The 170,747-nt window shown below is 63.6% G+C and carries 168 protein-coding genes, 3 tRNA genes and 1 riboswitch; of the genes, 93 read left to right on the top strand and 78 right to left on the bottom strand.

Annotated features, from left to right (window positions below):
• Positions 1-39: 39 nt before the first annotated feature.
• The 6 genes from J8I26_RS18485 to pilM all read right to left on the bottom strand — a co-directional run bounded on the left by J8I26_RS18485 (position 40) and on the right by pilM (position 5,727).
• A complete protein-coding gene (locus tag J8I26_RS18485; protein WP_209608568.1) occupies positions 40-1,155 on the bottom strand; it encodes a site-specific integrase in 1,116 nt (371 codons plus the stop codon).
• Positions 1,156-1,222: 67 nt separating this feature from the next.
• Positions 1,223-2,929: a type IV pilus secretin PilQ gene (gene pilQ / locus J8I26_RS18480; protein WP_245200402.1), complete on the bottom strand. Its 1,707-nt coding sequence runs from the start codon at positions 2,927-2,929 to the stop codon at positions 1,223-1,225.
• Between the two features lie 17 nt (positions 2,930-2,946).
• Complete coding sequence (locus J8I26_RS18475; protein WP_209608566.1) at positions 2,947-3,618, bottom strand: pilus assembly protein PilP; 672 nt, start codon at positions 3,616-3,618, stop codon at positions 2,947-2,949.
• A complete protein-coding gene (gene pilO / locus J8I26_RS18470) occupies positions 3,615-4,244 on the bottom strand; it encodes a type 4a pilus biogenesis protein PilO (protein WP_209608565.1) in 630 nt (209 codons plus the stop codon). Before pilO ends, J8I26_RS18475 begins: the two co-directional genes overlap by 4 nt.
• Positions 4,241-4,816: a pilus assembly protein gene (locus tag J8I26_RS18465; RefSeq protein ID WP_209608564.1), complete on the bottom strand. Its 576-nt coding sequence runs from the start codon at positions 4,814-4,816 to the stop codon at positions 4,241-4,243. The genes pilO and J8I26_RS18465 overlap by 4 nt, the downstream gene beginning before the upstream one ends.
• On the bottom strand, positions 4,813-5,727 hold the full coding sequence (gene pilM / locus J8I26_RS18460) for a pilus assembly protein PilM (protein WP_280868851.1): 915 nt from the start codon (positions 5,725-5,727) through the stop codon (positions 4,813-4,815). Before pilM ends, J8I26_RS18465 begins: the two co-directional genes overlap by 4 nt.
• A 566-nt stretch (positions 5,728-6,293) precedes the next feature.
• Between pilM and J8I26_RS18455 the strand changes: the two genes are divergently transcribed.
• Positions 6,294-8,609 carry a penicillin-binding protein 1A gene (locus J8I26_RS18455; RefSeq protein WP_209608578.1) on the top strand — a complete coding sequence of 772 codons (2,316 nt, stop codon included), beginning with the start codon at positions 6,294-6,296 and terminating at the stop codon, positions 8,607-8,609.
• Between the two features lie 116 nt (positions 8,610-8,725).
• Here J8I26_RS18455 and J8I26_RS18450 read toward each other — a convergent pair whose 3' ends face one another.
• The 4 genes from J8I26_RS18450 to J8I26_RS18435 form a co-directional block, all read right to left on the bottom strand.
• A complete protein-coding gene (locus J8I26_RS18450) occupies positions 8,726-9,913 on the bottom strand; it encodes a serine hydrolase (RefSeq protein ID WP_209608562.1) in 1,188 nt (395 codons plus the stop codon).
• A 41-nt stretch (positions 9,914-9,954) separates the two neighbouring features.
• Positions 9,955-10,701, bottom strand: coding sequence for a 7-cyano-7-deazaguanine synthase QueC (gene queC / locus J8I26_RS18445; protein ID WP_209608561.1), 747 nt, complete (start codon positions 10,699-10,701; stop codon positions 9,955-9,957).
• A 110-nt stretch (positions 10,702-10,811) separates the two neighbouring features.
• The gene (locus J8I26_RS18440) at positions 10,812-11,591 is read right to left on the bottom strand and encodes a DUF3108 domain-containing protein (RefSeq protein ID WP_209608560.1); all 780 of its coding nucleotides are present in this window, start codon (positions 11,589-11,591) and stop codon (positions 10,812-10,814) included.
• 288 nt (positions 11,592-11,879) lie between these two features.
• Positions 11,880-12,998 carry a DUF3108 domain-containing protein gene (locus J8I26_RS18435; protein ID WP_209608559.1) on the bottom strand — a complete coding sequence of 373 codons (1,119 nt, stop codon included), beginning with the start codon at positions 12,996-12,998 and terminating at the stop codon, positions 11,880-11,882.
• A gap of 151 nt (positions 12,999-13,149) precedes the next feature.
• Between J8I26_RS18435 and J8I26_RS18430 the strand changes: the two genes are divergently transcribed.
• From J8I26_RS18430 to rfaE2, 4 genes are all read left to right on the top strand, one after another.
• Complete coding sequence (locus J8I26_RS18430) at positions 13,150-14,439, top strand: branched-chain amino acid ABC transporter substrate-binding protein (RefSeq protein WP_209608558.1); 1,290 nt, start codon at positions 13,150-13,152, stop codon at positions 14,437-14,439.
• 121 nt (positions 14,440-14,560) lie between these two features.
• Positions 14,561-15,445, top strand: a complete 885-nt coding sequence (locus J8I26_RS18425; RefSeq protein WP_348635340.1) for a PhaM family polyhydroxyalkanoate granule multifunctional regulatory protein — start codon at positions 14,561-14,563, stop codon at positions 15,443-15,445.
• Between the two features lie 140 nt (positions 15,446-15,585).
• Positions 15,586-16,440: a diiron oxygenase gene (locus tag J8I26_RS18420; protein ID WP_209608556.1), complete on the top strand. Its 855-nt coding sequence runs from the start codon at positions 15,586-15,588 to the stop codon at positions 16,438-16,440.
• Between the two features lie 124 nt (positions 16,441-16,564).
• Entirely contained in the window at positions 16,565-17,047 is a 483-nt protein-coding gene (rfaE2, locus tag J8I26_RS18415; protein ID WP_209608555.1) for a D-glycero-beta-D-manno-heptose 1-phosphate adenylyltransferase, read from the top strand.
• A gap of 95 nt (positions 17,048-17,142) precedes the next feature.
• Here rfaE2 and J8I26_RS18410 read toward each other — a convergent pair whose 3' ends face one another.
• Positions 17,143-17,652 (bottom strand): copper chaperone PCu(A)C, encoded by a 510-nt coding sequence (locus tag J8I26_RS18410; RefSeq protein WP_209608554.1) that lies wholly within the window; start codon positions 17,650-17,652, stop codon positions 17,143-17,145.
• Positions 17,653-17,748: 96 nt separating this feature from the next.
• Positions 17,749-18,078: a DUF2946 family protein gene (locus tag J8I26_RS18405; RefSeq protein WP_348635341.1), complete on the bottom strand. Its 330-nt coding sequence runs from the start codon at positions 18,076-18,078 to the stop codon at positions 17,749-17,751.
• Positions 18,079-18,483: 405 nt separating this feature from the next.
• Between J8I26_RS18405 and J8I26_RS18400 the strand changes: the two genes are divergently transcribed.
• The 4 genes from J8I26_RS18400 (at position 18,484) to J8I26_RS18385 (ending at position 22,416) form a co-directional block, all read left to right on the top strand.
• Positions 18,484-19,458, top strand: a complete 975-nt coding sequence (locus J8I26_RS18400; protein ID WP_209608552.1) for an ABC transporter substrate-binding protein — start codon at positions 18,484-18,486, stop codon at positions 19,456-19,458.
• Positions 19,459-19,620: 162 nt separating this feature from the next.
• Positions 19,621-20,610 (top strand): ABC transporter substrate-binding protein, encoded by a 990-nt coding sequence (locus J8I26_RS18395; RefSeq protein WP_209608577.1) that lies wholly within the window; start codon positions 19,621-19,623, stop codon positions 20,608-20,610.
• A gap of 116 nt (positions 20,611-20,726) precedes the next feature.
• Entirely contained in the window at positions 20,727-21,620 is an 894-nt protein-coding gene (locus tag J8I26_RS18390; RefSeq protein WP_209608551.1) for an ABC transporter permease, read from the top strand.
• 1 nt (position 21,621) lies between these two features.
• A complete protein-coding gene (locus J8I26_RS18385; protein ID WP_209608550.1) occupies positions 21,622-22,416 on the top strand; it encodes an ABC transporter ATP-binding protein in 795 nt (264 codons plus the stop codon).
• A 202-nt stretch (positions 22,417-22,618) separates the two neighbouring features.
• On the opposite strand, the gene trmL is transcribed toward J8I26_RS18385, so the two are convergent.
• Positions 22,619-23,101 carry a tRNA (uridine(34)/cytosine(34)/5-carboxymethylaminomethyluridine(34)-2'-O)-methyltransferase TrmL gene (trmL, locus tag J8I26_RS18380; RefSeq protein WP_209608549.1) on the bottom strand — a complete coding sequence of 161 codons (483 nt, stop codon included), beginning with the start codon at positions 23,099-23,101 and terminating at the stop codon, positions 22,619-22,621.
• A gap of 32 nt (positions 23,102-23,133) precedes the next feature.
• Positions 23,134-23,964: a ComF family protein gene (locus tag J8I26_RS18375; RefSeq protein WP_209608548.1), complete on the bottom strand. Its 831-nt coding sequence runs from the start codon at positions 23,962-23,964 to the stop codon at positions 23,134-23,136.
• 69 nt (positions 23,965-24,033) lie between these two features.
• Here J8I26_RS18375 and J8I26_RS18370 point away from each other — a divergent pair, with 69 nt between their 5' ends.
• From J8I26_RS18370 to J8I26_RS18335, 8 genes are all read left to right on the top strand, one after another.
• Positions 24,034-24,981, top strand: coding sequence for a methyltransferase domain-containing protein (locus J8I26_RS18370; RefSeq protein WP_209608547.1), 948 nt, complete (start codon positions 24,034-24,036; stop codon positions 24,979-24,981).
• 410 nt (positions 24,982-25,391) lie between these two features.
• Positions 25,392-25,853, top strand: coding sequence for a DUF2244 domain-containing protein (locus J8I26_RS18365; protein WP_209608546.1), 462 nt, complete (start codon positions 25,392-25,394; stop codon positions 25,851-25,853).
• A gap of 29 nt (positions 25,854-25,882) precedes the next feature.
• Positions 25,883-27,043 carry a cytochrome c oxidase subunit II gene (coxB, locus tag J8I26_RS18360; RefSeq protein WP_209608545.1) on the top strand — a complete coding sequence of 387 codons (1,161 nt, stop codon included), beginning with the start codon at positions 25,883-25,885 and terminating at the stop codon, positions 27,041-27,043.
• 19 nt (positions 27,044-27,062) lie between these two features.
• Entirely contained in the window at positions 27,063-28,697 is a 1,635-nt protein-coding gene (gene ctaD / locus J8I26_RS18355; RefSeq protein ID WP_209608544.1) for a cytochrome c oxidase subunit I, read from the top strand.
• A gap of 23 nt (positions 28,698-28,720) precedes the next feature.
• A complete protein-coding gene (locus tag J8I26_RS18350; RefSeq protein ID WP_209608543.1) occupies positions 28,721-28,831 on the top strand; it encodes a cytochrome oxidase small assembly protein in 111 nt (36 codons plus the stop codon).
• On the top strand, positions 28,828-29,394 hold the full coding sequence (locus J8I26_RS18345; RefSeq protein ID WP_209608542.1) for a cytochrome c oxidase assembly protein: 567 nt from the start codon (positions 28,828-28,830) through the stop codon (positions 29,392-29,394). The genes J8I26_RS18350 and J8I26_RS18345 overlap by 4 nt, the downstream gene beginning before the upstream one ends.
• A gap of 29 nt (positions 29,395-29,423) precedes the next feature.
• Positions 29,424-29,660 (top strand): DUF2970 domain-containing protein, encoded by a 237-nt coding sequence (locus J8I26_RS18340; RefSeq protein WP_209608541.1) that lies wholly within the window; start codon positions 29,424-29,426, stop codon positions 29,658-29,660.
• A 148-nt stretch (positions 29,661-29,808) separates the two neighbouring features.
• Positions 29,809-30,669: a cytochrome c oxidase subunit 3 gene (locus J8I26_RS18335; RefSeq protein ID WP_209608540.1), complete on the top strand. Its 861-nt coding sequence runs from the start codon at positions 29,809-29,811 to the stop codon at positions 30,667-30,669.
• A 74-nt stretch (positions 30,670-30,743) separates the two neighbouring features.
• Here J8I26_RS18335 and J8I26_RS18330 read toward each other — a convergent pair whose 3' ends face one another.
• On the bottom strand, positions 30,744-30,944 hold the full coding sequence (locus J8I26_RS18330; protein ID WP_209608539.1) for a twin transmembrane helix small protein: 201 nt from the start codon (positions 30,942-30,944) through the stop codon (positions 30,744-30,746).
• A 131-nt stretch (positions 30,945-31,075) separates the two neighbouring features.
• Here J8I26_RS18330 and J8I26_RS18325 point away from each other — a divergent pair, with 131 nt between their 5' ends.
• From J8I26_RS18325 to J8I26_RS18305, 5 genes are read left to right on the top strand one after another with little or no spacing between them, the layout of a single operon-like run.
• Entirely contained in the window at positions 31,076-31,768 is a 693-nt protein-coding gene (locus tag J8I26_RS18325) for an SURF1 family protein (RefSeq protein WP_348635339.1), read from the top strand.
• A complete protein-coding gene (locus J8I26_RS18320) occupies positions 31,755-32,396 on the top strand; it encodes a cytochrome C oxidase subunit I (RefSeq protein ID WP_209608537.1) in 642 nt (213 codons plus the stop codon). The genes J8I26_RS18325 and J8I26_RS18320 overlap by 14 nt, the downstream gene beginning before the upstream one ends.
• 28 nt (positions 32,397-32,424) lie before the next feature.
• Positions 32,425-33,555, top strand: a complete 1,131-nt coding sequence (locus tag J8I26_RS18315) for a COX15/CtaA family protein (protein WP_209608536.1) — start codon at positions 32,425-32,427, stop codon at positions 33,553-33,555.
• Between the two features lies 1 nt (position 33,556).
• Positions 33,557-34,450, top strand: a complete 894-nt coding sequence (gene cyoE / locus J8I26_RS18310; protein WP_209608535.1) for a heme o synthase — start codon at positions 33,557-33,559, stop codon at positions 34,448-34,450.
• 4 nt (positions 34,451-34,454) lie between these two features.
• Complete coding sequence (locus tag J8I26_RS18305; RefSeq protein WP_209608534.1) at positions 34,455-35,048, top strand: SCO family protein; 594 nt, start codon at positions 34,455-34,457, stop codon at positions 35,046-35,048.
• Positions 35,049-35,146: 98 nt separating this feature from the next.
• Here the strand turns inward: J8I26_RS18305 and rpoH are convergent, their stop codons facing one another.
• The 5 genes from rpoH to ftsY form a co-directional block, all read right to left on the bottom strand.
• A complete protein-coding gene (rpoH, locus tag J8I26_RS18300) occupies positions 35,147-36,046 on the bottom strand; it encodes an RNA polymerase sigma factor RpoH (RefSeq protein WP_209608533.1) in 900 nt (299 codons plus the stop codon).
• Between the two features lie 397 nt (positions 36,047-36,443).
• Complete coding sequence (gene ftsX, locus J8I26_RS18295) at positions 36,444-37,367, bottom strand: permease-like cell division protein FtsX (RefSeq protein ID WP_209608532.1); 924 nt, start codon at positions 37,365-37,367, stop codon at positions 36,444-36,446.
• Positions 37,364-38,056: an ATP-binding cassette domain-containing protein gene (locus J8I26_RS18290; RefSeq protein WP_209608531.1), complete on the bottom strand. Its 693-nt coding sequence runs from the start codon at positions 38,054-38,056 to the stop codon at positions 37,364-37,366. Before J8I26_RS18290 ends, ftsX begins: the two co-directional genes overlap by 4 nt.
• 40 nt (positions 38,057-38,096) lie before the next feature.
• Positions 38,097-38,348 carry a helix-hairpin-helix domain-containing protein gene (locus J8I26_RS18285; RefSeq protein ID WP_209608530.1) on the bottom strand — a complete coding sequence of 84 codons (252 nt, stop codon included), beginning with the start codon at positions 38,346-38,348 and terminating at the stop codon, positions 38,097-38,099.
• Positions 38,349-38,350: 2 nt separating this feature from the next.
• Complete coding sequence (ftsY, locus tag J8I26_RS18280; protein ID WP_209608529.1) at positions 38,351-39,538, bottom strand: signal recognition particle-docking protein FtsY; 1,188 nt, start codon at positions 39,536-39,538, stop codon at positions 38,351-38,353.
• Positions 39,539-39,743: 205 nt separating this feature from the next.
• Between ftsY and J8I26_RS18275 the strand changes: the two genes are divergently transcribed.
• The 7 genes from J8I26_RS18275 (at position 39,744) to J8I26_RS18245 (ending at position 45,936) form a co-directional block, all read left to right on the top strand.
• Entirely contained in the window at positions 39,744-41,123 is a 1,380-nt protein-coding gene (locus J8I26_RS18275; protein WP_209608528.1) for a pitrilysin family protein, read from the top strand.
• Positions 41,124-41,175: 52 nt separating this feature from the next.
• On the top strand, positions 41,176-41,811 hold the full coding sequence (locus J8I26_RS18270; RefSeq protein WP_209608527.1) for a ParA family protein: 636 nt from the start codon (positions 41,176-41,178) through the stop codon (positions 41,809-41,811).
• A gap of 67 nt (positions 41,812-41,878) precedes the next feature.
• Positions 41,879-43,228 carry a pitrilysin family protein gene (locus J8I26_RS18265; RefSeq protein ID WP_209608526.1) on the top strand — a complete coding sequence of 450 codons (1,350 nt, stop codon included), beginning with the start codon at positions 41,879-41,881 and terminating at the stop codon, positions 43,226-43,228.
• Between the two features lie 10 nt (positions 43,229-43,238).
• Entirely contained in the window at positions 43,239-43,901 is a 663-nt protein-coding gene (gene rsmD, locus J8I26_RS18260; protein WP_209608525.1) for a 16S rRNA (guanine(966)-N(2))-methyltransferase RsmD, read from the top strand.
• Between the two features lie 36 nt (positions 43,902-43,937).
• On the top strand, positions 43,938-44,426 hold the full coding sequence (coaD, locus tag J8I26_RS18255; RefSeq protein WP_209608524.1) for a pantetheine-phosphate adenylyltransferase: 489 nt from the start codon (positions 43,938-43,940) through the stop codon (positions 44,424-44,426).
• A 116-nt stretch (positions 44,427-44,542) separates the two neighbouring features.
• The gene (locus J8I26_RS18250) at positions 44,543-44,803 is read left to right on the top strand and encodes a YfhL family 4Fe-4S dicluster ferredoxin (RefSeq protein ID WP_209608523.1); all 261 of its coding nucleotides are present in this window, start codon (positions 44,543-44,545) and stop codon (positions 44,801-44,803) included.
• Between the two features lie 242 nt (positions 44,804-45,045).
• Positions 45,046-45,936: a DMT family transporter gene (locus tag J8I26_RS18245; protein WP_209608522.1), complete on the top strand. Its 891-nt coding sequence runs from the start codon at positions 45,046-45,048 to the stop codon at positions 45,934-45,936.
• 24 nt (positions 45,937-45,960) lie between these two features.
• Here J8I26_RS18245 and J8I26_RS18240 read toward each other — a convergent pair whose 3' ends face one another.
• The 3 genes from J8I26_RS18240 to ychF form a co-directional block, all read right to left on the bottom strand.
• Complete coding sequence (locus J8I26_RS18240) at positions 45,961-47,073, bottom strand: sensor domain-containing diguanylate cyclase (RefSeq protein WP_209608521.1); 1,113 nt, start codon at positions 47,071-47,073, stop codon at positions 45,961-45,963.
• Between the two features lie 204 nt (positions 47,074-47,277).
• Positions 47,278-48,186 carry an SAM-dependent methyltransferase gene (locus J8I26_RS18235; protein WP_209608520.1) on the bottom strand — a complete coding sequence of 303 codons (909 nt, stop codon included), beginning with the start codon at positions 48,184-48,186 and terminating at the stop codon, positions 47,278-47,280.
• A gap of 94 nt (positions 48,187-48,280) precedes the next feature.
• A complete protein-coding gene (ychF, locus tag J8I26_RS18230; RefSeq protein ID WP_209608519.1) occupies positions 48,281-49,372 on the bottom strand; it encodes a redox-regulated ATPase YchF in 1,092 nt (363 codons plus the stop codon).
• 380 nt (positions 49,373-49,752) lie between these two features.
• On the opposite strand from ychF, the gene J8I26_RS18225 reads away from it, so the two are divergent.
• From J8I26_RS18225 to tatC, 24 genes are all read left to right on the top strand, one after another.
• Positions 49,753-50,556 carry an ABC transporter ATP-binding protein gene (locus tag J8I26_RS18225; RefSeq protein ID WP_209608518.1) on the top strand — a complete coding sequence of 268 codons (804 nt, stop codon included), beginning with the start codon at positions 49,753-49,755 and terminating at the stop codon, positions 50,554-50,556.
• Complete coding sequence (gene mlaE / locus J8I26_RS18220) at positions 50,553-51,320, top strand: lipid asymmetry maintenance ABC transporter permease subunit MlaE (RefSeq protein WP_209608517.1); 768 nt, start codon at positions 50,553-50,555, stop codon at positions 51,318-51,320. The genes J8I26_RS18225 and mlaE overlap by 4 nt, the downstream gene beginning before the upstream one ends.
• A 70-nt stretch (positions 51,321-51,390) precedes the next feature.
• Complete coding sequence (gene mlaD / locus J8I26_RS18215) at positions 51,391-51,864, top strand: outer membrane lipid asymmetry maintenance protein MlaD (protein ID WP_209608516.1); 474 nt, start codon at positions 51,391-51,393, stop codon at positions 51,862-51,864.
• Positions 51,864-52,580 (top strand): VacJ family lipoprotein, encoded by a 717-nt coding sequence (locus J8I26_RS18210; RefSeq protein WP_209608515.1) that lies wholly within the window; start codon positions 51,864-51,866, stop codon positions 52,578-52,580. The genes mlaD and J8I26_RS18210 overlap by 1 nt, the downstream gene beginning before the upstream one ends.
• Before the next feature lie 184 nt (positions 52,581-52,764).
• Positions 52,765-53,400: an ABC transporter substrate-binding protein gene (locus J8I26_RS18205; RefSeq protein WP_209608514.1), complete on the top strand. Its 636-nt coding sequence runs from the start codon at positions 52,765-52,767 to the stop codon at positions 53,398-53,400.
• 31 nt (positions 53,401-53,431) lie between these two features.
• On the top strand, positions 53,432-53,740 hold the full coding sequence (locus J8I26_RS18200) for an STAS domain-containing protein (RefSeq protein WP_209608513.1): 309 nt from the start codon (positions 53,432-53,434) through the stop codon (positions 53,738-53,740).
• 358 nt (positions 53,741-54,098) lie between these two features.
• Positions 54,099-55,010, top strand: a complete 912-nt coding sequence (locus J8I26_RS18195; protein WP_209608512.1) for an ABC transporter ATP-binding protein — start codon at positions 54,099-54,101, stop codon at positions 55,008-55,010.
• Positions 55,007-55,771 carry an ABC transporter permease gene (locus J8I26_RS18190; protein ID WP_209608511.1) on the top strand — a complete coding sequence of 255 codons (765 nt, stop codon included), beginning with the start codon at positions 55,007-55,009 and terminating at the stop codon, positions 55,769-55,771. The genes J8I26_RS18195 and J8I26_RS18190 overlap by 4 nt, the downstream gene beginning before the upstream one ends.
• Positions 55,772-55,824: 53 nt before the next feature.
• On the top strand, positions 55,825-56,061 hold the full coding sequence (locus J8I26_RS18185) for a BolA family protein (protein ID WP_079218094.1): 237 nt from the start codon (positions 55,825-55,827) through the stop codon (positions 56,059-56,061).
• Positions 56,062-56,071: 10 nt separating this feature from the next.
• The gene (gene murA, locus J8I26_RS18180; protein WP_209608510.1) at positions 56,072-57,322 is read left to right on the top strand and encodes a UDP-N-acetylglucosamine 1-carboxyvinyltransferase; all 1,251 of its coding nucleotides are present in this window, start codon (positions 56,072-56,074) and stop codon (positions 57,320-57,322) included.
• Between the two features lie 21 nt (positions 57,323-57,343).
• Positions 57,344-57,991, top strand: a complete 648-nt coding sequence (hisG, locus tag J8I26_RS18175; protein ID WP_209608509.1) for an ATP phosphoribosyltransferase — start codon at positions 57,344-57,346, stop codon at positions 57,989-57,991.
• 71 nt (positions 57,992-58,062) lie between these two features.
• Complete coding sequence (gene hisD / locus J8I26_RS18170; RefSeq protein ID WP_209608508.1) at positions 58,063-59,376, top strand: histidinol dehydrogenase; 1,314 nt, start codon at positions 58,063-58,065, stop codon at positions 59,374-59,376.
• Positions 59,377-59,380: 4 nt separating this feature from the next.
• On the top strand, positions 59,381-60,193 hold the full coding sequence (locus tag J8I26_RS18165; RefSeq protein WP_209608507.1) for a site-specific DNA-methyltransferase: 813 nt from the start codon (positions 59,381-59,383) through the stop codon (positions 60,191-60,193).
• A complete protein-coding gene (gene hisC / locus J8I26_RS18160; RefSeq protein WP_209608506.1) occupies positions 60,174-61,286 on the top strand; it encodes a histidinol-phosphate transaminase in 1,113 nt (370 codons plus the stop codon). Before J8I26_RS18165 ends, hisC begins: the two co-directional genes overlap by 20 nt.
• A gap of 63 nt (positions 61,287-61,349) precedes the next feature.
• Entirely contained in the window at positions 61,350-61,946 is a 597-nt protein-coding gene (gene hisB / locus J8I26_RS18155) for an imidazoleglycerol-phosphate dehydratase HisB (protein WP_209608505.1), read from the top strand.
• Positions 61,947-61,991: 45 nt separating this feature from the next.
• On the top strand, positions 61,992-62,630 hold the full coding sequence (hisH, locus tag J8I26_RS18150) for an imidazole glycerol phosphate synthase subunit HisH (protein ID WP_209608504.1): 639 nt from the start codon (positions 61,992-61,994) through the stop codon (positions 62,628-62,630).
• 71 nt (positions 62,631-62,701) lie between these two features.
• Positions 62,702-63,499, top strand: coding sequence for a 1-(5-phosphoribosyl)-5-[(5-phosphoribosylamino)methylideneamino]imidazole-4-carboxamide isomerase (hisA, locus tag J8I26_RS18145; protein ID WP_209608503.1), 798 nt, complete (start codon positions 62,702-62,704; stop codon positions 63,497-63,499).
• A gap of 13 nt (positions 63,500-63,512) precedes the next feature.
• Positions 63,513-64,277, top strand: coding sequence for an imidazole glycerol phosphate synthase subunit HisF (hisF, locus tag J8I26_RS18140; RefSeq protein ID WP_209608502.1), 765 nt, complete (start codon positions 63,513-63,515; stop codon positions 64,275-64,277).
• Positions 64,274-64,792, top strand: a complete 519-nt coding sequence (hisI, locus tag J8I26_RS18135) for a phosphoribosyl-AMP cyclohydrolase (RefSeq protein WP_209608501.1) — start codon at positions 64,274-64,276, stop codon at positions 64,790-64,792. Before hisF ends, hisI begins: the two co-directional genes overlap by 4 nt.
• Positions 64,789-65,127, top strand: coding sequence for a phosphoribosyl-ATP diphosphatase (locus J8I26_RS18130; protein WP_209608500.1), 339 nt, complete (start codon positions 64,789-64,791; stop codon positions 65,125-65,127). The genes hisI and J8I26_RS18130 overlap by 4 nt, the downstream gene beginning before the upstream one ends.
• Before the next feature lie 36 nt (positions 65,128-65,163).
• Positions 65,164-65,544 carry a histidine triad nucleotide-binding protein gene (locus tag J8I26_RS18125; protein ID WP_209608499.1) on the top strand — a complete coding sequence of 127 codons (381 nt, stop codon included), beginning with the start codon at positions 65,164-65,166 and terminating at the stop codon, positions 65,542-65,544.
• Positions 65,545-65,620: 76 nt separating this feature from the next.
• Positions 65,621-65,833, top strand: a complete 213-nt coding sequence (gene tatA, locus J8I26_RS18120; RefSeq protein ID WP_209608498.1) for a Sec-independent protein translocase subunit TatA — start codon at positions 65,621-65,623, stop codon at positions 65,831-65,833.
• A 156-nt stretch (positions 65,834-65,989) separates the two neighbouring features.
• The gene (tatB, locus tag J8I26_RS18115; RefSeq protein WP_209608497.1) at positions 65,990-66,514 is read left to right on the top strand and encodes a Sec-independent protein translocase protein TatB; all 525 of its coding nucleotides are present in this window, start codon (positions 65,990-65,992) and stop codon (positions 66,512-66,514) included.
• Positions 66,515-66,556: 42 nt separating this feature from the next.
• Positions 66,557-67,330: a twin-arginine translocase subunit TatC gene (tatC, locus tag J8I26_RS18110; protein WP_209608496.1), complete on the top strand. Its 774-nt coding sequence runs from the start codon at positions 66,557-66,559 to the stop codon at positions 67,328-67,330.
• Between the two features lie 110 nt (positions 67,331-67,440).
• Here the strand turns inward: tatC and J8I26_RS18105 are convergent, their stop codons facing one another.
• Both J8I26_RS18105 and J8I26_RS18100 read right to left on the bottom strand, forming a co-directional pair.
• On the bottom strand, positions 67,441-68,130 hold the full coding sequence (locus J8I26_RS18105; protein WP_209608576.1) for a DUF2461 domain-containing protein: 690 nt from the start codon (positions 68,128-68,130) through the stop codon (positions 67,441-67,443).
• Between the two features lie 91 nt (positions 68,131-68,221).
• The gene (locus J8I26_RS18100; RefSeq protein ID WP_209608495.1) at positions 68,222-69,403 is read right to left on the bottom strand and encodes a Do family serine endopeptidase; all 1,182 of its coding nucleotides are present in this window, start codon (positions 69,401-69,403) and stop codon (positions 68,222-68,224) included.
• Positions 69,404-69,444: 41 nt separating this feature from the next.
• Here J8I26_RS18100 and J8I26_RS18095 point away from each other — a divergent pair, with 41 nt between their 5' ends.
• A complete protein-coding gene (locus J8I26_RS18095; RefSeq protein WP_209608494.1) occupies positions 69,445-70,209 on the top strand; it encodes a Nif3-like dinuclear metal center hexameric protein in 765 nt (254 codons plus the stop codon).
• A 102-nt stretch (positions 70,210-70,311) separates the two neighbouring features.
• Here the strand turns inward: J8I26_RS18095 and mscL are convergent, their stop codons facing one another.
• Complete coding sequence (gene mscL, locus J8I26_RS18090) at positions 70,312-70,743, bottom strand: large conductance mechanosensitive channel protein MscL (protein ID WP_280868833.1); 432 nt, start codon at positions 70,741-70,743, stop codon at positions 70,312-70,314.
• 292 nt (positions 70,744-71,035) lie between these two features.
• Between mscL and petA the strand changes: the two genes are divergently transcribed.
• From petA to J8I26_RS18060, 6 genes are all read left to right on the top strand, one after another.
• A complete protein-coding gene (gene petA, locus J8I26_RS18085; RefSeq protein ID WP_209608493.1) occupies positions 71,036-71,644 on the top strand; it encodes a ubiquinol-cytochrome c reductase iron-sulfur subunit in 609 nt (202 codons plus the stop codon).
• Positions 71,645-71,646: 2 nt separating this feature from the next.
• Entirely contained in the window at positions 71,647-73,053 is a 1,407-nt protein-coding gene (locus tag J8I26_RS18080; RefSeq protein WP_209608492.1) for a cytochrome bc complex cytochrome b subunit, read from the top strand.
• A 23-nt stretch (positions 73,054-73,076) separates the two neighbouring features.
• The gene (locus tag J8I26_RS18075) at positions 73,077-73,841 is read left to right on the top strand and encodes a cytochrome c1 (protein ID WP_209608491.1); all 765 of its coding nucleotides are present in this window, start codon (positions 73,077-73,079) and stop codon (positions 73,839-73,841) included.
• A gap of 99 nt (positions 73,842-73,940) precedes the next feature.
• Positions 73,941-74,552, top strand: a complete 612-nt coding sequence (locus J8I26_RS18070; RefSeq protein WP_006461591.1) for a glutathione S-transferase N-terminal domain-containing protein — start codon at positions 73,941-73,943, stop codon at positions 74,550-74,552.
• Positions 74,553-74,682: 130 nt separating this feature from the next.
• The gene (locus J8I26_RS18065; protein WP_209608490.1) at positions 74,683-75,165 is read left to right on the top strand and encodes a ClpXP protease specificity-enhancing factor; all 483 of its coding nucleotides are present in this window, start codon (positions 74,683-74,685) and stop codon (positions 75,163-75,165) included.
• 25 nt (positions 75,166-75,190) lie between these two features.
• Positions 75,191-75,266 (top strand) — tRNA-Thr (locus J8I26_RS18060).
• Positions 75,267-75,324: 58 nt separating this feature from the next.
• Here J8I26_RS18060 and J8I26_RS18055 read toward each other — a convergent pair.
• The 6 genes from J8I26_RS18055 to J8I26_RS18030 all read right to left on the bottom strand — a co-directional run bounded on the left by J8I26_RS18055 (position 75,325) and on the right by J8I26_RS18030 (position 82,550).
• On the bottom strand, positions 75,325-76,125 hold the full coding sequence (locus tag J8I26_RS18055) for a TIGR02285 family protein (protein WP_209608574.1): 801 nt from the start codon (positions 76,123-76,125) through the stop codon (positions 75,325-75,327).
• 43 nt (positions 76,126-76,168) lie between these two features.
• Positions 76,169-77,533: a diguanylate cyclase gene (locus J8I26_RS18050; protein WP_348635338.1), complete on the bottom strand. Its 1,365-nt coding sequence runs from the start codon at positions 77,531-77,533 to the stop codon at positions 76,169-76,171.
• Between the two features lie 88 nt (positions 77,534-77,621).
• Entirely contained in the window at positions 77,622-79,040 is a 1,419-nt protein-coding gene (locus J8I26_RS18045) for an FAD-dependent oxidoreductase (protein ID WP_348635337.1), read from the bottom strand.
• A 313-nt stretch (positions 79,041-79,353) separates the two neighbouring features.
• Positions 79,354-79,971: a LysE family transporter gene (locus J8I26_RS18040; RefSeq protein ID WP_209608487.1), complete on the bottom strand. Its 618-nt coding sequence runs from the start codon at positions 79,969-79,971 to the stop codon at positions 79,354-79,356.
• 95 nt (positions 79,972-80,066) lie between these two features.
• Positions 80,067-81,926, bottom strand: a complete 1,860-nt coding sequence (locus J8I26_RS18035) for a diguanylate cyclase (protein ID WP_209608486.1) — start codon at positions 81,924-81,926, stop codon at positions 80,067-80,069.
• Between the two features lie 192 nt (positions 81,927-82,118).
• The gene (locus tag J8I26_RS18030; RefSeq protein WP_209608485.1) at positions 82,119-82,550 is read right to left on the bottom strand and encodes a hypothetical protein; all 432 of its coding nucleotides are present in this window, start codon (positions 82,548-82,550) and stop codon (positions 82,119-82,121) included.
• A gap of 227 nt (positions 82,551-82,777) precedes the next feature.
• On the opposite strand from J8I26_RS18030, the gene J8I26_RS18025 reads away from it, so the two are divergent.
• Complete coding sequence (locus J8I26_RS18025; RefSeq protein ID WP_209608484.1) at positions 82,778-83,305, top strand: response regulator; 528 nt, start codon at positions 82,778-82,780, stop codon at positions 83,303-83,305.
• Positions 83,306-83,414: 109 nt separating this feature from the next.
• Here the strand turns inward: J8I26_RS18025 and J8I26_RS18020 are convergent, their stop codons facing one another.
• Positions 83,415-83,894 carry an Lrp/AsnC family transcriptional regulator gene (locus tag J8I26_RS18020; protein WP_013235910.1) on the bottom strand — a complete coding sequence of 160 codons (480 nt, stop codon included), beginning with the start codon at positions 83,892-83,894 and terminating at the stop codon, positions 83,415-83,417.
• A gap of 301 nt (positions 83,895-84,195) precedes the next feature.
• Here J8I26_RS18020 and mdeB point away from each other — a divergent pair, with 301 nt between their 5' ends.
• Together mdeB and J8I26_RS18010 are read left to right on the top strand one after the other, a co-directional pair.
• On the top strand, positions 84,196-86,871 hold the full coding sequence (gene mdeB, locus J8I26_RS18015; RefSeq protein WP_209608483.1) for an alpha-ketoglutarate dehydrogenase: 2,676 nt from the start codon (positions 84,196-84,198) through the stop codon (positions 86,869-86,871).
• A 175-nt stretch (positions 86,872-87,046) separates the two neighbouring features.
• Positions 87,047-87,805, top strand: coding sequence for an SDR family oxidoreductase (locus J8I26_RS18010; RefSeq protein WP_209608482.1), 759 nt, complete (start codon positions 87,047-87,049; stop codon positions 87,803-87,805).
• A 125-nt stretch (positions 87,806-87,930) separates the two neighbouring features.
• On the opposite strand, the gene J8I26_RS18005 is transcribed toward J8I26_RS18010, so the two are convergent.
• The 9 genes from J8I26_RS18005 to J8I26_RS17965 all read right to left on the bottom strand — a co-directional run bounded on the left by J8I26_RS18005 (position 87,931) and on the right by J8I26_RS17965 (position 94,891).
• Complete coding sequence (locus J8I26_RS18005) at positions 87,931-88,506, bottom strand: UbiX family flavin prenyltransferase (protein WP_209608481.1); 576 nt, start codon at positions 88,504-88,506, stop codon at positions 87,931-87,933.
• A gap of 39 nt (positions 88,507-88,545) precedes the next feature.
• Positions 88,546-88,857, bottom strand: a complete 312-nt coding sequence (grxD, locus tag J8I26_RS18000; RefSeq protein WP_209608480.1) for a Grx4 family monothiol glutaredoxin — start codon at positions 88,855-88,857, stop codon at positions 88,546-88,548.
• 363 nt (positions 88,858-89,220) lie between these two features.
• A complete protein-coding gene (gene raiA, locus J8I26_RS17995) occupies positions 89,221-89,580 on the bottom strand; it encodes a ribosome-associated translation inhibitor RaiA (RefSeq protein WP_209608479.1) in 360 nt (119 codons plus the stop codon).
• Positions 89,581-89,721: 141 nt separating this feature from the next.
• A complete protein-coding gene (locus J8I26_RS17990; RefSeq protein ID WP_209608478.1) occupies positions 89,722-91,221 on the bottom strand; it encodes an RNA polymerase factor sigma-54 in 1,500 nt (499 codons plus the stop codon).
• An 82-nt stretch (positions 91,222-91,303) separates the two neighbouring features.
• Positions 91,304-92,044, bottom strand: a complete 741-nt coding sequence (gene lptB / locus J8I26_RS17985) for an LPS export ABC transporter ATP-binding protein (RefSeq protein WP_209608477.1) — start codon at positions 92,042-92,044, stop codon at positions 91,304-91,306.
• A 1-nt stretch (position 92,045) separates the two neighbouring features.
• A complete protein-coding gene (gene lptA / locus J8I26_RS17980; RefSeq protein ID WP_209608476.1) occupies positions 92,046-92,639 on the bottom strand; it encodes a lipopolysaccharide transport periplasmic protein LptA in 594 nt (197 codons plus the stop codon).
• A gap of 46 nt (positions 92,640-92,685) precedes the next feature.
• Positions 92,686-93,294 carry an LPS export ABC transporter periplasmic protein LptC gene (gene lptC / locus J8I26_RS17975; protein ID WP_209608475.1) on the bottom strand — a complete coding sequence of 203 codons (609 nt, stop codon included), beginning with the start codon at positions 93,292-93,294 and terminating at the stop codon, positions 92,686-92,688.
• On the bottom strand, positions 93,291-93,863 hold the full coding sequence (locus J8I26_RS17970) for an HAD family hydrolase (RefSeq protein WP_209608474.1): 573 nt from the start codon (positions 93,861-93,863) through the stop codon (positions 93,291-93,293). Before J8I26_RS17970 ends, lptC begins: the two co-directional genes overlap by 4 nt.
• Entirely contained in the window at positions 93,863-94,891 is a 1,029-nt protein-coding gene (locus J8I26_RS17965) for a KpsF/GutQ family sugar-phosphate isomerase (RefSeq protein ID WP_209608473.1), read from the bottom strand. Before J8I26_RS17965 ends, J8I26_RS17970 begins: the two co-directional genes overlap by 1 nt.
• Positions 94,892-95,151: 260 nt before the next feature.
• Here J8I26_RS17965 and J8I26_RS17960 point away from each other — a divergent pair, with 260 nt between their 5' ends.
• From J8I26_RS17960 to J8I26_RS17950, 3 genes are all read left to right on the top strand, one after another.
• Complete coding sequence (locus J8I26_RS17960) at positions 95,152-97,143, top strand: cation:proton antiporter (RefSeq protein WP_209608472.1); 1,992 nt, start codon at positions 95,152-95,154, stop codon at positions 97,141-97,143.
• 33 nt (positions 97,144-97,176) lie between these two features.
• A complete protein-coding gene (locus J8I26_RS17955; protein WP_209608471.1) occupies positions 97,177-98,091 on the top strand; it encodes an AEC family transporter in 915 nt (304 codons plus the stop codon).
• 172 nt (positions 98,092-98,263) lie between these two features.
• Positions 98,264-99,994 carry a methyl-accepting chemotaxis protein gene (locus J8I26_RS17950; RefSeq protein ID WP_209608470.1) on the top strand — a complete coding sequence of 577 codons (1,731 nt, stop codon included), beginning with the start codon at positions 98,264-98,266 and terminating at the stop codon, positions 99,992-99,994.
• A gap of 79 nt (positions 99,995-100,073) precedes the next feature.
• Here J8I26_RS17950 and J8I26_RS17945 read toward each other — a convergent pair whose 3' ends face one another.
• From J8I26_RS17945 to J8I26_RS17935, 3 genes are all read right to left on the bottom strand, one after another.
• Positions 100,074-100,841 carry a phytanoyl-CoA dioxygenase family protein gene (locus J8I26_RS17945; RefSeq protein WP_209608469.1) on the bottom strand — a complete coding sequence of 256 codons (768 nt, stop codon included), beginning with the start codon at positions 100,839-100,841 and terminating at the stop codon, positions 100,074-100,076.
• Positions 100,842-101,009: 168 nt separating this feature from the next.
• Complete coding sequence (gene uvrA, locus J8I26_RS17940; protein ID WP_209608468.1) at positions 101,010-103,865, bottom strand: excinuclease ABC subunit UvrA; 2,856 nt, start codon at positions 103,863-103,865, stop codon at positions 101,010-101,012.
• A gap of 255 nt (positions 103,866-104,120) precedes the next feature.
• The gene (locus J8I26_RS17935) at positions 104,121-105,782 is read right to left on the bottom strand and encodes a glycosyl transferase (protein WP_348635336.1); all 1,662 of its coding nucleotides are present in this window, start codon (positions 105,780-105,782) and stop codon (positions 104,121-104,123) included.
• A 559-nt stretch (positions 105,783-106,341) separates the two neighbouring features.
• Between J8I26_RS17935 and J8I26_RS17930 the strand changes: the two genes are divergently transcribed.
• Positions 106,342-107,583, top strand: coding sequence for an MFS transporter (locus J8I26_RS17930; protein ID WP_245200401.1), 1,242 nt, complete (start codon positions 106,342-106,344; stop codon positions 107,581-107,583).
• 30 nt (positions 107,584-107,613) lie between these two features.
• Entirely contained in the window at positions 107,614-108,141 is a 528-nt protein-coding gene (ssb, locus tag J8I26_RS17925; RefSeq protein WP_209608467.1) for a single-stranded DNA-binding protein, read from the top strand.
• Between the two features lie 120 nt (positions 108,142-108,261).
• Here the strand turns inward: ssb and J8I26_RS17920 are convergent, their stop codons facing one another.
• The 4 genes from J8I26_RS17920 to J8I26_RS17905 all read right to left on the bottom strand — a co-directional run bounded on the left by J8I26_RS17920 (position 108,262) and on the right by J8I26_RS17905 (position 110,973).
• Positions 108,262-108,723, bottom strand: coding sequence for a DUF1810 domain-containing protein (locus J8I26_RS17920; RefSeq protein ID WP_209608466.1), 462 nt, complete (start codon positions 108,721-108,723; stop codon positions 108,262-108,264).
• Positions 108,724-108,737: 14 nt separating this feature from the next.
• Positions 108,738-109,019, bottom strand: coding sequence for a hypothetical protein (locus tag J8I26_RS17915; protein WP_209608465.1), 282 nt, complete (start codon positions 109,017-109,019; stop codon positions 108,738-108,740).
• A 190-nt stretch (positions 109,020-109,209) separates the two neighbouring features.
• Positions 109,210-109,286: transfer RNA gene (locus J8I26_RS17910), tRNA-Arg, on the bottom strand.
• A gap of 61 nt (positions 109,287-109,347) precedes the next feature.
• Positions 109,348-110,973, bottom strand: a complete 1,626-nt coding sequence (locus J8I26_RS17905) for a glucan biosynthesis protein D (protein ID WP_209608464.1) — start codon at positions 110,971-110,973, stop codon at positions 109,348-109,350.
• Between the two features lie 210 nt (positions 110,974-111,183).
• Positions 111,184-111,359: riboswitch (yybP-ykoY riboswitch) on the top strand.
• A 9-nt stretch (positions 111,360-111,368) separates the two neighbouring features.
• Here J8I26_RS17905 and J8I26_RS17900 point away from each other — a divergent pair.
• Positions 111,369-111,944: a TMEM165/GDT1 family protein gene (locus J8I26_RS17900; RefSeq protein WP_209608463.1), complete on the top strand. Its 576-nt coding sequence runs from the start codon at positions 111,369-111,371 to the stop codon at positions 111,942-111,944.
• Positions 111,945-112,074: 130 nt separating this feature from the next.
• On the opposite strand, the gene J8I26_RS17895 is transcribed toward J8I26_RS17900, so the two are convergent.
• A complete protein-coding gene (locus tag J8I26_RS17895) occupies positions 112,075-113,142 on the bottom strand; it encodes a type II asparaginase (protein ID WP_209608462.1) in 1,068 nt (355 codons plus the stop codon).
• Positions 113,143-113,632: 490 nt separating this feature from the next.
• Here J8I26_RS17895 and J8I26_RS17890 point away from each other — a divergent pair, with 490 nt between their 5' ends.
• On the top strand, positions 113,633-115,135 hold the full coding sequence (locus J8I26_RS17890; protein WP_209608571.1) for an AMP nucleosidase: 1,503 nt from the start codon (positions 113,633-113,635) through the stop codon (positions 115,133-115,135).
• 77 nt (positions 115,136-115,212) lie between these two features.
• On the opposite strand, the gene J8I26_RS17885 is transcribed toward J8I26_RS17890, so the two are convergent.
• On the bottom strand, positions 115,213-116,427 hold the full coding sequence (locus tag J8I26_RS17885) for a YbfB/YjiJ family MFS transporter (RefSeq protein WP_209608461.1): 1,215 nt from the start codon (positions 116,425-116,427) through the stop codon (positions 115,213-115,215).
• A gap of 215 nt (positions 116,428-116,642) precedes the next feature.
• On the opposite strand from J8I26_RS17885, the gene J8I26_RS17880 reads away from it, so the two are divergent.
• Entirely contained in the window at positions 116,643-117,506 is an 864-nt protein-coding gene (locus J8I26_RS17880; RefSeq protein ID WP_209608460.1) for a LysR substrate-binding domain-containing protein, read from the top strand.
• Positions 117,507-117,906: 400 nt separating this feature from the next.
• Here J8I26_RS17880 and nhaR read toward each other — a convergent pair whose 3' ends face one another.
• Positions 117,907-118,821 (bottom strand): transcriptional activator NhaR, encoded by a 915-nt coding sequence (gene nhaR, locus J8I26_RS17875; RefSeq protein ID WP_209608459.1) that lies wholly within the window; start codon positions 118,819-118,821, stop codon positions 117,907-117,909.
• 155 nt (positions 118,822-118,976) lie between these two features.
• On the opposite strand from nhaR, the gene J8I26_RS17870 reads away from it, so the two are divergent.
• From J8I26_RS17870 to J8I26_RS17845, 6 genes are all read left to right on the top strand, one after another.
• On the top strand, positions 118,977-119,276 hold the full coding sequence (locus J8I26_RS17870; RefSeq protein ID WP_209608458.1) for a zf-TFIIB domain-containing protein: 300 nt from the start codon (positions 118,977-118,979) through the stop codon (positions 119,274-119,276).
• A 43-nt stretch (positions 119,277-119,319) separates the two neighbouring features.
• Positions 119,320-120,285, top strand: coding sequence for a TerC family protein (locus tag J8I26_RS17865; RefSeq protein WP_348635335.1), 966 nt, complete (start codon positions 119,320-119,322; stop codon positions 120,283-120,285).
• Positions 120,286-120,433: 148 nt separating this feature from the next.
• On the top strand, positions 120,434-121,165 hold the full coding sequence (locus tag J8I26_RS17860) for a transposase (protein ID WP_209608457.1): 732 nt from the start codon (positions 120,434-120,436) through the stop codon (positions 121,163-121,165).
• Positions 121,166-121,350: 185 nt separating this feature from the next.
• A complete protein-coding gene (locus J8I26_RS17855; RefSeq protein WP_209608456.1) occupies positions 121,351-126,027 on the top strand; it encodes a glutamate synthase-related protein in 4,677 nt (1,558 codons plus the stop codon).
• Between the two features lie 96 nt (positions 126,028-126,123).
• Positions 126,124-127,587 (top strand): glutamate synthase subunit beta, encoded by a 1,464-nt coding sequence (locus tag J8I26_RS17850; RefSeq protein WP_209608455.1) that lies wholly within the window; start codon positions 126,124-126,126, stop codon positions 127,585-127,587.
• Between the two features lie 165 nt (positions 127,588-127,752).
• A complete protein-coding gene (locus J8I26_RS17845; protein ID WP_209608454.1) occupies positions 127,753-129,549 on the top strand; it encodes a M61 family metallopeptidase in 1,797 nt (598 codons plus the stop codon).
• 138 nt (positions 129,550-129,687) lie between these two features.
• Here J8I26_RS17845 and J8I26_RS17840 read toward each other — a convergent pair whose 3' ends face one another.
• The 6 genes from J8I26_RS17840 to J8I26_RS17815 form a co-directional block, all read right to left on the bottom strand.
• The gene (locus J8I26_RS17840) at positions 129,688-130,296 is read right to left on the bottom strand and encodes a 50S ribosomal protein L25/general stress protein Ctc (RefSeq protein ID WP_209608453.1); all 609 of its coding nucleotides are present in this window, start codon (positions 130,294-130,296) and stop codon (positions 129,688-129,690) included.
• Between the two features lie 127 nt (positions 130,297-130,423).
• Positions 130,424-131,374, bottom strand: a complete 951-nt coding sequence (locus J8I26_RS17835; protein WP_079218223.1) for a ribose-phosphate pyrophosphokinase — start codon at positions 131,372-131,374, stop codon at positions 130,424-130,426.
• A 124-nt stretch (positions 131,375-131,498) separates the two neighbouring features.
• Positions 131,499-131,575 (bottom strand) — tRNA-Gln (locus J8I26_RS17830).
• Between the two features lie 67 nt (positions 131,576-131,642).
• Positions 131,643-132,512 carry a 4-(cytidine 5'-diphospho)-2-C-methyl-D-erythritol kinase gene (ispE, locus tag J8I26_RS17825; protein ID WP_209608452.1) on the bottom strand — a complete coding sequence of 290 codons (870 nt, stop codon included), beginning with the start codon at positions 132,510-132,512 and terminating at the stop codon, positions 131,643-131,645.
• A 70-nt stretch (positions 132,513-132,582) separates the two neighbouring features.
• A complete protein-coding gene (gene lolB, locus J8I26_RS17820) occupies positions 132,583-133,227 on the bottom strand; it encodes a lipoprotein insertase outer membrane protein LolB (RefSeq protein ID WP_209608451.1) in 645 nt (214 codons plus the stop codon).
• Between the two features lie 5 nt (positions 133,228-133,232).
• Entirely contained in the window at positions 133,233-135,035 is a 1,803-nt protein-coding gene (locus J8I26_RS17815; protein WP_209608450.1) for a tetratricopeptide repeat protein, read from the bottom strand.
• Between the two features lie 187 nt (positions 135,036-135,222).
• Here J8I26_RS17815 and mutM point away from each other — a divergent pair, with 187 nt between their 5' ends.
• Together mutM and mutY are read left to right on the top strand one after the other, a co-directional pair.
• Positions 135,223-136,044 carry a bifunctional DNA-formamidopyrimidine glycosylase/DNA-(apurinic or apyrimidinic site) lyase gene (gene mutM / locus J8I26_RS17810; protein ID WP_209608449.1) on the top strand — a complete coding sequence of 274 codons (822 nt, stop codon included), beginning with the start codon at positions 135,223-135,225 and terminating at the stop codon, positions 136,042-136,044.
• The gene (gene mutY / locus J8I26_RS17805; protein ID WP_209608448.1) at positions 136,041-137,189 is read left to right on the top strand and encodes an A/G-specific adenine glycosylase; all 1,149 of its coding nucleotides are present in this window, start codon (positions 136,041-136,043) and stop codon (positions 137,187-137,189) included. The genes mutM and mutY overlap by 4 nt, the downstream gene beginning before the upstream one ends.
• A gap of 26 nt (positions 137,190-137,215) precedes the next feature.
• On the opposite strand, the gene rapZ is transcribed toward mutY, so the two are convergent.
• The 7 genes from rapZ to J8I26_RS17770 all read right to left on the bottom strand — a co-directional run bounded on the left by rapZ (position 137,216) and on the right by J8I26_RS17770 (position 143,725).
• Positions 137,216-138,079, bottom strand: a complete 864-nt coding sequence (gene rapZ / locus J8I26_RS17800; RefSeq protein WP_209608447.1) for an RNase adapter RapZ — start codon at positions 138,077-138,079, stop codon at positions 137,216-137,218.
• A gap of 75 nt (positions 138,080-138,154) precedes the next feature.
• Positions 138,155-139,093: an HPr(Ser) kinase/phosphatase gene (gene hprK / locus J8I26_RS17795; protein WP_209608446.1), complete on the bottom strand. Its 939-nt coding sequence runs from the start codon at positions 139,091-139,093 to the stop codon at positions 138,155-138,157.
• A 163-nt stretch (positions 139,094-139,256) separates the two neighbouring features.
• Positions 139,257-139,730 carry a PTS sugar transporter subunit IIA gene (locus tag J8I26_RS17790; RefSeq protein ID WP_209608445.1) on the bottom strand — a complete coding sequence of 158 codons (474 nt, stop codon included), beginning with the start codon at positions 139,728-139,730 and terminating at the stop codon, positions 139,257-139,259.
• 263 nt (positions 139,731-139,993) lie between these two features.
• Positions 139,994-140,626 (bottom strand): hypothetical protein, encoded by a 633-nt coding sequence (locus J8I26_RS17785; protein ID WP_209608444.1) that lies wholly within the window; start codon positions 140,624-140,626, stop codon positions 139,994-139,996.
• Positions 140,627-141,045: 419 nt separating this feature from the next.
• Complete coding sequence (gene queF, locus J8I26_RS17780; RefSeq protein WP_209608443.1) at positions 141,046-141,912, bottom strand: NADPH-dependent 7-cyano-7-deazaguanine reductase QueF; 867 nt, start codon at positions 141,910-141,912, stop codon at positions 141,046-141,048.
• Between the two features lie 81 nt (positions 141,913-141,993).
• The gene (ilvA, locus tag J8I26_RS17775) at positions 141,994-143,520 is read right to left on the bottom strand and encodes a threonine ammonia-lyase, biosynthetic (RefSeq protein ID WP_209608442.1); all 1,527 of its coding nucleotides are present in this window, start codon (positions 143,518-143,520) and stop codon (positions 141,994-141,996) included.
• A 7-nt stretch (positions 143,521-143,527) separates the two neighbouring features.
• Positions 143,528-143,725 carry a hypothetical protein gene (locus tag J8I26_RS17770; protein WP_209608441.1) on the bottom strand — a complete coding sequence of 66 codons (198 nt, stop codon included), beginning with the start codon at positions 143,723-143,725 and terminating at the stop codon, positions 143,528-143,530.
• Between the two features lie 274 nt (positions 143,726-143,999).
• Here J8I26_RS17770 and J8I26_RS17765 point away from each other — a divergent pair, with 274 nt between their 5' ends.
• Positions 144,000-144,491 carry a YqaA family protein gene (locus tag J8I26_RS17765; RefSeq protein WP_209608440.1) on the top strand — a complete coding sequence of 164 codons (492 nt, stop codon included), beginning with the start codon at positions 144,000-144,002 and terminating at the stop codon, positions 144,489-144,491.
• Between the two features lie 65 nt (positions 144,492-144,556).
• On the opposite strand, the gene J8I26_RS17760 is transcribed toward J8I26_RS17765, so the two are convergent.
• Positions 144,557-145,573 (bottom strand): ZIP family metal transporter, encoded by a 1,017-nt coding sequence (locus J8I26_RS17760; protein WP_209608439.1) that lies wholly within the window; start codon positions 145,571-145,573, stop codon positions 144,557-144,559.
• Positions 145,574-146,084: 511 nt separating this feature from the next.
• Between J8I26_RS17760 and J8I26_RS17755 the strand changes: the two genes are divergently transcribed.
• From J8I26_RS17755 to J8I26_RS17715, 9 genes are all read left to right on the top strand, one after another.
• On the top strand, positions 146,085-150,098 hold the full coding sequence (locus J8I26_RS17755; protein ID WP_209608438.1) for an FAD/FMN-binding oxidoreductase: 4,014 nt from the start codon (positions 146,085-146,087) through the stop codon (positions 150,096-150,098).
• Positions 150,099-150,112: 14 nt separating this feature from the next.
• Positions 150,113-150,565 (top strand): HIT family protein, encoded by a 453-nt coding sequence (locus J8I26_RS17750; protein ID WP_209608437.1) that lies wholly within the window; start codon positions 150,113-150,115, stop codon positions 150,563-150,565.
• A 103-nt stretch (positions 150,566-150,668) separates the two neighbouring features.
• Entirely contained in the window at positions 150,669-151,091 is a 423-nt protein-coding gene (locus J8I26_RS17745) for a DUF971 domain-containing protein (protein ID WP_209608436.1), read from the top strand.
• Positions 151,069-151,314, top strand: a complete 246-nt coding sequence (locus J8I26_RS17740; RefSeq protein WP_209608435.1) for a hypothetical protein — start codon at positions 151,069-151,071, stop codon at positions 151,312-151,314. Before J8I26_RS17745 ends, J8I26_RS17740 begins: the two co-directional genes overlap by 23 nt.
• A 56-nt stretch (positions 151,315-151,370) precedes the next feature.
• Positions 151,371-152,105 carry a bifunctional demethylmenaquinone methyltransferase/2-methoxy-6-polyprenyl-1,4-benzoquinol methylase UbiE gene (gene ubiE, locus J8I26_RS17735; RefSeq protein WP_209608434.1) on the top strand — a complete coding sequence of 245 codons (735 nt, stop codon included), beginning with the start codon at positions 151,371-151,373 and terminating at the stop codon, positions 152,103-152,105.
• Positions 152,106-152,234: 129 nt separating this feature from the next.
• Complete coding sequence (locus J8I26_RS17730) at positions 152,235-153,236, top strand: TIM44-like domain-containing protein (RefSeq protein WP_209608433.1); 1,002 nt, start codon at positions 152,235-152,237, stop codon at positions 153,234-153,236.
• 163 nt (positions 153,237-153,399) lie between these two features.
• Positions 153,400-154,002, top strand: a complete 603-nt coding sequence (locus J8I26_RS17725) for an SCP2 sterol-binding domain-containing protein (RefSeq protein ID WP_209608432.1) — start codon at positions 153,400-153,402, stop codon at positions 154,000-154,002.
• Positions 154,002-155,576 (top strand): ubiquinone biosynthesis regulatory protein kinase UbiB, encoded by a 1,575-nt coding sequence (ubiB, locus tag J8I26_RS17720; protein ID WP_209608431.1) that lies wholly within the window; start codon positions 154,002-154,004, stop codon positions 155,574-155,576. Before J8I26_RS17725 ends, ubiB begins: the two co-directional genes overlap by 1 nt.
• Before the next feature lie 175 nt (positions 155,577-155,751).
• Positions 155,752-157,158 (top strand): MFS transporter, encoded by a 1,407-nt coding sequence (locus J8I26_RS17715; RefSeq protein WP_209608569.1) that lies wholly within the window; start codon positions 155,752-155,754, stop codon positions 157,156-157,158.
• 2 nt (positions 157,159-157,160) lie between these two features.
• On the opposite strand, the gene J8I26_RS17710 is transcribed toward J8I26_RS17715, so the two are convergent.
• Positions 157,161-158,087: a LysR family transcriptional regulator gene (locus J8I26_RS17710; protein WP_209608430.1), complete on the bottom strand. Its 927-nt coding sequence runs from the start codon at positions 158,085-158,087 to the stop codon at positions 157,161-157,163.
• A 162-nt stretch (positions 158,088-158,249) separates the two neighbouring features.
• Between J8I26_RS17710 and J8I26_RS17705 the strand changes: the two genes are divergently transcribed.
• The gene (locus tag J8I26_RS17705) at positions 158,250-159,008 is read left to right on the top strand and encodes a 3-oxoacyl-ACP reductase family protein (protein ID WP_209608429.1); all 759 of its coding nucleotides are present in this window, start codon (positions 158,250-158,252) and stop codon (positions 159,006-159,008) included.
• Between the two features lie 260 nt (positions 159,009-159,268).
• Here J8I26_RS17705 and J8I26_RS17700 read toward each other — a convergent pair whose 3' ends face one another.
• The 8 genes from J8I26_RS17700 to rpe form a co-directional block, all read right to left on the bottom strand.
• Positions 159,269-160,402 carry a branched-chain amino acid ABC transporter substrate-binding protein gene (locus J8I26_RS17700; protein WP_209608428.1) on the bottom strand — a complete coding sequence of 378 codons (1,134 nt, stop codon included), beginning with the start codon at positions 160,400-160,402 and terminating at the stop codon, positions 159,269-159,271.
• A gap of 104 nt (positions 160,403-160,506) precedes the next feature.
• The gene (gene trpC, locus J8I26_RS17695) at positions 160,507-161,307 is read right to left on the bottom strand and encodes an indole-3-glycerol phosphate synthase TrpC (RefSeq protein WP_209608427.1); all 801 of its coding nucleotides are present in this window, start codon (positions 161,305-161,307) and stop codon (positions 160,507-160,509) included.
• 116 nt (positions 161,308-161,423) lie between these two features.
• A complete protein-coding gene (locus J8I26_RS17690) occupies positions 161,424-162,056 on the bottom strand; it encodes a LysE family translocator (RefSeq protein ID WP_209608426.1) in 633 nt (210 codons plus the stop codon).
• A gap of 30 nt (positions 162,057-162,086) precedes the next feature.
• Positions 162,087-163,124 carry an anthranilate phosphoribosyltransferase gene (trpD, locus tag J8I26_RS17685; RefSeq protein ID WP_209608425.1) on the bottom strand — a complete coding sequence of 346 codons (1,038 nt, stop codon included), beginning with the start codon at positions 163,122-163,124 and terminating at the stop codon, positions 162,087-162,089.
• A 44-nt stretch (positions 163,125-163,168) separates the two neighbouring features.
• The gene (locus tag J8I26_RS17680; protein WP_209608424.1) at positions 163,169-163,744 is read right to left on the bottom strand and encodes an aminodeoxychorismate/anthranilate synthase component II; all 576 of its coding nucleotides are present in this window, start codon (positions 163,742-163,744) and stop codon (positions 163,169-163,171) included.
• Positions 163,745-165,241, bottom strand: a complete 1,497-nt coding sequence (gene trpE, locus J8I26_RS17675; RefSeq protein WP_209608423.1) for an anthranilate synthase component I — start codon at positions 165,239-165,241, stop codon at positions 163,745-163,747.
• A 337-nt stretch (positions 165,242-165,578) separates the two neighbouring features.
• Positions 165,579-166,259, bottom strand: coding sequence for a phosphoglycolate phosphatase (locus tag J8I26_RS17670; protein WP_209608422.1), 681 nt, complete (start codon positions 166,257-166,259; stop codon positions 165,579-165,581).
• A gap of 56 nt (positions 166,260-166,315) precedes the next feature.
• Entirely contained in the window at positions 166,316-166,981 is a 666-nt protein-coding gene (gene rpe, locus J8I26_RS17665; protein ID WP_209608421.1) for a ribulose-phosphate 3-epimerase, read from the bottom strand.
• 216 nt (positions 166,982-167,197) lie between these two features.
• Between rpe and apaG the strand changes: the two genes are divergently transcribed.
• The gene (gene apaG / locus J8I26_RS17660; RefSeq protein WP_209608420.1) at positions 167,198-167,572 is read left to right on the top strand and encodes a Co2+/Mg2+ efflux protein ApaG; all 375 of its coding nucleotides are present in this window, start codon (positions 167,198-167,200) and stop codon (positions 167,570-167,572) included.
• Positions 167,573-167,622: 50 nt separating this feature from the next.
• Here the strand turns inward: apaG and J8I26_RS17655 are convergent, their stop codons facing one another.
• Entirely contained in the window at positions 167,623-167,772 is a 150-nt protein-coding gene (locus J8I26_RS17655; RefSeq protein ID WP_209608419.1) for a hypothetical protein, read from the bottom strand.
• Between J8I26_RS17655 and J8I26_RS17650 the strand changes: the two genes are divergently transcribed.
• On the top strand, positions 167,771-169,003 hold the full coding sequence (locus J8I26_RS17650) for a murein transglycosylase A (protein WP_209608418.1): 1,233 nt from the start codon (positions 167,771-167,773) through the stop codon (positions 169,001-169,003). The two genes, J8I26_RS17655 and J8I26_RS17650, sit on opposite strands and share 2 nt — an antisense overlap.
• An 89-nt stretch (positions 169,004-169,092) precedes the next feature.
• Here the strand turns inward: J8I26_RS17650 and J8I26_RS17645 are convergent, their stop codons facing one another.
• A complete protein-coding gene (locus J8I26_RS17645; RefSeq protein WP_209608417.1) occupies positions 169,093-169,530 on the bottom strand; it encodes a universal stress protein in 438 nt (145 codons plus the stop codon).
• A 195-nt stretch (positions 169,531-169,725) separates the two neighbouring features.
• Here J8I26_RS17645 and J8I26_RS17640 point away from each other — a divergent pair, with 195 nt between their 5' ends.
• Entirely contained in the window at positions 169,726-170,502 is a 777-nt protein-coding gene (locus tag J8I26_RS17640; protein ID WP_209608416.1) for an enoyl-CoA hydratase, read from the top strand.
• 34 nt (positions 170,503-170,536) lie between these two features.
• On the opposite strand, the gene J8I26_RS17635 is transcribed toward J8I26_RS17640, so the two are convergent.
• Positions 170,537-170,747 (bottom strand): hypothetical protein (locus J8I26_RS17635; RefSeq protein WP_209608415.1); only part of this gene is annotated, 211 nt, incomplete at its 5' end.

Genomic DNA, 170,747 nt, shown 5'->3' with positions numbered 1-170,747 from the left:
CGACCGTGTGGCTGCCTTTGGAAGGCAGTGGAAGGTGGGTCAATTGGAGAGGGTCAATTCTGCGAGCAAATCAACAATTCTTCCCTTTCGAGCCATAGCATCTAACATTTTTAGCGCACACACCGCGTATGTATGACGCAGATCGTGCGGGGTGCAAACGATTCCGCATTGACGCGCATATGCCTTGAAGCGTTTTCCGAAAAGATCGCCAGAGAATCTATTTCCTTCCGAATTTACAAATAGCGGTTGCGTGCCAATTTCATGAGCGGGGATTTTTCTTCTTCTTAGCTCCGGCAACCTTTCTAAAGCGATGTACCAGTTCAGTTCTTCCACTAGATGAAACGGCACCTTCAACGGAGCGCGTTTGCCGCCTTTACGACGTAATCGAATATCAAATATCGGGGTCTCAGAGGGATCGGAGTTGCTGGCATCTGGAACATCTCCGATGTTGATTGCACAAGTTTCGCCACGTCGTGCACCGGTACTTAGAATCCAGCGATATGCGAGTCGTTCCGACTCAGTGGCCAATGAGATAAGTCTGTGAAAAGTAGATATCGGGACTAATTGCGGTATTTGCACGTCCTGATTTAGTTTGAGTCTGTAACCGTCATTGGCTTGATCGTCCAGATAGCCAGAGTAGTACTGACTCGGGGAAGACCTAATTCTCGATGAGAAAAAGCCTTTTTTATCCCCCCAGATATAGAACCGATCTATTGCGCCAGTACGAGCATTGATGGTTGCGGTTTCGAGCGGCTTACCTGTTCTCTCAGAGATTTCGTCGCGCATCTCGTTTCTAAACGCGAATAGTGTCTCTTGCGTTGCGTTTTCAATGCGGTCGTCTAGTGAGTCAATGGACGATTCGAGGATATTTGATGTGTACCTCTCCAAGAAGCTCAGCCAGCAAACCATGTGCTCGGTATAAGTTTGAATGGTCTTTCTCGAACCGCTGGCAGATCGAATCCCTGCGGTATGAATCCAGATAGTGGCTGACCAGATTATTTCCCCCAGAGCAGAAATGAAGATCGGGAAGCTCTGTTTGCTTGAGAGATCAAAGGCTATGTCAATAGACTTTAATTCATTCAAAACAGTGAGCGACGGCCGACCAAAGGTGCCCGCAGGAGGGGGAGATAAGCTTGAGTAGACAACTGAGACCATAAATAGACAGTTTTTTATATGAAACTTGATATTTATGTGATTTGAAGGCAGACAATATCATCTTATCCTAATTGAACGCGGTGGCGGTGGCGCCGCTGCTGGTGGATTGCTGGTAGGGAATCTCCTCGCCCTGCTCGATCAGCGCGGCCTGCTGGTCGGCGGTGATCACGCGCGGACTGGAGACGATTTTGCCGCGCCCCTCGGTCTCCAGCGCCGACAACTCGACGTTGAGGAAGCGCCGCGCGGCCGCGTTGAACAGTGTGAAGGCGAAGCTGCCCGGCGCCACACCGTCGATGGCCTGGGCCTGCAGGTTGACGGCCGGCTCTTTCAGATAGGTGCCGGGAGCGGGCGGGGTTTGCCCGGACAGCTCGCCGACGCCGGCGTAGGAGTTGCCGATGGCCGCGCCATTCGTTTTGGCCGACAGGCCCAGCTTGATGCCGAGGTTGCGCCCGAAGCTGTCGTCGGCCTCAACGATGCGCGCCTCGATCAGCACCTGGCGCGCGGCGATGTCGACCCGCTCCAGCAACTTGCGGATATTGGCCAGCACGGCCATGGTGTCGGTCACGAACAGCTGGTTGGTGCGCACGTCGACCACTGCGCTGCCGCGCCGCGACAGCAGGGCGTTGCGGCGTTCGGCCAGCACCGTGCCGTCGTCGCCGATGCCGAACACGCGCCGGAAGGCGTCGGCGCGCTGATAGTTGAGCTGGAAGACTTCGGCCTGCAGCGGTTCGAGCTCGGCGATCATGGCCTTTTGCTCCAGCGCCTGCCTTTCCCGCGCCAGCATCTCCTCGCGCGGCGCGACCCAGACGATGTCGCCGTTACGCCGCATGTCCAGCCCGCGCGCCTGCATGATGATGTCCAGCGCCTGATCCCAGGGCACGTCCTTCAGGCGCAGGCTCAGCTGGCCGCCGACGGCGTCGCTGGCGATGATGTTCAGGCCGGTGAAGTCGGCCAGCACCTGCAGCGCGGCGCGTACCTCGATGTTCTGGAAGTTCAGCGACAACTTCTCGCCACGATAGTCGCGTCCGCCGGTGATGCCGTGCGGCGACGGCGTCACCGGGATGACGTCGATCAGCAAACGGCGTCCGGCCTGGTAGGCGTTGTAACGCCACAGTCCCTGCGGCTCGATCACCAGGCGCGTGCCGCCCTCATGGCGCATGACCGAGTAGCGCGCGACCGGCGTGGCGAAGTCGCCGACATCGAGACGACGCTGCAGGCTGGCCGGCAGTTGCGCGTCGGGGATGTCGGCCACGATCTGCTGACCCAGCTGGCGCACGTTGACGGTGCTCTGCGCCGACGGCAGCTCCAGCGACAGCTTGGCTTCACCGGTGGGGCCGCGCCGGAAATCGATACCGCTGACGGCTTGCTGCGGGTTCGTCGCCGGCGCGTCGTTTGGCGTTCGCAATTCGCGCAGTTCGATATGCAGATTGCGGCCGTCCGCCTGCAACAGGTGGGTCGCCGCCTGCTTCAAGTCCAGTTGCAGGCGCAGGCGCTGCTGGTCGCCTGCCAGCACGGCCCGGCTGAGGATGCCGCTCGCTGGCAGGCGCTTGTCGACGCCATCGGCCAGCTCGACCTGTGGGAAATCCAGCACCAGGCGCGGCGGTGCGAGCGTGGAAAATTCTCCGATCCGGCCGGCGTCCACTGCCTGCGTGAAGCGCAGGTCAAGCACGGTAGTGCTGGCATCGTGCTGGATGCGAACGGCTTCCAGCCGGTTGTCCAGGGCGGTGCAGGGCAATGCGATGGCAAGGACGATGAGCAGCGGGAGACGGAGCAACAGCGTAGCCCGGCAGGTCATCCGCGCGCTCCCGGCGTGAACAGACGACGCTTGCCGGCACGCCGCGAGGTTGTGTTTGATGTCGTGTCTGATGCCGCGCCGGATTTCACGCCGGACGCCGTTGAAGCGCTCCGGGATTGGGTACTGCCGAACGTCAACAGGCGGGGCGTGCCGGCGCTGGAAATTTCTACCGAGTCTTGGGCGATCTGCAGCACGCGACCCAACTGCGCCGGCAGCGTGTCGCCGACCCGCACGCGATAGCTGGCGCCGTCGATCTGCAACACCGCGCAGGCAGTGTCGGCCTGCAGCAGCGTGCCGAGCACGCGGACGGCCGGCGGCGGCGCGCTTGCCGGCGTCGCCGTCTGGTCATCGTCCTCCTCCGCGTCGCCTTCTGCAGGACGGCGGCGTGCATGCTGCTCCTTTGCCGGACGGCTTTGGGTCTGTGCGAGCCCGAAGGGATCCGTCTGGCTGTCGGCTGTCATGGGCGGTTCATCCCTCGGAGCAGGCACGGGCGGCGTGGTGGCGGCGGGCAAGCGTTCACCCATGTTGGGCTTGGCTTCGCGTCTGGCTTCGGCGATCCAGGCGCGAATGGCCGCATCTTCCCCGGCCGGGACGACGCTGCCGGCGGCGAATGCGCCGGCCAGCGGCGCCAATATGGCGGTGAGGGCAACGGCACGCGAGGCATTCATGGTTTTCCTTCGTTGTGGTCGGGTGGCGCGGGCAGGGTCACGGTGGCGGTCATGAGCAGGATGGCCCCGCCGTTGCGTTCGATGCGGGAGATGTCCATGGCGTCGATCATTACCGCCATCGGCGCGGCGGTGATCAGCTCGACGAAGCGCAACAGCTGCGCATAGTTGCCGCTCAGGCTGATGTCCGCCCCGGCAGGCTTGCCGGGCGGATCGGGGATATTGTTCATCCCGGGCGCAGCCGCCGTCGCTGCAGTTGCGCGCGGTCGGAAGGATTCGAGGGCCAGGCCGCACTCTTCGGCCCGGCGCGCCAGCTTGGCCTGCAGCAAGGCGGAGGTGTCGCCCGTGCGCGGCCAGACCTGTTCTTCGGCCGCAGCCAGGCGCATGACCAGTTCCCCCTCCTGCCGGCGCAGTGCGGGCAGGCCGGCGCTGCTGCGCAATGCGGCTTTCAGTTGGCCTTGCAATTGAGAGCGTTGGCTGTCTGCCGCCTGGCGCAGCGCGCTGCGTTCTTCCGTGTACAGCAACAGCCCGCTTGCCGCGCACAGCAGCGCGATCGCCGCGAGCAGGGTGGCGCGCGCCAGCGGTCGCCAGTGGGCGGGATGCGTCAGCCCGGCCGGGGAAATGTTCATGGCCGCGCGCCTGCCGGCCATGCCGGCAGCAAGGGCGCGGCCAGGGTGAAGTCATAGCGGCCTTGTTCGCCGGGCGCGTCGCCGCCTTTGGCGATGCGCAGATCCTGCACCGCTACGCCGTCCAGTCCGGCATGCGACAGCGCTTCGGCAAAGGCCTGCACTTCGCGCGTTTCCCCGGCGTGGCCGCGCAGCTCGGCGCGCTGGTCCAGCAGCGCGATGCGATAGAGCCGGGCCGACGGCATCGCGGCCCGGGCTGAGGCGCGTAGCAGGCGAGCGGCTTGCATGCGTCGCTGCTCCAGGGCATTGAGCCCGGACAAGCGGGTTTGCAGCGCGGCGATGTGCTCTCTGGCGCTGCCGGCTTGCTGCTGTTGCGGCTGCAGCGCCTGCAGCTCTGCCGCCAGCAGGAGGTTGCCGGCCTCCAGGTGCTCGCTGTGGCGGTCGATGCGCCACCCCAGCGCCAGTACCGGCAGTACGCCCAGCAGGGCAGCGCCGGCCAGGTGACGATAGAAGCGATGCTCGCGAGCGCGACGGCGTTGCCCGGGCGTGCGAGAGAAATCGAAGCCGGACTTCATGCCAGACCTTCGGCCGCCAACGCCAGCGCGCAGTGGAAGGGCGCCAGCTCCGCCGGTCGCAGCGCCGCAGCGTACATGTCGCTGACCAGGATGCCGGGCGGCAGCGCCGGGATGGCGGCATCGAGGCCGGCGTACTTGCGCAGGGCCTCGGTCGCCGCGTCAAGACCGACGTAGTCGCCGGTGAGCAGCAGTCGACGCGGTGCGGGGCGCAGCAGCGGGGCCAGCTCCTGCACCAGTGCGGCCAGGGGATGTGTGGATCGCCATGCCAGCGGCAAGCAGGCGGCGGCATGGGGCGACAGCCAGTTGCCGGACGCGCCGAGGTGCAGCACCGCAGCGTGGTCACCGTCTGCCTCGCGCAGGAAGCGCGGCAGGCACCAGCCGTCGGCCGGCATCGCGTTCAACGGCAGCGCCAGCGCGTCGGCCAGGGCCAGCCGGTCTTCCACCATCAGCGCCGGGACGCCCAATGCCATCACGTCGACATCGCCGGGCGAATTGCGCCGCGGCCCCAGCACCTGGTAATCCAGCGCCTGCTCTTCCAGCGCCAGGCCATGGGCGGCCAGCCCGGCGCGCACTTGCGCCAGGCGTTGCACCTCGTTCGATGCCGCAGGCAGCACCAGCCGGATGGCGCGCGCCGCCCTGGCCGGAACCGCCATGGCCATCGCGCCGGCGTCGGGGGCATGGCGTTGCAGCACCTGCCGGCAAGCATGGGCCAGCAGCTCGAAGTCGCCGATCTGGCCGTCCTGCACCAGGCCTTCTTCCATTGCCTGTTCGCTCAGTCGTTGCAGGTGCAGGCGGCCGCCTTGCCGGCGCATCACCGCTATCCGCAGCCGGCCGGGGGCGATGTCCAGGCCGACGCACGCATGGCGTTTCGGAACCGATGCAGGGAGCAGTGACAGCGTGCGGAAGACCATGCGGCAATGCCTCGCGGGAAGAGGTGAGGTGTCTGGGGTGAGCCGTCGATTGTTCGGCCGCGGCCTGTGCGCGGGCAATAGACGAAACTTGAAAATTCCAGGGCAAATGAATTGCGCCGGACAAGGAGCCTCGCAGGGAACCGCGACGTGTGATCCGGTCAAATGCAGTTTGGTCTAAATGCAACATCAGGCCCGATTTGCCGGCTGCCGCGCTTTGTCCGGCGATTTCGCCGGTTAGGGGCAAGATGGAGGCAGATCGAAGCCGATCCGTGTTCGCCGTGCGCCAGCGGCGGGCCGCATCCCGGCGCCTGTCGCCGCGCGGCATGGGCCGCAGGGGGGAGCCGCTATAATGCGACCTTGTTTTTCGAAAACGCGGCAGCGGCCGCCCCGGGTCCTCGTGGATCGGCAGCCGCCTGGCTGGCCGCGCATTGTTTGCCGTTTTTTGCTGTTTTATTCGTATATCTCGCTTATCTCGCATGTCTTCACCTTCCAACGCTGGCGATAAACCGAACCCGGCACCGGCCGGCAAGCCGGATCCGGTCAAGGACAAAGCGCCGCGCAAGCGCCTGCACTGGTCGCTCCGTATCGTCCTGGGCCTGTTCGGCACCGTCCTCGGCTTGGCCGTGATGGTGCTGCTGGGCGTGACCTTCATCGTCGCCCTGACCTATCCCAAGCTGCCCGACCTCGACACCCTGACCGACTACCGTCCCAAGATCCCGCTGCGCATCTTCTCGGCCGACGGCGTGCTGATCGGAGAATTCGGCGAGGAGCGTCGCAACCTGGTGCACTTCAAGGACATCCCGGACATCATGAAGAAGGCCGTGCTGGCCATCGAGGATGACCGCTTCTACGAGCACGGCGGCGTGGACTACCAGGGCATTGCGCGCGCCACGTTCTCCAACCTGTCCGGCGGCGGCGGCGGCGCCTCGACCATCACCCAGCAGGTGGCGCGCAACTTCTTCCTGACCAGCAACGAGCCGACCTTCCTGCAGAAGGCCACGCGCAAGTTCTTCTACGAGATCCCGCTGGCCTGGAAGATCGAGAACAACCTGACCAAGGACCAGATCCTTGAGGTCTACATGAACCAGATTTATCTGGGCCAGCGCGCCTATGGCTTCGCCTCGGCCGCCCAGATCTATTTCGGCAAGCAACTGAAGGACCTCACCATCGCCGAGGCGGCGATGCTGGCCGGCCTGCCCAAGGCGCCGTCGGCCTACAACCCGGTGGTCAATCCCAAACGCGCGCACGCCCGCCAGCAGTACATTCTGCTGCGCATGCGCCAGCTGGGTTACATCACCGAGCCGCAATACCTGGTGGCCAAGGATGAAGAACTGCGCGTCAAGGGCGACAGCACCGCCTTCGGCATGCACGCCGAGTACGTGGCCGAAATGGCGCGCCAGCTGATCTATTCGCAGTACAAGGACGAGACCTACACGCGCGGCCTGAACGTCTTCACCACCATTACCAAGACCGACCAGGACGCCGCCTACCTGGCGCTGCGCCGCGGCATCATCGACTACGAGCGCCGCCACGGCTATCGCGGTCCGGAAGGCTACATGGACCTGCCCGAAGGCGGCTCCAAGGAAGCGGTGGAAGACGCCGTCGAAGTGGAGTTGGCCGACCATCCGGACAGCGACGACATGGTCTCCGCCGTGGTGCTGGAGGCCAAGCCCAAGGAAATCACCGCCATGCTGGCCACCGGCGAGGAGATCTCGATCTCCGGTTCGGGCCTGGGCTTCGGCGCCAACCTGCTGTCGGACAAGGCGCCGCCGCAGAAGAAGATCCGCCGCGGCGCCATCATCCGCGTGTTCCAGGACGGCAAGAGCTGGATCATCACGCAGATGCCGGAAGTCGAGTCGGCCTTCGTCTCGGTCAACACCAATGACGGCGCGATCCGCTCGCTGGTGGGCGGCTTCGACTTCAACCGCAACAAGTTCAACCACGTGACGCAAGCATGGCGCCAGCCGGGCTCGTCGTTCAAGCCGTTCATCTATTCCTCGTCGCTGGAGAAGGGGCTGTCGCCGGCCACCATCATCAACGATGCGCCACTGACCTTCACCCAGACCGGCGGCCAGGTATGGCAGCCGAAGAACTACGGCGGCAAGTTCGAAGGTCCGATCTCGATGCGCCGCGCGTTGCAGAAGTCGATCAACCTGGTCTCGATCCGCATCCTGGAGCGCGTCGGCGTGAAATATGCGCAGGAGTACATCACCCGCTTCGGCTTCGACGCCGACAAGAACCCGCCCTACCTGACGCTGGCGCTGGGCGCGGGCAACGTGACGCCGCTGCAGATGGTGGGCGCGTATTCCGTGTTCGCCAACGGCGGCTACAAGATCAATCCCTACCTGATCACCAAGGTCACCGACAACAACGGCGAGGTGCTCTCGCAGGCCAAGCCGGCCACCGCCGACGACGAGTCCAACCGCGTCATCGATGCGCGCAACGCCTTCATCATGGACAGCATGCTGCGCGACGTGGTGCGCCACGGCACCGCGGTCAAGGCCTTGTCGCTGAAGCGCACCGACCTGGCCGGCAAGACCGGCACCACCAACGACTCGATGGATGCCTGGTTCGCCGGCTATCAGCCGGGCCTGACCGCGATCGCCTGGATCGGCTACGACCAGCCCAAGAGCCTGGGCGACCGCGAAACCGGCGGCGGCCTGTCGCTGCCGGTGTGGATCAGCTACATGTCCAAGGCATTGAAGGACGTGCCCAACGTCGACCGCAAGGTGCCTGACGGCGTGATCGAATCCAACGGCGAGTATTACTACGCCGAATACCCACCCAGTGCCATGGTGCGCGACCTGGGCATGGGCGACCATTCGGCCCTCTCACCCGAGGAGGAAAAGGCCAAGACGCAGATGAAGAACGAGCTGTTCTGACGGTTCTGAATGTTCCGATCATTGCGTCGATCGTAAAAAAGCCGCCTGTTGCAAGACAGGCGGCTTTTTTCATGGGGCGATGCGGGCGGCGGGAAGGCCTTGAAGTCGTCTTCCCGTCACTGCTTGCCGGAAACGTAGTGGCTGATTCTGCGCATGGCCAGCAAGCTCAGCACCTCGTCCTGTTCCACGCCATGGTCGGAGAGTTTGACGATGACGGTGCGCGTGGCCGGGTTGACGTAGATGTATTGGCCGAACACGCCGATGGCCGAGAAGTCGCGGTCGGCCGCGTTGCCCGGTGGGATCCACCAGCCGTCGCGGTAGTCGAGGACATTGCCCTCATTGACCGGCTGGCGCGGCTCGCCGGTCCACGCCGGGGCGACGATCTGCCGGCCGCCGGCGCGGCCGTCGTTGAGGTAGAGCAGGCCGAGCTTGGCGAAGTCGCGCGCGGTGGTGTTGATGCAGCAGAAGGCTTTCTCGATGCCATGTTCGCTGCTGTCCACGCTCCAGCTGGCGTCCTGCTCCATGCCCAGCGGCTCCCACAGGGTGCGCTGCGCGTAGTCCGACAGGCGCATGCCGGTGGCGCGCGCCAGCACGCGCGAGAGCACCAGCGTGTCGATGCTGCGGTATTCGAAGCGCGAGCCGGGCGCAAAGCGCAGGCCGTGGCGGCGCGCGATGAAGGCGTTCAGGTTGGTGGTGACGAACATGCGCACCACCGGCGAGGTCAGCGAGCCGCCGTAGCGTTCGTCGACGTCGATGCCGGAGCGCATGGCGAGCAACTGGCCGATGGTGATGCCGGCGTAGGCGGGCGAGATCTCGTCGGGCCGCAGGTAGTGGGAGATCGGCTCTTGCAACGACTTGAGCTTGCCTTCGGCCAGCGCCGCCCCGGTCAGCGTGGCGACGAAGGACTTGGCCACCGAGAACGAGGCGAAGCGCGAGCTGGCGTCAAAGTCGTCGATATAACGTTCGTAGACCACGCGACCGTCCTGCACCACCAGGAAGGCGTGGGCATGGGTGGCGACGAGGAAGTCCGTCACCTTCAGCGTCGCGCCGTCCTTCCACGGCACCGCGATGTCCAGCGGCTTGAGTTCGGTGGCCAGCGGCGCCGGATGCGTCGAGCGCGCGATCGGGGTGGCGTCGAACACTTTGTAGCTCTGGCTGCGCGGCGTCAGGTCGAACTGCAGGTCGACCAGCGCCGGCAGGCTGGGCAGGTCGGCCGCACGGCGACCGGCTTCGGCGGCGGCCAGCAGCACCAGCAGCGCGGCGGCGCCATAAGCGAACAGCCGGGAGGTTTTTCGTTGGGACATGACGGGAGTGGGAGGATTCCTGATCCCGCCATTGTGCCGGATCAGGCCGCTTTTTTGCGCGCGGCGTATTGCTGGTAGCCGCGCGCGCGCAGGGCGCAGGCCGGGCATGTGCCGCAGCCGTGGCCCCAGTCATGCAGCGCGCCGCGCTCGCCGAGGTAGCAGGTGTGGGTGTCGGCGCGGATCAGGTCTACCAGCGGCGCGCCGCCCAGCGACTCGGCCAGTTCCCAGGTCTCGGCCTTGTCGATCCACATCAACGGGGTTTCCACCTTCAGTTGCGTGGCCATGCCCAGGTTCAGCGCCACTTGCAGCGCCTTCATGGTGTCGTCGCGGCAGTCCGGGTAGCCGGAGAAATCGGTCTCGCACATGCCGCCCACCAGCACGTTCAGGCCGCGGCGGTAGGCCAGGGTAGCGGCCACCGTCATGAACAGCAGGTTGCGCCCGGGCACGAAGGTGTTGGGCAGGCCGTTGTCGTTCATGGCGATCTCGACGTCGCGCGTCAAGGCGGTGTCGGAGATGGCGCCGATCAGGCCGAGGTCGATCATGTGATCCTCGCCCAGGCGCGAGGCCCATTCCGGCGAGAAGCCCTTGATCTTTTCCAGCAGCGCCGGGCGCACGGCCAGCTCGATGGCGTGGCGCTGGCCGTAGTCGAAGCCGATGGTCTCCACGCGCTGGTAGCGCGACAGCGCCCAGGCCAGGCAGGTGGTGGAATCCTGGCCGCCGGAGAACAGCACCAGCGCGCTTTGGGTCTTGACGGTGGGGGCGACGGCGTCGGGAGAAAGGTCGGACATGGGTTACCTGCAAAAAATCAGAATGGGGGAATAGTGGGGATACAACGGCGCGGGGCCTGCACCGGCATCATGCCGCCGGTGCAGGCCCCGCGCAGGGATTGCTTGTCAGCTTAGTTGGTTTTCCGGACCGAATCCAGCGTCTGCTCGATATAGTCGCCGTCCGGATCGGTGAATTTCAGGCGCACCGGATACCACTCCATCTTGGGCGCCAGCCAGATGTCCAGCTTCTGGGCCTGGTTGTCAGGCGGCGGATTGCGGAAGATGTGCACGGCCTCGGTCTGGCCTTGCGGCGTGGAGATCTTTTCACGGCCGACCACCTTGAAGGTCCATTGTTCGGCGTCGCGCGGGCCGGCCACGAAGAACTTCCATTCCGAGCCCGGCGTCATCTTGGCCGCGTTGGCGCGGGCCACCGCGACCAGTTGCCAGGTGATGCCGGTACGATCCTGCTCGCCACCCTGCAGCGGGAAGCTCTCGCTGGACTGCGTGAAGGTGATCTTGTTCTGCTCGCGGTTGAAGGTGGTGGTGGATGGATCGCGGCGCAGGCGTTTCTCGACGAAACGATCCGGCGCCAGGCCGTAGGCGTCGACCGCGCCTTCACTGCTGGTTTCCAGGATCTTGCCCAGAAGCATCGCGCGGGTCTCGGTGTTGACGCTGTATGAGGTCTTGCCGTTGCTCCACTTCACCAGGCCCTGGCCTTTGACGTCCAGTCCGCTCTGCTTGGCGTCGATGGAGTAGTTCAGGTCGGCCGAGGGCGGCAGGTTGAAGGCGCGCTTCTCGGCCGGGTGGGCGGCATCGGCTGCGTGCGTCAGGCCGGCGGCCACCAGGCCCGACAGGGCGAGGGCGGCGATGGCAGCGGGTTTGGGCAGGCGTGCGGGGAAAAATGTTGTCATGGCGAGCTCTTCGTATTGGTCTCTATGGATGGTGTGGGCAGATCAGGGCGAGGGCGCCGCGATCGGACACGTCAGGCGGATACAGCAACAAGTCGGGGCATCCGCCGCACTTTCAAGGCGCCGGCCCTTCCTGCTGCGCCTCTTCAGCTACGACCGGTGCCGGGGCACGCGGTTCTGCGCCCTCGGGTGTCGAATTGTTCTCAATTGTTTCCGATTTTGACAGGACTTGCCATGTCGGGCATGGACCCATGCAACTTCGCCTGGCTGGCCGGTGCTTGTGCCGGTGTTTCAGTGCTTCACTTCCGACAATGCCATGTCCAGGAAGTCGCCATCCTTGCGCGGATCAGTGTAGCGCAGCCGCACCGGATACCACTCGTGCTGCGGCGCCAGCCAGATGTCGATGCGCTGGTCGTACGAGCCGGGCTTGGGCATGCGCACTACGTGCCAGGTGTGCAGTTCGCCGATGGGCAGCTTGATGTTTTCCTCGCCCAGCACCTGGATGCGCCACACCTCGCCGTCGCGTGCGCCGGCCACGAACAGGTCGATCACCGCGCCCATCTGGTATTTGCCGGCATCGCCGCGGCCGATCGCCGAGAGTTGCCAGATCAGGCTGGCGCGATCCTGCTCGCCGCCGTTGCGGGGATAGCTTTCGGTCGAGGAGGAAAAGCTGATGGTGTTGCGCTCGCGGTTGAAGTGCGTGTTGGTGGCCGACTTGCGCATGCGCTTCTCGGTGTACAGCTCGGGCGAGACGCCGAAGCCGTCGATGTCGCCGCTGCTGGAAAAATTGAGGAAGGTGAACAGGAAGTCCTCGGCCTTGCCGTCCAGGCGATAGGTCTTGCCGTCGGTCTTCCAGTCCAGCGTGCCGTAGCCGTGCACCGGCATCTGGTTGTAGCTGGCCAGTACGTCATACTCCAGGCGCGCGGTCGGCGGCGGGTTGGTGTTGTAGTGGGCGCCGGCAGTATTGGCGGGCTCGCCGGCGGCTTGCACGGGACCGTCGGCATTGCCGTCGCCGGCGTTCTTGTCGTCACCGGAAGCCGCGCCGGCGTCGGCCGTTGCCGGTGTCGATGCAGCGGGTGCCGCCGCTTGGGTCTCGATCTTTTCTACCGTTTCGCGGATCGGCTCGTCGGGCGGTTCTATCGATTCCTGCCGCGATGGCGCGCGGCGCGCAGGCGCGGTCTTTTTCGGCGCGCTTTTGGCGGCGGGCGGTCTGGCTTGCGGCAGCGAGACCGGCTGTTGCGGCGGCGGCACCGGGCGCAGTTCGACGGTGAAGACGCGGTCGTCCTGCGCACTGCGGGTGATCAGGTGGCGCTTGCTCCAGTCCACCAGCAGCAGGTGCAGCACCAGCGACAGCGCGATCAGCAGCAACACGCGCGGCCAGCGTTTCTGAGGGCGGGAAACATCGGTCATGCCGCCAGTTTATCGGATCGCGCCGTGCACGTCGCCCGGGCGGTGTTAAGTCGGGCGGCATTTCAAACAACGTACAATGCGGCTTGCGCGCGCCGCCGCCTCCGGCCAATGAAACCTGATGATGGCCGTGCGCTTCCCTAACTGGATATCGATGAAGAAATTCTTGCAACCGAAACTGCTTGTCACCCTGTGCGCCGCCATCGTGGCCTGCACCCTGAACCTCGCGGCGCATGCCGCCCCTGCGCCCATCCGCATCGGCATGATCGACGGCCTGTCGGGCCCCTTCGCCAATGCCGGCGAAGCGGTGGTGCGCAACATCAGCTACGCCATCGACCGCGTCAATGCGCGCGGCGGCGTGAGCCTGCCGGACGGCAAGCATCCGTTGCAGCTCTCCACCTTCGACAACAAGCTGGGCGTAGAGGACTCGCTGGTGCAGTTCCGCCAGCTGACCGACCAGGGCATTTCTTTCCTGATCGAGGGCAACAGCTCGGCGGTGGCCGCCGCGCTGGTTGATGCGGTCAACAAGCACAACCAGCGCGAGCCGGACAAGCGCGTGCTGTTCCTGAACTACTCCGCGGTCGATCCGGCGCTGACCAACGAGAAGTGCAGCTTCTGGCACTTCCGCTTCGACGCCAGCGCCGACATGCGCATGCAGGCGCTGACCGAGGCGATCAAGGCCGACGACAAGACCAAACGCGTCTACATCATCGGCCAGGACTACAGCTTCGGCCGCCAGGTGGCCAAGGCTGCGCGCGAGCAACTGACCTCCAAACGACCCGACATCGCCATCGTCGGCGACGAGCTGCACCCCATCGGCAAGATCAAGGACTTCGCGCCCTACATCGCCAAGATGAAGAGCGCCGGGGCCGATGCGGTCATCACCGGCAACTGGGGCAACGATCTGACGCTCTTGGTGAAGGCCGCCAAGGACGCCGGCTTCAAGGCCAAGTTCTACACCTTCTACGCCAACAGCCTGGGCGCGCCGGCGGCGATCGCCGACGCCGGCGTGGGCGTCGTGCGCGCGGTCGCGGAGTGGCACCCGAACGCCGGCGGCACGCCTAATTCGCCCAGCGACGCCTTCTATCAGGAGTATCGCAAGCGCTATCCGCAAGCCAAGGATGACTATATGTACCTGCGCATGCACGTGATGATCGAGATGCTGGCCGCGGCGATCGAAAAGGCGAAGAGTGCCGACCCGCGTGCGGTTGCATATGCGCTGGAAGGCGCGCATTATCAGAGCGCGTTTCATAGCGCCACGATGCGCGCGGCCGACCACCAGCTGATCCAGCCGCTGTACCTGATGCAGATGCAGCGCGCCGACAGCGGCGGCATCCGCTTCGACAACGAGGGCAGCGGTTACGGTTTCCGCACCGAGCGCTTCATCCCGGCCGAGCAGACCGTGTTGCCGACCTCGTGCAAGATGCAGCGTCCGGCGCGCTGACCGGAGTTTTTCTCGCGCGCCGGCCGGATGCGGCGGCGCGCGGTGTTTGCAGACAGTTCCAGTTTCCCCCTATCAGGAGCGTTGAATGCTGAACCAGGAAAAGATGCCGGGCGCAGGCTCGGTGGCCGATACCATCGATTTCATGAAGCAGATCTGGGGCAGCATGGGCGCGCCGTCCATGGTCACGCCTTCGCTGTCGGTGGAGGACATCAACAAGAAGATCTCCGATCTGAAGACGGTGGCTTCCTGGCTCGAACTGAATCTCAACATGCTCAAGGCCACCATCCAGACCATGGAAGTGCAGAGCGCAACCTTGTCGACGCTGCAGGCGATGAGCGCGATCATGGCGTCGCAGGGCACGCCGGCATCCGAAGCAGAGGAGGGCGCCGCCGCAGGGTCGCCGTTCCCGTTCGGCTTCCCGATGTGGCCGGGTGCGTCGCCGCAGCAGGATGCGCCGGCCGCCGATGCCGAGCCGCAAGCCGCGGCGCCGACGGAGGAGCCCGAGCCGGAACCGGAAGCCGCCGATGCCGCGCCCGAGGCGCCTGAAGCGCCTGAAGCGCCGGCCGGCGCACTGCCGGACTTCCAGTCGGCCATGGCCAATCCCAACGCCTGGTGGAACGTGCTGCAGGAGCAGTTCAAGCATGCCGTGGGTAACGCCATGAGCAGCGTCCAGGCGGAACAGGAGCCGTTGCTGAAGCCGGTCAGGCCGGCGGCCGCGGCGGGGACGTCAAAAGCGTCGAAAGCGGCAAAATCGGCCAAACGTAGCAAAAATAAGACAGTGACGCCGCCCAAGCCCAAGGCGCGAGCGGCTGCGCCCAAGGCCAAGCCGGCCAGCGTTTCCCGGGCGGGCAAGGCGGTGTCCAAGCCGGGCAAGGCCGCCAGCGGCAAACCAGCCGCTGGGAAAGTGCCGAAAAGCGCGGCAAATACGAGCGCGTCGGCCCGGGCTGCTGTTGTACAATCCCGGCAAAACAAGAAGCCAGCCCCCCGCAAGCCAACCTCCCCTTGAATCCACGCCATGGCAGAGCCCAGGTCCACCAGCCCGGGTTCGTGGTGTTTGTCATATTCCTGAAACCTGAGGGTTTTAGTATGGATAAGGGAAAAATCTTGTTAAAATCAAACACTTAACGCAAATAGGCAAACACTGAGATGCTGTACCCTGAATTGTTCAAATCGCTCGAGCAGGTCCGCTGGAATATGGATAAGGATATTCCCTGGGACAAGTTCGACGCTTCGCTGCTCACCGACGAACAGGCCCAGACCATTCGCATGAATGCGATCACGGAATGGTCCGCGCTGCCGGCGACCGAAATGTTCCTGCGCGATAACCGCGGCGACAGCGATTTTTCGGCATTCATGTCGGTATGGTTCTTCGAAGAACAGAAGCACTCGCTGGTGCTGATGGAATACCTGCGCCGTTTCCGCCCCGAGCTGGTCCCGACCGAAGAAGAGCTGCACAACGTGCGCTTCGAGTTCGATCCCGCGCCGCCGCTGGAAACCCTGATGATGCACTTCTGCGGCGAGATCCGCCTGAACCACTGGTATCGTTGCGCCGCCGACTGGCACACCGAGCCCGTCATCAAGCAGATCTACAAGATCATCAGCCAGGACGAAGCCCGCCACGGCGGCGCCTACCTGCGCTACATGAAGAAGGCCCTGAACGAAGTGGGCGACAAGGCGCGCGCCGCCTTCGCCAAGATCGGCGTGCTCATGGCCTCGGCCCGCCGCACCGAAAAGCCGCTGCACCCGACCAACCTGCACGTGAACCAGGCGCTGTTCCCCAACGACACCGTCCAGAGCCGCCTGCCGGATCCGGAATGGCTGGAGCAATGGCTGGACACCCAGATCAAGTTCGACGGCGAATGGGAAAAGAAGGTCGTCGATCGCATCCTGCACAACATGTCGCTGCTGTTCGAGCGCACCTTCGGCAACGTGCAGGAGCTGAACCGCTACCGCAAGGAAATCGTGCAGCGCATGGTGCCCGGCGAAGTGGCGCCGGCCTGATGGCCTGAGGACGCACCCGGCCTCGCCGGGCCGCGCCCTGACGCAGTACAATCGAAAGCCGCACACAGGTGCGGCTTTTTTCATTGGCGGCCACGGCGCCGCAAGAACCGATTCCAGGACCCGCATGGCTGATTTCGAAGACAAGATGTGCACCCGCGAACAACTGAAGGAGCGCGTGGCCCGGTTGCCCAAGCCGGTGGTGTTGACCAACGGCGTGTTCGACATCCTGCACCGCGGCCACGTCACCTATCTGGCGCAGGCCCGCGCGCAAGGCGCCTCGCTGGTGGTGGCGGCCAATACCGACGCCTCGGTCAAGCGCCTGGGCAAGGGCGACGACCGCCCCATCAACACTTGCGAAGACCGCATGGCGGTGCTGGCGGCGCTGGAGTCGATCTCGCTGGTGGTGCCCTTCGATGAAGACACCGCGCTGGAAGTGGTGCAGGAAGCCCGGCCCGAGATCTACGTGAAGGGTGGCGACTACGACATGAACGCCATCCCCGAAGGCCGCGCCGTGGCGGCCTACGGCGGCCAGGTGCTGGCGATCGCCTTCGAGCACGATCGCTCCACCACCAAGTTGCTGGCCAAGGTGCGCAAGCTGGCCGGCTGAGCATCCGCTTTCCGCAAACGACAAGGCCGGCAGGAGCTTGACGCTCGCTGCCGGCCTTGTCGTTTTTTTTACGCGATCGCGCGCGCATGCACGGATCAGTGGTGCATGTGGCCCTTCATGTCATCCTTGCCGGCCGCGCCTGCCGCGGCATCTTCCACATTCACGGTGACGTCGACCTTACCGGCCTTCTCGAAGGTCAGGGTCAGCGGCACCTTGTCGCCCGCCTTGAGCGGCTTGGACAGGCCCATCAGCATCACGTGGTAGCCGTTGCCCGGCTGCATGGCGATCTTCTGGCCGGGTTTGACTTCCAGGCCGCCGTCCACTTCACGCATCTTCATCAGGTTGCCTTCCATGGCCATGGTGTGCAGCTCGGTCGACTTGGCCACCGGCGAGGACATGGCCACTAGGCGGTCCGGCGCGCTGCCCTTGTTTTCGACGCTGAAGTAGGCGCCGCCGGCCGGCTGGCCGGGCACCGTGGCGCGCGCATAGGGATGGCCGATTTCCAGCTGGCCCAGCTTGTATTCATGCGCCTGCGACAGCGGGGCTGCGGCGAGCAGGGCGGCGGCCGCGGCGATGCCGGTGGCGCGTTGGAGGAATTGCTTCATATTGTTTAGTCCTTTTGGTGTGTTCGGTGGGGGAGCGGGCCGGTCTTGCGGCAAGCGCGCTCAGGCCGTGACGGCCGTTTTTCGTTCCGGCGTGCGTCAGGCCACGGGCGGCGCCCGCGCCTGCGGGTTGCCCGGCGCCAGGCGGGCGCGGCCTTGCGCGCGCGCGTCCTGGGGCAGCGGGTAGCTGGCGCCGGCGGCCCACGCGATGGCAACGCCGGACGCCGGCAAGGCATGTTGCCACTGGCCGCCGCTGCAGAGCTGGCAGTGGCCGGCGGCCGGATGGGCGGGGCCGCCGCCGGATGTACTGTTGCCGACGCTGCAGATCGCCATCGCCGCCACATCGCTGGTGGCGCTGCCGCGTGCTGCCAGCTGCTGCCACCAAGGGGCTGCGAACATCGTTAGCGCCAGCGACAGGCAAAGCAGCATGCGTCCCATCTGCGGCACATGCCACGAAAGGTGACGCGTGTCTGGGCGTTGGGCGGGCTGGTGGGCAGGGCGGGAGGGCATGACGGGGGATTATAGCGCCCGGTCGCGGCTGCCGCCCTGCGCTGGCGCAATAGCGGATATGGCAACGGAATGCGAGTTTTTTCATCGGCGGGGCGGCGCATCGGCATCCCGGGGCGTGCGAATGGGCGCCGATGGGCGGCATCGACGGCCTGTCCGAGCGGTTTTCACGCCCTGCCGCCAGGCGAACGCGAGGCCGGCCGGGCGCGTTGCAAACGGGTGTGCGCGTTGGCGCTGTGCAAATTGATTGTTGAGGTGCGCTAGGCTAGACTTAGCGTCTTTCCGAGTATTCCATACAATTTTTCTAAATTTCCCAAGGGAGACTTCATGTCCTACAACTTCAAGCTGCGCGCCTTGGTCGGCGCCCTGTCCCTGGCTGCCGTGTGCGCAGCCCCCGCCATGGCGGCGGACAAGGCGGTTTCGGTCACGGCCATCGTCGAGCACCCGGCGCTGGACGCCATCCGCGACGGCGTCAAGGATGAGTTGAAGGATGAAGGCTTCGAAGCCGGCAAGAATCTGAAGTGGGATTACCAGAGCGCCCAGGGCAACACCGGCACCGCCGCCCAGATCGCCCGCAAGTTCGTGGGCGACAAGCCGGACGCGGTGGTGGCCATCGCTACCCCGTCGGCCCAGGCGCTGGTAGCCGCCACCAAGTCGATCCCGGTGGTCTACTCCGGCGTGACCGATCCGGTCGCGGCCCAGCTGGTCAAGGACTGGAAGGCTTCCGGCACCAACGTCACCGGCGTGTCCGACGTGCTGGAGCTGGACAAGCAGGTCGACCTGATCAAGCGCGTGGTGCCCAACGCCAAGCGCGTGGGCATGGTCTACAACCCGGGTGAAGCCAACTCGGCCGTGGTCGTGAAGGCCCTGAAGGAACTGCTGACCAAGTCCGGCATGACCCTGGTGGAAGCCGCCGCGCCGCGTTCGGTTGACGTCGGTACCGCCGCCAGGAGCCTGATCGGCAAGGTCGACGTGATCTACACCAACACCGACAACAACGTGGTCTCGGCCTACGAGGCGCTGGTCAAGGTCGGCAACGACGCCAAGATCCCGCTGGTGGCGTCCGACACCGACAGCGTCAAGCGCGGCGCCATCGCTGCACTGGGCGTGAACTACTACGACCTGGGCCGCCAGACCGGCAAGGTGGTGGCGCGTATTCTGAAGGGCGAAAAGCCGGGCGACATCGCCTCGGCCACCAGCAGCAAGCTGGAGCTGTTCGTCAACACCGCGGCTGCCCAGAAGCAGGGCGTGACCCTGTCGCCGGAACTGGTCAATTCCGCCAAGACCGTGATCAAGCAATAAGTTAAAGTAGCGCCTGACGTAGCATCCGACGATATCCCGCTTGTGATTGCCCATACGAGCGGGATCGTCTTATCTGGCGTCCGAGGTTTCCTGCAGCACTGTTTTCTATTGTCTATATGAACAAGGAGCGACGCAGTGCAGGCTGCCGAAGCGCCGACCGCCATGAATGAGGAGTGGACTGTGTTTGCAATTTCCAAATCGTTGCGCGCCATCGCCGGCGCGCTCGCGCTTTCTGCCGTATGCGCTTCTGCGCTGGCCGCCGAGAAAGTGGTCGCCGTGACCTCCTTCGTCGAGCACCCGGCGCTGGACGCCGTGCGTGACGGCACCAAGGACGAGCTGATCGCCGAAGGCTTCGAGCCGGGCAAGAACCTGAAGTGGGATTTCCAGAGCGCGCAGGGCAATGCCGGCACCGCAGGCCAGATCGCCAAGAAGTTCGTGGGCGACAATCCTGACGCCATCGTGGTGATCGGCACCCCGTCGGCGCAGCCGATGGTGGCCGCCACCAAGACCATTCCCATCGTCTATTCGGCCATCGCCGACCCGATGGCCGCACAGCTGGTCAAGGACTGGAAGCCGTCCGGCACCAACGTGACCGGCATGTCGCACATGCTGGATCCGGTCAAGCAGGTCGAGATCATCAAGCGCGTGGTGCCCAATGCGAAGCGGGTCGGAGTCGTTTACAATCCGGGCGAAGCCAATTCGGTCTCGGCGCTCAACAACATCAAGGGCGAGCTGCAAAAAGCCGGCATCACCCTGGTGGAAGCTGCCGCGCCGCGCTCGGTGGACGTCGCTCCGGCTGCCAAGAGCCTGATCGGCAAGATCGACGTGATGTACACCACCACCGACAACAACGTGGTGTCGGTATTCGAGTCGCTGGCCAAGGTTTGCAACGACGCCAAGATCCCGCTGATCGCCTCCGACACCGGCAGCGTCAAGCGCGGCGCCGTGGCGGCGCTGGGCGTGAATTTCTACGACCTGGGTCGCCAGACCGGCAAGATGGTGGTGCGCATCCTGAAGGGCGAGAAGGCCGGCGATATCGCCTCTTCGCCCAGCAAGAACCTCGAGCTCTACGTCAATACCTCGGCTGCGCAGAAGCAGGGCGTGACCTTGTCGCCCGACTTCCTGAAGTCGGCGACCAAGGTCCTGAACTGATCTGCCGTGCATCGCCGGCCGTCGCGCTATCCACGCGGCGACCGGCGCGAAGCAGAAGACATTCGGCATTAGCGTACCGCGCCAATGCCGAATGTGTTTTTTAAGAAAGTCCTTTTATGTCGCTGTATACCCTGCTGGGCGCACTGGAGATCGGCCTGATTTTCAGCCTCGTCGCGCTCGGAGTGCTGATTTCCTTCCGCATTCTCACCTTCCCCGACCTGACCGTCGACGGCAGCTTCCCCCTGGGCGGCGCGGTTGCCGCGACCATGATCGCGGCCGGCTATGATCCGTTCCTGTCCACCTTCGTCGCCATCCTGGCCGGCGCGCTGGCCGGTTTCATTACCGCCTGGCTGAACGTGCGCCTGAAGATCATGGATCTGCTGGCGTCCATCCTGATGATGATCGCGCTGTACTCGATCAACCTGCGCGTGATGGGCAAGCCCAACGTACCGCTGATCTCCGAGCCGACCATCTTCACCATCCTGCAGCCGGACTGGATCCCCGACTACGTCGGCCGTCCGTTGATCCTGCTGGTGGTGGTGATCGCCGCCAAGCTGCTGCTGGACTGGTTCTTCTCGTCCGAAATCGGTCTGGCCATGCGCGCCACCGGCGCCAACGCCCGCATGGCGCGCGCCCAGGGCATCGCCACCGGCGCGGCCACCCTGGCCGGCATGGCCCTGGCCAACGCCCTGGTGGCGCTGGCCGGCGCATTGTTCGCGCAGACCCAGGGCGGCGCCGACATCTCCATGGGTATCGGCACCATCGTCATCGGCCTGGCCGCCGTGATCATCGGCGAGAACATCCTGCCGGCGCGTCGCCTGGTGTGGACCACGCTGGCCGTGATCCTGGGCGCCATCCTGTACCGCTTCTTCATCGCGCTGGCCCTGAACAGCGACTTCATCGGCCTGCAGGCGCAGGACCTGAACCTGGTGACCGCGGTGCTGGTGATGCTGGCCTTGGTGCTGCCGATGGGCAAGCGCAAGTTGAAACTGTTGAAGAAGGGAGCCTGAGATGTTGAAAGCAAGCGATCTCAAGATCACCTTCAATCCCGGCACGCCGATCGAAAACCCGGCGCTGCGCGGCCTGTCGCTGGAAATCCCGACCGGCCAATTCGTGGCCGTGATCGGCTCCAACGGCGCCGGCAAGTCGACCTTCCTGAACGCCATCTCGGGCGACCTGCTGATGGACTCGGGCAAGATTGAAATCGACGGCACCGACGTCACCCGCAAGCAGGCGTGGGACCGCGCCGGCATGGTGGCGCGCGTGTTCCAGGATCCGATGGCGGGCACCTGCGAGGCGCTGACCATCGAGGAAAACATGGCGCTGGCGATGGCGCGCGGCCGCCGTCGCGGCTTCAATTTCGCCATCCGCGGCAAGATGCGCGAGCTGTTCCGCGAGAAGCTGTCCATCCTCAACCTGGGTCTGGAAAACCGCCTGGCCGACCGCATCGGCCTCTTGTCCGGCGGTCAGCGCCAGGCCGTCAGCCTGCTGATGGCCTCGCTGCAACCGTCGCGCATCCTGCTGCTCGATGAGCACACCGCCGCGCTCGACCCCAAGACCGCCGCCTTCGTGCTGGAGCTGACCGCCAAGATCGTGGCCGAAAGCAAGCTGACCACCATGATGGTCACGCACAGCATGCGTCAGGCGCTGGATTACGGCGACCGCACCGTGATGCTGCACCAGGGGCGCGTGGTGCTGGACGTCTCCGGCGAGGAACGCGCCGGACTGGATGTGCCGGACCTGCTGAAGATGTTCGAGCAGACGCGTGGCGAGAAGCTGTCGGACGACGCCTTGCTGCTGGGCTGAGTCTTACTGTTCTTATCCTCGCTTCAAATGAAAAACGGCTCCCGCGGGAGCCGTTTTTCATTGGTGTCATGGTGCTTGAACCTTAGCTTGGTCGCCCCTGCGAAAGCAGGGGGCCAGCGTCGTTCAAGCTGCGAGGTGAATTCCATACGCCGCTGGGTTCCTGCTTTCGCAGGAACGACAAACCAGATTCCGGCACCTGTACTTAACTGCCGCCGTCGTAACCGTTCTGCCGCCACGCCTCGTAGACCACCACCGCCACCGTGTTGGACAGGTTCAGGCTGCGGTTGTCCGGACGCATCGGCAGGCGGATGCGCTGGGTGGTGGGGAAAGACTCGCGCAGCGCCGGCGCCAGGCCGCGCGTCTCCGAGCCGAACACGAAGGTGTCGCCCGGTTGGAAGGCGAGGCCGGCGAAGGGCGTGGAGCCGTGCGTGGTCATGGCGAACATACGCGCCTCGTCGAACTGCGGGTCTTCGCGGCGGTGCGCCAGGAAAGCCTCCCAGTCGGGGTGCACCAGCATGGTCGCGTAGTCGTGATAGTCGAGGCCGGCGCGGCGCATCTTGGCGTCGTCCAGCGGGAAGCCGAGCGGCTCCACCAGATGCAGCTGCGCGCCGGTATTGGCGCACAGGCGGATGACGTTGCCGGTGTTGGGGGGGATTTCGGGCTCGACCAGTACGACGTGGAACAAAAAACTCTCCTGCTGAAAAATGAAGTGCCGGCTCAGGTCGGCAAGGTGCGCGCGAAGACCAGGTTGGTCACGCGCTTGGCGCCGTGGCGCTTGAGGATGATGGCCAGCTCGTTGAGCGTGGCGCCGGTGGTCATGACGTCATCGATGACGCCCACGTGACGCCCGCGCACCTGGTCCATGGCGTCGTAAGGAATGACAAAGGCCTGGCGCACGTTGCGCACGCGCGCCGGCATCGGCAGGGCCGATTGCGCCTGGGTTTCTTTCTTGCGTTCCAGCAGGTGCGGGTGCAGCGGGATGTCCAGCAGCTTGGACAGGGGCCGGGCGATTTCCAGCGCCTGGTTGAAGCCGCGTTCCTGCAGCCGCTCACGGCCCAGCGGAACCGGCGCCAGCATGGTCGGCAAGGCCAGTTTGACATCACTGCCGGGCACCGGGGTGCGCAGCGCGGCGTCGCGGATCAGGCCGGCCAGCAACGGCGCCAGGCGCAGGTCGCCGCCGAACTTCAGCGCCAGCGCGAGCTGGTCGGACGGGGCGTAATAGTCAGTGGCGACGATGGTGGCGTCGAAGGCCGGGCGATCCTTGAGGCAGGCTCCGCAGCGCAGCTCCTTGCCGGTGACCGGCATGGGCAGCGCGCACTGCACGCAGCGACGATGCTGGCGCGTGAAGAAGCGCTTGCGGCAAGGTTGGCACAAGGCCTCGCGGCCGGAATGGCCGCACAGCGCGCAGGAAGTCGGCAGCAATTGCGGCATGCGCGCCAGCATGCGGCGCACCCAGCCCTCCGGCTTCGGTCCGGTTGCGGCTGCGCGTTTGTAGCCGGCTTTGGCGGCCGGTTGTGCGCTGGCGGGTTTGTGCGGTTTGACGTCCATCGGAGGTGCGCCCGAGAAATATGGAATTCGACTAAACTACGCGCATTATCTCACCTGTTCGTGCCCCCGATGTCCGTCAGTTCGCCATCCGCCAGCGCCAAGCTCAGCGCGCCCATCGATCTTCCTCTGGTTCGCCGCACCTTCGGCCGGCCGCAGCGGGTGGCCGAATCCGACTTCCTGCGCCGCGAGGTGTCGGCGCGCATGCAGGAGCGCCTGGCGCTGGTGAAAATCGCGCCCAGCGAAGTGCTGGATGCCGGCTGCGGCGAAGGCGCCGATTTGCCGGTCTTGCAAAAACGCTATCCCGAGGCGCAGGTCATCGGCTTGGACGGCGCCTACGGCATGTTGGCGGTGGCCGCCGAGCACCAGCGCGGCGCGCAGTCGGCGGTGAACCGCCTGTTCGGCTCCATCAACAAATGGCTGGGTGCGAGCGGCAGCGTCGGCAACGGCCCGGAGCTGGCCTGTTCCGATTTCGCCCAGCTGCCGCTGGGGCCCAATTCCCTGGATTTGGTCTGGTCCAACCTGGCCCTGCACTGGCATCCCCAGCCCGACCGCGTGTTCGCCGAATGGCGTCGCGTGCTGCGGGTGGAGGGCTTGCTGATGTTCTCCTGCTTCGGCCCCGATACCCTGCGCGAAGTGCGCAGCGCCTTCGAGAGCATCGATATTGCGCCGCACACGCTGCCTTTCGTCGACATGCATGACTTCGGCGACATGCTGGTCAACGCCGGCTTCTCCACGCCGGTCATGGACATGGAAACCATCACCGTCACCTACGAGACGCCGCAGCGCCTGCTGGAGGACGTACGCGCCTGGGGCGGCAATCCGTTGGAGTCGCGCCGCCGCGGCCTGTTGTCGCGCGCGCAGCACGCGCGCCTGCTGGCCGCGCTGGAGGCGATGCGCAACCGCGACGGCAAGATCCCGCTGACCTTTGAAGTGGTGTACGGCCATGCGTTTCGCCCGGTGCCCAAGACCACGTCGTCGGGCGAGAGCATCATCCGTTTCGATTTGCCGAGGAAGTAAAGCGGCGCTGCACTGCGGCTGCCGCTCTTAGTGCAAATGGCATATATGGGTTAGATGCCCAAGCCCATCTGCGAAAAGCAATAGTTGCTGTATCGTTACGCCCTGCTGAACCACGCGCATGTCCGCAAATCCAGGCCCATGGCCGGGGAGCGGGCGCAGGCGCAAGGCAGGAAACAGGATGGATGCGACGGTGCGAGAGGGCCGGCGGCGCGCGCTTGATCAGCGGCGACGTTACCCCTTATACTCAAATGGTTAAGAATAAATAAAGAGCCGCAATGCGGACGGCGCCTGCGCCAGGCGCGTCGAGGGGGCATCCCGGCCCCGCGACGCCCGCGCAACAAGACAGCGCCGCACCCGGCGGTTCGACGTAGAGACACACACTCGACCGACAATCATGCTGGCGAGGTGCTATGGAGACGCGGGAATGGATATTGAAGCGCAATTGTTCGATTGCGCCGCGCCAGCTGGCGTGGGTATTTGCAATCCTCTGTATCGTATCGCTGACGGTCGCGTTGGCATTCACCGTCCATGGCGCATGGACTATCCTGATTTTTTCTGTCATTGAGCTTTCGGCGGTCGGCATCGCCTTCCTGGCGTACGCCCGCCACGCAACAGATCGTGAATATGTCGCCTTGCGGGGCGACCGCCTGATTGTCGAAGTGACGCAGGCGGGCAAGGCAAGCCGTATCGAGCTGGACGTGCGCCGCGCGCGCATCGATTTTCCCGGAGCCCGCCAGTCGCTGGTGCGGTTGGAGAGTTCCGGCGTGCGTGTGGAAGTAGGCCGTTTTATGAGCGAATGGAAACGACGCGGGTTCGCGCAGGAGCTGGGGCGCGAGCTGTCCGAGAGGACCGGCGTGTTGGCGAGATTCTAATTATAAATTTTGGGCTTTTGAGGAAATCCATGAAACATGCGAAGCGCCTTCAATCGTTGACCCTCGGTGCATCGCTGCTGGCGGCCGGAATCCCGGCGTGGGCGGTGGTGGACAGTCCAGGGGGACCCGCAGTAAGGCAGATGAACTTCCAGCCGCCCGTCACCAAGATCGCCGAACAAATCTACGACCTGCACATCCTGATGCTGATCATCTGTCTGGTGATCTTCGTGGCGGTGTTCGGCGTCATGTTCTATTCCATCCTCAAGCACCGCAAGTCGCTCGGCCACAAGGCAGCGACCTTCCATGAGAGCACGGGCGTGGAAATCGCCTGGACCATCGTGCCGTTCCTGATCGTGATCGGCATGGCCCTGCCGGCCACCAAGACCGTGGTGGCGATGAAGGACACCTCCAACGCCGACCTCACCATCAAGGTCACCGGCATGCAGTGGAAGTGGGGCTACGACTACCTGAAGGGCGAAGGGCAGGGCATCTCCTTCCTCTCCAACCTGGCCACCCCGCGCGAGCAGGTGACCAACCCGGCGCTGACCAAGAACGACAACTACCTGCTGGAAGTGGACAACCCGGTCGTGGTGCCGGTCAACAAGAAGGTGCGCATCGTCACCACCGCCAACGACGTGATCCACTCGTGGACCATTCCCGCCTTCGGCGTGAAGCAGGATGCGATTCCCGGCTTCGTGCGCGACACCTGGTTCCGCGCCGAGAAGATCGGCACCTATCGCGGCCAGTGCGTGGAGCTGTGCGGCAAGGACCATGCCTTCATGCCCATCGTGGTGAACGTGGTCAGCGAGGCCGACTACAAGAAGTGGGTCGACGAAAAGAAGAAGGAAATGGCGGCCAAGGCCGATGACCCGAACAAGACCTGGACCATCGATGAACTGAAGCAGCGCGGCGAGAAAGTCTACGTCGCCAACTGCGCGGTGTGCCACCAGGCCAACGGCAAGGGTGTGCCCGGCGCGTTCCCGGCGCTGGACGGCGATCCGGTGGTCAACGGCCCGAAGGCCGCGCAGATCCATACCGTGTTGAACGGCAAGAACGCGATGCCGGCCTGGAAGAGCGTGTTGAACGACACCGAAATCGCCGCCGTGATCACCTATACGCGCAACAGCTGGTCCAACAAGGCGCAAGAGAACATCGTACAGCCCGCCGAAGTGCTGGCCGGCCGCAAGTAATCGACTGGAGAACAGGACTATGACCACCACCGTTGATCACACCCCTGATCACCACGATCACGCGCATGGGCACGATGATGCGCACGACCACGATCATGCGCACGACCACCACGACCACCCGCACGGCTGGCGCCGCTGGCTGTTCGCCACCAACCACAAGGACATCGGCACGCTCTACCTGTGGTTCTCGTTCACCATGCTGCTCTCCGGCGGCGTGCTGGCGCTGTTGATCCGCGCCGAGCTGTTCCACCCGGGCCTGCAGTTCTTCCGCCCCGAGTTCTTCAACCAGTTGACTACCATGCACGGCCTGGTGATGGTGTTCGGCGCGATCATGCCGGCCTTCGTCGGCTTCGCCAACTGGATGATCCCGCTGCAGATCGGCGCGTCCGACATGGCGTTTGCGCGCATGAACAACTTCTCGTTCTGGCTGCTGCCGCCGGCGGCGCTCCTGCTGGCTGGCTCCTTCCTGGTGCCGGGCGGCGCCACCGCCGCGGGCTGGACGCTGTATGCGCCGCTGTCGACCCAGATGGGCCCCGGCATGGACATGGGCATCTTCGCCATGCACATCATGGGCGCCTCTTCCATCATGGGCTCGATCAACATCATCGTCACCATCCTCAACATGCGCGCGCCCGGCATGACGCTGATGAAGATGCCGATGTTCTGCTGGACCTGGCTGATCACCGCCTACCTGCTGATCGCCGTGATGCCGGTGCTGGCCGGCGCCATCACCATGACGCTGACCGATCGTCACTTCGGCACCTCCTTCTTCAACGCCGCCGGCGGCGGCGACCCGGTGATGTACCAGCACATCTTCTGGTTCTTCGGCCACCCCGAGGTCTACATCATGATTCTGCCGGCCTTCGGCATCGTCTCGCAGATCATTCCGGCCTTTGCCCGCAAGCCGCTGTTCGGCTATGCCTCGATGGTGTACGCCACCGCCTCGATCGCGATCCTCTCGTTCATCGTCTGGGCGCACCACATGTTCACCACCGGCATGCCGGTGACGGCGCAGCTGTTCTTCATGTACGCCACCATGCTGATCGCGGTGCCCACCGGCGTGAAGATCTTCAACTGGATCGCTACCATGTGGCGCGGCTCGATGACCTTTGAAACCCCGATGCTGTTCTCGGTGGGCTTCATCTTCGTGTTCACCATGGGCGGCTTCACCGGCCTGATTCTGGCGGTGACTCCGATCGACATCCAGATGCAGGACACCTACTACGTGGTGGCCCACTTCCACTACGTGCTGGTGGCCGGTTCGCTGTTTGCGCTGTTCGCCGGCTACTACTACTGGGGCCCGAAGTGGACCGGTTACATGTACAACGAATGGCGCGGCAAGTTCCACTTCTGGGCCTCGCTGATCACCTTCAACGTGACCTTCTTCCCGATGCACTTCCTGGGCCTGGCCGGCATGCCGCGCCGCTATGCGGACTACCCGGCGCAGTTCACCGACTTCAACATGATCGCCTCCATCGGCGCCTTCGGTTTCGGCCTGTCGCAGGTGTACTTCCTGTTCTGCGTGGTGATCCCGTCGATCAAGGGCGGCAAGCAGGCCGAAGCCAAGCCCTGGGAAGGCGCGGAAGGCCTGGAATGGACCGTGCCCAGCCCGGCGCCTTTCCACACCTTCGAAGAACCGCCGGTGGTGAAGTAATCAAGTGATCGAACGGATCTGCCATGCCTGAACGCAAGAAACCGAACAACGTAAGAACCGGCCTGCTGCTGGGACTGGTGGCGCTGGCCTTCTTCGTCGGCATCTTCATCAACCGCATCTGGTTCGCCCAATGAGCGCCGACGACAGCGAAGTAGGAGAAGGCCGCGGCCTGAACCGCGTGATGCTGCGCAAACTGGTGGTGGTGGCGGTGCTGATGTTCGGCTTCGGCTATGCGCTGATTCCGGTGTACCGCAAGATCTGCGAGGTCACGGGCGTCAACTTCCTCACGCCCAAGGACGCGACGGTAGAGGCGCCGGCCAACACCCAGGTCGACAAGACGCGCACGGTCACCATCGAGTTCGACGGCAACGCGCAGGGGCCGTGGCGTTTCCGCCCGACGGTATCGAGCATGAAGGTGCATCCGGGCGAGATGACCCAAGTGACGTATGAGGTCGTGAATACGCAGGCGCGCAACGTCGACGCTCAGGCCATCCCCAGTTATGCGCCGCAGCAGTCGGCGGCCTTCTTCAAGAAGGTCGAGTGCTTCTGCTTCACTCAGCAGACGCTGGGGCCGAACCAGGCCAAGCAGATGCCGGTGGTGTTTTACATTGATCCGAATCTGCCGAAGGATGTGACGACCATCACGCTGTCGTACACCTTCTTCGAGATCGGCGGCAAGGACAAGAAAGAAGGCTGAACAGGCTGAGCGCCGGCTGGCGGGGGAGGATGGCTTTGACGGAAGACCTGAAGCAGGCGTCGCAGCGCAAGGCCTCGTTCGGGGCGACGATGAAGGCGGTGTTCTGGTCCTTCTTCGGCGTGCGCAAGCGGCGCGACTATGAGTCGGACGCTGCCAGGCTGAACCCGGTGCACGTGATCATCGCCGGCGTGCTGGGCGCGGCGATTTTCGTGGCGGTGCTGGTGACCATCGTGCGGCTGGTGGTGGCGAACGCGGCGGGCGGGTAGCGCGAGTGGGGCATCAAGCAATCTGACGGTAGCGACTGACGACGACCAACGGCGATCGGCAGCAACGAACAGGCAAGAACAAGCAGGCAACAGCAAGCAGCTGACAACAAACAACGGCCAACACTGAATTTCGTATCGGGAGATGGAAATGAGTTCTCAACACGCCAAGGCGCCGCACTACTTCGTACCGGGACCGTCGCGCTGGCCGATGATGGCGGGCATCTCGATGCTCATCACCATGATCGGCGCATCGGCCTGGGTCAACGGCGCGTCGTGGGCGCCCTATGTCAACATCTTCGGCATCCTGATGGTGCTGGTGGTGCTGTACTACTGGTTTGGCGACGCCATCAAGGAGTCCGAGTCCGGCCTCTACGGCGAGAACATCGACCTTTCCTACCGCTGGAGCATGAGCTGGTTCATCTTCTCGGAGGTGATGTTCTTCGCCGCCTTCTTCGGCGCATTGTTCTACGCCCGCAGCATCACCATGCCGTGGCTGGCCGACCTTGACCACAAGGTCATCTGGCCAGACTTCTCGGCGCACTGGGGCGGCGTCGGCCCGGCCGGCACGGTGGAGAGCTTCACCACAATGGGGCCGTTCCCGATCCCGACCATCAACACGCTGTTGCTGCTGACCTCGGGCGTGACGCTGACCATCTCGCACCATGCCATACGCGCCGGCCATCGCACGCAGACTGCGGTGTGGCTGTTCCTGACCATCCTGCTGGGCGCGATCTTCATGGGCTTCCAGGCGTATGAATACATCCACGCCTATACCGAGCTGAACCTGAAGCTGACCTCCGGCATCTACGGCTCCACCTTCTTCATGCTGACCGGTTTCCACGGCTTCCACGTGACCATGGGCGCGATCATGTTGTCGGTGGTGCTGTATCGCGTGCTGCGCGGCCACTTCACCCCGACCCATCACTTCGCCTTCGAGGGCGCGGCCTGGTACTGGCACTTCGTGGACGTGGTGTGGCTGGGCCTGTATGTGGTGGTGTACTGGCTGTAACGCCGGGCTGCCCATCAGCGAAAAAGCCGCACCCGGGTGCGGCTTTTTTATGCGCAGGATCGCCGGCTTGAAGCTCAGCGGATTCCGGTCGGCTGTATCCAGCCCAGCTTGTAGCTCAGCAGGATCAGCAGGAACAGCGCCACCGAGAAGCCTACGCGCAAGGTCAGCGCCTGCACGGTGCGGTTGCTCTTGCCCTTGTCGCGCATCAGGAAGATCAGCGCGGAGGCGAGGCTGGCGAGGATGAGAATGAACGCGATCGCGACGACGATTTTCATACGGGTAGAATCCCTGTGTCTCCTGCCGCTGGTTCCGGGGTCTGGCCCGGGCGGCTGTTCAAAATATTATTCATTCATTGTAATGCGCTAGGGCCTGAATGCCGATCCGATTTCGATTTCGCTGGATCCCGATGTGCGCCACCATGGCGGTGGCGGCCGCCGGCATCATCCTGGGACAGTGGCAGACGCACCGTGCCGAAGAGAAGCTGGGCATCCAGCACCGCATGGAGGCGCGCGCCAAGGAGCAGCCGCTGCGCGTGCTGCCCTCCGGCGCCGACGACCAGGAATTTCGCCATGTGCTGCTGGAGGGCGAGTTCCTCCCGCAATGGACGCTTTACCTGGAAAACCGCCCGCACGAGGGCGCCGTCGGCTTCCATGTGCTGACCGCGTTTAAAATAGCGGGCGCGCAGCAGGTGGTGATGGTTGCGCGCGGCTGGGCGCCGCGCGATGCGGCCGAACGCACCAGGGTGCCGCAACCGCCGCTGCCGCAAGGGATGACGCGTATCGACGGCGTATTGCGCCGTGATGCCGGGCACGTGCTGCAGCTGGGCCAGGCCGATGTGCCCAGGCCGGGCGCGATCCTGCAAAATCTCGACCTCGTCGCGCTGGCCGCGGCCAGCGGCTTGCCGCTGGCGCCCTACGTGGTGGAGCTGCGTGCGGCGCCTTCCGGCGTCGACGACGGCTTGGCGCGCGACTGGCCGGCGCCGTCGCTGGGCATCGACCGCCACCGCGGCTACGCGGTGCAGTGGTACGCCATGGCGGCGATGGCGATCGTATTTTTTCTTGTCACGGGATTCAGACGTGGGCGCAATGACAAAAACTGATGCAGGCGGCTTAGCCGCAAAGTCCGCAAGCGAGGTCGCAGCCGACCAGAAGCGTCGTCGACTGGGCCGCTGGAAAATGTTGGCGGTGGTGGCCGTGTGCGCAGCGCCGATGATCGCGTCGTACTTCACCTACTACGTGATCAAGCCGGAGAGCCGCAACAACTACGGCGCGCTGATCGATCCGCGCCAGTATCCGATTCCCGACCTCGGCACCAGCGCGCTCGACGGCGGCCAGGCCGGGCTGGGCGACTACAAAGGCAAGTGGATCATGCTGCAGGTGGACGGCGGCGATTGTGCTGCGGCCTGCCGCAACAAGCTCTTTACCATGCGCCAGCTGCGGCTGATGCAGGGCAAGGAGATGGAACGCGTCGAGCGTGTGTGGCTGGTGACCGACAAAGCGCCGCTGGACACCACCCTCATGCGCGAATACGACGGCACCGACATGCTGCGGGTGGACGCCGCCAAGTTGAAGGCCTGGCTGCCGGTGGAGCAGGGGACCTCGGTGGAGGATCACATCTTCCTGATCGATCCGCTGGGCAACCTGATGATGCGTTTCCCCAAGGAGCCCGACCCGGGCAAGATGAAAAAGGACATTTCCAAGCTGCTGCGCGCCTCGGCCATCGGCTGAGCGCGCAACGGCGCGTGTTTGATACCAGATGAATGCAATAACGTTGATTGAACTGGGCCTGACCGGCCTTTTGGTGGCGCTGATCCCGCTTTATTTCGTATGGCGGGCCAAGGGCTTCGACAACAAATACCGCAAGCTGGTGGGGGTGACGATGTTCTTCACCTTCGACCTGATCATGTTCGGCGCCTTCACCCGGCTGACCGACTCCGGCCTGGGTTGCCCTGACTGGCCGGGCTGCTACAACCGCTCCAATCCGCTGCTGGCGCATGAGCACATCAATGCCGCGCAGGAAGCCATGCCCAGCGGGCCGGTGACCTGGAGCAAGGCCTGGATCGAGATGACGCACCGTTACTTCGCCATGGCGGTGGGCGTGCTGATCATCGTGCTGATGGTGCTGGCATGGCGCCGCTGGATCCGCTCGGGCAAGACCGAGCAACAGTACCGTCCCTGGTTCGCGACGGCCTTGCTGGGCTTCGTCTGCCTGCAGGGCGCGTTCGGCGCCTGGACCGTGACCATGAAGCTGCAGCCGGTCATCGTCACCATCCACCTGCTGCTGGGGCTGACGCTGTTGGCCATGCTGGCGTGGCTGTATGCGCGTCACAACCCGCATCTGCCGGTGGCATCGGGCAGGGCACTGGTGTGGCCGGCCACCATAGGCCTGGCGCTGCTGACGCTGCAGATCGCCCTCGGCGGCTGGGTCAGTACCAACTATGCGGCGCTGGCCTGTACCGATTTTCCGCTGTGCGACGGCAAGCTGGTGCCGGACATGGATTTCGAGCATGGCTTCACCCTGTGGCGTCACCTCGGCATGACCGCCGCCGGCGATTTCCTTCCGTTCCAGGCGCTCACGGCGATTCACTGGGTGCACCGCAGTTTCGCCTTTGTCGTGATCTTGTATGTTGTATGGCTGGCACACAAGGCGCTGCGCGACGGCGGCCTGCGCAAGACCGGTCGCTGGTTGCTGATCGTGGTGGCGTTGCAGCTCTGTACCGGCCTGGCGACGATCTACCTGAACTGGCCGTTGGCGATTGCTGTGGTGCACAATGGCGGCGCCGCCCTGCTGGTCCTGCTGCTGGTCATGTTAAACTACAAGACTCGCTACGCTCCCGCAGGCATTGCCAGCGCTTCTCCACAAGCCGCCGCACAGCCAGTGACCTGACATGACCACATTGACCGCCCAACCCAACCGCATCGCCCAGTACTGGGCACTGACCAAGCCGCGCGTGACGCAGCTGGCCGTGTTCTGCGCCGTGATCGGCATGTTCTTGTCCACCCCGGAGTTGCCTGATTGGCACAAAGTGGTGTTCGGCACGCTGGGCATCTGGCTGTTGGCCGGCGCTGCGTTCGCGATCAATTGCCTGGTCGAGCGCGAGATCGATTCGCGCATGGCCCGCACCGCCCGTCGCCCGCTGGCGCGAGGTGAAATCTCCGTCGCGCAGACGCTGGTGTTCTCCGGCGTGATCGGCGGCCTGGGCATGTGGGTGCTCTACAACCTGGTCAATCCGCTCACGATGTGGCTGACCTTCGCCACCTTCGTCGGCTACGCCATCATCTACACCATCATCCTGAAGCCGGCGACGTCGCAGAACATCGTCATCGGCGGTCTGGCCGGCGCCATGCCGCCGGCGCTGGGTTGGGCCGCGGTGGCCAACGACGTGCCGATGCAGGCCTGGGTGCTGGTCATGATCATCTTCATCTGGACCCCGCCGCACTTCTGGGCGCTGGCCATGTACCGCCGTGACGACTACGCAAAATCGGGCCTGCCCATGCTGCCCATTACGCACGGCATGGACGTGACCAAGCTGCATATCCTGATGTACACGATCGCGCTGCTGGCCACCAGCATGCTGCCCTTTGCCATCGGCATGAGCGGCCTGATCTATCTGGGCACGGCCATCGTGCTGGGCGCGATCTTCTTCTGGTATTCGTGGCAGATCTACCGCCATTACACCGACCTGATCGCGCGCCGCGCCTTTGCCTTCTCGATCGTCTACCTGTCGATCCTGTTTGCGGTGCTGCTGGTCGACCACTACTTCCTGTTCCGGACTTTCTGACCCGATGAAGAGAAGACTTTTTACTGCGCTGCTGCTGGCCGGCAGCGCCGCCTTGCTGGCCGCCTGCGGTCCCTCCAAGCCGGAGCTGAAGTTCAACAACACCGACGTCACCGGCCTCGACTATGCCAAGGACTTCGCTCTGACCGACCATACCGGCAAGCCGCGAACGCTGTCCGACTTCAAGGGCAAGGTGGTGGTGATCTTCTTCGGTTACACCCAGTGCCCGGACGTCTGCCCGACCACCATGGTCGAGATGGCCAACGTCATGAAGGAGCTGGGCCCGGATGCCGACCGCGTGCAGGTGCTGTTTGTCACCGTTGATCCTGAACGCGATACCCAGGAGATCCTGTCGCAATACGTGCCGGCCTTCGACAAGCGCTTCCTGGGCTTGCGCGGCGACCTGGCGCAGACCGAGAAGGTCGCCAAGGAATTCAAGGTGTTTTACCAGAAGGTGCCGGGCAAGCAGCCGGGCAGCTACACCATGGACCACACCGCCGGCAGCTATGTGTTCGACCCGGCCGGTCACATCCGCCTGTTCGTCAAGCACGGCCAAGGGCCGCAGACGCTGGCGCACGACATCAAGCTGCTGCTGTCCTGATCGCTTGATGGTCTGGGATCGTCGGAGCAGGCAAGAAAAAAGGCACCCGAGGGTGCCTTTTTCATTTGCTGCTTTCCTGACGACTGAGGATGCAGCAATCAGGAATACGCCTGCAGCGACGACTTCATCTTCTTCAGCGCCACCGCTTCGATCTGGCGGATACGCTCGGCCGATACGCCGAACTCGTCAGCCAGCTCATGCAGGGTCGCGCCCGAGCCGTCGTCGTTGGCCAGCCAACGGGCTTCCACGATACGGCGCGAACGGTCGTCCAGCTTGGACAGTGCGGCTTCCAGGCCTTCGGACTGCATGCGGTCGTGCTGCTTCGCCTCGATCACGCGGGTCGGCTCCGAATTCTCGGACGACAGGTAAGCGATCGGCGCAAACTTGTCATCTTCGTCGTCGGTCGGCGATTCCAGCGCGATGTCGCGACCGGAGAGACGGGTTTCCATCTCGATCACTTCTTCGCGCTTGACGTCCAGCGTCTTGGCCAGAGCCTCGACCTGGGCCGGCGTCATCGCGTCCAGGCCTTCCTTGTGGCTGCGCAGATTGAAGAACAGCTTGCGCTGGGCCTTGGTGGTAGCGACCTTCACCAGGCGCCAGTTCTTCAGGATGTACTCGTGGATCTCGGCCTTGATCCAGTGCATGGCGTACGACACCAGACGCACGTTCTGACCCGGGTCAAAACGCTTGACCGCCTTCATCAGGCCGATGTTGCCCTCTTGGATCAGGTCGGCGTGCGGCAGGCCGTAGCCCAGATAGCCGCGGGCGATCGACACTACCAGTCGCAGGTGCGACAGCACCATCTTCTGAGCGGCGCCCAGATCGTTCTTTTCGCGCAGCTCGCGGGCCAGCTTGACTTCCTCTTCGGCCGTCAGCATGGGCAGGCGGTTCACTGCCGAGATGTATGCGTCGATGTTGCCCAGGCTGCCGGAAAAACCGAGCGCGAGTGCATTGGACTCGACCGGCATAAGTGCAGATTGTGCAGACGCTGCTTTCATTGATTCTCCTTGTTTCCTTGCGGAAGAGACGTTTGGATTAAAGCAATGGCTTCAAGCCTCGGAAACGCTTCATGACTAAAACTGGAGCATTTCGATAAGGTATTCTAGCACTCGTCATTTGAGAGTGCTAATTGCATGTTTGGAAGACCCCGATAGAACTGCTCTATTGCAATTCTGATAATCATTGCTTTCGTCCCTAATATCTTAGAAGGATTACGAGGGACAAAGTTGCGAGCGGAGTCAAAAAGAAGGTCAAAAACCTGTAACAATTTTTGCGGTGCGGGAGTTCAATAAATAGGGACGATCTCCGCCTTTTTCAAGGGGGAAAGGCAAAAGAAAAACGGCCGTCGGTTTGCACCGGCGGCCGTTTTTGTTGCATAGAAACATTGTTCCGATATCAACCCATGCGCGCCAAATGCCTGCGCACCGACAGCATGGCGCCGAACAGGCCCAGCAGGGCGCTGACGGCCAGCAGCAGCGTGATCGCCATCGCGCTGGGGAGGGCCAGCTGGAATTCGGAGGCGTACAGGTGGGCAAAATCCAGGATCGCCTCGTTGAGCGGCTGCTGCGCCGCCACCACCAGCCCCAGCGCCACCACGCCGGCGCACAGGCCGAGCAGGGCGCCGGTGTAATAGAACGGGCGATGGATGAAGGAATTGGTGGCGCCCAGGAGGCGCGAGACCTCGATTTCCTCGCGCTGGGTCATCACCTGCAGGCGGATGGTATTGAACACCACGGCGATCACCACCGCGCCCAGCGTGATGCCCAGGAACAGCAGCACCAGGCGCAGGATGCGCAGCAACGCGGCGAGGCGCTTGACCCATTCCGAGTCGATCTGGACGGTGTCCACCCCCGGCTGGTTCTTCAGCTGCTTGGCAATATCGTCGACCCGGCCGGCATCCATGGCGTTCTGGAACCCCGGCAGGCGCAGCACGAAACTGTCCGGCAGCGGATTGCTGCCCAGCGTGGCCAGCACGTCGGCCAGGCCGGTTTTGCTCTTCAGGGCGTCAAAGGCCTTTTCACGCGGGATGAATTCGACGCGGCCGACGGTATTGCTGTCCTTCAGCACCTGGGCGATGGTCTTGCCCATGGCCTGCGAGGCGTCGCGGCTGGCGTCCATCTTCATGAAGATGCTGATCTCGGGCTCGACCGACATCTGCTCGGAGATCGGGCGCACGTTCTCCAGCGCCGACAGCCCGGCGAAGGGCAGCGCCAGCGCGATCGACACCACCAGCACGTTGAGCAGGAAGTTGCCGGGCGAGCGCAGCAGATGGCGCAGCGCGTCCATCATGGCGGCATAGTGTTGGCGCAACCAGTTCATGGCGACACCTCCACCGGATTGGCCACGCCGTTATGCCAGCCGTCGACGATGCGGCCGCGGTCCAGGTAGATGATGCGGTCGGCGCCGGTCAGGTACTGCTCGTCGTGGGTGGAAATGAGGCAGGTCACGCCCACGCCGTGGAAGGATTTCAGCGCGGCCAGCACCTTGTTGGCGTTGGCGCGGTCGAGGTTGGCGGTGGGCTCGTCGGCCAGGATGATCTGCGGGCGGTTGACGATGGCGCGGGCGATTGCCACGCGCTGCTGCTCGCCGCCGGACAGCTCCTGCGGCTCGGACTGGGCCTTGTCCAGCAAGTCGACCTTGTCCAGCGCGGCGCGGGCGCGCTTCTCGGCATCCGCGCGGGAGGAGCCGGTGACGATCAGCGGCAGCATCACGTTGGCCAGCAGGTTGCGGTCCAGCAGCAGGCGCTGGTGCTGGAAAATCAGGCCCAGGTTGCGGCGCAGGTAGGGCAGGCCGGAACCCTTGATGGCGCCGATATCCTGGCCGTTCACGGTCAGCTTGCCGGCGGTGGGGCGCTCGATGGCCGCGATCATCTTCAACAGCGTCGACTTGCCGGCGCCGGAGGGGCCGGCCAGGAACAGCAGCTCGCCCTTGCCGACCGACAGCGAAATGTCACGCAGGGCGTAGACCTCACGCGCGTATTGTTTTGATACCCGGGAAAATTCGATCATGGGGAAGTGAGTCGCCTGTCCGTCGTTTTGCTTCGTCTTGTTATGTCGCTGCAGCGTGGCGTTGCGCCAGGCCGATGATGGCATTGGCAAGCCGGCGCGCCTTGGGGCTGGTTTCCCAGCAGTGCGAGCAGTTTGCCAGAGCCAGCCGGGCAGTCAAGGCGACCGTGTCGAAGCGGGCCAGTTCCGCCAGGCTGTGGATGCCGCAGCGCTCCAGCCGCAGTACCAGGCCTTCGCCGACGCCCGGCACGCTGCGCAGCAGGGCGTGTTCGGGCGCGGAGAAGCGGCCTGGCATCGTCAGGCCAGCAGGGCGTCGACGAATTCGGTGGCGTTGAAGGGCTGCAGGTCTTCGATCTGTTCGCCCACACCGATGAAGTACAGCGGCACCGGGCGAGTCTTGGCGATGGCCGCCAGGATGCCGCCCTTGGCGGTGCCGTCCAGCTTGGTCACCACCAGGCCGGTCAGGCCCAGCGCGTCGTCGAAGGCCTTGACCTGGGCCAGCGCGTTCTGGCCGGTGTTGCCGTCGATGACCAGCAGCACTTCGTGCGGCGCCGAGGCCATGCCCTTGCCGATCACGCGCTTGATCTTCTTCAACTCATCCATCAGGTGCAGCTGCGTCGGCAGGCGCCCGGCGGTATCCACCATGACCACGTTGGTGCCGCGCGCAGTAGCTGAGGCCACGGCGTCGAACGCCACCGCGGCCGGGTCGCCGGACTCCTGGGCGATCACCGCGACGTTGTTGCGCTCGCCCCAGACCGCCAGCTGCTCGCGGGCGGCGGCGCGGAAGGTGTCGCCGGCGGCCAGCAGCACCGACTGGCCGTGCGCCTGCAGGTGCAGCGCCAGCTTGCCGATGGTGGTGGTCTTGCCGGCGCCGTTGACGCCGGCGATCATCATCACCAGCGGTTGCTCACGGCCCAGCACTAGCGGGCGCTGCAGCGGCTGCAGCAGGTCGATGAGCAGGCTGCGCAGGGCGGTGCGCACCTGGGCGGCTTCGGTCAGGCGTTCGGCCTTGACCTTCTTCTTGAGCTCGTCGAGCAGCCACTGGGTGGCCTCGACGCCGGCGTCGGAGACCAGCAGTGCCGATTCCAGCTCGTCGTACAGGTCGTCGTCGATACGGGCGCCGACGAACAGCGTGGTCAAGTTGCTGGAGGTCTTGGACAGGCCCGACTTCAGGCGCGACAGCCAGGAGCGCTTGGCTTCCGGCGTCGGCTGCGGGGCTTCGACGATCTCTGCTTCTTCCGCAGCGGGTTCCGCTTCCGGCTCGGCGGCAGCGGGCGTTGCCATGACATGGTCGATTTCCGGCTGAACCGGGGGGATGTCGACGGCTGCCGGCGCTGGCGTCGCCACGGGGGCGGCGGGCGTTTCAGGAGCGGGTTCAGGTGTGGCAGGGGCAGCAGGCGCTTGCGGCGTTGCTGCGGGCTGGTCGTCCGGCGGCAGCGTGGGCTGCGCTTCCGGCTTGGGTTTTCTCTTGAAGAAACTAAACATCGGGTTGGCGTCTGGCGTCGTTCTGGCAGCGGCCGGGATAAATGCGCTGGGCGCGCAGGGCGGTGATCCGGGGCGGATCAGGTTGCGGCAGGTCGCCGGAACATGCCCTGACAAGCGCATGGGACAGGTTACAATTGCCTGTCTCCAAGACCCGCGCGCGGCCGCCAGGGTCAATGAATCCCCGCATTTTATCAGAGCGCGACGAATGAAATTGAAGATCAGAGCAATCCTCTCCATCGGGCTTTTCGGCTTGTGCGCGGCGCTGGCGCAGGCCCAGACCGCCCAGGAATTCGTACTGAAGAACGGGATGAAGGTGGTGGTCAAGGAAGACCGCCGCGCGCCGACCGCCGTGCAGATGGTCTGGTACAAGGTTGGCTCCATCGACGAGCTCAACGGCACCACCGGCATCTCGCACGCGCTGGAACACATGATGTTCAAGGGCACCAAAAAGCATAAAGTGGGCGAATTCAGCCGCCTGGTGGCCGAGATCGGCGGTCAGGAAAACGCCTTCACCGCCAATGACTACACCGCCTATTTCCAGCAGATCGAAAAGTCCCACCTTGAAACCGTGATGGCGCTGGAAGCCGACCGCATGGCCAACCTGCAGTTCGACGCCGGCGAGTTCTCCAAGGAAATCCGGGTGATCATGGAAGAGCGGCGCTGGCGCACCGACGACCAGCCCATGGGCCTGTTGAACGAAGCGCTCAACGCCGCCGCCTGGACCGCCCACCCCTACCATCACCCGGTGGTCGGCTGGATGGACGACCTGCAGCACATGAACGTGCAGGACATCGCCTCCTGGTATCGCCAGTGGTACGCCCCCAACAACGCCACGCTGGTGGTGGCCGGCGACGTCGATGCCAAGCGCGTGCTGGCGCTGGCGAACAAATATTTCGGCAAGATCCCGGCCCATGCGCTGCCGCGCGACACCACCCGCAACAAGCCGCAAAACGAGCCGCAGCAGCTGGGCCCGCGCCGCGTGACGGTCAAGGCGCCGGCCGAGAACCCGTATGTGGTGCTGGGCTTCAAGGTGCCGGCCCTGCGCGAAATCGAGAAAGACCAGGAAGCCTACGCGCTGGACGTGCTGTCGGCCGTGCTGGACGGCTATGAAAACGCCCGCCTGACCGCGAACCTGGTGCGCAACGGCAACAAGGCCACCACGGTCGGCGCCAGCTACAGCGGCGTGGCGCGCGGTCCGGTGCTGTTCACGCTGGAAGGCAGCCCCGCCGACGGCGTCACCACCGAGCAACTGGAAGGCCTGTTGCGCGCCGAGGTCGAACGCGTGGCCCGGGAAGGCGTGTCGCCCGACGAGCTGCAGCGCGTGAAGACGCAGCTGATCGCCTCGCAGATCTACAAGCGCGACTCGGTGTTCGGCCAGGCCATGGAAATCGGTGTGATGGAAACCACCGGCATCGGCCAGAAGAACATCGACCGCATCATCGACCGCCTCAAGAGCGTCACGCCCGAGCAGGTGCAGGCGGTCGCGCAAAAATACTTCAAGGACGACAACCTGACGGTGGCCACGCTGGTGCCGCTGCCGCTGGACGGCAAGAGGCCCGCGCCGCCGCCGGGGATGCTGCACTAAGAGTCGTTCTGTTCGCTGTCGGTCGGGTTCGCTGTTCTTCTCGGAGGAAAACATGCCTGTCATCGTCGTTGCCAATCCCAAGGGCGGAGTCGGCAAGAGCACGCTGTCCACCAACCTCGCCGGGTACTTCGCCAGCCAGGGTCATGGCGTGCTGCTGGGCGATATCGACCGCCAGCAGTCGGCCCGCGCCTGGCTCGCCATCCGGCCTCCGGAAGCGCGCCCCATCGCCACCTGGGAGGTCAACGAGGACTACGTCGCCAAGCCGCCCAAGGGCACCAGCCACGTGGTGCTGGACACCCCGGCCGGGCTGCACGGCTGGCGTCTGAACGACGCCCTGAAGATGGCCGACAAGGTGCTGGTGCCCTTGCAGCCTTCGATCTTCGACATCCTGGCCACGCAGGATTTCCTGCGCCGGCTGGCCGAAGAGAAGGCGGTGCGCAGCGGTGAGATCGACGTCGGCATCGTCGGCATGCGCGTTGATGCCCGCACACGCTCGGCCGAGCAACTGCACCGCTTCATCGAAGGCCTGAAGCTGCCGGTGCTGGGTTATCTGCGCGATACGCAGAACTATGTGCAGCTGGCCGCGCACGGCCTGACGCTGTGGGACATCGCCCCCTCGCGCGTGCAGCGCGACCTCGATCAATGGCAGCCGGTGCTGGACTGGCTGGGCAAGAAAAACGGCGGATGATCCGCCAGGGCGCGGCTTCCGCCGGCAAGCGGACGGCGCCCGTCGCATTCAATTGGTATCTGGCTTTATGAAAAAACATCTCGGCATCCTGTTTGTTTCCCTCGGCCTGCTGGCCTCGGCGCCGGCATCGGCCGCGCTGCAGATCCAGTCCTGGACCCAGCCTGACGGCGCACGCGTGCTGTTCGTCACCAACCATGCGATCCCGATGCTGGACGTGAGCGTGCAGTTCGACGCCGGCCAGCGCCGCGACCCGGCCGGTCGCGCCGGCCTGGCCGAGCTGACCGCCGCCAGCCTGACGCGCGGCGTGGCCGGCGGCGACGGCCCAGAGCTCAGCGAGGCGCAAGTCTTGGACGGCTTCGCCGACGTTGCCGCCCAGGAGCAGGCCAGCGCCGGCAAGGATCGCGGCGGCGCCAAGCTGCGCACGCTGTCCTCTCCGTCCGAGCGCGACAAGGCGCTGGGCTTGCTGGCGCGCATGCTGGCGCACCCCAGCTTCCCGCAGGCCGGCCTGGACCGCGACAAGGCGCTCGCCATCTCGGGGATTCGTGAAGAACTGACCAAGCCCGAGGCCATCGCCGAGAAGGCCTTCATGGCCGCCATCTACGGCCAGCACCCCTACGCGCCGGACGCGACCGAGGCCAGCGTGCAAGCCATCGGCCGCGACGACGTGGTGGCCTTCCACCGCAGCCACTATGTAGCCAACCGTGCGGTGATCACCCTGATCGGCGACGTCACCCGCCAGCAGGCCGAGCAGATCGCCGCCGGCCTGACGCGCGACTTGCCGCAAGGCGCCGCCTTGCCGGCGCTGCCGCCGGTGGTCGCGCCCAAGGGCGGCGAAACCCGCATCGCGCATCCGGCGTCGCAATCGCATATCCTGATCGGCGCGCCGGCCATCCAGCGCGGCGACAACGATTTCTTCGCGCTGACGGTGGGTAATTACATCCTGGGCGGCGGCGGTTTCGTCTCGCGCCTGACCGATGAGGTGCGTGAAAAGCGCGGCCTGACCTACAGCGTCTATAGCGGTTTCTCACCGCTGGCCCAGCCCGGGCCGTTCCAGATCGGCCTGCAGACCAAGAAGGAGCAGACCGCCGAAGCTTTGAAGGTGGTGCGCGCCACGCTGGACAAATTTTTGCAGGAAGGCCCGACCCCGGCCGAGATGAAGGCGGCCAAGGACAACCTCACCGGCGGCTTCGCGCTACGCATCGACAGCAATGCCAAGCTGCTGGAGAACATCTCGGTGGTCGGTTTCTACAACCTGCCGCTGGACTACCTCGACCGCTGGATCGACCGCGTGCGCGAAGTCAGCGTATCGGACGTGCGCGCGGCCTTCCGCAAGCACGTGCATCCGGAGCAGCTGTCGACGGTGATCGTCGGCGAAGATCCGCAATCTGCAGCATCCGCGACGCCTGCAGCGAAGTAAGGACGGCGCCATGAAGCAGAGTAAGCAACATCGCCCGGCCGCCAAGTCCGGCCAGGGCAAGCCAGCCGTGCGCGGCCCGCACCAGGTGCGCATCATCGGCGGCCAGTGGAAGCGCACGCCGTTGCCGGTGCTGGACGCCGAAGGCCTGCGTCCGACGCCGGACCGGGTGCGCGAGACCGTGTTCAACTGGCTGACCCACCTGCTGGACGGCAACTGGGAGCAGCTCGCCTGCCTCGACCTGTTCGCCGGCTCCGGCGCCCTGGGCTTCGAAGCCGCCAGCCGCGGCGCGCGCCGCGTGGTGATGGTCGAGCAGAGCGGCCCGGCGGTGCGCCAGCTGGAGGCCAATCGCGACAAGCTCAAGGCCGACGCCATTGCCATCGTGCGCGGCGACGCGCTGGCCGCCGTACGCAGCGCCGCCCAGCGCGAACCAGGCGCCTTCGGCCTGGCCTTCATCGATCCGCCGTATCACCAGGGCTGGCTGGAAAAGGTCTTGCCGGCCTGCGAAACGCTGCTGGCGCCCTCCGGCCTGGTCTATGCCGAGGCCGAGTTCCCGCTGGACGGGGAAGATGCCCCGGCCTGGATGGCGTCGTGGGAAGTGCTGCGCTCGGATAAGGCCGGGATGGTGTTCTATCATTTATTGCAACGCAAAAGCGCTGCCCAAATTCAGGCATAATGCGCGTTCTGATTGAATTGCCGGTGAGGAGACACCATGGTCACAGCTGTATATCCAGGGACATTCGATCCGTTGACGCGCGGTCATGAGGACCTGGTCCGCCGCGCCTCCGGACTGTTCGACAAGCTGGTGGTCGGCGTAGCGGACAGCCAAAACAAGAAGCCGTTTTTTTCGCTCGAAGAGCGCCTGTCGATCGCCAATGAAGTGCTGGGACATTATCCGAATGTCCAGGTTGAAAGTTTTTCGGGTTTGCTCAAGGATTTCGTCAGGCAGAACAACGCGCGCGTGATCGTGCGCGGCCTGCGTGCGGTGTCCGACTTCGAGTATGAATTCCAGATGGCGGGCATGAACCGTTACCTGCTGCCGGACGTCGAGACCCTGTTCCTGACGCCGTCGGACCAGTATCAGTTCATCTCCGGCACCATCGTGCGCGAGATCGCCCAGCTGGGCGGCGACGTGTCGAAGTTTGTGTTCCCCTCGGTCGAGAAATGGCTGAAGGGCAAGATCGCCAAGCAGAACGGCTGAGAGCTTCTGCGGTAGCCAGTAGTGAGGCAGGGTAGGACAATGATGGTTGGTATCGGGAAGTTTGCAGGTAGGGCGGTGCGCCGTGCACAAGGCGGCGCGCGCGCGAAGGAGCTGGCATGGCGTTGATGATTACTGATGATTGCATCAATTGCGACGTCTGCGAGCCCGAGTGCCCGAACGAAGCGATCTACATGGGGCCGCAGATCTACGAGATCAATCCGGACAAGTGCACCGAATGCGTCGGTCACTTCGAGGAGCCGCAGTGCCAGCAGGTTTGTCCGGTCGCCTGCATCCCGTTCAACCCGGCCTGGCGCGAAAGCCGAGAGCAGCTGATGGACAAATACGAACGCCTGCAGGCCGAGGCCAAAAAGGCCTGAGGACCAGCCGGGACGCCGCCGCGAGCGACATCCGGGCCCTGCAGCAGAGCAAGCCGGCATTGCCGGCTTTTCTTTTGGTCGTCGTTGGCCGGCATTGTCCCGGCTTGCCGATTGTTGCCGCCGTGGCCGGCGGCCATTGATCGTCGCGCACCGCCCCGCTCGTTCCGATATGGGTGCCCGTGCATAGGCCTTATCTCGCCGATCATCACCGCGGCGACGCTTTTCATCACAAGATACGAACGATGCAACATCTCCCCAAATCCGCCGTCGCCGCGCTGCTGGTCAATACCACCATCTGGGGCCTGTCCTGGACCGGCATGCGCGCGCTGGAAGCCATGGGCCTGCACCCGCTGTGGGCCACCGCCGCCATCTTCGTGGGCTGCGCGGCCATGCTGCTGGCGCTCAAGCGCGGCGACATCGCCCAACTCTGGCAGCATCCCGAGCTGCTGGGCGTGGCGTTGGCGACCGGGCTCACCAATGCCGCCTTCAACGTGGCCATCGCCTACGGCGACGTGGTGCGCGTGATCCTGCTGTTCTACCTGATGCCGATCTGGACCGTGGTCTTGGCGCGCCTGGTGCTGCACGAGGCGATCACGCCGCGCTCGCTGGGGCGCGTGGCGCTGGGCCTGTCGGGCGCGGTGATCGTGCTGTACCAGCCGCGGCTGGGCTTGCCGCTGCCGCAGACCCTGCCGGACTGGATGGCGGTGCTGGGCGGCCTGTGCTTTGCCGTCAACAATGTGCTGCTGCGCCGCCTGCACGGCGTTTCCGACGGCGCCCGCGCAATCGCCATGCTGTCCGGCGGGGCCTCGCTGGCCTGCTTGCTGGGCATCGTGTTCTCGGTGACGGGATTGATCGCCTGGCCGGCGGTGGTGCCGGTGGCGGCGTGGCCGCTGGTGGGACTGTGGGCGGTGCTGTTCCTGATATCCAACCTGTGCCTGCAGTACGGCGTCTCGCGCCTGCCGGCCAATATCACGGCGGTGGTGATGCTGGCTGAAATCCTGGTGGCCAGCTTCTCGGCCTGGCTGCTGGGCGCGGCCGAATTGCGGCCGCAAGACCTGATCGGCGGCGTGCTGATCATCGCCGCGCCGTGGATCATCCGCGACCGCCGCGCGGCGGCGCCGTCGGCGGCCTGAGCGGCAACGCCGGGCTGAGGCGGCTTACGGCGCCTGCACCACCCGGTTGCGGCCGGCTTCCTTAGCCTGGTAGAGCGCCTGGTCGGCGGCTTTCAGCATGGCCTGCTTGACCTCTTCGGCCGGGCGGATCCGTTCCGGCGGCATCAGCGATGCGGCGCCGATGGAGGCGGTGATCTTGAGCGCATCGCGCGAACCCTCGATCATGATGCCGCGGCTGGCGATGCCGGCGCGGATGCGCTCGGCAATGCGGGCCGCATCCTCACGCGTGGCGTGCGTCAGCAGCACCACGAATTCCTCGCCGCCGAAACGGCCCAGTGCGTCCGACAGGCGCAGTTCCTTCTTGATGCGCGCGGCCACCTCGCGCAGCACGTCGTCGCCGCTCTGGTGGCCGAACTGGTCGTTGACGCGCTTGAAATGGTCGATATCGATGAACAGGCAGGACAGCGCCGAGCGCTCGCGCTGGCCGCGCGCCACTTCCTCGTGCATGCGCTGCTCGATGTAGCGGCGGTTGTTCACGCCGGTGAGCGGGTCGGTGAGGCCGATGTGTTTCAGGCGCTCGTTGTTGATCACGTTTTCCAGGCAGATCGCGGCCACCGTGGCCAGGCGCTGGATGAAGTCGGTCGCCAGCGCGCGGGTGAAGCGCTCCTGGTAGGCGCTGCCCAGCGCCAGGTAGCCCAGCAGGCGATGCTGGCGCACCAGCGGCAGCACGGCCACGCTGGTGGGCTGGTAGGTCGGGAACAGCGGCCGGTGCAGCGCAGTGAATTCGCCCAGGCGCGGCTTTTCCTGCGCCAGCGCGCGGCCGTCTTCGTCCGGGAAGACGATCGGATGCTTCAGGAACAGCAGGTTGGGAAACTCGCTCACGCCGATCTGCAGGTCGCGCAGGATGCGCTGGATCGCGTAGTCGTCGTCGATCAGGGACAGCGTCACCGTTTCCAGGTTGAACACGCCCGGCATGGTCGAGAGCATGGCGTCGATCAGCTCGCGAAATTCGCTGGCGCCGATCAGTTTCAGGTCGAAGGCCTGGTGGCGTTCGATGATGGATTGGTTGATGTGCGCCTGCTGCAGCAGGTCCTGCAGTTCGGCGCGCAGTTGCTGGTTTTCGGCCATCAGCGTATCCGTGTCGACAGCGGTTGTCATGTGCGTTCCCCGGCTTCCGGCCGGCCCCCTTTGCGCAAGCCGGTTTCCCGGCACCCCCTTGCCCGCCGGCGCTGTTCGCCCCGGCGTCATCCTGCTGCGGCTATATCGGCAGCGCCGGCCCCGGTCTTGAGGCGGCGACCGCATAGCCGGTCATCTTTCACGACGGCGTTGCAAGAAGCATTCCTGCAACGCCCGTCAGCGTCTTCAGGCCGCCTGCGGCGCGAAGAAGCGTTCTCCCATCTCTTCCAGCCCCAGCGTGCGCAGCACCTCCTGCAGGCGCTCGGCCGGACGGCGGCGCGGCAGGTCGCGATACTGGGCGACGATCAGCTCGTTCTTCATCGAATGCTCCCAGCCCACCAGCTCGGTCACGCTGACCTTGTAGCCGTGCGCCTCCAGCTGCAGGCAGCGCAGCACGTTGGTGACCTGGCTGCCGAACTCGCGCGTATGCAGCGGATGGCGCCAGATCTCGGTGAGCGAATTGGCCAGTGACTGGCCCTTGTTGCGGTTCAGCACCGAAGCCACTTCGGCCTGGCAGCACGGCACCAGCACGATGAAGCGCGCCTGCTTGGCCAGCGCGAAGTGAATGGCGTCGTCGGTGGCGGTGTCGCAGGCGTGCAGCGCGGTCACCACGTCGATCTGTTGCGGCAGGCGTTCCGAGGTGATCGAGTCGGCCACCGACAGGTTGACGAAGGACATGCCCTTGAAGCCCAGGCGCGTGGCCAGTTCTTCCGACTTCTTCACCAGCTCCTCGCGGGTCTCGATGCCGTAGATGTGCGGCGCGCCCTGCAAGGCCTTGAAAAACAGGTCGTACAGGATGAAGCCCAGGTAGGACTTGCCGGCGCCGTGGTCGACCAGCGTCACGTCCGGGTGCTCCTGCAGGACTTCGGTCAGCAGCGGCTCGATGAACTGGTAGAGGTGGTAGACCTGCTTCAGCTTGCGGCGGCTGTCCTGATTGAGCTTGCCGTCGCGCGTGAGGATGTGCAGCTCCTTGAGCAGTTCGATCGACTGGCCGGGGCGGATTTCATTGGCCAGCGGTGCGGCGTCGCCCGCCTGCGGCGGACGCTTGCCACGGCCTTTGGCGCGGCCGGATTCAGGGAGGGCTTGCTTGCTCATGGTGCTGCGATGATGTTGATGCCGTCAGCATAACTGCCGGCGATGACTGCTTTAAGACAATATGGACGGCAGGCGCCATGCGCCTGCACCCGGATCAGACGTTGAAGAGGAAGTTCATCACATCGCCGTCCTTGACGATGTATTCCTTGCCTTCTGCGCGCATCTTGCCGGCTTCCTTGGCGCCTGCTTCGCCCTTGCAGGCGATGTAGTCTTCGTAAGCGATGGTCTGGGCGCGGATGAAGCCGCGTTCGAAGTCGGTGTGGATCACGCCGGCGGCCTGCGGGCCGGTGGCGCCGACCGGCACGGTCCAGGCGCGCACTTCCTTCACGCCTGCGGTGAAGTAGGTCTGCAGGCCCAGCAGTTTGAAGCCGGCGCGGATCAGGCGATCCAGACCCGGCTCTTGCATGCCCATGTCGGCCAGGAAGTCGGCCTTGTCGGCGTCGTCCAGGTCGGCGATCTCGGCTTCGATGGCGGCGCAGATGGCCACGATCGGCGCATTCTGTTCCTTGGCGTAGGCGGTCAGCTGGTCCAGCAGCGGGTTGTTGGTGAAGCCGCTGTCGGAGACGTTGGCCACATACATGGCCGGCTTGGCGGTGATCAGGCACAGCGGCTTGATCAGCAGCATTTCCTCGGCGTCCAGGCCCAGCGCGCGCACCGGCTTGGCTTCATCCAGCGCCGGCATGATGCGTTCCAGCAGGGCCACCAGCTTGGCGGCGTCCTTGTCGCCCGAGCGCGCCTTCTTCTGTTCGCGGTGGATGGCCTTCTCGACGGTGCCCATGTCGGCCAGCGCCAGTTCGGTCTGGATCACGGCGATGTCGTCCAGCGGGCTGACGCGGCCGGCCACGTGGATCACATTCGGGTCTTCGAAGCAGCGCACCACGTTGACGATGGCGTCGGTCTCGCGGATGTGAGACAGGAACTGGTTGCCCAGGCCTTCGCCCTTGGAAGCGCCGGCCACCAGGCCGGCGATGTCGACGAACTCGACCGTGGCCGGCAGGATGCGCTCGGGCTTGACGATCTCGGCCAGGGCCTGCAGGCGCGGATCGGGCACTTCCACCACGCCGACGTTGGGCTCGATGGTGCAGAACGGGTAGTTCTCGGCGGCGATGCCGGCCTTGGTCAGCGCGTTGAAGAGGGTGGATTTACCGACGTTGGGCAGGCCCACGATGCCGCATTTGAGGCTCATGACAAAATTCTTCCGAAAGCAAAACCGCCATTGTATCAAGGCACGGGGGCGATGCCCTAGGGTTCTCGGCGTCCATCCAGGCCGGGCGGCGATACGGCATGGCAGTGATACGCAGCGTGTCGTCCGGAGTGCCGCCTGACGGGAAAACCGTTGCGTGGATACGACGCTAGCGAGGGTTTGTGTGGAAGTGAACGCTTATTGACTCATTCGTCACTAAAGCGCTTGTTGTCAACGGTTTGCATCTCCACGTAATTTGTAGTTATGTGTAAAGATCGGCGTTTTTCCTCATCATTGATTTACACGCTGTATTGCCTTCTTGAAAGCGATTTGTAAATTTTGCTCTACAATGTCGTTTTTCAAAGAAAACAAAGAAAATCCCTTTGCCTAATATCGTAGAAATCCGCGATTTGCATTTCCGCTATGGCGACCGGCCTATTTTGTCCGGTCTGCATATGGATTTCCCGCGCGGAAAGGTCGTGGCGGTGATGGGCGGTTCGGGCTCGGGCAAGACCACGATCCTGCGCCTGATCGGCGGCCAGCTGCATCCGCAGCAGGGTACGCTGGCGGTGGATGGCGAGAACGTCCCCGGCCTCAATACGAAGCAGCTCTACCTGCTGCGCCGCAAGATGGGCATGTTGTTCCAGAACGGCGCGCTGTTTACCGACATGACCGTGTTCGACAACGTGGCCTTCCCGCTGCGCGAGCATACCGATCTCGATGAAGACCTGATCCGCGACCTGGTGCTGATGAAGCTCAACGCCGTGGGCCTGCGCAATGCCGCAGCCCTTAAGCCGGCCGAGATCTCCGGCGGCATGGCCCGCCGCGTCGCGCTGGCGCGCACCATCGCGCTGGACCCGATGCTGATCATGTACGACGAGCCCTTCGCCGGCCTCGATCCGATTTCCATGGGCGTGACCGCCAACCTGATTCGCCGCCTGAACGATGCGCTGGGATCGACCTCGATCCTGGTGTCGCACGACGTCAACGAATCCTTCTTGATCGCCGACTATGTGTATTTCCTGTCGGCCGGCAAGATCGTGGCGCAAGGCACGCCCGACGAGATGCGCACTTCGGCCGATCCCTATGTGAAGCAGTTCGTGCATGCCGAAGCGGACGGTCCGGTGCCGTTCCACTATCCGGGCAAGTCGGTGGCCGATGATCTCGGTCTGGGAGCGCGCTCATGATCTCCAGTCTGGGGCGCGCAGTGCGCGAATTCGTGGTCGGCGTCGGCTTTGCCGCGCGCATGTTCGTCAACATGCTGGGCGCTTCGCTGGGCCTGCTGCGCCGTCCGCGCCTGATCACCGACCAGATCCACTTCATCGGCAACTACTCGCTGGTGATCATTGCCGTGTCCGGCCTGTTCGTCGGTTTCGTGCTGGGTCTGCAGGGGTACTACACGCTCAACAAATATGGTTCCGAACAGGCCCTGGGCTTGCTGGTGGCGCTGTCGCTGACGCGCGAGCTGGGTCCGGTGGTGACGGCGCTGCTGTTCGCCGGCCGCGCCGGCACCTCGTTGACTGCGGAGATCGGCCTGATGAAGGCCGGCGAGCAGTTGTCGGCGATGGAGATGATGGCCGTCAACCCGCTGCAGCGCGTGGTGGCGCCGCGTTTCTGGGCCGGCGTGATCGCCATGCCGGTGCTGGCGGCGATCTTCAGCGCCGTGGGCGTGATCGGCGGCTATGTGGTCGGCGTGCTGCTGATCGGCGTCGACGAAGGCGCGTTCTGGTCGCAGATGCAGGGCGGCGTGGATGTCTGGAACGACATCGCCAACGGCGTCCTGAAGAGCGTGGTGTTCGGCATCGCGGTCACCTTCGTGGCGCTGTTCCAGGGCTATGAAGCCCAGCCGACGCCGGAAGGCGTGGCCCGCGCCACCACCCGCACCGTGGTGATCGCTTCCTTGATGGTACTGGGCCTGGACTTCCTGCTGACCGCGCTGATGTTCAGCTGATTGCCGGCAAACAAGACTGACAGAATAAGGGCGCGCCGCAGGGTGCGCCGATGAAACAAAAAGGGTTGATATGCAACGTAAATCACTGGACGCCTGGGTTGGAATCTTCGTGCTGCTGGGCGTGGCGGCGCTGGTGTTCCTGGCGCTCAAGGCCGGCAACATGAGCTCGCTGTCGTTCGGGCAGAAGACCTATGCCGTCAAGGCCAACTTCGACAATATCGGCGGTCTGAAGTCGCGCGCGGCGGTCAAGAGCGCCGGCGTGGTGGTGGGCCGTGTCGATTCGATCCGTTTCGACGACCAGACCTTCCGCGCCGTGGTCTCCATCAATATGGACGACGGCTACAAATTCCCCAAGGACAGCTCGGCCAAGATCCTGACCTCGGGTTTGTTGGGTGAACAATACATCGGCATCGAACCGGGAGGCGACACTGCTAACCTGGCGGCCGGAGATACCATTAAGATGACACAATCCGCGATTGTGCTGGAGAACCTGATCGGTCAGTTCCTCTACAGCAAGGCGGCAGAGGGAAAGGACGATAAATAATGAACAACAAAGCACGCATCGGCGCCATCGCGCTGGCAGCCGCGGCCATGACCGGCTGCGCTTCCACCAACAACAATCCGCGCGATCCGCTGGAAGGCTTCAACCGCGCGATGTTCAGCTTCAACGACACGGTCGATACCTATGCGCTCAAGCCTGCCGCGCAAGCGTATGACACCGTGGTGCCGAACCCGGTGCAGACCGGCGTGGGCAACTTCTTCGGCAACATCGGCGACCTGTGGTCGTCGGTGAACCAGCTGCTGCAAGGCCGCGTGGAGCAGGGCGTGTCGACCTTCATGCGCGTGGCCATCAACACCACCTTCGGCCTGGGCGGGGTGCTGGACGTGGCGACCGAAGCCCGCCTGCCGCGCGAGAAATCCGATTTCGGCCAGACCCTGGGCAAGTGGGGCGTGGGCTCGGGCCCGTACGTGGTGCTGCCGTTCTTCGGCCCGTCCACCGTGCGTGACACCGCCGGCCTGCCGGTCGACCTGTACGGCGACCTGTGGACCTACAAGCGTCCGGTGCGCTGGCGCAACGTGGGCTCGGTGATCCGCGTGGTGGATCGCCGCGCCCAATTGCTGGATGCGTCGACCCTGCTGGAAGACGCCGCGCTGGACAAGTACGACTTTGTGCGCGATGCCTACCTGCAGCGCCGCCAGTCGCAGATCACCGGCGGCAGCGCCGGTCGTGAACAGAAGGAAGAAGCGGTCAAGCCCTGAGCCTGATCGCGGCTGTCGCCCCGCCTGCGTTGCGGGCGGCAGCCTTGAAATTTCCTCGTAGTGCACCATCTGTAACTTCCGCTGCTGTCTGTAACAGCGCGGGAACCCCGCCCTTCCGCGGGCTTCGAAGCAACAGCAGCCCCTGCGGCTGCGGCTTCCCGCTCTCTCGAATGGATCTCGACCTATGAAGACGCTCACCAAATTTTTCGCCATCGCCGCCACTTTCTCGGCCCTGACCTTCGCCGGCGCCGCCTCCGCGCAGGAAGCGCCTGACGCGCTGGTCAAGCGCATCAGCTCCGAAGTGCTGGACACCGCCAAGAGCGACAAGGACATCCAGGCCGGCAACAATGGCCGCATCATGCAGCTGGTCGAGCAAAAGATCCTGCCCTATGTTGACTTCGAGCGCATGACCCAGCTGGCGGCCGGCCGTTTCTGGCGCCAGGCTTCCCCGGAACAGCAAAAGCAGCTGATCACCGAATTCCGCAGCCTGCTGGTGTTCACCTACTCCGGCGCGCTGTCGCAGGTGCGCGACCAGAAGATCGAATTCAAGCCGCTGCGCGCGTCGCCGGCCGACACCGAAGTGGAAGTGAATTCGCAAGTGATCTCTTCCCGCGGCGGCGAGCCGATCCAGCTGAGCTACCGCCTGGAAAAGAAGGCCGACGGCTGGAAGCTGTATGACGTCAACGTGCTGGGTGCGTGGCTGGTGGAGGCCTACAAGGGCACCTTCGCCAACGAGATCAACAAGGGCGGCATCGACGGCCTGATCAAGGCGCTGTCGGACAAGAACAAGCAACTGGCCGCTCGCGCCAACAAGAAGTAATCGGCCTAAGCGCAGCGACAGAAAGACCATCATGTTCAAGCCCGGTGCCCAGCTGACCGTCAACAACGCCAGCGCCGTCCTGCGGGACGGCCTGGCGGCCATCGCCGGCGGCCAGTCCAGCATCGACGTCAGCAACGTCGCGGTGGTCGACTCGTCGGCCGTCGCCACCCTGCTGGCCTGGCGTCGCTCCGCCCGCCAGCGCGGCGTGGCGCTGGCGTTCGGCGCCTTGCCGGTCAACCTGCAAAGCCTGGCCGACCTCTACGGCGTATCCGCGCTGCTCAATGAAGTCACCGCGGGCGCGCCCGTGGCCCCCACCTCCGCGACCGATCGACATCACTGACCCGGTCCGCCATTCCGGTCGCTGCGCAGCGTTGTCCAAACGTGCGCAGCGCGGCCCGGAAAATCGAATTCCCCTATAATCCTTGGTTTTTGCAGGCGCTGCGATCTTCTTCACAGCGTTCGTCCACCGGACTTTCTCCCCTGAACGCGGCCGCCAGGCCGGGCAAGACCGATTAAGCGTGATGCATCCGGGGCCTCCCACCATCCAGAGATAACAGCGCGACAACAACAGCGGCATTGCGCCGCGCCCGCGGCCATCCGGCGCGAGGCGCGGTCGGCGATGCCGGGGCGAGGCAGACAGTGCGTTTTCCTGTTTCCTTATTTTTCTTTCAAGCAACGAGTTGAACGGGCAGCAGGCAATGGCCGCTTTGCAAATCAATGACATCAAGAAACGCTACCAGTCGCTGCAGGCGCTGGGCGGCGTTTCGCTGGCGATCGAGGAAGGCGAATTCTTCGGTCTGCTGGGCCCCAACGGGGCCGGCAAGACCACGCTGATCTCCATCATCGCCGGGCTCAACCGCGCCGATTCCGGCAACGTCACCATCCATGGCCACGACGTGGTCAGCGACTACCGCAATGCCCGCATGAACCTGGGCGTGGTGCCGCAGGAGCTGGTGTTCGATCCCTTCTTCACCGTGCGCGAGACGCTGCGCATGCAGTCCGGTTACTTCGGCCTGAAGAACAACGACAAGTGGATCGACGAGGTGATGGCGAACCTGGATCTCACCAACAAGGCCGACACCAACATGCGCGCGCTGTCCGGCGGCATGAAACGGCGCGTCCTGGTGGCCCAGGCGCTGGTGCACAAGCCGCCGGTGATCGTGCTGGACGAACCCACCGCCGGCGTCGACGTCGAGCTGCGCCAGACGCTGTGGCAGTTCATCGGCCGCCTGAACCGCGAAGGCCACACCATCGTGCTGACCACCCACTATCTGGAAGAGGCGCAGGCGCTGTGCAACCGCATTGCCATGCTGAAGTTCGGCAAGGTGGTGGCGCTGGACTCCACCGAAGGTCTGATCAAGCGCATCTCGGGCTCGCAGCTGGTGCTGCGCCTGAAGAGCGGCGCCTTGCCCGACGGCTTGAAGGCGCTGGTGACGCACCCGGAGGAACTGCTCGCGGGCAACAAGTTCACGCTGCGCGTGACCGATTACAAGGAAGTCGAACCCATTCTGGCCACGTTGCGCGCCGCCGGCGCCGAGATCGACGATCTGCAGTTGCAGCAGGCCGACCTGGAAGACGTCTTCATCCAGATCATGGGAGATGAAAAATGACCGGATTCCAGACCCTGTTCTACAAGGAAATCCTGCGCTTCTGGAAAGTGGCGACCCAGACCGTGACCGCGCCCATCGTGACCGCGCTGCTGTACCTGATGATCTTCGGCCATGTGCTGCAGGATCGCGTGCAGGTCTATCCGGGCGTGCAGTACACCGGTTTCCTGGTGCCCGGCCTGGTGATGATGAGCGTGCTGCAGAACGCCTTCGCCAACAGCTCGTCCTCGCTGATCCAGTCCAAGATCACCGGCAACCTGGTGTTCGTGCTGCTGACCCCGTTGTCGCACTGGGAAATGTTCGGCGGCTACGTGCTGGCGGCCGTGGTGCGCGGCCTGATGGTGGGCGGCGGCGTGTTCGTGGTGACCGCCTGGTTCGGCCACCTGGACTTCGTGGCGCCGCTGTGGATTATCGTGTTCGCGCTGCTGGGCGCGGCCATCCTCGGCACGCTGGGCCTGATCGCCGGCATCTGGGCCGAGAAGTTCGACCAGCTGGCGGCGTTCCAGAATTTCCTGATCGTGCCGCTGACTTTCCTGGCCGGCGTGTTCTATTCGATACACTCGCTGCCCCCGTTCTGGCAGGCGGTGTCGCATTTCAACCCGTTTTTTTATATGATCGATGGCTTTCGCTACGGGTTCTTCGGCCAGTCCGACATCAACCCCATGACCAGCCTCGGTATCGTGGCCGTGTTCTTCCTGGCGTTGTCCACCCTGGCGGTGCGCATGTTGAAGAGCGGCTACAAGTTGCGCGCCGGTTCGCACTGATTGTCTGATTCCACGAGCCCGCGCCTGCCCAATCCCTAGTGAAGAGCCGAACCATGCTACCCACACCCGAACTCGTCAAAAGCTACATCGTCGCCGGCCTGGAGTGCCGGCATATCGAAGTCGAAGGCGACGGCCAGCACTTTACCGCCGTCATCGTCTCCGACGCCTTCGCCGGCAAGCGCCTGATCCAGCGTCACCAGCTGGTCTACGCTGCGCTGGGCGACCGCATGCGCGAAGAAATTCACGCGCTGTCGATGAAGACCCTGACCCCCGAAGAATTCCAGAAATAAGGCATCAACCATGGACAAGCTCCTGATCCGCGGCGGCAAGCGCCTCTCCGGCGACGTCACCATCTCCGGCGCCAAGAACGCCGCGTTGCCCATCCTGTGCGCCGGCCTGCTCACGGCCGACGACCTGCGCCTGACCAACGTCCCGCACCTGCAGGATGTGCTGACCATCACCAAGCTGATGAAGCAGATGGGCCTGCGCGTGCAGGAAGAGGGCGATGCGATGATCCTCAACGGCAACGACATCACCAAGCTGGAAGCGCCCTACGAGCTGGTCAAGACCATGCGCGCCTCGATCCTGGTGCTGGGCCCGCTGCTGGCGCGCTTCGGTGAAGCCAAGGTCTCGCTGCCGGGCGGCTGCGCCATCGGCTCGCGTCCGGTGGACCAGCACATCAAAGGCATGCAGGCCATGGGCGCCGAGATCCACATCGACGGCGGCTACATCTACGCCAAGGCCAAGCGCTTGAAGGGCGCGCGCATCGTCACCGACATGATCACCGTGACCGGCACCGAAAACCTGCTGATGGCAGCGGTGCTGGCCGAGGGCGAGACCATCCTTGAAAACGCCGCGCGCGAGCCGGAAGTGGGCGATCTGGCCCACCTGCTGGTGAAGATGGGCGCCAAGATCGAAGGCATCGGCACCGACCGCCTGGTGATCCAGGGCGTCGACAAGCTGCACGGCGCCACCCATGAGGTGATTGCCGACCGTATCGAAACCGGCACCTTCCTGTGCGCCGTGGCTGCCGCCGGCGGCGATGTCACGCTGCGCCGTACCCGCTCCGGCCTGCTGGATGCGGCGCTGGACAAGCTGCGCGAAGCCGGCGCCATCCTGACCTCGGGCGAGGACTGGATCCGCATCCAGATGGCGCGCCGTCCCAAGGCGGTGAGCTTCCGCACCACCGAATACCCAGGCTTCCCGACCGACATGCAGGCCCAGTTCATGGCCCTGAATTGCGTCGCCGAAGGCACCAGCCACGTGACCGAGACCATCTTCGAGAACCGCTTCATGCACGTGCAGGAGCTCAACCGCCTGGGCGCGGCCATCGACATCGAGGGCAACACCGCCATCGTCAAGGGCGTGGACAAGTTCCACGGCGCCCCGGTGATGGCGACCGACCTGCGCGCGTCGGCCTCGCTGGTGATCGCCGGCCTGGCCGCCGAAGGCGAGACCGTGGTGGAGCGCATCTACCACCTGGACCGCGGCTACGATCGCATGGAAGCCAAGCTGTCGGCCATCGGCGCCGACATCCAGCGCATCAAGTAAGCACCTGAAGAAGCAGACCACATGACCCAACAACTGACGCTGGCGCTTTCCAAGGGCCGTATTTTCGAAGAGACCCTGCCGTTGCTCAAGGCGGCCGGCATCACCGTGGCCGAGGATCCGGAGTCCTCGCGCAAGCTGATCCTGCCGACCAACGACCCCAACGTGCGCGTGATCATCGTGCGCGCTTCCGACGTGCCGACCTACGTGCAATACGGTGCCGCCGACTTCGGCGTGGCCGGCAAGGACGTGCTGCTGGAGCATGGCGGCGAAGGCCTGTACCAGCCGATCGACCTGAACATCGCCAAGTGCCGCCTGTCGGTGGCGGTGCAGGAAGGCTTCGACTACGCCAACGCGGTGCGCCAGGGCGCGCGCCTGCGCGTGGTGACCAAGTACGTCAAGACCGCGCGCGAGCACTTCGCCGCCAAGGGCGTGCACGTTGACCTGATCAAGCTGTACGGCTCGATGGAGCTGGGCCCGCTGGTGGGCCTGTCGGACGCCATCGTCGACCTGGTCAGCACCGGCGGCACGCTGCGCGCCAACAAGCTGGTGGAAGTCGAGCACATCATCGACATCTCCTCGCGCCTGGTGGTGAACCAGGCCGCGCTGAAGTTGAAGCGCGACCGCCTGCAGCCGATTCTCGACGCGTTCGAGAAGGCCAAGGCCAAATAAGCCCGATTTCAGCCCGATTTAAGCCCGACAGATTTTGCCGTATTGATTTCGCTGTATTTGCAGGTGACACCATGAGCATTGCCATCCGAAAACTCGACTCCGCCGATGCCGGCTTTCGCGACAAGCTGTCGGCCGTGCTGGCCTTCGAAGCCAGCGAGGACGAAGCCATCGACCGCGCCGCGGCCACCATCCTGGCCGACGTGAAGGCGCGCGGCGATGCTGCCGTGCTGGAATGCACCCAGCGCTTCGACCGCGTGCAGGCCGCGTCCGTGGCCGGTCTGGAAATCGGCAAGGAGGCAATGCAGGCGGCGCTGGCCAGCCTGCCCGAAGCGCGCCGCGCGGCGCTGCAGACAGCGGCTGACCGCGTGCGCGCCTACCACGAGCGCCAGAAGAAGGAATGCGGTTCCGACGGCTTCCTGTACACCGAAGCCGACGGCACCGAGCTGGGCCAGAAGGTCACGCCGCTGGATCGCGTGGGCATCTACGTGCCGGGCGGCAAGGCCGCTTACCCGTCGTCGGTGCTGATGAACGCGATTCCGGCCAAGGTGGCCGGCGTGCAGGAGGTCATCATGGTGGTGCCGACCCCGGACGGCGTGCAAAACGAGCTGGTGCTGGCGGCTGCCGCGATCGCCGGCGTCGACCGCGTGTTCACCATCGGCGGCGCCCAGGCAGTGGGCGCGCTGGCATACGGCACCGCGACCATCCCGCAGGTGGACAAGATCGTCGGCCCCGGCAACGCCTACGTGGCCGCCGCCAAGCGCCGCGTATTCGGCATCGTCGGCATCGACATGATTGCCGGCCCCTCGGAGATCCTGGTGATCTGCGACGGCGCCACCGATCCCGACTGGATCGCCATGGACCTGTTCTCCCAGGCCGAGCACGACGAGCTGGCGCAATCCATCCTGCTGTGCCCGGACGCCGCTTACATCGCCCGCGTGGAAGCCTCGATCAACAAGCTGCTCGACGCCATGCCGCGCAAGGACGTGATCCGCACCTCGCTGACCGACCGCGGCGCGCTGGTGAAGGTGCGCGACATGGATGAAGCCTGCGAGATCGCCAACATGATCGCCGCCGAACACCTGGAAATCTCCGCCGAAGAACCGCAGCAGTGGGCCGACAAGATCCGTCACGCCGGCGCCATGTTCCTTGGCCGTTTCTCCTCCGAGTCGCTGGGCGACTATTGCGCCGGTCCCAACCACGTGTTGCCGACCTCGCGCACCGCGCGCTTCTCTTCGCCGCTGGGCGTGTACGACTTCCAGAAGCGCTCCAGCGTGATCCGCGTGTCAGAAGCCGGCGCCCAGACCCTGGGTCGCGTGGCGGCCGAGCTGGCCTACGGCGAGGGCTTGCAGGCGCACGCCCGTTCCGCCGAACTGCGGCTGAAATGATCCGATGACGGCGGCCTCCGACTCGGCAGGCGAAGGCTGGCTGGATCGCGTGCATTGCGAGGACGCGCTGCAAGGTTTGCAGCGCATTCCCGACGGCAGCATCGATTTGCTGATCGCCGATCCGCCGTACGGCCTCGGCAAGGACTACGGCAACGACTCCGACAAGCTCGACACCGCCGCCTACCTGGCCTGGACCGAGCAATGGGTGGACGCCGCGCTACCCAAGCTCAAGGCCAACGGCAGCCTCTACATTTTCCTCACCTGGCGCAATTCGCCGGAGATTTTCGTCATGCTGAAGCAGCGCATGACCATGCTCAACGAAATCGTCTGGGATCGCCGCGTGCCCTCCATGGGCGGCAGCACCCGGCGCTATTCCTCTGTGCATGACACCATCGGCTTCTTCGCCCGCGCCAAGGATTATTTCTTCGACCTCGACGCCATCCGCATCCCTTACGACGAGCAGACCAAGAAGGCCCGCTCGCGCGCCATCTTCGTCGGCGCCAAGTGGCTGGAGATGGGCTATAACCCCAAGGACGTGTGGAGCGTGTCGCGCCTGCACCGCGAACACAAGGAGCGCGCCGACCATCCCACGCAAAAGCCGCTGGAGGTGGTGGAGCGCATGGTTAAGGCGTCCTGCCCGCCGGGCGGCGTGGTGCTCGATCCCTTCATGGGCAGCGGCACCACGGCCGTGGCGGCGCGACGCTGCGGCCGGCATTTCGTCGGTTTCGAACTCAATCCCGATTATTGCGAACTGATCCGCCAGCGCCTGGCCGCGCTGGAACCTGCGAGCCAACCTGATGAACAAGTCGCCAGCTGATTTTCCTTCCTGCGAACAATTGATTGCCGGCGTGATCCGCCCGCTGGTGCGCGACTGGCATTCCTACCACGTGCCGTCGGCGCAGGGCATGGTCAAGCTGGACGCGATGGAGAATCCCTACGAGCTGCCGGCCGCGCTGCGCGAGGAGCTTGGCCGTCGGCTGGCGCAGGCGCCGCTGAACCGCTATCCGGTGCCGAGCTACACGCGCCTGAAGCAGGAAATCTGCAGCAAGCTCGATGTGCCTGCAGGCTATGACGTGTTGCTCGGCAACGGTTCGGACGAGCTGATTTCCATGCTCTCGCAGGCTTGCAGCATGCCGGGGCGCAAGGTGCTGTCGCCCGAGCCCAGCTTCGTGATGTACCAGATATCGGCCCAGGTCGCCGGCCTTGAATACGTCGGCGTGCCGCTGCGCGCCGACCTCACGCTGGATTTGCCGGCCATGCTGGCGGCGATGGCGCTGCATCGCCCGGTCATCACTTATCTGTCTTACCCCAACAATCCCACCGGCACTTTGTTCGACGCCGCCGACGTGCTGCGCATCGTCGAGGCCGCCGCGCCCTACGGACTGGTGGTGGTGGACGAGGCCTATCAGCCGTTCGCCGACGCTTCGCTGATGTCGGCATTGCCGCAATTCAACAATCTGGTGGTGATGCGCACCGTCTCCAAGCTGGGCCTGGCCGGCATCCGCCTGGGTTACATGGCGGCCGCGCCGGCCCTGTTGCGCGAATTCGACAAGGTGCGCCCGCCGTACAACATCAATGTGCTGACTGAGGCCGCCGCGCTGTTCGTGCTGGAGCACCTGGACACGCTGCAAGCGCAGGCGGCGCAGCTGTGCCGCGCGCGCACCGCGCTGACGGCGCAGCTGGCGGCACTGGACGGGGTGGAGGTATTCCCGTCGGCCGCCAATTTCGTGCTGATCCGCGTCCCGGATGCCGAGAAAGTTTTCGCCGCATTGGTCGCACGTAAGGTGCTGGTCAAAAATGCCGGTAAAATGCATGCATTGCTGCAAAACTGTTTGCGTATTACCGTCAGCACAGAACAAGAAAACGCCGCATTCCTGGCTGCCCTGCAGGGGGCGCTGGAAGAGTTGTAAAAGCGCGCTTCGGCAAGCATCTAGGCACAATCCCAAACGTTTGAATCCCGCTTTACCCTGACCATGTCTACACCGAGAACCGCGGAAGTCGTCCGCAACACCAACGAGACGCAGATCCGCGTTGCGATCAACCTTGACGGAACCGGCAAGCAGTCGCTCGACACCGGCGTGCCTTTCCTCGACCACATGCTGGACCAGATCGCCCGCCACGGCCTGATCGACCTGGACATCCAGGCCAAGGGCGACCTGCACATCGACGCGCACCACACGGTGGAAGACGTGGGCATCACTCTGGGCATGGCCTTCGCCAAGGCCATCGGCGACAAGAAGGGCATCCGCCGCTATGGCCACGCCTACGTCCCGCTGGACGAGGCGCTGTCGCGCGTGGTGATCGACTTCTCCGGCCGTCCCGGCCTGGAGTACCACATTCCGTTCACCCGCTCCATGATCGGCGCCTTCGACGTCGACCTGACCAGCGAGTTCTTCCACGGTTTCGTCAACCATGCGCAGGTCACCCTGCACGTGGACAACCTGCGCGGCGTCAATGCGCACCACCAATGCGAGACCGTGTTCAAGGCCTTCGGCCGTGCGCTGCGCATGGCCGTCGAGCTCGACGCGCGCGCCGCGGGCACCATTCCGTCCACCAAGGGCAGCTTGTAATCATCTGGTTTTCCGGGCGCGCACCGGCGCGCCGCCATCTTAGCTATGAATAAAATCGTTGTAGTGGATTACGGCATGGGCAATCTGCGCTCGGTGGCGCAGGCCCTGCGTCATGTCGCGCCCGAGGCCGACGTGCGCATTTCCGGCGAGGTCGCCGACATCCGCGCGGCCGATCGCGTGGTGCTGCCCGGCCAGGGCGCCATGCCCGATTGCATGCGCTGCCTGCGCGAGTCGGGACTGCAGGAGGCCGTCATCGAGGCATCCCGCAGCAAGCCGCTGTTCGGCGTATGCGTGGGCGAGCAGATGCTGTTCGACTGGAGCGAAGAGGGCGACACACCCGGCCTGGGCCTGCTGCCCGGCAAAGTGGTGCGCTTCCAGCTCGAAGGCGTGAGCCAGGACGACGGCTCGCTGTACAAGGTGCCGCAGATGGGCTGGAACCACGTGCGCCAGACGGCCCGCCATCCGCTGTGGGAAGACATCGCCGACAACGCCTACTTCTATTTCGTGCACAGTTTTTACGCCGTGCCGGCCGAGGGCGCGCATGTCGTCGGCGAGACGCCGTACGGCCGCGACTTCGCCTGCGCAGTGGCTCGGGATAACATCTTTGCAACCCAGTTCCACCCGGAAAAAAGTGCCTCCGCGGGTTTGCAGCTGTATCGGAATTTCGTACACTGGAAGCCTTGATTTTTGCCATTCAGGCAAGAGCCGGCCGCAAGGCCGTCATCCACCTTTAACTGACTAGTCATACCGTAGCCATGCTGCTGATACCCGCCATCGACCTGAAAGACGGTCATTGCGTCCGCCTCAAACAAGGCGATATGGAACAAGCCACCGTGTTTTCCGAAGATCCGGCGGAAATGGCCCTGCACTGGCTGAAGCAAGGCGCCCGCCGCCTGCATCTGGTCGACCTGAACGGCGCCTTCGCCGGCAAGCCCAAGAACGAGGCTGCCGTGAAGTCCATCCTGAAGGTGGTCGCCGAGTTCGCCGAGGAGAACGATGTCGAAGAGATCCCCGTCCAGCTGGGCGGCGGCATCCGTGACCTCGATACCATCGAACGCTATCTGGACGACGGCCTGTCTTACATCATCATCGGCACCGCCGCGGTGAAGAACCCCGGCTTCCTGCACGACGCCTGCAGCGCCTTCCCGGGCCAGATCATCGTCGGCCTGGACGCCAAGGACGGCAAGGTCGCCACCGACGGCTGGAGCAAGCTGTCCGGCCACGAAGTGATCGACCTGGCGCAGAAGTTCGAAGGCTACGGCTGCGAAGCCATCGTCTACACCGACATCGGCCGTGACGGCATGATGGGCGGCGTGAACATCGAAGCCACCGTGCGCCTGGCGCAGGCGGTGTCGATCCCCATCATCGCCTCCGGCGGCGTGCACAACATCCACGACGTGGAAGCGCTGTGCAAGGTCGAGGACGAGGGCATCGAAGCCGTCATCTGCGGCCGCTCCATCTACGAAGGCACGCTGGATCTCTCCAGCGGCCAGGACCGCGCCGATGAACTGACCCGCGCGCTGGAAGCCAATCGCATCAACGGCGGCGAATAAAAGGCGGCTCGACATGGCTCTCGCAAAACGCATCATCCCTTGCCTGGACGTGACCGCCGGTCGCGTCGTCAAGGGCGTCAACTTCCTCGAGCTGCGCGACGCCGGCGACCCGGTCGAGATCGCGCGCCGCTATGATGAGCAGGGCGCCGACGAGCTGACCTTCCTCGACATCACCGCCTCCTCCGATGATCGCGACCTGATTCTCGACATCATCGAGGCGGTGGCCTCGCAGGTCTTCATTCCGCTGACGGTCGGCGGCGGCGTGCGCGCCGTCGACGACGTGCGCCGCTTGTTGAACGCCGGCGCCGACAAGGTCGGCATCAACACCTCCGCCGTGACCAATCCGCAGTTGGTGGCTGATGCCGCCGGCAAATACGGATCGCAGTGCATCGTGGTGGCGATCGACGCCAAGCGCGTGGGCGAGGGCAAGTGGGAGGTCTACACCCATGGCGGGCGCAAGGCCACCGGCCTGGACGCGGTTGAATGGGCGCGCAACATGGCGCGCCTGGGCGCCGGCGAGATTCTGCTGACCAGCATGGACCGCGACGGCACCAAGAGCGGTTTCGACCTGGGTTTGACGCGCGCCGTGTCGGAAGCCGTCAGTATCCCGGTGATCGCCTCGGGCGGTGTCGGCGGCCTGCAGGACCTGGCCGACGGCGTGACCAAGGGCAAGGCTGACGCCGTGCTGGCGGCCAGCATCTTCCACTATGGCCAGCACACCGTGCAGGAAGCCAAGCGCTTCATGGCCGACCAGAACATTTCCATGAGGCTGGCATGAGCATCAGCGCCAAGTGGCTGAACAAGGTCAAATGGGACGAAGTCGGCCTGGTGCCGGTGATCGCCCAGGAAGTCGGCACCAACGACGTGCTGATGTTCGCCTGGATGAACCGCGAGGCGCTGGCCAAGACCGTTGAAATCGGCCAGGCCGTGTATTGGAGCCGCTCGCGCAAGAAGCTGTGGCACAAGGGCGAGGAGTCCGGCCACTTCCAGAAGGTGCATGAGATCCGCCTGGACTGCGACGAAGACGTGGTGCTGCTCAAGGTCGAGCAGGTGGCCGGCATCGCCTGCCACACCGGCCGCCATTCCTGCTTCTTCCAGAAGTTCGAAGGCAGCGCCGACAACGGCGAATGGCAGACCGTGGAACCGGTGCTGAAGGACCTGGCGCCTGGCGCCGGCGGCGCGCCTGCCGGCAAGAGCGAAAAAGCTGAGAAGACCGAGAAGGCCGACAAGCCCAAGCGCGTGCGCAAGAGCGCCGCCTCCAAGCCGGCCGATACAGACAAGACCCCATCATGAGTGAAACCCTGAAGCGGCTGGCCGAAGTCATCGAGTCGCGCAAGCTGGCCAACGGCGGCAATCCCGAAAAATCGTACGTTGCCAAGCTGTTTTCCAAGGGCGACGACGCCATCCTGAAGAAGATCGGCGAAGAAGCCACTGAAACCGTGATGGCCGCCAAGGACGCCCGCGTTTCGGGCGACAAGTCCAAGGTGCTCTACGAGTGCGCCGACCTCTGGTTCCATTCGATGGTGCTGCTGGCCCAGTTCGACCTTCAGCCGCAAGACGTGCTCAACGAACTGGCACGCCGCGAGGGACTGTCCGGCCTCGACGAAAAGGCCGCGCGCAAGGACTGAGCAGGCACCACACCACCCCCACGCAGGAGAACGGTTTTGGATAATTGCATTTTCTGTAAGATCGCCGCCGGCGAGATCCCGTCCAAGAAGGTCTACGAAGACGACGACGTGATCGCTTTCCATGACATCAACCCGGCCGCGCCGGTGCATTTCCTGATCGTGCCGCGCAAGCACATCCCGACGCTGTCGGAATGCGGCCCTGAAGACACCCTGCTGCTGGGCAAGATGGCCGCGCTGGCGCCCAAGCTGGCCGCCGAGCAGGGCTGCGGCTACCAGCTCGACGCCGATGGCAATCGCAGCGGCGGCTTCAAGACCCTGTTCAACACCGGACCGGACGGTGGGCAGGAGGTGTACCATCTGCATATGCATGTGATCGGCGGGCCGCACCCGTGGCGCGTCAGGTTCGTGCAACAATGACAAGTCCGCGCGTGCGGACGGCGACAACAGGGAAACGTTTTTACACAGGGCAGGGATGTCCGCTTAGGAGAATAGAATGGGTTCGTTCAGTATTTGGCATTGGCTGATTGTTCTGGTGATCGTGATGCTGGTCTTCGGCACCAAGAAGCTCGGCAACATGGGTTCCGACCTGGGCAAGGCAGTCAAGGGCTTCAAGGACGGCGTCAAGGGTGGTGAGGGCGCCGAGGAAGAAAAGAAAGACCAGGCCATCGACGTGCAGGCCAAGGAAAAAGACAAGTCCGGCAGCTGATCAAGCAGCGCCCGCCTGCGGGGGAGTGCGGCGGGCCGCTCCAGATTCGGGCGCCGGCCTTGCGGCCGGCGCTTGCCCGGCGCCGCGGCGCCGGTGCTTCTCAGTCCTCTTTCGTCCAGATTCATTCTTTAACGCCACACAGGCTCTCACAGACTCATGATTGATATTGGCCTTTCCAAGCTGGCCTTGATCGGCGTGGTCGCGCTGGTCGTGATCGGCCCCGAGCGCCTGCCCAAGGTGGCGCGCATGGCCGGCACGCTGTTCGGTCGCGCACAGCGCTACATCAACGACGTCAAGTCGGAAGTCAGCCGCGAGATCGAGCTGGACGAGCTGCGCAAGATGCAAAAGGACGTGGAGCAGGCCGCCAGCGATGTCTCGGGCAGCATCCACAAGAGCGTGTCCGACACCGAGGCCTCGATCAACGATGCCTGGAATGGCGGCGACGACTCCTCCACTTCCGACAGCGCCAGCGCCGGCGCCGACAGCTGGAAGCGCACGCCCAACGCCGACCTGCTGTCGATCAAGGCCAAGGCCTTCCGCCGCAAGAAGCTGGCGCGCACCTCGGCGGTGCCGTCCTGGTACAAGCACCAGAGCGGGCGCAAGACGCGCGTCATCTCGGCCTCGGCACGAGTGGCCAAATACCGCCCGATCACTGCCAGCAAATCGGCCGGCTTCTTTTAATCCCGGCGCATCGCGTCCCACTCATCTCAACGCCGCAAATCCATGGCTGAAGAAAACAACCAGGCCAGCACTGAAGACACCTTCATCTCGCACCTGATCGAATTGCGCAGCCGCATCGTCAAGGCGGCTGCGGTGGTGCTGGTGGTGTTCCTGTGCATGATGCCCTTCGCGGCCCACATCTTCGACGTGCTGGCCGCGCCGATGATCCACGCGCTGCCGGCCGGCAGCAAGATGATCGCCACCGGCGTCATCACGCCCTTCCTGATCCCGATCAAGGTCACCATGCTGGTGGCGCTGCTGATCTCGCTGCCGTGGGTGCTGTACCAGCTGTGGGCCTTCGTCGCTCCCGGCCTGTATGCGCACGAGAAGCGCCTGATCGCGCCGCTGGTGATTTCCTCGTCGGTGCTGTTCATCATCGGCGTGGCGTTCTGCTACTTCTTCGTGTTCGGCGTGGTGTTCCCGTTCATCAACAACTTCGCGCCCAAGTCGGTCTCGGTGGCGCCGGACATCGACAGCTACGTTGACTTCGTGCTGACCATGTTCGTGGCCTTCGGCGTGACCTTCGAGGTGCCGGTGATCGTGATCGTGCTGGTGCGCATGGGCCTGGTGCCGCTGGCCAAGTTGAAGCAGATTCGCCCCTACGTGATCGTCGGCGCCTTCGTGATCGCCGCCGTGGTGACGCCGCCGGACATCATGAGCCAGCTGATGCTGGCAGTGCCGCTGGTGTTGTTGTATGAAGTCGGCCTGCTGATTGCCCCGATCTTCGAGCGCGCCACGCGCGCGCCGGAGGAAGCCGGTTCGACGTCCTCAGACTGATTGCTCCTTAAGCGTCACAGCTGCTGACGCAGACGTAAAAAAGCCCGCCATGAGCGGGCTTTTTCATTGGCGCAGATCGTCGTCGCAAGACGGATGCGACGACCGGGGTCTTACTCCTCCACCGGCAGCAACGGGATATCGCGCAGCCACTGCACCAGCGGATAAGCATCCTTGAAGCCGGCCAGCACGTCGCCGCCCAGGTCGGCCGGAATCTTCTTCTTGATGCTGGTCTCGGTCCAGACGATGAAGCTCTTCAGCTTCACGTATTCAATGTTGGGGCTGTCCGGATCGAAGCCCTTGGGCGGGCGCACCAGCTTGCCTTCTTCCTGCAGGTCGCCGTAGGTGCCGGCCAGCTTCTTGTTCTTGCGCATCTTGGTGAAGCCGGTCGCATCGTCGATCACGCGGGTGCGGATGGCGCGAAGGCGATCCGGCGGCGGCATGTATTCGCCGCCGGCGATCAGCAGCTTGCCCTCGGCGTCGATGTGGAAGTAATAGGCCGGACCGCCGCCCTGGCTGGGCTTTTTCAGGCCGCTGGCGGTGATGGCCGCGGAGAAGTGGGTCTTGTACGGGCTCTTGTCGTGGGAGAAGCGCATGTCGCGGTTGATGCGGAATAAGGCTTTCTTCGGATTGCAGCCGGCGATGGCCGGATCGAACTTGCTGATCTCGGCGATCAGCTTGATGGTCAGCGCCAGGAATTCCTCGCGCAGGATGTCGTAGCGCGGCTTGTTCATCACGAACCAGGCGCGGTTGTTGTTTTCGGACAGTTCACCCAGGAACTGGATCAGGTCGCGCACGTGCATGTCGTTCGATCTCCTTGTCATGGCCGCGCTATGCGGTCAAATGAAAGCGGCCCCGGAGGCGGGGCCGCTGCAAATCGCATTCTAGCGCCAGTTACTCTTCGTCGCTTTCGTCGTTCTTGGGCGGCGGCGGACGCTTGCCTACGGTGATGGTCAGCTTGGTTTCCTGCGATTTGCGCAGCACCGTCATGCTGATGTTCTGGCCCGGCGTCAGCTGTGCGATCACGTTGAGCATTTCGGTGGTGTCGGCCACCGGCTTGCCTTCGATGCTGACCAGGATGTCGCCCGGCTTCATGCCGGCGCGGTCGGCCGGGCCGCCCTTGAGAACGCCGGCGATGATGGCGCCGGTCTTCTTGCCCAGGCCGAAGCTCTCCGCCAGTTCGGGCGTGATGTCCTGCGGCTCGACGCCGATCCAGCCGCGCACCACCTGGCCGTTGCTGATGATGGCTTCCATCACGGTCTTGGCGGTCGACATCGGGATCGCGAAGCCGATGCCCAGGTTGCCGCCGGTGCGCGAGTAGATCGCGGTATTGATGCCCAGCAGGTTGCCGTTGGTGTCGACTAGCGCGCCGCCGGAGTTGCCGGGATTGATGGCGGCATCGGTCTGGATGAAGTTCTCGAACGTGTTGATGCCCAGGTGATTGCGGCCCAGCGCCGAGACGATGCCCATGGTCACGGTCTGGCCCACGCCGAACGGGTTGCCGATGGCCAGCACCACGTCGCCCACGGAGCTGTTTTCCGGGTGGCCGAGGGTGATGGCGGGCAGGTTGGGCAGGTCGATCTTGATCACGGCGAGGTCGGTCTCGGGATCGATGCCGACCACCTTGGCGCTGGCCTTGCGGCCGTCGGCCAGGGCCACTTCAATCTGGTCGGCCGCCTCGACCACGTGGTTGTTGGTCAGGATGTAGCCCTGCGGGCTGACAATCACGCCCGAGCCCAGGCTGGATTGCTTGTCATCCTGCTGCTGCTCGTCGAACTGGTCGCCGAAGAATTTGCGGAAGAAGGGGTCGTTCTGGAACGGGCTCTTCTGCGGACGCGCCTCGGTGGTGGTGAAGATGTTGACCACCGACGGCATCGCCTGGCGCGCGGCGTGGCGGTAGGAGTTGAGCGCGGGCGCGTCCGGCGTTGCCTCCTGCATCTGCACGGTGGATTGCGCCGGCCTTGCGCGCGAGCTGAAGCTGCCGGAGGTCCAGTCGGGCTTCAAGGTCGCTACAATGAACCACAACGCCAAACCAATCGTCACGGTTTGGGCAAACAACAGCCATAAACGTCGCATATGAAATTTTTGAAATCAGTATTGAATCGGATGAGGATGAAATGACCCGGCAAATTACCAGAGACGAGTTTGCGACATATCTCGGACAGACGCTGAACGCCGCGCAATACCGCGATTATTGCCCAAACGGACTGCAGGTGGAAGGGCGCGACCGGATCGGCCGCGTGGTCAGCGGCGTGACCGCCAGCCTGGCGCTGATCGAAGCCGCGCTGGACCTCAAGGCCGATGCGCTGCTGGTGCACCACGGCTACTTCTGGCGCGGCGAGGATATGCGAGTCATCGGCACCAAGCAGCGTCGCCTGAAGCTGCTGCTGTCCAACGACCTGAACCTGTTTGCCTACCATCTGCCGCTGGACTCGCACCCGCAACTGGGCAACAACGCGCAGCTGGCGCGCCAGCTCGACTTCAGCGCCACCGGGCGCTTCGGCGAGAATGATCTGGGCTGGATCGGCCGCTGCAATTCTCCCGCGGTGAAGACCGCCGCCGATCTCGCCGCGTTGATCGAGAAGCGCCTGGGCCGCATGCCGCTCCTGATCGGCGATCCGCAGCAAGCGGTCGGCGAGGTCGCCTGGTGCACCGGCGGCGCCCAGGGCATGCTGGGCGAGGCGATCGCCGCCGGCGCGTCGGTCTACATCAGCGGTGAAATTTCCGAGCCCACCGTGCACCTGGCGCGCGAGACCGGCACCATCTACATCTCCGCCGGGCATCACGCCACCGAGCGGTACGGCGTGCAGGCGCTGGGCGCGCACGCGGCGGAGCATTTCGGCATCGAGCACCAGTTCGTCGACATCGACAATCCGGTGTAAGCCGCTGCGCCATGCTACGGTAAAGCGCGGCATTGGGGCCATGAAGAAAAAGCCCGCTTGAGCGGGCTTTTTCTTGTCGCTCAGACGGCGTGCGTCCGGCGCTTATTTCTTCAGCGCGTCGCGGATCTCGCGCAGCAGCAGCACATCTTCCGGCGGCGCGGCGGGAGCGGCCGGTGCGGCTTCTTCCTGCTTGCTGGCCAGGTCGCGTGCCTTGTTGATGGCGCGCACCATCTGGAAGATGATGAAGGCCAGGATCAGGAAGTTGATCAGGATGGTGAGGAAGTTGCCGTAGGCGAAGACGGCGCCGGCCTTCTTGGCTTCAGCCAGCGGCAGGCCGTAGGCCTGGCCGTTCAAGGGCAGGTAATAGTTGGCGAAGTCCAGGCCGCCGAAGATCTTGCCGACGATGGGCATGATGATGTCTTCTACCAGCGAGCTCACGATCTTGCCGAACGCGCCGCCGATGATCACACCGACGGCCAGGTCGACCACGTTTCCCTTGATGGCGAAGGCGCGGAAGTCTTTGAGCATGCTCATCCTTGGTTTCTCCTTTGAAAGTTGCTGTTTGTTCATGAGGCGGGCTTACAACGGGTTATAGCCTGTCGGGCGAGAAAAGTAAATTGGACATCCTCCGACGCCGCAGTGCAGGAAAACCGGCAACAAGGTCAGATTGACAATAGGTTGCGCTGCGTCAAATCGATTTTCTTGCAAGCCGCTACCATAGCGGCCGTTAGCTACAAAACCCTATTCAGCTTATATATAATCGAAAAGTTGCATGAGGGTCACTTAGAAGGTCCACGCTAACTTACATTTGGAGATTGGGGTCTTTATGACTGACGAGAATCAGGTCGACGCAAGTCGACGAGGTTTGCTTGTTGCGACTTGTGCAGCCGGCGGTGTGGCTGGCCTGGCCACAGCAGGCGCGTTCGTATCCACGTTGCAGCCATCAGAACGCGCCAAGGCGGCAGGCGCACCGGTTGAAGTCGACATTTCGTCGTTGACCCCGGGTGAAATGCGCACCGTGGAATGGCGCGGCAAGCCGGTCTGGATCCTCAAGCGCACGCCTGAAATGCTCGACTCGCTGAAGAAGACCGACGGCCAGGTCGCCGACCCCAACTCCAAGCGCACCGATTTCTCCGAGACGCCCGACTACGCACTCAACGAGTGGCGTTCCATTCGCAAGGACATCCTGGTGGTGGTGGGCATCTGCCCGCACCTGGGTTGCTCCCCCAGCACCCGCTTCCAGACCGGCGCGCAGCCTTCGCTGCCGGACGACTGGAACGGCGGCTTCCTGTGCCCCTGCCACGGCTCGACCTTCGATCTGGCCGGACGCGTCTACAAGAACAAGCCGGCCCCAGACAATCTCCAGGTGCCGCGATACATGTTCGAAGGCGACAACAAACTGGTCATCGGCAAGGACGAGAAAGGGGAGGCCTGAGCATGGGAGCATTTCACGAAAAGAAATCGCCTGAGGGCGCACCGCTCTCCGTCAAGGCGCTCAACTGGGTCGATTCCCGTTTCCCGCTGACCTCCACCTGGAAAGCCCACCTCTCCGAGTATTACGCTCCCAAGAATTTCAACTTCTGGTACGCCTTCGGTTCGCTGGCGCTGCTGGTGCTGGTGATCCAGATCGTCACCGGCATCTTCCTGGTGATGCACTACAAGCCGGACGCCAATCTGGCCTTCGCCTCGGTCGAGTACATCATGCGCGATGTGCCCTGGGGCTGGCTGGTGCGTTACATGCACTCCACCGGCGCCTCCGCCTTCTTCATCGTGGTCTACCTGCACATGGTGCGCGGCCTGCTCTACGGCTCGTACCGCAAGCCGCGCGAGCTGGTGTGGCTGTTCGGCGTGGGCATCTTCCTGTGCCTGATGGGCGAAGCCTTCTTCGGCTACCTGCTGCCGTGGGGCCAGATGTCGTACTGGGGCGCGCAGGTGATCGTCAACCTGTTCGGCGCGATCCCCTTCATCGGCCCTGATCTGTCGCTGCTGATTCGCGGCGACTACGTCGTGTCCGACGCCACCCTGAACCGCTTCTTCTCGTTCCACGTGATCGCCATTCCGCTGGTGCTGATCGGTCTGGTGGCCGCGCACATCATTGCGCTGCACGAAGTCGGTTCGAACAACCCCGACGGCATCGAGATCAAGGAAAAGACCGATGAAAACGGCGTGCCGCTGGATGGCGTGCCGTTCCACCCGTACTACTCGGTGCACGACATCTTCGCCGTCTCGATCTTCCTGATCGTGTTCTCGGCGGTGGTGTTCTTCGCGCCTGAAATGGGCGGCTACTTCCTCGAGTACAACAACTTCATCCCGGCCGATTCGCTGAAGACGCCGCCGCACATCGCCCCGGTCTGGTACTTCACGCCGTTCTACTCGATCCTGCGTGCGACCACCGCCGACTTCATGGGCTGGCTGATCGCCGGCGTGGCAGCCTACGTCGCCCTGCTGGTGTTCAAGTCGCGCCTGTCGGGCGCGTTGAAGATCGCCGCCATCGTGATCGGCCTGGCCGTGATCGCCGGCATGCTGGTGTTCGACGCCAAGTTCTGGGGCGTGGTCCTGATGGGCTTGTCGGTGGTGATCCTGGGCGGCCTGCCGTGGCTGGACCAGTCGCAGGTCAAGTCGATCCGTTACCGCCCGAGCTGGCACAAGTACGTGTACATCGTCTTTGGCATCGCCTTCGTCATCCTGGGCTATCTGGGCGTGCAACCGCCGACCGCCATCGGCACCGTGGTATCGCAGGTCTGCGCCTTCATCTATCTGGGCTTCTTCCTGTTGATGCCTTGGTGGAGCGCTGCCGGCACCTTCAAGCAGGTGCCCGACCGCGTGGTCTTCCATCCGCACTAAGCCAGCCGCCAAAGGACAAGAACATGACATTGCTGAAGAAAGTGATCGCCGCGCTGGCGCTGCTGCCGGCGCTGGCCTGCGCCAACGAGGGCGGATTCCCGCTGGACCACGCGCCCGACCGCACCAAGGATGTTTCCGCGTTGCAAAACGGCGCCAAGTTGTTCGTCAACTATTGCCTGAATTGCCACTCGGCATCATCGATGCGCTACAACCGCCTGCGCGACATCGGCCTGTCGGAAGACCAGATCAAGAATAACCTCTTGTTTACAGGGGAAAAAGTCGGCGATCTGATGAAAATTTCGATGCTGCCGGCCGATGCCAAAGCCTGGTTCGGCGCCGCGCCGCCGGACCTTTCGGTGATCGCACGGGCCAAGGCATCGGAGGCCGGATCGGGGCCGGACTGGATTTATACCTACCTGCGCAGTTATTATAAGGACGACAGCCGCCCCACCGGCTGGAACAACATGTTGTTCCCCAACGTCGGTATGCCGCACGTGTTGTGGGAATTGCAAGGAATTCGGGGCGCCAAGTACGTCGAGGAGAAAGATCCCCACGACGAGGGCAAAACCATCCACAAATTCGCGGGATTTGAACAGATCAAGCCCGGCAAGATGAGCGCAATCGACTATGATAACGCCGTCGCCGATTTGGTCGGTTACCTCGAGTGGATGGCCGAACCCGCGCAGAACACGCGCAAACGGCTTGGCGTCTGGGTACTGTTGTTCCTGGGTTGCTTCCTGGTACTGACGTGGCGTTTGAACGCGTCCTATTGGAAGAACGTCAAGTAAAAAAGTAAAATCTCGTATCCGCGCTGTTTTTGGCGGAATTGCGTACCGGGGTGAGCGTTATGCGTCTCGCCCCCCTTTTGTTTTTAGGGCTCTGAAAAAATGATGGTTCTTTATTCGGGCACGACCTGCCCATTCTCGCAACGTTGCCGCCTTGTCCTGTTCGAAAAGGGCATGGATTTCGAGATTCGCGACGTTGACCTGTTCAACAAGCCGGAAGACATTTCGGTGATGAATCCTTACGGCCAAGTGCCTATCCTGGTCGAGCGCGACCTGGTGCTGTACGAGTCGAACATCATCAACGAATACATCGACGAGCGCTTCCCGCACCCGCAGCTGATGCCGGCTGACCCGCTGATGCGCGCGCGTGCGCGCCTGATGCTGTTCAACTTCGAGAAGGAACTGTTCGTCCACGTGCACACGCTGGAAAACGAAAAGTCCAAGGCAGCTGAAAAGAACCAGGAAAAGGCCCGCAACGAAATTCGCGACCGCCTGACCCAGCTGGCCCCGCTGTTCCTGAAGAACAAGTACATGTTGGGCGACGAGTTCTCCATGCTTGACGTGGCCCTGGCTCCGCTACTGTGGCGCCTGGATCACTACGGCATCGAACTGTCCAAGACCGCGGCTCCGCTGATGAAATACGCCGAACGCATCTTCTCGCGTCCGGCCTACATCGAAGCGCTGACCCCGTCTGAAAAGGTCATGCGTCGTTAAGTCGTATTTGCCGCACCCGCCGCGCGCCCGTCCTGAACGGGGCGCGGCAGCAGTCCAGCCAGTTTGCAGTTTCACCCCGGCCCAGCCGGCAGATGCGGGCCCAGCCCGGCATCGCACACCACACCCAGTCATGCCTGAAGTTTCCACCAAGCCCTATCTGCTGCGCGCCATCTACGAGTGGTGCACCGACAACGGCTACACGCCCCACATCGCCGTGGTGGTCGACAGTCGCACCCGGGTGCCGATGCAGTTCGTCAAGAATGGCGAAATCGTCCTTAACATCAGCTTTGAAGCCACCAGCGGCCTGAAGATGGAAAACGAGACCATTCGCTTCTCCGCCCGCTTCGGCGGCGTCTCGCGGGACATCGATATCCCGGTCGAGAACGTGATCGCCATCTACGCCCGCGAAAACGGCCAAGGCATGGCGTTCGAAGCGCCGAACCCGGCGACCGCCCCGATCGCGGCCGAACAGCAGGAAGAAAGCGCCCCGATGCTGTCCTCGGTGCCGGTGTCCGAGCCGGAAAAGAAAGACGCCGGCAGCGAAGAAAATGGCGACGATGATCCCGAACCGCCAAAAAAAGGCGGCCGTCCTGTACTGACCCGCATCAAGTAAGCTATAATCGCCGGCTGTTGTTTTTGCTGGCTTAGCTCATCTGGTAGAGCACCTGACTTGTAATCAGGGGGTGGCGGGTTCAAGTCCTGCAGCCAGCACCAAGTTTCAAAAAAAACGGCCCACAGTGATGTGGGCCGTTTTTTCTTGCCTGCCCTGTTTTCAGGGCGTCTTGAGGAAAACGCTATCGTAGATCTTGCGGATCTCGGCCACTGACTCCGGGTCGTGCCACTTTTCAACGATGCGGCGGTAGTAGGGCTGGCTGCGGTTGGCGATCAGCACCTTGTTGACCTGTTCGACGACCTTGCGTCCCCATTCGTTCTTCGGGCACATCACGCGGTTGAAGACGACTTCGTCTGCTTCCTGTATCGGCAGCGCGACCAGCTCGCCCGGATGGCCCATTACGCGGGCCTGGTCGAGTGCCAGCAGCGGCAACTCGACCATGTAGTCGATACGTCCGGCCAGCAGCATGCCGATGGCTTCCACCTGTTCCGAGTAATTTTCTTTCGGCGGATATGCCGCCAGCAGCTTGTCGACAGTCGGGCTATAGGAGCGGTCGCGCATCACCGAGGTGGTGAGCTGCTGGTTCTGCAGCAGGGCTTGCAGCGATTGCGGACCCTTGAACTGCGGCAGGCGATCCCGGCGCACGATGATGCGCAGTGGAAGAAAGATCGAACTGGGCAGCGAAAGATAACCGTAGGTCTCGCGCTCGGTAGTCTTCAAGGTACCGTTGAAGCACCAGTGGTTGCCCTTCTTGATCTCGCTGTTGATCCGCGGGAAGGGGGCTTCCAGCTCGACGTGCCGGTATTGCGGCAGCTTGTCCTTTAGCACATCCAGGGTCTGGTCGAAAATGCCCTGGTGCGCCCATTCGCCGGTCCGGATCATGTAAGGCGGCACATTGTATTTGCCCCAGACGATTTCATCGTCGGCGGCCATGGCCGGCGCCTGCATCAGCACGTTCATCAGCAGCGGCGACAACACGGGCGCCAGCAGGCACCGCCATTCCCTAGGGCGCATCGTCCGCCTTCTGCTCATCCGCAGCCGCGGCTGCGCTCGGCCATGGCGCCACCAGCGCTTGATTGCGCCCGGCCATCTTGGCGCGATACAAGGCGGCGTCGGCCGCCTGCAGCAGGGAGCTGATATCGCTGTCGTGCTGGGACGGCACGCAGCTGGCCACGCCCACGCTGACGGTGATGCGCCCGAATTGCGACAGCGCGTGCGGAATGTTCAGCGAGGCCACGGCATCGCGCATCCGGTGCACCACGCTCAACCCTGTTTGGGTATCGGTATCAGCCGCGATCAAGGCGAACTCTTCGCCGCCGTAGCGCGCCACGGTGTCGCCGGCGCGGCCGACGGTCTGCTGCAGCATGGCGGCTACCCGGCGCAGCACTTCGTCGCCGGCGATGTGGCCATAGTGGTCGTTGTAGTGCTTGAACCAGTCGACGTCGATCAGCGCCACCATCAGCGGCTGGCCGCTGCGGGCGCAGCGCCGCCATTCCTGCTCCAGGGTCTGGTCGAAGCAGCGCCGGTTGGAAATGCCGGTGAGGCCGTCGGTCAGGCTCAGCGACTTGAGCTGTTCGTTGGCCTGGGCCAGGTCGCGGGTGCGCTCGGCAATGCGCAGCTCCAGCGATTTGTTGAGCGCCCGCAGCGATTCCTTTTCTTGCTCGAGCTCGTCGTAGAGCGTGCGGTTTTGCGTAACGTGCTTTCGGAGGCTGGCCAGCATGGTGTTGATGGCGTCGGCGAGGAAGTGCAGCTCATGCTGCTTCTTGCCCGGCAGCTGGATGCTCTGCTGGGTGTCGGGCTGGTTCAGGTCCTGTTCGCGCACGAAGGAGCTGAGCTTGGTGATGGGTGCGCCCAGCCAGCGGTGGAACACGTACAGGAAGATGAACCACAGCACCAGGGTCTTGATGATGGAGTTGATCAGGATCAGGGTGAAGCCGTAGGCGACCTTCTTGACCACCACGTGGCGGCTGGAATACACCGTCCACGAGCCGATGTTGTGGCTGACGTTGTGCTCGTCGCGATACAGGATGGGAAAGCGGTGGCCGATCGCCGCATTCAGGAATCCGGCCGCGACCGGGCTGCGCGTGCCGTCGGCGTCGACATGGATCTGCTTGCCCGAGCCGTCATAGATATTGCCGAGCGCCAGCATCAGCCGCCCCTGCGGGTCTTCGATCTTCACGCCGGTGACCACGGGCAGGTTGCTGATGCCGGTCAGGGTGGCTTTCTGCACGTCGCCCTGGAAGCGCCAAGTTGAGCTGGCCAGGCTGGCGCCGAAGGTCAGGTCCATGGCCATGAGCTCGTTGTCGACGCCGGTCTTGGTGTGCTGGTAATCGGCCGCCAGTTGCACGCAGGTGACGATGAGGGTCACGACGAAGTAACTGCCAAAAATGATCCTCAGCAGATGAACTGCCAGGGAATTCTTCGAGAGCAAATTCATGTTCTAAGCGGGCATGTTCTTAAGCCGGCGGTATGCTTTGCTCAAAGCGGAACAGGTTGCCGGGGTCGTACTTCTTTTTCACCTGCATCAGGCGTGCCAGGTTATTCCCGTAGTAGGCGCGCGCCCAGTTGGGCAGGTCGCGGCTGGGGAAGTTCACGTAGGACTGCGGCAGCATGAACGGCTGCATTGCGGCAAAGTATTCGGTGAGCCAGGCCTGCTGCCGGCGCACCACATCCGGGTGGTCGATCGGCGCCCAGGCGCTTTCCATCTCGAAGATGTAATTGGCGTTGCGGTGCACGTAGGCGGTGGCGTGGGGCGCCACTTCGCGCACCTTGCCGCCGATGGCGAACAGGATGCCCATGTTCTCCGGCAGCAACGAGCCACCGGGCCATTTCATCATCCACTGCAGCATGGTTTCCAGCGCCTCCGGCGACAGCGATTCGGCCACGTAGCTCGAGCGCAGGTCGTACATGCCGTTGGGGTCGTCGGTGATGAGGTAGTCGCGCGCCTGCCAGTAGCTCATCTGGCGAATATCGCTCTTGACCGGCTTGACCAGTTTCAATGCCGGCGCCAGCGCTTCCAGCGCCTTCTCGCGCGGGCCGAAGAACTGGCCCAGCGTCGCCACTTGGAGCTGGTTGCGCTTGGGGTGCCGGCCCGGCGCGTTGGGGTAGGCTTTGGTGCGCGTGGACATCTGCTGCGCGTGGTTGCTTTGTATTTCCTGCAGCGCCATCAACAGGTCGATCTGTCGCTCGCCCGGCCACACGATGTTGAAGATGGTGACGTCGTCCTTCACCTCATGCAGGGCGAAGCTGAATCCGGTATTGACGCCGAAGTTGCCGCCGCCGCCGCCGCGCAGCGCCCAGAACAGGTCGCGGTAGTCGCCCTGGTCATCCGCGCTGACCAGGCGGCCGTTGGCCAGCACCACGTCGGTCTGCACCAGGCTGTCGCAGGTCAGGCCGGCGTGGGTGGCGGCAAAGCCCCAGCCGCCGCCCAGCACCAGGCCGCTCGCGCCCACGGTGGGACAACGGCCGGAGGGGATGGCGAAGGTCGAGCCGCTGAAGGCGTCGGCCATGTTCTGGTTGCTGGCGCCGGCCTGGATGTAGCCGCGATTCTTCTTTTCGTCGTACCAGACCTTGTTCATGGCCTTGACGTCGATCAGCAGGCCCCGCGTGGTGGAAAATCCTGCGTAGTTATGGCCGCCCGAACGGATGGCGAAGGTCTCGCGATGGTCCGCCGCCCAGCGCAGGCACAGCTGGACATCGTGCGCGTTGGCGCACATTGCCACGGCCAGCGGCAGCACGTCGGCATAGCGCGCATTGTTGGGCGCCGCCGCCATTGCATAACCCATTTCACCCGGCAGTATCAGGCGACCGTCCAGGCTGCGGGCCAGGGCGCGCAGGTTTTTCGGGGAATGCAGTGCAGGCGCCGCGCTGAGCACCGAAGGGACGCTGCTTGCGTATAACAACGCAGCCCCGGCTTGCAAGAACCTGCGCCGCGGCAAGTCGTTGGAATGACGCATTGTTACCCCCCGCTGAAGTTTGTATTTTTAGCCTGCGGATCGATCCGCATTGTTGGGCAATTCTAACCTACTCGTATGATTTCTATACCAGTGAATCAGCGCCGGGTTTGCAATGGGGAGGCAGCGGCAAGCCCGGCAACGCGCCAGGGTTCAGGTGGCGGGGATGGGGGATGGGAACGACAGTGCGTCGCTAGTGAGGCGTCGTTGTGTCGGCGGTCCCGGCTACGAGGCGTCATCGTTCCAGCAGCACGCGGCCGCCCAGGGCCAGCAGGAAAAGACCCAGCGCAGATTCGATCACGCTCTTCAATTTCGCATACACCGCGCGCGCCGAGCCCAGCGAAAACAGCAGCGCCAGGCTGCAATACCAGCCGGCCGACACCAAGGCCGCCAGCACTACCACCGTCGCGTAGAACCACAGCGGCGCCGTGCCCGGCACCATCAGCGAGAAGATGCTGCCGTAGAAGCCGATGGATTTGGGATTCGTCATGCTGACCAGGTAGGCCTTGCGGATGGCGGCGCCGCTTGACGTTGCGCCGGCCTGCGACCGGGCGGCCAGCGGTTGGCGCGCGCCCAGCAGCATCTTTATGCCCAGCCAGATCAGGTAGAGCGCGCCGGCCAGTTGAATCGCCATGTGCACGGCGGGCGCATGCGAGCTCAGCACGCCCACACCGGCGATGGCGAGCGAGGCCCAGGTGCCGGAAGCCGCCGCAAAGCCCAGCCCGGTGAAGACGCCGGCGCGGCGCGAGACGCCCATGGCCGTCGAGCTCACCAGTGCGAAGTTGGGGCCGGGGCTGATCACGCTCAGCAGCAGCACGCCGGCAATCAGGGCCAATTGGGACAGCTCTGCCATGGAAAAGACCTGCGCATTCAGTGGGAAAGCCTGACTGTATCAGACCGCCTGCCGCGTGACATCTGCCGTCCCGCCGGCAATGGCCCGCTGGGGGTTCAGTAGCAGATCGTACCCTTGCCCAGACTCTTGGCGCGGTACATCTGGGCGTCGGCTTCCTTGATCAGGTCTGCAGGGTCTTTGTCGACGCCGGCTTCCTGCAGCGCGATGCCGATGCTGGCGCCTACGTTGGCGGTGCGCAGGCCGCCGGGCAGGGGTACCGTTTCCGAGATGGCGGCGATCAGCTTTTCACCGCGCGTGCGGGCGTGCTCCAGCGAACCGTTGGGGCCTTCCAGCAGTACCACGAATTCGTCGCCGGCCAGGCGGAAGGCGCTGTCGGTCAGGCGGATGCTGTCGCGGATGCGGGCAGCCACGGTTTGCAGCAACACGTCGCCAGCCTCGTGGCCGTGCATGTCGTTGACCTTCTTGAAGCCGTCCAGGTCGATGAAGAGCAGGCACAGCGGGTTGCCGTTGCGGCGCGCCCGTTCCTGCGCCAGCGGCAGGATGTCGGTCAGGGCGCGGCGGTTCAAGAGGCCGGTCAGGGCGTCGTGCTGGATTTCGTAGTCGCGCATGGCCTCGGTCTGCTTGCGCTCGGAGATGTCGTGCAGGAACATGATGGAGCTGCGCATGTCGTTGATCAGCAGGGTGCGCATGCGCACCTCCACCGCCAGCTCGGTGCAATCCTTGCGCCGCGCCATCAGATCCGAGCGGCGCACCACCACCGAGCGCATGCCGTCCAGCAGATAGGTGCGCCATTGCTGGCCGTAGGGGCCATCCAGGCCGCCCGGGATCAGCAGGTGCTCCAGCGGCTTGCCCAGCGCTTCGGTGGCCAGCCAGCCGAACACGACTTCAGCCTCGCGGTTCCACCCGGTCACACAGCCGGCGCCGTCGAGGCTGATGAACGCATCGCTGGCGTTCTCCAGCACCGCAGTCAATTCGCTTTCGCGCTTGCGCAGCTCGCGCGTGCGCTCGACCACCTTCTGCTCCAGCTGCTGGTGCATGGCCGCCAGTTCCAGCTGCGCCTTTTTCTCGGCGTCAATGTCCTGCACTACTGCGATGAAATATTCCAGCTGGCCTTGCTGGTCGAGCTTCTTGCTGACGGTGAGGTTGATCCAGACCTGCTGCTGATCCTTGCGGATATAGCGCTTCTCCAGCTGATATTGGGGAATCTTGTCGTCCACCAGTTGCTGCAGCAGCTGCAGGTCGGTGTGCAGGTCGTCGGGACGGGTGATGTCCTGGAAGGTCAGCGGCAGCAATTCGGCTTCGGTATAGCCGACGATGCCGCACAGCGCATCATTGACGCGCAGCCAGCGTCCCTGGGGATTGATCAGCGCGATGCCGACCTTGGCCAGCTCGAACACTGAGCGAAAGCGCTGCTCATTGTCGGCCAGCTGCGCGTCGGTGCGGGCCAGGCGATCGTGGGTGTCGAGCAGGCCTTCGAGCAGCTGGATCTCTTTGGTGACGATGGAGGCCAGGTCGTGCAGCACGGCCAGCTCTTCCGGCTTGAGGGTCTTGGGCTTGGAATCGATCACGCACAGCGAGCCGATCGCCAGGCCCTGGGTGCCACGGATGGGCACGCCGGCATAGAAGCGGATGTTGGGGTCGTGCAGCACCAGCGGGTTCCGGGCGAAGCGCGCGTCGTTGGTGGCGTCGGATACCACCAGACTGTCTTCTTCCATGATGGTGTAGGAGCAGAAGGCATCTTCGCGCGGGGTCTGGCTGACCTCGAGACCGACTTTGGACTTGAACCACTGGCGGTTCTCGTCGACCAGCGATACCAGCGACACCGGCACATCGAGCAGTTTGCTGGCCAATCGCGTGACGCGGTCAAAGGCGGGGTCCGGGGCGGTATCAAGCAAGCCCAGGGAGTGGAGAAATGCCAGGCGTTTTTTTTCTTCAACCGGATAGGGAATGGGCATTGTGTCCTCTGACGGGGTTGTGCCATTGATCTCATCTAGCTGCGCCTGCCGGAAAGCTCATCTGAGGAGCGGGCAAACGGTTGTTAAGAGAGTATCGCGTTTTATGATTTGCCGCAAAAAGACGGTGATCCGGACGAAAAAAAGCCCGTCCGGGGACGGGCCAGACTGGCGCGGGGGCGGGCCGCCGGGCATTCAGGCCGCCAGCTGTTGCGAGAAGTGCGCCATTTGGTGCGCCGGCACCAGAAGCGGCACGAAGGAGGCGCCGTTCATGGCCAACCAGTAAGGCAGGTGCGGGCTGGCGTCGAAGCCGTAGGCCGCGCCGTCCAGCTGCCAGAATTTGGGGACGGCCATGGCCGGGCGTACTTCGGTCTTCAGGTGATCCAGTCCTGCCAGACGGCGCTCGCAAGGGGCGAACTGCGCCACCGCGCCGCGCTCTCCCGAGGCGGCAAAACCGGCGGTGGCAAACCATGCGAGCACTTTGGCCGGGCAGGCGCGCAGCGTGGCCCAGTCGTTGCCGGCGCCGTCGCGACGCACGATCATGCGGCTGCCTTTGCTGACATACAGCTCGACTGCGCCATCGACGGCGGCGGGCACGGGAACACGGACTTTGGCGAAGGGCATCATCTGAATTTCTCCGGCTGAAAACTTGTTGGATCGACAACTGATGGACGCAGTGTACTGAGACCAATAGAGGTTTTCGATCAGGAAATTCCTGAAAAATGAGGTTGTGTGTGGATTGATGAGCAGCAAGATTCAGGAATTTTCTGATGTTGCGGCCGATTCGACTCCTGTAAAACGTCACTATCGACATCAGTCGACGACTTTGAACCGCCAGACAGGACGTACCGCAAATGAACCTCCCCAGCATTGTGATGATCGATTCCAGCCCCGAGGCCACCGAGATGGTGCGTTTCGCGCTGTGGAGGGCCAACCTGCGGTGCTCATTCCAAGCCTTTCCCGACGCCGCCACCGCCCGCCGCTGCCTGCTGCAGCAGCGCCGCCGCAGCAGCGACGGCCCGGCGCCGGCGCTGATCCTGCTGGAATCCGATCTCGACTACACCGATGGCCTGGACGTGCTGCGCGAGCTGCGCGCCGACGCCGGCATGGCCAAGGTGCCGGTGGTGGTGTTCCCGTCTTACGATATGGAAGGCGAACAGGCTGCGCTGGCCGCCGGCGCTACCGAATACATGCCCAAGCCGGTGGACGCCGAGCTCTATGCGCGCTGCATCGCCGAGTTCTATCAGCGCTGGTGCCAGCCGCAGGCCACGCCTTCGGGCCGTCCGGCCTGGCAGGCGCCGTCGGGCATGCGCCACGCGCGCCGCCGAAGCGACTGGATGCGTCCCGCGGCGCAATGGAATACCCCGAACTCGGGCAACTGAGGCCGGCAAGATGGCGCGACGCCGATCGTCGCAGCAAAGAAAAAAGGGCCGTGAGGCCCTTTTGTCTTGATTGCGCACCGCGTTGCGTCTGTTGTCTATTGCCTGGCGTTCAGCGTCGCGTCTTGATCTTCGGCGTCGGCAGGGCGGTCTTGTACTTGATCTGCTTGAGCGCAAAGCTGGAGCGGATGTTCTTGATGCCGGGGATCTTGGTCAGGTGGTCGACAATGAAGTGCTCCAGCGTCAGCAGGTCGGGCACCACGATGCGCAGCAGGTAATCCTCGTCGCCGGTCATCAGATAGACTTCCATCACCTCATCGAAGGCGCTCACCGCGGTTTCGAACTGGGCCAGCGCCTCGGCGCCCTGGCGTTCCAGGATCACCTTCACGAACACGTTGACCTTCAGCCCCAGCAGGTGCGGGTCGGCCAGCGCCACATAGCGTGAAATGATGCCTTCCGATTCCAGCCGCTTCACCCGCGCCAGAGTGGGCGAGGGCGAGAGATTGATCCGGCTGGCGAGTTCCAGATTGCTGATCGAGCTGTTCTCCTGCAGGATATTCAGAATCCGCAAATCGGTGGTATCTAGTTCCATTATTGAAATTTAATTCTGTAAGTTTCAATTTTTCAGCATGCCATGCTGAATATTGTAAAACAACTTCCCATTTTAAGTGACTCATGCCGGCGCTTCAGGCGTATCGTAAGCCGATTACCAAAAAGAACGACCGCAAAGGCGTCCGGTGTGGGGAGACCAATGGCGCGGCCTGTGTTTTACCGGCTTTTTGTCTCTTTGCATAGAACTGATTGCACGCGACGGCATCTTTTTCCATGAGCCTTGCGTGCGCGCAGTGACGGGCCTTGGCCTTCGTGCAACAACAGGAGATCAGGAAGTGGATATGTCGTCAGCCAATGGTATTGCCCGCGATATCGATATCGACGCCCAGGAAACACAGGAGTGGCTCGAAGCGCTGCAAAGCGTGTTGTCCGAAGCCGGCCCCGAGCGCGCGCGCTTCCTGCTTTCGCGCATGTCGGCCGCAGCCCAGCAGTGGGGCATCAACTGGCGCGACGCGCGCAACACGCCCTACGTCAACACCATCCGCCCCGAGCAGGAGCCGCCGTTTCCCGGCGGATCCGACGCCCAGGCCATCGAGGAGCGCATCGCCAGCATCATGCGCTGGAACGCGCTGGCCATGGTGGTGCGCGCCAACCGCGCCTACGGCGAGCTGGGCGGACACATCGCCAGCTTCGCCTCGGCCGCCGATTTGTTTGAAGTCGGCTTCAACCATTTCTTCCGCGCCCGCGATGATCATTTCGCCGGCGACATCGTCTACTTCCAGCCGCACTCGGCGCCCGGCATCTACGCGCGCGCCTTCCTCGAGGGTGCGCTCTCCGAAGATGACCTCGCTTACTACCGTCGCGAGATCGAAGCCAAGCGCGTCGGCCGGCAGGGACTTTCCTCTTATCCACACCCCTGGCTGATGCCGAACTTCTGGCAGTTCCCGACCGGCTCCATGGGCATCGGCCCCATCAACGCCATCTACCAGGCGCGTTTCCTGCGCTATATGGAGCACCGCGGCCTGCTGCAGGACCAGGGGCGCAAGGTGTGGGGCGTGTTCGGCGACGGCGAGATGGACGAGCCGGAGTCGCTGGCCGCGCTGTCGCTGGCCTCGCGCGAGAAGCTGGACAACCTGATCTTCGTGGTCAACTGCAACCTGCAGCGCCTGGACGGCCCGGTGCGCGGCAACGGTCACATCGTCGACGAGCTGGAGACGCTGTTCGCCGGCGCCGGCTGGAACGTGGTCAAGCTCTTATGGGGTTCGGACTGGGACGCGCTGTTCGCACGCGACAAGGACGGCGAACTGGTTGACGCCTTGAACCGCACCGTCGACGGCCAACTGCAGACCTTCGCCGCCAACGACGGCGCCTTCAACCGCGAGCACTTCTTCGGCCAGACGCCGGGCACGCGCGCCATCGGTGCCACGCTCACCGATGAGGAGATCAATCGCCTGCGCCGCGGCGGCCACGACATGAAGAAGATCTTCTCGGCCTACCAAGCCGCCGCCGCTCACAAGGGCCAGCCCACCGTGATCCTGGCGCAGACCAAGAAGGGTTACGGCATGGGCGCGGCCGGCGAGGGCAAGATGACCACGCACCAGCAGAAGAAGCTGGACGAGGAAAGCCTGCTGCAATTCCGCGATCGCTTCAAGCTGCCGCTGACCGACGAGCAATGCTGCTCGCTGGCCTTCTACAAGCCGGCCGACGACAGCGCCGAGATGAAGCACCTGCACGCGCGCCGCGCGGCGCTGGGCGGCTACATGCCGCGCCGCAAGGCGGGTGAGGCAAGACGCACGGTGCCGCCGATGGCGGCGCATAGCAAGTTCGCGCTGGAAGCCGATGGCAAGGAAATGTCGTCGACCATGGCGCTGGTGCGCCAGCTCGGCAATCTGCTGAAAGACCCTGACTTCGGCCAGTATGTGGTGCCCATCGTGGCCGACGAGGCGCGCACCTTCGGCATGGCCAACCTGTTCCGCCAGGTCGGCATCTATTCCTCGCAAGGCCAATTGTATGAGCCGGAAGACATCGGCTCCATCCTCTACTATCGCGAGGCGAAGGACGGCCAGATCCTGGAAGAGGGCATTACCGAAGCCGGCGCCATCTCGTCGTGGACGGCTGCGGCCACCGCTTATTCGGTGCACGGCAAGCCGATGCTGCCGTTCTACATCTACTACTCGATGTTCGGCTTCCAGCGCATCGGCGACCTGATCTGGGCGGCCGCCGACCAGCGTGCGCGCGGCTTCCTGATCGGCGCGACCTCGGGTCGCACGACCTTGGGCGGCGAAGGCCTGCAGCACCAGGACGGCAACAGCCACGTTACGGCCGCATCGATTCCCAACTGCGTCGCCTACGACCCGGCCTATGCTTATGAACTGGCGGTGATTGTCGACGACGGCATGCGCCGCATGATGGAGCGCGGCGACGACGTGTTTTACTACGTCACCGTCACCAATGAGAACGAGGCGCAGCCGAGCATGCCGGCCGGCGTCGAAGAGGGCATCCTGCGCGGCCTCTATTGCTTGGGCAAGAAGGAGCGGGCGCAGGCGCGCCTGCTGGCCTCGGGCCCGATCCTGAAGGAGGCGTTGGCTGCGGCCGCGCTGCTGCAGCAGCACTGGGAGATCGAGGCCGAGGTGTGGAGCGTGACCAGCTTCACCGAGCTGGCGCGTGACGGCGTGGCCGCGCAGCGTGATCGTCGTCTGTCCGGTGCCGAGACGCAGCCGTATGTGACGCAGCAGCTGCAAGCTAGCGACACGCCGGTGATCGCCGTCAGCGACTATATCCGCGCGCTGCCGGAGAGCATCCGCGCCTTCGTACCGGCGACGTATGTCACGCTCGGCACCGACGGCTTCGGCCGCAGCGACACGCGGGTGAACCTGCGCGATTTCTTTGAGATCGATGCGCGCTGGGTCGCCTATACCGCGCTGACCGAAGTGTTCGCCGGTGATCGCGCCAAGCTGGAGGCTGCGGCCAAGACGCTGGGCATCGACACCGGCAAGCCCCTGTCTTCGACCGTGTGAGTTCAACCGCATGAGCCCCGCCCGCGCCGGTCATGCATGAACGCCGGCGCGGGGATTGAAAATCTCTCATCGAAGCGCGCGGGAGCGTTTGCTATAGTGAAAGCCGTCTGTGTGCAGCAGGCGGTTTTTTTATGCACACACATCCCCCGACAAGATCAGACAGGAGCACACAAACATGGCAGCACCGAAACGAATCGCGCTGGTGACCGGCGCAGGCTCCGGCATCGGCCGGCAGATCACCCTGGCGCTGCTGCGCGACGGCTATGGCGTAGCCCTGGCCGGACGCCGCCAAGATGCGCTGGACGAGACCGTGAAACTGGCCGGCGAACAGGGCACCAACGCGCTGGTGGTGGCCGCCGACGTCACCGATCCGGCATCGGTGAAGAACCTGTTTGCCAAGACTAAGGAACGCTTCGGCCGCCTCGACATGGTGTTCAACAATGCCGGCATCTTCGCGCCGCCGGTGTCGCTGGAAGAGCTGAGCGTGGAGCAGTGGAAGTCGGCGGTGGACATCAACCTGACCGGCGTCTTCCTGTGTACGCAAGAGGCCTTCCGCATCATGAAGGACCAGTCGCCACGCGGTGGTCGCATCATCAACAACGGTTCGATCTCGGCACATGCGCCGCGTCCGTATTCGGCGTCGTACACGGCGACCAAGCACGCCATCACCGGCCTGACCAAGGCCACCTCGCTGGACGGTCGCGCCTACGACATCGCTTGCGGGCAGATCGACATCGGTAACGCCGCCACCGACATGACCACGCTGATGAAGAAAGGCACCCTGCAGGCCGACATGTCGACCAAGGTCGAGCCCACCATGGATGCCGAGCATGTGGCCAAGGCCATTCTCTACATGGACAGCTTGCCGCTGGACGCCAACGTGCAGTTCATGACCGTGATGGCGACCAAAATGCCCTTCATCGGTCGCGGCTGATCAGGCGCATCGACGCATTCTTCGCGCAAGAAAAAACGCGCCGCAGGGTTTGCCTGCGGCGCGTTTTGTTTGGGTGTCCTGCTTGACGCGTGGTTGTCGCCGGAGCCTGGCGCGGCTCGGTGTGGTCAGGACTTCATGCCCTGCCATTCGGGCGTGAGCTGGTGTTCGATGGCGAACAAGTCCAGCACGCGGCCCACGGTGTGATCCACCATCTGTTCGATCGACTGCGGACGGTGATAGAAGCCGGGCAGCGGCGGGAAGATCACGCCGCCCATTTCGGTCACGGCCGTCATGTTGCGCAGGTGCGCCAGGTTGAAGGGCGTCTCGCGCACCATCAGCACCAGGCGGCGACGTTCTTTCAACACCACGTCTGCAGCGCGACTGATCAGGTTGTCGGAGAGGCCATGAGCCACCGATGCCAGCGTTTTCATCGAGCAGGGCGCGACGATCATGCCGCTGGAGACGAAGGAGCCGCTGGCGATGGACGCGCCGACGTCGCGCACGTTGTGCACCACATCGGCCAGCGCTTCCACATCCTTGCGGCCGAGCTCCATCTCCTGATGCAGGTTGAGTACGCCCGCGTCCGAGATCAGCAGGTGCGTCTCCACCTGCGCGTTGCCGCGCAGATGTTCCAACAGCCGCACGCCGTAGACGGCGCCCGTCGCGCCGGTGATGGCGATGATCAGGCGCTGGCGGGACATGCGGCGGGAGCAGAGACGGGAAGCAATGCGGGGGAAATATCAGCCCTTGATCAGGGTCTGCAGTTCTCCGGAGGTGTACATCTCGTTCATGATGTCCGAGCCGCCGATGAATTCACCCTTGACGTACAGCTGGGGAATGGTCGGCCAGTTCGAGTATTCCTTGATGCCTTGGCGCACGTCCGGGCTTTCCAGTACGTTCACGGTCACGATGTTCTCGGCGCCGCTGGCCTTGAGCAGCTGGATTGCCTTGCCCGAGAAACCGCATTGCGGGAATTGCGCGGTGCCCTTCATGAACAGCACGACGGGGTTTTGGGTGACGGTTTCTTTGATCCAGGATTGAACGTCGCTCATGGCTATGCCTTAAAAATTGATGATTGCCGACATTATAGGGAAAAGACGGCATTCGCGTTTGATCCGCAACCTGTCGGAGGCGACTTTGCGACAGGCATTGTTGCCGTCGGGACATGCTGTGGGCCGGTGTTCCAGGTGCTGCGTTGACAATAAATGGGGGTGAAGGAATCGTCTTCAAGAAGCGGCCGAGGGATTGCGCTCCGGTCGTATTGGCCAGCGCCGTTGTCGGATGCATATTATTTAAATCGTATGCGCGATTGCGCTGCGGCCTGATGCGTCCGCCGGGTTGCGGGCCGGAAATGAAAAAGGGCGCTTGCGCGCCCTTTCCTCGTCATGGCGGGCCGCAGCCCGCCGGTTCGGCGCCTATGCGCCCGCTGCGGCACCCTCGGCCGGGCTGTCCGGCAGGCGCTTGGCCATGGAGTGATGCTCCTGCAGTCTGTCCTTGTGCTTGATGACCTGACGGTCCAGCTTGTCGATCAATGCGTCAATCGCCGCATACAGGTCGTGGGCGATGCTTTCCGCGTGCAAATCCTTCCCCTTGATGTGGACGTTGATTTCCGCCTTTTGGCGCTTTTCCTTCTCTGTCAGTTTGTCTACGCTCAGGATGACGCTGACGTCGATCACGTTGTCGAAATGCCGCTTGATGCGTGCCAGCTTGCTCTGCACGTATTCCCGGATGGCAGGGGTCAGTTCGAGGTGGTGTCCACTGATGGTCAGATTCATACAACACTCCTATCGTGAAGTCACTGGAGGTTCGTGCATCTCGTCCAATACACCGGAGAGCACAGCGTTTGTGTCTTGGGGCACGGCTAAATGCCTGAACACAGCGACGGCTGCAAAGTACTACAGAAAAACTGAGAAAGCTCAGAGGGATTTGCGGAGATTGACTGGCGGAATTTTCAGGACTTCGCGGTATTTTGCGACCGTACGTCGCGCGACCACCATGCCTTGTTCAGCCAGCATATCCGCAATCTTGCTATCGGATAAAGGGGTCTGCGGGTTTTCTGCTCCTATCAACTGTTTGATCAGCGCCCGGATCGCAGTGGAGGATGCTTCACCTCCGGTTTCCGTCGCGACGTGGCTGCCGAAGAAGTACTTCAACTCGAACATGCCATGTGGCGTGAGCATGTATTTCTGAGTTGTCACGCGAGAGATTGTGCTCTCGTGTAGACCCAGTGTATCAGCAATTTCACGCAGCACAAGGGGGCGCATGGCGACTGCGCCGTGCGAAAAGAAGTTTCTTTGACGTTCGACAATAGCCTGCGCGACTCGCAAAATTGTATCGAAACGTTGCCGCATATTTTTGATCAGCCATTTGGCTTCCTGCAGCTGTGACGTGAGGGAAACTTCGCCTTTCGACTGCTTCAGCGCGCTGGCGTACATCGCATTGACGCGCAGCTTGGGCATCACGTCATGGTTGAGCAGCACCTGCCAGCCGCTCTTTGTCTGTTTGACAATCACGTCCGGCACCACATAGTCGGAAGCATCGCGCGCGAACTCGGCGCCGGGGTGCGGGCGGCATTGGCGGATCACCGCCTGCGCCTCGCGCAGGTCCTCGTCGTCGCAGTCGAGCGCCTTCTTGATCTTGTTGAAGTCGCGTTGGGCGAACAGCGGCAGGTAATCCTCGACAATGCGCAAGGCCAGCCGGCGCGTGACGAACGGCACCTTGGGCAGGCGCCGGATCTGCAGCGCCAGGCATTCGCTGGGGCTGCGCGCGCCCACGCCGGCCGGGTCCAGGCTCTGCAGCAGCGTGAGCGAGATCGACAGCTCTTCCAGATCCACGCCCAGTTCTTCGGGCAGGCGCGCGAGGATGTCTTCCAGCGGTTCCTCGAGGTAGCCGCTGTCGTCCAGCGCATCGGTCAGCAGCTCCAGCAGCGCGCGGTCGCGCAGCGTGCGGGCCGTGACGCGGATCTGATCGAGCAGGTGCTCGCGTAGCGTGATTTCATGCGCTTCCAGTTGCGGGCGCGCGTCTTCGTCGTCGGAGGATTTGCCGTTGCGCGCGACGTCGTCGAAGCTCCAGTCGGCATCGCCGCTGACGCCGCTGTCCGGTGCGTTGTCCTGTTGCTCGAAGTTTGCTTCGCCGTCGGCCCCGCTGCCCGGTGCGGGCGCTTCGGCGCCGGCCTCGGCGCCGGGGCCGTCAGCCACGCCGCTGGAGGGCGACGCCGAGATCGCGCCGTCGGCCAGCAGGCGCACCGAGTTGTCGAGCGCATCGTCCAGGCGTTCCAGCAGCGGGTTGTCGGAGAGGATCTGCTCCAGCTCCTGGTGCAGCTCCAGCGTCGACAATTGCAGCAGCCTGATCGACTGCTGCAGTTGCGGCGTCAAGGCGAGGTGCTGCGAGGTGCGTAACTGGAGCGACTGTTTCATCTGGCGTTCAGGATGCCGCGTGGCCGGCTGTGATTACTCTCGTGCGTGTTGGTCGATGCAATGTGGCGCTCTGTCGTCGCGATCACATGCGGAAGTGTTCACCCAGGTAGACGCGGCGCACCGATTCGTTGGCGATGATGTCGTCCGGGCTGCCGCTGGCCAGCACCGTGCCCTGGTTGATGATGTAGGCGCGGTCGCAGATGCCCAGCGTCTCGCGCACGTTGTGGTCGGTGATCAGCACCCCGATGCCGCGTTCCTTGAGGAAGCGCACGATGCGCTGGATCTCGATCACCGCGATCGGGTCGATACCCGCGAAGGGTTCGTCCAGCAGCACGAAGCGCGGATCGGTGGCGAGCGCGCGCGCGATCTCGACGCGACGGCGTTCGCCGCCCGACAGCGACAGCGCCTGGCTGTCGCGCAGCTTCTCGATCTGCAGCTCGTGCAGCAGATTGTTCAGGCGCCCTTCGATTTCGTCGCGCGGCAGCGATTTGCCGTTTTCCTGGCGCAGCTCCAGCACCGCGCGGATGTTGTCTTCCACCGTCAGCTTACGAAATACCGAGGCTTCCTGCGGCAGGTAGGACAAGCCCAGCGTGGCGCGCTTGTGGATGGGCAGGCTGGAGATGGCGGCGCCGTCCAGATCGATCTCGCCGCCGTCCGACGGCACCAGGCCGACGATCATGTAGAACGAGGTGGTCTTGCCGGCGCCGTTGGGGCCGAGCAGGCCGACCACTTCGCCGCTGCGCACTTCCATCGATACATCGCGCACCACCTGGCGCGCGCCATAGCTTTTCTTCAGTCCGCGGACTACCAGCGAGCTCGTCATCTTATTTGCCCTTCGCGGGCTGAGCCGGCTGTTCGGGTTGCGTCTGCGGTTGCGCCGGCGGCGGGTTCTTGGGCTGAATCACGGCGGTGATGCGACCGGCGCCCGGCTTGCTTTCGCCGCTGGCGGTGTTGTTGACCGAATAGAACTCGGCGCGGCTGTCATAGGAAATGAACTCGCCGTTGACTTCGTCGGTGACGCGCTTGCCGTCCATGCGCTGGATATGCGCGCGCTGGAACAGCTTGGAGATCTCGGTCTGCTCCGAATATTCAATACGCTCGGCCTGGCCCTCGATCCACAGGTCGGGGCCGCCGTCGCGCTTCTGGCGGAAGCTGGCCAGCGATCCCGGCGCCGCGTACAACACCGCGTATTCGTAGCCGTACTGGTCGGTGGTCAGCACCACGCGGCCGGCCTTGATCAGCAGCGTGCCGCGGGTCAACACCACGTTGCCGGTGAAGGTCTTCACCTGGCGCACGTCGTCGTAGACCATCTGGTCGGCTTCGATGTTGGTCGGCTTGGTGGTGTCGGCCTTCTCGGCGCGCGCCACGCCGCACACGGCGGCCAACAGCAGCATCGACAATAAGAGTGAGCGTTTCATAGATTCCTGTCTGGTCGGGTCTGGCGATCTTGTTGTGATGAAGGACTCAGCGTTTCTTCGGCGTCGGTTCGTAATGCCCGCGCACGTTGCCGAACAGCTGGACGACCTGGGTGGCATTGTTGGCCAGCATGCCCACGCCGCTTAAGCGGGTGGTGCCGGTGGTCATCACGACCGGCTTGTCGGTCTTGACGATCTCGTCGTCGGGCAACAGCAGCAGGTATTCCGACACCAGGTGCATCGGGTCGCGGCCGTTCGCGGCGCCGCGGATCGCATTGGCGTCGCCGTACATATGAATTTGGGTCTGGTCGTCGGTCACGCGCGCGGTGTTGGAATACAACTCCATCGGCGGCTTTTCCTTGTCCAGGCTGTGCACTACCGGCTTGGTGATCTCGAAGGAGTCATCGGTCGGGAAGTGGACCATTTTGGTGCCGGACACGTCATAACGCGGCAGGCCGGTCGGGCCCATCTTCACGTAGCTGAAGTTTTCCAGGTAGTAGTCCGGTTTGCTGCGCGGACGTTCGGCCTGCTGCTGGTCGCCGGTCGTGCGCAGCACCTGCAGCACCCAGAAGCTGCCCAGCGCCAGCGCGATCAGCACCACCAGGATCACCCCCAGGCGGATCCGGTCCGCTGCGCGTTCGCCGCTGCGATTGCTCATGCCAGGTACGGCGCCAGCGCCGCCTCGTAATTGCCCTGCGCGGCCAGGATCAGGTCGCACACTTCGCGCACTGCGCCATTGCCGCCGGTGGCGACGGTCACATAGTCGCTGCGCGATTTCACCTCGCGGTGGCCGTTGGCCACGCAGGCCTTGAAGCCGACGCGGGTCAGCACCGGCAGGTCAATGACGTCGTCGCCGAGATAGCCGCAGTCGGTGGCCGACAGACCGGTGTGCTGCAGCAGCTGCTCGAAGGCCTGGCGTTTGTCGTGCACGCCCTGGAATACGTGGGCGATGCCCAGGTCCTTGGCCCGGCGCAGCACGAACGGCGACTGGCGCGCGGTGATGATGGCTGCGGCCGTGCCGAACTGCTGCATCATCTTGAGGCCGTGGCCGTCCAGCGCGTTGAAGCGCTTCACCGATTCGCCGTCTTCGCCGTAGAACAGGCCGCCGTCGGTCAGTACGCCGTCGACGTCGAAGATCATCAGGCGTGTGCCGGACGCCTTGGCCAGGACGGCAGGGGCGAAGGTGCTGGCAAACGAGTTGGCGTTCTGGCTGGCGGCGGCAGTCATCAGATCACCTTGGCGCGGGTCAGGTCGTGGATATGCAGCGCGCCGACCAGGGTGCCTTTCGCATCGGTCACCAGCAGCTGGTTGATGCGGAATTCTTCCATCAGCTGCACGGCGTCCACGGCCAGCTGATCCTGGTTCACGGTGCGCGGGCCGGCATGCATGACGTCGGCAATCGAGGACTTGATGAAGTCCTGGCCGCGCTCCAGCAGACGACGCAGGTCGCCGTCGGTGAACACGCCGACCGGACGGAAGGCGTCGTCGACCACGGCGGTCATGGCCATGCCCTTGCGGGTGATTTCCATCAGCGCGTCGGAGAGCGACACATCGGGGCGCACCGCCGGAATCGCATCGCCGCTGCGCATGACGTCGCGCACGTGGGTCAGCAGGCGGCGGCCCAGCGCGCCGCCCGGGTGGGAACGCGCGAAATCTTCTTCCATGAAGCCGCGCGCATCCAGCAGCGACACCGCCAGCGCATCACCCATGGCCAGCGTCGCGGTGGTGCTGGCCGTGGGCGCCAGGTTCAGGGTACAGGCTTCCTTGTCCACGCCCACGTTCAGGTGCACGGTGGACATTCTGGCCAGGCTGGAGTCGTCATTGCCGGTCATGCCGATGATCACCGCGCCCATGCGCTTGACGATGGGGACGATGGCCAGCAGTTCGGCGGTTTCGCCGGAGTTGGAGATGGCGATGAAGACGTCCTTGGGCGTGACCATGCCCAGGTCGCCGTGGGCGGCTTCGGCCGGGTGCATGAACAACGACGGCGTGCCGGTGGAGGCCAGCGTCGCGGCGATCTTGCGGCCGATGTGGCCGGACTTGCCGATCCCCGAGACCACGGCGCGGCCCTTGCAATCCAGCAAGAGATGCACGGCTTGGGCGAGCGGTTCGGAACTGTCGTCGGACAGGCGGTTTTTCAGCGCCAGGATGGCATCGGCTTCGATCTGCAGGGTCTGGCGCGCCAGCTCAAGCGCGCGGCGGGCGTCCCCGGCCGAAAAAGATGCGGGCGTGGTTTTGTCATCGGTTACACTCATAACCGAAGTATAAACGAATTAGCAAAGCAAAAAACTTGCCAGATGTAAGGAGACCCCGGATGGCGCCGCTTGCGGTTGCGATGCAACATCGTGCGCATCAGAGGGCGTAGCCAGTCTCGGGAGACCGCCCGGTTGCACCGCAAACAAGCGCCTTCACCGTGCGTGCGCCGCGTCCGCACCACAGGCATGTTTCTCGCTTGCCGATCCGATTGGTTCAGCCCGCATCCATCTATAACAAGTCGCAAGCGAATCATCCACACATGTTTTCCGGACTGGAACTGACCTTATTCCTGTTGGCCGCGGCGGTACTGGGCGTGGTCGCCTTCCGCATGATGCACCTGCCGCCCATGCTGGGCTACCTGGTGGTGGGCATCGTGATCGGCCCGCACGGCCTGGGATTTGCCGAAGACAACGAAACCACGCACGCCCTGGCCGAGTTCGGCGTGGTGTTCCTGATGTTCTCGATCGGCCTGGAGTTCTCGCTCAACAAGCTCTCGGCCATGCGCCACATCGTCTTCGGCCTGGGCGTGGCGCAAGTGGTGACCACCATCGGCGTGACCATGGTGTTCGGCTGGTTGGTGGCGTGGTACCTGCCGCAGGTCGCCGCGATCAGCTGGCAGGCCGCCTTCGCGCTGGGCGGCGCGCTCACCATGTCGTCCACCGCGATTGTCTCCAAGCTGCTCACCGAGCGCCTCGAGCTGGAGACCGAGCACGGCCGCCGCATCCTCGGCGTGCTGCTGTTCCAGGATCTGGCGCTGGTGCCGCTGTTGATCGTGGTGCCGGCGCTGGCCAACAATTCCGGCAACCTGGTGGTGACGCTGGGCTGGGCGGTAGCCAAGGCCATGGTGGTGCTCGCGCTGCTGCTGTTCTTCGGCCACAAGCTCATGCGCGGCTGGTTCAAGATCGTGGTCAAGCGCCGCTCGCAGGAGCTGTTCATGCTGAACCTGCTGCTGATCACGCTGGGCGCGGCCTGGATCACCGAGAAGGCCGGCCTGTCGCTGGCGCTGGGCGCCTTCATCGCCGGCATGCTGATTTCCGAGACCGAGTTCAAGCACCAGGTGGAGGAGGACATCAAATCCTTCCGCGATGTGCTGCTGGGCCTGTTCTTCATCACCATCGGCATGCTGCTCAATGTGCGCACGCTGATCGATCACTGGTTCATGGTCCTGTTGCTGCTGACCGGGCCGGTGCTGCTCAAATTCGGCCTGATCGCGGCGCTGGCGCGCCTGTTCGGCTCCTCCACCGGCGTGGCGCTGCGCACGGGCCTGGCGCTGGCGCAGGCCGGCGAATTCGGTTTCGTGCTGTTGAACCAGGCCGGCGCCCTGAAGCTGATCGACCCGCTGCTGATCCAGGCCATCCTGGCGGCGATGGTGTTGTCGATGCTGGCGGCACCGTTCATCCTGGCCAAATCCGACGCCATCGTCATGAAGCTGTCCGCCAACGAATGGATGCTGCAGTCGCTGGCGTTGACTCAACTGGCCACGCGCACCATGAGCGCGCAAAAGCACGTGATCATCGCCGGCTTCGGTCGCAGCGGCCAAAGCCTGGCGCGCCTGCTGGAAGAAGAGGGCATCGCCTACCACGCGCTGGAGCTGGATCCCGAACTGGTGCAGGACGCCCGCAGCGGCGGCGCCAACGTCTCCTATGGCGATGCCGCCCGGCGCGAGAGTCTGGTGGCCGCCGGCATCCACCGCGCCGCGGCGCTGGTGGTGACCTACGCCAGCACGCCCTCGGCGCTGAAAGTGCTGCACCACGCCGCCGAGCTTGAGCCGGAATTGCCGGTGATCGTGCGCAGCTACGACGACGCCGATCTGGAAAAGCTGCTCGCCGCCGGCGCCACCGAGGTCGTGCCGGAGTCGTTGGAAGGCAGCCTGATGCTGGCCTCGCACGCATTGGTGATGCTGGGCGTGCCGCTGCGCCGGGTGGTGCATCGCGTGCAGGATGCGCGCGACGAGCGCTACGCCTCCTTGCGCGGTTATTTCCACGGCGCCGCCGATGTCGAGGACGACAACGAGGGCATGAACGTGCGCCTGCAATCGGTCACCCTGATCGACGGCGCGGGCGCCGTCGGCCGCACGTTGGCCGAGATGGACTTGCAGAACCAGTGCGGTGCCGAGGTGACGATGCTCAGGCGCGGCAAGCAACGCGTCGAGGCGGCGCAAGACACCCTCCTCATGGGCGGCGACATCGTGGTGTTGCGCGGCAGTTCGGAAAACATCCTGCGGGCGGAAAAGCGCCTGCTCAGCAAATAGTCGCCTCGTCGTCCATCACCGTCGGCCTTCTTCATGGACCTCATCGAACGCATCGCCGCCATCATCCTGCCGGTCTTCGCCATCATCGCGATGGGTTATGGCTACGCGCGCTGGCGCGGCGAGGTGGTGCGCATCGACATGGCGTCGGTGAACCGCGTCTCGATGGAGGCGCTGGCGCCGCTGATGATTTTCAGCGCGCTCTCATCCAAGTCCTTTGACCTGTATCACAACGGCTGGCTGATCCTGGCCAGCGTGCTGATCTCGCTCGGATCGGGACTGCTGGCCTGGCCGCTGGCGCGCGCGCTGGGTTACGACAAACGCACCTTCCTGCCGCCGATGATGTACAACAACGGCGGCAACATGGGCCTGCCGCTGTTGCTGCTAGCATTCGGCCAGGAAGCGCTGCCGGCCGCGGTGGCGCTGTTCACCGCATCCACCTTCGTCTACTTCTCGCTGTGCGTGAAGATGATCCAGTCTGGCCGCGAGCAGCGTCCCGGCTCGCTGCTGCGGCTGGTTTCCAGCCCCATCATGCTGGCCATGATCCTGGGCGTGCTGTGCGCGCTGTTTCGCGTCAGCCTGCCCGGTCCGCTGTTCTCGGCGATGAAGCTGCTGGGCGAGGCCAGCATTCCCATCATGCTGTTTTCGCTGGGCGTGCGCATGATGGACATCAGCTTCAAGAGCTGGCACATCGGCCTGGTCGGCGCGGCCGCTTGTCCGCTGACCGGACTGCTGTGCGCGCTAGTGCTGGACCAGCTGCTGCCCCTGACCGCCGTGCAACGCGGCGAGATGTATCTGTTCGCGGCGCTGCCGCCCGCGGTGCTGTGTTTCATGGTTGCCGAGCAATATCGACAGGAGCCCGACAAGGTCGCCGCCATCGTGCTCATGGGCAATCTTGCTGCCATCGTTTTCGTGCCGTTTGGCCTTTGGCTGGGCCTGCCTGCACACTGAATTTCCCGAGGGTAACGAGAACTGCCGCCGGGCAACGGCTGGTATGGGAAATGCTTGGACTTCACCGTGATATTCCACGATATCGCCGGCCAGCGAGGGGGGTATAACTCAATGGCTGCCGTCGCGCATCCTGTTGCGGCGGACACATAGCCATATTCCAGGGGGGAAGCAAATGTTCAGCAAATTGACGATCAAGGCGCGCCTGATCTTCGTAATCGGTTTTCTTGCAATACTGCTGGTCGCTTCCGGCGTACTCGGCCTGGTGAGCCTGAACTCCACCAACGCGCAGATGCGCTCGTTGTATGAAGACCGGCTGGTTGCGCTGACGCAGCTGGAGCAGATTTCCTCTGCGCTCGATGTCGGCCGTTACGGCATTTCCACCGCCATCGTCGGCGACTCCGGCGAGATCGACAAGGGCATGGAAAAGCTGGAGAAGACCGTCAAGGACAGCGACAAGGTTCTCAAGGAATATCTCGACACCTATCTCACGCCGGAAGAAAAATCCCTGGCCGACAAGCTCGTCCCGCAGCGCCAGAAGTTCATCGCGGACGGCGTGAAGCCGGCCGTCGAAGCCCTGCGCAACCGCGACTTCCAGGGCGCAAGCGATCTCTACAACGGCGCGATGCTGCAATCCTTCAACGAGGTGCATGGCACCATGAACCAGCTGATGGACCTGCAGCGCCGGGTCGGCCGCGAACTCTATGAAGATGCGCAAAGCCGTTATCAGACCCTGGTGAGCGTGATGACCGCGGCCATCGTGATCGGCCTGGCGGTGGCGATCTTCATGGGCTTCATCCTGGTGCGCGCGATCTCGCGTCCGCTGGAGCAGGCGGTGAAGGTGGCGCAAGGCGTGGCCGCAGGTGACCTGACGCAGGACATCGAAGTGCGTAGCAAGGACGAGACCGGCCAGCTGATGGCGGCCTTGAAGGAGATGAACGGCAACCTGCTGCGCATCGTCGGCGAAGTGCGCACCAGCACCGACACCATCAACACCGCCGCCGCCGAAATCGCCACCGGCAACCTCGACCTTTCTTCGCGCACCGAGCAGCAGGCCGGCTCGCTGGAAGAAACCGCCTCGGCCATGGAAGAGCTGACCTCCACCGTCAAGCAGAACGCCGACAACGCCCGCCAGGCCAACCAGCTGGCGGCCTCCGCCTCCGACGTGGCCTCGCGCGGCGGTGACGTGGTGCGCCAGGTGGTCGACACCATGAGCTCCATCAACGACTCCTCGCGCAAGATCGTCGACATCATCAGCGTGATCGACGGCATCGCCTTCCAGACCAACATCCTGGCGCTGAACGCAGCGGTCGAGGCGGCGCGTGCCGGCGAGCAGGGTCGTGGCTTTGCGGTGGTGGCCTCCGAGGTGCGCTCGCTGGCGCAGCGCTCGGCCTCGGCCGCCAAGGAGATCAAGCAACTGATCGACGACTCCGTGGCCAAGGTCGGCAACGGCAGCACGCTGGTGGCGCAGGCTGGTGAAACCATGGAGGAGGTGGTGGCCAGCGTACGGCGCGTGACCGACGTCATGGGTGAGATTACCGCTGCCAGCCACGAGCAGAGCACCGGCATTGAAGAGGTCAACCGCGCCATCACGCAGATGGACGAGACCACCCAGCAGAACGCCGCGCTGGTGGAAGAGGCAGCCGCCGCCGCGCAATCGTTGCAGGAGCAGGCGGTGCGCCTGTCCGGCGCGGTCAGCGTGTTCCGCCTGCACGAATCGCAACAGGCGCGTACGCAGGCGGCGCCGGTGGCCGCAGCCAAGCCGGTGGTGGCGCAGGCACCCAGGCCCGCGGCTGCGCGCGTCGCACCTGCGGCCAAGCCGACCGCTGCCCCGAAACTGGCTGCAGCGCCGGCTTCGGCGTCGGCCAAATCCCCGGCGGGGGATGATGACTGGGAACAGTTCTGATGGCCTGAGCGTTATTCATCGGCAATGAAAAAGCGCAGCCTCGGCTGCGCTTTTTTCATGGACGACGCCGACGGCGCGGTTACTGATCCAGCTGGATATCCTCGGAGGCCGATGAGCGCGTTCCCGGCACCGGCGCGTTGCTCTTGCCGTGGTAGGCGAACACCGCCGAGCATTTGACTTGGTCGCTGTCATTGCGTCCCGCCGCGTGGAACAGGCCGCTGTGGAACAGCACCACGTCGCCCGGCTCCAGCGACGGCGAGACGCCCTGCGCGAACAGCGCCTGGTTGGCCGCCACTTCGGGGCGCAGAAAATCGAGCTCATCCATCTGTTCCGGCTGCAGTTGCAACTGGTGCGAGCCGGGAATGAACTTGAGGCCGCCGTTTTCCGGTGTCTCCACGCCCAGCGCCAGCCACACCGAAATCAGTTCGTTGCGCGGGAAGGACCAGTAACGGATGTCGCGGTGCCAGCCGGTGGCGGTGCCGAAGGTCGGGTGCTTGGTCATCACGCAATTGTGATGGGCCAGCGTGATGCAAGCCGGCTCGCCGAACAACTGGCGCAGCATGGCCACCAGGCGGGGATCGGACGCCCATTCGCGGTAGGCGAGGTCGCGCTGCCAGGCGGCGCGCAGGCGTCGTGCGGTGCGGCCGCCCTCGGCCTCCAGTGAGGCGGGCGCGCCTTCATAGCCGACTTCAGCTTCGTATTCCAGGGGGGCGACGGCGCGGCGCAGGTGATCCTGCGTCACGGCCATCAGGCGTTCGCGCTGCTCGGGCGCGACCATGCCTTTGAGCACCAGATAGCCTTCCTTGCGGAAGGTTTCTACCTGGGCGGGCGACAGCGGGTTTGACATGTGGGACTTTCGGGGTTGCACGGCGGGAGTGTTTTTCTCCCGCCTTCATTGTGCGCCTGATGGCGGCCAGGCGCACGACACTACGCCTTTGCCGCCGGCGCGCAAGATACAGATGACGGCTTTATCTGTATCGTTTGCGCGCGCTCAAGCCGGTCTTGCTTTTCTTGCTTACTTTTTCTTCTTCAACAGCGGGGCCAGGTACTTGCCGGTGACGCTGGCCGGGTTCTTGGCCACATCCTCCGGCGTGCCGGCCGCGACGATCTTGCCGCCGCCCGCGCCGCCTTCGGGGCCGAGGTCGATGATCCAGTCGGCAGTCTTGATGACGTCCAGGTTGTGCTCGATGATGGTCACCGTGTTGCCCTGGTCGCGCAGGCGATGGATCACCTTGAGCAGCAGGTCGATGTCGTGGAAGTGCAGGCCGGTGGTCGGCTCGTCCAGGATATACAGCGTGCGGCCGGTGTCGCGCTTGGATAGCTCCAGCGACAGCTTCACGCGCTGCGCTTCGCCGCCCGAGAGCGTGGTCGCGCTCTGGCCCAGCTTGATGTAGCCCAGGCCGACATCCAGCAGCGTCTGCAGCTTGCGCGCGATCAGCGGCACCGGCTTGAAGAACTCGTGCGCGTCTTCCACCGTCATGTCGAGGATCTCGGTGATGTTCTTGCCCTTGTACTGCACTTCCAGCGTCTCGCGGTTGTAGCGCTTGCCGTGGCAGACGTCGCAGGGCACATACACGTCCGGCAGGAAGTGCATCTCGACCTTGATCACGCCGTCGCCCTGGCAGGCTTCGCAGCGGCCGCCCTTGACGTTGAACGAGAAGCGCCCGGCGCTGTAGCCGCGCTCCTTGGCCATCGGTACGGTGGCGAACAGGTCGCGGATCGGGGTGAACAGGCCGGTATAAGTCGCCGGGTTGGAGCGCGGGGTGCGGCCGATGGGCGCCTGGTCGACGGCGATCACCTTGTCGAAGTGCTCCAGCCCGCCGATCGCCTCGTGCGCCGCCGGTTCGGTCTGCGAGCCGTACAGGTGGCGCGCGGCCGATAGATACAGCGTGTCGTTGACCAGCGTCGACTTGCCCGAGCCGGACACGCCGGTCACGCAGGTCAGCAGGCCCACCGGCAGTTCCAGGTCGACGTTCTTCAGGTTGTTGCCGGTGGCGCCGGAAATGGTCAGCATGCGCTCTTCGTCGCACGGCGTGCGCTTCTTGGGCACGGCGATTTCCAGCGTGCCGTTGAGGTACTTGGCGGTCAGCGACTTCTTGTTCTTCAGGATCTCTTCCAGCGTGCCCTGGGCGATCACGTCGCCGCCGTGCACGCCGGCGCCGATGCCCATGTCGACCACGAAGTCGGCGGTGCGGATGGCGTCTTCATCGTGCTCCACTACCAGCACGGTGTTGCCGATGTCGCGCAGGTGGCGCAGGGTGTCGATCAGGCGGTCGTTGTCGCGCTGGTGCAGGCCGATGGAGGGTTCATCCAGCACGTACATCACGCCGGTCAGGCCCGAGCCGATCTGCGAAGCCAGGCGGATGCGCTGCGCCTCGCCGCCGGAGAGTGTGTCGGCGCTGCGTTCCAGCGAGAGATAGTCGAGGCCGACGTTGTTCAGGAAGGTCAGGCGCGAGACGATTTCCTTGATGATGCGGTCGGCGATTTCCTTTTTGGCGCCGGTCAGCTTCAAGGTTTCGAAGAAGGACAGGGTCTCGCGCAGCGGCGTGGCGGCCACTTCATAGATGGCGCGCTGTTGCTTGCCGGCGCCGACTTTCACGTAGCGCGCTTCCACCCGGAGGCGGGCGCCGTGGCAGGACGGGCATTGCTTCTCGTTGATGAACTTGGCCAGCTCTTCCTTGACCGCCATCGAATCGGTCTCGCGGTAGCGGCGCTGCAGGTTGTTGACCACGCCTTCGAAGGTGTGCTCCTTGACCACCGTGCGGCCGCGCTCGTTGACGTAGGCGAACGGAATGGTCTGGCGGCCGGAGCCGAACAGCACGGCCTGCTGCGCCTTGTCGTCCAGCTGCTCGAAGGGCACGTCGAGGTCGAAACCATAGTAGGCGGCGATGCTGGTCAGCATCTGGAAGTAGAACTGGTTGCGGCGATCCCAGCCCTTGATCGCGCCCGAGGCCAGCGACAGGTTGGGGAAGGCGACGATGCGCTTGGGGTCGAAGAATTCGATGTGGCCCAGGCCGTCGCACTCGGGACAGGCGCCCATCGGGTTGTTGAAGGAGAACAGGCGCGGCTCCAGCTCCTGCAGCGAGTAGCCGCAGATCGGGCAGGCGAACTTGTTGGAGTACAGGTGTTCTTTACCGCCGTCCATTTCAAGCGCGATGGCGCGGCCGTCGGCCAGGCGCAGCGCCGTCTCGAAGCTTTCGGCCAGGCGCTGCTTGATGTCGGCCTTGACCTTGACGCGGTCGATCACGACGTCAATGGTGTGCTTCTCGGTTTTCTTCAGCTTGGGCAGCTCGTCGACTTCATACACCTTGGCCGTGCCGGTGCCGCTCTGGATGCGGAAGCGGATGAAGCCCTGAGCCTGCATCTCTTCGAACAGGTCGGCATGCTCGCCCTTGCGGTTGGCCACCACCGGCGCCATGATCATCAGCTTGGTGTCTTCGGGCAGCGCCAGCACGGCGTCCACCATCTGCGACACCGACTGCGCTTCCAGCGGATGCTCCGGATGGTCGGGGCAATAGGGGGTGCCCACGCGCGCGTACAGCAGGCGCAGGTAGTCGTGGATTTCGGTCACCGTCCCCACGGTGGAGCGCGGGTTGTGCGAAGTCGCCTTCTGCTCGATGGAAATCGCCGGCGACAGGCCTTCGATCATGTCGACGTCGGGTTTTTCCATCAGTTGCAGGAACTGGCGCGCGTAGGCCGAGAGCGACTCGACGTAGCGGCGCTGGCCTTCGGCGTACAGGGTGTCGAACGCCAGCGAAGACTTGCCCGAACCGGACAGCCCGGTGATCACGATCAGTTTGTTGCGTGGGAGGTCTAGGTTGATATTCTTCAGATTGTGCGTACGCGCGCCGCGAATGCGAATTTCTTCCATGGATGCCTTCAGCTAGGTTTTCCTGCCGCCGCGTAGCTCGTGGCCATCTGCGGGGGAACGGTGGGACAACATGTAACTATAACAGGACTGCCATCGGCCGGCAGGGCGGTCCGGCGTCCCAGAAAGCCCATGTGGGAGCAGGATGGAAAAATCAAAGCGCGGCAATAAAAAAAGCCGGCGCAAGGCCGGCTTTCCTGTCTTGTCTCTTGTCCCTTTTTCTTGTGTAACCGGCAAGCCGACCACGCTGCGGGCGGCTTACTGCGCGCGGCGATACACGTACAGCATCTGTCCTTCGTCGCCATCGCGATGGCCTTGCCAGACCCGCGTCCAGTTGCCGGGCGGCAGCGCCGGTTTGGTGGGCGAGCCCTGGATCAGCCAGTTGCAGGCGGTCTGGCCGACGGTGTCGATAGGCTGGTGCTGGATGCCGACGTAGTAGTACAGCATCGGGGCTTCGGATTCGCCCAGGTTCTGGCTCGCCATGCATTGGTCGTTTTGCCACGTGCCGGTGATCGTGGTGCGCAGATCCTTGTAGACGTATTCATAACTTTTGCCGTAGTCGCCCCAGGGCAGCAACAGGGTGTAGGTCAGGCCCCACAGCAGCGTGATGCCGCCGAACCAGCTGAAGGCGCCGCGCCATTGTCCGGACAGGCGGATCTTGTCCAGGCTCCACAGCCACAGGGCCGTCATGGCGATTGCGCCGGCCACGGCCAGCGGCTGGAACGGCATGACGAAGCCCAGCGGCAGCCACTTGCCGAAATAGGCGATCCAGTGGTGATACTCGACCGGCATGGAGGAAACGATGTAGGTAGCCCAGATTACCGTCGCCAGGAAGGCGAAGGCAAAGCGTGCGAACCAGTCCCAGGCGAGATGCAGCCAGCCGGGCAGGCGGATGATGGCAGGGGCGCCGACCATCACCAAGGGCAGCAGCACCGGCAGCAGGTACAACTGGCGCGCAGTGGCCGAGCTTTGCAGCACGGCAATGCTGATCATGACAAAGCTCAGCGGCAGCACGACGCGCGGGTTGCCCAGGCCGCGCCAGCCGCCGGCGCCAATGGCCAGCACCGCCAGCACCGAGCCGGGCAGGGCGAAGCCGGACAAGGCACGGAAGATCACGGTGTGGTCGTTGTCCGAACCCAGCTTGGCCACCGAGAAGCCGAAGAAGCGGCCGACGTTGTTGTCCCAGAACCATTCCATGAACAGCGGCACCGAATGCTGTGCCAGCAGCGCCGGCCAGATCAGGAAGAAGGGCAACGAAACCAGCACCGCCATGCCGACCATCTTCCAGTACGACCACGAGCGGCATTCGCGCACCAGCACGCCCACGCAGACGGTGGTGGCGGCGAAGATCAGCGGCACGAAGAGGCCCTTGGTCATCTGCGTGATGCCCACGCCCAGGCCGAACCACAGCGCGGCGGCCAGCGTCGGCGTGCGGCGCTGCACCTCGAGGGCAATGCGCAGCAGGCCGTAGGTCGCCATGCTGGCGCCGCTGACCAGCGCGACATCGGTGAACATGTCATGCGCATGCTTGACCATGCCCGGCGAGCCGGCATACAGCGCCAGTGTTCCCAGCACCGGCAGGCTCAGCAGCCGGCGCTCGTTCCACAGCAGCTGGGCGATGCGGGCCACGAACGCCAGGGTGATCAGGTTGTAAAACACGCTGGCCAGGCGTGCGCCGTCGTGGTACTCCAGCAGCGGATAGAAAAGGTGGGCGAACAGCGTGGCCGTCCAGTAATAGAGCGGCGGCTTTTCCATGAACGGCTCGCCGGCATTGGTGGGCACCAGGTAGTCGCCGGACACCAGCATGTGATGGATGATGCCGAAGGTATAGGTCTCGTCCTGTTTCCACGGACCGTGGGCGAAGATACCGGGCAGCAGCCAGGCGCAGGCAATGGCCGCCAGCATCAGCCAGACGCGCACGGCCGAAGCGCCTTTGCCATGGCCTGTGGCGGCCTTGCGTCCGGACGAAGCGGAAGACTCCGATTCAAGCTCTGGAGCCGAAATAAAGAAAAACATGCGGATATAAACGCCAGTCGGCGAGCGCGCCGACGAGAAGTGCAAAAAACCAAAGCCTCGGCGCAAACGGCAACTGGATATCGTTACCGGTACAGCGCTCCAGCTTCCCCTGGATCCCCTAAACACACTGAGTGGTTGCTGTCTTTTTCCAGGCGATGGTTATTGCTTTTGGGAAATGCGAGTAGATGTCGCGTCCCAGAGGCTTTTATAGGTTAAGCAGAAAAATGAGCAGCCAAGTATTTTTGCATAATTCTTTATAAACAAACGCCGTTTTTGGAAAGTCGCCACAAAAAATCATCGAAATACGAAGTGAAGTGTTGGCTTGATACAGCACATGGAAATCCACGAATGCGCATGGCCGGTATTGCCTCCCACAGCATGAGGCGCGAGCCGTTGCTGGTACCATAGCGTCTTTGTTCCACAGCCAGCGCGCACATACAGATTGCGCGGCCGCCATTTCGTCATGACCCAGTCCTTAAGCTCATCCGCACAGCCTGAAAAATCCGGCATGTCGCGCGCCGAAGTACGCGCTTCGGCATCGCTGGCATCCATCTTCGCCCTGCGCATGCTGGGGCTGTTTCTGATCCTTCCAGTGTTCGCGGTCTATGCCAAGGGTTTGCCGGGCGGCGACAACGCAGCCTTGGTCGGACTGGCGATGGGCATCTACGGCCTGGCGCAATCGTTCGGCCAGATTCCTTTCGGCATGGCCTCCGACAAGTACGGCCGCAAGCGCATCATCGTCATCGGCCTGGTGCTGTTCGCGCTGGGCTCGTTCATCGCCGCCGCTGCGCCTAGCGTGACTTGGGTGATCGTCGGCCGCGCCGTCCAGGGGGCTGGCGCGATCTCGGCCGCCATCACCGCCTTCATCGCCGACTCGACCCGGGAAGAACACCGCACCAAGGCCATGGCCATGGTCGGCGCCTCGATCGGCCTGACCTTCGCCGTCTCGCTGGTGGCTTCGCCGGTGCTGTATCGCCTGATCGGCATGGGCGGCATTTTCGGCCTGACCGGCGTGCTGTCCATTCTGGCTATCGCCGCCGTGCTGTGGCTGGTGCCGGACGCGCCCATGGCCCAGGCCAGGCGTGTGCCGCTGGGCGAGGTGCTGCGCAATGCCGAGCTGATGCGCCTGAATTTCGGCGTCTTTACACTGCACATGACCCAGCTGGCCATGTTCGTGGTGCTGCCCGGCGCGCTGGTGCAGTATTCCGGCATCGCCGTGGACGAGCACTGGAAGATCTACCTGCCGGTGGTGCTGGCTTCCTTCGTGCTGATGCTGCCGCCGGTGTTCGTGGCCGAGAAGCACGGTCGCATGAAGCAGGTGTTCGTCGCTTCCATTGTCCTGCTGCTGCTGGTGCAGCTGGGCTTCTGGGCGGTCCTCTCGCAAGGCGTGGTGCACTGGTGGATGCTGGTGGCGCTGCTGTTCCTGTTCTTCGTGGCCTTTAATATCCTGGAGGCGTCGCAGCCCTCGCTGGTGTCGCGCATCGCGCCGCCGGCGGCCAAGGGCTCGGCGCTGGGCGTCTACAACACCCTGCAGGCGCTCGGCCTGTTCTGCGGCGGCGCCCTGGGCGGCTGGCTTAAACAGAATGTGAGCATCTCGGCAGTCTTCCTTCTCTGTGCGGCGGTGAGCCTGTCCTGGCTTATAATCGCGGCTAACATGAAAAACCTGCCGCGGCGCGCAGCCCGTGCGGCGGGTGCAACTGCTTAATCGTATTCAGAAAGTAATCCAGGAGAAACAATGGCATCGGTCAACAAAGTCATCATCGTCGGCAACCTCGGACGCGATCCGGAAACGCGCTATATGCCGAACGGCGAAGCGGTCACCAACATCGCCGTCGCCACGACCGAAAGCTGGAAGGACAAGAACAGCGGCGAGAAGAAAGAACTCACCGAATGGCACCGCATCACCTTCTACCGCAAGCTGGCCGAGATCGCAGGTCAGTACCTGAAGAAGGGCTCGCAGATCTACGTTGAAGGCCGCCTGCAGACCCGCAAGTGGCAGGACAAGGAAGGCGTCGAGCGCTATACCACTGAAATCATCGCCGACACTATGCAGATGCTGGGCGGCCGCCAGGGTGGCGGCGGCGGGGCGATGGATGAAGGCAGCTACGGCGGTGGCGGTGGTGGTGGTGGTTACGGCGGCGGCGCTTCGCGCCAGAACGCCGGCGGTGGTGGTGGCGGCATGGGCGGCGGCGCTCCGCGTCAGCAACCGGCCCAGCGCCCGGCGCCGAACTTCTCGGACATGGACGACGATATTCCGTTCTGATCCGTACGTCGCTCTGGATGAGCGCGCCGTTCCCGGCGCGGATAAAAGAAAACCCGTGGACATGTCCGCGGGTTTTTTATTGCCTATACGGCTGGCGATGTGCGGGCAACGGGGCCTGGCTCAGTGGTCGAGATGCACGCCCTGCTTTTCCACCAGCAGCCGCAGCGTGGCGCGGTCAGGCTGGGCGTCGAAATAAAGCGCCAGCGCGGCCGGGAACTCCGGTTGTTCCGGAGCGGCCTCGGCGAACAGCGTCATCGAGGAGTGGAATTTCAGGTCGTCGGGCGTGCCGAAGAGCTCACGCAGCGTGCGCTGCGGCCTTGTCTTGTGCATCTCCAGCACCAGCCGCGTGCATTCGATTAGCCGTGGGCCGAGCACCGGGTGGCGCAGGTATGCCTGGGCTTCGCCCAGCGAGCGCAGGGCGAAATGGCGCGCCGTGTCGCTATGGCCCAGGCCGGCGATTTGCGGGAAGATGAACCACATCCAGTGGCTGCGCTTGGCGCCGGCGCGCAGTTCGTCCACCACGTCGTCAAAGAGAGGTGCTTGTGCGCCAACGAAACGTTGCAGCGAATAGGGATCGTTCATCACCGCCGCGGCATTCACGCGCCTACCGGCGGCGCAAAGTCGCCATCCTTGCGCTGGGCCGCCATCAGGGGCGGGCGCGCCGCCTCGGGCGTGTGAGACTGGGTGCCGTCGGCTACCACGCTACTTTCCTGTGCAACTGCCTGCATATCTTGCTCGCCCATGGTCAGGGGGAGGCCGGAGAGGGTTTCGCCGCGCTGGCGGCGGATGATGGCGTCGGCCTTGCGCATGGCGGGTTTGGCCAGGGCTGCCAAGGCCAGTGAGCCCAGTGCCAGCATGAACATCGATTTGGTTTGCATCGCCGCTCCTGTGAGATGAGGGAATGAAACTTCATTATCGCCACGATGGGCGGCTTTTCAATGTCGGACAATGACGCAATGCGGCGTCGGCGAGGGCAGGATAAGCGGATGAGCCGGAGGGAGATAGGATGCGGCGCAAGCGGACGCCAGAAAGACAAAAGGGCCCATCTTGCGATGGACCCTTTATATCTGGTGCGGCTGGCAGGAATCGAACCCACGACCCCTTGGTTCGTAGCCAAGTACTCTATCCAGCTGAGCTACAGCCGCGTTAAGGAGCGAGATTATATAGCGGTTTTCAAAATATGCAAATCTTTTTTATTCGAGCCCATCAATAGACCGGGCTCGTCCTGAACGGGTGGTACTGGAACAGCCAGGTCTCTGACAGCGCCTGGCCCTGTTCGCGCAGGAACAGGCGCAGGTCGACCGGCTCCTCGCCCTCCACCGTCAGGTCGAACTGGGCGCGCCAGTGGCCGGGCACGCCGTTGGGCACCGGTTCGGTAAAGACATAGGAGAAGCTGCCGCGCGAGGCGCTCAGGACGGCCTCGGGCCTGGCGCCGTAGGGGAGTTTTTCCAGCGGCGCGCCCTTGAACTCCACCATGAACTTGCGCACGTTGGGCGGACGCGGCTGGCCGGGCTGGCCGCCGTTGCCCAGGCGCGTGGCCACGCAGCGCGCCAGCGACGAAGGGAAGGGTTCGTCCTTTTGCCAGTAGAGCCGGTAGCGCAGACGATAGGCCGACCCGGCGCTTGCCCGGGCCTTGGGTACCCACATGGCGACGATGTTGTCGTGGATTTCGTCGTCGGTGCGCAGCTCGATCAGCTGCACCGCGCCGTCGCCCCAGCCTTCCAGCGGCTCCACCCACAGGCTGGGCCGGCGGTCATAGAGCACGCCGTCCTGGTAATGGTCGAAGTCGCGGTCGCGCTGCAGCAGGCCGAAGCCGCGCAGGTCGCTGTCGGCGAAGGATGAGGCCATGGTGCGCGGCGGGTTGTTGAGCGGGCGCCAGATGTGTTCGCCGTTGCCGCCCCAGATGGCCAGTCCGTCGGAGTCATGCACCTCCGGGCGCCAGTCAACGCCGGCGCCCTTGACGGTTTCCGAGAACCAGTACATCGAGGTGGCCGGCGCCAGGCCCAGGCGCGCGACGTCGCGGCGCAGGAACAGCGATTTGTCGATCTCCATCGTCACGCCTCGGGCGCGGCGCATCGTGAACTTGTAGGCGCCGGTCACGCTGGGGCCTTCCAGAAGGGCGTAGACCACCACGGTGTCGCTGCCGGGCGCGGCGGGTTCGAAGAAGAATTGCGTGAAGTCGGGGAATTCCTCCTGCTTGCCAGCTTCGGCCACGTCGATGGCGATGCCGCGCGCCGACAGGCCGTACTGGTATAGGTCGCCGATGGCGCGGAAATACGAGGCACCGAGGAAGGCGACCCAGTCGTTCTTGCGCCAGTCCTTTTTCTGCTGGTCGGCCCGCCGGCTTTCCTGGAAGCGAAAGCCCGCAAAGCCGCTGCCCGGCGGCAGCTGGTGCGCGGGGCTGTCGGCCGGCATGTCGAAGTAATGGTCGTCGTAGAGGATTTCACGCGCGCGCGTGGCGCCAGGCGAGCTGTCTCCCGCGCCGTCCAGCACGAACATGCGCACCGGCACCCGGAAGAATTTTCCGAGGTGGAAGAAGGTCAGCGGAAACTGTCCCGGGCCGTCAGCGAAGGGCGCGTAGTCGGTGTTGAATTTGATCTTGCCGTGCGCCTCGTAGTCGATCTGGTCGAGGATCTCGCGCGACGCCTTGTCGTACGGGCGATAAGGCGTCTTCGCCATGTCGCGCGCGCGGGCGATCAGGGCCTCGAAGGAAAAGCGTTCGGCCGATCCCATCTTCATGCGCGCGGCCGCCAGCGCTTCCGGGGGAATTCCCAACGCGGCAAGCGCGGCGGCTGCGGTGGCGGAGGCGAGGAAACGGCGACGATCAGGCATGGGCGGACTCGGAACAAGGTGTGGACGATGGGCGGCCGAGGCGGGCTCTGATGATCCGGCCCGGTGGCCGTGGACGGCCGGCGATGCTCAGCCGTGTCTTCTACAGAGTCGCGGCGTGCGGCGATGGTTCCGCCGGGGATCGCCGGCGATGTCTTTGCGGCAATGTGCTGCCGCTGCACGTGGACGCATCCGGGCAAAGCCGGTACAATCCGGCCCGTCATTGGGGAGTAGTCGCCTTCCACCCTGAGGAGGGGCCCGCGTCAACATACTTGATCCACAGATCATGGCGCGGGCGGTTCCAACAGCTTGACAAGACCTTTGACCACGTTGCCTCTGGAATGGCCGGAGAGCGCGCGTGGTCATTCGTCCGTGTCCGGCCATGGAGAGAAAACCCAATGGATGCATTCCTTGTTTCCACAGGCATCGTCGCACTCGCCGAGATCGGCGACAAAACCCAGCTGCTGGCCTTCATCCTGGCCGCCAAATTCCGCAAGCCCGTTCCCATCATCTTCGGCGTCTTGGTCGCGACCATCGCCAACCATGCCTTCGCTGGCGCGCTCGGCGCGTGGATCACCTCGCTGGTGTCCCCGGAGGTTTTGCGCTGGGTGCTGGGCATTTCTTTCATCGCAATGGCGGTGTGGACTTTGATTCCCGACAAGTTCGATGAGAGCGAGGCCAAGTTCGGCCGCTTCGGCGTCTTCGGCACCACCTTGCTGACCTTCTTCCTGGCCGAGATGGGCGACAAGACGCAGGTCGCCACCGTGGCGCTGGCCGCGCAGTACCACGCCTTCGTGCCGGTGGTGGCCGGCACCACGCTGGGCATGATGATCGCCAACGTACCGGCGGTGGTGTTGGGCGACCGTATCGCCGGCAAGATCCCGGTGCGCGTGGTGCATGCCATTGCCTCGGCGATTTTCGCCATCCTTGGCGTGGCCACCTTGCTGGGGGCGGGCGAGTCGCTGGGGTTCTGACCCGGCGGAATTGCCGGATGCGCATCCGGAAAATCCGACGCGCAAAGAAAAAGCCCGCTGCATGCAGCGGGCTTTTTTCATGCTGACCGCGGGGCGGCGCCGATGATGCAATGGCGCGCCGCGTCGCGGATCAGTATTCCCAGAACATCTTCTGGATTTCCTTGGTGTCGGTGGTCTTGGTCAGCGCCAGCATCAGCAGGATGCGGGCCTTTTGCGCGTTCAGGGTGTCGGAGACCACGAAGTCCAGCTTGTCGTCGTCCGCTTCGCCGTTGCGCGCCACGATGCCCTGTCCGACGCGGCTCGAGCGCACGATCACGATGCCCTTCTTGCGTGCTTCGGTCAGCGATGGCACCACGGTGTTGTTCAGGCTGCCGTCACCCACGCCGGCGTGGATGATGCCCTGTGCGCCGGCGGCCACGAAGGCGTTCAGTGCGATCGGGTTCATGTTGGCGTAGCCGTAGACGATGTCGACTTGCGGCAGCTTGTCCAGGTTGGAGACGTCAAACGGCGTGTCAGCCGTGTTCTTGCGGGTCGACTGGCGATAGAAGAACGGCTTGCTGCCCTGGATGTAACCCAGGTAGCCCAGTTCCGGCGTCTTGAAGGTATCCAGCGTGGAGGTGTTGGTCTTGGTGACTTCGCGACCGGCGTTGATCTGGTCGTTCAGGGTGACCAGCACGCCCTTGCCGATGGCTTCCTTGGAGCCGGCCAGCAGCACCGCGTTGTACAGGTTGATCGGGCCGTCGGCGCTGATGGCGGTCGACGGGCGCATCGCACCGACGATCACCACCGGCTTCTTGCTCTTGACCACCAGGTCCAGGAAGTAAGCGGTTTCTTCAATGGTGTCGGTGCCGTGGGTGATCACGATGCCGTCCACGTCGCTTTGCGCCAGCAGCGTGTTCACGCGCTTGGCCAGTTTCAGCCAGGCGTCGTTGTTCATGTTTTCGCTGGCGATCTGCATGGTCTGCTCGCCGCGCACGTTGGCGACCTTCTTCAGCTCGGGAACGGCGGCGATCAGCGCATCCACGCCAACCTTGGCGGCGGTGTAGCCGACGGTGGTGGTGCTGGTGGCGCCGGTGCCGGCGATGGTGCCGCCGGTCGCCAGGATGACGACGTTGGGGAGGTTCTGCGCTTGTGCGCTTGCTGCTGCCGCCAGGCAGAGCAGGACCAGCATCTGGCCGAAGAATTTCTTGATGAGCATGTGTGCCTCTGTACGTGTGGATTGGTAGTTGTTATGGCTCGGATGCATCCGTCGCGCACGTCATGCGGGCGTGAGCGGCAGGCTGCGGAGCGCGACCAAGATAGCACTCGCTCGCGTTGCGATCAAAGCTTTTTTTACGCCATGGGAATGCTGCACCGCCACTGGGATTGGGTGCACCCGGATGAGCCGTTGAGGCACCATTGCGGAGCGAAAATTACACTCTTTGCTCGCAATTTGGATCCATTGTTTCCGGCTTTGGAGCCAAAGGAAAAATGGCAAGGCAGAATCCAGAAGATAGCACCGATGCGACACGGCGCAAAGCGAAGGAAGCAAGCAATAGACCGTGCTGATGCGGTGATCGTGAAGCCCTCCCGACTCGGGTAAGATGGCATTGCATACAAGGAATGTTCAATGGCCGACGTTGGTCGGCAAGTCGTACGCGGCGCATCTTGTCGAGCTTGTGCCGTGCGCGCCAATGACGGAGAAAATGATGTTTGCCACAGAAAAATTCACCGACCCCGAAGCCGCTTACGCGCGCGTCCTGGAAATCTACGAACACAACACGTCCATCCTGCGCGACGCCTTTCGCAAGTTCTCTTCCAACGAAGCCCTGGAGCAGCGCGTGCGCGCCTGCTATCCCTTCGTGCGCATCACCACCGAGAAGGCGACCCACACCGATACGCGCCAGTCCTTCGGTTTCGTCGCCGGCCCCGGTTGCTACCAGACCACGATCACGCGTCCGGCGCTGTTCCACAACTACCTGCTGAGCCAGTTCAAGCTGGTGCTGCAGAACCATCAGGTGCCGCTGGAAGTGGGCGTGAGCGAGTTGCCGATTCCGGTGCATTTCGCCTTCCCCGAGGGGATTCACGTCGAGGGTAGTCTGGATCCCGAGCACCTGCGGACCTTGCCCGACCTGTTTGACCTGCCCGATCTCGCGGCCATGGACGACCGCATCGCCAACGGTACGTATGAAGCAGACAACGGCGCATGGCGCGACGGCGTGCATCCGCTGGCGCTGTTCACCGGGCCGCGCATCGACTATTCGCTGCACCGTCTGCGCCACTACACCGCGACCTCGCCGGATCAGTTCCAGCGTTATGTGCTGTTCACCAACTACGCCTTCTACGTCGACGAGTTCGTGCGCCTTGGGCGCAGCCTGATGGAAGCCACCGACGATCCGAACGAGCGCGCCTATCGCCAGCAGTACACGGCCTTCGTCGAGCCGGGCAACGTCACGACCTACAGCGCCAACCAGGAAGGCGGACGCGCGCAGTCGTCGACCGGCGTCGCGCCGGCGCGTCAGCCGCAGATGCCGGCATACCACCTGCAGCGCGCCGACGGCACCGGCATCACGCTGGTCAATATCGGCGTGGGGCCCTCCAACGCCAAGACCGTGACCGACCACGTCGCGGTGCTGCGTCCGCACGGCTGGCTGATGCTGGGGCATTGCGCCGGCCTGTCGGCCTCGCAGCGCATGGGGGACTACGTGCTGGCTCACGCCTACGTGCGCGACGACCATGTGCTGGACGACGACCTGCCGCTGTGGGTGCCGATCCCGGCGCTGGCCGAAGTACAGCTGGCGCTGCAGGACGCGGTGGCCAGCATCACCCAGCTCGAAGGTTATGAGCTGAAACGCATCATGCGCACCGGCACCGTCGCCTCGGTGGATGACCGCAACTGGGAGCTGCGCGACCACCGTACGCCGCTGCTGCGCTTCTCGCAGAGCCGCGCCATCGCGCTGGACATGGAAAGCGCCACGGTCGCCGCCAACGGCTTCCGCTTCCGCGTGCCTTACGGCACCTTGCTGTGTGTGTCCGACAAACCGCTGCACGGCGAGATCAAGCTGCCCGGCATGGCCAACAGCTTCTATGAGCAGCGAGTGAAGCAGCATTTGCAGATCGGCATCCGCGCCCTGGAGCTGCTGCGCAACAACGGCATTGAACAGCTGCACAGCCGCAAGCTGCGCAGCTTCGCCGAGCCGGCGTTCCGCTAAATCATCCGGGATTTCGCGCCCGCAAACAAAAAGCCCGCTGCATGTTCATGCAGCGGGCTTTTTAACGTGCGCAGGAATCATGCGGGGCGCTGTTCCAGCTTGTGGCTCAGGGTCAGCCGGTAGTACATGAATGCACCCAGCAACAAGGCCAGCACGGCAATGCATAGCGAAGGCGTGAACGAGCCGCTGCTGTGCACCAGCGCGGTGGCCAGCGGCGGGCCGGCAATCTGGCCGATGCCGTAGGCCGCCGTCATCAGGCCCATCAGGCTGCTGGCGTGCTCGTGGCGCAGACGTCGCGCTTCGCGCATGGCGAACAGGGTGATCGCGGTAAAGGGCAAGCCTAGCAGCAGGCAGCTCAAGGCAAAGCCCAATGCGTTGGGCAGCACGATGGACAAGGCCACGCCCGCCGCCTGCATCACGTAGGACCACACCAGCAGCATGCGCTGGTCGCCATGCACCGGCAGGCGGGTGGCGCCGAACGCACCCAATGCAACGCCCGCGCCGAAGATGGGCCAGAAGAAGTCCGGCCAGGCCGAACCCGGCAGCGCCTGACGCGCAATCACCGGCAGGAAGGTCGCGGTGATGATGTAGCCGAAGCCGGCCATACCGTAGGCGATCACTTGCTGGCGCACCTCCAGCTTGGTTTCCAACGGCTCCTCATGCGTGTCAGTAATGTGCGCGGTCGTGTGGGAATGCTCACGGCCGGTGTCGAAACTCAAGGTCTTCCAGATCAGTGCGGTCAATATCAGCGCCATGGCGGCAAAGGAAATCCAGCCCCAAGCTGCCAGCCAGCCGGCGTTAACCATGGCGCCAGTCAGCAGGCCGGTGACGGCGATGCCGATACCGGGCCCGCAAAAGATCACGCCCCCCAGTTCCGGATGCTTCAGCTGCGTGAGCTGTTGCAAACACCAGCCGGCCGTATAGACAAACACATAGGCGCTGGCGATGCCGGAGATGAAACGCAATCCCAGCCATACCGCCTCGTTGTGCAGCAGGCCCATGCCCAGAGTCAGGAGAATGGTGGCGGCCAGGCCCGCGCGCATCAGCGGCACCGGCTTGTTGCTGCGATGGAAGGCGCATAGCATGGCGCCGGCGAAGTAGCCGAGGTAATTGGCGGTAGCCAGCCAGCCGCCCATCTGCAAGTTGAGGCTGCCTTCATGCAGCATCATTGGTAGCAGAGGAGTGAAGGCGAAACGGCCAATGCCCATGGCTGTCGACAAGGCCAGCATGCCGGACAGACAGATCTTCCACGCCATGGCGCGGGTTTGCGGTGCGGCGGAAACATTGTTCATGCGGGCGCTCCTGGCGCTGCAGATAGTTGCAGGAGGCCTGACAGGGCGGGGCAGTTGGACGTGCTTCCCCGGCGGCTGGGAAAATTCATGGCGCCTGGTAGTTTTTATTGAGGAGGGTTCCTATGCTATCGTGTTTCAAGCATTCGAAAAAATGAATAATAAGAATGACTTGATCTTGAATTGAGAACGTGGGCGCCGCCCTCAGTGGAGAAAGCATGGAACTGGCCGAGCTGGAAATCTTTCGCACCGTGGTGGCTGAGGGCGGCATCACGCGTGCCGCCGAGCGGCTTAACCGCGTGCAATCCAATGTCACCACGCGCATCAAGCAGCTGGAGGAATCGATAGGCGTGCCCTTGTTCGTGCGCGACCGACGGCGTATGGTATTGACCGCCGCCGGTGAGGCCCTGCTGGATTATGCCGAACGCATTCTCGATCTGGTGCAGGAGGCGCGCGCTGCCGTGGCACCGCAGAGCCCGCGTGGACGGTTGCGGATCGGCTCGATGGAAAGCGCGGCGGCCAGCCGGTTGCCGGCGCCGCTGGCGGAGTTTCATCGGCGTTGGCCGGAGGTGCGGCTGGAGTTGTCGACCGGGCCGACTGAAATGCTGGTGGCGCAAGTGCGTGAATTCAAACTGGATGCTGCGCTGGTGGCTGGTCCGTTCGATGATCCGGCGTTCGACGCCACGCCGCTGTTCAAGGAAGAGCTGCTGCTGGTTACGCCGAAAAGCCATCGTCGCGTGCGCAGCCCCGAGGATGTGATGCTCGATACCCTGATCGTGTTTGAGCAGGGATGCGCCTACCGGCGTCACGCGGAGGCCTGGTTCACCGCCGCCGGCGTGGGGCGCAGGCCGGGACGCACGCTGGAGTTGGCGTCTTATCATGCCATTCTGGCATGTGTGGCGGCGGGTGCCGGGGTGGCGGTGGTGCCGCGCTCGGTGATCGGGATGCAACCCGAGCCGCATGGTTTCGCTTCTTATTCGCTTGGCAAGGATGGTCGCATCACGACTTATCTCATCAGTCGGCGCGAACAACATTCGGCCTCTTTCTCGGCCCTGCGTTCTTTACTTATGGCGAGTGTTTGATATATTGAATTCAGATTTTCAGGCGTCGCTGATGGCGATGTCAGGTGTGGTCTGCGATGGTATGAAGGCGGCGTAACAATTTGTAAAATTCACTGCGGCGCAACACCGATTTTTTTATATTGAAGTTCCCCCTCCATTCTCCCCCCCGAGAATGGGATTTGCCCCACGGACTGCAAAGGACGTGGGGCTTTTCTTTTGTGTCGTCCATTTGTTTATCGGCCGGGAAGCCTTGTCTGTACTGGGAAAGAGAGGATAGGCGAAATGTGCGCGAGTACATTTCTCCAATCCGATCCCGTGTGCCGGGATCGCGTTCTCAAGCTGGTCGGATGACCTCACCTGTGCGGGGATGGCGTAGTGATCGTTGCAATTCAGCGTGTTGTCAGGAACCGGCCAAAAACGCTCACGCGCGTGAGCTGCCGATCACCAGATTGTCGCGTGCCGACGACTGGATGGCGAGCACTGCGGGATGAGTCAGGCGACGTTCCACCGAGATCGCGTAAAACTGTTCGCGGATGGCATCCGTTTTGCCAATTTCCACCAGCCCATATTGCCTCTTGATCTGGGCCGCGATCGCCGCCGGGGCGGCGAAGATGCCGGCGCCGGCATCGCCGAAAGCCAGCAGTAGGGCGCCATCGTCGAATTCGCCGGCGATCTGCGGGCGGATTTTCTCCTTCTCGAACCAGCGCAACAGCCGCGGACGCACGGCAGCATCCTCTCCCGGCATCAGGAACGGCGCGCCATCCAGGCTTTGCGGGAATCCTTTTTTATAGCGCTTGGCCAGTTCCGGAGTGGCGAAGAATCCGGTATCGCATTCGCCCAGCAAATGGTGATAACCCCGCACGTCGACATTGGGCGGCATCGGGCTGTCGGCGATGACGATATCGAGGCGATGGATCGCCAGTTCGGCCAGCAGCGCATCGAGCTTGCCTTCGCGGCAGACGATGCGGATGGGCTCGTCCATCGCCAGCGCGCTTTCCAGCAGCAGGTAGGCGATCGCCTTGGGCACTGCGTCGGCCACGCCCACGCGCAGCTGCAGCGTGCGTGCGCCGGGGCGAAAGCGCAGCGCTTCTTCCAACTCTTCGCCGATGGTGAAAATGCGATCCGCGTAATCGAACACCATGCGGCCTTCATCGTTGAGCTCCAGCCGCCGCCCTACGCGCGTGAACAGCTTGTAGCCCAGACTTTCTTCAAATAAGGCGATCTGGCCGCTGACGGTTTGCGCCGTCAAGTGCAGGCGCTCGCTGGCGCGCGCCACGCCGCCGGCCTTGGCGACGGTCCAGAAGTAATGCAGGTGCTTGTAGTTGAGTGCGGCCATGAAATTTGAATCATCGGTTTTTCCGATGGATTATCTCAGAATATTCGAATTTTCATGAGTCGCGGTTTCTTCTACAGTGGCGTTGTTGTCCGGCGCGTCATCGCCTGAGCGTGGATGCCCGGATGCTTGCCAACCTGATATGAAGGAGAAGCCTGATGCAATGCCCCGTCTGCACATCGACCAATCTGCTGATCTCGGAACGCCAGGGCATCGAGATCGATTACTGCCCGCAATGCCGCGGCGTCTGGCTGGATCGCGGTGAGCTCGACAAGCTGATCGAGCGCTCGCCGGCCGGCGTCGCCCCGACGAGCGCCCCGCAGCAACGTCAGGCGCCGCCGGTGCAGCAGGGCTATGACCAACGTCATGGTCACAGTGGCCATCACCGTGACAGCCATGGCTATGATTACAAGCGCAAGAAGAAGGGCTTCCTCGGCGAGATCTTCGATTTCGACTGACGCGGCGTGACCGATTAAAAACAAAGAACCGGAGAGGTAAAAAGTGAACGGCGTAGAGAGCTTCGCAACCGGCCCCATGTGGGCGGGCTTTATCGTATTCGTGCTGGGCATGCTGGCATTGGACATGTTCGCGCTGGGCGGTCGTCACGCGCACCGCGTGTCGCCCAAGGAGGCACTGGGCTGGTCGCTGGCCTGGGTGTCGCTGGCGCTGCTGTTCGCAGGCCTCATGTGGTGGTATCTGGATGCGAACGTGGGACGCGAATTCGCCAACCAGAAGGGCGCCGAATTCCTCTCCGGCTACATGATCGAGAAGGCGCTGTCGGTCGACAATATCTTCGTGTTCCTGATGATTTTCAGCTACTTCGCCGTGCCGGCCGAAATGCAGCGCCGCGTGTTGCTGTACGGCGTGATCGGCGCGATCGTGATGCGTGCCGTGATGATCCTCCTGGGCGCCTGGCTGATCGCGCAGTTCAGCTGGATTCTCTACGTGTTCGGCGCGTTCCTGGTGTTCACCGGCGTGAAGATGTTGATCTTTGCCGACAAGGAGCCTGACCTCGGCGACAACCCCTTGCTGCGCTGGCTGCGCAGTCACCTGCGCATCAGCCATGACTATGACGGCGAGAAGTTCATCACGATACAAAACGGCGTCAAGTATTTCACGCCGCTGATGCTGGTGCTGCTGCTGATCGAGCTGTCCGACCTGATCTTCGCGGTCGACAGCATCCCGGCGATCTTTGCGATCACCAAGGACCCGTTCATCGTCTTCACGTCGAACATGTTCGCGATCATGGGACTGCGGGCGCTGTACTTCCTGCTGGCCGACTCGGCTGAGCGCTTCCACCTGCTGAAGTACGGCCTGGCCCTGGTGTTGCTGTTTGTGGGCATCAAGATGTTGGTGGCCTATTGGTTCCACATCCCGGTGCTGTGGTCGCTGGCGGTGGTGGGCGCGATTCTGCTGGTGTCCATTGTGCTGAGCCTGGCGCTGACAAAGGACAAGAAAACCGCCTGAATTCGAATGTAGTGTGGTGGAGGCCTTGAACCCGGCCGGAGCGATCCGGCCGGTTTTTTTATGGGCATGCCAAAAAGGCAGGGTTTGTTTAATTAGGGACGGAGTGCATTAGAATGACGCTCCCTTTCTCCGGTTTCATTGATCAGCCATGGCCCGCCTTCCACGCCTCGTCGCTCCCAACCAGCCTCACCACATCATCCAGCGTGGCCACGATGGGCTGGCGATCTTTCGTGACAGCGACGATCACCTGGCCTTCCTCGGCTGGCTAAAGGAAGCTTCGCGCCAGTTCAAGGTCGCCATCCACGCCTACGTGCTGATGCCCGACCATCTTCACCTGCTGGCGACGCCGGTTGATGAGCAGGGCCTGGCACGGATGATGCAGTGGATAGGGCGGCACTACGTACCCTATTTCAACCAGAAGTACAGCCGCGGTGGCACCTTGTGGCAAGGGCGATACCGCGCCACGGTGCTGGATGCCGAGCTTTATCTCCTGGCCGTGTGCCGCTACATTGAACTCAATCCGGTGCGCAACGGCCTGGCCGCTGCCCCGGGAGAGTACCCATGGTCCAGTTACATGCATCACATCGGCGCAAAGCAGGATGGCCTGATCACTGACCATCCGCAATATTGGTCCATTGGCAACACGCCGTTCGACCGAGAAATTGCCTATCGGCAATTGACGGAAGAGGCCCTGGCGCAGGAGGAGGTGGCGATGATCACCGACGCCACGCTCAAGGGGTGGGCGCTGGGTTCGGACGATTTCAAGACCGCCTTGGAGCGTCAGACGCGTCGGCGGGTGAGCCCGGCCAAGCGTGGCCGGCCTGCAATTTCCAAGTTGCAACAGGGCGCCGGCATGGCGCCTGACAATGGCGAACAGTAAGCGCTAAAAATTTATATTTTTAGAATCAATTACTTAGATTGGCTCCTGCCACTATGTCCCTAATTGAAATTTCCTAAAAATCTTGGGGAAATTAATTTTACTCAGACCCTAATTATTTTCATTGAACTATTGGGTGCACTGCACTATTCTTCAAATCCTTACTGTCAATGTGGTGGAGTACCGTTATGCACGCGCAAGGCCTTTACGACCCAGCAAATGAACATGACGCCTGCGGCGTCGGTTTCATCGCCCATATCAAGGGCAAGAAATCACATTCCATCGTTGACCAGGGTTTGCTTATTCTGAAGAACCTGGACCACCGGGGCGCCGTCGGCGCCGACCCCTTGATGGGTGACGGCGCGGGTATCCTGATCCAGATTCCCGACCAGTACTACCGCGAAGAGATGGCCAAGCAGGGTGTGGACCTGCCGCCGCCGGGCGAATATGGCGTAGGCATGGTGTTCCTGCCGAAAGAAAACGCCTCGCGCATCGCCTGCGAACAGGAAATCGAACGCGCCGTGCTGGCCGAAGGCCAGATCGTGCTGGGCTGGCGCGACGTGCCGGTCGACACCGACATGCCGATGTCGCCCACCGTGCGCGAAAAAGAACCGGTGATCCGTCAGATCTTCATCGGCCGTGGTCCGGACGTGATGGTCACCGATGCGCTGGAGCGCAAGCTGTATGTGATCCGCAAATCGTCCGGCCACGCCATCCAGGCGTTGAACCTGCTGCACGGCAAGGAATTCTTCGTGCCCTCGATGTCGGCCCGCACCGTGGTCTACAAGGGTCTGCTGCTGGCCGACCAGGTCGGCGTGTACTACAAGGACCTGCAGGACGAGCGCTGCGTCTCGGCCCTGGCTCTGGTGCACCAGCGCTTCTCCACCAACACCTTCCCCGAGTGGCCGCTGGCCCACCCGTACCGCCTGATCGCGCACAACGGCGAAATCAACACCGTCAAGGGCAACTTCAACTGGATGCGCGCCCGCGAAGGCGTGATGCAGTCGGCCGTGCTGGGTTCGGACCTGAAGAAGCTGTTCCCGCTGATCTATGAAGGCCAGTCCGACACCGCCAGCTTCGACAACGCGCTGGAACTGCTGGTCATGGCCGGCTATCCGCTGCCGCAGGCGATGATGATGATGGTGCCCGAAGCCTGGGAAAACCATACCTCGATGGACGACAACCGTCGCGCCTTCTATGAATACCACGCCGCCATGATGGAGCCGTGGGACGGCCCGGCCGCGCTGGCCTTCACCGACGGTCGCCACATCGGCGGCACGCTGGACCGCAACGGCCTGCGCCCGGCGCGCTATATCGTCACCGACGACGACCTGGTCGTGATGGCCTCCGAATCGGGCGTGCTGCCGATTCCCGAATCCAAGATCATCCAGAAGTGGCGCCTGCAGCCGGGCAAGATGTTCCTGATCGACCTGGACGCCGGCCGCATCATCGACGACAAGGAACTGAAGGACACCTACGCCAACGCCAAGCCCTACAAGCAGTGGATCAACTCGGTGCGCGTCAAGCTGGACGAGCTCGAGAACGAGCCGCGCCAGGCCGCGTCCGAGCTGTCGCTGCTGGACCTGCAGCAGGTGTTCGGCTATACCCAGGAAGACATCAAGTTCCTGATGGCGCCGATGGCCACCGGCGGTGAAGAAGCGATCGGTTCCATGGGCAACGACTCGCCGCTGGCGGTCATGTCCAACAAGAACAAGACCCTGTACAACTACTTCCGCCAGCTGTTCGCGCAGGTGACCAACCCGCCGATCGACCCGATCCGCGAAGCGCTGGTCATGTCGCTGGTGTCGTTCATCGGCCCCAAGCCCAACCTGCTGGACACCAACAACATCAACCCGCCAATGCGCCTGGAAGTGTCGCAGCCGGTGCTGGACTACGACGACATCGCCAAGCTGCGCAACATCAGCGCGCACAGTGGCGGCAAGTTCAAGTCCTATGAACTGAACATCTGCTATCCGGTCGCCTGGGGCAAGGAAGGCATCGAAGCGCGCCTGGCATCGCTGTGCGCCAAGGCCGTGGACGCCGTCAAGTCGGGCCACAACATCCTGATCATCTCGGATCGCAAGGTTGGCGCCGAGCAGCTGCCTATCCCGGCGCTGCTGGCTACTTCCGCGATCCACCAGCACCTGGTCAGCAAGGGCCTGCGCACCTCCACCGGCCTGGTGGTGGAAACCGGCTCGGCACGTGAGACCCACCACTTCGCCCTGCTGGCGGGTTACGGCGCTGAAGCCATCCACCCCTACCTGGCGATGGATACCCTGTCCGAAATGGCCAAGGGCCTGCCGGGCGAGCTGTCCTCCGACAAGGCGATCTACAACTTCCAGAAGGCGGTCGGCAAGGGCCTGCTGAAGGTCATGTCCAAGATGGGCATCTCGACCTACATGTCCTACTGCGGCGCGCAGATCTTCGAAGCCATCGGCCTGTCCAAGGCGCTGGTGGACAAGTACTTCAAGGGCACCGCTTCCAACGTCGAAGGCATCGGCGTGTTCGAAGTGGCCGAAGAAGCGCTGCGCCTGCACACCGCGGCCTTCAGCACCGACCCGGTGCTGGCCAACGCGCTGGACGCCGGCGGCGAGTACGCCTTCCGCATCCGCGGCGAAGAGCACATGTGGACGCCCGACGCGATCGCCAAGCTGCAGCACTCGACCCGTTCGAACAGCTACAACACCTATAAAGAGTACGCACAGATCATCAACGACCAGTCCAAGCGCCACATGACGCTGCGCGGCCTGTTCGAGTTCAAGATCGATCCGTCGCGCGCCATCTCCATCGACGAAGTGGAACCGGCCAAGGAAATCGTCAAGCGTTTCGCCACTGGCGCCATGTCGCTGGGCTCGATCTCGACCGAAGCGCACGCCACCCTGGCCATTGCGATGAACCGTATCGGCGGCAAGTCCAACACCGGCGAAGGCGGCGAAGACGTCAACCGTTATCGCAACGAGTTGAAGGGTATCCCCATCAAGCAGGGCGCGACCCTGGCCTCGGAAATCGGCCGCGAGCACATCGAAGTCGACATTCCGCTGCAAGAAGGCGACTCGCTGCGTTCGCGCATCAAGCAGGTGGCCTCGGGCCGTTTCGGCGTGTCCGCCGAATACCTGATCTCGGCCGACCAGATCCAGATCAAGATGGCGCAGGGCGCCAAGCCGGGTGAAGGCGGTCAGCTGCCGGGCCACAAGGTCTCCGAATACATCGCCAAGCTGCGCGTGTCGGTGCCGGGCGTGGGCCTGATTTCGCCGCCGCCGCACCACGACATCTACTCGATCGAAGATCTGGCCCAGCTGATCCACGACCTGAAGAACGTCAATCCGCGCGCCTCGATCTCGGTCAAGCTGGTATCCGAAGTGGGCGTGGGCACCGTGGCTGCGGGCGTGGCCAAGGCCAAGTCCGACCACGTCGTGATCGCCGGCCATGACGGCGGCACCGGCGCCTCGCCGCTGTCCTCGATCAAGCACGCCGGTTCGCCGTGGGAACTGGGCCTGGCTGAAACCCAGCAGACCCTGGTGCTCAACGGCCTGCGCAACCGCATCCGCGTGCAGGCCGACGGCCAGATGAAGACCGGCCGCGACGTCGTCATCGGCGCCATGCTGGGCGCCGACGAGTTCGGCTTCGCCACCGCACCGCTGGTGGTCGAGGGCTGCATCATGATGCGCAAGTGCCACCTGAACACCTGCCCGGTGGGCGTGGCAACCCAGGATCCGGTGCTGCGCGCCAAGTTCTCGGGCAAGCCCGAGCACGTGGTCAACTTCTTCTTCTTCATCGCTGAAGAAGCGCGCCAGATCATGGCCCAGCTGGGCATTCGCAAGTTCGACGAGCTGATCGGCCGCGCCGACCTGCTGGATCGTTCCAAGGCGATCGCACACTGGAAGGCGCGCGGTCTGGACTTCTCGCGCATCTTCTTCCAGCCCGAGTCGACCCTGCCGGTCTATCACACCGACAACCAGGACCACGGTCTGGACAAGGCGCTGGATCACAAGCTGATCGCGCAGGCGAAAATCGCGCTGGAAAAGGGCGAGAAGGTTTCCTTCATCTCCCCGATCAAGAACCTGAACCGCACCGTCGGCGCCATGCTGTCGGGCGAAGTCGCCAAGCGCTACGGCGACGAAGGCCTGCCGGACGACACCATCCACATCCAGCTGCAGGGCACCGCAGGCCAGTCGGCCGGCGCGTTCCTGGCCAAGGGCGTGACCCTGGACCTGGTCGGCGAAGGCAACGACTACGTCGGCAAGGGCCTCTCGGGCGGCCGCATCATCGTGCGTCCGAACACCGAGTTCCGCGGCCGCGCCGTGGACAACATGATCTCGGGTAACACCGTGCTGTACGGCGCCATCACCGGCGAAGCCTTCATCAACGGCGTGGCCGGCGAGCGTTTCGCCGTGCGTAACTCGGGCGCCATCGCCGTCGTCGAAGGCACCGGCGACCACGGTTGCGAATACATGACCGGCGGCACCGTGGTGGTGCTGGGCAACACCGGCCGCAACTTCGCAGCCGGCATGTCGGGCGGTATCGCCTACGTGTACGACCCGGAAGGCGATTTCGCCGGCAAGTGCAACACTGCCATGGTGACGCTGGAGAAGGTCCTGGCCGACACCGAACAAGAGCACGAGCTGGGCCGCAACATCTGGCACAGCCTGGCCCGCGGCGGCGTGCGTCAGACCGACGAAGCCATCCTGCGCGGCTTGATTGAACGGCACTTCAAGTACACCGGCAGCACGCGTGCGCGCTACCTGCTGGACAACTGGGCGGCCTCGCGCGCCAAGTTTGTGAAGGTCTTCCCGACCGAATACAAACGCGCGCTGGCAGAACTGGCCGCCGCTGCCGAAACCAAGAAGGAGAAGGTCGCAGCCTGATCAGGGCGCGTACTTTTCAAGTCAATCAAGCACGCCGGCGGGCGTGGCGACAGGATCGCCGCCCGCCGCATCCTTAGCGAGAAATGTGAGAGGAAAATGGGAAAAGCAACTGGTTTCATGGAATATGCGCGCCTCAAAGAAGGCAGCGAAGCGCCTGCCGCGCGTCTGAAGCACTACAAGGAATTCGTCATCCATCTGAACGAAGGCGACGCCAAGATCCAGGGCGCGCGCTGCATGGATTGCGGCATTCCGTTCTGCAACAACGGCTGCCCGGTCAACAACATCATTCCCGACTGGAATGACCTGGTCTACCGCGGCAACTACAAGGAAGCGCTGGACACCCTGCATTCCACCAACAACTTCCCCGAGTTCACCGGCCGCATCTGCCCGGCGCCTTGCGAAGCCGCCTGCACCCTGGGCATCAACAACGACGCCGTGGGCATCAAGTCGATCGAGCACTTCATCATCGACAAGGGCTGGGAAAACGGCTGGGTGGTGCCGCAACCGCCGGCCATCAAGACCGGCAAGAAAGTCGCCGTGGTCGGCGGCGGTCCCGCCGGCATGGCCGCTGCCCAGCAGCTGGCGCGCGCCGGCCATGACGTGACCCTGTTCGAGAAGAACGATCGCATCGGCGGCCTGCTGCGTTACGGCATCCCCGACTTCAAGATGGAAAAGTCGCACATCGACCTGCGTGTCGAGCAGATGAAGGCTGAAGGCGTGACCTTCCGCACCGGCGTGTTCGTCGGCAAGGATTTCCCCGAGACCGTCAACAACTGGTCCAAGGAAACCGTCTCGCCCGAGCAGCTGCAAAAGGACTTCGACGCCATCATCATCTCCGGCGGCGCCGAAGCGCCGCGTGACCTGCCGGTTCCGGGTCGTGAGCTGAAGGGCGTGCATTTCGCGATGGACTTCCTGCCGCAGCAGAACAAGGTCAACGCCGGCGACAAGCTCAAGAGCCAGATCATGGCCACCGGCAAGAACGTGGTGGTGATCGGCGGCGGCGATACCGGCTCCGACTGCGTGGGCACCTCCAACCGCCACGGCGCCGCTGCCGTGACCCAGTTCGAACTGATGCCGCAACCGCCGGAGTCCGAGAACAAGCCGCTGGTCTGGCCCTACTGGCCGATCAAGCTGCGCACCTCGTCCTCGCACGAAGAAGGTTGCGAACGCGATTTCGCGGTCACCACCAAGCGCCTGGAAGGCAAGGGCGGCAAGGTCGAGAAGCTGATTGCCGCACGCGTCGAGTTCAAGGACGGCAAGATGGTCGAAGTACCGGATTCGGAATTCGAGATCAAGGCTGATCTGGTGCTGCTGGCCATGGGCTTCGTCTCGCCGGTGGCGCAGGTGCTGGAAGCCTTCGGCGTCGAGAAGGATGCGCGCGGCAACGCCAAGGCCACCACCGACGGCGAAGGCTGCTACAAGACCTCGGTCGACAAGGTATTCGCAGCGGGCGACATGCGCCGCGGCCAGTCGCTGGTGGTGTGGGCGATTCGCGAAGGTCGTCAGTGCGCACGCGCGGTCGACGAGTTCCTGATGGGCGCGTCGCTGCTGCCGCGCTGATTCCAACGCCTCAATAACGATTTAGCTTCATTTGACCTGGACCCGGGCTGACGCAAGTCTGTCCGGGATTTTTTTCGCCCGCGCGCGGCGGAGCGCTCAAGTAGAATGGACGGATTCGCCAGCCAGGCGCAAAGCAGGTACGCAAAAACAGGTTCAGAATCCATCATGGCTACCCCCATCCGCTACACCATCACTTCCCTCGATCCCGCGTCCCACATCTACGACGTCACCGTCACGGTCGACCAACCGGCGGCCGACGGCCAGGTCTTTTCACTCCCGGCGTGGATTCCGGGCAGCTACATGATTCGCGAGTTCGGCAAGAACATCGTGCAGCTCAAGGGCGAATCCGGCGGGCGCAAGGTGGCGATGAAGAAGCTGGACAAACACACCTGGCAAGCGGCGCCCTGCGCGGGTCCGCTGACGCTGTCCTACCAGGTCTACGCCTGGGACCTGTCGGTGCGCACCGCGCACCTGGACCAGACGCACGGCTTCTTCAACGGCACCAGCGTGTTCCTGGCGGCGCATGGTTTCGAGGGCGGCCAGCAGATGGTGGAAATCCGTCGTCCCGAGGGCGAGGCCTTCAAGCGCTGGCGCGTGGCGACGTCCTTGCCAGAGCTGAAAGCCAAGCGCTATGGCTTTGGCACCTACGTCGCGCAAAACTACGATGAGCTGATCGACCATCCGGTCGAGATCGGCGACTTCGCGCTGGCCAGCTTCAAGGCGCATGGCGCCCAGCACGACGTGGTGATTACCGGCCGCGTACCCAACCTCGACATGGCGCGGCTGTGCGACGACCTGAAGAAGATCTGCGAGGCGCAGATCGCGTTCTTCGAGCCGAAGAAAAAGCGCGCGCCGATGCAGCGCTATGTCTTCATGACGCTGGCCGTCGGCGACGGCTACGGCGGCCTGGAGCATCGCGCCTCGACCGCGCTGATCTGCTCGCGCGCCGACCTGCCGGTCAAGGGCAAGCCGGAGCAGACCGATGGTTACCGCACCTTCCTCGGCCTGTGCAGCCATGAATACTTCCACACCTGGAACGTCAAACGCATCAAGCCGGCGGTGTTCGCGCCCTACGACCTGCGCGAAGAGAATTACACCTCGCTGCTGTGGCTGTTCGAAGGCTTCACCAGCTATTACGACGACCTGTTCCTGGTGCGCACCGGCGTCATCGATACCGACAATTACCTGAAGCTGCTGTCCAAGACCGTTACCGGTGTGCTGCGCGGCAGCGGCCGCAAGAAACAAAGCGTGGCCGAGTCCAGCTTCGACGCCTGGGTGAAGTACTACCGCCAGGACGAGAACGCCACCAATGCCATCGTCAGCTACTACACCAAGGGTTCGCTGGTGGCGCTGGGCCTGGACCTGACGATCCGCGCGCAAACCCGCGGCCGTCGCTCGCTGGACGACGTCATGCGCGGCCTGTGGGAGCGCTACGGACGCGACTTCTACGAAGGCCGCGCCCAAGGGCAGGGCGTGCCGGAAGACGGCATCCTGGCCTTGATGGAGGAGTTGAGCGGCGCCGATCTCAAGCGCTTCTTCGAGCGCTGCATCCGCGGCACCGAGGACGTGCCGCTGGCCGAGCTGTTGCCGGCGTTCGGAGTGGGTTACGAGGCTGTGTTGCACAAGGATGCCAAGCCATGGCTGGGCGCACGGGTGACCAAGGACGGCGGTGACGCCAAGCTGGCGGTGGCGTATGAGGGTGGTCCGGCGCAGCAGGCCGGCCTGTCGGCAGGCGACAAGCTGGTGGCGCTGGATGGCTTGCGGGTGCCAGCCTCGGGCGTGGAGGGTTTGCTGGAGCGCTACCGCGTCAGCGACACCGTGCGTGTGCACGCTTTCCGTCGCGATGAGCTGATGGAGTTTTCCGTCAAGCTCAAGGCCGACGTTGCGCCGCAGGTCAAGCTGGCGGCGCTGGGCAAGCCGGCGGCGCTGGTGCGTCAGCGCGAGTCCTGGTTGAAGATGTAATAGATCTAATGGGTGGCGTCGGCGAAGATGTGCTGGCGCTGTTCCCGGTGCTGCTCCTCGATCAGTTCTTCTGTTTGGAGCGCCCAAAGAAAAACCCGCCGGAAGGCGGGTTTTTCATTTGAAGCGGGAGGAAGCGAATTACTTGGCTTCTTCAGCGCCGCCGGCGGCAGCTTCGCCTTCAGCGGACACTTGACCGGCCGGCACGGTGGCGGTGGCGATGGTCAGGTTTTCCTGGGTCACGGCCGTCACGCCGTTAGGCAGCTTCAGGTCAGCCAGGTGGATCGATTGACCGACGTCCAGCTTGGACAGGTCGACTTCGATGAATTCCGGCAGGTTCTTCGGCAGGCAGGTCACGTCCAGCTCAGCAGCCACGTGGCTGATGATGCCCGAGTGCAGCTTGACGGCCGGCGAAACTTCAGCGTTCACGAAGTGCAGGGGCACCTTGGTGTGCAGCTTTTGCGAAGCATCGACGCGTTGGAAGTCAACGTGCAGGACCAGTTGCTTGTATGCGTGGACTTGGAAGTCGCGCAGCAGCACTTGTTCGGTCTTGCCTTCGATTTCCAGGTCCAGGATGGACGAGTGGAAGGTTTCCTTCTTCAGCGCGTGGTACAGCGCGTTGTGGTCCAGCGAGATGTTCAGCGGAGCAGCGGTGCCACCGTAGACGATACCGGGGGTTTGGCCGGCCAGACGCAGGCGGCGGCTCGCTCCGGTGCCCTGTTCTTTACGCGGAAAGGCGATAACTTTCATTTTAAAACTCCAATGTTGGCCGGGCGCGTCGTTGAGCCGACGTATGCCTGGCGTAGTAAATATCCCCCGCGACCAGGGGATATGAAAAAACCTCGCTGCAGGATTGCAGCGAGGCGAATGCAAATTCTTACTCGGCGAACAGCGACATCACGGAGTCGCCCTTCGTAATACGCTTGAAGGTCTCTGCCAGCAGGTCTGCGCAGGTCAGTTGGCGGACCTTGGTGCAGGCGCGCGCGGCGGGCGACAGCGGGATGGTGTCGGTCACCACCAGCTCGTCCAGCGGCGAATTGCTGATACGGTCGATGGCAGGGCCGGACAGCACCGGGTGCGTACAGTACGCCACCACCTTCTTGGCGCCGCGTTCCTTCAGCACTTCGGCGGCCTTGGTCAGGGTGCCGGCGGTGTCGACCATGTCGTCCATGATCACGCAGTTGCGGCCTTCGACTTCACCGATGATGTTCATCACTTCCGAAACATTGGCCTTCGGACGACGCTTGTCGATGATCGCCAGGTCGCAGCCCAGGCGCTTGGCCAGCGCGCGTGCGCGCACCACGCCGCCGACGTCGGGCGACACGACCAGCAGGTCGTCGTAGTTCTTGGCCACCAGGTCGCCCAGCAGGATCGGCGAGGCGTAGATGTTGTCGACGGGAATATCGAAGAAGCCCTGGATCTGGTCAGCGTGCAGATCCATGATCAGGACGCGTTCGACGCCGGCTTCCTGCAGCATGTTGGCGACGACCTTGGCCGAAATGGCAACACGGGCGGAGCGCGGACGGCGATCCTGGCGGGCATAACCGAAGTAGGGGATGGCGGCGGTGATGCGACCGGCCGACGCGCGCTTGAGGGCGTCGACCATGATCATGATTTCCATCAGGTTGTCATTGGTCGGCGCGCAGGTGGACTGCAGCACGAAGACGTCTTTGCCGCGAACGTTTTCATTGATCTCGACCATGACTTCACCGTCGGAGAACTTGGAAACGTTGGCCTTGCCCAGAGGGATACCGAGTTTGTCAGCGACGCCTCGCGCCAATTCCGGGTTGGCGTTGCCGGTAAAAACCATCAGGTTTTCAAGTGCCATGTGGGTATCCCTGAATACAATCGTTATAAAGTCGAAAAGCCGACAATGCTTGACTTGTTGGTCTCACATTGACGGCTTATTTTTTTGACTGGACATCTGGCCGAAGGGCCGGTCCTGAATTTAATGGCAGGGGAACAAGGAGTCGAACCTTGGAATGCCGGAATCAAAATCCGGTGCCTTAACCAACTTGGCGATTCCCCTACGCAATCTGCTGTCTGCCGTGTCATCGCGCATCTGCTGCGCAACTCTTCGTCAAACCAATTCTTCACTACGACTTCAAGAAACGGGCGAGAGGATGTTCCTGCATCGCTTTGGCTTTCCAGCCGATCCAGCGCGAAGGCAATTGTTTCAGCACTTCGTCTGCCTCGTGTTCGTGTTCGAATGCACTGAACACACAGGCGCCGGATCCGGTCATTCTGGCATTCCCGAACTTGCTCAGCCACTGGATGACATCCGCTATCTCGGGGAAATGCGCTGTTGCCACCATTTCCAGATCGTTTTTCCCGAAGCTCGAAACAAGCTGTTTTGTTGCATCAGGAAAGTCCGCTATTCTGACGGCCTCGGTATCCCTTGTCAACACTTTTGATGAAAAAATTGTTGCGGTGGGGACAGACACCCCCGGCTCGACCACCACATACCAGCAATCGGCCGTCTCCAGAGGGGACAGCGCCTCGCCCACGCCTTCGGCGAAGGCATTGCGGCCGAAGATGAAGAACGGCACGTCGGCGCCCAGTTTCAGGCCGATATCCATCAACTCCTGGCGCGTGAAGCCGGTCTGCCACAGATGGTTTAGCGCCAGCAGCGTGGTGGCGGCATCCGAAGAGCCGCCGCCCAGGCCGCCGCCCATCGGCAATATCTTGTGCACGGTGATCGATGCGCCCAGTTCGGGACGGCCGGCGGCTTCGCGCAGCAAGTTGGCGGCGCGAACCACCAGGTCGGACTGCGCCGGCACGCCGGGGATATCGTTGGTGCGCACGATCGCGCTGTCGTCGCGCACCGTGAAGTCCAGCGTGTCGCAGCGATCGATCAGCTGGAACGCCGACTGCAGCAGGTGATAGCCGTCCGGCCGCCGGCCGGTGACGTGCAGGAACAGGTTCAGCTTGGCGGGCGCCGGACAGGCGTTGAGGGTAGTGGTCATGCTTGGTGCTGCGTGTGCGTGTGCGTGTGCGTGTTTGTGGGTGTGATGCTTGTCGGCGCCCGGTCAGGGCTCAGGGTTGTTTCCAGCTGTCGACCGCGATGCGGATCGCGACCTTGCCGGCTTGTTCGGTATCGCGCGTCATGTCGATGCGCTTGGGACGGGTTTCGCCGCTGTCGGGGTCGACCTGCCAGTTGGCATAGACCACGCGCCAGCCATCCTTGGTGGTGAAGCCGGCGTAGTCTTCGCCCGGCTTGGCGGTGAAGCGTTTGCCGGCGGCGTCGGTGCCGGTGCCTTGCAGCCACTGGCGCATGCCGGAGACCGGCAGCGGCCAGCCCAGCGATTGCGCCGCCAGCTCATCCACGTCCGGCGCCACCTGCGGCGCGCGTCCAGACTGCATCAGGGTGGCGATGCCGGGCTTGACGTTGATGGTGGCGACCGTCTGGCCCAGCGGCGAGAACATTTCCAGGTCAATCTGCTTGGGCGTCTGATTCCACAGGAAGCTGCCGTGCAACGACTGCGGATTGCCGTTCTGTTCGTACTGCACGGAAATGCGGCCACCGACGTTGATGCTGTCCCGGTAAGCCGGCGCGGCCGCGGCCACGGGCTGCCCTGATTGCTGCTGCAGGCCGGCGCAACCGGCCAGCAGCGCCGCCAGCGACAGGGCGGCGGCGCTGCCCGCGCGTCGCAGGCCGGCAGGCGAGATGGTTTGCTGCATGCTCATCATGGCTGGGCGTTCAGCCGCGCCAGTGTGCTCTTCAGGACTTCGTTGCCGGGGTCCTTGGCTTGCACTTCGCGCCAGACCTGCTTGGCTTCGTCCTGCTTGCCGCGGGTCCACAGTACTTCACCCAGGTGTACGCCGATTTCCGGATCGGGGCGCAGCGCGTAGGCGCGGCGCATCTGCGTCTCGGCCTGCTCCAGCTTGCCCATGCGGAACTGGATCCAGCCCAGGCTATCGGCGATGAACGCGTCCTGCGGCGCCATGTCGGCGGCCTTCTGGATCAGCTCCAGCGCTTCCGGCAGGCGAATGTTGCGATCGGCCAGCGAATATCCCAGCGCGTTATAGGCGTGCTGGTTGCCCGGCGCCAGCGAGATCACGCGGCGCAGGGTCTTTTCCATTTCGTCGAACCTGCCCAGCTTCTCCAGCACCATGGCGTAGTCGTACAGCAGGTCGGTGTTGTTGGGGAAGCGCTCGATGCCGCCCTTGAGCACATCGGCGGCTTCCTGGTTGCGATTGACGTCGCGCAGCAGCAGCGACTCTGCCTGGATCAGCTGCAGCTGCTCGCCGTCGGTGGAGGACTCGGACTGGGCCGCCTCCAGCGCCTTGCGGGCGCCGTCGATGTCGCCCTTGCGCGCCAGCAGCTGGGCGCGGCGCACCTGGATGTTGACGTAGCCTTCAGTGCCGGGCTCGGCCTGATCCAGGTAGCGCAACGCGCCGTCATAGTCCTTGCGCTCTTCGGCGATGCGCGAGAGCAGCAGGATGGCCTGGCTGGGGTCGCGGTCATCTTCGGGCTGCGCGGCCAGCACTTGTAGGTAGCGCTGCAGATAGTTCTCGGCGTCCTTCAGCTGGTCGGTCTGGGCCGACAGCACACCCAGCGCGAACAGCGTGGTCGGGTCTTCGCCATCTTCCTTCAGCAGCGCCTCGAACTGGGCGCGGGCGTCCTTGTAGTTCTTTTGCTCGACCAGGCTGCGCGCGTAGGCGATGCGCACCTCGCGCGAGTCGGGATACTTGCGCAGGAAGTCGCTGATCAGCTTGGTGGCTTCCTTGGTGTCCGGCGCCACCTGGGCCGCGGTCAGGATCGCCAGTTCGGAGTCAGGCTTGATCTTCAGTGCCGCGCGCGCCTCGCGCTGGGCATAGGTGGTGTCGCCTACGCTGAAGGCGCCTTGCGCCAGCGCCAGGTGGGTTTCCACCAGGTCGCCGTAGGGTTGGGTGACTTTTTGCAGGATGGCGAAGCTGGCCTGCTTGTCCTTGGCACGCGAGAGCAGGCGCTGGATTTGCAGGATCATCGGGCCGCGCGCCTGCGGGGCGGCATCGGCCAGGCGCTGGGTCAGCAGCGGCTCGATCTCGTCGACGCTGTCCGACAGCATGATCAGGCCGAGATAATTTTGCAGCGCCTCATCCGAGTGCGGCGCCAGCTCGGTCCACAGGCGCACCGCCACCAGCGCTTCGGCTGGCTGGCGCGCCACCACGGCGATCTCGGCGGCGCGCTTGGCCAGGCGCGGGTCGCGCGTCTGCTGGGCGGCAGAAAGGATGGTCACGTAGGCCGACTGCCACTGGCCGCGCTGGAGGGCGATCTCGGCCGTCAGCACCTTGTAGAGGATGTCTTCGCTCAGCTCGACCGCCGGCAGCGCGTCTTCCTGCTGTTGCGCCTTCGCCTTCGGAGCCTTCTTGCGGTTCGCAGCAGCCGATTTGGCGGCGCTCTTCTGATCCTGCGCGCCGGCGTTTGCTTTGTCGCCGGACTGCTGGAAGCTCGCGCACGCGGACAGCAGCAAGGTAGTGGTGAGAAGGGCGAGTGTTTTTTTCAAGATTTCGTCCTGACTATTCGGGAAGTTTCGATTTTACGCCCAACAGCTGTCGCTTTGCTGTAAGCGAAGTGTAATGCATCCTGGCGCGCCGGCAGGCGCAAAGGCGGCGGCGCGCGCCGGGTCTTGTTTTCGGCAACTGCATTATCATATGCAGCTTCCCACCGAAGCGCCCCACCGACGTAGCCAGATGCCAGAATTGCCAGAAGTAGAAGTCACCCGCCGCGGAGTCGCCCCCCATTTGGAGGGCAAGACCGTTAGCGGTGTCGTCATGCGCCATACCGGCCTGCGCTGGCCGTTTCCCGCCGGGCTGGACGCCCTGGTGGCCGGCCGCAAGGTGCGCGCCACCGGTCGTCGCGGTAAATACCTGCTGATTCATTTCGAGCATGGCACGCTGATCGTGCACCTGGGCATGTCCGGCCATTTGCGCATTTTGCCGCCGGGCATCGTCCCGCAGAAGCATGACCACTTCGACCTGCTGGTCGGCGGCCAGGTGATGCGTATGACCGACCCGCGGCGATTTGGTGCGATCCTCTGGCATGATGCTGCCGACGGCGACATCGAGGAGCACATGCTGTTGCGCAGCCTGGGCCTGGAGCCGCTGGAAGACAAATTCACCGCGCGCGAGCTGTTTCGCCAGACGCGCGCGCGCTCGGCGCCGATCAAGCAGGTGCTGCTGGCCGGCGACATCGTGGTCGGCGTGGGCAACATCTATGCCTCCGAGAGCCTGTTCAAGGCCCGCATCAATCCCAAGACGCCGGCCTACAAGATCAGCCTGGCGCGCTACGAACGCCTGGTCGAGGCGATCCGCGAGACGCTGGCTGCGGCCATCGAGCAGGGCGGCAGTTCGCTGCGCGACTTCATCGCGGTCAATGGCCAGTCCGGCTATTTCCAGCAAAGCTATTTCGTCTACAGCCGCACCGGCGAGCCTTGTCGCGTGTGCTCCACGCCGATCCGACAGATCAAGCAGGGCCAGCGTTCCACCTTCTACTGCGTGAGCTGCCAGAAATGAAGGGTATCGTCGACAAGCCGCGGCGCAAGGCCGCCTCCGTATCTTCGTCCGCCGACGCCGAGCGTTACGAGGATCCGTCGTTCTCGGCCGCCGTGATTGCCTGGCAAAAGCAGCACGGGCGCCACAAGCTGCCCTGGCAGAACACGCGCGACGCTTACCGGGTGTGGCTGTCCGAGATCATGCTGCAGCAGACCCAGGTCGCGGCGGTGATTCCTTATTACGCGCGCTTCCTCAAGCGCTGCCCGGATGTCTTCAGCCTGGCCGCGGCGCCCTCGGAGGATGTGATGGCGCTGTGGAGCGGGTTGGGCTATTACACCCGGGCGCGCAACCTGCACAAGTGCGCCCAGCGCGTGGTGGCCGAGTACGGCGGGCGTTTCCCGGACGATCCCGACCTGCTGGCCGACCTGCCCGGCATCGGCCGTTCCACCGCCGCCGCCATCGCCGCATTTTCCTACGGCCGCCGTGCCGCGATCCTGGACGGCAACGTCAAGCGCGTGTTCGCGCGGGTATTCGGCATCGAGGGGTATCCCGGCGCCAAGCCGATCGAAGACAAGTTGTGGCTGCGCGCCGTGGCCCTGCTGCCCGACGAGGGCATCGAATCTTATACACAGGGGCTGATGGATCTGGGCGCCACGCTGTGCGTGCGCGGCACCCCCGCATGCACCAAATGCCCGCTGGCCGAGCGCTGCGTCGCGCTGGCGCAGGATAGGGTGAGCGAGCTGCCGGTATCCAAGCCGAAGAAGGCGGTGCCGGAGCGCGAGACCGTGATGCTGGTGGTCACGCACGGCGCCGACGTGCTGCTGGAGCAGCGTCCCGACAGCGGCATCTGGGGCGGCTTGCTGTCCTTGCCGGAGATTGCGGTGGGCGATGCCGCGCAGTTCGATACCGCGGTGCGCACGCTGGTCACGCCGTATGGCGAGCTGGAGGGCTGCCGCAAGCTGCAACCGTTCTCGCACGTATTTACGCACTTCAAGTTGCATGTCGCGCCGTTCCAGGTCGCGATGAAGAGCCGTTCGCAGCGCATCGCGCAGAACCCCTTGGTGTGGTATCCGGTGGAAAAGCTGGCCGATGCGCCCTTGCCGGCGCCGGTGAAGAAGTTGCTGTTGGGAGTATTGCGCAGCGACGATCTGCTGGCGGCCGTCTAGTCCAGGTTAAACAGCCGTCATCGCAATCAATCCAGCTGCCGGTGACGGCACACCACCTGCTCGGTCGCGCGGAAGTGGCGCGCCAGCTGTTCGGCGATGTACACCGAGCGGTGCTGGCCGCCGGTGCAGCCGATGGCGATGGTGAGGTAGCTGCGGTTGTCATCCTTGAACGAGGGCAGCCATTTCTCGATGAAGCCGCGAATGTCGTCCAGCATGCTGGACACTTCCGGATAGCTGGCGAGGAATTCGATCACCGGTTCGTCGCGCCCCGTCAGCGGGCGCAGCGTTGCGTCGTAGTGCGGATTGGGCAGCATGCGCACGTCGAACACCAGATCGGCGTCCAGCGGCAGGCCGTGCTTGAAGGCGAACGACTCGAACAGGATGGTCAGCGGTGATCGCTCCATGTCCACCAGGCCCTTGATCCAGCGGCGCAGCTTGTTGGAGCTCAATTGCGAGGTGTCGATCACATGGCCGAGCTCCTGCATGTCGCCCAGCATTTCCTTCTCGATTTCGATGCATTCGGACAGCGTCAGGCGGTCGGCGGGATTGCGGCCGGGCAGCAGGCGGTGCGACAGCGGATGGCTGCGGCGGGTCTCGGAGAAGCGGGTGATCAGCGCCTCGTTGGAGGCCGTCAGGAAGAACACCTTGACGTCATGGCCGGCGGCCTTGAGCTTGTCGATGTCGGTACGCAGGGTGGCCAGCGAATCGGCGCTGCGCGCATCGGTGGCCACGGCCAGCATGCTGGCGCCTTCCTTGATGCGGGTATCGACCAGATCGCACAACAGCGCCGGCGGCAGGTTGTCGACGCAGAAATAACCGGCATCCTCCAGCACGTGCAGTGCCACGGATTTGCCGGAGCCGGAAATGCCGGTGATCAGAACGATTCGCATCCCGTCATCATAACGCAAGCCATGTGTAAGCCGCGTGACAGGATTGCTGTTTCCCGGGGTGCGGGATTTTGACGCTTATTCGCCGTTCATGGCGCGCCGCTGGCGCTCGATGAATTCCTTGAGCGTATCGATGCCGCGCAGTTGCAGGATGGTGTTGCGCACCGCCGCTTCCAGCAGCACCGCGATGTTGCGGCCGGCCGCAACGGGGATGACCACCTTGCGGATCGGCAGGCCCAGCACTTCCTCGTACTGCGCATCCAGCGGCAGGCGCTCGTAGTTTTCTTCCAGCGTGCTGCGGCGGACCAGGTGCACGATCAGCTTCAGTCGCATCTTCCGGCGCACCGCGGTCTCGCCGAAGATGGCCTTGATGTCCAAGAGTCCCAAACCGCGCACTTCCAGCAGGTTCTGCAGCAGCGGCGGGCAGCGTCCCTCGATCATGTTGGGTGCGATGCGCGCGAACTCCACCGCGTCGTCGGCTACCAGGCCGTGGCTGCGCGAGATCAGTTCCAGGCCCAGTTCGCTCTTGCCCAGGCCGGACTCGCCGGTGATCAGCACGCCCACGCCCAGCACGTCCATGAACACGCCGTGCATGGTGATCTGCTGCGCCAGCTTCTTGGAGAGATACACGCGCAGGTAGTCGATCACCTGCGCCGCCGGCAGCGGGGTGGAGAACAGCGGGATGTTCTTCTCGTCGCACACAGCCAGGATGTCCGGCGGCGTCGACAGACCTTGCGCGATGATGAAGGCGGGCGGCTCGCCGGCCACCAGTTCGGCGGTCTGGTAGGCGCGCGACGTATTGGACAGGCGCTGGTAATACTCGATTTCCTGATGGCCGAAGACCTGGATGCGACCCGGGTGGATCAGGTTCAGGTGGCCCACCTGGTCGGCCGCGGAGACGGCGTCGCCCGAGATCAGGCGCTCGCCGCCGGGGAATCCGGCGAACCAGCCCAATTGCAGGGATTCACGGTTTTCTTCGTAAAGCTGCTGGATCGACAACGCGGAGTAATTGGGCATGTAGGTCCGGTTCTGCTGGCTAGGGTGGGCGATGCAAACGATATTGCCGGCCTCCCGCCCTTAACGGGGCCGGGAGAACGATTTCAGATGCAGGGTACAGAATTTGCCGGCTGGCGGGAAGCGGCCGGGGAAAACGCGCAATTGCGAGGAACTGCCGGCGCGTTCAGCCGGCTTTTTCCAGCGAAGGCTGCCAGGTCACGATGCGGGCATGGACGACCGCGGGATCCGGCTCGGCGGCCAGTTCGTTGCGGAAGGCGTCGTCGGAAAACATCTCGGCGATTTCGGAGAGGATTTCCAGGTGTTGCTGGGTCACGTGATCGGGAATGAGCAGGAACACCAGCAGCTTGACCGGCTGGCCGTCGGGCGACTCAAACGGAATCGGCGCCAACAGCCGCATGAACAGCGCCAGCGGCGCTTTCAATCCCTTGATGCGCCCGTGCGGTACGGCGACGCCATGGCCCAGTCCGGTGGAACCAAGGCGCTCTCGTGCAAACAGGTTTTCGGAAACAGTCGAGCGGGCGATCCCGCTATTGTTTTCGAATGTCAGGCCGGCTTGTTCGAAAGCTCTTTTTTTGCTGGAGACTTCCAGGTCCAGAACGACATTTTCTGGAGACAGGATTTTTGCAAGATTAGTCATGACGCTCGAAGAATTACAACAGGGTGAGACTTTGAGCAGAATTATAGGCCTGTTTGCGCCCCCCGCAACGCTTTGAAAGCCCGGAACAGGAGGTGAATTTGGCCGAAATGCGAGGATTTGGGATGGGCCGGGGCGCGGGCCGGGCCTGCGTAGGGAAGTTGTTGAAAATCAAGTTGCATGCATGCCTCATTTGTCGGCCCGCAGACGACGATCCGGTGGGCGGGGCGCCGGGCCTGAGGCCAACGCCGCCTCTTGATGTCGTCTTACATTTCGATGCGGCCGAAAATCAGCAACACGTCGCCGTTGTTCTTGTTCTTTGACAGCCGCGGCACGTAGGCGAACATGATCTTGCCTTTCTGGGTTCCGATCGAGGCCATCGGCAGCGCCACCGGGAAAGGCACGCTGTTGAAATAATCCTGGCGGCTCATCAGCATGGCGGTGCCGCCCAGGCCCAGTTCCAATCCGGTCTTGGCCACCGGGATCACGTATTCGTAGGCGTATCCGGCCATGTATTGCGGATGCCGGTGCGAATCCTTCAGCACGAAGGCGTAGAGCGACTCGTCGTTGCCGCTCTCGTTGCGCAGGGTCTTGCCGTAGCCCAGTCCCCAGGCGTGCTCATTGAGTTCGTTCAGCTTTTCCTTGGTGTACGTGCCGCGGCCGTGATGCGCCACGCCGGAGAGATAAATGGCGTCGTCGCCCTTGTCCCAGATGTTGGAGACGTGGTCTTTGGTTTGCTGCCACAGGCTGTACTGGTTGTCATCTGCATGCGCAGCCGGCGTTGCGGCGACCAGGCCGGCCGCGGCGAGCGCCAGGCAGCACGCAGTCAGGCGACGTACAGGCGGGACGGGAGAAGAAATGGAGCGCGGCGCACGGCGGCGCGAGAGGAGGCTTTTCATATTTGTTATCTACTACTGGCTAGCGTCTGTACCTCACCCGGAACGGCGTGAAGCAGGACATGGCGAAACAATGCGTGTTGTTGCTGGGGGATCTGAAGAGCGAGTCCGGAACATGTGTCCGTCGCCTGTGAAGACAGACCCGCATTTTCTCGGAAAGATTCCCGAAAGGCGCTGTTTGTCAGGCGGCAAGTTGTTACCAAATTGTCGTCGCGTCTTTACAGCACGGCGGGCGACGGCGAATCGTTTCGGACAAGTTCGGGCGGGGCTTCGACGGCGCTGCGAAGGCGCGTTCGCGGGAGACGCCATCGGCTCGCCGCAGACACTCATGTCGCGACGGCGATGATCCCGTAAGAATTGGTAACAATTTGCCGACGCTCTCCGCCCTTGCACGGCAAGCAGAGAGCGAGGAGGAAAGGCGCTTACTGACGCGCGTTGCGTAGTTGCGAAGGCGCCGTCCCGCTGGAGAAATTGCTGCGCCAGGGATTGATGTCCAGGCCGCCGCGGCGGGTGTAGCGCGCGTACACCGCCAGCTTCTGCGGTTTGCAGTGGCGCAGTACGTCGGTGAAGATGCGCTCCACGCATTGCTCGTGGAATTCGTTGTGCTCGCGAAAACCGATGATGTATTTCAGCAGTCGCTCCTGGTCGATCGGCGAGCCCACGTAGTGGATCTGCACGCTGCCCCAATCCGGCTGGCCGGTGACCGGGCAGTTCGACTTCAGCAGATGCGACACGAAGGTTTCTTCCACCGTCGCTTCGTCCTGATTGGCGCGCAGGATGCTGCCGTCGGGATGCGACGAAGATTCGATTTCCACATCCAGCCGGTCCAGCGGCAGGCCGGCCAGTTCGCCGAATTGCAGCTGGCCGAATTGGGCCGGTTCCGTCAGCGCCACCTGCACCGAAGCGCCGGCCGCGGCGGAGAGGTCCGCGCGCAGTTTCTCGACCAGTTGCGCGGAGCTTTCCAGGCGCTCCTGGTTGAACGAATTCAGGTACAGCTTGAATGACTTGGATTCGATGATGTTGGGCGAGTCGGCCGGCACCGTGAAGGTCGCGATGGCGATCTGCGGCTTGCCGCGCAGGTTCAGCCACGAGATCTCGTAGGCGGTCCAGAGGTCCACCCCGAAGAAGGGCAGGGTGCCGGTGATCTGCAACTCGGCGCGCTTGGGCGCGCGCGGGATGGGAAACAGCAGCGAGGCGTCGTAGCGATCGGGATATTCCGAGCTCTTGCCCAGCGGCGAGGTTTCCGGCGAGTGGCCGGCGGCGGATGCGGACGGGTTTGGCTTGTCCATGATGATTCTCCTGCGGTGTTGCGCTCTGTCTGAAACTGTCTGCGCCGCCGCATCGATGTACCGATACGGCGGCGCCGGTGATTAGCCGAGGAACAGCTTGTACAGCGGGTTCTTGGTTTCGTCCCAGTGGCGGTAGCCGAGCTGGGCCAGGAAGGTGCGGAAGTCCTTCATTTCCTTCTTCGGCACCTGCACGCCGATCAGGATGCGGCCGACGTCGCCGCCCTGGTTGCGGTAGTGGAACAGGCTGATGTTCCAGCTCGGGTTCATGCTCGAGAGGAACTTCATCAGCGCGCCTGGACGCTCGGGGAATTCAAAACGATAGAGCAGTTCATCGCCGGCCAGTTCACTCTTGCCGCCGACCAGGTGGCGGATGTGCACCTTGGCCAGTTCATCGTGCGTCAGGTCGAGCACGCCGAAGCCGGCCTTCTCGAAGTTGCGCGCGATCTTGCCGCCCTCGTCGGCATTGGCGATCTGGATGCCGACGAACACGTGCGCGGCCTTGGCGTCGCTGATGCGGTAGTTGAATTCGGTCACGTTGCGCGGGCCGACGGTTTCGCAGAAGCGGCGGAAGCTGCCGCGCTCTTCCGGAATCGTCACGGCGAACACGGCTTCGCGCGCCTCGCCGGCGTCGGCCATCTCGGCCACGAAGCGCAGGCGGTCGAAGTTCATGTTGGCGCCGCAGGCGATGGTCACCAGCGACTGGCCCTTGATCGGCTTCTTGCTGTTCTTGGCGCGCTCAACATACGCCTTGGCGCCGGCCACCGCCAGCGCGCCGGCCGGCTCGACGATGCTGCGGGTGTCCTGGAAGATGTCCTTGATGGCGGTGCAGACGGCGTCGGTGTCGACGATGATGATGTCGTCCACCAGCTCCTTGGCGATGCGGAAGGTTTCTTCGCCCACCAGTTTCACGGCGGTGCCGTCGGAGAACAGACCGACGTCCGGCAATGCCACGCGGCGACCGGCTTTCAGGCTACGCGCCATGGCGTCGGAGTCGGCGGTCTGCACACCGATGATCTTGATATCCGGACGCACCGCCTTGACGTAGGACGCCACGCCGGCGATCAGGCCGCCGCCGCCGATGGCCACGAAGATGGCGTGGATGGGTTCCGGATGCTGGCGCAGGATTTCCATGCCGACCGTGCCCTGGCCGGCGATCACGTACGGATCGTCGAACGGGTGGACGAAGGTCAGCTTGTGTTTTTTCTCCAGCGTCAGCGCGTGGTTGTAGGCGTCGGTGAACGAGTCTCCGAACAGCACGACTTCACCGCCGCGCGCCTTGACGGCTTCGATCTTTACCTGCGGCGTCGTGGTCGGCATCACCACCACCGCGCGGCAGCCCAGGCGGGCGGCCGACAGCGCCACGCCCTGGGCGTGATTGCCGGCCGAGGCGCAGATGACGCCGCGCTTCAGTTGCTGCGGCGTCAGGTGGGCCATCTTGTTGTAGGCGCCGCGCAGCTTGAAGCTGAACACGCTCTGCATGTCTTCGCGCTTGAAGTAAATTCGATTATCAATCCGTTGCGACAGCGTGTTGGCCAGCTCGAGCGGCGTTTCTTGGGCAACGTCGTAGACGCGTGCGGTCAGGATTTTTTTCAGATAATCGTTACTCATTTTGTCATCAAGAATGAAGTGCTGTTGGGCGTTGAGAGCGTTTAAGCGCGGTCATATCGCAAGCAGGTAAAAGGAAAAAACGGCTCGGTAAGCCGAGGGTGAATTCCCGCATGCGGTCGGCGGGGATGGCCTGCCGGCGCGAGGGGAACTGATCATTATAATGGAGCCGCGCCGCGCGCCGGTATTGCCGTTCGATAGTGTTCATGCGCGTGCGCCGATGACCCGGACGAGGTGGGCAAAGCGGATACGTGCGCAGGCTGGTCAGGATTTAATGCGGCGCGATGCGAAGCCGATCTCGGGAACGGAGTTGGCCGACTTGATATTTGCGGCGCCGGCCTCAGCTAGAATGCGAGCTTTGCGCACTGCAGCGGCGTGCCTGCCGGCAATATGCGTTGCTCGGCTTTTGGTCTTTGTTCGTGCTCCTTTTCGTTCAGTATTCGTCCGTCTTCCGGCGGCCCTTCAATCACCTTCCTGCCCGCATGATCGAATCCGCCGTTCTCTGGCTGCTTAATGTCCTCGCCGTTCCCACCGTTGGCCTGACTTCCGTCTTTCTCATCAGCTTCGTCTCCGCGACCCTACTGCCGCTGGGCTCGGAGCCGGCGGTGTTCGCCGTCATCAAGGCCAATCCCGACATGTTCTGGCCGGTGATCCTGGTCGCTACCCTCGGCAACACGCTGGGTGGCGTGGTGGACTACTGGATGGGCTACGGCGCCAAGCAGGCCTTTGCGAAGGAGCGCACCACGCGCTGGTTCCACTGGCTGGAGCGCTTCGGCGCCAAGACCATGCTGCTGGCCTGGCTGCCCGGTATTGGCGACCCCATCTGCACGCTCGCTGGCTGGCTGCGCCTGCCGTTCTGGCCGTCGGTGGTGTACATGGCCATCGGCAAATTCGTGCGCTATATCCTGATGACCTGGTTGTTGCTGAATGTGCCGGACGGATTCTGGCGCAGCGTGGCGGACTGGTTGTCCTGAGTTTTTCGCCGTCAATAAAAAACGGCGCCCGCGGGCGCCGTTTTCGTTCAGGGCACGGGATTCGTTCAGCCCAGGATCACATCCAGCAGCATCATCGTCACGAAGCCCGCCAGCAAGCCCAGCGTGGCCTGCGACTCATGGCCCTGGCGATGCGACTCGGGAATCACTTCGTGACTGATCACGAACAGCATCGCGCCGCCCGCGCCGGCCAGCGCCCAAGGCAGGGCGGTGGTGGAGACGCCGGTGGCCATCGCGCCCAGCACGCCGCCGATGGGCTCCACCAGGCCGGAGAGGATGCCGGCGGCCGCCGCCTTCCAGGGCGAGTAACCCAGCGTGCGCAGCGCCAGCGCCACCACCAGTCCTTCGGGAATGTCCTGGATGCCGATGCCCGTGGCCAGCGCCACCGCCTTGCCCATGTCCTCGCCGCCAAAACCCACGCCGATGGCCAGGCCTTCCGGGAAGTTATGGATGGTGACCGCCATCACGAACAGCCAGATGCGGCTGGCGCGGCCGGGGTTGGTCTGGTCGCTGGCCATGGCCAGGAAGTGCTGGTGCGGGATCACGTGGTTCAGCGCCAGTACGAACAGGCCGCCCAGCATGATGCCGGTGGCCGCCAGCAGCACCGATGCGTGCTTGGCGTAGCCGATCGCCTGTGCCGCGTCCATCGCCGGGATGATCAGGGAAAACACGCTGGCCGCCAGCATCACGCCGCCGCCGTAGCCCAGCATCACATCCTGCGCCTTGACCGAGATGCGTCGCGTGAAGATGACCCCCAGCGCGCCCAGCGCGGTCAGGCCGGCGGCCGCGCCCGAACCCAGCAGCGCGTTCCACACCTGGGGATTGGCGGTGAAATAGGCGTGCAGGCTTTCGTACGACTTGATCAGCAGGAATACCAGCGCCACCAGCAGCATGGCGATCTGGCGCGGCTTCAGGTTCAGCGTGAGGCTGTCGCCAATGTGGCTTTGGGGGATGCGTGGCTCGTCTGCCTGCGGCTCATCGGCCGAGACGAAGGGCGCTGCCGACGGATCGTCGCAAGCGCTTGATTTGGCGGTGATTTTTTTGCTCAACGGTGCCGATATCATGGCAGTCTCCCTGGCTGGCGGGTGGCTGGACGTCCCCGCTGTCTGTTTGAAGAGTGACAGGCGGGATGGACTGGACGTTCCTTTGGGCTATGCCTTGCATTCGGCGTAGTCGGCCAGGGTGATGGCTAGATTTTCCAAGAATTCGGTAATCAGATCTTGCAACATAACATCCTCCATGGCTTTTCGGGGCGACATCCATATTGCCTGGAGGGATTATAGATTTTTATTATTAATTAATTGAAATTGATTGTTTTTATAAATTCCATTGTTCCGGGCTATGGGATTTTTGCGGCATGAGAGTGAATTCCTTCGTTTTCATGCTTTCTCCACGGCATTTTTTGAGCGGGATTGTTGCGCCGCGAAAATGACACGCCGGGCAATTTCCGCCTGCCTTTGCGTTGATAAAGAAGAATCATTTTCATTGCGTCCGCAAAACGGGCCCGATCCCGTCGCGAGTTTTAGCAATAGGCTAAAATGCACGTCCGGCAGCAGATTTACCCTTTCTACATAGATGAACGCCCCCGCCCACATCCAAGCCTTGCTCACAGATGCGCCTCATGGCGCCACGCCCCCGCGCCTGCGCGAAATTCCGTACAACTACACCTCGTTCTCCGACCGTGAGATCGTGATCCGGTTGTTGGGCGAAGAGTCTTGGTCCTTGCTGGACGAGCTGCGCGGCAAGCGCCAGACCGGCCGTTCGGCGCGCATGCTGTATGAAGTGCTGGGCGACATCTGGGTCGTGCGCCGCAATCCTTATCTGCAGGATGACCTGCTGGATAACCCCAAACGTCGCGCTGCGCTGATCGAAGCGCTGAACCATCGCCTGAACGAAGTCGACAAGCGCCGCATCGATGTCGGCCAGGCCGATGCCGCCGATGGTGCCGGCGCTGAAGACGCTGCACGCCGCAGCGCCAATGTCGAAGCACTGATCAAGGCCGCCAAGAAAGCGATCGCCGACTTCGCTGAAGAATTCCGTCGCAGCTACGATCTGCGCAAGCGCGCCACCAAGGTACTGGGCCGTTACACCGCCAAGGACAACATCAAGTTCGACGGCCTGTCGCGCGTCTCGCACGTGACCGACGCCACCGACTGGCGCGTCGAGTATCCGTTCGTGGTGCTGACGCCGGACAGCGAAGACGAGATGGCCGGCCTGGTCAAGGCCTGCATCGAACTCGGCCTGACCATCATTCCGCGCGGCGGCGGCACCGGCTACACCGGCGGCGCGATTCCGCTGACGCCGATGTCGGCCGTCATCAACACTGAAAAACTGGAACAGTTGGGCGCGGTGCAGATGGAAGTGCTGCCCGGCCTGGACAAGCCCTACGCCACCATCTACTCGGGCGCCGGCGTGGTCACCAAGCGCGTCTCGGACGCCGCCGAAAAGGCCGGCTTCGTGTTCGCGGTTGACCCGACCTCTGCCGAGGCTTCGTGCATCGGCGGCAACGTCGCCATGAACGCCGGCGGCAAGAAGGCCGTCCTGTGGGGCACTGCGCTGGACAACCTTGCCAGCTGGCGCATGGTTGACCCGCAGGGCGACTGGCTGGAAGTGACCCGCCTGGATCACAACCTGGGCAAGATCCACGACGTCGAAGTCGCCCGCTTCAAGCTGGAGTGGTCGCACCCCGGCGAGCGCGGCCAGAAGACCGAAGTGTTCAAGACCGAGATCCTGGAAATCTCCGGCAAGAAATTCCGCAAGGAAGGCCTGGGCAAGGACGTGACCGACAAATTCCTGTCGGGCCTGCCGGGCGTGCAGAAGGAAGGCTGCGACGGCCTGATTACCTCGGCCCGCTGGATCCTGCACAAGATGCCCAAGCAGACCCGCACAGTTTGCCTGGAGTTCTTCGGCCAGGCGCGCGATGCGATCCCGTCGATCGTTGAAATCAAGGATTACCTGGACGCCGAAACCAAGCGCGGCGGCGCCATCCTGGCCGGCCTGGAGCATCTGGACGAACGCTACCTGCGCGCCGTCGGCTACGCCACCAAGTCCAAGCGCGGCGTATTGCCCAAGATGGTGCTGATCGGCGACATCGTCGGCGACGACGAAAACGCCGTGGCCACCGCCGCCTCGGAAGTGATCCGCCTGGCCAACAACCGCGTGGGCGAAGGCTTCGTCGCGGTGAGCCCGGAAGCACGCAAGAAATTCTGGTTGGATCGTTCGCGCACCGCCGCCATCGCCAAGCACACCAACGCCTTCAAGATCAATGAAGACGTGGTGATCCCGCTCAACCGCATGGGCGAATACACCGATGGCATCGAGCGCATCAACATCGAACTGTCGATCAAGAACAAGCTGCAATTGCTGGCCGAGCTGGAGTCCTTCTTCGTCAAGGGCAACCTGCCGCTGGGCAAGAGCGACGACGGCGAGGGCGAAGACATCCCCGCCGCCGAGATGCTGGAAGACCGCGTGCATCAGGCCGAGGCGCTGCTGGAACAGACCCACGCGCGCTGGTCCTACCTGTTGGCCAACCTGGACAAGCCGCTGACCGTCGCCAAGGGCGAGATGGCCGCGCTGGGACTGGACAAGCTGATGGTCGTGTTCGACCAGCGCCTGATCGAGCAGCCTGAAGCCCGCGTCTTCGACGTGGTGCAGGACCGTACCGTGCGCATCTCCTGGAAGCAGGAAGTGCGCGCCCAGCTGCGCCAGATCTTCTCGGGTGCGGCCTTCAAGCTGATCCTGGAAGAATGCCAGGCGATCCACAAGCGCGTGCTGCGCGGTCGCGTGTTCGTGGCGCTGCACATGCACGCCGGCGACGGCAACGTGCACACCAACCTGCCGGTCAACTCGGATCACTACGAGATGCTGCAGGACGCGCACGCCGCCGTGGCGCGCATCATGACGCTGGCCCGTTCGCTCAACGGCGTGATCTCGGGCGAACACGGCATCGGCATCACCAAGCTGGAATTCCTGACCGAAGACGAGATCGGCGAATTCCGCGAATACAAAAAGCGCGTCGACCCGGAAGGTCGCTTCAACAAGGGCAAGCTGCTCGACCTGCCGGGCATGGAGGCTGACCTGCGCAATGCCTACACGCCGTCCTTCGGCCTGATGGGCCACGAGTCGCTGATCATGCAACAGAGCGACATCGGCGCCATCGCCAGCAGCGTCAAGGACTGCCTGCGTTGCGGCAAGTGCAAGCCGGTCTGCTCGACCCACGTGCCGCGCGCCAACCTGCTGTACTCGCCGCGCAACAAGATTCTGGCGACCTCGCTGCTGGTCGAAGCCTTCCTGTACGAAGAGCAGACCCGCCGCGGCGTCTCCATCAAGCACTGGGAAGAGTTCGAAGACGTGGCCGACCACTGCACGGTGTGCCACAAGTGCGTTACCCCCTGCCCGGTGGACATCGACTTCGGCGACGTCTCGATGAACATGCGCAACCTGCTGCGCAAGATGGGCAAGAAGTCCTTCAACGCCGGCACCAGCGCGGCGATGTTCTTCCTGAATGCGCGCGATCCGGCGACCATCAACGCCACCCGCAAGGTCATGACCGATTGGGGCTTCAAGGCGCAGCGCCTGGGCAACGACATCCTGAAGAAGTTCGCCAAGAAGCAGACGGCGAAACCTGCTGCCACCGTCGGTCGTGCGCCGGTCAAGGAACAGGTGATCCACTTCATCAACAAGAAGATGCCGGGCAACCTGCCCAAGAAGACCGCGCGCGCGCTGCTGGACATCGAAGACGACAAGATCGTGCCGATCATCCGCAACCCCAAGACCACCACCTCCGAGACCGAGGCGGTGTTCTACTTCCCGGGCTGCGGTTCGGAGCGCCTGTTCTCGCAGGTCGGCCTGGCCACCCAGGCGATGCTGTGGAACGTCGGCGTGCAGACGGTGCTGCCGCCGGGTTACCTGTGCTGCGGTTATCCGCAGCGCGGCACCGGCAATTTCGACGCCGCCGAAAAGATCATCACCGACAACCGCGTGCTGTTCCACCGCATGGCCAATACGCTGAACTACCTCGACATCAAGACCGTGGTGGTGTCGTGCGGCACCTGCTACGACCAGTTGCAGGGCTATGAATTCGAAAAGATCTTCCCCGGCTGCCGCATCATCGACATCCACGAATATCTGCTGGAAAAGGGTGTCAAGCTGGAAGGCGTGACCGGTACCCGCTACATGTACCACGATCCCTGCCACACCCCGATGAAGCAGCAGGATCCGCTGAAGACGGTCAACTCGCTGATCACCACCGTGGATGCGATGAAGATCGAGAAGAGCGACCGTTGCTGCGGCGAGTCGGGTACCTTCGGCGTGTCGCGTCCGGACGTGTCGACCCAGGTTCGCTTCCGCAAGGAAGAAGAAATCCGCAAGGGCAGCGACAAAGTGCGCGCCGACGGTTTCACCGGCGACGTCAAGATCCTGACCTCCTGCCCGTCGTGCTTCCAGGGCCTGTCGCGCTACAACGAGGATGCCGGTACCACCGCCGACTACATCGTGGTGGAAATAGCCAAGCACCTGCTGGGCGAGAACTGGATGCCGGAATACGTCGAGCGCGCCAACAACGGCGGCATCGAACGCGTGCTCGTGTAAGCATGGGGCAGCCTATGAGCCAGCCTTGCGAACTGTGCGCCGGTGACGGCGGCGAAGCGGTCTGGCGCCACGCTGATTTTCGCGTGGTGCTGGTCGACGAACCCGACTACCCGGGCTTCTGCCGCGTGATCTGGAACGGCCACGTCAAGGAAATGACCGATCTGGCGCCGGCCCAGCGCACCCTGCTGTCCGACGCCGTGTGGGCCACGGAGGCCGCCGTGCGTGAAGTGATGGCGCCCGAGAAGGTCAACCTGGCCACGCTGGGCAACATGACGCCGCATGTGCACTGGCATGTGATCCCGCGCTATGTGGATGATCGCCATTTCCCCAGCCCGGTGTGGGCTGCGCCGCGGCGCGACGCCGATGCCGCAACGCTGCAAGCGCGTCGCGCCTTGTTGCCGCAGCTGCGCGAAGCGATTTGCCGCCAGCTTGGCGCGGCGGGTTTGCCCGGTTCGCCAGCGGCCTGATTTCTCTGCGCATTTCCAGGCGGATTCCCAATGGATCCGCCGCCACCGGCGGCCCGGCCATCCCGGCTGCCGTTCCTCTCAACTGGCTTGAAACGGTTCACGCATGAGCTCCTCATCCTCCCCGATCCCGGTCTCGTTCAAGGTGCGCAAGGTGTCGCGCGTGGTCGAAGTCGAATTCGACGACGGCGTCATGTTCGCGCTGCCCTTTGAACTGATGCGCGTGTATTCGCCTTCGGCCGAGGTGCGCGGCCACGGTCCGGGCCAGGAGGTGCTGCAGACCGGCAAGCGCGAGGTCGGCATCAACGGCATCGAGCCGGTTGGCAACTACGGCGTCAAGCCGCTGTTCTCGGACGGCCACAGCAGCGGCATTTTTACCTGGGACTTCCTCTATCAGCTTGGCCGCGACCAGGCCGCGATGTGGGAAACCTATCTGCAAAAGCTGGAGGCGGCCGGCTTCACCCGTGAGAGCGGGCGCGATCATGTGGCGGGCGAGGAGGGTGGCCATGGCTGTGGGCATCATCACTGAGCAACCCGCATTGCGCATCCGCGCCGCTGGCCCGGCTGATGCCGAAAGCGTCATCGAGCCGGTGAGCTTGCCGGGTTTTCGCCATGTCTTCAGCGACAACGAGGCCGCCGTCGCCGGCTATCGCAAATTCGGCTTCGAAGTCGAAGGCACCTTGCACGGGCATTCCTACCGCGACGGCCGCTGCATCGACTCGCTGAGCATGGCGCGCCTGCGCGGTCTGTAAGACCCGGGGCTCCCTTAGCACCTTATAATGTCGCATTCACCGTTACAGGCCGAACCATGACCAACACCACCCATTTCGGTTACGAAACCGTCAAAGAAGAAGACAAGGTCCGCAAGGTCGCGGAGGTGTTCCACTCCGTCGCCGCCAAATACGACGTCATGAACGATTTCATGTCGGCCGGCCTGCACCGCGTCTGGAAGGCGTTCACCATCGCCCAGGCCGGCATTCGTCCCGGCTTCAAGGTGCTGGACATCGCCGGCGGCACCGGCGACCTGTCCAAGGCCTTCGCCAAGCAGGCCGGCCCGACCGGCGAAGTCTGGCTGACCGACATCAACGAATCCATGCTGCGCGTGGGCCGCGACCGCCTGCTCAACAAGGGCATCGTCACCCCCACCACGCTGTGCGACGCCGAGAAGCTGCCGTTCCCCGACAACTACTTCGACCGCGTGTCGGTGGCCTTCGGCCTGCGCAACATGACCCACAAGGACGCTGCACTGGCCGAGATGCGCCGCGTCCTGAAGCCCGGCGGCAAGCTGCTGGTGCTGGAGTTCTCCAAGGTGTGGGAGCCGCTGAAAAAGCCTTACGACGTCTATTCCTTCTCGGTGCTGCCGTGGCTGGGCCAGAAGGTCGCCGGCGACGCCGACAGCTATCGTTACCTGGCCGAGTCGATCCGCATGCATCCGGACCAGGAAACCCTGAAGAAGATGATGGAAGACGTCGGCCTGGAACGCGTCGAGTACTACAACCTGACTGCCGGCGTGGCCGCGCTGCATACCGGCATCAAGATGTGAGCGCGCGCCATCCCGCATCATTAAGGATGGCTTAAGTCTGCCGCGCCACAATGCGCCATACCGGAGCAGCCGGGCTTGCATTCCCGTGTTGCGCCCCCAGCTCCGGCATCATCCACAAGAGGTAAGCGTATGAAAAAGTTCATGCTCGCACTGATGCTGGCGATCACCTCGCTGGCCATCGTCATCTCCCCGGCCGACGCCAAGCGTTTGGGCGGCGGCGGTTCCTTCGGCAAGCAATCGTCCAATTACTCGCGCCAGGCGACGCCGTCTTCGCCGTCGTACAACCAGGCCCCCAGCGCCACGCCGTATCGCCCGTCGACGCCGGCGGCGGCGCCGCAAAGCGTGCCCGCCAAGCCGGCCAGCCCGTGGCGCAACATCCTGGGCGGCGCACTGCTGGGCCTTGGCCTGGGCGCGCTGATGTCGCACTTCGGCATCGGCGGCGCGGCCGGCGGCATGCTGGGTTCGCTGCTGACCATCGTGCTGCTGGCGGGCGCGGCGTTCTTCCTGATTCGCCTGTTCTCCTCGCGCAACCGTTATGAGCAGAACAACAACCCAGCCTATGCCACGCCGATGCCGGGCCCCAGCCCGATCGGCAGCGCCGCGGCAAACGGTACGCCGGAGATCGGTTCTGGCCTGAAAGACATCAACCCGCCGCCGTTTTTCCCCGGCAATGCCCCGGCTGCGTTGCAGGGCAATGGTTTCGGCGGCAGCGCCCAGCCTGTCGCGGCGGCGGCTCCGGCGCAGATCGAGAAATGGGGCATCCCGGCCGACTTTGACACCGCCGGTTTCGTGCGCAATGCCAAGACCTATTTCATCCGCCTGCAGGCAGCGTGGGATCGCGCCGACGTCAATGACATCCGCGAATTCACCTCGCCCGAGATGTTCGCCGAGCTGCGCATGCAGCTGACCGAGCGCGGCGCCTCGCTCAACGCCACCGACGTGGTGCAGTTGGATGCCGAACTGTTGGGCATCGAGCAGCTGCCCTACGACTACATGGCCACCGTGCGCTTCCAGGGCCTGATCAAGGAAGCGCCGGACGCCTCGGCCGAACCCTTCGCCGAGATCTGGAATTTGTCCAAGCCGCAGAACGGCAGCGGCGGCTGGGTATTGGCGGGGATTCAGCAGGTCTGAGCCCCCGGGGCTGGATCAAGGAGACGGCAAAGGCCATCCTTGCCAAGCCGCCAAGCTGTTAAACTTGAAACCGCCCGGCCGACTCGGGCGGTTTTGTTTTTGCGCGACGGATTTGCCCGCGCATCGACATCACCACATCAAAGACATAACCATCAGACAACCCATGCCAGCGCTGCCATCCCCGTCCTTTCCCGATCCCATGAAACCTGCCGCCGCGGTGATCAACCACTTGCTGGCGCAGGAACCGTGGGCGCGCAAGGCGCTGGGCGCGCATGCCGGCAAGGTTGCCTGCATTGACGCTGGCGCCATGCAGATGCGCCTGAAGGTGGCCGTCGACGGTTATCTGCAGGACGTGCCGGCCGATGAGCCTGCCGCCGTCACCATCCGCGTCAAGCTGTCCGACCTGCCGCTGATCGCGGCCAACCGCGAGCGTGCGGTGTCCTACGTCAAGCTGGAAGGCGACGCCGATTTTGCCAACGCCATTTCGCAACTGAGCCAGAAGCTGCGCTGGGATGCCGAGGACGACCTGTCGCGCGTGTTCGGCGACATCGCCGCCACCCGCATGGTGGGCGGCGCGCGCAGCTTGTTTCAACACCTGCGCGACACCCATCGCAAGCTGACCGAAAACGTCGCCGAGTATTTTCTGGAAGAACAACCGATGCTGATCCGCCCCCGCATGCTGCAGGACTTTTCCACCGACGTCGTGCGCCTGCGCGACGATGCCGAGCGCCTGGCCAAGCGCATCGAGAAGCTGGAGCGCCGCTGATGTTCCTGCGTTCCCTGCGCCTGTTCAAGATCATCCGCGTAGCCGTGCGCTACGGCCTGGATGAAATCATCGCCTCCGAGTTCGCGCCGCCGCGCATTGCCCGCATCGTCAACGCCATCTTCTTCTGGCGCGACCTGAGCGCCCCGCGCGGTGAACGCCTGCGCCGCGCGCTGGAGGACCTCGGCCCCATCTTCGTCAAGTTCGGCCAGGTGCTGTCGACCCGCCGCGACCTGATGCCGCCGGACATCGCCAACGAACTGACCCGCCTGCAGGATCGCGTGCCGCCCTTCGATTCCGAGCTGGCCGTGCAGCAGATCGAGAAATCGCTGGGCGCCCATCCGGACCAGCTGTTCGCCACTTTCGAGCGCAAGCCGGTGGCCTCGGCCTCGATCGCCCAGGTGCACTTCGCCACGCTGAAGGACGGCAAGGAAGTCGCCGTCAAGGTGCTGCGTCCCGGCATGCGCGACGTGATCGACCATGACATCGGCCTGATGCACGTAGCCGCCGATTGGCTGGAGCGCCTGTGGGAAGACGGCCGCCGCCTGAAAGCCAAGGAAGTGGTGGCCGAGTTCGACAAATACCTGCACGACGAGCTCGACCTGATGCGCGAGGCCGCCAACGCCAGCCAGCTGCGCCGCAACTTCGCCGAGTCGACGCTGCTGATGGTGCCGGAGATGTACTGGGACTATTGTTCGTCCTCGGTGATCGTGATGGAGCGCATGCACGGCATCCCGATCTCGCAGACCGAGCGCCTGCGCGAGGCCGGCGTCGATCTTTCCAAGCTGTCGCGCGACGGCGTCGAGATCTTCTTCACCCAGGTGTTTCGCGACGGCTTCTTCCACGCCGACATGCACCCGGGGAACATCCTCGTGTCGCTGGCACCGGAGACCTTCGGCCGCTACATCGCGCTGGACTTCGGCATCGTCGGCACCCTGAACGACTTCGACAAGGACTACCTGTCGCAGAACTTCCTGGCCTTCTTCCGCCGCGACTACAAGCGCGTGGCCGAGGCCCACATCGAATCCGGCTGGGCGCCCAAGGACACCCGGGTCGACGAGCTGGAAGCCGCGGTGCGCGCCTGCTGCGAACCGATCTTCGATCGCCCGTTGAAAGACATCTCCTTCGGCCAGGTGCTGCTGCGCCTGTTCCAGACTTCGCGCCGCTTCAACGTCGAGGTGCAGCCGCAGCTGGTGCTGCTGCAAAAGACGCTGTTGAACGTGGAAGGCCTGGGCCGCCAGCTCGATCCCGATCTCGATTTGTGGAAGACTGCCAAGCCCTATCTGGAACGCTGGATGAGCGAGCAGATCGGCTGGCGCGGTTTCGTCGAGCAGCTGAAGGTTGAGGTGCCGCGCTACAGCCGCCTGCTGCCGCAGATTCCGCGCCTGGCGCACCAGGCGCTGACCAGGTACACCGAAGGCGAAGGCCAGCCGCAGAACACCGAGCTGATGAAGAAACTGCTGGCCGAGCAGCGCCGCACCAACATGCTGCTGGGTGTGATCGTCTACTTCGGCGGCGGCCTGATCGGCGGCATCATCGTGGTCCAGCTGCTGATGCACGTGCTGCGTTTCTACTGACGCTGACACACCCTCCTTGAACGACGCCGGCGCATGCCGGCGTTTCACATCGGGGAGCGTGACGCAGAAGGCTGCATGCGCCAGAGAACAGAGCGCACAGAGAGAACCAACAGAACGAAAGAGGGAAGAGACAGTGGCAACCACCGACAACACAACGCCGGACGTCCGCGTGCGCATGCTGCCCTACATCGTGGCGGCGACCTTCTTCATGGAGTACCTCGACACCACCATCATCGCCACCGCGCTGCCGCAGATGGCGCAGTCCTTCGGCGTCGGTCCCAACGAGCTGAGCCTGGGCATGACGGCCTACATGCTGACGCTGGCGGTGTTCATCCCGATCAGCGGCTGGGTGGCCGACCGCTTCGGTTCGCGCACCGTGTTCAGCGTGGCGATCGCGGTGTTCACCTTCGCCTCCATCCTGTGCGGCTTCTCGCAGAACGTATGGGAGTTCACCGCTGCGCGCGTGCTGCAGGGCGTGGGCGGCGCGATGATGGTGCCGGTCGGGCGCATGATCGTGGTGCGCAGCACCGACAAGGCGCGCCTGATGAAGGCGATCGCCACCATTACCTGGCCGGCCATCGTGGCGCCGGTGGTGGGGCCGTCCATTGGCGGCTTCATCACCACCTACGCGTCCTGGCACTGGATCTTCCTGATGAACGTGCCGTTCGGCATCGCCGCCTTCATCGCCGTGATGGCGGTGGTGCGCAACGAGCGCGGCGACGGCAAGCGTCCGTTGGACTTCATCGGTTTCATCTTGTCGGGGGCGGCGCTGACCTCGCTGCTGTACGGCACCGAAATCGCCAGCCACATGGAGGCCAACATCAAGGTGGCGCTGGGCTTCATCGCCGGCGGCATCGTGCTGGGCTGGTTCGCTTGGCGCCACATGCAGCGCACAGCACATCCGCTGCTGGACTTCTCCAACCTGAAGATTCCCACCTATTCGGTGACCGTCATCACCGGATCGCTCACGCGCATCGGCATCGACTCCGTGCCTTACCTGATGCCGCTGATGTTCCAGATCGGCTTCGGCCTGACGGCCTTCCAGTCCGGCCTGCTGCTGCTGGCCACGGCGCTCGGCAACCTCGGCATGAAGGCCTTCACCACACGCATCCTGCAGCGTTTCGGGTTCCGCCGGGTGGCGGTCACCAACGCAGCGATCGCCGGCTGCATGATCATCGCCTGCGGCTTGCTGGCGCCGACCACGCCGCTGCCGGTGATCCTGGGCGTGATCTTCTGCTACGGCCTGTCGCGCTCGATGCAGTTTTCTACGCTCGCCACACTGGCTTACGCCGATATCAGCGACGCCCGTAAATCCTCGGCCAGCACGCTGTGGAGCGTGGCGCAGCAGATGACCATCGGCATGGGCATTGCCTTTGGCGCGCTGGCGCTGCGTGTTGCCTCGTGGTTGCGCGGCGAGGCCGCCGATGCTGCCGGCGCGCATTTCACGCTGGGCGATTTTCAGTGGGCTTTTGCCATGGCGGGCGTGGTGACGCTGATCTCGGTGCAGGGCTATCGCGGCCTGGCGCGCGACGCCGGCAGCAACATCGGCGGCGGCATGCGCGCCGCGTCAGCCAAGCGCTGAATTCAATTGATGGCCGAGAAGCGCTCGGCCAGTTTCTGCTTGCGGAACTGCTCGACGATGAAGTCGACGAACACCCGCGTCTTGGCCGGCAACAGCCGCGCCGCCGTGAAGTACAGCGACAGCATGCCGCCGTCCACGTACCAGTCCGGCAGCACGCGCACCAAGCTGCCGCGCTCCAGATAGACCACCGCATGCGGCATCGCCACCAGCGTAATGCCCATGCCCATTTGGGCGATCTCGCAGGCGACGTTGGGGTCGCTCATCGTCATCTTCACCTTCAGGTCCACCGGCGCCTGCTCTCCGGCGCGGTCGCGCAGCGTCCAGGCGCGGATGCGGCCGGTCTGCGGCGAGCGGATCAGGATGCCGTCGTGTTGCGGCAGGTCGGCCGGGGTGCGCAGGGGCGGGCGGGCGTCGAGGTAGGTCGGCGAGGCCAGCAGCACCCGGTGCGCCGGCGCCAGCTCGCGCGCCACCACGCCGGGCGAGAGCTCGATGCCGCCGCCGATGGCGGCGTCGAAGCCTTCCGAAATCAGGTCGACCGGGCGGTTGTCGAAATGCCAGTCGGGCGAAATGCCGGGATAGCGCTGCAGGAACTCACCCAGCAGCGGCACCACGTATTCGCGCCCGAAGCCGGTTCCCATGCTGACCTTCAGGTTGCCGGCCGGCTGTCCGCCGGCGCTGGCCAGGTTGGCCACGGCGTTGCGGATGGTCTCCAGTCCGCCGCCCACTTCCAGCAGGAAGCGCTCGCCGGCCTCGGTCATGGTCAGCTTGCGGGTGCTGCGATGGAACAGGCGTACGCCCAGGTTGCCTTCCAGCCGCGCCACGTTCTTGCCGACCGCGGCCGAGGTCAGGCCGAGCCGGCGCGCGGCAGCCGAAAAGCTGCCGGCATCGGCGGCGGCGACAAAGCATTCGATGCTGGACATGGTTTCCATGGCGATCGGCAGCGCGGCTGGGCGCGAGAGTGGATATCCGCCTGATTTTAAACCTTTGGTTTAAAAAGAAGATAGTGATTGCCGGCTAGTCGCAACATAATCGATTGAGGATACTTGCTTCAACCCACTCGGGTTCACCCCAAACCTTAAAGGAGCAAGATCATGACCAAGCAAACCAACACCACTTCCCTGAACGGCAAGATCGCCTTCGTCCAAGGCGGCTCGCGCGGCATCGGCGCCGCCACCGTGCGCCGCCTGGCTGCCGAAGGCGCCACGGTCGCCTTCACTTACGTCACCTCGCCGGCCCCGGCCCAGGCGCTGGTCACCGAGATCGAAGCCGCCGGCGGCCGCGCCCTGGCGATTCAGGCCGACAGCTCGGACGCCGTTGCCCTGAAGCAAGCCATCAGCATCGCCGCCGAAACCTTCGGCGGCCTGGACATCCTGGTCAACAACGCCGGCGTGCTGGCGCTGGGCCCGGTCGACGAGTTCTCGCTGGAAGACCTGGACCGCACCCTGGCCGTGAACGTGCGCAGCGTGTTCGTCGCCACCCAGGAAGCCGTGCGCTACATGAAGGACGGCGGCCGCGTGATCACCATCGGCAGCACCAACGCCGAGCGCATGCCCTTCGCCGGCGGCGCCGCCTACGCCATGAGCAAGTCGGCCATCGTTGGCCTGACCAAGGGCCTCTCGCGTGACCTCGGTCCGCGCGGCATTACCGTCAACAACGTGCAGCCCGGCCCGGTCGACACCGACATGAACCCGGCCAACAGCGACTTCGCCGATTCCCTGAAGGGGCTGATGTCCCTGCCGCGTTACGGCAAGGTCGAAGAGATCGCCAGCTTCGTGGCTTACCTGGCAGGTCCGGAAGCCGGTTACATCACCGGCGCCAGCCTGACCATCGATGGCGGTTTCTCGGCTTGATGCCTGAGTCACGCCGGATGCAAAAAGCCGTCGTCCCCGTGAAAGCGGGGACCCAGCAACATCGATTCAGTTGGCAAGAGCGCTGAACGACACTGGGTCCCTGCTTTCGCAGGGACGACGGTTGTTTTTTGCGTGGTCGGTTTGTTCGGCTTACGCGAAGGGCCGCGCCAGCCCCACGCCCGGTTCCGGCGCGCGTAGGAAGGTTTCGTCGACCAGGAAGGCGTGCACGTCTGCGTAGCCAGGCAGCTAGAGATGGCGGATTAGTTGCTGTCAAAAATTTTGATAGCCCGCCATTTTCCTTGTGAAACCTGATAGAGCGTGTAAGGCGGACTATTTTGCCGGCCATCGGCGGCAAATGAGATCGGGCCGGATACGCCTTTGTACTGGATGCTGTGCAGCGTATCGCCGATGGCGCTGGGGACAAGCGAATCGGCTTTTTTGATCGCCGCAATCAGCACGCTGGTGGCATCGTAAGCAAACAGGGTATACGCGCTGATAGGCGTGTCAAAACGCTCGCGGTATCTTTTTTCAAATGCCTTGTATCCCGGCAGTTTGTCGGTCGGCGAACCATGCAGCAGGATCAGCGTACCTTCAGCATACTTGCCTGCATCGGGAAATTCTTCATTGATCGCACCGCCTGTCACCAACAGCTGTGCCGGGCTATTGACCTGTTTGATGCTACGGGAAAACTCGGTTGCCTGAGAGCCAAAGCCGGTAAAGAAAATCACATCAATAGACTGAGCTTTCAAGTTCGCTACCAGGTTATCCAAGCCAGTCAGTTTGGGGCTGACGGATTCTCTGGCCGTTATCTCGATACCCTGTTCTCTCAGGCGCTGGATGAACATCGTGGCAAGTCCGGTGCCAAGTACCGTGCCGTTATCGATGACCGCAATGCGTTTTCCCGGGAGAAGATGCGCCACGATCTCCGCCAGATATTTGGCGGTCTGATTGCTGCCCCCCAGCAACTGAAAAATTGTCTTATAACCCGATTCGGTCAGGATGCTGCCGGTTGCACTGGGAGTGATTTGCGGGATGCCGGCATTTTCGTAGAGCCCGCTGGTCGCTCTGCTGGTATCGGTGTTGTTATGCCCGATGACGCCGACCACTCTCATGCGGATGAAATGGTTGGCGGCAACTACAGCGAAGTTCGCATCCGACTTGTCTTCAACGGAGAGCAGCTGGAACAGAACCGGTTTGCCGTTGATGCGGATGGAAGTTTTGTTCGCATCGTCGACGGCAAGTTGTGCAGCATCGCGCACACTGCTATCAAGCTTGCTTGCTTTTAAATTAGCCGGGAGCCCGATCAAGACCACCTGAGGCGTATCGTTTGCGATGGCGGATACGCATAAGAGGGATAGCCAAATGAGCGCCGTGAGTTTTTTGGCGATATTCATAAAATCCAATAGAAAAAGATGAAAAATGACTCAATTTTTTTCTACTCCCTTGCGCTCAGTATAGTTGGCCCTCATCCGCTACAACAAGCCTGAATTACCGCCGATCAGACAAACAGTCGTGCCAGCTCCACACCCGGCTCCGGCGCGCGCATGAAGGCTTCACCCACCAGGAAGGCATGCACGTCGGCGTCGCGCATGCGCTTGACGTCGTCGGGTGTGGCGATGGCTGACTCGGTGATCACCAGCTTCTCGGGCGGGATGCGCGGCAACAGACCCAGTGTGGTGTCCAACGTCGTCTCAAAGGTGCGCAGGTTGCGGTTATTGATACCCAGCAGGCGCGTCTTCAGCTTCAGCGCGGCGTCCAGCTCGGCGCTGTCGTGCACTTCCACCAGTACGCTCATGCCGAGTTCATGGGCGCAGGCTTCCAGTTCGGCCATCAGGCCGTGGTCCAGCGCGGCGACGATCAGCAGGATGGCGTCGGCGCCCCAGGAGCGCGCCTGGTAGACCTGGTACAGGTCGATCATGAAGTCCTTGCGCAGCACCGGCAGCGCGCAGGCGGCGCGGGCTTGCTTGAGGTAATCCGGTGCGCCCTGGAAGAACTGTTCGTCGGTCAGCACCGACAGGCAGGCTGCGCCATGCTGGGCGTAGCTGACCGCGATGTCGGCAGGGCGGAAATCGGGACGGATCACGCCCTTGGACGGCGAGGCTTTCTTCACCTCGGCGATCACGCCGGCCTGGCCGGCGGCGATCTTGTCGCGCAGGCCGCCTTCGAAGCTGCGCAGCTCGGAGCGCAATTCGCTGTCGGACTCGACGTCGCGGCGCAAGCTGGCGAAGTCGCGCTGCTTCTTCGCCGTGCGGATTTCCTCGGCTTTGACGTCGAGAATCTTGTTGAGGATGTCAGACATAAGTGTTTCCTGAGAGAGTCGCTAATAAGACGTCGGGGGCAAGGCGTGCCGACGCGGACAGTACGAGAGTGCGGCAAGGAGGTGCAACGCCGCCGGCGTCGTCTTGGCGGCGGCTCTCATTTGCGTTCGTCGAGGGCGAGCCGGACGGCCAGCGCGCCCAGCATGGAACCCATGATGTAGCGCTGTGCGCGCAGCCAGCCCTGATTGCGGGCGAAGAAGCCGGAGATGCCGGCGGCCGAGAACACGATAATGGAGTTGACCGAGAAGCTGATGGCGATCTGCGTCAGGCCCAGCACCACGCTTTGCGCGAGCACGCTGCCGTGCTCAGGGTGGATGAATTGCGGGAACAGCGACATGTAGAACACCGCCACCTTGGGGTTCAGCACATTGGTCAGGAAGCCCATGCGAAACAGCGTGGCCGGTGAATCCGGCGGCAATTCGCGCGTCTGGAACGGCGAGCTGCCGCCCGGCTTGACCGCATTCCATGCCAGCCACAGCAGATAGGCGGCGCCGGCGAACTTGACGATGTCATAGGCCATCGGGATGGCCAGAAACAGCGCGGTCAGGCCGAAAGCGGCGGCCGCCATGTGCACCAGGAAGCCGACCGCCACGCCGCACAGCGAGATGATGCCGGCCGTACGACCCTGGCAGATCGAGCGCGACACGCAGTAGACCATGTTCGGTCCGGGCGTGAGCACCATGACCAGCGAAGCCAGGCCGAACAGCAACAGGTCGTGAGGGGCGATCATGGTCGGTCTCCTTGATGCAATGGTGAGAGATTACAGTTTGCCGCCCAGCTGGCGCGTGACCTGCACGAACTGGTCGAGCTTGGCGCGCGCCGCGCCCGAGGCGATGGTGGCGCGCGCAGTGTCGATGCCGTCGGCAATCGACGCCACCTTGCCGGCCGCATACAGGGCGGTAGCAGCATTGAGCAGCACGATGTCGTGCACCGGACCGGGCTTGCCGGCCAGCGCCTCGAAGATCTTTTCCTTGGATTCGGCGGCGTTGGCCACCTGCAGGTTGCGGCTGGCGAACATGGACAGGCCGAAGTCTTCCGGATGGATCTCGTATTCGCGGATCTCTCCGTTGACCAGCTCGCCCACCATGGTGGCGCCGCCCAGCGTGACTTCATCCAGGTTGTCGCGGCCCCACACCACGATGGCATGTTGCGCACCGAGGCGCTGCAGCACGCGCACCTGGATGCCGACCAAGTCGGCGTGGAACACGCCCATCAGGATGTTGGGCGCGCCGGCGGGGTTGGTCAGCGGGCCCAGGATGTTGAAGATGGTGCGCACGCCCAGCTCCTTGCGCACCGGCGCCGCGTGCTTCATGGCGGCGTGATGGTTGGGGGCGAACATGAAGCCGATGCCGGTCTGGGCGATCGACTGCGCCACCTGTTCGGGCTGCAGGTTGATGTCTGCGCCCAGCGCTTCGAGCACGTCGGCGCTGCCCGACGAGGACGACACGCTGCGTCCGCCATGCTTGGCCACGCGCGCGCCGGCGGCCGCGGCCACGAACATCGAGGCGGTGGAAATGTTGAAGGTATGCGCGCCGTCGCCGCCGGTGCCGACGATGTCGAGCAGGCCGGTGGTGTCGGCCATCGGCACCTTGGTGGCGAATTCGCGCATGACCTGGGCGGCGGCGGCGATCTCGCCGATGCTTTCCTTTTTCACGCGCAGGCCCATGGTGAGGGCCGCGATCATGACCGGCGACATCTCGCCGCCCATGATCTGGCGGAACAGCGTGAGCATTTCGTCGTGGAAGATTTCGCGGTGTTCGATACAGCGCAGCAGCGCTTCTTGCGGGGTGATGGGCATTGTCTTTGTCCGTTCGATTCGATGGAGCCGGGCGCGGTCGACGCTTACGCGTGCGCGCTGCCGGTCAGGAAATTCTTCAGCAGTGCGTGCCCGTGTTCGGACAGGATGGACTCGGGGTGGAACTGCACACCCTGCAGGTCGAACTCCTTGTGACGCACGCCCATGATTTCGCCATCGTCGGTCCAGGCGGTCACTTCCAGGCAGTCGGGCAGCGTGGCGCGCTCGATGGCCAGCGAGTGATAGCGGATCACCGTGTAGGGCGTGGGCAAGTCCTTGAACACGCCCGCGCCGGTGTGCGCGATCTTCGAGGTCTTGCCGTGCATGACCTGCTTGGCGCGGATGATGTTGCCGCCGAAGGCTTCACCGATGGCCTGGTGGCCCAGGCACACGCCCAGGATCGGCAGCTTGCCGGAGAATTCCTTGAGCAAATCGACGCAGATGCCGGCCTCCTTGGGGCTGCAGGGGCCGGGGGAGAGGCAGATGCGTTCCGGGTTCAGTTTCCTGATGTCATCCAGCGTGATTTCGTCGTTGCGGATGGTCAGCACTTCCTCGCCCAGCTCGCCGAAATATTGCACCAGGTTGTAGGTGAAGGAGTCGTAGTTGTCGATCATCAGCAGCATTTAGATTTCTCCGTCCAGGCCGTCTTGCACTTGTTCGGCTGCGCGCAGCACGGCGCGGGCCTTGTTTTCGGTTTCTTCCCATTCCATTTCCGGCACCGAGTCGGCCACGATGCCGGCTGCGGCCTGCACGTACAGCGTGCCGTCCTTGATGACGCCGGTGCGAATGGCGATGGCCACGTCCATCTCGCCGCCGAAGGAGAGATAGCCGCAGGCGCCGCCGTAGATGCCGCGCTTGGTGGGTTCCAGCTCGTCGATGATTTCCATCGCGCGCACCTTCGGGGCGCCCGACAGGGTGCCGGCCGGGAAGGTGGCCTTCAATACGTCGAGGTTGGACATGCCGGGCTTCAGGATGCCTTCGACGTTGGAGACGATGTGCTGCACGTGGGAGTATTTCTCGATCACCATCTGGTCGGTGACCTTGACGCTGCCGGTGGTGGCGATGCGGCCGATGTCGTTGCGCGCCAGGTCGATCAGCATCACGTGCTCGGCGATTTCCTTGGGGTCGGCCAGCAGCTCGCGCGCCAGCTGCTCGTCGCGTTCGATGGTCGAGCCGCGCGGGCGGGTGCCGGCCAGCGGGCGGATGGTGATCTTTTTCTGGCCTTCGCCGATGGACTCGTTGCGCACCAGGATTTCCGGTGAAGCGCCGACGATCTGCATGTCACCGAAGTTGTAGAAGTACATGTAAGGCGAGGGGTTCAGCGAGCGTAGCGCGCGGTACAGCATCAGCGGCGAGTCGACGTAGGACTTCTTCAGGCGCTGGCCGATCTGCACCTGCATCAGGTCGCCGGCCATCACGTATTCCTTGGCGCGGGCCACGGCCTTGAGGTATTCGTCCTTGGGGAATTCGCGGATGGTTTCGGTGCGCACCGAGCCGGTGGTCACCGGGGCGTCGGCCGGGCGGCGCAGCATGGCGCGCAGGTCGCGCAGGCGCTGGCGGCCCTTGGAGAAGGCTTCCGGCTGGGTCGGATCGGCGTAGACGATCAGGTAGAGCTTGCCGGAGAGGTTGTCGATGACGGCCAGCTCTTCGGTCAGCAGCAGCTGGATGTCGGGCAGGTTGAGGGTGTCCTTGGGGGCGCTGTGTTCCAGGCGCTTCTCGATGTAGCGCACCGCGTCGTAGCCGAAGTAGCCTGCCAGGCCGCCGCAGAAGCGCGGCATGCCGGGACGGATCGCTACCTTGAAGCGCGACTGGTATTGCGCGATGAATTCCAGCGCATTGCCTTCAGCGGTTTCGATCACCGCCTCGTTCTTTAGCACCTCGATCTGGTCGCCGCTGCAGCGGATCTTGGTCGAGGCCGGCAGGCCGATGAAGGAATAGCGGCCGAAGCGCTCGCCGCCGACCACCGACTCCAGCAGGAAGGTGTTCTTGCCGGTGTTCTGGCTCTGGGCCAGCTTGAGGTAGAGCGTGAGCGGGGTTTCCAGATCGGCGAAGGCTTCGGCGATCAGGGGGATGCGGTTGTAGCCTTCGGCGGCCAGCGATTTGAATTCGAGTTCGGTCATGTTTCACTCCAGACCGCTATTGTAGAACACGCAGCGCGGGCCTCTGGCGGCTGCGCGCGCGCAATGCGCACGAACGGCCGTGGCTCGATGCGGACTCTCGTCAGCGGTTTCGTTAGTAGAAATGCAGGGGAAAACGGTGATACAACAAAACGTCCCGGTCGCAGGTGCGGCCAGGGGCAGGCCTCAGTGATTACTGAGCCTTGGATTGCCAGCGTCGCCACAGCCAGGCCTCAGGGGCGGCTGTAGGTTGGGCGGTACGTTTGTTGTTGCGAAACATGGAGGTGTTGGTCGCGGTTTGGTGTGCAGTTTGACTCTGGACCGGCGGTCTGACTAAGCGTCAGTCCGCCGAAATTTGCTGCGCTGCTTCAAGAAGCGTTTGAACTATACCATCGGAATCGACATCGTGTATAGATTCGCCGTGGTTGTAGCCGTAAGGCACGTTGAGCACGCGGCAACCCGCCGCGCGCGCGGCCTGGGCGTCGTTGGAGGAGTCGCCGATGGCCACTACCTGCGCCGGCGCCAGGCCGAAGTCCTGGCAGACCTGCAGCAGCGGCATCGGGTCGGGCTTCTTTTTGGGCAGCGAGTCGCCGCCGTAGACCACCTCGAAGAAGCCGCGCAGGCCTTTCTTGTCCAGCAGCGGCAGCGTGAAGGCAATCGGCTTGTTGGTCACGCAGGCCAAGCGCAGGCCTTGGTCCTTCATGGCTTGCAGGCCTTCGATCACGCCCGGGTAGAGCGAAGAGTAGTCGCCGTTGATGGCCAGGTAGTGCTCGGTGTACGCATCCAGCGCCTGCTGGAAGTATTGCGCCGCTTCGTCCTCTGCGTAGTCCACTGCCAGTACGCGCCGGATCAGGTTTTCAGTGCCCTTGCCGACGAAGTTGACGATGGTTTCCTGCGCCAGCGGATCCAGGCCGAGGTCGGCGCGCATGCGGTTGACGGCGACGTGGAAGTCGGCCGCGGTATCCAGCATGGTGCCGTCGAGGTCGATGATGGCGGCCTTGATGTTGTTCAGCTTGGTCATGGCGTGGAGCAGGAAACAGGAAACGGGTTGGACGGCGGGTTGGAGATAGAAAAGGATCAGACCTTGGCCAGCTCGGCGCGCATGGCGTCGATCACGGCTTTGTAGTCAGGCTTGCCGAAGATGGCCGAGCCGGCCACGAAGGTGTCGGCGCCGGCTGCCGCGGCGGCGGCGATGTTCTCGATCTTGATGCCGCCATCCACTTCCAGCAGGATGGCGCGGCCGGATTCGTCGATGCGGCGACGCACCTCGGCGATCTTCTTCAGTGCCTCGGGGATGAAGGACTGGCCGCCGAAACCGGGGTTGACCGACATGATCAGCACCATGTCCAGCTTGTCCATCACGTGATCCAGGTAATGCAGCGGCGTGCCCGGGTTGAACACCAGGCCGGCCTTGCAGCCGTTGTCGCGGATCAGTTGCAGTGAGCGGTCGATGTGCTCGGAGGCTTCCGGGTGGAAGGTGATCAGGTTGGCGCCGGCCTTGGCGAAGTCGGGGATGATGCGGTCCACCGGCTTGACCATCAGGTGCACGTCGATGGGCACCTGCACGTGCGGACGGATCGCTTCGCACACCAGCGGGCCGATGGTCAGGTTGGGCACGTAGTGGTTGTCCATCACGTCGAAGTGGATGAAGTCGGCGCCGGCGGCGACGACATTGCGCACTTCCTCGCCCAGGCGGGCGAAATCGGCGGACAGGATGCTGGGGGCGATACGGTAGGTCGGCATGGCTGAAATGAAAAAATGGCTTGATCGACTGCGACGCCCCGGGGCTGAGCCTGCGCGGGGCCGCAAAAGGCGCTATTTTACCCCTTTGGACGGGCGCCGATGAGCTGACGGTACGCTGCGGCTTGCGCTGCGTGCTGAATTCGTGTGCAATCCGGAGTGTAGGCGCGTCGACAGAGGCGTGTCGGCATCAGGCATAACCACAAGACAGGAATCCACATGGCAGCGTATGAGTTCACGGTGACGGTCAAGACCCAGTACCTGGAAGAACAGTCCGATCCGTCCCACTCGCACTACGTGTTCGCCTATGCGATCACTATCGTCAACACCGGCACGGTGCCGGCGCAGCTGATCTCGCGCCATTGGGTGATCACCGACGCCAACAACCACGTCGAGGAAGTGCGCGGGCTGGGCGTGGTCGGGCATCAGCCTTTCCTGCAGCCCGGCGAGCAGTTCGAATACACCAGCGGCACCGCGATGAAAACGCCCCAGGGCACCATGCATGGCGAATATTTCTGCGTCGCCGAGGATGGCGAGCAGTTCGACGCGCGCATCCCCGAGTTCGTGCTGTCGCTGCCGCGCACGCTGCATTGACGCGCTGGCTTGCCGTCATCTGCAGTTTGACCTGAACGCCCGCGGATTTTTTATTCCCGCTCGTTGTCTTTGTTCTCGCGCGCCGTGCTGCGCGCCGTCGGCTTGCCGGGTTTCTCCTTGCGGCCCGAGAACATGGTCCACCATACGATGAATACCAGGATAGAAAAGGCGGCGCAGGCCTCCAGAATCAACCACAACATGAATCCGTCTCCGATGTTATTGAAGAATCGTCTTGCAAATCTTCCCTTATTGAAGCGCCTCAGTGTACCCGCAATGGCAGTCTCGGTCGCCGTGTTGCTGGCGGCTTGCCAGACGCCGCCGACCACGCCCGTTACCCAGCAACCGCCGACCAAGCCGGTAGCCCAACCCGGTCCGGCCATGCGTCCCGCCAGCTTTGCCCAACTGCCGGGCTGGAACAACGACGACCTGCGCGAGGCCTGGCCGGCTTTGCAGTCGTCCTGCTCGGTGATGATACGCAAGCCCGAATGGCGCGCCGCCTGCAGCGCTGCGGCGCAGGTTAATCCGTCCGACCTGGGGTTCCTGCGTTCCTATTTCGAGACCTATTTCACGCCGTACCAGCTGTTCAATCCGGACGGCACCGATACCGGCCTTGTGACCGGCTACTACGAGCCGCTGCTGAAAGGTTCGCGCCGCCGCGCCGGACCTTACCAGACGCCGCTGTACCAGGCGCCGGAGGATTTGCTGACGATCGACATGGCCAGCGTCTATCCGGAGCTGAAGAACCTGCGCCTGCGCGGCAAGGTGGTCGGGCGGAAGGTAGTGCCGTATCCCAGCCGCGGCGAGTTGATGCAGTCCAACAGCCTGGCCGGCAAGGAGATCGTCTGGGTCGACGATCCTGTCGAGGCCTTCTTCCTGCAGGTGCAGGGTTCCGGCCGCGTCTACCTGCCGGAATCCAAGGAAACCATCCGCCTGGCCTATGCCGACCAGAACGGTCGCCCCTACAAGTCGATCGGCCGCTATCTGGTGGACAAGGGCGAGCTGACGCTGGCGCAGGCCTCGGCCCAGAACATCAAGGCCTGGGTGCAGGCCAACCCGGCGCGCAAGGAAGAACTGCTAAACGCCAACCCGAGCTACGTCTTCTTCCGTGAAGAAAAGCTGCCGGATCCCTCCAAGGGGCCTAAGGGCGCCCAGGGCATCCCGCTGACGCCGCAGCGCTCGATCGCCATTGATCCGCAGTACGTGCCGTTGGGCGCGCCGGTGTTCCTGTCGACGACGCAGCCCAACAGCGATCGTCCGCTGCAACGCCTGGTGGTGGCGCAAGACACTGGCGGCGCCATTCGCGGCGTGGTGCGGGCCGATTACTTCTGGGGCTTTGGCGACGAGGCGGAGGATCGCGCCGGTTCAATGAAGCAGCGCGGCATGATGTGGGTGCTGCTGCCCAAGGGGATGAATCCGCCGGGCGGCAATTGATTAATTGATTGTCGTTTTGAAGGTAAAAAGGCCTGAGCCCATAGGATCAGGCCTTTTTTTGTTTGCGTTGGCGTCGACTCCAGCGTTCTTCAACGCAGGACCAGCACCGGAATGGTGGAATGCGCCAGCACCTTCTGGGTTTTGCTTCCGAGAAACATCCGTGACAGGCCGCTGCGCCCGTGCGAGGCCATGAAGATGACGTCGCACTGGTAGGTCTTGGCGGCGTTGACGATTTCTTCATCCGGCGCGAACGACATCATCGTCGCGGTCTGGCAGGGGACGCCGGCGGCTTGGGCGGCATCGGCTATCTTCTTGACATGCTGTTCGGCCACGGTGCGTACGTTCTCTTCATATAGTGCTGGATCGATGGCCATCGAGCTCTCTGCCAACGGGGAGAAGGGATAGGGCTCGGCCACCGAGATGCCGACGATCGTCGAGCCGCAATGCTTGGCATAGTCGATCGCATTGTTGATGGCCTTGTCGGAACGTTCCGAGCCGTCGGTGGGGACAAGTATCGTCTTGAACATGAGTGCCTCCTTATAGATGTGTGTTGAAGAGGTACTTCCACTATAGGCTGTGACCGCCTTGCCCGCATGAAATTCCTGGGCGAGATTGCGCTAAGTCGGATTTGTTGATTATTCTGGCGTACCGCCGCACCGGTTCGCGCCACGTCCGGTCGGCTTTCCGTCCCTAGAGCGCTTATATATAAGAAGGAGACTTGCATGAGTTATGAAAACATCCTGGTCGAGACCCAGGACAAGGTCGGCCTGGTCCGTCTGAACCGCCCCAAGGCCCTCAACGCGCTGAGTGACGCGTTGATGAGCGAGCTGGGCGAGGCGCTGCTGGCTTTCGATGCGGATGACAACATCGGCTGTATCGTCATCACCGGCAGCGAAAAGGCTTTCGCCGCCGGCGCCGATATCACCGGCATGGCCGGCTACAACTACATGGACGTCTTCAAGGGCGAATTCATCACCCGCAACTGGGAAACCATTCGCCGCGTGCGCAAGCCGGTGATTGCGGCGGTCGCCGGTTACGCCCTGGGCGGCGGCTGCGAGCTGGCGATGATGTGCGATTTCATCATCGCCGCCGACACCGCCAAATTCGGCCAGCCGGAAATCAAGCTGGGCATCATCCCCGGCGCTGGCGGCACCCAGCGCCTGCCGCGCGCCGTGTCCAAGGCCAAGGCCATGGACCTGGCGTTGACCGGTCGCATGATGGATGCCGAAGAAGCTGAGCGCGCCGGCCTGGTTTCGCGCATTGTTGCAGCCGACAAACTGATGGAGGAGGCCTTGTCGGCCGCGAAGACCATCGCCGAGATGTCCCAGCCCATCGCCATGATGGTCAAGGACTCGGTCAACCGTGCGTTTGAGTCGACGCTGGCCGACGGCATGAAGTACGAACGCGCATTGTTCTATAGCTGCTTTGCCACTGAAGATCAGAAGGAAGGGATGAAAGCCTTTATAGAGAAGCGACCGGCCAGCTTTAAAAACAGCTGAGGCGATTGATCTGTAGCCGATAGCATTTATCGATTCAGCACCCGGAGCCGTCCCGCCAGGGACGGCTCTTTTGTTTTTGATGTTGGGTTTGGTGTTGCTGTTTGAGGCTGTCGTCCTTTCCTGCTCTGGGTTTGCGGTCGATTGTCGGGATGGTTGGCAGAGCGCGTCGTAAATTATTTTGCTTATTTTTCAAAAAGTACTTGCGCGGTGTGTGGGGCGTTGCTATAGTTCGCCCCCTGCTGACG

Origin of the sequence: Herbaspirillum sp. LeCh32-8, from assembly GCF_017814915.1 — a bacterium.
Classification (GTDB): domain Bacteria; phylum Pseudomonadota; class Gammaproteobacteria; order Burkholderiales; family Burkholderiaceae_D; genus Herbaspirillum.
The sequence above is the reverse complement of the archived record's forward strand: the minus strand, read 5'-3'. Positions and strand labels throughout refer to the sequence as shown.

Bases quoted from the DNA above. Each gene is read 5' to 3' on its own strand.
- J8I26_RS18485 (WP_209608568.1), bottom strand. From the start codon at position 1,155: ATGGTCTCAGTTGTCTACTCAAGCTTATCTCCCCCTCCTGCGGGCACC.
- J8I26_RS18475 (WP_209608566.1), bottom strand. From the start codon at position 3,618: ATGAATGCCTCGCGTGCCGTTGCCCTCACCGCCATATTGGCGCCGCTG.
- pilO (WP_209608565.1), bottom strand. From the start codon at position 4,244: ATGAACATTTCCCCGGCCGGGCTGACGCATCCCGCCCACTGGCGACCG.
- J8I26_RS18465 (WP_209608564.1), bottom strand. From the start codon at position 4,816: ATGAAGTCCGGCTTCGATTTCTCTCGCACGCCCGGGCAACGCCGTCGC.
- pilM (WP_280868851.1), bottom strand. From the start codon at position 5,727: ATGGTCTTCCGCACGCTGTCACTGCTCCCTGCATCGGTTCCGAAACGC.
- J8I26_RS18450 (WP_209608562.1), bottom strand. From the start codon at position 9,913: ATGTCCCAACGAAAAACCTCCCGGCTGTTCGCTTATGGCGCCGCCGCG.
- queC (WP_209608561.1), bottom strand. From the start codon at position 10,701: ATGTCCGACCTTTCTCCCGACGCCGTCGCCCCCACCGTCAAGACCCAA.
- J8I26_RS18440 (WP_209608560.1), bottom strand. From the start codon at position 11,591: ATGACAACATTTTTCCCCGCACGCCTGCCCAAACCCGCTGCCATCGCC.
- J8I26_RS18435 (WP_209608559.1), bottom strand. From the start codon at position 12,998: ATGACCGATGTTTCCCGCCCTCAGAAACGCTGGCCGCGCGTGTTGCTG.
- J8I26_RS18430 (WP_209608558.1), top strand. From the start codon at position 13,150: ATGAAGAAATTCTTGCAACCGAAACTGCTTGTCACCCTGTGCGCCGCC.
- J8I26_RS18420 (WP_209608556.1), top strand. From the start codon at position 15,586: ATGCTGTACCCTGAATTGTTCAAATCGCTCGAGCAGGTCCGCTGGAAT.
- rfaE2 (WP_209608555.1), top strand. From the start codon at position 16,565: ATGGCTGATTTCGAAGACAAGATGTGCACCCGCGAACAACTGAAGGAG.
- J8I26_RS18410 (WP_209608554.1), bottom strand. From the start codon at position 17,652: ATGAAGCAATTCCTCCAACGCGCCACCGGCATCGCCGCGGCCGCCGCC.
- J8I26_RS18405 (WP_348635341.1), bottom strand. From the start codon at position 18,078: ATGCTGCTTTGCCTGTCGCTGGCGCTAACGATGTTCGCAGCCCCTTGG.
- J8I26_RS18400 (WP_209608552.1), top strand. From the start codon at position 18,484: ATGTCCTACAACTTCAAGCTGCGCGCCTTGGTCGGCGCCCTGTCCCTG.
- J8I26_RS18395 (WP_209608577.1), top strand. From the start codon at position 19,621: ATGAATGAGGAGTGGACTGTGTTTGCAATTTCCAAATCGTTGCGCGCC.
- J8I26_RS18390 (WP_209608551.1), top strand. From the start codon at position 20,727: ATGTCGCTGTATACCCTGCTGGGCGCACTGGAGATCGGCCTGATTTTC.
- J8I26_RS18385 (WP_209608550.1), top strand. From the start codon at position 21,622: ATGTTGAAAGCAAGCGATCTCAAGATCACCTTCAATCCCGGCACGCCG.
- J8I26_RS18375 (WP_209608548.1), bottom strand. From the start codon at position 23,964: ATGGACGTCAAACCGCACAAACCCGCCAGCGCACAACCGGCCGCCAAA.
- J8I26_RS18370 (WP_209608547.1), top strand. From the start codon at position 24,034: ATGTCCGTCAGTTCGCCATCCGCCAGCGCCAAGCTCAGCGCGCCCATC.
- J8I26_RS18365 (WP_209608546.1), top strand. From the start codon at position 25,392: ATGGAGACGCGGGAATGGATATTGAAGCGCAATTGTTCGATTGCGCCG.
- coxB (WP_209608545.1), top strand. From the start codon at position 25,883: ATGAAACATGCGAAGCGCCTTCAATCGTTGACCCTCGGTGCATCGCTG.
- ctaD (WP_209608544.1), top strand. From the start codon at position 27,063: ATGACCACCACCGTTGATCACACCCCTGATCACCACGATCACGCGCAT.
- J8I26_RS18350 (WP_209608543.1), top strand. From the start codon at position 28,721: ATGCCTGAACGCAAGAAACCGAACAACGTAAGAACCGGCCTGCTGCTG.
- J8I26_RS18345 (WP_209608542.1), top strand. From the start codon at position 28,828: ATGAGCGCCGACGACAGCGAAGTAGGAGAAGGCCGCGGCCTGAACCGC.
- J8I26_RS18340 (WP_209608541.1), top strand. From the start codon at position 29,424: ATGGCTTTGACGGAAGACCTGAAGCAGGCGTCGCAGCGCAAGGCCTCG.
- J8I26_RS18335 (WP_209608540.1), top strand. From the start codon at position 29,809: ATGAGTTCTCAACACGCCAAGGCGCCGCACTACTTCGTACCGGGACCG.
- J8I26_RS18330 (WP_209608539.1), bottom strand. From the start codon at position 30,944: ATGAAAATCGTCGTCGCGATCGCGTTCATTCTCATCCTCGCCAGCCTC.
- J8I26_RS18325 (WP_348635339.1), top strand. From the start codon at position 31,076: ATGTGCGCCACCATGGCGGTGGCGGCCGCCGGCATCATCCTGGGACAG.
- J8I26_RS18320 (WP_209608537.1), top strand. From the start codon at position 31,755: ATGACAAAAACTGATGCAGGCGGCTTAGCCGCAAAGTCCGCAAGCGAG.
- J8I26_RS18315 (WP_209608536.1), top strand. From the start codon at position 32,425: ATGAATGCAATAACGTTGATTGAACTGGGCCTGACCGGCCTTTTGGTG.
- cyoE (WP_209608535.1), top strand. From the start codon at position 33,557: ATGACCACATTGACCGCCCAACCCAACCGCATCGCCCAGTACTGGGCA.
- J8I26_RS18305 (WP_209608534.1), top strand. From the start codon at position 34,455: ATGAAGAGAAGACTTTTTACTGCGCTGCTGCTGGCCGGCAGCGCCGCC.
- rpoH (WP_209608533.1), bottom strand. From the start codon at position 36,046: ATGAAAGCAGCGTCTGCACAATCTGCACTTATGCCGGTCGAGTCCAAT.
- ftsX (WP_209608532.1), bottom strand. From the start codon at position 37,367: ATGAACTGGTTGCGCCAACACTATGCCGCCATGATGGACGCGCTGCGC.
- J8I26_RS18290 (WP_209608531.1), bottom strand. From the start codon at position 38,056: ATGATCGAATTTTCCCGGGTATCAAAACAATACGCGCGTGAGGTCTAC.
- J8I26_RS18285 (WP_209608530.1), bottom strand. From the start codon at position 38,348: ATGCCAGGCCGCTTCTCCGCGCCCGAACACGCCCTGCTGCGCAGCGTG.
- ftsY (WP_209608529.1), bottom strand. From the start codon at position 39,538: ATGTTTAGTTTCTTCAAGAGAAAACCCAAGCCGGAAGCGCAGCCCACG.
- J8I26_RS18275 (WP_209608528.1), top strand. From the start codon at position 39,744: ATGAAATTGAAGATCAGAGCAATCCTCTCCATCGGGCTTTTCGGCTTG.
- J8I26_RS18270 (WP_209608527.1), top strand. From the start codon at position 41,176: ATGCCTGTCATCGTCGTTGCCAATCCCAAGGGCGGAGTCGGCAAGAGC.
- J8I26_RS18265 (WP_209608526.1), top strand. From the start codon at position 41,879: ATGAAAAAACATCTCGGCATCCTGTTTGTTTCCCTCGGCCTGCTGGCC.
- rsmD (WP_209608525.1), top strand. From the start codon at position 43,239: ATGAAGCAGAGTAAGCAACATCGCCCGGCCGCCAAGTCCGGCCAGGGC.
- coaD (WP_209608524.1), top strand. From the start codon at position 43,938: ATGGTCACAGCTGTATATCCAGGGACATTCGATCCGTTGACGCGCGGT.
- J8I26_RS18250 (WP_209608523.1), top strand. From the start codon at position 44,543: ATGGCGTTGATGATTACTGATGATTGCATCAATTGCGACGTCTGCGAG.
- J8I26_RS18245 (WP_209608522.1), top strand. From the start codon at position 45,046: ATGCAACATCTCCCCAAATCCGCCGTCGCCGCGCTGCTGGTCAATACC.
- J8I26_RS18240 (WP_209608521.1), bottom strand. From the start codon at position 47,073: ATGACAACCGCTGTCGACACGGATACGCTGATGGCCGAAAACCAGCAA.
- J8I26_RS18235 (WP_209608520.1), bottom strand. From the start codon at position 48,186: ATGAGCAAGCAAGCCCTCCCTGAATCCGGCCGCGCCAAAGGCCGTGGC.
- ychF (WP_209608519.1), bottom strand. From the start codon at position 49,372: ATGAGCCTCAAATGCGGCATCGTGGGCCTGCCCAACGTCGGTAAATCC.
- mlaE (WP_209608517.1), top strand. From the start codon at position 50,553: ATGATCTCCAGTCTGGGGCGCGCAGTGCGCGAATTCGTGGTCGGCGTC.
- mlaD (WP_209608516.1), top strand. From the start codon at position 51,391: ATGCAACGTAAATCACTGGACGCCTGGGTTGGAATCTTCGTGCTGCTG.
- J8I26_RS18210 (WP_209608515.1), top strand. From the start codon at position 51,864: ATGAACAACAAAGCACGCATCGGCGCCATCGCGCTGGCAGCCGCGGCC.
- J8I26_RS18205 (WP_209608514.1), top strand. From the start codon at position 52,765: ATGAAGACGCTCACCAAATTTTTCGCCATCGCCGCCACTTTCTCGGCC.
- J8I26_RS18200 (WP_209608513.1), top strand. From the start codon at position 53,432: ATGTTCAAGCCCGGTGCCCAGCTGACCGTCAACAACGCCAGCGCCGTC.
- J8I26_RS18195 (WP_209608512.1), top strand. From the start codon at position 54,099: ATGGCCGCTTTGCAAATCAATGACATCAAGAAACGCTACCAGTCGCTG.
- J8I26_RS18190 (WP_209608511.1), top strand. From the start codon at position 55,007: ATGACCGGATTCCAGACCCTGTTCTACAAGGAAATCCTGCGCTTCTGG.
- J8I26_RS18185 (WP_079218094.1), top strand. From the start codon at position 55,825: ATGCTACCCACACCCGAACTCGTCAAAAGCTACATCGTCGCCGGCCTG.
- murA (WP_209608510.1), top strand. From the start codon at position 56,072: ATGGACAAGCTCCTGATCCGCGGCGGCAAGCGCCTCTCCGGCGACGTC.
- hisG (WP_209608509.1), top strand. From the start codon at position 57,344: ATGACCCAACAACTGACGCTGGCGCTTTCCAAGGGCCGTATTTTCGAA.
- hisD (WP_209608508.1), top strand. From the start codon at position 58,063: ATGAGCATTGCCATCCGAAAACTCGACTCCGCCGATGCCGGCTTTCGC.
- J8I26_RS18165 (WP_209608507.1), top strand. From the start codon at position 59,381: ATGACGGCGGCCTCCGACTCGGCAGGCGAAGGCTGGCTGGATCGCGTG.
- hisC (WP_209608506.1), top strand. From the start codon at position 60,174: ATGAACAAGTCGCCAGCTGATTTTCCTTCCTGCGAACAATTGATTGCC.
- hisB (WP_209608505.1), top strand. From the start codon at position 61,350: ATGTCTACACCGAGAACCGCGGAAGTCGTCCGCAACACCAACGAGACG.
- hisH (WP_209608504.1), top strand. From the start codon at position 61,992: ATGAATAAAATCGTTGTAGTGGATTACGGCATGGGCAATCTGCGCTCG.
- hisA (WP_209608503.1), top strand. From the start codon at position 62,702: ATGCTGCTGATACCCGCCATCGACCTGAAAGACGGTCATTGCGTCCGC.
- hisF (WP_209608502.1), top strand. From the start codon at position 63,513: ATGGCTCTCGCAAAACGCATCATCCCTTGCCTGGACGTGACCGCCGGT.
- hisI (WP_209608501.1), top strand. From the start codon at position 64,274: ATGAGCATCAGCGCCAAGTGGCTGAACAAGGTCAAATGGGACGAAGTC.
- J8I26_RS18130 (WP_209608500.1), top strand. From the start codon at position 64,789: ATGAGTGAAACCCTGAAGCGGCTGGCCGAAGTCATCGAGTCGCGCAAG.
- tatA (WP_209608498.1), top strand. From the start codon at position 65,621: ATGGGTTCGTTCAGTATTTGGCATTGGCTGATTGTTCTGGTGATCGTG.
- tatB (WP_209608497.1), top strand. From the start codon at position 65,990: ATGATTGATATTGGCCTTTCCAAGCTGGCCTTGATCGGCGTGGTCGCG.
- tatC (WP_209608496.1), top strand. From the start codon at position 66,557: ATGGCTGAAGAAAACAACCAGGCCAGCACTGAAGACACCTTCATCTCG.
- J8I26_RS18105 (WP_209608576.1), bottom strand. From the start codon at position 68,130: ATGCACGTGCGCGACCTGATCCAGTTCCTGGGTGAACTGTCCGAAAAC.
- J8I26_RS18100 (WP_209608495.1), bottom strand. From the start codon at position 69,403: ATGCGACGTTTATGGCTGTTGTTTGCCCAAACCGTGACGATTGGTTTG.
- J8I26_RS18095 (WP_209608494.1), top strand. From the start codon at position 69,445: ATGACCCGGCAAATTACCAGAGACGAGTTTGCGACATATCTCGGACAG.
- mscL (WP_280868833.1), bottom strand. From the start codon at position 70,743: ATGAGCATGCTCAAAGACTTCCGCGCCTTCGCCATCAAGGGAAACGTG.
- petA (WP_209608493.1), top strand. From the start codon at position 71,036: ATGACTGACGAGAATCAGGTCGACGCAAGTCGACGAGGTTTGCTTGTT.
- J8I26_RS18080 (WP_209608492.1), top strand. From the start codon at position 71,647: ATGGGAGCATTTCACGAAAAGAAATCGCCTGAGGGCGCACCGCTCTCC.
- J8I26_RS18075 (WP_209608491.1), top strand. From the start codon at position 73,077: ATGACATTGCTGAAGAAAGTGATCGCCGCGCTGGCGCTGCTGCCGGCG.
- J8I26_RS18070 (WP_006461591.1), top strand. From the start codon at position 73,941: ATGATGGTTCTTTATTCGGGCACGACCTGCCCATTCTCGCAACGTTGC.
- J8I26_RS18065 (WP_209608490.1), top strand. From the start codon at position 74,683: ATGCCTGAAGTTTCCACCAAGCCCTATCTGCTGCGCGCCATCTACGAG.
- J8I26_RS18055 (WP_209608574.1), bottom strand. From the start codon at position 76,125: ATGAACGTGCTGATGCAGGCGCCGGCCATGGCCGCCGACGATGAAATC.
- J8I26_RS18040 (WP_209608487.1), bottom strand. From the start codon at position 79,971: ATGGCAGAGCTGTCCCAATTGGCCCTGATTGCCGGCGTGCTGCTGCTG.
- J8I26_RS18035 (WP_209608486.1), bottom strand. From the start codon at position 81,926: ATGCCCATTCCCTATCCGGTTGAAGAAAAAAAACGCCTGGCATTTCTC.
- J8I26_RS18030 (WP_209608485.1), bottom strand. From the start codon at position 82,550: ATGATGCCCTTCGCCAAAGTCCGTGTTCCCGTGCCCGCCGCCGTCGAT.
- J8I26_RS18025 (WP_209608484.1), top strand. From the start codon at position 82,778: ATGAACCTCCCCAGCATTGTGATGATCGATTCCAGCCCCGAGGCCACC.
- J8I26_RS18020 (WP_013235910.1), bottom strand. From the start codon at position 83,894: ATGGAACTAGATACCACCGATTTGCGGATTCTGAATATCCTGCAGGAG.
- mdeB (WP_209608483.1), top strand. From the start codon at position 84,196: ATGTCGTCAGCCAATGGTATTGCCCGCGATATCGATATCGACGCCCAG.
- J8I26_RS18010 (WP_209608482.1), top strand. From the start codon at position 87,047: ATGGCAGCACCGAAACGAATCGCGCTGGTGACCGGCGCAGGCTCCGGC.
- J8I26_RS18005 (WP_209608481.1), bottom strand. From the start codon at position 88,506: ATGTCCCGCCAGCGCCTGATCATCGCCATCACCGGCGCGACGGGCGCC.
- grxD (WP_209608480.1), bottom strand. From the start codon at position 88,857: ATGAGCGACGTTCAATCCTGGATCAAAGAAACCGTCACCCAAAACCCC.
- raiA (WP_209608479.1), bottom strand. From the start codon at position 89,580: ATGAATCTGACCATCAGTGGACACCACCTCGAACTGACCCCTGCCATC.
- J8I26_RS17990 (WP_209608478.1), bottom strand. From the start codon at position 91,221: ATGAAACAGTCGCTCCAGTTACGCACCTCGCAGCACCTCGCCTTGACG.
- lptB (WP_209608477.1), bottom strand. From the start codon at position 92,044: ATGACGAGCTCGCTGGTAGTCCGCGGACTGAAGAAAAGCTATGGCGCG.
- lptA (WP_209608476.1), bottom strand. From the start codon at position 92,639: ATGAAACGCTCACTCTTATTGTCGATGCTGCTGTTGGCCGCCGTGTGC.
- lptC (WP_209608475.1), bottom strand. From the start codon at position 93,294: ATGAGCAATCGCAGCGGCGAACGCGCAGCGGACCGGATCCGCCTGGGG.
- J8I26_RS17970 (WP_209608474.1), bottom strand. From the start codon at position 93,863: ATGACTGCCGCCGCCAGCCAGAACGCCAACTCGTTTGCCAGCACCTTC.
- J8I26_RS17965 (WP_209608473.1), bottom strand. From the start codon at position 94,891: ATGAGTGTAACCGATGACAAAACCACGCCCGCATCTTTTTCGGCCGGG.
- J8I26_RS17960 (WP_209608472.1), top strand. From the start codon at position 95,152: ATGTTTTCCGGACTGGAACTGACCTTATTCCTGTTGGCCGCGGCGGTA.
- J8I26_RS17955 (WP_209608471.1), top strand. From the start codon at position 97,177: ATGGACCTCATCGAACGCATCGCCGCCATCATCCTGCCGGTCTTCGCC.
- J8I26_RS17950 (WP_209608470.1), top strand. From the start codon at position 98,264: ATGTTCAGCAAATTGACGATCAAGGCGCGCCTGATCTTCGTAATCGGT.
- J8I26_RS17945 (WP_209608469.1), bottom strand. From the start codon at position 100,841: ATGTCAAACCCGCTGTCGCCCGCCCAGGTAGAAACCTTCCGCAAGGAA.
- uvrA (WP_209608468.1), bottom strand. From the start codon at position 103,865: ATGGAAGAAATTCGCATTCGCGGCGCGCGTACGCACAATCTGAAGAAT.
- J8I26_RS17930 (WP_245200401.1), top strand. From the start codon at position 106,342: ATGACCCAGTCCTTAAGCTCATCCGCACAGCCTGAAAAATCCGGCATG.
- ssb (WP_209608467.1), top strand. From the start codon at position 107,614: ATGGCATCGGTCAACAAAGTCATCATCGTCGGCAACCTCGGACGCGAT.
- J8I26_RS17920 (WP_209608466.1), bottom strand. From the start codon at position 108,723: ATGAACGATCCCTATTCGCTGCAACGTTTCGTTGGCGCACAAGCACCT.
- J8I26_RS17915 (WP_209608465.1), bottom strand. From the start codon at position 109,019: ATGCAAACCAAATCGATGTTCATGCTGGCACTGGGCTCACTGGCCTTG.
- J8I26_RS17905 (WP_209608464.1), bottom strand. From the start codon at position 110,973: ATGCCTGATCGTCGCCGTTTCCTCGCCTCCGCCACCGCAGCCGCCGCG.
- J8I26_RS17900 (WP_209608463.1), top strand. From the start codon at position 111,369: ATGGATGCATTCCTTGTTTCCACAGGCATCGTCGCACTCGCCGAGATC.
- J8I26_RS17895 (WP_209608462.1), bottom strand. From the start codon at position 113,142: ATGCTCATCAAGAAATTCTTCGGCCAGATGCTGGTCCTGCTCTGCCTG.
- J8I26_RS17890 (WP_209608571.1), top strand. From the start codon at position 113,633: ATGTTTGCCACAGAAAAATTCACCGACCCCGAAGCCGCTTACGCGCGC.
- J8I26_RS17885 (WP_209608461.1), bottom strand. From the start codon at position 116,427: ATGAACAATGTTTCCGCCGCACCGCAAACCCGCGCCATGGCGTGGAAG.
- J8I26_RS17880 (WP_209608460.1), top strand. From the start codon at position 116,643: ATGGAACTGGCCGAGCTGGAAATCTTTCGCACCGTGGTGGCTGAGGGC.
- nhaR (WP_209608459.1), bottom strand. From the start codon at position 118,821: ATGGCCGCACTCAACTACAAGCACCTGCATTACTTCTGGACCGTCGCC.
- J8I26_RS17870 (WP_209608458.1), top strand. From the start codon at position 118,977: ATGCAATGCCCCGTCTGCACATCGACCAATCTGCTGATCTCGGAACGC.
- J8I26_RS17860 (WP_209608457.1), top strand. From the start codon at position 120,434: ATGGCCCGCCTTCCACGCCTCGTCGCTCCCAACCAGCCTCACCACATC.
- J8I26_RS17855 (WP_209608456.1), top strand. From the start codon at position 121,351: ATGCACGCGCAAGGCCTTTACGACCCAGCAAATGAACATGACGCCTGC.
- J8I26_RS17850 (WP_209608455.1), top strand. From the start codon at position 126,124: ATGGGAAAAGCAACTGGTTTCATGGAATATGCGCGCCTCAAAGAAGGC.
- J8I26_RS17845 (WP_209608454.1), top strand. From the start codon at position 127,753: ATGGCTACCCCCATCCGCTACACCATCACTTCCCTCGATCCCGCGTCC.
- J8I26_RS17840 (WP_209608453.1), bottom strand. From the start codon at position 130,296: ATGAAAGTTATCGCCTTTCCGCGTAAAGAACAGGGCACCGGAGCGAGC.
- J8I26_RS17835 (WP_079218223.1), bottom strand. From the start codon at position 131,374: ATGGCACTTGAAAACCTGATGGTTTTTACCGGCAACGCCAACCCGGAA.
- ispE (WP_209608452.1), bottom strand. From the start codon at position 132,512: ATGACCACTACCCTCAACGCCTGTCCGGCGCCCGCCAAGCTGAACCTG.
- lolB (WP_209608451.1), bottom strand. From the start codon at position 133,227: ATGCAGCAAACCATCTCGCCTGCCGGCCTGCGACGCGCGGGCAGCGCC.
- mutM (WP_209608449.1), top strand. From the start codon at position 135,223: ATGCCAGAATTGCCAGAAGTAGAAGTCACCCGCCGCGGAGTCGCCCCC.
- mutY (WP_209608448.1), top strand. From the start codon at position 136,041: ATGAAGGGTATCGTCGACAAGCCGCGGCGCAAGGCCGCCTCCGTATCT.
- rapZ (WP_209608447.1), bottom strand. From the start codon at position 138,079: ATGCGAATCGTTCTGATCACCGGCATTTCCGGCTCCGGCAAATCCGTG.
- hprK (WP_209608446.1), bottom strand. From the start codon at position 139,093: ATGCCCAATTACTCCGCGTTGTCGATCCAGCAGCTTTACGAAGAAAAC.
- J8I26_RS17790 (WP_209608445.1), bottom strand. From the start codon at position 139,730: ATGACTAATCTTGCAAAAATCCTGTCTCCAGAAAATGTCGTTCTGGAC.
- J8I26_RS17785 (WP_209608444.1), bottom strand. From the start codon at position 140,626: ATGAAAAGCCTCCTCTCGCGCCGCCGTGCGCCGCGCTCCATTTCTTCT.
- queF (WP_209608443.1), bottom strand. From the start codon at position 141,912: ATGGACAAGCCAAACCCGTCCGCATCCGCCGCCGGCCACTCGCCGGAA.
- ilvA (WP_209608442.1), bottom strand. From the start codon at position 143,520: ATGAGTAACGATTATCTGAAAAAAATCCTGACCGCACGCGTCTACGAC.
- J8I26_RS17770 (WP_209608441.1), bottom strand. From the start codon at position 143,725: ATGAACACTATCGAACGGCAATACCGGCGCGCGGCGCGGCTCCATTAT.
- J8I26_RS17765 (WP_209608440.1), top strand. From the start codon at position 144,000: ATGATCGAATCCGCCGTTCTCTGGCTGCTTAATGTCCTCGCCGTTCCC.
- J8I26_RS17760 (WP_209608439.1), bottom strand. From the start codon at position 145,573: ATGATATCGGCACCGTTGAGCAAAAAAATCACCGCCAAATCAAGCGCT.
- J8I26_RS17755 (WP_209608438.1), top strand. From the start codon at position 146,085: ATGAACGCCCCCGCCCACATCCAAGCCTTGCTCACAGATGCGCCTCAT.
- J8I26_RS17750 (WP_209608437.1), top strand. From the start codon at position 150,113: ATGAGCCAGCCTTGCGAACTGTGCGCCGGTGACGGCGGCGAAGCGGTC.
- J8I26_RS17745 (WP_209608436.1), top strand. From the start codon at position 150,669: ATGAGCTCCTCATCCTCCCCGATCCCGGTCTCGTTCAAGGTGCGCAAG.
- J8I26_RS17740 (WP_209608435.1), top strand. From the start codon at position 151,069: ATGGCTGTGGGCATCATCACTGAGCAACCCGCATTGCGCATCCGCGCC.
- ubiE (WP_209608434.1), top strand. From the start codon at position 151,371: ATGACCAACACCACCCATTTCGGTTACGAAACCGTCAAAGAAGAAGAC.
- J8I26_RS17730 (WP_209608433.1), top strand. From the start codon at position 152,235: ATGAAAAAGTTCATGCTCGCACTGATGCTGGCGATCACCTCGCTGGCC.
- J8I26_RS17725 (WP_209608432.1), top strand. From the start codon at position 153,400: ATGCCAGCGCTGCCATCCCCGTCCTTTCCCGATCCCATGAAACCTGCC.
- ubiB (WP_209608431.1), top strand. From the start codon at position 154,002: ATGTTCCTGCGTTCCCTGCGCCTGTTCAAGATCATCCGCGTAGCCGTG.
- J8I26_RS17715 (WP_209608569.1), top strand. From the start codon at position 155,752: ATGCTGCCCTACATCGTGGCGGCGACCTTCTTCATGGAGTACCTCGAC.
- J8I26_RS17710 (WP_209608430.1), bottom strand. From the start codon at position 158,087: ATGGAAACCATGTCCAGCATCGAATGCTTTGTCGCCGCCGCCGATGCC.
- J8I26_RS17705 (WP_209608429.1), top strand. From the start codon at position 158,250: ATGACCAAGCAAACCAACACCACTTCCCTGAACGGCAAGATCGCCTTC.
- J8I26_RS17700 (WP_209608428.1), bottom strand. From the start codon at position 160,402: ATGAATATCGCCAAAAAACTCACGGCGCTCATTTGGCTATCCCTCTTA.
- trpC (WP_209608427.1), bottom strand. From the start codon at position 161,307: ATGTCTGACATCCTCAACAAGATTCTCGACGTCAAAGCCGAGGAAATC.
- J8I26_RS17690 (WP_209608426.1), bottom strand. From the start codon at position 162,056: ATGATCGCCCCTCACGACCTGTTGCTGTTCGGCCTGGCTTCGCTGGTC.
- trpD (WP_209608425.1), bottom strand. From the start codon at position 163,124: ATGCCCATCACCCCGCAAGAAGCGCTGCTGCGCTGTATCGAACACCGC.
- J8I26_RS17680 (WP_209608424.1), bottom strand. From the start codon at position 163,744: ATGCTGCTGATGATCGACAACTACGACTCCTTCACCTACAACCTGGTG.
- trpE (WP_209608423.1), bottom strand. From the start codon at position 165,241: ATGACCGAACTCGAATTCAAATCGCTGGCCGCCGAAGGCTACAACCGC.
- J8I26_RS17670 (WP_209608422.1), bottom strand. From the start codon at position 166,259: ATGACCAAGCTGAACAACATCAAGGCCGCCATCATCGACCTCGACGGC.
- rpe (WP_209608421.1), bottom strand. From the start codon at position 166,981: ATGCCGACCTACCGTATCGCCCCCAGCATCCTGTCCGCCGATTTCGCC.
- apaG (WP_209608420.1), top strand. From the start codon at position 167,198: ATGGCAGCGTATGAGTTCACGGTGACGGTCAAGACCCAGTACCTGGAA.
- J8I26_RS17650 (WP_209608418.1), top strand. From the start codon at position 167,771: ATGAATCCGTCTCCGATGTTATTGAAGAATCGTCTTGCAAATCTTCCC.
- J8I26_RS17655 (WP_209608419.1), bottom strand. From the start codon at position 167,772: ATGTTGTGGTTGATTCTGGAGGCCTGCGCCGCCTTTTCTATCCTGGTA.
- J8I26_RS17645 (WP_209608417.1), bottom strand. From the start codon at position 169,530: ATGTTCAAGACGATACTTGTCCCCACCGACGGCTCGGAACGTTCCGAC.
- J8I26_RS17640 (WP_209608416.1), top strand. From the start codon at position 169,726: ATGAGTTATGAAAACATCCTGGTCGAGACCCAGGACAAGGTCGGCCTG.